Annotated in this window: 193 protein-coding genes, 1 pseudogene, 1 riboswitch and 1 other annotated feature; of the genes and pseudogenes, 124 read left to right on the top strand and 70 right to left on the bottom strand. The window is 54.3% G+C overall.

Features of this window, described 5'->3' with window-relative positions:
* Window positions 1–149: 149 nt before the first annotated feature.
* A complete protein-coding gene (gene robA / locus F3J37_RS14220) occupies window positions 150–1031 on the bottom strand; it encodes an MDR efflux pump AcrAB transcriptional activator RobA (RefSeq protein ID WP_034826193.1) in 882 nt (293 codons plus the stop codon).
* A 194-nt stretch (window positions 1032–1225) separates the two neighbouring features.
* Between robA and creA the strand changes: the two genes are divergently transcribed.
* Window positions 1226–1699, top strand: a complete 474-nt coding sequence (creA, locus tag F3J37_RS14225) for a protein CreA (RefSeq protein ID WP_166933982.1) — start codon at window positions 1226–1228, stop codon at window positions 1697–1699.
* 48 nt (window positions 1700–1747) lie between these two features.
* Here creA and arcA read toward each other — a convergent pair whose 3' ends face one another.
* A complete protein-coding gene (gene arcA, locus F3J37_RS14230) occupies window positions 1748–2464 on the bottom strand; it encodes a two-component system response regulator ArcA (RefSeq protein WP_034826183.1) in 717 nt (238 codons plus the stop codon).
* A 609-nt stretch (window positions 2465–3073) separates the two neighbouring features.
* Here arcA and F3J37_RS14235 point away from each other — a divergent pair.
* The 25 genes from F3J37_RS14235 to tssE all read left to right on the top strand — a co-directional run bounded on the left by F3J37_RS14235 (window position 3074) and on the right by tssE (window position 36097).
* Window positions 3074–3763: a tRNA/rRNA methyltransferase gene (locus F3J37_RS14235; protein ID WP_038649173.1), complete on the top strand. Its 690-nt coding sequence runs from the start codon at window positions 3074–3076 to the stop codon at window positions 3761–3763.
* A gap of 202 nt (window positions 3764–3965) precedes the next feature.
* A complete protein-coding gene (gene thrL, locus F3J37_RS28015; protein WP_128601299.1) occupies window positions 3966–4037 on the top strand; it encodes a thr operon leader peptide in 72 nt (23 codons plus the stop codon).
* Window positions 3973–4095 (top strand) — a sequence feature (Thr leader region). Its footprint overlaps the gene before it by 65 nt.
* A gap of 26 nt (window positions 4096–4121) precedes the next feature.
* Window positions 4122–6584, top strand: a complete 2463-nt coding sequence (thrA, locus tag F3J37_RS14245; protein WP_166933984.1) for a bifunctional aspartate kinase/homoserine dehydrogenase I — start codon at window positions 4122–4124, stop codon at window positions 6582–6584.
* A gap of 2 nt (window positions 6585–6586) precedes the next feature.
* A complete protein-coding gene (gene thrB, locus F3J37_RS14250; protein ID WP_034827133.1) occupies window positions 6587–7516 on the top strand; it encodes a homoserine kinase in 930 nt (309 codons plus the stop codon).
* Between the two features lie 3 nt (window positions 7517–7519).
* Complete coding sequence (thrC, locus tag F3J37_RS14255; protein ID WP_034826178.1) at window positions 7520–8806, top strand: threonine synthase; 1287 nt, start codon at window positions 7520–7522, stop codon at window positions 8804–8806.
* A 768-nt stretch (window positions 8807–9574) separates the two neighbouring features.
* Complete coding sequence (gene tssB, locus F3J37_RS14260; protein ID WP_034826176.1) at window positions 9575–10069, top strand: type VI secretion system contractile sheath small subunit; 495 nt, start codon at window positions 9575–9577, stop codon at window positions 10067–10069.
* 27 nt (window positions 10070–10096) lie between these two features.
* Window positions 10097–11629 carry a type VI secretion system contractile sheath large subunit gene (gene tssC, locus F3J37_RS14265; protein ID WP_166933986.1) on the top strand — a complete coding sequence of 511 codons (1533 nt, stop codon included), beginning with the start codon at window positions 10097–10099 and terminating at the stop codon, window positions 11627–11629.
* A gap of 14 nt (window positions 11630–11643) precedes the next feature.
* The gene (tssK, locus tag F3J37_RS14270; protein ID WP_166933988.1) at window positions 11644–12993 is read left to right on the top strand and encodes a type VI secretion system baseplate subunit TssK; all 1350 of its coding nucleotides are present in this window, start codon (window positions 11644–11646) and stop codon (window positions 12991–12993) included.
* Window positions 12990–13652 (top strand): type VI secretion system protein TssL, short form, encoded by a 663-nt coding sequence (gene tssL / locus F3J37_RS14275; RefSeq protein ID WP_166933990.1) that lies wholly within the window; start codon window positions 12990–12992, stop codon window positions 13650–13652. Before tssK ends, tssL begins: the two co-directional genes overlap by 4 nt.
* A gap of 10 nt (window positions 13653–13662) precedes the next feature.
* Window positions 13663–15360 (top strand): OmpA family protein, encoded by a 1698-nt coding sequence (locus F3J37_RS14280; RefSeq protein ID WP_166933991.1) that lies wholly within the window; start codon window positions 13663–13665, stop codon window positions 15358–15360.
* A 16-nt stretch (window positions 15361–15376) separates the two neighbouring features.
* Complete coding sequence (locus tag F3J37_RS14285; RefSeq protein ID WP_034826164.1) at window positions 15377–15868, top strand: Hcp family type VI secretion system effector; 492 nt, start codon at window positions 15377–15379, stop codon at window positions 15866–15868.
* Between the two features lie 199 nt (window positions 15869–16067).
* Entirely contained in the window at window positions 16068–18713 is a 2646-nt protein-coding gene (gene tssH, locus F3J37_RS14290; protein WP_166933993.1) for a type VI secretion system ATPase TssH, read from the top strand.
* Window positions 18713–21214 carry a type VI secretion system Vgr family protein gene (locus tag F3J37_RS14295; protein ID WP_166933994.1) on the top strand — a complete coding sequence of 834 codons (2502 nt, stop codon included), beginning with the start codon at window positions 18713–18715 and terminating at the stop codon, window positions 21212–21214. Before tssH ends, F3J37_RS14295 begins: the two co-directional genes overlap by 1 nt.
* 32 nt (window positions 21215–21246) lie before the next feature.
* Window positions 21247–23487, top strand: a complete 2241-nt coding sequence (locus tag F3J37_RS14300; protein ID WP_166933995.1) for a hypothetical protein — start codon at window positions 21247–21249, stop codon at window positions 23485–23487.
* Window positions 23488–23498: 11 nt separating this feature from the next.
* Window positions 23499–24371 carry a formylglycine-generating enzyme family protein gene (locus tag F3J37_RS14305; RefSeq protein ID WP_166933997.1) on the top strand — a complete coding sequence of 291 codons (873 nt, stop codon included), beginning with the start codon at window positions 23499–23501 and terminating at the stop codon, window positions 24369–24371.
* Window positions 24372–24406: 35 nt separating this feature from the next.
* The gene (locus F3J37_RS14310; protein WP_166933998.1) at window positions 24407–25273 is read left to right on the top strand and encodes a formylglycine-generating enzyme family protein; all 867 of its coding nucleotides are present in this window, start codon (window positions 24407–24409) and stop codon (window positions 25271–25273) included.
* A 136-nt stretch (window positions 25274–25409) separates the two neighbouring features.
* Complete coding sequence (locus F3J37_RS14315; protein WP_166934000.1) at window positions 25410–25676, top strand: PAAR domain-containing protein; 267 nt, start codon at window positions 25410–25412, stop codon at window positions 25674–25676.
* Between the two features lie 5 nt (window positions 25677–25681).
* A complete protein-coding gene (locus F3J37_RS14320; protein ID WP_166934002.1) occupies window positions 25682–26830 on the top strand; it encodes a KPHS_23130 family T6SS system protein in 1149 nt (382 codons plus the stop codon).
* Window positions 26831–26833: 3 nt separating this feature from the next.
* Window positions 26834–30073 (top strand): ImcF-related family protein, encoded by a 3240-nt coding sequence (locus F3J37_RS14325; protein ID WP_240154104.1) that lies wholly within the window; start codon window positions 26834–26836, stop codon window positions 30071–30073.
* A gap of 27 nt (window positions 30074–30100) precedes the next feature.
* Window positions 30101–30646, top strand: a complete 546-nt coding sequence (locus F3J37_RS14330; protein WP_166934003.1) for a DUF3592 domain-containing protein — start codon at window positions 30101–30103, stop codon at window positions 30644–30646.
* 87 nt (window positions 30647–30733) lie between these two features.
* Window positions 30734–32326 carry a type VI secretion system protein TssA gene (tssA, locus tag F3J37_RS14335; protein WP_166934142.1) on the top strand — a complete coding sequence of 531 codons (1593 nt, stop codon included), beginning with the start codon at window positions 30734–30736 and terminating at the stop codon, window positions 32324–32326.
* A 25-nt stretch (window positions 32327–32351) separates the two neighbouring features.
* Window positions 32352–34121 (top strand): type VI secretion system baseplate subunit TssF, encoded by a 1770-nt coding sequence (gene tssF, locus F3J37_RS14340; RefSeq protein ID WP_034826134.1) that lies wholly within the window; start codon window positions 32352–32354, stop codon window positions 34119–34121.
* On the top strand, window positions 34085–35164 hold the full coding sequence (gene tssG / locus F3J37_RS14345; RefSeq protein WP_166934005.1) for a type VI secretion system baseplate subunit TssG: 1080 nt from the start codon (window positions 34085–34087) through the stop codon (window positions 35162–35164). The genes tssF and tssG overlap by 37 nt, the downstream gene beginning before the upstream one ends.
* Window positions 35145–35669, top strand: a complete 525-nt coding sequence (gene tssJ, locus F3J37_RS14350; protein ID WP_166934007.1) for a type VI secretion system lipoprotein TssJ — start codon at window positions 35145–35147, stop codon at window positions 35667–35669. The genes tssG and tssJ overlap by 20 nt, the downstream gene beginning before the upstream one ends.
* A 2-nt stretch (window positions 35670–35671) precedes the next feature.
* Window positions 35672–36097, top strand: coding sequence for a type VI secretion system baseplate subunit TssE (tssE, locus tag F3J37_RS14355; protein ID WP_182059038.1), 426 nt, complete (start codon window positions 35672–35674; stop codon window positions 36095–36097).
* Window positions 36098–36200: 103 nt separating this feature from the next.
* Here the strand turns inward: tssE and yaaA are convergent, their stop codons facing one another.
* Entirely contained in the window at window positions 36201–36974 is a 774-nt protein-coding gene (gene yaaA / locus F3J37_RS14360; RefSeq protein WP_166934009.1) for a peroxide stress protein YaaA, read from the bottom strand.
* A 213-nt stretch (window positions 36975–37187) separates the two neighbouring features.
* Between yaaA and tal the strand changes: the two genes are divergently transcribed.
* The 7 genes from tal to nhaR all read left to right on the top strand — a co-directional run bounded on the left by tal (window position 37188) and on the right by nhaR (window position 45922).
* Window positions 37188–38141: a transaldolase gene (gene tal / locus F3J37_RS14365; RefSeq protein ID WP_166934011.1), complete on the top strand. Its 954-nt coding sequence runs from the start codon at window positions 37188–37190 to the stop codon at window positions 38139–38141.
* A gap of 123 nt (window positions 38142–38264) precedes the next feature.
* Window positions 38265–38852, top strand: a complete 588-nt coding sequence (mog, locus tag F3J37_RS14370; protein WP_034826120.1) for a molybdopterin adenylyltransferase — start codon at window positions 38265–38267, stop codon at window positions 38850–38852.
* Window positions 38853–38965: 113 nt separating this feature from the next.
* Entirely contained in the window at window positions 38966–40267 is a 1302-nt protein-coding gene (locus tag F3J37_RS14375) for an MFS transporter (RefSeq protein WP_166934013.1), read from the top strand.
* Window positions 40268–40479: 212 nt separating this feature from the next.
* Window positions 40480–42390, top strand: a complete 1911-nt coding sequence (gene dnaK / locus F3J37_RS14380; RefSeq protein WP_097118312.1) for a molecular chaperone DnaK — start codon at window positions 40480–40482, stop codon at window positions 42388–42390.
* 103 nt (window positions 42391–42493) lie between these two features.
* Window positions 42494–43639: a molecular chaperone DnaJ gene (gene dnaJ, locus F3J37_RS14385; RefSeq protein ID WP_034826114.1), complete on the top strand. Its 1146-nt coding sequence runs from the start codon at window positions 42494–42496 to the stop codon at window positions 43637–43639.
* Between the two features lie 167 nt (window positions 43640–43806).
* Window positions 43807–44985 (top strand): Na+/H+ antiporter NhaA, encoded by a 1179-nt coding sequence (nhaA, locus tag F3J37_RS14390; RefSeq protein ID WP_034826111.1) that lies wholly within the window; start codon window positions 43807–43809, stop codon window positions 44983–44985.
* 34 nt (window positions 44986–45019) lie between these two features.
* Window positions 45020–45922 (top strand): transcriptional activator NhaR, encoded by a 903-nt coding sequence (gene nhaR / locus F3J37_RS14395; protein ID WP_058959366.1) that lies wholly within the window; start codon window positions 45020–45022, stop codon window positions 45920–45922.
* A 52-nt stretch (window positions 45923–45974) separates the two neighbouring features.
* Here nhaR and rpsT read toward each other — a convergent pair whose 3' ends face one another.
* Window positions 45975–46238, bottom strand: a complete 264-nt coding sequence (gene rpsT / locus F3J37_RS14400; protein WP_034826107.1) for a 30S ribosomal protein S20 — start codon at window positions 46236–46238, stop codon at window positions 45975–45977.
* A gap of 318 nt (window positions 46239–46556) precedes the next feature.
* On the opposite strand from rpsT, the gene ribF reads away from it, so the two are divergent.
* From ribF to folA, 10 genes are all read left to right on the top strand, one after another.
* Window positions 46557–47495: a bifunctional riboflavin kinase/FAD synthetase gene (gene ribF / locus F3J37_RS14405; protein WP_034826105.1), complete on the top strand. Its 939-nt coding sequence runs from the start codon at window positions 46557–46559 to the stop codon at window positions 47493–47495.
* A 27-nt stretch (window positions 47496–47522) separates the two neighbouring features.
* A complete protein-coding gene (gene ileS / locus F3J37_RS14410; protein ID WP_166934015.1) occupies window positions 47523–50342 on the top strand; it encodes an isoleucine--tRNA ligase in 2820 nt (939 codons plus the stop codon).
* Complete coding sequence (gene lspA / locus F3J37_RS14415; protein ID WP_038649144.1) at window positions 50342–50845, top strand: signal peptidase II; 504 nt, start codon at window positions 50342–50344, stop codon at window positions 50843–50845. The genes ileS and lspA overlap by 1 nt, the downstream gene beginning before the upstream one ends.
* Before the next feature lie 3 nt (window positions 50846–50848).
* Window positions 50849–51319 carry an FKBP-type peptidyl-prolyl cis-trans isomerase gene (gene fkpB / locus F3J37_RS14420; protein ID WP_160869768.1) on the top strand — a complete coding sequence of 157 codons (471 nt, stop codon included), beginning with the start codon at window positions 50849–50851 and terminating at the stop codon, window positions 51317–51319.
* Window positions 51300–52253: a 4-hydroxy-3-methylbut-2-enyl diphosphate reductase gene (ispH, locus tag F3J37_RS14425; RefSeq protein WP_034826097.1), complete on the top strand. Its 954-nt coding sequence runs from the start codon at window positions 51300–51302 to the stop codon at window positions 52251–52253. The genes fkpB and ispH overlap by 20 nt, the downstream gene beginning before the upstream one ends.
* A 222-nt stretch (window positions 52254–52475) precedes the next feature.
* Window positions 52476–53291, top strand: a complete 816-nt coding sequence (gene dapB, locus F3J37_RS14430; RefSeq protein WP_166934017.1) for a 4-hydroxy-tetrahydrodipicolinate reductase — start codon at window positions 52476–52478, stop codon at window positions 53289–53291.
* A gap of 471 nt (window positions 53292–53762) precedes the next feature.
* Complete coding sequence (gene carA / locus F3J37_RS14435; protein WP_058959360.1) at window positions 53763–54911, top strand: glutamine-hydrolyzing carbamoyl-phosphate synthase small subunit; 1149 nt, start codon at window positions 53763–53765, stop codon at window positions 54909–54911.
* 13 nt (window positions 54912–54924) lie between these two features.
* On the top strand, window positions 54925–58149 hold the full coding sequence (carB, locus tag F3J37_RS14440) for a carbamoyl-phosphate synthase large subunit (protein ID WP_166934018.1): 3225 nt from the start codon (window positions 54925–54927) through the stop codon (window positions 58147–58149).
* 241 nt (window positions 58150–58390) lie between these two features.
* Window positions 58391–59536 (top strand): porin, encoded by a 1146-nt coding sequence (locus F3J37_RS14445; RefSeq protein WP_034826089.1) that lies wholly within the window; start codon window positions 58391–58393, stop codon window positions 59534–59536.
* Window positions 59537–59823: 287 nt separating this feature from the next.
* Entirely contained in the window at window positions 59824–60303 is a 480-nt protein-coding gene (folA, locus tag F3J37_RS14450) for a type 3 dihydrofolate reductase (protein ID WP_034826087.1), read from the top strand.
* A gap of 142 nt (window positions 60304–60445) precedes the next feature.
* On the opposite strand, the gene apaH is transcribed toward folA, so the two are convergent.
* From apaH to lptD, 6 genes are read right to left on the bottom strand one after another with little or no spacing between them, the layout of a single operon-like run.
* The gene (apaH, locus tag F3J37_RS14455; RefSeq protein ID WP_166934020.1) at window positions 60446–61315 is read right to left on the bottom strand and encodes a bis(5'-nucleosyl)-tetraphosphatase (symmetrical) ApaH; all 870 of its coding nucleotides are present in this window, start codon (window positions 61313–61315) and stop codon (window positions 60446–60448) included.
* A 51-nt stretch (window positions 61316–61366) separates the two neighbouring features.
* Window positions 61367–61744, bottom strand: coding sequence for a Co2+/Mg2+ efflux facilitator ApaG/CorD (gene apaG, locus F3J37_RS14460; RefSeq protein WP_034826077.1), 378 nt, complete (start codon window positions 61742–61744; stop codon window positions 61367–61369).
* Window positions 61745–61748: 4 nt separating this feature from the next.
* Window positions 61749–62573 carry a 16S rRNA (adenine(1518)-N(6)/adenine(1519)-N(6))-dimethyltransferase RsmA gene (gene rsmA / locus F3J37_RS14465; protein WP_034826076.1) on the bottom strand — a complete coding sequence of 275 codons (825 nt, stop codon included), beginning with the start codon at window positions 62571–62573 and terminating at the stop codon, window positions 61749–61751.
* Window positions 62566–63558 carry a 4-hydroxythreonine-4-phosphate dehydrogenase PdxA gene (pdxA, locus tag F3J37_RS14470; protein ID WP_166934022.1) on the bottom strand — a complete coding sequence of 331 codons (993 nt, stop codon included), beginning with the start codon at window positions 63556–63558 and terminating at the stop codon, window positions 62566–62568. The genes rsmA and pdxA overlap by 8 nt, the downstream gene beginning before the upstream one ends.
* Complete coding sequence (gene surA, locus F3J37_RS14475; protein WP_034826072.1) at window positions 63548–64843, bottom strand: peptidylprolyl isomerase SurA; 1296 nt, start codon at window positions 64841–64843, stop codon at window positions 63548–63550. Before surA ends, pdxA begins: the two co-directional genes overlap by 11 nt.
* A 54-nt stretch (window positions 64844–64897) precedes the next feature.
* Window positions 64898–67276: an LPS assembly protein LptD gene (lptD, locus tag F3J37_RS14480; protein ID WP_166934024.1), complete on the bottom strand. Its 2379-nt coding sequence runs from the start codon at window positions 67274–67276 to the stop codon at window positions 64898–64900.
* A gap of 181 nt (window positions 67277–67457) precedes the next feature.
* On the opposite strand from lptD, the gene djlA reads away from it, so the two are divergent.
* Complete coding sequence (gene djlA, locus F3J37_RS14485) at window positions 67458–68270, top strand: co-chaperone DjlA (protein ID WP_058959353.1); 813 nt, start codon at window positions 67458–67460, stop codon at window positions 68268–68270.
* Between the two features lie 67 nt (window positions 68271–68337).
* Here the strand turns inward: djlA and rluA are convergent, their stop codons facing one another.
* The 3 genes from rluA to polB all read right to left on the bottom strand — a co-directional run bounded on the left by rluA (window position 68338) and on the right by polB (window position 74437).
* Entirely contained in the window at window positions 68338–68997 is a 660-nt protein-coding gene (gene rluA / locus F3J37_RS14490) for a bifunctional tRNA pseudouridine(32) synthase/23S rRNA pseudouridine(746) synthase RluA (RefSeq protein ID WP_166934025.1), read from the bottom strand.
* 20 nt (window positions 68998–69017) lie between these two features.
* A complete protein-coding gene (gene rapA, locus F3J37_RS14495; protein ID WP_166934027.1) occupies window positions 69018–71924 on the bottom strand; it encodes an RNA polymerase-associated protein RapA in 2907 nt (968 codons plus the stop codon).
* Between the two features lie 152 nt (window positions 71925–72076).
* Window positions 72077–74437, bottom strand: a complete 2361-nt coding sequence (gene polB, locus F3J37_RS14500; RefSeq protein ID WP_166934029.1) for a DNA polymerase II — start codon at window positions 74435–74437, stop codon at window positions 72077–72079.
* Between the two features lie 166 nt (window positions 74438–74603).
* On the opposite strand from polB, the gene F3J37_RS14505 reads away from it, so the two are divergent.
* Window positions 74604–75368, top strand: coding sequence for a DedA family protein (locus tag F3J37_RS14505; protein WP_166934030.1), 765 nt, complete (start codon window positions 74604–74606; stop codon window positions 75366–75368).
* Here F3J37_RS14505 and thiQ read toward each other — a convergent pair.
* From thiQ to sgrR, 4 genes are all read right to left on the bottom strand, one after another.
* Window positions 75365–76066, bottom strand: coding sequence for a thiamine ABC transporter ATP-binding protein ThiQ (gene thiQ, locus F3J37_RS14510; RefSeq protein WP_166934032.1), 702 nt, complete (start codon window positions 76064–76066; stop codon window positions 75365–75367). The genes F3J37_RS14505 and thiQ overlap by 4 nt on opposite strands.
* On the bottom strand, window positions 76050–77636 hold the full coding sequence (thiP, locus tag F3J37_RS14515; protein WP_166934034.1) for a thiamine/thiamine pyrophosphate ABC transporter permease ThiP: 1587 nt from the start codon (window positions 77634–77636) through the stop codon (window positions 76050–76052). Before thiP ends, thiQ begins: the two co-directional genes overlap by 17 nt.
* Complete coding sequence (thiB, locus tag F3J37_RS14520; RefSeq protein WP_166934035.1) at window positions 77636–78622, bottom strand: thiamine ABC transporter substrate binding subunit; 987 nt, start codon at window positions 78620–78622, stop codon at window positions 77636–77638. The genes thiP and thiB overlap by 1 nt, the downstream gene beginning before the upstream one ends.
* Before the next feature lie 47 nt (window positions 78623–78669).
* A riboswitch (TPP riboswitch) is annotated at window positions 78670–78764 on the bottom strand.
* Between the two features lie 35 nt (window positions 78765–78799).
* A complete protein-coding gene (sgrR, locus tag F3J37_RS14525) occupies window positions 78800–80461 on the bottom strand; it encodes an HTH-type transcriptional regulator SgrR (protein WP_166934037.1) in 1662 nt (553 codons plus the stop codon).
* 253 nt (window positions 80462–80714) lie between these two features.
* Here sgrR and F3J37_RS14530 point away from each other — a divergent pair, with 253 nt between their 5' ends.
* Window positions 80715–81896, top strand: coding sequence for an MFS transporter (locus F3J37_RS14530; protein WP_166934039.1), 1182 nt, complete (start codon window positions 80715–80717; stop codon window positions 81894–81896).
* An 83-nt stretch (window positions 81897–81979) separates the two neighbouring features.
* Here the strand turns inward: F3J37_RS14530 and leuD are convergent, their stop codons facing one another.
* The 5 genes from leuD to leuL all read right to left on the bottom strand — a co-directional run bounded on the left by leuD (window position 81980) and on the right by leuL (window position 86838).
* Window positions 81980–82585: a 3-isopropylmalate dehydratase small subunit gene (gene leuD / locus F3J37_RS14535; RefSeq protein ID WP_038649091.1), complete on the bottom strand. Its 606-nt coding sequence runs from the start codon at window positions 82583–82585 to the stop codon at window positions 81980–81982.
* A 3-nt stretch (window positions 82586–82588) separates the two neighbouring features.
* On the bottom strand, window positions 82589–83995 hold the full coding sequence (gene leuC / locus F3J37_RS14540) for a 3-isopropylmalate dehydratase large subunit (RefSeq protein WP_034826009.1): 1407 nt from the start codon (window positions 83993–83995) through the stop codon (window positions 82589–82591).
* A gap of 4 nt (window positions 83996–83999) precedes the next feature.
* Entirely contained in the window at window positions 84000–85091 is a 1092-nt protein-coding gene (gene leuB / locus F3J37_RS14545) for a 3-isopropylmalate dehydrogenase (protein WP_058960908.1), read from the bottom strand.
* Between the two features lie 2 nt (window positions 85092–85093).
* Window positions 85094–86656, bottom strand: a complete 1563-nt coding sequence (gene leuA, locus F3J37_RS14550) for a 2-isopropylmalate synthase (RefSeq protein ID WP_034826001.1) — start codon at window positions 86654–86656, stop codon at window positions 85094–85096.
* 98 nt (window positions 86657–86754) lie between these two features.
* The gene (gene leuL / locus F3J37_RS28495) at window positions 86755–86838 is read right to left on the bottom strand and encodes a leu operon leader peptide (RefSeq protein ID WP_101749442.1); all 84 of its coding nucleotides are present in this window, start codon (window positions 86836–86838) and stop codon (window positions 86755–86757) included.
* A gap of 733 nt (window positions 86839–87571) precedes the next feature.
* Here leuL and ilvI point away from each other — a divergent pair.
* The 22 genes from ilvI (at window position 87572) to mutT (ending at window position 113349) form a co-directional block, all read left to right on the top strand.
* Window positions 87572–89296, top strand: a complete 1725-nt coding sequence (gene ilvI / locus F3J37_RS14560) for an acetolactate synthase 3 large subunit (protein WP_034825999.1) — start codon at window positions 87572–87574, stop codon at window positions 89294–89296.
* Window positions 89297–89298: 2 nt separating this feature from the next.
* A complete protein-coding gene (gene ilvN / locus F3J37_RS14565) occupies window positions 89299–89790 on the top strand; it encodes an acetolactate synthase small subunit (RefSeq protein WP_034825997.1) in 492 nt (163 codons plus the stop codon).
* 198 nt (window positions 89791–89988) lie between these two features.
* Window positions 89989–90999: a catabolite repressor/activator gene (gene cra / locus F3J37_RS14570; RefSeq protein WP_166934041.1), complete on the top strand. Its 1011-nt coding sequence runs from the start codon at window positions 89989–89991 to the stop codon at window positions 90997–90999.
* 493 nt (window positions 91000–91492) lie between these two features.
* On the top strand, window positions 91493–91951 hold the full coding sequence (mraZ, locus tag F3J37_RS14575; protein WP_034825993.1) for a division/cell wall cluster transcriptional repressor MraZ: 459 nt from the start codon (window positions 91493–91495) through the stop codon (window positions 91949–91951).
* Window positions 91952–91953: 2 nt separating this feature from the next.
* Window positions 91954–92895: a 16S rRNA (cytosine(1402)-N(4))-methyltransferase RsmH gene (gene rsmH, locus F3J37_RS14580; RefSeq protein WP_034825988.1), complete on the top strand. Its 942-nt coding sequence runs from the start codon at window positions 91954–91956 to the stop codon at window positions 92893–92895.
* Window positions 92892–93212 (top strand): cell division protein FtsL, encoded by a 321-nt coding sequence (gene ftsL / locus F3J37_RS14585; protein WP_034825986.1) that lies wholly within the window; start codon window positions 92892–92894, stop codon window positions 93210–93212. Before rsmH ends, ftsL begins: the two co-directional genes overlap by 4 nt.
* A 20-nt stretch (window positions 93213–93232) precedes the next feature.
* Window positions 93233–94999, top strand: coding sequence for a peptidoglycan DD-transpeptidase PBP3 (gene ftsI / locus F3J37_RS14590; RefSeq protein WP_058960906.1), 1767 nt, complete (start codon window positions 93233–93235; stop codon window positions 94997–94999).
* Window positions 94986–96473: a UDP-N-acetylmuramoyl-L-alanyl-D-glutamate--2,6-diaminopimelate ligase gene (gene murE / locus F3J37_RS14595; protein WP_166934042.1), complete on the top strand. Its 1488-nt coding sequence runs from the start codon at window positions 94986–94988 to the stop codon at window positions 96471–96473. The genes ftsI and murE overlap by 14 nt, the downstream gene beginning before the upstream one ends.
* Window positions 96470–97831, top strand: a complete 1362-nt coding sequence (murF, locus tag F3J37_RS14600; RefSeq protein WP_166934044.1) for a UDP-N-acetylmuramoyl-tripeptide--D-alanyl-D-alanine ligase — start codon at window positions 96470–96472, stop codon at window positions 97829–97831. The genes murE and murF overlap by 4 nt, the downstream gene beginning before the upstream one ends.
* Complete coding sequence (gene mraY, locus F3J37_RS14605; protein WP_034829683.1) at window positions 97825–98907, top strand: phospho-N-acetylmuramoyl-pentapeptide-transferase; 1083 nt, start codon at window positions 97825–97827, stop codon at window positions 98905–98907. Before murF ends, mraY begins: the two co-directional genes overlap by 7 nt.
* A 2-nt stretch (window positions 98908–98909) precedes the next feature.
* Window positions 98910–100226 carry a UDP-N-acetylmuramoyl-L-alanine--D-glutamate ligase gene (gene murD, locus F3J37_RS14610; RefSeq protein ID WP_160868738.1) on the top strand — a complete coding sequence of 439 codons (1317 nt, stop codon included), beginning with the start codon at window positions 98910–98912 and terminating at the stop codon, window positions 100224–100226.
* On the top strand, window positions 100226–101440 hold the full coding sequence (ftsW, locus tag F3J37_RS14615) for a cell division protein FtsW (RefSeq protein ID WP_034829677.1): 1215 nt from the start codon (window positions 100226–100228) through the stop codon (window positions 101438–101440). The genes murD and ftsW overlap by 1 nt, the downstream gene beginning before the upstream one ends.
* Window positions 101437–102495: an undecaprenyldiphospho-muramoylpentapeptide beta-N-acetylglucosaminyltransferase gene (gene murG, locus F3J37_RS14620; RefSeq protein WP_166934045.1), complete on the top strand. Its 1059-nt coding sequence runs from the start codon at window positions 101437–101439 to the stop codon at window positions 102493–102495. The genes ftsW and murG overlap by 4 nt, the downstream gene beginning before the upstream one ends.
* A gap of 69 nt (window positions 102496–102564) precedes the next feature.
* The gene (murC, locus tag F3J37_RS14625; protein WP_166934047.1) at window positions 102565–104040 is read left to right on the top strand and encodes a UDP-N-acetylmuramate--L-alanine ligase; all 1476 of its coding nucleotides are present in this window, start codon (window positions 102565–102567) and stop codon (window positions 104038–104040) included.
* Entirely contained in the window at window positions 104033–104953 is a 921-nt protein-coding gene (locus F3J37_RS14630; RefSeq protein ID WP_166934049.1) for a D-alanine--D-alanine ligase, read from the top strand. Before murC ends, F3J37_RS14630 begins: the two co-directional genes overlap by 8 nt.
* A 1-nt stretch (window position 104954) precedes the next feature.
* On the top strand, window positions 104955–105794 hold the full coding sequence (ftsQ, locus tag F3J37_RS14635; RefSeq protein ID WP_045816937.1) for a cell division protein FtsQ: 840 nt from the start codon (window positions 104955–104957) through the stop codon (window positions 105792–105794).
* Window positions 105791–107047 (top strand): cell division protein FtsA, encoded by a 1257-nt coding sequence (gene ftsA, locus F3J37_RS14640; protein WP_013507861.1) that lies wholly within the window; start codon window positions 105791–105793, stop codon window positions 107045–107047. Before ftsQ ends, ftsA begins: the two co-directional genes overlap by 4 nt.
* 71 nt (window positions 107048–107118) lie before the next feature.
* A complete protein-coding gene (ftsZ, locus tag F3J37_RS14645) occupies window positions 107119–108273 on the top strand; it encodes a cell division protein FtsZ (protein WP_034829667.1) in 1155 nt (384 codons plus the stop codon).
* A gap of 101 nt (window positions 108274–108374) precedes the next feature.
* Window positions 108375–109292, top strand: a complete 918-nt coding sequence (lpxC, locus tag F3J37_RS14650) for a UDP-3-O-acyl-N-acetylglucosamine deacetylase (protein ID WP_034829665.1) — start codon at window positions 108375–108377, stop codon at window positions 109290–109292.
* Window positions 109293–109560: 268 nt separating this feature from the next.
* On the top strand, window positions 109561–110061 hold the full coding sequence (gene secM / locus F3J37_RS14655; protein ID WP_176505769.1) for a secA translation cis-regulator SecM: 501 nt from the start codon (window positions 109561–109563) through the stop codon (window positions 110059–110061).
* A gap of 75 nt (window positions 110062–110136) precedes the next feature.
* Window positions 110137–112842 carry a preprotein translocase subunit SecA gene (secA, locus tag F3J37_RS14660; protein ID WP_166934051.1) on the top strand — a complete coding sequence of 902 codons (2706 nt, stop codon included), beginning with the start codon at window positions 110137–110139 and terminating at the stop codon, window positions 112840–112842.
* A gap of 111 nt (window positions 112843–112953) precedes the next feature.
* Window positions 112954–113349: an 8-oxo-dGTP diphosphatase MutT gene (gene mutT / locus F3J37_RS14665; protein WP_034829661.1), complete on the top strand. Its 396-nt coding sequence runs from the start codon at window positions 112954–112956 to the stop codon at window positions 113347–113349.
* A 29-nt stretch (window positions 113350–113378) separates the two neighbouring features.
* On the opposite strand, the gene yacG is transcribed toward mutT, so the two are convergent.
* From yacG to coaE, 3 genes are read right to left on the bottom strand one after another with little or no spacing between them, the layout of a single operon-like run.
* Window positions 113379–113576, bottom strand: a complete 198-nt coding sequence (yacG, locus tag F3J37_RS14670; RefSeq protein WP_034829659.1) for a DNA gyrase inhibitor YacG — start codon at window positions 113574–113576, stop codon at window positions 113379–113381.
* Window positions 113577–113583: 7 nt separating this feature from the next.
* On the bottom strand, window positions 113584–114327 hold the full coding sequence (zapD, locus tag F3J37_RS14675; RefSeq protein ID WP_166934053.1) for a cell division protein ZapD: 744 nt from the start codon (window positions 114325–114327) through the stop codon (window positions 113584–113586).
* A gap of 4 nt (window positions 114328–114331) precedes the next feature.
* On the bottom strand, window positions 114332–114940 hold the full coding sequence (gene coaE / locus F3J37_RS14680; protein WP_166934055.1) for a dephospho-CoA kinase: 609 nt from the start codon (window positions 114938–114940) through the stop codon (window positions 114332–114334).
* A 219-nt stretch (window positions 114941–115159) separates the two neighbouring features.
* Here coaE and F3J37_RS14685 point away from each other — a divergent pair.
* Window positions 115160–116199, top strand: a pseudogene (locus F3J37_RS14685) (GMP reductase).
* A 138-nt stretch (window positions 116200–116337) separates the two neighbouring features.
* On the opposite strand, the gene hofC reads toward F3J37_RS14685, so the two are convergent.
* The 4 genes from hofC to nadC form a co-directional block, all read right to left on the bottom strand.
* On the bottom strand, window positions 116338–117537 hold the full coding sequence (gene hofC / locus F3J37_RS14690) for a protein transport protein HofC (protein ID WP_166934057.1): 1200 nt from the start codon (window positions 117535–117537) through the stop codon (window positions 116338–116340).
* Window positions 117530–118918 carry a type II secretion system protein GspE gene (gspE, locus tag F3J37_RS14695; RefSeq protein WP_166934059.1) on the bottom strand — a complete coding sequence of 463 codons (1389 nt, stop codon included), beginning with the start codon at window positions 118916–118918 and terminating at the stop codon, window positions 117530–117532. Before gspE ends, hofC begins: the two co-directional genes overlap by 8 nt.
* Window positions 118918–119361 (bottom strand): prepilin peptidase-dependent pilin, encoded by a 444-nt coding sequence (ppdD, locus tag F3J37_RS14700; RefSeq protein WP_166934061.1) that lies wholly within the window; start codon window positions 119359–119361, stop codon window positions 118918–118920. The genes gspE and ppdD overlap by 1 nt, the downstream gene beginning before the upstream one ends.
* A 178-nt stretch (window positions 119362–119539) precedes the next feature.
* Window positions 119540–120436: a carboxylating nicotinate-nucleotide diphosphorylase gene (gene nadC, locus F3J37_RS14705; protein ID WP_166934063.1), complete on the bottom strand. Its 897-nt coding sequence runs from the start codon at window positions 120434–120436 to the stop codon at window positions 119540–119542.
* Window positions 120437–120617: 181 nt separating this feature from the next.
* On the opposite strand from nadC, the gene ampD reads away from it, so the two are divergent.
* Both ampD and ampE read left to right on the top strand, forming a co-directional pair.
* Entirely contained in the window at window positions 120618–121169 is a 552-nt protein-coding gene (gene ampD, locus F3J37_RS14710; RefSeq protein WP_045816802.1) for a 1,6-anhydro-N-acetylmuramyl-L-alanine amidase AmpD, read from the top strand.
* 16 nt (window positions 121170–121185) lie between these two features.
* A complete protein-coding gene (ampE, locus tag F3J37_RS14715; protein WP_166934065.1) occupies window positions 121186–122040 on the top strand; it encodes a beta-lactamase regulator AmpE in 855 nt (284 codons plus the stop codon).
* Here ampE and F3J37_RS14720 read toward each other — a convergent pair.
* From F3J37_RS14720 to aroP, 3 genes are all read right to left on the bottom strand, one after another.
* Window positions 122022–122975 carry a glycoside hydrolase family 43 protein gene (locus F3J37_RS14720; protein WP_160868751.1) on the bottom strand — a complete coding sequence of 318 codons (954 nt, stop codon included), beginning with the start codon at window positions 122973–122975 and terminating at the stop codon, window positions 122022–122024. The two genes, ampE and F3J37_RS14720, sit on opposite strands and share 19 nt — an antisense overlap.
* A complete protein-coding gene (locus F3J37_RS14725) occupies window positions 122972–124378 on the bottom strand; it encodes a glycoside-pentoside-hexuronide (GPH):cation symporter (RefSeq protein ID WP_160868752.1) in 1407 nt (468 codons plus the stop codon). Before F3J37_RS14725 ends, F3J37_RS14720 begins: the two co-directional genes overlap by 4 nt.
* A gap of 162 nt (window positions 124379–124540) precedes the next feature.
* Entirely contained in the window at window positions 124541–125896 is a 1356-nt protein-coding gene (aroP, locus tag F3J37_RS14730; protein ID WP_166934067.1) for an aromatic amino acid transporter AroP, read from the bottom strand.
* Between the two features lie 513 nt (window positions 125897–126409).
* On the opposite strand from aroP, the gene pdhR reads away from it, so the two are divergent.
* The 4 genes from pdhR (at window position 126410) to lpdA (ending at window position 133473) form a co-directional block, all read left to right on the top strand.
* Entirely contained in the window at window positions 126410–127174 is a 765-nt protein-coding gene (gene pdhR / locus F3J37_RS14735; protein ID WP_034829622.1) for a pyruvate dehydrogenase complex transcriptional repressor PdhR, read from the top strand.
* 128 nt (window positions 127175–127302) lie between these two features.
* The gene (gene aceE / locus F3J37_RS14740; RefSeq protein WP_034829620.1) at window positions 127303–129969 is read left to right on the top strand and encodes a pyruvate dehydrogenase (acetyl-transferring), homodimeric type; all 2667 of its coding nucleotides are present in this window, start codon (window positions 127303–127305) and stop codon (window positions 129967–129969) included.
* A gap of 14 nt (window positions 129970–129983) precedes the next feature.
* Window positions 129984–131873 (top strand): pyruvate dehydrogenase complex dihydrolipoyllysine-residue acetyltransferase, encoded by a 1890-nt coding sequence (gene aceF, locus F3J37_RS14745; protein ID WP_160833534.1) that lies wholly within the window; start codon window positions 129984–129986, stop codon window positions 131871–131873.
* A 175-nt stretch (window positions 131874–132048) separates the two neighbouring features.
* Window positions 132049–133473, top strand: a complete 1425-nt coding sequence (gene lpdA, locus F3J37_RS14750; protein WP_038650261.1) for a dihydrolipoyl dehydrogenase — start codon at window positions 132049–132051, stop codon at window positions 133471–133473.
* Between the two features lie 145 nt (window positions 133474–133618).
* On the opposite strand, the gene F3J37_RS28500 is transcribed toward lpdA, so the two are convergent.
* Window positions 133619–133765, bottom strand: a complete 147-nt coding sequence (locus tag F3J37_RS28500; RefSeq protein WP_166934069.1) for a Hok/Gef family protein — start codon at window positions 133763–133765, stop codon at window positions 133619–133621.
* Between the two features lie 280 nt (window positions 133766–134045).
* Window positions 134046–134945, bottom strand: a complete 900-nt coding sequence (locus tag F3J37_RS14760; RefSeq protein WP_166934070.1) for a LysR family transcriptional regulator — start codon at window positions 134943–134945, stop codon at window positions 134046–134048.
* A 98-nt stretch (window positions 134946–135043) separates the two neighbouring features.
* Between F3J37_RS14760 and F3J37_RS14765 the strand changes: the two genes are divergently transcribed.
* The 8 genes from F3J37_RS14765 to yacL all read left to right on the top strand — a co-directional run bounded on the left by F3J37_RS14765 (window position 135044) and on the right by yacL (window position 145053).
* Entirely contained in the window at window positions 135044–136039 is a 996-nt protein-coding gene (locus tag F3J37_RS14765) for an aldo/keto reductase (RefSeq protein WP_166934072.1), read from the top strand.
* A gap of 237 nt (window positions 136040–136276) precedes the next feature.
* Window positions 136277–138874 carry a bifunctional aconitate hydratase 2/2-methylisocitrate dehydratase gene (gene acnB, locus F3J37_RS14770; protein ID WP_072017054.1) on the top strand — a complete coding sequence of 866 codons (2598 nt, stop codon included), beginning with the start codon at window positions 136277–136279 and terminating at the stop codon, window positions 138872–138874.
* 582 nt (window positions 138875–139456) lie between these two features.
* Window positions 139457–139999, top strand: a complete 543-nt coding sequence (locus tag F3J37_RS14775; RefSeq protein ID WP_160833530.1) for a Csu type fimbrial protein — start codon at window positions 139457–139459, stop codon at window positions 139997–139999.
* A gap of 7 nt (window positions 140000–140006) precedes the next feature.
* Window positions 140007–140522 carry a Csu type fimbrial protein gene (locus F3J37_RS14780; RefSeq protein ID WP_166934074.1) on the top strand — a complete coding sequence of 172 codons (516 nt, stop codon included), beginning with the start codon at window positions 140007–140009 and terminating at the stop codon, window positions 140520–140522.
* A gap of 2 nt (window positions 140523–140524) precedes the next feature.
* Window positions 140525–141289 (top strand): fimbrial biogenesis chaperone, encoded by a 765-nt coding sequence (locus tag F3J37_RS14785; protein ID WP_166934076.1) that lies wholly within the window; start codon window positions 140525–140527, stop codon window positions 141287–141289.
* Window positions 141286–143646 carry a fimbria/pilus outer membrane usher protein gene (locus F3J37_RS14790; RefSeq protein ID WP_166934078.1) on the top strand — a complete coding sequence of 787 codons (2361 nt, stop codon included), beginning with the start codon at window positions 141286–141288 and terminating at the stop codon, window positions 143644–143646. The genes F3J37_RS14785 and F3J37_RS14790 overlap by 4 nt, the downstream gene beginning before the upstream one ends.
* Window positions 143643–144578 (top strand): Csu type fimbrial protein, encoded by a 936-nt coding sequence (locus F3J37_RS14795; protein ID WP_166934080.1) that lies wholly within the window; start codon window positions 143643–143645, stop codon window positions 144576–144578. Before F3J37_RS14790 ends, F3J37_RS14795 begins: the two co-directional genes overlap by 4 nt.
* Before the next feature lie 112 nt (window positions 144579–144690).
* Entirely contained in the window at window positions 144691–145053 is a 363-nt protein-coding gene (yacL, locus tag F3J37_RS14800; RefSeq protein WP_034829604.1) for a protein YacL, read from the top strand.
* Between the two features lie 196 nt (window positions 145054–145249).
* Here the strand turns inward: yacL and F3J37_RS14805 are convergent, their stop codons facing one another.
* The 6 genes from F3J37_RS14805 to F3J37_RS14830 form a co-directional block, all read right to left on the bottom strand.
* A complete protein-coding gene (locus tag F3J37_RS14805; protein ID WP_058960880.1) occupies window positions 145250–146293 on the bottom strand; it encodes a cyclase family protein in 1044 nt (347 codons plus the stop codon).
* Window positions 146290–147627, bottom strand: a complete 1338-nt coding sequence (locus F3J37_RS14810; RefSeq protein WP_166934082.1) for an MFS transporter — start codon at window positions 147625–147627, stop codon at window positions 146290–146292. Before F3J37_RS14810 ends, F3J37_RS14805 begins: the two co-directional genes overlap by 4 nt.
* 70 nt (window positions 147628–147697) lie before the next feature.
* Complete coding sequence (locus F3J37_RS14815; RefSeq protein WP_034829595.1) at window positions 147698–149017, bottom strand: MFS transporter; 1320 nt, start codon at window positions 149015–149017, stop codon at window positions 147698–147700.
* 150 nt (window positions 149018–149167) lie between these two features.
* A complete protein-coding gene (locus F3J37_RS14820; RefSeq protein WP_034829592.1) occupies window positions 149168–150121 on the bottom strand; it encodes a phosphoglycerate dehydrogenase in 954 nt (317 codons plus the stop codon).
* A gap of 54 nt (window positions 150122–150175) precedes the next feature.
* Window positions 150176–151060, bottom strand: a complete 885-nt coding sequence (locus tag F3J37_RS14825; protein ID WP_166934084.1) for a dihydrodipicolinate synthase family protein — start codon at window positions 151058–151060, stop codon at window positions 150176–150178.
* Between the two features lie 17 nt (window positions 151061–151077).
* On the bottom strand, window positions 151078–152226 hold the full coding sequence (locus F3J37_RS14830) for an iron-containing alcohol dehydrogenase (RefSeq protein WP_166934086.1): 1149 nt from the start codon (window positions 152224–152226) through the stop codon (window positions 151078–151080).
* Window positions 152227–152415: 189 nt separating this feature from the next.
* Here F3J37_RS14830 and dtnK point away from each other — a divergent pair, with 189 nt between their 5' ends.
* Genes dtnK through F3J37_RS14845 form a run of 3 tightly spaced genes read left to right on the top strand, consistent with a single transcriptional unit; the run spans window position 152416 to window position 155428 of the window.
* Window positions 152416–153687 carry a D-threonate kinase gene (gene dtnK, locus F3J37_RS14835; RefSeq protein WP_166934088.1) on the top strand — a complete coding sequence of 424 codons (1272 nt, stop codon included), beginning with the start codon at window positions 152416–152418 and terminating at the stop codon, window positions 153685–153687.
* On the top strand, window positions 153680–154660 hold the full coding sequence (locus F3J37_RS14840) for a D-threonate 4-phosphate dehydrogenase (protein WP_034829583.1): 981 nt from the start codon (window positions 153680–153682) through the stop codon (window positions 154658–154660). The genes dtnK and F3J37_RS14840 overlap by 8 nt, the downstream gene beginning before the upstream one ends.
* Before the next feature lie 6 nt (window positions 154661–154666).
* Window positions 154667–155428 (top strand): DeoR/GlpR family DNA-binding transcription regulator, encoded by a 762-nt coding sequence (locus F3J37_RS14845; RefSeq protein ID WP_034829581.1) that lies wholly within the window; start codon window positions 154667–154669, stop codon window positions 155426–155428.
* Between the two features lie 119 nt (window positions 155429–155547).
* On the opposite strand, the gene speD is transcribed toward F3J37_RS14845, so the two are convergent.
* The 3 genes from speD to F3J37_RS14860 all read right to left on the bottom strand — a co-directional run bounded on the left by speD (window position 155548) and on the right by F3J37_RS14860 (window position 157682).
* Complete coding sequence (gene speD, locus F3J37_RS14850) at window positions 155548–156357, bottom strand: adenosylmethionine decarboxylase (RefSeq protein WP_166934090.1); 810 nt, start codon at window positions 156355–156357, stop codon at window positions 155548–155550.
* Between the two features lie 5 nt (window positions 156358–156362).
* Window positions 156363–157226, bottom strand: a complete 864-nt coding sequence (gene speE / locus F3J37_RS14855) for a polyamine aminopropyltransferase (protein WP_166934092.1) — start codon at window positions 157224–157226, stop codon at window positions 156363–156365.
* Window positions 157227–157334: 108 nt separating this feature from the next.
* Window positions 157335–157682 carry a YacC family pilotin-like protein gene (locus F3J37_RS14860; RefSeq protein WP_007888732.1) on the bottom strand — a complete coding sequence of 116 codons (348 nt, stop codon included), beginning with the start codon at window positions 157680–157682 and terminating at the stop codon, window positions 157335–157337.
* Window positions 157683–157859: 177 nt separating this feature from the next.
* On the opposite strand from F3J37_RS14860, the gene cueO reads away from it, so the two are divergent.
* Window positions 157860–159482, top strand: a complete 1623-nt coding sequence (cueO, locus tag F3J37_RS14865; RefSeq protein ID WP_166934094.1) for a multicopper oxidase CueO — start codon at window positions 157860–157862, stop codon at window positions 159480–159482.
* Window positions 159483–159730: 248 nt separating this feature from the next.
* Here the strand turns inward: cueO and F3J37_RS14870 are convergent, their stop codons facing one another.
* Complete coding sequence (locus tag F3J37_RS14870; RefSeq protein WP_166934095.1) at window positions 159731–161020, bottom strand: cystathionine gamma-synthase family protein; 1290 nt, start codon at window positions 161018–161020, stop codon at window positions 159731–159733.
* 166 nt (window positions 161021–161186) lie between these two features.
* On the opposite strand from F3J37_RS14870, the gene hpt reads away from it, so the two are divergent.
* The 3 genes from hpt to F3J37_RS14885 all read left to right on the top strand — a co-directional run bounded on the left by hpt (window position 161187) and on the right by F3J37_RS14885 (window position 163659).
* Window positions 161187–161723: a hypoxanthine phosphoribosyltransferase gene (gene hpt / locus F3J37_RS14875; RefSeq protein ID WP_039331277.1), complete on the top strand. Its 537-nt coding sequence runs from the start codon at window positions 161187–161189 to the stop codon at window positions 161721–161723.
* 245 nt (window positions 161724–161968) lie between these two features.
* A complete protein-coding gene (locus tag F3J37_RS14880) occupies window positions 161969–162892 on the top strand; it encodes an ABC transporter ATP-binding protein (RefSeq protein ID WP_097118370.1) in 924 nt (307 codons plus the stop codon).
* Entirely contained in the window at window positions 162889–163659 is a 771-nt protein-coding gene (locus F3J37_RS14885; RefSeq protein ID WP_034829563.1) for an ABC transporter permease, read from the top strand. The genes F3J37_RS14880 and F3J37_RS14885 overlap by 4 nt, the downstream gene beginning before the upstream one ends.
* Window positions 163660–163696: 37 nt before the next feature.
* Here the strand turns inward: F3J37_RS14885 and panD are convergent, their stop codons facing one another.
* The 9 genes from panD to thpR all read right to left on the bottom strand — a co-directional run bounded on the left by panD (window position 163697) and on the right by thpR (window position 170775).
* Window positions 163697–164077 (bottom strand): aspartate 1-decarboxylase, encoded by a 381-nt coding sequence (panD, locus tag F3J37_RS14890; protein WP_034829560.1) that lies wholly within the window; start codon window positions 164075–164077, stop codon window positions 163697–163699.
* 40 nt (window positions 164078–164117) lie between these two features.
* Window positions 164118–164972, bottom strand: coding sequence for a pantoate--beta-alanine ligase (gene panC, locus F3J37_RS14895; protein WP_038648994.1), 855 nt, complete (start codon window positions 164970–164972; stop codon window positions 164118–164120).
* Between the two features lie 15 nt (window positions 164973–164987).
* Window positions 164988–165782: a 3-methyl-2-oxobutanoate hydroxymethyltransferase gene (panB, locus tag F3J37_RS14900; RefSeq protein ID WP_166934097.1), complete on the bottom strand. Its 795-nt coding sequence runs from the start codon at window positions 165780–165782 to the stop codon at window positions 164988–164990.
* 82 nt (window positions 165783–165864) lie between these two features.
* Window positions 165865–166350, bottom strand: coding sequence for a 2-amino-4-hydroxy-6-hydroxymethyldihydropteridine diphosphokinase (gene folK / locus F3J37_RS14905; RefSeq protein ID WP_034829553.1), 486 nt, complete (start codon window positions 166348–166350; stop codon window positions 165865–165867).
* Window positions 166347–167762 carry a polynucleotide adenylyltransferase PcnB gene (pcnB, locus tag F3J37_RS14910; RefSeq protein ID WP_205625007.1) on the bottom strand — a complete coding sequence of 472 codons (1416 nt, stop codon included), beginning with the start codon at window positions 167760–167762 and terminating at the stop codon, window positions 166347–166349. The genes folK and pcnB overlap by 4 nt, the downstream gene beginning before the upstream one ends.
* A gap of 36 nt (window positions 167763–167798) precedes the next feature.
* The gene (gene gluQRS / locus F3J37_RS14915) at window positions 167799–168734 is read right to left on the bottom strand and encodes a tRNA glutamyl-Q(34) synthetase GluQRS (protein ID WP_166934099.1); all 936 of its coding nucleotides are present in this window, start codon (window positions 168732–168734) and stop codon (window positions 167799–167801) included.
* Between the two features lie 70 nt (window positions 168735–168804).
* The gene (gene dksA / locus F3J37_RS14920; protein WP_034829547.1) at window positions 168805–169260 is read right to left on the bottom strand and encodes an RNA polymerase-binding protein DksA; all 456 of its coding nucleotides are present in this window, start codon (window positions 169258–169260) and stop codon (window positions 168805–168807) included.
* Window positions 169261–169518: 258 nt separating this feature from the next.
* On the bottom strand, window positions 169519–170235 hold the full coding sequence (gene sfsA, locus F3J37_RS14925) for a DNA/RNA nuclease SfsA (protein ID WP_166934101.1): 717 nt from the start codon (window positions 170233–170235) through the stop codon (window positions 169519–169521).
* Entirely contained in the window at window positions 170236–170775 is a 540-nt protein-coding gene (thpR, locus tag F3J37_RS14930) for an RNA 2',3'-cyclic phosphodiesterase (RefSeq protein WP_166934144.1), read from the bottom strand.
* Window positions 170776–170800: 25 nt separating this feature from the next.
* Here thpR and hrpB point away from each other — a divergent pair, with 25 nt between their 5' ends.
* The 6 genes from hrpB to fhuB all read left to right on the top strand — a co-directional run bounded on the left by hrpB (window position 170801) and on the right by fhuB (window position 182085).
* Window positions 170801–173272 (top strand): ATP-dependent helicase HrpB, encoded by a 2472-nt coding sequence (gene hrpB / locus F3J37_RS14935; protein ID WP_166934103.1) that lies wholly within the window; start codon window positions 170801–170803, stop codon window positions 173270–173272.
* 98 nt (window positions 173273–173370) lie between these two features.
* Window positions 173371–175917, top strand: coding sequence for a bifunctional glycosyl transferase/transpeptidase (mrcB, locus tag F3J37_RS14940; protein WP_058960863.1), 2547 nt, complete (start codon window positions 173371–173373; stop codon window positions 175915–175917).
* Window positions 175918–176131: 214 nt separating this feature from the next.
* Window positions 176132–178333, top strand: coding sequence for a ferrichrome porin FhuA (fhuA, locus tag F3J37_RS14945; protein ID WP_166934105.1), 2202 nt, complete (start codon window positions 176132–176134; stop codon window positions 178331–178333).
* 93 nt (window positions 178334–178426) lie between these two features.
* On the top strand, window positions 178427–179221 hold the full coding sequence (fhuC, locus tag F3J37_RS14950) for a Fe3+-hydroxamate ABC transporter ATP-binding protein FhuC (RefSeq protein ID WP_058960861.1): 795 nt from the start codon (window positions 178427–178429) through the stop codon (window positions 179219–179221).
* A gap of 9 nt (window positions 179222–179230) precedes the next feature.
* Window positions 179231–180109 (top strand): Fe(3+)-hydroxamate ABC transporter substrate-binding protein FhuD, encoded by an 879-nt coding sequence (fhuD, locus tag F3J37_RS14955; RefSeq protein ID WP_166934107.1) that lies wholly within the window; start codon window positions 179231–179233, stop codon window positions 180107–180109.
* A complete protein-coding gene (gene fhuB / locus F3J37_RS14960; RefSeq protein ID WP_166934109.1) occupies window positions 180109–182085 on the top strand; it encodes a Fe(3+)-hydroxamate ABC transporter permease FhuB in 1977 nt (658 codons plus the stop codon). Before fhuD ends, fhuB begins: the two co-directional genes overlap by 1 nt.
* Window positions 182086–182279: 194 nt before the next feature.
* On the opposite strand, the gene hemL is transcribed toward fhuB, so the two are convergent.
* Complete coding sequence (gene hemL / locus F3J37_RS14965) at window positions 182280–183560, bottom strand: glutamate-1-semialdehyde 2,1-aminomutase (protein WP_058960858.1); 1281 nt, start codon at window positions 183558–183560, stop codon at window positions 182280–182282.
* Between the two features lie 222 nt (window positions 183561–183782).
* Between hemL and erpA the strand changes: the two genes are divergently transcribed.
* Complete coding sequence (erpA, locus tag F3J37_RS14970) at window positions 183783–184130, top strand: iron-sulfur cluster insertion protein ErpA (protein WP_034829523.1); 348 nt, start codon at window positions 183783–183785, stop codon at window positions 184128–184130.
* A 36-nt stretch (window positions 184131–184166) separates the two neighbouring features.
* On the opposite strand, the gene F3J37_RS14975 is transcribed toward erpA, so the two are convergent.
* The 3 genes from F3J37_RS14975 to mtnN form a co-directional block, all read right to left on the bottom strand.
* Window positions 184167–184418, bottom strand: a complete 252-nt coding sequence (locus tag F3J37_RS14975) for a hypothetical protein (RefSeq protein WP_034829521.1) — start codon at window positions 184416–184418, stop codon at window positions 184167–184169.
* Between the two features lie 107 nt (window positions 184419–184525).
* Window positions 184526–185335, bottom strand: coding sequence for a vitamin B12 ABC transporter substrate-binding protein BtuF (btuF, locus tag F3J37_RS14980; protein ID WP_166934111.1), 810 nt, complete (start codon window positions 185333–185335; stop codon window positions 184526–184528).
* Complete coding sequence (gene mtnN, locus F3J37_RS14985) at window positions 185328–186026, bottom strand: 5'-methylthioadenosine/S-adenosylhomocysteine nucleosidase (RefSeq protein ID WP_166934113.1); 699 nt, start codon at window positions 186024–186026, stop codon at window positions 185328–185330. Before mtnN ends, btuF begins: the two co-directional genes overlap by 8 nt.
* A gap of 98 nt (window positions 186027–186124) precedes the next feature.
* Here mtnN and dgt point away from each other — a divergent pair, with 98 nt between their 5' ends.
* From dgt to F3J37_RS15005, 4 genes are all read left to right on the top strand, one after another.
* Window positions 186125–187618, top strand: a complete 1494-nt coding sequence (gene dgt, locus F3J37_RS14990; RefSeq protein WP_166934115.1) for a dGTPase — start codon at window positions 186125–186127, stop codon at window positions 187616–187618.
* A 136-nt stretch (window positions 187619–187754) separates the two neighbouring features.
* A complete protein-coding gene (gene degP / locus F3J37_RS14995) occupies window positions 187755–189200 on the top strand; it encodes a serine endoprotease DegP (protein ID WP_166934117.1) in 1446 nt (481 codons plus the stop codon).
* A gap of 241 nt (window positions 189201–189441) precedes the next feature.
* The gene (locus tag F3J37_RS15000) at window positions 189442–190599 is read left to right on the top strand and encodes a CdaR family transcriptional regulator (protein WP_034829508.1); all 1158 of its coding nucleotides are present in this window, start codon (window positions 189442–189444) and stop codon (window positions 190597–190599) included.
* Window positions 190600–190624: 25 nt separating this feature from the next.
* The gene (locus tag F3J37_RS15005) at window positions 190625–191893 is read left to right on the top strand and encodes an alginate lyase family protein (protein WP_205298951.1); all 1269 of its coding nucleotides are present in this window, start codon (window positions 190625–190627) and stop codon (window positions 191891–191893) included.
* Window positions 191894–191901: 8 nt separating this feature from the next.
* Here F3J37_RS15005 and F3J37_RS15010 read toward each other — a convergent pair whose 3' ends face one another.
* The 5 genes from F3J37_RS15010 to map all read right to left on the bottom strand — a co-directional run bounded on the left by F3J37_RS15010 (window position 191902) and on the right by map (window position 197854).
* A complete protein-coding gene (locus F3J37_RS15010; RefSeq protein ID WP_166934119.1) occupies window positions 191902–192606 on the bottom strand; it encodes a FadR/GntR family transcriptional regulator in 705 nt (234 codons plus the stop codon).
* A 143-nt stretch (window positions 192607–192749) separates the two neighbouring features.
* Window positions 192750–193142, bottom strand: coding sequence for a DUF3461 family protein (locus F3J37_RS15015; RefSeq protein ID WP_034829501.1), 393 nt, complete (start codon window positions 193140–193142; stop codon window positions 192750–192752).
* A gap of 294 nt (window positions 193143–193436) precedes the next feature.
* Complete coding sequence (dapD, locus tag F3J37_RS15020; RefSeq protein WP_166934121.1) at window positions 193437–194261, bottom strand: 2,3,4,5-tetrahydropyridine-2,6-dicarboxylate N-succinyltransferase; 825 nt, start codon at window positions 194259–194261, stop codon at window positions 193437–193439.
* A 76-nt stretch (window positions 194262–194337) separates the two neighbouring features.
* Window positions 194338–196992: a bifunctional uridylyltransferase/uridylyl-removing protein GlnD gene (gene glnD / locus F3J37_RS15025; protein WP_166934123.1), complete on the bottom strand. Its 2655-nt coding sequence runs from the start codon at window positions 196990–196992 to the stop codon at window positions 194338–194340.
* A gap of 67 nt (window positions 196993–197059) precedes the next feature.
* Window positions 197060–197854: a type I methionyl aminopeptidase gene (gene map, locus F3J37_RS15030; RefSeq protein ID WP_034829494.1), complete on the bottom strand. Its 795-nt coding sequence runs from the start codon at window positions 197852–197854 to the stop codon at window positions 197060–197062.
* A gap of 319 nt (window positions 197855–198173) precedes the next feature.
* Between map and rpsB the strand changes: the two genes are divergently transcribed.
* From rpsB to F3J37_RS15135, 21 genes are all read left to right on the top strand, one after another.
* On the top strand, window positions 198174–198893 hold the full coding sequence (gene rpsB / locus F3J37_RS15035) for a 30S ribosomal protein S2 (protein ID WP_034829491.1): 720 nt from the start codon (window positions 198174–198176) through the stop codon (window positions 198891–198893).
* A gap of 181 nt (window positions 198894–199074) precedes the next feature.
* Window positions 199075–199926: a translation elongation factor Ts gene (tsf, locus tag F3J37_RS15040; RefSeq protein WP_166934125.1), complete on the top strand. Its 852-nt coding sequence runs from the start codon at window positions 199075–199077 to the stop codon at window positions 199924–199926.
* A gap of 154 nt (window positions 199927–200080) precedes the next feature.
* On the top strand, window positions 200081–200806 hold the full coding sequence (gene pyrH / locus F3J37_RS15045; RefSeq protein ID WP_034829488.1) for a UMP kinase: 726 nt from the start codon (window positions 200081–200083) through the stop codon (window positions 200804–200806).
* A gap of 143 nt (window positions 200807–200949) precedes the next feature.
* Window positions 200950–201507: a ribosome recycling factor gene (gene frr, locus F3J37_RS15050; RefSeq protein WP_034829486.1), complete on the top strand. Its 558-nt coding sequence runs from the start codon at window positions 200950–200952 to the stop codon at window positions 201505–201507.
* Between the two features lie 238 nt (window positions 201508–201745).
* Window positions 201746–202948, top strand: coding sequence for a 1-deoxy-D-xylulose-5-phosphate reductoisomerase (gene ispC / locus F3J37_RS15055; protein WP_205298953.1), 1203 nt, complete (start codon window positions 201746–201748; stop codon window positions 202946–202948).
* 166 nt (window positions 202949–203114) lie between these two features.
* Window positions 203115–203867 carry a (2E,6E)-farnesyl-diphosphate-specific ditrans,polycis-undecaprenyl-diphosphate synthase gene (ispU, locus tag F3J37_RS15060; protein ID WP_034829480.1) on the top strand — a complete coding sequence of 251 codons (753 nt, stop codon included), beginning with the start codon at window positions 203115–203117 and terminating at the stop codon, window positions 203865–203867.
* A gap of 18 nt (window positions 203868–203885) precedes the next feature.
* On the top strand, window positions 203886–204743 hold the full coding sequence (gene cdsA / locus F3J37_RS15065; RefSeq protein WP_034829478.1) for a phosphatidate cytidylyltransferase: 858 nt from the start codon (window positions 203886–203888) through the stop codon (window positions 204741–204743).
* 12 nt (window positions 204744–204755) lie between these two features.
* Window positions 204756–206105: a sigma E protease regulator RseP gene (gene rseP / locus F3J37_RS15070; RefSeq protein WP_038648921.1), complete on the top strand. Its 1350-nt coding sequence runs from the start codon at window positions 204756–204758 to the stop codon at window positions 206103–206105.
* A 51-nt stretch (window positions 206106–206156) separates the two neighbouring features.
* Window positions 206157–208568 (top strand): outer membrane protein assembly factor BamA, encoded by a 2412-nt coding sequence (gene bamA / locus F3J37_RS15075; protein ID WP_034829474.1) that lies wholly within the window; start codon window positions 206157–206159, stop codon window positions 208566–208568.
* A gap of 95 nt (window positions 208569–208663) precedes the next feature.
* Window positions 208664–209164, top strand: a complete 501-nt coding sequence (locus tag F3J37_RS15080) for an OmpH family outer membrane protein (RefSeq protein ID WP_034829472.1) — start codon at window positions 208664–208666, stop codon at window positions 209162–209164.
* 3 nt (window positions 209165–209167) lie between these two features.
* Complete coding sequence (gene lpxD, locus F3J37_RS15085) at window positions 209168–210193, top strand: UDP-3-O-(3-hydroxymyristoyl)glucosamine N-acyltransferase (RefSeq protein WP_045813806.1); 1026 nt, start codon at window positions 209168–209170, stop codon at window positions 210191–210193.
* 194 nt (window positions 210194–210387) lie between these two features.
* Window positions 210388–210843, top strand: coding sequence for a 3-hydroxyacyl-ACP dehydratase FabZ (gene fabZ, locus F3J37_RS15090; RefSeq protein WP_013507953.1), 456 nt, complete (start codon window positions 210388–210390; stop codon window positions 210841–210843).
* A gap of 3 nt (window positions 210844–210846) precedes the next feature.
* Window positions 210847–211635: an acyl-ACP--UDP-N-acetylglucosamine O-acyltransferase gene (lpxA, locus tag F3J37_RS15095; protein ID WP_045832791.1), complete on the top strand. Its 789-nt coding sequence runs from the start codon at window positions 210847–210849 to the stop codon at window positions 211633–211635.
* 3 nt (window positions 211636–211638) lie between these two features.
* Window positions 211639–212787 carry a lipid-A-disaccharide synthase gene (lpxB, locus tag F3J37_RS15100; protein WP_058962062.1) on the top strand — a complete coding sequence of 383 codons (1149 nt, stop codon included), beginning with the start codon at window positions 211639–211641 and terminating at the stop codon, window positions 212785–212787.
* Window positions 212780–213406, top strand: coding sequence for a ribonuclease HII (gene rnhB, locus F3J37_RS15105; protein ID WP_034829460.1), 627 nt, complete (start codon window positions 212780–212782; stop codon window positions 213404–213406). Before lpxB ends, rnhB begins: the two co-directional genes overlap by 8 nt.
* Window positions 213407–213437: 31 nt before the next feature.
* Window positions 213438–216920, top strand: coding sequence for a DNA polymerase III subunit alpha (gene dnaE / locus F3J37_RS15110; protein WP_058962060.1), 3483 nt, complete (start codon window positions 213438–213440; stop codon window positions 216918–216920).
* A gap of 12 nt (window positions 216921–216932) precedes the next feature.
* Window positions 216933–217892, top strand: a complete 960-nt coding sequence (accA, locus tag F3J37_RS15115; protein WP_034829454.1) for an acetyl-CoA carboxylase carboxyl transferase subunit alpha — start codon at window positions 216933–216935, stop codon at window positions 217890–217892.
* Window positions 217893–218223: 331 nt separating this feature from the next.
* Window positions 218224–220374: a lysine decarboxylase LdcC gene (locus F3J37_RS15120; protein ID WP_097118392.1), complete on the top strand. Its 2151-nt coding sequence runs from the start codon at window positions 218224–218226 to the stop codon at window positions 220372–220374.
* Window positions 220375–220446: 72 nt separating this feature from the next.
* Window positions 220447–220836: a VOC family protein gene (locus F3J37_RS15125; RefSeq protein WP_166934128.1), complete on the top strand. Its 390-nt coding sequence runs from the start codon at window positions 220447–220449 to the stop codon at window positions 220834–220836.
* Window positions 220837–220889: 53 nt separating this feature from the next.
* A complete protein-coding gene (tilS, locus tag F3J37_RS15130; RefSeq protein WP_166934130.1) occupies window positions 220890–222191 on the top strand; it encodes a tRNA lysidine(34) synthetase TilS in 1302 nt (433 codons plus the stop codon).
* 14 nt (window positions 222192–222205) lie between these two features.
* Complete coding sequence (locus F3J37_RS15135; RefSeq protein ID WP_034829444.1) at window positions 222206–222514, top strand: c-type cytochrome; 309 nt, start codon at window positions 222206–222208, stop codon at window positions 222512–222514.
* A 40-nt stretch (window positions 222515–222554) separates the two neighbouring features.
* Here F3J37_RS15135 and rof read toward each other — a convergent pair whose 3' ends face one another.
* Together rof and F3J37_RS15145 are read right to left on the bottom strand one after the other, a co-directional pair.
* Entirely contained in the window at window positions 222555–222818 is a 264-nt protein-coding gene (gene rof, locus F3J37_RS15140; RefSeq protein WP_038648888.1) for a Rho-binding antiterminator, read from the bottom strand.
* Window positions 222805–223005: a YaeP family protein gene (locus tag F3J37_RS15145; protein ID WP_013507964.1), complete on the bottom strand. Its 201-nt coding sequence runs from the start codon at window positions 223003–223005 to the stop codon at window positions 222805–222807. Before F3J37_RS15145 ends, rof begins: the two co-directional genes overlap by 14 nt.
* Window positions 223006–223221: 216 nt before the next feature.
* Here F3J37_RS15145 and arfB point away from each other — a divergent pair, with 216 nt between their 5' ends.
* Window positions 223222–223632, top strand: a complete 411-nt coding sequence (gene arfB / locus F3J37_RS15150; RefSeq protein WP_166934132.1) for an alternative ribosome rescue aminoacyl-tRNA hydrolase ArfB — start codon at window positions 223222–223224, stop codon at window positions 223630–223632.
* Between the two features lie 30 nt (window positions 223633–223662).
* Here the strand turns inward: arfB and proS are convergent, their stop codons facing one another.
* The 6 genes from proS to metN all read right to left on the bottom strand — a co-directional run bounded on the left by proS (window position 223663) and on the right by metN (window position 229220).
* Entirely contained in the window at window positions 223663–225381 is a 1719-nt protein-coding gene (proS, locus tag F3J37_RS15155; RefSeq protein ID WP_166934134.1) for a proline--tRNA ligase, read from the bottom strand.
* Between the two features lie 90 nt (window positions 225382–225471).
* Window positions 225472–226176 carry a tRNA (N6-threonylcarbamoyladenosine(37)-N6)-methyltransferase TrmO gene (gene tsaA, locus F3J37_RS15160; protein ID WP_166934136.1) on the bottom strand — a complete coding sequence of 235 codons (705 nt, stop codon included), beginning with the start codon at window positions 226174–226176 and terminating at the stop codon, window positions 225472–225474.
* The gene (gene rcsF, locus F3J37_RS15165; RefSeq protein ID WP_058962053.1) at window positions 226173–226574 is read right to left on the bottom strand and encodes an envelope stress sensor lipoprotein RcsF; all 402 of its coding nucleotides are present in this window, start codon (window positions 226572–226574) and stop codon (window positions 226173–226175) included. Before rcsF ends, tsaA begins: the two co-directional genes overlap by 4 nt.
* A gap of 115 nt (window positions 226575–226689) precedes the next feature.
* A complete protein-coding gene (locus F3J37_RS15170; RefSeq protein WP_034829430.1) occupies window positions 226690–227505 on the bottom strand; it encodes a MetQ/NlpA family lipoprotein in 816 nt (271 codons plus the stop codon).
* Window positions 227506–227542: 37 nt separating this feature from the next.
* Complete coding sequence (locus F3J37_RS15175; RefSeq protein WP_034829428.1) at window positions 227543–228196, bottom strand: methionine ABC transporter permease MetI; 654 nt, start codon at window positions 228194–228196, stop codon at window positions 227543–227545.
* Window positions 228189–229220: a methionine ABC transporter ATP-binding protein MetN gene (gene metN, locus F3J37_RS15180; protein WP_166934138.1), complete on the bottom strand. Its 1032-nt coding sequence runs from the start codon at window positions 229218–229220 to the stop codon at window positions 228189–228191. The genes F3J37_RS15175 and metN overlap by 8 nt, the downstream gene beginning before the upstream one ends.
* A gap of 188 nt (window positions 229221–229408) precedes the next feature.
* On the opposite strand from metN, the gene gmhB reads away from it, so the two are divergent.
* Window positions 229409–229969: a D-glycero-beta-D-manno-heptose 1,7-bisphosphate 7-phosphatase gene (gene gmhB / locus F3J37_RS15185; protein WP_097118398.1), complete on the top strand. Its 561-nt coding sequence runs from the start codon at window positions 229409–229411 to the stop codon at window positions 229967–229969.
* Window positions 229970–230291 lie beyond the last annotated feature (322 nt).

Raw genomic sequence — 230291 nt, forward strand, 5'->3', positions numbered from 1 at the left:
TATGAACGATATCGAGAGCCTGACTGAGAAGCATAAAAAAATCCGTAATCCCTGAGAGATTACGGATTCTTGCAGAACTGCCGGATCGTTCAACCGATCATTTTTGTCTTAACTGATCGGCATTACGTCATCATGACGGCATTTTCATATCAGCGATTCTGCTGAGGGCGAATGGGAATCAGGTATTCGCAACGGATTTCCGTTGGCGGCTCGCTGCGTTTCTTACCACCGTGGGTAAAGAAGCGCTCAATATCCTGGCCCTGACGACGCACCAGACCCAGCGTTGGCATGCAGGTGCCGTACAGCAGCAGGATAAACTCACCCAGCGCGCTACGGGCGCCGTTATAGGTGAACTGCACGTAATCCCCGGCTTCGAGAATCACATTCTGATTCGACTGCATGCTCAGTGCCTGTTGATCGGCAGGCACCGCAGTGGTGTAGAGAATCTCCTGCTCATCATCCTTTTCATGGCTGGCACGTACCTGATGCAGACCGTACAACACCGGCGGCACGGTATCGGTTTCCAGCAGGAACTGCTTCCAGAAGTGGATACGCATTTCGTCACGGTAGCTGGAAATTTGCTCCAGCGTACAGGTGTAACTCTGCGTTTGCCCGACCAGCACCGTTTCCGGCAGCGTGACAAACGTGGCCTCTGGCATGTGGTGATCGTCGAGACGAATCGGCGGACGAATGCCGAAGGAGTTCCATTCCGATGAGCGACGATACCAGGCGGGCGTTTGATTAAACTGCTTTTTAAACGCACGGGTAAAAGTCTGCTGTGAATCGAAGCGGTATTGTAAAGCGATGTCGAGGATCGGGCGGCTGGTCAGGCGCAAGGCCACAGCGGCTTTCGACAGGCGACGCGCGCGGATGTAAGCGCCGATGGCGTGGCTCGTCACTTCCTTGAACATACGCTGCAGGTGCCACTTGGAATAGCCCGCTTTCAACGCAACATTATCTAATGAAAGGGGTTGATCCAGATGGCTCTCCAGCCAGACAAGCAAATCGCGAATGATACCGGCTTGGTCCATAAAACATCCTCATAACTCTCTGGTGGCGCAACTATGAAGTCGTCGAATAATAGCACGAAATGCACAAAAGCGTGGGGGCGGTTTGTCAATCGGCTGTGCTAAATCAATGCGGGCTACAACCCGTTTAGGTTTGGTTCCGGGTTCAATTGACAGTACATTACAGTCTCATCTATTCGATTGGCAATGGTAACTCAATGACAATAGCTCGCTTTCTTATAATCACGCTGGTAACGGGTGTGTTCAGCGCGGGTGTCCAGGCCGAGGAAGTTGGCTCGGTAGACACGGTGTTCAAGATGTTTGGCCCCGACCATAAGATCGTGGTGGAAGCCTTCGACGACCCCGACGTAAAAAATGTAACCTGTTATATCAGCCGGGCGAAAACCGGTGGGATAAAGGGCGGATTAGGTCTGGCGGAAGATACTTCCGACGCAGCCATCTCCTGCCAGCAGGTTGGGCCTGTAGAGCTTAGCGATAAAATCGCACAAGGCAAGTCGCAAGGAGAAGTGGTCTTCCAAAAGCGCACTTCATTGGTATTTAAGAAGCTGCAGGTGGTGCGCTTCTATGATCAAAAACGTCATGCGCTGGTTTACCTGAGCTACTCAGATAAAGTGGTGGACGGTTCGCCGAAGAATGCGCTGAGCGCGGTGCCAATCATGCCGTGGCATTGAGGCATAAAAAAACGCCCTGATGGGCGTTTTTCTTTTACTGCAGCAAACTTAATCCTGCAATTCACCACAGAAGCGATACCCTTCGCCATGAATGGTGGCGATGATTTCTGGCGTATCCGGGGTGGATTCGAAATGCTTACGAATGCGGCGGATGGTGACATCCACGGTGCGGTCATGCGGCTTCAGCTCACGACCCGTCATCTTCTTCAGCAGATCGCCACGGGTTTGAATCTTGCCCGGGTTTTCGCAGAAGTGCAGCATCGCGCGGAACTCACTGCGTGGCAGCTTATACTGTTCACCGTTCGGGCTGATCAGCGAGCGGCTGTTAATATCCAGCTCCCAGCCGTTAAAGCGATAGCTTTCAACCGCGCGACGTTCTTCACTTGGCATCGCCAGATTCATGGTGCGCGATAACAGGTTGCGTGCACGAATCGTCAGCTCACGTGGGTTAAACGGTTTAGTGATGTAATCATCGGCGCCAATCTCCAGGCCGAGGATTTTATCTACTTCGTTATCACGACCTGTCAGGAACATCAGCGCAACGTTTGCTTGTTCACGCAATTCGCGTGCCAGCAGCAAACCGTTTTTGCCTGGCAGGTTGATATCCATGATCACCAGATTGACGTCATTTTCCGTCAAAACCTGATGCATCTCGGCGCCGTCGGTGGCTTCATAGACCACGTAACCTTCCGCCTCAAAAATACTTTTGAGGGTGTTACGCGTGACCAGTTCGTCTTCAACGATAAGAATGTGCGGGGTCTGCATGTTTCGCTACCTAAAATTTGCCAACAAATCGAAAACAGGGCGTACGATGGCTGCGTTTACTGTTCATCAAAACAGCGTGCCTTACGCAACCGGTGTACGAAATAATCTTCGGAATACACCATCCATCTATGTCAACTTCAGTGTTAGCTCAGCCAGTCAGGATGAATATTTGCGTGCCCCGTGGGTATCGGACTGGCGCTTATCCTAACCGTATTAACAGCAACCTAACAGCACCAACAACAACCGATAAGCATAAAAACAACGCTTCGTTGACTTATATCAAATGCAAGTGTAGCACGTTAACACTTTTATGAAAAACTTCTCCAGGAATGCCAGCTTAGCTCACAAAAAGCAGCATTTTTGCTACATTTTGGCTGCATAACGGTAAAACTAAAACCTGCAGGAAATAATATTTTAATAATATGAAAAACAATAGATTTATATTAATTAAGCGTGGAAATTTTAGTTATATCCCACAATATCTTCTCCCCATCGCTTTTATCCTCTTTTAACATCCTTAACATCTTATTTTCTCTTGTCCGTGCGGTTGGTATTTTTGCCACTGCATGCCAACATAGGGCGAGTTGTTAACAGTTCGATGGAAAAATCATGCATTTCCCCCTAATCCTTGTCTCACCCGCCCGTCCGGAAAATATCGGCGCGGCCGCTCGTGCCATGAAAACCATGGGTTTTAGCGAACTGCGTATTGTCGCCAGCGATGCCTGGCAAGACCCGGCTGCGCGTCGTGTTGCGCACGGTGCCGGTGAGATTCTCGATAATGTTAAAACCTACGCCACGCTGAGTGAGGCGCTGGCCGATGTCGATTTCTCGGTCGCCACCACCGCCCGCAGTCGTGCGAAGTTCCGCTACTACGCCACGCCGGCGCAAGTCGAAACCATTCTGCAGGAGAAGCGCCAGTGGCTGAGCCGAATCGCGCTGGTATTTGGTCGTGAGGACAGTGGCTTAACCAATGAAGAGCTGGATCAGGTCGATCTGCTGACCGGCATTCCAATGGCCAATGATTACCCTTCACTCAACCTCGGACAGGCGGTGATGGTGTACTGCTATCAGCTGTCGGCGCTGAATCAGGTCGCGGCAGAAGTGAAAGAGGTGGCGAACGAACATCAGCTGCAGGCGCTACGCGAACGTTTCCATCAGCTGCTGGTGAAACTGGAAGTGAGCGACGATGCCAAAATGGCGGACTGGATCGATCAGCGCATTGGCCTACTGGAACAGCGCGATAGCGCCATGCTGCATCGTCTGCTACATGATGTAGAAAAAAAACTTATAGATAAATAATCGGTGAATATCGTTTTTAATAGTGACTGATCGGGAAACAGGGCGTTCAGTCGAACGATCCTAATATGTTTTACGCGCAGACACCGAACTCTGCGCAGTCGCCTTAAAATGGCGGCTAAGACAAATTCGTTGACTTAACGTGCGCTTTGCTTTACTTCTGGAAGGCAGACGGACAAGACAAAGACAGACAGAAAAAATCTCAATGCGTAATCACAGCCTGAACACCACAATTATTATTACCACCACCATTACCACAGGTAACGGTGCGGGCTGACGCATACAGGAAAAACAAAGAAAAAAGCCCGCACCTAAACAGTGCGGGCTTTTTTTTCGGCAAAAATTCAGGAGAGCTTCAATCATGCGAGTGCTGAAATTCGGCGGAACCTCAGTAGCCAATGCGGAACGTTTTCTCCGCGTGGCAGATATTCTGGAAAGCAACGCGCAACAGGGACAGGTTGCCACCGTGCTCTCTGCGCCAGCGAAAATCACCAATCATCTGGTGGCGATGATTGAGAAAACCATTAGCGGCCAGGACGCACTGACGAATATCAGCGATGCCGAACGGATTTTTGCCGACCTGCTGCAGGGCCTGGCGGAGACTCAGCCGGGCTTCGATTACGATGGCCTGAAAACCCGCATTGAGCTGGAATTTGCCCAGCTGAAACAGGTGCTGCATGGCATCAGCCTGCTGGGCCAGTGCCCGGATGCGGTGAATGCCGGCATTATCTGTCGTGGTGAGAAGCTCTCTATCGCCATCATGGAAGCGCTGCTGCAGGCGCGCGGCCACAAAGTCACGGTGATCGACCCGGTGGAGAAACTGCTGGCCGTTGGTCACTACCTCGAATCCACCGTGGATATCGCCGAGTCAACCCGTCGCATCGCGGCCAGCCAGATCCCAGCCGATCACATGATCCTGATGGCGGGATTCACCGCCGGTAACGAGAAGGGCGAACTGGTGGTGCTGGGCCGTAATGGCTCTGACTACTCGGCGGCGGTGCTGGCTGCCTGCTTGCGTGCGGACTGCTGCGAGATCTGGACTGACGTAGACGGTGTTTACACTTGCGATCCACGCCAGGTGCCGGATGCGCGACTGCTGAAGTCGATGTCCTACCAGGAAGCGATGGAACTGTCTTACTTCGGCGCGAAAGTCCTTCATCCTCGCACCATTGCTCCGATTGCCCAGTTCCAGATTCCTTGCCTGATCAAAAACACCGCCAACCCGCAAGCACCCGGCACCTTAATCGGTGGGGAAGGCGAGCTGGATGAGAACCCGGTGAAAGGCATCACCAACCTGAATAATATGGCGATGTTTAACGTCTCCGGTCCTGGTATGAAAGGCATGGTCGGCATGGCGGCGCGTGTGTTTGCCGCGATGTCGCGCACCGGTATCTCGGTGGTGCTGATCACCCAATCCTCTTCTGAATACAGCATCAGCTTCTGCGTACCGCAGAGCGAGCAGGCGCGTGCGCGCCGCGTATTGGAAGAAGAGTTCTATCTGGAGCTGAAAGATGGCCTGCTGGATCCACTCGATGTGCTGGAGCAGTTGGCGGTGATTTCCGTGGTCGGCGATGGCATGCGCACCTTGCGCGGCATCTCCGCCAAATTCTTCTCGGCGCTGGCGCGTGCCAACATCAATATCGTGGCGATTGCCCAGGGCTCTTCCGAGCGTTCCATCTCGGTGGTGGTGAGCAATGATGAAGTGACCACTGGCGTGCGCGTGGTGCATCAGATGCTGTTCGCTACCGACCAGGTCATCGAAGTATTTGTGGTGGGCGTGGGCGGTGTCGGTGCGGCGTTGCTGGAGCAGTTGCATCGTCAGCAGGCGTGGTTGAAAGAGAAACATATCGATCTGCGCGTGTGCGGTGTCGCCAATTCTCGCGCTCTGTTAACCAATGTGCACGGCATCGATCTCAGCGACTGGAAAGGCGCGCTGAGCGAAGCCAAAGAGCCGTTCAATCTCGGTCGTCTGATGCGTCTGGTAAAGGAGTATCACCTGCTGAACCCGGTGATTGTGGACTGTACTTCCAGCCAGGCGGTGGCCGATCAATATGCTGACTTCCTTGCTGAAGGTTTCCATGTGGTGACGCCGAACAAAAAGGCCAATACCTCGTCGTGGAATTACTATCAGCAGATGCGTGCGGCCGCGGCGAAATCGCGTCGTAAGTTCCTGTACGACACCAACGTCGGTGCTGGTCTGCCGGTGATCGAAAACCTGCAAAATCTGTTGAATGCCGGTGACGAGCTGATCAAATTCTCCGGTATCCTCTCCGGTTCGCTCTCCTTTATCTTCGGTAAACTGGATGAAGGCGTATCGTTATCAGAAGCCACCAAAACAGCCCGTGAGATGGGCTTTACCGAACCGGATCCGCGTGACGACCTCTCCGGTACCGATGTGGCGCGTAAACTACTGATTCTGGCGCGTGAAGCGGGTCATCAACTGGAGCTGAGCGATATCGAGATTGAGCCGCTGCTGCCAGCTGAACTCACCGACATCGCTGACGTTGAGCAGTTTATGGCCCGCCTGCCGGAACTGGATGATGCTTTTGCCGCCCGCGTTGCCAAAGCGCGTGATGAAGGTAAAGTGTTACGCTTCGTCGGGGCCATTGAAGAAGGCGGCGTCTGCAAAGTGAAAATCGATGCGGTGGACGGTAACGATCCGCTGTACAAAGTGAAGAACGGCGAGAACGCGCTGGCGTTTTACAGCCGCTATTATCAGCCGATCCCGCTGGTTCTGCGTGGATACGGCGCGGGGAATGATGTCACAGCGGCCGGCGTATTTGCCGACTTGCTGCGTACACTGTCGTGGAAGTTGGGAGTTTGATGATGGTAAAAATTTATGCACCGGCCTCAATAGGTAACGTCAGCGTCGGCTTTGATGTGCTGGGCGCGGCGGTTTCGCCGGTGGATGGCACCCTGTTGGGTGACTGCGTATCGGTAGAAGCGGCCGACAGCTTCAGCCTGGTGAACACCGGGCGCTTTGTCAGCAAGCTGCCAACCAATCCGCAAGAGAACATCGTTTATCAGTGCTGGGAACGTTTCTGCCAGGCGATTGGTAAAGAAGTGCCTGTCGCGATGACACTGGAAAAGAATATGCCGATCGGTTCCGGTCTGGGTTCCAGCGCCTGCTCGGTGGTCGCGGGTTTAATGGCGATGAACGAGTTCTGCGGCAAGCCATTGAACGATACCGAGCTGCTGGCCTTGATGGGCGAGCTGGAAGGGCGTATTTCCGGCAGCGTGCACTTTGATAACGTCGCGCCTTGCTTCCTCGGCGGTGTACAGCTGATGATTGAAGAAAACGGTATCATCTCACAGGATGTACCGTGCTTTGATGACTGGCTGTGGGTGATGGCCTATCCAGGCATTAAAGTCTCAACCGCTGAAGCACGCGCGATTCTGCCTGCGCAGTACCGCAAAGAAGATGCCATCAAGCATGGCCGTCTGTTAGCGGGCTTTATTCACGCCTGTCATACCCGCCAGCCGCTGCTGGCGGCTAAACTGATGCAGGATGTGATTGCAGAACCTTACCGCACCAAACTGCTGCCGGGCTTCGCTGAGGCGCGCCAGGCGGCTGCCGACATCGGCGCGTTGGCCTGTGGTATTTCGGGCTCCGGTCCGACACTTTTCGCCGTTTGCAACGAGATGGCAACGGCACAGCGGATGGCAGACTGGCTGAGCCAGCACTATCTGCAGAACGATGAAGGCTTCGTCCATATCTGCCGTCTTGATACGGCTGGCGCACGTAACTTGGGATAACGCATGAAACTCTACAACCTTAAGGATCACAACGAGCAGGTTAGTTTTGCTCAGGCCGTTAAACAGGGCCTCGGCTCGCAGCAAGGGCTGTTCTTCCCGCTCGAACTGCCCGAATTCGAACTGACCGACATCGATGCGATGCTGGAGATGGATTTCGTCAGCCGCAGCAGCAAAATTCTCTCAGCTTATATTGGCGATGAGATTGCCGCGCACCAGCTGGCTGAGCGCGTGAAAAACGCCTTTGCCTTCCCCGCGCCGGTGGCGAAAGTCAGTGCAGATGTGGCGTGCCTCGAACTGTTCCACGGCCCCACGCTGGCATTCAAAGACTTCGGCGGCCGTTTCATGGCGCAGATGCTCTCTTATGTGTCAGGCGCTGATGAGCAGATCACCATTCTGACCGCGACTTCAGGTGACACCGGCGCTGCCGTGGCACATGCCTTCTACGGCATGGAAAACGTGCGCGTCGTTATCCTCTATCCGCAGGGCAAAATCAGCCCGCTGCAGGAAAAGCTGTTCTGTACGCTGGGCGGCAACATTGAAACCATCGCGGTGGAAGGCGATTTCGATGCCTGCCAGGCGCTGGTGAAGCAGGCGTTTGATGATGAAGCGCTGAAGAAAGCGATTGGCCTGAACTCGGCTAACTCCATCAACATCAGCCGCTTGCTGGCGCAGATTTGCTATTACTTCGAAGCGGTGGCGCAACTGCCACAAGAGCAGCGCAATCAATTGGTGGTCTCCGTGCCAAGCGGTAACTTTGGTGACCTGACCGCAGGCCTGCTGGCGAAATCCCTCGGCTTGCCGATCAAGCGCTTTATCGCTGCCACCAACGCCAACGACACCGTGCCACGTTTCCTGGGCAACGGCGAATGGCTGCCGAATGCGACAGTGGCAACCCTGTCTAACGCCATGGACGTCAGCCAGCCGAACAACTGGCCGCGCGTGGAAGAGCTGTTCCGTCGTAAAACCTGGCGCCTGACCGATCTGGTGTCTGGCGCGGTATCGGATGAGACCACCAAAGCCACCATGCGCGAGCTGGCGGAGATTGGCTATATCTCTGAGCCGCACGCGGCGATTGCCTATCGCATGCTGCGCGACAACTTGCAGGAAGGCGAGTTCGGCCTGTTCCTCGGCACCGCGCATCCGGCCAAGTTCAAAGAGAGCGTGGACGAGATTCTGGGTCAGGAATTGCCGCTGCCAAAAGAGCTGGCAGAGCGCGCTGAGCTGCCATTGCTGTCGCATAATATGGCGGCAGACTTCGCTGAACTGCGTAAGTTCTTGATGAAAGCTTAATCCCGTTCCTTTTGCTGCAAAAAAGCCTGCCGATTAATTTCGGCGGGTTTTTTTTTGCATTTCTTCCCTTCACGACGACGAGAATTAGCGGAGTTACATGTTTATTTACATTATCAGACTGGAAATTGGCTTAGCATGATCGCTTTAGTTAATCTTAACTATTGCTCTATTTACAGGTAGCCACACGCGCAAATAAGTACGGAAATCATTTTTAGTAACTAAAGAAACTATCAGGTCGGCAGAACATAAGTTAAATTTTGATTAGCAAACCTTAATCTCAGGGCCATTAAATGCGTGCTTCAGAACGCTTTTTTGTTATGGAATACAGATAAATCCTAATGTTTATTCTAATATTAAATTGCTTGCACTTGGTGATTATATATCGGCTAATATTACAATGATCTCATTTTTAAGGGTTTTTTCCATAATTGGCTAGAATGTTACTAAGTGTAAAAATGATTTCTTGTGTTTTTACCGTTTCGTTTCTAATGGATCTCTCGTTATCGTTGGCGCTACGACAAATTAATTAAGAGAACCTGTTACTTATTTTTTTTCACATTCTGTAACAGGTCGTCCTCCTCCGACCACAGACAGCATCCTTCAATCTGGTTAAAGTTCACCCCTCAACGATTTCGGCTATCACCGCTAGGTCATAGCATTACCTGCTCACTCTAACGGTAGAGCCGGATACTTTTTCTTTCTTCAATGACATGGCGACTTAATTCCGTCAGGGACGCGCTCGGTCAAAAGACAAAATTAGGTATTCACATGGCTAATAGCTTTCAGGACGAAGTACCCGCAGCACGCGTCAATATCAAACTGGATCTGCACACCGGTGGTGCGCAGAAAAAAGTGGAATTGCCATTAAAGCTGATGGTGGTGGGGGATTACAGCAACGGTCAGGACGATCGCGCCGTTTCAGAACGTGAAAAAATCTCGATTAACAAAAACAACTTCAACCAGGTACTGGCGGAGTACAACCCGAAGGTGAATCTCACCGTTGCCGATACGCTGGCGGCTGATGGCAGTGAAGCGTCAGTCAAGCTGGATTTTAAAGAGATGGCTGATTTTGAACCCGAGCAGGTTGCACGCCAAATTCCTCAATTGCGTGCGCTGCTCTCGATGCGCAATCTGCTGCGCGATTTGAAGTCAAACCTGTTGGATAACGCCACGTTCCGCCGCGAGCTGGAAAATATCCTCAAAGACGAAGCACTCAGTGATGAGCTGCGCGCAGAGCTGGCCGCACTGGCACCGAAAGCGTAAACGTCCGTTATCAGCAAGGAGCTAACTATGTCACAACGAGAAACTCAGGCGACCGCCAGCCCAGGCCATGAAACGCTGGATGGTGGCGTCTATCAGTCGCTTTTCGAGAAGATCAACCTCACCCCTGTCAGCCAGTTGAACGGCATTGATGCATTTCAGGATAACGATGCGTTGGCAGATACGTCTGCCGATGAGCGCGTGACCGCCGCCGTCAGCGTGTTCCTCAATCTGCTCAAGCAGTCATCGCAGAAAGTCGAGCGTCTGGATAAGACGCTGCTCGATAATCACATCAGCGAACTGGATAATCAGATTAGCCGCCAGTTGGATGCGGTGATGCATCATCCAGAATTCCAGAAAGTGGAGTCTGCGTGGCGCGGTTTGAAATTCCTGGTGGACCGTACTGACTTCCGTCAGAACGTGAAGATTGAAGTGCTGGATGTCTCGAAAGACGACTTGCGTCTGGACTTTGAAGACGCGCCAGAAATCGTGCAAAGCGGTTTCTATCACCACACCTATACCCAAGAGTACGACACACCGGGCGGGGAACCGATTGGTTCTACCATCGCCAACTACGAGTTTGATCGTAGCCCACAGGATATTGCGCTGTTGCGTAACATCTCCAAAGTGGCGGCGTCGGCGCATATGCCGTTTGTGGCTTCCGTGGGACCAGCCTTCTTCGGCAAAGAAACCATGGAAGAAGTGGCGGGCATCAAAGATATCGCCAACTACTTTGACCGCGCGGAATACATCAAGTGGAAGTCATTCCGCGACAGCGATGATGCGCGCTACATCGGTCTGACGCTGCCGCGCGTATTAGGGCGCCTGCCTTATGGTCCCGATACCGTACCCGTGCGCAGTTTCAACTACGTCGAAGAGGTCAAAGGCCCGGATCACGACAGTTACCTGTGGAGCAACGCCTCTTTTGCGTTTGCCGCCAACATGGTGAAAAGCTTCGTGAACAATGGCTGGTGCGTACAGATCCGCGGCCCACAGGCGGGCGGCGCGGTGACGGACTTGCCGATTCACCTTTACGATCTCGGCACCGGTAATCAGGTGAAAATCCCTTCTGAAGTGATGATTCCGGAAACCCGCGAATTTGAGTTCGCTAACCTCGGCTTTATCCCGCTTTCGTATTATAAAAACCGCGATTACGCCTGCTTCTTCTCAGCAAACTCGGCACAGAAACCGGCGCTGTATGACACCGACGAAGCCACGGCTAACAGCCGCATCAATGCGCGTCTGCCTTACATTTTCCTGCTGTCACGCATCGCGCACTATCTCAAGTTGCTGCAACGGGAAAACATCGGCACCACCAAAGATCGTCGCATGCTGGAGCTGGAGCTAAATAACTGGATCAACACTCTGGTCACGGAAATGACCGATCCCTCGGACGATCTGCAAGCCTCGCATCCGCTGCGTGAAGCCCGTGTGACGGTGGAAGACATCGAAGATAACCCCGGTTTCTTCCGCGTCAAACTGTACGCAGTACCGCATTTCCAGGTTGAAGGATTGGATGTCAACTTGTCGCTGGTTTCTCAAATGCCGAAGGCGAAAGCGTAAGTCAGGGAGCAACAATGAAGGTTTCACGCCCGCTGTGGATTGAAGGCGCATTTCTTGCGCCGCATCAGTTCCAGCAACAGGCGCGCTGGGAAGCGCTCACCAACCAGTGCATTGCACAGTTGAGTCTGACACACCCGTGGGGCGTGCTGAATGCGCGCTTCGATGGGGAGGCGCTGCGCGTTAATCGCCTGAATGCACAACATCTGGCGGTGCGTTTGCAGGATGGCACCCTGATTGACAGCGATCGTGCCGATTCGCTGCCTGCGGCGGTGGATCTGCAGCGGGCGATTCCCGCGGACTGCAATCAGGTCACGGTGCTGCTGGCGCTGCCACTGGAACACGCTAATGGCGGCAACTGCCAGACCGGTACGCAAGCTTCCGAGCGCCCGCTGCGTTACCAGCAGGAGTGGGTATCGGTGCAGGATGTGTTCGGCAATGAGCAAGAGTCGATTGCCGTTGAGCGTTACGCGCTCTCGCTGCGTTTTGACATCGATAACAATGACGAATACTTCACCTGTCCGCTGGTGCGCTTGCAGCGTGATGGCCAGAACGGATGGCAGATCGACAACTCGTTTATCCCGCCACTGCTGGCGTTTGGTGGCAGTGAGCTATTGCAGGATCAACTGAGTCTGCGCGTTGCGCAATTGCGTGCCAAACGCATGCGCTTGATGGGCATGCGCCGCGAGAATAATCAGCGCATGGCTGATTTTGCCGTGGCGGATGTTTCCCTGTTCTGGCTGTTGAATGCCCTCAACACCTACGAACCGGTACTGGTGGATTTTGAAGCCTCACCGATGATCCATCCTGAACTGGTTTATCGCGAACTGGTCAAGCTGGCGGGCAGCATGCTGACCTTTTCGCTGGAGCACGACATGGATGCCATCCCGCGTTATGACCACGCCAGGCCAGCCGAAGTCTTTCCCCCGCTGTTTACCCTGATCAGCACGCTGCTGGAAGCGAGCCTGCCATCCCGCGTGGTGGCCGTGGAGCTGGAGTTGGTGCGTGAGAATCAGTGGCGCGCCCAGTTGACCGATAGTCGCCTGCGTGAAGAGGCTGATTTCTACCTCTCCGTGCGTTCCGACTTGCCTGCGCATCAGCTGCAGAGCCAGTTCCCGCCGCTGTGCAAGATCGGTACGCCAGATGAAGTGAACAACATCATCAATGGCGCACTGAACGGCGTGCCGCTCATTCCGCTGAGCCACGTGCCAGCAGCGATTCCACTGCGACTGGAGAATCAATACTTTGCGCTGGATCTGGCGCATCCCTCTGCGGTCGCGATGCTCACGGCCGGCAGTTGTGCCATTTACGTTCCGGGCGTGCTGCCGGGCGTTAAATTAGAACTCTATGCGGTGCTGCGCTCATGAAACAACCACTCTCTATTGATGAACTGCTGCGCGACAGCTGGCTGCTGGTGGTTGCCCTGCGTAACGGCGATGTGGCGGAAGAGGGCGAAGCGCTCTATCAGCGCGGCGTTGAACTGGTTGAACAGACACGCCAGCGTCTGGCCGGGCAGGGGATTGCCAGCGAAGACAGCGACCATATTGCCTACGCGCAATGTGTGCTGCTGGATGAGACGGTGCTCAATCGCCCGCTAAACGACAACGGCTATGCCTTTTGGATGCGGACACCACTGCAGGCGCGTTTCTTTAATACGCTGCAAGGTGGCGAGCTGCTCTATCAGCGTATGCGGCAGGTGCTGGCGCAGCCCGCGCCAAACCCACTGGTGCTGAGCTGCTTCCATCGCGTGCTAATGCTCGGCTTCCAGGGGCGCTATCGGAATCAGCCGCAGCAGGAGCGTCAGGCGCTGATCGCCGAACTTGCTGCGCGAGTGCCGCCGTTTGATGTAGCAGAAGAGACCCCGATCCTCGTCCACGTTGGCCGCCGTTCTTCCGGACTGTGGCGTGGCCGTTCGCTATGGTTCTGGGCCGCGAGCGCGGTGGTCATCGTTGCCGTGGTGTGGTTTGGCCTGCATTACCAGCTTCAACAGTCATTGAGTGACTGGTTACAGGAATCACAGGGCTAAGGAGCAGCCGTTGAGTATCCTCTTGAAACGCACGCTATGGCTGATGAGCTGCCTGGCTGCGTTGATTATCTGCGTGGTTTTCCTGCCTGTGAGCCGAAGTGCGGCCTGGGCAGGTGCGGTGGCGGCCGGGCTGGTCGCGGCCATTGCCTGGTGGCGCACAGGTCGTGCCGCTCAGGCATTGCGTCATGCGCCTTTGGGAGAACAACTGGTCGCTGCACTGCCGGATGCAGGCTATCGTCTGCCGGTGGTGCTCACCCTGGGTGAAGGCGCAGAGGCGCTGTTTTCTGGCGAACCGGTGCGTGAAACCGCGCAGGGATGCTACATCCTCATTCCTCAGCCGGATCAACTGGCGCACTACAGCGAGATGCTGCTGGCGATACGTCCCGGCTGGAGCACACAACTGAGCGCGCTGCTGGTGCTGCAACCCGAGCAGCACCATGACCATCCGGTACTGGCGGCACAGCTGCGAGAATTTCGTTTTCAGGTACAACGCTGTGCACAACACAGTGGCCATGCGCTACCCGCGATGCTGGCTTGTCTGCTACAGGGCGCGACTTCGCCGTGGTTTAGCATGGAGGCCGCAGAACCGGGCGTGCGCGTGTGGGATGAGCAGCAACAGGGTACGTCACTTAGCCGCTGGGTAGCGAATGCAGATGACAGTGAAAAAGCGACACGACTGGCGCAGGGCGTGATGTTAAGCAGCCAGATTGCCTGGCTGCGTGAGCAGATTCTGCCGCAGTTCAGCGGCACTGAACAAGCCAGTGCGCCACTGCATCTGCACGCGATGGCGATGAGCTGGCAGCCCGAGGTGGCAGCGGTTCCGCGTAACCTGTGGCAGCAGTGGTTGCAGCAACGCACCACGCTGCGGGCGCAGGCCACCGATGCGGCTTCCCGCCATGGCCGCTTACCCGACTTTCTCCTGGCTCAACTGCCAGTGCGTCGTGGCTACTCACCCCCTCAGCGCGCCGCCGTGTATGCCCTGGCGTTGGTGACGCTGTTTAGCGTGATCGCGCTGGCGTGCTCATCGTGGAATAACCATCGTCTGCTACGCGCCATCGCCAGTGATGTCGCGCGTTATCGTGCAATTGCCATGACCAATACGGCGATAAAAGTCCCGGCATTAAACCAGTTACAGAACGATGCACGGCTGCTGGAGAAGTTTCAGCGTAATGGCGCACCTCTGCACTTAGCCCTGGGGCTCTATCCAGGAGAGCAGCTCTATCCGCCGGTTATGGCAGAGATTCGCGGCTACGTTCCCCCGGCTAAACCTGCCGTAAAAGAGGCGCCACGTCTGGTGCGTCTGGACAGCATGTCGCTGTTCGAGGTGGGAAAATCCACATTGAAGACGGGATCGACCAAAGTGCTGGTGGATGCCCTGATGGATGTTAAAGCGAAGCCCGGTTGGATGGTGTTAGTCACCGGGCATACCGACAGTACCGGCGATACGCGCGCTAACCAGCAACTTTCGCTGGCGCGTGCGGCCGCCGTGCGCGACTGGATGATCGCCACCAGCGATATCCCTGAAACCTGTTTTGCGATTCAGGGATATGGTGCAACGCGGCCGGTCGCCACCAATACAACCTCTGCGGGGCGGGCTGCTAACCGCAGGGTTGAGATCAGTCTGGTACCGAACGCAGCGGCCTGCCAGCCAGCTGCACGGCAATCAGACTTATCACTCTCGTCGCCATCAGGTGACAAAAACCCATAAACAACAGGAGTTAATCATGGCTATTCCAGCATACCTTTGGCTGAAGGACGACGGCGGTGCTGATATCAAAGGTTCCGTTACTGTACAGAACCGTGAAGGCAGCGTCGAAGTCGTGGCACTGGACCATGCGCTGTACATCCCAACGGACAACAACACTGGCAAGCTGACCGGAACCCGCGTGCACGCGCCGTTAGTGTTTACTAAAGAAGTCGATTCTTCAACCCCGTATCTCTATAAGGCGGTGACCTCAGGCCAGACCCTGAAATCGGCTGAATTCAAATGGTACAAAATCGATGATGCCGGTCAGGAAAAAGAGTATTTCAACACCAAGCTGGAAAACGTAAAGGTGGTGAAAGTGGCTCCGCTGATGCATGACATCAAAGATCCCGCCAAAGAGAAGCACAACCACCTGGAAGTGGTTGAGCTGCGCTATGAAAAAGTTATCTGGACCTACAAAGACGGCAACATCATTCACTCCGATTCCTGGAATGAGCGCGCCCAGGCGTAATGCCGCTGCGTGAGTAATCTCAGTGCGCCCCGCGTGGGGCGCCTGTTCTGCTGTTACGTACCTCACTGACATCAATGCGTCAGTGACTGGATTCATCGCACAACTTGCTGTTCTACCCCAACGAACGATCCTCGGTCGTGCGGTAGCCATGGCGCAACACGATGAATGCCCCGATTTTTTGCCATAGGACGGGACTATTATGGATATCTCTTCACCTGCTTTACTTCGCCGATTAAACCCCTTTTGCGCCCGGGCGCTGGACGCCGCCGCCGCGCTCTGCCAAACCCGCGCACACCGGGAAATTACCGTGGAGCACTGGCTGTTGAAACTGCTGGAAAGCGGTGAAGGCGATATCGTCACCGTAGCCCGCCGCTATGAATGGGATCTGGATGGGCTGTGGCAATCGCTGCTCAGCCATCTTGAGACCTTGCCGCACAGCGTCACTCAGCGTCCTCAGCTCTCTTCCGCGCTCAGTGGTTTGCTGCAATCCGCCTGGCTGGTGGCCTCGCTGGAAGAGAGTGCGACATCGATTCGCTCTGCACATCTGTTGCAGGCGTTGATCACCCAACCGGCCTGGCTGCACGCGCAACAGGCCTGGCCGCTGCTGAGTTTGAGCGCTACCCAACTGCAACGACTGCGTCCGCTGTTGGATGCCCAGTCAGAAGAGCGTCCCGAACAGCAGGCGCTGGCAGAGAATGATCGGGTGCTGGCGGATGACCGTGCTCAACCCGCGCTGAACGGCAAACAGACCTTATCTGAAGCGCTGCAGCAGGTACTGAACAAGTTTACCCACGACCTCACCGCACAAGCGCGCGCGGGCAACATCGATCCGGTTCTGGGCCGCGATAATGAAATCCGCCAGATGATCGATATCCTCTCTCGCCGCCGCAAGAACAATCCGATTATGGTCGGCGAGCCTGGTGTGGGTAAAACCGCGTTGGTAGAAGGACTGGCGCTGCGCATTGCCGAGGGCAACGTGCCGGAAAGCCTGAAGCGGGTCTCGCTGCGCACCCTCGACCTGGGTATTTTGCAGGCAGGCGCGGGGGTGAAAGGGGAGTTTGAACAGCGCCTGAAGAGCGTGATTGATGCCGTCCAGCAATCACCTGAACCGGTGCTGCTGTTTATTGATGAAGCCCACACCATTATTGGTGCGGGCAACCAGGCGGGCGGCGCGGATGCCGCTAACCTGTTGAAACCTGCGCTGGCGCGTGGCGAACTGCGCACCATCGCTGCCACCACCTGGTCAGAGTACAAACAGTATTTCGAACGCGATGCCGCTTTGGAGCGTCGTTTTCAGATGGTCAAAGTGGATGAGCCGGACGACGCTAACGCCACCCTGATGCTGCGTGGTCTGAAATCTCGCTATGCACAACATCATGGCGTACACATTCAGGATGCGGCGATTCAGGCAGCGGTGACGCTGTCGCGCCGCTATCTTACTGCCCGCCAACTGCCGGATAAGGCGGTGGACCTGCTGGATACCGCCAGTGCGCGTGTGCGCATGAGCCTCGACACGCAGCCGGAAGCGCTGATGCAGTTGCAGGCGCAGCTCGCCGCACTGGCGATGGAACAACAGGCGATTGAGGACGATCTGGCACTCCATCCACAAGCTGATGCCACGCGCCTGACCACACTGGCGGAACAATGCCGCGCGCTGCAAACACAATGTTCCGCACTCGAACTGCGCTTCCAGCAGGAAAAAGCGCTGGCAGAGCAGATACTGACGGCCCGCCAGCAGCCGGAGCAGGGCGCAACCTTAGGCGATTTGCAGCAACAACTCAGCACGCTACAGGGCAACGCGCCACTGCTGTCGCTGGATGTGGATGCGCGCAGCGTGGCAGAAGTGATTGCCGACTGGACCGGCGTACCGCTGGGCAGTTTGCTGAAAGATGAACAGACCAACTTGCTTGAACTGGAACAGCAGCTAGGCAAACGGGTGATCGGCCAGGATGCCGGATTGCACGCGATTGCTCAGCGTCTGCGAGCCGCGAAAACCGGCCTGACGGCAGAAAACGGTCCGCTGGGGGTATTCCTGCTGGTGGGACCGAGCGGCGTGGGTAAAACCGAATCGGCGCTGGCGCTGGCTGATACGTTATTTGGTGGCGAACGTGCGCTGATCACCATCAATCTGTCCGAGTATCAGGAAGCGCACACCGTTTCGCAGCTGAAAGGGTCACCACCAGGTTACGTAGGATACGGCCAGGGCGGCATTCTCACTGAAGCGGTACGCAAGCGTCCTTATAGCGTGGTTCTGCTGGATGAGGTGGAAAAAGCGCACCGCGATGTCCTCAATCTCTTTTATCAGGTGTTCGATCGTGGCGTGATGCGCGATGGCGAGGGGCGTGAAATCGACTTCCGCAACACCGTGATTTTAATGACCTCCAATCTCGGCAGCGATGCGCTGATGGCACTGCTGGAGCAGCAACCCGAAGCTCCGGCCAGCAGCGTTAATGAACTGCTGCATCCGATCCTGCGCGATCACTTCCAGCCTGCGCTGCTGGCGCGATTCCAGACGGTGATTTATCGCCCACTCGATGCGGCGGCGCTGCGTGAAATCGTCAGTATCAAACTGGGGCAGGTCGCCAAACGGCTGCAACGTCACTACGGCCTGCAGTGCCATATCGAAGAGAGCCTGTATGACACGCTGGTCAGCGCTTGTCTGCTGCCGGACAGCGGCGCGCGCAACATCGACAGCTTGCTGAACCAACAGATTTTACCGGTGCTGTCGCAAACGCTGCTGCTGCAACTGGCGCAGCAGGAGAAGCCGACGCACCTGACGCTGGGATTTGATGATGAAACCGGCATCACCCTGAGCCTGACGGCACAGCATGGGGAGAACGCATAATGGCGCTGGTAGATATCGCGACAAAAATCGGCCAGACCTTAAGTGGCTCGATGAACCGTTATGACCTCAGCGTGGAGGGCGGTGCAGCGGCGCTGGATGTGGAATCCTTTAAAGGGGATGAAGCGCTGAGTCGTCTTTATGCTTATGAGATCACTTTTAGCAGCCTCGACAGCGGCATCACGCCACAACAGATGCTGCTAAAAAACGCCAGCTTCAGTTTCAATGCGCCGGGTATGCAATTAGCGGTTTTTTCTTTGCCGAGTATGGAATCACCGCGTACCGTGCATGGCGTAATCACCCAATTTCAGCGCCTCTCTTCTTCGCTGGATGAAACCCGCTATCAGGCCACGCTGGAGCCACGACTGGCGCTGCTAGGCAATGCCAGCCGTCCGGCAATTTTCCAGAACCAGTCGGTGCCGGAGATCGTTGAACAGATCCTGCGTGACAACCACCAGTTCGAAGGCTGGCAGTTTGAGTTCCGCCTGCGTGGCACTTATCCGCGTCGCGAACAGGTGATGCAGTGGCAAGAATCGGATCTGGCGTTTATCGAGCGTCTGCTGTCTGAAGTGGGTATCTGGTATCGCTTTGAAGCCGACAGCCGCATGCAGCAAGAGATCGTGATTTTCGCTGACGACCAGCAGTTCTATCAGTTTGATGTGTCATTGCCGCTGCGTGCACTCTCTGGCATGAACGATGGCGCCACCGAATCGGTGTGGAAGCTCAGCAGCAGCCATCAGGTGGTGAGCCAGGCGGTCAAAGTCAAAGATTACAACTATCGCGATGCGCAAAACGGCCTGCTCACCGATGGTGATGCCGGTGCCGACAGCACCGCTTACGGCGAAGTCTATCGCTACAGCGATAACTACCTGACGCAAGGCGCACAGCAGGACGCCGAAACAGAAACCGGCGCCTTCTATGCCCGTTTACGCCACGAACGTTTGCTCAACGCGCAGCATCAACTGAGTGGAGCCAGCAACGCGGCTACACTGCAACCGGGGCAGATGCTGGAAATCATCGGCGATGTGCCACCGTTGTTTACCGCGGGCGTGGTGATCACTGCGATTAGCGCTCAGGGCGGCCGTGACGCGTCGTTTACGCTCAGCTGGCAAGGTATTCCTTACAGCGAAACCGTGGGCTATCGCCCGCAAGTGCTCAAACGCCCTACCATCGCTGGAACCTTGCAGGCACGCGTTACCAGCGTGACTGAAAATGACACCTACGCGCATCTGGATGAGAGCGGTCGTTACAAGGTGAAGTTTGACTTCGACCTGACACAGTGGAAAACCGGTTACGAAAGCCTGTGGGTGCGTCTGGCAAAACCGTACAGCGGCGATACTTACGGTTGGCATATGCCGCTGATCGCGGGCACCGAAGTGGCGATAGCCTTCGAAGCGGGCAATCCCGATCGCCCTTATATCGCTTATGCGCTGCACGACTCGCGCAATGAAGATCACGTCAGCGCCGCCAACCATAAGCGCAACGTGATTCGCACCCCAGCCAACAACAAGCTGCGCATGGAAGATGAGCGCGGCAAAGAGCACATCAAACTCTCGACCGAATACGGCGGCAAGAGTCAGCTGAACCTCGGGCATTTGGTGGATGGTGAACGCACGCAGCGTGGCGAAGGCTTTGAACTACGCAGTGACAGCTGGGGCGCGATTCGTGCGGGGAAAGGGCTGTTTATTAGTGCGGATGGTCAAGAACTGGCGCAGGGACAGGCGCTGGATATGCAGGCGGCCATCGCGCAACTGGAAAAAGCATTAGCATTGGCGCAGTCACTTTCTAAAGCCGCGGAAAATGCCAAGGCAGCAGCCAGTGATACCCACAGTCAGGAATCATTGAATAATGCGCTGAAGAAGCTAGTAGGAGCAGGCATGGTATTGCATGCCCCTGAAGGAGTCGGCGTTGTGAGTCCTAAAGCGGTACGAGTTGCTTCGGGTAATGAAAGCGTCGGCATAGCTGCGGGTGGAAATATAGATATCAGCAGTGGCAAGTCCTTTACTGCGTCATCACAAGAGTCAGTCAGCATGTATGCCAAAACCGCCGGTATTAAAGCTTATGCCGGAAAAGGTGATGTGGATATTCAGGCACAAAACGATGCCATGAATTTGTTAGCGAAACAGGCGTTTTCAATCACCAGCGTAGAAAGTAAAGTCACCATTGCGGCACATGAAGAATTACTACTGAGCTGTGGTGGCGGATATATACGGCTCAAGGACGGTAATATTGAACTGGGTTGTCCAGGCAATATTCTGCTGAAAAGCAGCAATGTGCAGAAAATGGGATCGGCTAATATCAATATCACGCCACCTGAATTACCAACGGGCTACAGCGAATATTTCACCGCCATTGATGAAACCAGTGGTCAGATAATTCCTAATAAGCATTATCGTATTACCACTGGAGAAGGGGATGTTTACGAAGGGTATACCGATGACGAAGGAAATACGGCAGAAATCTCAACGGTAATGCCTAACAGCATCAAAATTGAATTTCTTTAACTGATTGTCCTGATTAACGATAAGGAATCACCATGTCGGATACTCCAGCGAATTCGCAAACATCTGCAGTCCCTAAAGGCATCCCCGCTAAAAGCTCTGGGGAGGTTGAAGTCTATTTTCATCCTGGTAGTGCAACGTTGCTCTGCGTGCCTGCTGCGGAACATGAGGCTTTTCTCAGTGAACAAAATTTGCTCACGCGTTCAATGGAAGCAGTGATCAAAGCCAAGCAAGAGTATGAGTTAGACGCAGACCGAGCGATTGAAATTAGAAAAACAAACATCGCTCAGGCAAACACATTGCTGGAGAGTGCGGCTGAAAAAGTGAACCAGGCCAGTGAAAAGTTACGCGACTTACTTAAAACTCTTACACCGGATGTAGAAGAGGGGAAATTACTCTCCTCCGGTATGAGTTCGGCGGGAATAGGGTTGATGGAGTTAATCCCTGCTTCTAAGAAAGGCGTAATGGGTTTTAAAAAGACGTATGTGCGATCAGACAGAATAAGTAATCACTGGCGAACCTATCAGTTAAAAGACTCCGAAAAAAAATCAGGCGGTAAGAGCTTTGTAAAAAAGGAAACTTACACCACGGAGCCAGACGAACACGGCCGTACAGAAGAGCGCACACGGCTGGTCGTTGATCATGAGAAAATCGTTAAGGCCATTAAAGACACACGGCCGAAAATGAAACTTGCTGGCGATGATATTAAACTGATGGATGATGTGAATATCATCATCGGAAGTTGGTCAAAGGCGATGAATACCCGCTTAAAGAAATATCTTGAGCCTGAAAACGAAAAATTTGCCCAAAGTGGGGATGTTGATCTTAGTGTTGCCGCGCAATTAATGCGCTTTAGTGCCGGTGCTGGATGTAATGGCGAATACAACCCGCTTAACAAGCAATTGAACGGTAAAGTGAAAGGCAACGCCAGCTTTGTTTTGGGGGAAGCCAAATGCGAGAGAAAATGGCATTTTCCGAATAAAAGTGGAAGTACCTTTCTTTATCCAGACCGACAAGGCAAGGAAGCATCTTTAGGTGCTTTTAAATTTGTCCTTACTTATGGGCTGACTGGTAGTGTTGGTGCCAGTGTAGCGGTTGAGGCTGGTGTAACAGCAGATTGGGGTACTAAAACGGCGGAAGGTTATGGCGTTAGAGGGGCCTCGACACGCTTGCGCCCAGGACAGAATCAGCATGATATTTCGAGGTCTGCGGTTGATGCTGATGTGGGTGCTGACTTAGGCGTATTTGCTGGGTTAGAAATTGGCGGCAATATAGCTGGAAGTGTGGAGTGGAAATCTCCAGAAGAAGGCAAGGATTTTGTGAAGTTTGCAGTGATTAAGCCGGGGGTAAGTCTTCAGCTGGGAGCAGGTGCCAGCGCCACTTTTCACCTTACCTATCTGAAAGGAAAATTTCGCATACTTTGCAAAGCTGCCTTGTGTTGGGGGGGCGGCGCTAAAGGACAAGTTGGGTTAGAGATTAACATTGCGGAATTAAAAACATTTTTTGAGTGCTTTACAATAATGTTGCGAAATGTTGATTATCAGAAAATGGAAAAGCAAATCCCTTCTGAATCATACAAAAGCATCGTTATGATACCAATAATTGCATTAAGCGCTGGGGTTCAAAGTACGCAAGATTTATATAATAAAATAGGCAGTGTTGTTAATAAATTTCCGTCAATGATCGATTTGAGTGAAGCGTTAGGTGAGGCAATATCATCGGCAGAACGAAGGAGATTGTTAATGGAGTCAATTAATAATGATCCTGATTCTTTGAAATATTCAACCCCTGAAACCAAAGGATCTATTATAGCATTACTAATTGATAACAATTTTGTGGATAGAATAGATCCGAGGAATGATAACTGGAATTTAACTGAATGGAACGCATATAAAATTGGCGTGATGAAATTACGCAAGCAGGCTGTGTTCAACGCCCTAACATGGGTGCAGTCAAAAAAAGATTATGAAAATGTTATGCAGCATCTTTCAATAATCGCTGGTAATAAATCTGGAAGCTGGCAAGTTAATCAAGATAAAGTTATAAAATTTCTAGGTGAAGGCGAACAGGCTTGGCTGGGAAATTGGTCTACGCAATATGCAGAAAAAATAAATTTACTCTATCAGCGCTTGCCAGACGGCAGTGATATTGACCCTGCTTCTCCTTTAAAATCAATACCGAAATCATACATGGATGATTATCTCGCCTTACTGGATAACCAGACAAATATGCAGTTTGCTTATTTGCAGTCTAACGAAAAGGAAAGCATAGCCTAATGAGAGTTCCAATGAAAAAGCTAACGTTAATGGTTGTAATGTCTTTTCTATTAAGTTCTTGTGATGGAGAAGCAGCGAAAGATTCCACCGGCCCTCAACGCGATTTAGTTGAGCGCTCGCTGGCTAATATGGTTAAGGTCAAAGGTGGAACGTTTGAAATGGGTGATTTCGGCCCATTAACTGATGAAAAATTGCCCATTTCACTTGGCGACGATGATAAAGTGCTGCATGAAGTTACGCTCGATGATTTTAGCATCAGTAAATACAAAGTAACCTGGAAGGATTATGATGTCTATTTACACGCGAAAAATCTGTCACGGCCTGATGTGCCGCCAGGTTATGAAGACGACAGAGAGAAAATACAGGCACCAGATGTGCCTGCTGCTTTAAACTGGCAACAGGCTCAGGATTATTGCCACTGGTTAGGTGAAGTTTCTGGAAAAAAAATAGCCTTGCCCACTGAAGCACAATGGGAATATGCTGCCCGTGATGGTGGTAAATATGTAATTTATGCTACGGATAATGGGAAGTATGAAGAGGGAAGGAATGTTCCTTCAACCGAACAGCGTGAAGAAATGATTTCAGGATCGTTCAACTATCCAGTGGGTAAATATCCAGCTACGCCATTAGGTTTATATGATATGGCCGGGAATGGAGTAGACTGGATGCAGGATTGGTACGCAAAAGACTATTATTCCCACTCAGCTAAAAAAAATCCCACAGGCCCTGAAAATGGAACCAAAAAAGTCATAAGAGGTTATGAGGGCGGAGGCGGTGCTTTGAGTAATCAGACCGTATTTCGTAAATCAAAGGAGCCTACCCTTGGCAACAGAAACTGGTACATACCCTATTACAATGCACGCTGCGCAATAAATAACCAGTGATTTATTTAACTGGTATTTAATAACTGGAACTAAAGATGCTTAAATATTTAGCCATCATTTCACTATTGCTGCTAAATGCCTGTGACGGGAACAAGGACGTTAAAACAGCTCATTTACAGCAGGATCTGGTAGATCGCTCACTGGCTAATATGGTTAAGGTCAAAGGTGGAACGTTTGAAATGGGGGATTTTGGCCCATTAATTGATGAAAAATTACCCATTTCACTTGGCGACGATGATAAAGTGCTGCATAAAGTTACGCTCGATGATTTTAGCATCAGTAAATACAAAGTAACCTGGAAGGATTATGATGTCTATTTACGCGCGAAAAACCTGTCAAGGCCTGATGTGCCGCCACCCTTTGAAAATGACAGGGAGAAATTGCAGGCACCCGATATGCCTGCTGCTTTAAACTGGCAACAGGCGCAGGATTATTGTCACTGGTTAGGTGAAGTTTCTGGGAAAAAAATAGCCTTACCCACGGAAGCACAATGGGAATATGCTGCCCGTGATGGTGGTAAATATGTAATTTATGCTACGGATAATGGCAAGTACGAAGAGGGAAGGAATGTTCCTTCAACAGAACAGCGTGAAGAAATGACTTGGGATATGTTCAATTATCCAGTGGGGAGATATCCACCTACGCCATTGGGCTTATATGATATGGCCGGGAACGGAGTGGACTGGATGCAGGATTGGTACGCAAAAGACTATTATTCCCACTCAGCTAAAAAAAATCCTACAGGCCCTGAAAATGGAACCAAAAAAGTCATAAGAGGTTATGAGGGCGGAGGCGGTGCTTTGAGTAATCAGACCGTATTTCGTAATTCAAAGGATCCTACCCTTGGCAACAGAAACTGGTACTTACCCTATTACAATGCACGCTGCGTGATAAATAATTAATAAAACAAAGCGTAAAGTGGCACTATTTAAATTGGGTGGGCTGCCTCGATTTGCGATTAACAATTCATTTCAATCATTATCGGTGATGTTTTTTAAAAGATGTCACGCTAAACTTTGACTTCTAAATGAGGTTTATATGGCCAAAGGCGTCATTTTACTTGGTGATAAAACATCGCATGGTGGCCAGGTAATATCAGCTTCATCAACGCTTATAGTTAACGGAAAAAAGGTCGCTTTGATTGGGGACGAAGTAAGTTGCCCACAAAGCGGTCATGGTGTAAATAAAATTGTTGAAGGTGCTAGTGACTGGATTTCAGATGGCAAAGCAGTAGCGCTGGATGGGTGCCATTGTGAGTGCGGTTGCCAACTAATATCAAGCGTCACTGAGGTTGGCGAAGGGTAATAATGATGAACTGGAATAAACCGTCGTTGACAGTAAAACCTGAGCCACAACCTCCTTCGTTGATCAAATGGCTTGGCGCATTGATGTTATTAATGCTTTCTGTCATCTCTATATTCAATCTAACCTCGATTTTTCAACCTGACTTGTTCAAGTCGCGGCATCTTTTGTTTGCCGCGAGCATGGTTGTAGGTAGCGGATTGCTGGCTCTGTTTGTTCGTTACTTAACCTATTCCTTTAAGCATAATGGCTGGCAAGCCTGGGAGCAGGAGAGGTTAAATATCGAAGGCGCTTGGGAAAAATGGTCAAATCGATATGTGGCTTTGTTCGCTTCGTATGTGTTTATTCCTGGAAATATTACGGCTAACACCATAGCCAAAGCTGAAGCCAGTATTGAGACAAAAAATGGTTTAGTCCAAAAAATTGATTATTTTCCAAGTGAGGATGGCGAAAAAATCACGCTGCTTTTAAAGAGCATTAATATCCCCCTCTCGCAACTTCCCCCAAATACAGCAATTCATATTAAATTACTGAACGATCTTTTACCTGGCAGACGTACTGCGTTTATGAAAGTGTTAGCTGAGATCTGGCAATCTCAATTTCCTTTACACCCAATAACGACGCTGACAGAACTTTCAGAGAGTTATGCTGATAAGTTGCAAAGTATACAGCAGAGTAAAGATGAAAGTATTAATGTTATTATGATTATGCAACAAGATGACCGAGAGCGTTATTCAGACGCCATGGGGGTTTTTATTTTAGCCAGTGATGATGTTGCGGAAAACGTAAATTTATCCACGGCAGCCAGACTTTTACGTCCTCTATTCACTTCATCCCAAAAACTTGAAACTGAGTTATTAACGTTTTTTTCCACACAGACAGCGGCGAAAGCGGCCAGTGGTTGTTATTGCGCGCAGCAACAGGGGCTTAGGCACAGTGCTGTATTAATGCAGCAAAGCCATGCTGCCAATGGCGCACTACAGATCAATCAAATACGTGATGTTGAGCGTTTTGCCGGGCTGGCTGGCCCAGCAGCACCGTGGCTGGCTCTTGGCTTAGCTGCTGATACCTCATCTATCACGCAAACCGCATGTCTGATGCTTGCGGAGCATCAAAACGGCTGGCTTATCCATGCCGTGCAATCAATGGAGTCATAGCGCATGGTTAACAGCAAATGGAATAAAGCGGGTATTTTTACCCTGTTCGCGATGGTAACCGCCGCTTTGGGGGGCGTTATTTGGCAGTATGGCGGCCAGCTGGGGCTTGATAACGGCGGTACTAAAATCATTGTGTGGCTGTTGTCAGCGATTGTCGTGCTGTGTCTGCTTATGATCCCGGCAGCGACGTCGGTGTTTCATTTGGCCCGGGCCAAAGGCAAAGCCAGGCGTGAAGAGCTCTACCCCGCAGTTGAACCCAGAACGAGCAGCCATCCAGCCATTCCTTTACACGAACTGCAGCAACACCTTCGCTACCGCTATGGCCGCAACTGGGGACGTCGTGTCCAACTGCTGATGGTGTTGGGTGAAAGCCAGCACGTAGAACAGCTGTTGCCGGGGTTGATACAGCAGCAGTGGCTGGAGGGTGAGGGCAATGTGCTGATTTGGGGTGGCAGCGCTACAGCAGCACCAGATAGCGACAAGATTGCCGCGCTGCGCAAGCTGCGTCGTCAGCCGCTGGATGCGGTGATCTGGGTGAGTGACGATCAGCTGGCACGTCAGTCGGCACAGGTTGATGCGGTATGCCGCCAGTTGCACCAGCACTATCGCGCCCTGGGTTGGCAGCTACCGTTTTATCTGTGGGAGGTGCAGCAGAGCCATTGGCAGCAGGATGCACGCATTACCCAGCCGGTAGGGTGTCTACTGGCTCACAACGCATCGCCGGAATCACTGGGTGAGGGGCTGCAAGCTTTGACGCCGCAGCTTAGCCGCCAGGGCATGCAGCAGATCATGCAGAATAACAGTCACGATTTTCTGCTGCGTCTGGCGCAGCAATTAGCGAGCAGCGGTGCACAGCGTTTGAAACAAAGCTTGCAGCCGTTGCTGGCAGGGCCACACAGCTTGCCACTGGCAGGCGTGATGTTCAGTCTGCCACAAACCACCCCTCACACACTGGCTGCTCATAGCTGGTTAGCCGATGGCAGCTGGCAGAGTCTGTTGGCGGATGTGCCTCATCGCAGTGCTCGTCGATTAGGTGTCGCGTGGGAAAAAGCCGCACAGTGGGGGATGATCAGTTTAGCGGCGCTATGGGGCGCAGGCACACTGGGCGCTTATCTCACCAATCGTCATCAAATAAACAGCAGTCAGTCGCTGGCACAGGTCGCGGTGAAGCCTCATTCTTCATTGGACCAGCATATTTTGCATCAGCTGGCACTACAGCAGCATATTGCCCGTTTGCAATATCAAGCCGCGCAGGGCGCACCCTGGTATCAACGCTTTGGCCTCGATAGCAGTCGCCAGCAACTGGCCGCGCTCTGGCCATGGTATGCACGCAGTAACAATGAATTGATGCGCAATGCCACCGCATCCCATCTTGAGCAACAACTTGCCGCGATGCCAAAAGTGGCTAGCCGCAGTGATTACAACCATCTCAAAGCGTTACTGATGATGGCGCATCCAGAAAAGAGTGATGCGGCGTTTCTCAGTAAGACCTTATTGAGCAGTTGGCCTGAACGTGCAGACGTTGATGCAGGCTTGTGGCGCACCAGCGCACCGGCTTTATACGGCTTCTATGCGCAGAATCTGCCGCAGCATCCGGCGTGGCGTATCACACCCGATGCCAGTCAAATTAGCGCAGCGCGTCGCACCTTATTACGCACCACTGCAGCACGTAGTCTGGAAGACAAGCTGTATCAGCAGATGATGCATCAGCTCGTTCCTGCCTTCAGCGACATGACCCTGAACCAGATGGTTGGCGATACTGATGCCGCCGCACTGTTCACCACCGATGACGTCGTACCAGGGGTGTTTACGCGCCAGGCCTGGGATCAACAAGTGAAGGCTGCTATTGCCAAACTGGTCGATCAGCGTCGGGAAGCCTTCGATTGGGTACTGAGTGATAACAGCGCAACAGCAGCGGATGACTTGTCGCCTCAGGCGCTACAAGCGAGACTCACTCAGCGCTACTTCATCGATTACGCGGATGCCTGGCAGCATTTCCTCAACAGTCTGCGTTGGAACAGTGCGGAGAACCTCGCTGATGCCATTGACCAGATGACATTGATGACCGATGCGCGCCAGTCCCCACTGGTGGCGTTGATGAACACGGTACAGTACCAGGCACGTGCGGGGGAATCGCTGGCTCCTGATGCTAAAACATTGTTTAGCGCCGATGCCGTCGCAGGCAAAGCGCCAACCACGTTGCCAGAACCGCTGGCAGCTTCGTTTGGACCGCTGCTTGCGCTAAGCAAGGGCGATGCGGGCGGGCAGGGCAACAATAACCTCAGCTTGCAAACCTTTATGACGCGTGTGAATCGTGTACGTCTGAAACTGCAGCAGATCACCAACGCGGCCGACCCGCAGGCCATGGCGCAGTCTCTTGCCCAAAGCGTGTTTCAGGGGAAATCGGGGGATTTGGCGGACACCCGTGATTACGGCAGTCTGATGTCAGCCAGCCTCGGTCAGGAGTGGAATGGCTTTGGTGATAATGTCTTTGTGCGTCCGCTGGAGCAGGCCTGGCAGCAGGTGCTGTCACCGACTTCGGAAAGTCTGAATAGCCAGTGGCAGCAATCGATTGTCAGCGAATGGGAGAAGTCTTTTGCCGGGCGCTATCCATTTAATGCCACCCAAAGTGATGCCTCTCTGCCGTTGTTGGCGAAATACCTGCGCAGCGACACCGGGCGCATTGATGCCTTTATCAAATCACGATTAAGCGGTGTGTTGCATAAAGAAGGCAACCAGTGGGTGCCGGATGCCATCAACAGCCAGGGCATGCAAATCAACCCGAACTTCCTAAAAGCGGTGAACCAGCTCAGTGCGCTTTCTGACATTCTGTTTGCCAGCGGTGATGCGGGAATGCGATTTGAGCTGATGGCACGCCCTTCACGCAATGTAGTACAGACCGACATCACCATAGATGGACAGGACATCAAGTATTTTAACCAGATGGAGAGCTGGAGCGCGGTGAGCTGGCCGGGCAATGTCTTCAAGCCTGGCGTATTGCTTAACTGGTCAAGTGTCAGCGCCGGGAGTCGCCAGTACGCCGATTATCAGGGAAGCTGGGGGCTGATTCGCTTGCTGGATCGCGCGACGGTGAAGCAACTCGATAGCAGCCGCTATCAGTTGACCTTCGCCGCACAGGATGGCTTGCCGTTGAATTACATTCTTCGCACTGAAGCCGGTTCCGGCCCGTTAGCGCTGCTGGCGCTGAAGGGATTCCGATTACCTCAGCAGATCTTTTTGTAATCCATGAACAAATCCACAAGAAAACGTGTGCGCCGTAAGTGGCTAAAGCGGAAGCAGCGCGAGCAGCGTATAGATCTGCGCATTATGCGCGGGATCTTTTTTGGTGCACTGATAGGTATCGTGTTTTTCAGCTTTTTTGGTGTGAGGGGGCTTTGGCACTCATGGCACCAAATGATGTACTGGCAGAAAACCGAAGGTGTGATTGTCGATTATATTGAAAGGACGCGCTGGAAGACAAAAAGCGACGGCGATTACTCCTGCGAAAATGGCGTCTGTTACTTTGGCTCAGAGCGCGTCACTCGTATCCCGATTGTGGAATATCGCTCGGCAGACGGTCAGCTCCGGCGTGTCAAAACGAGTAATTACAGTTGGCTCGTCAGCGTTCAACGCGGCAATCGTGTCACCCTCTACTATGATCCACAACACCCTGAAAATGCGCGGATGCTGTCGTTTTCCGGCGGGTTAGTGATGCTAGCAGGCTTACTGCTGCTTATTGTGTTCCTGGTCAGAGTGATGCTGGCTACGCGTCACCATATTAGAGCGCCCAATCCTGACAGCAGCGCGTCATCGTAATCGCCACCATTGTCTGCACGAGCGCGTACTAACGAACGCGATAACCTTCGAGCCGCTATCCATCTCTTCAGATTAAACACCATCATGATGTTACAAAAACTGATTCAACGCTGCTTCGGGCAGCGCGATGCCGATCAACAGGCGCAACAGCAGCTTGCAGCGTGGCAGCCGTGGCTGCAGCCCATAAGCGCATCCTCTCCCGTTGGTGAAGATCCTTCGTATGAAGATGATTTCCAGCTAATGCGCGAAGAGGTCAACAAACTCTCTGGCGTGGATACCGCACTGATCGCCCAGCTGGCAGAAAAACAGCTGACGCAACAGTGCAAGGATGTCCGTGTCGCCACCTATTACTGCTGGGCGAGATTGCATCAGGAGGGCGATGCCGGACTGGCGGCAGGCATCACGCTGCTGTCGGGTCTGGTGGCAAACTTCGGTGAGCAACTGCTGCCGGCCAGAGGCAAAAGCCGTAAGGCCGCGCTGGAGTGGTTGGCGGGGAGCAAAGTACAGGACAGCCTTTCGCTGTTTCCCAAGGCCAATCGTGAGGCAATTGAACAAGCCATCGCCGCCCTCGGTCTGCTCAACAGCCAGTTTGCAACGTGGGAGGTCACCAATCAGCCCGATCTGGATGGGTTGGTCAAAATGCTGGAAACCCGTCTGCAGCTGGCGGGCGGTGCCAGCCAGCAAAGCCCGCAGGGGGCACCCACCACAGAGTCATCGGCGGCGGCAGTGCAGAGTGCACCGGTTGCAGTGACCCGGATTCAGTCGGGCCGTGATCTGATCGATCAGGCGCGAGAACTGACCCGCTACCTGCGCGACCAACCGCAGGGCTGGCTAGCCAGTTCGCGCATGATGCGCAGCGTGCGTTGGGATACGGTGCATCAACTTCCGGCACAGGATAGCAGCGGCAATACACGCCTGATCCCGCCGCGTAGCGAACTTCGCGCCCAGTTGAAACGCCTGCATCTGCAACAGAGCTGGATGGAGTTGCTGGAGCAGGTGGAACGCATGTTTATCGAGGGCGTGAATCACTTTTGGCTGGATCTGCACTGGTATGCCAATCAGGCGCTGAGTAAATCTGGCCATCCTTATTCGCAGTGGGCGGAAATCGCCAAACGCGACCTCGGCATGTTTCTTGAGCGTTTACCCGAGCTGGAAAACCAGCGCTTCAACGATGGCACCGCCTTCGCGGATGACACCACGCGCCAGTGGATTGCCCAGCACGTGCAGGGTAATCAGCCGCGCTGGCAGCCGGAAACGCGCGTGGTCAACAGCGGCGCGGGTTATGACATCGCCGCGCTGGAAGAAGAGGCGCTGACTCGCGCCGATAGCGATGGCCTGGATGCGGCGCTGCGCTGGATCAGTGACGCGCCGGAGGTCAGCACACGTCGCGAGCGCTGGTTGCAGCGATTGCTAATGGCGCGCGTGGCGGAGTCCTGCGGCAAAAATGATATGGCACAGCATCTGCTGAGCGAACTGGATCGGGGCGATCAGTCGCTGCGTCTGGAGCAGTGGGAACCCACGCTGCTGTTTGAGGTGAAAGCACGTCTGCTAAAGCTGTTGCGCCTGAAACTGCAACGTAGCGAAGGAGATAAAGCTGCGCTATCAAGACAAATCGACGCACTGCTAGCGGGCCTGGTCGCCATCGACCCGGTGCAGGCAGCGGTGCTGTTTAACACCTGATACGACAAGAACCAATGAGGTTTACATGGATGACTTAACGCTGCGCTACTACGAAGCGGAAATGCGTTATCTGAAAGAGGCTGCACACGAGTTTGCCCTGGCGCATCCCGATCGTGCCGCGATGCTAAATCTGGACAAAGTGGGTGACCGCGACCCTTACGTGGAACGTCTGTTTGAGGGCTTTGCCTTTTTGATGGGCCGCCTGAGAGAGAAGCTGGATGATGACCTGCCAGAACTCACCGAAGGGTTGGTCAGCCTGTTGTGGCCGCACTATCTGCGCACCATTCCGTCTCTGTCGATTGTCGAACTGGCGCCGCAGCACCGGGCGATGAAAGTCAGTGAAACCCTCGACAGCGGCTTTGAAGTGATGTCGCAACCAGTGGGCAGCAAAGGGACGCGTTGTCGTTATCGCACCACGCAACCCATGACCATCAATCCGCTGACGCTGAGCGATGCCTCACTCCAAACCGAGGCGGATGGACGTTCAATGATCCGTCTGCGCTTTGATTGCAGCGCCTTAGCCGACTGGCGTGAAGTGGATTTGAGCGCTTTGCCGCTCTATCTCAATGCCGATACGCCCGTAGCGTCTGCATTGCACCTGGCATTGACCCGACAAACTCACGCGATTTATCTGCGCTATCCCGGCCAGCCAGTGCCCGATCGCCGTCGACTGGACGGATATTTTTCGCCAAAGGGCTTTGACTCAGAGGATTGTCTTTGGCCGAAAAGCGACACCGCATTTAGCGGTTACCAGCTGCTGCTGGAGTACTTCACCTTCCGCGAGAAGTTTATGTTTGTGGCGCTTAATGGCCTCGAACAGGTGCTGCTGCCCGCCTCATTGCCGTGGTTCGAAATCGACATTGTGTTGAGCGAGCACTGGCAGTATGACCTGCCGTTTAACCGCGACAGCTTCCGCCTGCATTGTGTGCCCGTGGTGAATCTGTTCACGATGGATGCCGATCCTCTCACCATAACTGGGCTGGAAAACGAGTACTTGCTGCGGCCACTGCGTGTGCAGGATGGACACACCGAAATTTACTCGGTGGACTCCGTGCGATCCTCCAAGCGTGCCAACGAGCAGGAGTATGTGCCTTTCACCAGCTTCCGCCATCGTGGCGGGATGCTGCGGCACAATGCGCCAGAGCGTTATTTCCACACGCGTGTCCGACGCGGGCCATCCGGTTTGCACGATACCTGGATCATTCTCGGTGGCGACGCGTTTGAGGATGATAAGCAGCAGGCGGGCGAAACCCTGTCGCTGCGCATTACCGGCACCAACGGTCAGTTACCGCGCAAAGCGCTGCGCAGCACCTTACTTGACACCGCGTTGCAAACTACCCAGGTGCCGCTGCGGGTGCAAAACCTTTGCGCGCCAACGCTGCCTTGTTACCCCCCGGCAGAAGATCGTTTTCACTGGCGCATCCTGAGCCATCTGGGATCAAACTTCCTGAGCATGATGGACAACGCCGAGGTGCTTCGCGGCACGCTGGCGCTGTATGACTGGACCGACAGCGAGATGAACCGCCGCCGTCTGGAAGCCATTGTGGAAGTGAAACACCATCTGATTCAGCGCTTTGAGCAGGGCTTCTTGCTACGCGGCGTGGATATCGAAGTGACCCTCAACAGCGATGGCTTCAGCGGCGAGGGCGATATCTGCTTGTTTGGCGAGATGCTAAATCAGTTCTTTGCTCGTTACGCTGATATTCATCTTTTCAATCAGTTAACTTTGATTTTGCAACCTGGAGGACGATGCCTGCGATGGAAAGAGAATCACAGCCAGCGAATTCCGGGGTGATTGCGCGGATCGCGCCGGTGATCCACAAAACCAATTTTTATCGCTTCTGTCAGCTGGTGGAAAATGCCAGTGCGGGTACTGCGCCACTGGGATCGACTTCATCGCCCGCCAACGATCCGCTGCGCTTTCGGCCGCATCCGGGCATGGGCTTTCCCAGCAGTGAGATGAAACGCGTCGAGTGGGGTGAAACACCGGATCAGTTGCCTTCTGTGCGCACCACTTTCCTGGGCTTATACGGCGTGGACTCGCCACTGCCCACGCGCTATCTCGATGACATTGCCCAGCGCCGCGAAGGGCATCAGGCGATTGAAGGCTTTCTGGATATTTTTAACCACCGCATGCTGACGCAGTTTTATCGCATCTGGCGCAAATACTCTTATCCCGCCAGCTACGAAGCGGGCGGCAGCGATGCCACCTCACAGTGTTTACTGGGGTTGATCGGTCTGGGCATTCCAGGATCGGCACGTAAGATCGCCACGCCCATGTCGCGCTTTCTTGCGCTCCTTAGCACCATGCGATTGCCGACACGTACCGCAGAAGGTGTGCAGTCGCTGGTGACGCTGTTGGCCCCGCATACGCGCGCGCGGGTGATCGCCCACTGGCCGCAATCGGTGCCGCTGGCGCAACCCGCCGGGTTTAATCCGCAGCAACGCACCTTACTGTCACAACGCCAGGTGCTGGGCAAGGTCGGTGTCGATGCCAACAGCCAACTGCTGTTGAAGCTCTATACCGCTGATGCCGAAGAAGCGCGTGGCTGGCAGCCCGGCGGTCAACTGCACAGCGACCTGCTGGTGCTGCTGCGGGTATACCTTGGCTGGCGCTGCAGCGCCAAACTCCAGCTGACGTTACCGCACAGCGTACTGCCCGATGCCCGGCTGCAGCGCCACCATGTGCAGCTGGGGCGCAGCGCGATTCTGGGCTTCAGCGCCAAACGCAAGCCAGCATCGCTGCCGGACAACATCACGATAAACCTGGATGTCTACCAGGGACTGACTCCTAATCCTGTTCAACGAGAGGCCATTGATGGCGGTTATCAATTTTAAATTCGCGGCAGTAACGATGATTGGCGTAGCGCTGCTCAGCGGTTGTGGTTTGACGCAGAGTGTTTCCGAAGGCACGGCTTCAATGACGCGATCCATTTTCTATAAGAAGATCACCACGCTGCATCTTGATTTCACCACACGCAGCGGCGTCAACAGCGATGAAGGTGATGTACCGCTCGCCACGCTGCTGCGGGTTTATCAGCTGAAGGATCGTCAGGCGTTCGATAAAGCCGATTATCAGACGCTGTTAACCCAGGCGGACAGCACGCTAAAAGGCGACCTGCTGGCGCAACGTGATGTCACCGTCATGCCGGGCGGCAGCGTGTCACTGGATGTGCCGATGGATAAAGAAGCCAAATACGTCGCTGTGGTCGGTTTGTTCCGCTCGCCTGATTTACAAAAGAACAGCTGGCGTTTGGTGCTGGATCGCGACGATCTCGATGCTGATGATGCGCGGGTGATCGTGCTGGGCAATGGCGATTTAGCGTTGAAGCACAAGGAATAGCGATGAATCCTTCGCTGTATGAAATGCTCTCCTTCAACTTTGAGGGGGAGTTGGATCTGAATCAGGTGGATGAGCGGGAGCAGGTGATCCTGTCGGTGCTGGATAACATGCAGCGCATTCTCAACAGCCGCGCTGGATCGCTGGCGCATCTGCCCGATTATGGTCTGCCGGATATGAGCGTGATTCTGCAGGGATTGCCCGCCACCGCGCATCGGCTGATGGCGATCCTGCGCTACACGCTGCTGAAATATGAGCCCCGACTTAAAGAGGTGCAGCTGACCTTGATGGAACAGCGCACGCCGGGTCATCTGCGCTATACGTTAGAAGCTGAGTTAAAGCAGGTGGGACTGGTGCGTTTTGGCACCGAGTTTATGCCCGAAGGCCGCGTGCTGGTACGGCATCTGCGGCAGAAAGGTCATTTGCGCTAGAGATAAGCGTGATAAATCACGCCGCTACGGTTAACTGCCGGTCATGAGTTCAGGTCGCCATTGGGGCGACCTGATTTTCATGTGCACCGAATGGTACGCCAGACTATTGCTCGTGGCGCTTAAACACCAGTTCGTTACCCTTGCTCTCATCAGCCGCAAAGAAATAGCCATCGACATCAAACTGTTTCAGCTGCTCGGGCTTGCTCAGGCGGTTCTGAATCACATAGCGGCTCATCAGGCCACGCGCTTTCTTGGCGTAAAAACTGATCACTTTAAACTTGCCGTTCTTCTCATCAAGGAACACCGGCTTGATCAACTCACCGTTCAGTTGCTTCGGCTTCACCGCTTTGAAGTACTCATCAGATGCCAGGTTGATCAGCACCTCATCGCCTTGCTCGGCCATCGCTTCATTGAGTTTCTGCGTCAGTAAATCACCCCAGAAACCGTAGAGATCTTTCGCCGCCGGGTTGGCCAGCTTGATGCCCATTTCCAGACGATAAGGCTGCATCAAATCCAGTGGGCGCAGCACGCCGTATAAACCGGACAGCATGCGCAGGTGCTGCTGGGCAAAATCGAAATCTGCATCACTGAACGTTTCAGCCTGCAAACCGGTGTACACGTCACCTTTAAACGCCAGAATTGCCTGACGCGCATTTTCGAGCGTGAAGGGCGGCTGCCACTGGTTGAAGCGATCGGCATTCAGATGTGCCAGTTTGTCGCTGATGCTCATTAGTGAACTGATCTGCGCCGGTGAAAGATCGCGCGCAACATCGATCAGTTGTTGTGATTTTTCTAACAGTGTTGACTGCGTAAAGCGCTGTGTCGCCAGCGGGCTTTCAAAATCCAGTGTCTTCGCTGGCGAGATAACCATCAGCATCGTGTTTGTCCTTGTTGACCCGCCTGTTTACAGGGGATTGGTGGGAATTAAGTTGCGACGAGTGTAGCAAAAAAGCTGCACGGATCGGCAAATCGCTCCCATTTGTTAGCGCTATCGTAATGAGGCACTTCGTGATGTTGCGCACTGAATTGTGCGTGATATTATCCCAACAGCCTTTTACACCCTGACAGTCAACCTAAGAGAAAGAGAACCATGACGGACAAACTTACTTCCTTGCGTCAGCTGACTACTGTGGTCGCCGACACCGGTGATATCGCGGCGATGAAGCTTTATCAGCCGCAAGATGCGACCACCAACCCTTCTTTGATCCTCAACGCCGCTCAAATCCCTGAATACCGCAAACTGATTGACGAAGCTATTAACTGGGCACGTCAGCAGAGCAGCAACAAAGAAGAGCAGCTGGCACTGGTTTCTGACAAGCTGGCCGTCAACATTGGTCTGGAAATTCTGAAACTGATCCCAGGCCGTATCTCTACCGAAGTTGACGCACGTCTCTCCTACGACACCGAAGCGAGCATCGCGAAGGCACGTAGCCTGATCAAGCTGTACAACGATGCGGGCATCAGCAACGACCGTATCCTGATCAAACTGGCCTCAACCTGGCAGGGCATCCGTGCTGCTGAGCAGCTGGAAAAAGAAGGCATCAACTGTAACCTGACTCTGCTGTTCTCCTTCGCGCAGGCGCGTGCTTGTGCTGAAGCAGGCGTGTTCCTGATCTCGCCATTTGTAGGCCGTATTCTCGACTGGTACAAGCAGAACACCGATAAGAAAGAGTACGCTGCGCATGAAGATCCAGGAGTGGTGTCGGTGGCGGAAATCTACAACTATTACAAACAGCACGGTTATGAAACTGTGGTAATGGGTGCCAGCTTCCGTAACATCGGTGAAATCATCGAACTGGCCGGCTGTGACCGTCTGACCATCTCTCCGGGCCTGCTGAAAGAGCTGGCAGAGAGCGAAGGCGCGGTTGAGCGCAAGCTGAGCTATACCGGTGAAGTCAAAGCGCGCCCTGCGAAAATGACCGAAGCTGAGTTCTTCTGGCAGCACAACCAGGATCCAATGGCCGTGACAAAACTGGCTGAAGGTATCCGCAACTTTGCCATCGATCAGGGCAAACTTGAGAAGATGATCGCCGAACTGCTGTAAGGTGATTTGCCGTGGCGGCACCCGTCGCCACGGTTTTACGCTTTCCCCTCGCTTCCGCTTTGTATTATCCTTTTTGCATTCCCCTTCAATTGCCGCATTGCGGTCAACCACAGCGATAACTTAATGGATACTTTACGTATTGGATTAATTTCCGTTTCCGATCGTGCTGCTAATGGCATTTATCAGGATCAAGGCATTCCGGCGCTGGAAAGCTGGCTCGCCGCCGCGCTGACTACCCCGTTTGAAATCGAAACCCGTTTAGTGCCCGATGAGCAGCCGATGATTGAACAGGCGATCTGCGAACTGGTCGATGAACTGTTCTGCAATCTGGTGTTGACCACCGGCGGAACCGGTCCTGCGCGCCGCGATGTGACGCCCGATGCCACTTTAGCGGTCGCCGATCGTGAGATGCCGGGTTTTGGCGAACAGATGCGCCAAATCAGCCTGCAGTTTGTGCCAACCGCGATCCTTTCGCGTCAGGTGGGGGTGATCCGCAAGCAGTCGCTGATCCTCAATCTGCCCGGCCAGCCGAAATCCATTAAAGAGACGCTGGAAGGGCTGAAAGCGGAAGATGGTGCAGTAAAAGTGCCGGGCATCTTCGCAGCTGTACCTTATTGTTTACAGTTGCTGGAAGGGCCGTACGTGGAAACCAACCCCGCAGTGGTAGCAGCATTTCGCCCCAAAAGCGCAAGGCGTGAGACAAACGTCTGAAAATCGCCGTTTTCAGGCATAAAATCCAGCGGTGCTGGTGTGGCGAAATATTGACGGTATAGTAACTCCAGCTTTACAACCATACTGACTTTGCCTCTGGATACCGCACGACTATGGATGCACACACAACGCGCCGTCTCAACGGCGAGGATTATAAAACCCTGTCGCTGGCCGCCCTCGGCGGGGCGCTGGAATTCTACGACTTCATCATCTTCGTTTTCTTCGCCGCCGTAATTGGCGAGCTATTTTTCCCGCCGGATATCCCAGAGTGGTTGCGTCAGGTGCAGACCTTCGCGATTTTCGCCGCCGGTTATCTGGCGCGCCCTCTGGGCGGCATCATCATGGCGCACTTTGGTGACAAAGTTGGGCGCAAGAAGATGTTTAGTCTGAGCATTCTGTTAATGGCGTTACCCACGCTGGCAATGGGCGCACTGCCGACTTATGCCAGTATTGGCATCGCAGCGCCGATTTTGATGCTGCTGATGCGCGTGCTGCAGGGCGCCGCGATTGGTGGCGAGGTGCCGGGTGCGTGGGTCTTCGTGGCTGAACATGTGCCGGAAAAACGCATCGGTTTTGCCTGTGGCACGCTGACAGCAGGTTTAACGGCGGGCATTTTGCTGGGTTCGCTGGTGGCGACGGTGCTGAACACCACGCTTTCACTGGCTGCGATTCGCGATCACGGCTGGCGCATTCCGTTCTTCCTCGGTGGCCTGTTTGGTTTGCTGGCGATGTATCTGCGCCGCTGGTTGCATGAAACGCCGGTGTTTAAACAGATGCAGGAGCGTAAAGCGTTATCCGAGAAACTCCCGCTGCAAACCATTCTGACCAGCCATAAGCGCGGGATTGTGGTGTCGATGTTGGTCACCTGGCTGCTTTCGGCCTGCATTGTGGTGGTGATCCTGATGGCACCCACATTAATGCAGAAGCAGCATGCGATTCCCGCAGCGTTAAGTCTGCAGGCGAATAGCGTTGCTACCATCATGTTGCTGATTGGCTGCGTCGTCGCTGGCTGGCTGGTGGATCGCTTCGGCGCGGCATTAACGCTGATGGGCGGTTCGTTGTTGTTGGCCATCTTCAGCTGGAACTTCTTCCATCAACTGGGTGGCTCGCCTGAGATGCTGTTCGTCTGGTACGGCCTGGCGGGATTGAGCGTGGGCGTGGTGGGTGTGGTGCCCTTTGTAATGGTCAAAGCGTTCCCGGCGGCGGTGCGTTTCACCGGCATCTCCTTCTCATACAATGTGGCCTATGCGATTTTTGGCGGTCTGACACCGATTAGCGTGACGCTGATGATGCAACTCACGCCGATGGCGCCGGCCTGGTATGTGCTGGCGTTGGCGCTGATTGGCTTGCTGGTTGGCCTGTGGCTGCAGAGCGAAAAACAGCGATCGACGCTGCTCAATCAGGTGAATGTCTAACCTAAGGCGCGTAAGCGCCTTTTTCTTTTCCGCATTTTTTTAAAATTATTTTAGTTTTAACCCTTGATGCGCTCTGAAGCGGCCCCATTTACTTGTCATCGAGTGATGTCAGGCAGCAAAAAAAGCCTGTCACAGCAGTTGAAAAGGGTCAGTTTGACCGCACATCTGCTAACAACGCTAATTGACAAAGAATTTAAGTGGGAGACGTTTAGATGGGTAAGATTATTGGTATTGACTTGGGTACAACCAACTCATGTGTTGCGGTTATGGATGGTGGTAAAGCACGTGTGCTTGAAAACGCCGAAGGCGATCGCACCACACCGTCAATCATTGCATATACACAAGATGGCGAAACTCTGGTCGGTCAGCCGGCTAAACGTCAGGCGGTGACTAACCCGCAGAACACCCTGTTCGCGATCAAGCGCCTGATTGGCCGTCGTTTCCAGGACGAAGAAGTGCAGCGTGATATTAAAATCATGCCTTACAAAATCATCGGTTCTGATAACGGTGACGCATGGTTGAACGTGAAAGACCAGAAAATGGCACCACCGCAGATCTCTGCTGAAGTGCTGAAAAAGATGAAGAAAACCGCGGAAGATTTCCTCGGTGAAGCGGTAACCGAAGCGGTTATCACTGTTCCAGCTTACTTCAACGATGCACAGCGTCAGGCAACCAAAGATGCCGGCCGTATCGCGGGTCTGGACGTAAAACGTATCATCAACGAACCCACCGCAGCCGCACTGGCTTACGGTCTGGACAAAGGTCAGGGCAACCGCACTATCGCGGTATATGACCTGGGTGGTGGTACTTTCGATATCTCTATCATCGAAATCGATGAAGTTGATGGCGAGAAAACCTTCGAAGTGCTGGCAACCAATGGTGATACTCACCTCGGTGGTGAAGACTTCGACAGCCGTCTGATCAACTACTTAGTCGCGGAATTCAAGAAAGATCAGGGTATCGATCTGCATAACGATCCGCTGGCGATGCAGCGTCTGAAAGAAGCGGCTGAAAAAGCGAAGATTGAACTGTCTTCAGCACAGCAGACCGACGTTAACCTGCCGTACATCACTGCAGATGCAACCGGTCCTAAGCACCTGAACATCAAAGTGACCCGTGCGAAGCTGGAATCACTGGTTGAAGATCTGGTGACCCGTTCTATCGAGCCACTGAAAGTTGCGCTGCAAGATGCAGGTCTGTCTGTTTCTGATATCAACGACGTAATCCTCGTTGGTGGCCAGACGCGTATGCCAATGGTTCAGGCCAAAGTCACTGAGTTCTTTGGTAAAGAGCCACGTAAAGACGTGAACCCGGATGAAGCCGTTGCTGTTGGTGCTGCGGTTCAGGGCGGTGTGTTGGCCGGTGAAGTAAAAGACGTTCTGCTGCTGGACGTAACCCCGCTGTCGCTGGGTATCGAAACCATGGGTGGCGTGATGACTTCGCTGATCAGCAAGAACACCACCATCCCAACTAAGCACAGCCAGGTGTTCTCAACCGCTGAAGATAACCAGTCTGCCGTGACCATTCACGTGCTGCAGGGTGAGCGTAAGCGTTCAGGTGATAATAAATCTCTGGGCCAGTTCAACCTCGACGGTATCCAGGCTGCACCGCGCGGTATGCCGCAGATCGAAGTGACCTTCGATATCGATGCCGATGGTATCCTGCATGTGTCTGCGAAAGATAAGAACAGCGGTAAAGAGCAGAAAATCACCATCAAAGCTTCTTCAGGTCTGAACGAAGAAGAGATCGAAAAAATGGTGCGTGACGCAGAAGCGAATGCCGAGTCTGACCGTAAGTTCGAAGAGCTGGTGCAGACGCGCAACCAGGGTGACCAGATTGCGCATAGCACCCGTAAGCAACTGGATGAAGCCGGTGACAAACTGTCTGCTGAAGACAAAGCACCGATCGAGTCTGCGCTGACCGAGCTGAACACCGCGCTGAAAGGCGAAGATAAAGCAGAAATCGAAGCCAAAATGCAGGCTCTGATGGAAGTCTCAAGCAAACTGATGGAACTGGCGCAGCAGCAAGGACAGGCGGGCGCAGCGGATGCTGGCGACGCTTCAGCGAAGAAAGATGACGATGTTGTCGACGCTGAATTCGAAGAAGTTAAAGATAAAAAATAATTGCCCCTGACCGGGCGCGACGGCTGGCCTGACAGCCGTTGAAACCAGCACGGGCGTAGGAGATCTCTCCACGCCCGTGCGATCATGTTAAGGGCAGAACAAAATGGCTAAGAGTGATTTTTACGAGATCTTAGGCGTCTCTAAATCCGCAGATGAGCGTGAAATCAAAAAGGCCTATAAGCGCCTGGCGATGAAATACCATCCGGACCGTAACCCGGACAATAAAGAAGCCGAAGCTAAGTTTAAAGAGATTAAAGAAGCCTACGAAGTCCTGACCGATGCGCAGAAGCGTGCGGCCTATGACCAGTACGGCCATGCAGCCTTTGAACAGGGTGGCATGGGCGGTGGTGGATTCGGTGGCGGCGGCTTTGGCGGCGGCGGTGCTGACTTCAGCGATATCTTTGGCGACGTATTTGGCGATATCTTTGGTGGTGGACGCCGTCAGCGTGCTGCCCGTGGCGCCGATTTACGCTACAACATGGAGCTGTCGCTGGAAGAAGCGGTACGCGGCGTGACCAAAGAGATCCGCATTCCTACCCTGGAAGAGTGTGATGTCTGCCACGGCAGCGGGGCTAAAGCGGGTACGCAGCCACAGACCTGTTCGACCTGTCACGGTGCAGGCCAGGTGCAGATGCGCCAGGGCTTCTTCACCGTGCAGCAGGCGTGTCCGACCTGTCACGGTCGTGGTTCGGTAATCAAAGATCCGTGCAACGCCTGTCATGGACATGGTCGCGTTGAACGCCAGAAAACCTTGTCAGTAAAAATCCCGGCAGGCGTGGATACCGGCGATCGCATCCGTCTGAGTGGCGAAGGTGAAGCGGGTGAACATGGTGCACCAGCAGGCGATCTGTACGTTCAGGTCTCGGTGAAGAAACACCCGATCTTCGAGCGTGAAGATAACAATCTGTACTGTGAAGTGCCGATCAACTTCGCGATGGCGGCATTGGGTGGCGAGATCGAAGTGCCTACTCTTGATGGTCGCGTGAAGCTGAAAGTGCCGTCTGAAACGCAAACCGGCAAGCTGTTCCGCATGCGCGGTAAAGGCGTGAAGTCGGTGCGTGGCGGAGCCGTTGGCGATTTGCTGTGCCGTGTGGTAGTGGAAACGCCTGTTAGCCTCAACGACAAACAGAAAGCGTTGTTGCGTGAGCTGGAAGAGAGCTTTGGCGGCCCAACGGGTGAGAAAAACAGCCCGCGCTCTAAAAGCTTCTTCGATGGTGTGAAAAAGTTCTTTGACGATCTGACCCGCTAATCGGGTAAGTGGTTCACAATGAAGCGGGGAGGCGACTCCCCGCTTTTTTTATGGCTGTGATTTAATAGATCGTTATTACCGATCTATAAACGAGACATAAGCTGCTTTTAACGAGGTATTTACGCCGCTAAACTAGCCGCTAAAAATTGTCCTGCTCAGGAGGAGTTGTGAACAAACCCCGTAGTATTCGAAGCTTACTGAAGAGCTTTATCGCGAGTGATGCCAGCAACGGCATCGTGCTTATTCTTGCCGCTGTTGCGGCAATGATCCTCGCCAACAGTGCAGAAACCGCGCAAGGTTATCAATCGTTCCTCGCTGAGCCGGTGCAAATTCGTTTTGGCGCACTGGATATCAGCAAAAACCTGTTGCTGTGGATCAACGATGCGTTGATGGCGTTGTTCTTCTTGTTAATCGGCCTTGAAGTGAAGCGTGAGCTGATGATTGGTGAATTAGCCAGTCGCGACCGTGCCATCTTCCCGGTGATAGCCGCGCTCGGTGGTATGGTGGTTCCAGGGCTGATCTTCTTTGGTTTCAATCATGCTGATGAAATCGCTCGCAACGGCTGGGCGATCCCAACTGCCACTGACATTGCCTTTGCTTTAGGTGTGCTGGCACTGCTCGGCAGCCGCGTACCTGCCGCACTGAAAGTGTTCCTGATGGCACTGGCGATTATTGATGATCTCGGCGCTATCGTGATCATCGCGCTATTCTATACCAGCGATCTCTCGGTGCTGTCGCTGAGCGTCGCAGCTGGCGCTATCGTATTGCTGGCGATATTGAACCGCTGCGGTGTGCGTAACATTGCGATTTACATGCTGGTGGGCGTGGTGCTGTGGACCGCTGTGCTTAAATCCGGCGTGCATGCCACGCTGGCAGGGGTGATCGTGGGCTTCTTCGTGCCGCTGGAAGAGAAGGATGGCCATTCGCCTGCAGAACACTTGGCACACGGTTTGATGCCCTGGGTAAACTGGCTGATTCTGCCGCTGTTCGCTTTCGCTAACGCCGGTATCTCTTTAAGTGGCATTACCTTTGGCGACGTGCTGTCACCGGAGCCACTGGGCATTATCCTCGGCCTGTTGATCGGTAAACCGCTGGGCATTACGTTGTTCTGCTGGCTGGCAGTGAAGTGGCGACTGGCGGTGTTGCCGAACGGCACCGCAATACGCGATATCATGGCGATCGGTGTGCTGTGCGGCATTGGCTTTACCATGTCGATCTTCATTAGCTCACTGGCCTTTGACGCCGCACATGAGCAGCTGGTGACCTTCTCTAAACTCGGTATCCTCAGTGGCTCGCTGCTGTCGGCAGTGATCGGTTACACGCTGTTGCGTATCAAACTGCGATAAACAGGTAAGGAGGCGCAAGCCTCCTTTTTTTATAATGAATCAGCTCAATTTCAATCATCTCTATTATTTCTGGCAGGTGTGCAAAACCGGCTCCGTGGTACGCGCCGCTGATGTCCTGTGCCTGACGCCCCAAACGGTGACGGGTCAGATTAAAGCACTGGAAGAGCAATTGGGTGGCGCGCTGTTTCGTCGCCAGGGACGGGGTTTAGTGCCTAATGAACTTGGACAACTGGTGTTTCGCTACGCCGATCGCATGTTCATGCTCAGCCAGGAAATGCTGGATATCGTTAACTATCGCAAAGAGTCGCATCTGTTGTTCGACGTGGGTGTGGCGGATGCATTATCGAAGCCACTGGTGAGCAAAGTGCTGGAAGCGGCCGTGGTGTCGGAGGAGAAAATTCATCTGCGCTGTTTCGAGTCAACGCACGAGATGTTGCTGGAGCAACTGAGCCAGCACAAGCTCGACATGATTGTCTCGGATTGCCCAATCGACTCCACTCAGCAGGAAGGGTTGTTCTCCGTGAAACTCGGCGAATGCCCAGTCAGTTTCTGGTGCAATGCCCCGCTGCCCGATCGTCCTTTCCCGGCATGTTTAGAGCAGCGTCGCCTGCTCATTCCCGGGCGTCGCTCGATGCTCGGCCGCAAATTGCTGAACTGGATTCACAGCCAGGGGTTGCAGGTGGATATTCTGGGCGAGTTTGATGATGCGGCTTTGATGAAGGCCTTTGGTGCGCAGAACAATGCGATTTTTGTCGCGCCGACACTCTATGGCGCTGAGATTTATCGCGATGATACGATCCGTGAAATAGGGCGTCTGGAGGCGGTCATGGAGGAGTATCACGTGATCTTTGCCGAGCGTATGATTCAACATCCGGCGGTGCAGCGCATCTGCAATCGTGATTTCAGCGCACTCTTTAATGCTAAATCGCAGGCATAAAAAAACCGGCTAAGCGCCGGTTCTTTCGACAAAGCGATAACCTAACAGGCGATTAAGCCAGTTTGGTGATCTGTGCAGCCAGGTTTGCTTTATGGCGTGCAGCTTTGTTTTTGTGGATCAGACCTTTAGCAGCCTGACGGTCCACGATTGGTTGCATTTCGTTGAATGCGTTCTGCGCAGCAGCTTTGTCGCCTGTTGCGATAGCCGCGTATACTTTCTTGATGAAAGTACGCATCATTGAACGGTTGCTTGCGTTATGCTTGCGACGTTTCTCAGATGTTACGGCGCGTTTCTTAGCTGATTTGATATTAGCCAAGGTCCAACTCCCAAATGTGATCTATATGGACAAATCAAAGGCCGAGGACTATGCCTTTTGCGCCTTCTTTTGTCAATGGATTTGTGCAAATAAGCGTCGTTTTAGCAACGGCGCTTGATTACGTAATTGATGGCGCAGGATTCTACCAGCAACACGTCGCTGAATACAGTATTTCGCATTAAAAATCTTCATTACCTGCCTGAGCAATGGGTTGCGTGCGCATTAAGCCGTACCATACGCAGGAAAGGCACGCAGACGGGTTAACCTGAAGGCCATTCAAGGGTATAATCCGCCGATTTCCACCGGTTTGAGTCAGCCATGAAGTTTATCCGCGGTATTTATAATCTGAAAGAGCAGCATCGCGGCTGCGTCCTGACCATTGGCAATTTTGACGGCGTACATCGCGGCCACCAGGCATTGATGGCGGAGTTGATTGCTGAAGGACGTCAACGCAATCTGCCGGTGGTGGTGATGCTGTTTGAACCGCAACCACTTGAATTGTTTGCCGGTGACAAAGCCCCGGCACGCCTGACGCGTTTGCGCGAGAAGCTGAAGTATCTCGAGCAGGCGGGTGTTGATGCGGTGCTCTGCGTCCGCTTTGATCGCCGTTTTGCGGCGCACTCCGCACAAAGTTTTATCGCTGAACTGCTGGTCGATAAACTCAACGTGAAGTTTCTCGCAGTGGGTGATGATTTCCGCTTTGGCGCTGGTCGCCAGGGAGATTTCCTGTTATTACAGAAAGCCGGTGTCGAGTATGGCTTCGACGTCATCAGCACCCAGACCTATTGTGATGGCGGTGCGCGTATCAGTAGCACGGCGGTACGTCAGGCACTGGCACAGGATGATTTTGCGCAGGCGGAAGCGCTGCTGGGCCATCCATTCAGCATTTCAGGGCGCGTGGTGCACGGTGATGCACTGGGGCGCACCATTGGTTTCCCCACCGCTAACATTCCATTACGCCGCACAGTAACGCCGGTGAAAGGGGTGTTTGCGGTAGAAGTGTTAGGCCTGGGCGACAAGCCCATCGCTGGCGTGGCCAACATTGGCACACGTCCGACGGTAAAAGGTCTGCGTCAGCAGCTTGAAGTTCACCTGCTTGACACACATATGAATCTTTATGGCCACCACATTGAGGTGGTGCTGAAACAGAAGATTCGCGACGAACAGCGTTTCGCTTCGCTGGACGCGTTGAAAGAACAAATTGCGAAAGATGTGGTGACGGCCCGCCAATTTTTTGGGCTTAACGCACCGGCTTAATGACCGAAATACGGAACCGAGAATCTGATGAGTGACTATAAATCTACCCTGAATTTGCCGGAAACGGGGTTCCCGATGCGTGGCGATCTGGCCAAACGCGAACCGGGAATGCTGCAACGTTGGACTGATGACAACCTGTACGGCATCATCCGCGAAGCCAAAAAAGGGAAAAAAACCTTTATTTTGCATGATGGCCCTCCTTACGCGAACGGCAGCATTCATATTGGTCACTCCGTTAACAAGATTCTGAAAGACATTATCGTTAAGTCGAAAGGCATGGCGGGCTATGACTCGCCGTATGTGCCGGGTTGGGACTGCCATGGTTTGCCTATCGAGCACAAAGTTGAGCAGATGATCGGTAAGCCAGGCGAGAAAGTCTCCGCCGCGGAATTCCGTGCCGCCTGCCGCAACTACGCTGCTGAACAGGTTGAAGGCCAGAAGAAAGACTTCATCCGTCTCGGCGTGCTGGGCGACTGGGATCGTCCCTACCTGACCATGGACTTCAAAACCGAAGCCAACATCATTCGTGCGCTGAGTAAAATCATTGGCAACGGCCACCTGCACAAAGGCGCGAAGCCGGTGCACTGGTGCATGGATTGCCGCTCGGCGCTGGCTGAAGCGGAAGTCGAGTACTACGACAAAACCTCCCCATCTATCGACGTGATGTTTAACGCCGTCGATGCCGATGCGGTGCGCGCGAAGTTTGGCGTTGCGGCCTCTGAAGGCCCGGTTTCTCTGGTGATCTGGACCACTACCCCGTGGACCATGCCGGCCAACCGCGGTATCTCACTGCATCCTGAGTTCGAATACCAGTTGCTGCAAATCGAAGGCCGCAGCTTGATCCTCGCCAAAGAGATGGTTGAGGGTGTGATGAAGCGCGCGGGCATCACTGAGTGGAAAGTACTGGGCGAATGCAACGGTTCAGCACTTGAGCTGCAGCTGTTCCAGCACCCGTTCCTTGAGCAGATCCAGTCAAAAGTCGTATTGGGTGAGCACGTTACGCTGGAGGCGGGTACCGGTGCAGTGCATACCGCACCTGGCCACGGTCCAGATGACTATGTGATCGGCCAGAAATACGGTCTGGAAACCGCTAACCCGGTCGGCCCGGATGGCGCGTACCTGCCAGGTACCTATCCCACGCTGGATGGTGTAAACGTGTTTAAAGCCAACGACATGATCGTTGAGCTGCTGAAAGAGAAAGGCGCGCTGCTGCACGTAGAGAAACTGCTGCACAGCTATCCACACTGCTGGCGTCACAAAACCCCGATCATCTTCCGTGCCACCCCGCAGTGGTTCATCAGCATGGATCAGAAGGGCCTGCGTGCGCAGTCGCTGAAAGAGATCAAAGGCGTGCAGTGGATCCCTGACTGGGGCCAGGCGCGTATCGAAGCGATGGTGGCGAACCGTCCAGATTGGTGTATCTCGCGTCAGCGTACGTGGGGCGTGCCAATGGCGCTATTCGTACATAAAGAGACCGAGCAGCTGCACCCGGATACACTGGAGCTGATGGAAAAAGTCGCGAAGTGCGTAGAGCAGGATGGCATTCAGGCATGGTGGGATCTCGATCCGCGCGATTTGATGGGCGACGACGCTGACCACTACGTCAAAGTGCCGGATACCCTGGATGTGTGGTTCGATTCAGGATCAACCAGCTATTCCGTAGTGGATGCGCGCCCAGAATTTGGCGGCCATGCGCCGGATATGTATCTGGAAGGTTCAGATCAGCATCGTGGCTGGTTCATGTCTTCGCTGATGATCTCGACGGCGATGAAAGGCAAAGCGCCTTACCGTCAGGTACTGACGCACGGTTTCACCGTGGACGGTCAGGGCCGCAAAATGTCGAAATCCATCGGTAACACCGTGGCTCCGCAGGATGTGATGGACAAACTGGGTGCGGATATCTTGCGTCTGTGGGTCGCCTCAACGGATTACTCCGGTGAAATGGCGGTGTCCGATGAGATCCTGAAACGTGCAGCGGACAGCTATCGCCGTATCCGTAACACCGCGCGTTTCCTGCTGGCTAACCTCGCGGGCTTCAACCCGGCGACCGATTGCGTGAAACCCGAAGAGATGGTGGTGGTAGATCGCTGGGCGGTTGGCCGTGCGCTGGCTGCACAGCAGGACATCGTCCAGTCTTACGAGAACTACGATTTCCATGAAGTGGTGCAGCGTCTGATGCACTTCTGCTCCATCGAAATGGGCTCGTTCTATCTTGATGTGATTAAAGATCGTCAGTACACCGCGAAAGGTGACAGCCTGGCGCGTCGCAGTTGCCAGACCGCGCTGTGGCACATTGTTGAAGCACTGGTGCGCTGGATGGCGCCAATCATGTCCTTCACTGCTGATGAAATCTGGGGCTACCTGCCGGGTGAACGTGCTAAATACGTATTCACCGAAGAGTGGTATGAAGGCCTGTTTGGTCTGGCAGATAACGAAGCACTGAACGACGCTTATTGGGATGAGCTGCTGAAAGTGCGCGGCGAAGTCAACAAAGTGATCGAGCAGGCGCGCAGCGATAAACGTATCGGTGGCGCACTGGAAGCCACAGTAACGCTTTACGCGGATGCTGAACTGGCCGCTAAACTGCAGGCGCTGGGCGATGAGTTGCGTTTTGTCCTGCTGACTTCCGGCGCGACGGTGGCGGATTACGCCACTGCCAGCGATGAAGCGCAGCAGAGCGAAGTACTGAAAGGTCTGAAAATCGCATTACATAAAGCAGAAGGCGAGAAATGTCCGCGTTGCTGGCATTACACTACTGACGTTGGCCAGAATCCGGAGCATGCTGCGGTCTGTGGACGTTGTTACACCAACGTAGCCGGCAACGGTGAAGTGCGGAAATTTGCCTGATGAGTAAACTCTGCTCTACCGGATTGCGCTGGTTGTGGCTGGTGCTGGTGGTGATCGTGGTCGATTTCGCCAGCAAGCAGTGGATCATGAATAACATGATGCTGCATGAAACTCAGCCGCTGATACCGTTCCTGAATCTGTTCTACGCGCACAACTATGGCGCGGCGTTCAGCTTCCTGGCGGACAAAGGCGGTTGGCAGCGCTGGTTCTTTGCCGGCATTGCGATTGCTATCGTTGTGGCGCTGGTGGTGATGATGTATCGCAACCGCGCCAGTAATAAATTAACCAATATTGCTTATGCGCTGATTATCGGCGGGGCATTGGGTAACCTGTTTGATCGTGCTTATCACGGCTTCGTGGTCGATTTCATCGACTTCTATGTTGGAGACTGGCACTTCGCCACCTTTAATATCGCTGACTGCGGAATCTGCATCGGCGCGGCGTTGGTGGTGTTAGAAGGTTTTCTCACCCCGAAAGATAAACAGGTAAAAGAGAAAGGGTAACAGATGACCGACTTCGTACAGCGCGATAGCGCGTTGCTGGTGCATTTCACGCTGAAGCTGGAAGATGGCTCAACAGCGGAATCAACACGCGCCAACGGCAAACCAGCGCTGTTCCGTCTGGGAGATGGCAGCTTGTCTGGTGCATTGGAACAGGAACTGTTAGGACGTAAAGTCGGCGATAAGCATGCCTTTACGCTGGCACCGGAAGATGCCTTTGGTGGCACCAGTCCGGACCTGGTTCAGTACTTTTCGCGCCGTGACTTTAAAGATGCTGGCGAACCGGAAGTCGGTTCCATCATGCTGTTCAGCGGCAGAGGTGGTAGCGAGATGCCGGGTGTGATCCGTGAAATTTCCGGTGACTCGATCACCGTTGATTTTAACCATCCGTTGGCCGGCCAGCGCATTCAGTTTGAAATTGAAGTGCTGGAGATTGATCCGGTGCTGGAGGCCAGCGATGCAAATCCTGTTAGCTAACCCTCGCGGTTTCTGTGCAGGCGTGGATCGCGCCATTAGCATCGTGGAGCGCGCGCTGGAGATGTACGGTGCACCGATCTACGTGCGTCACGAAGTGGTACATAACCGCTACGTGGTGAGCAGCTTGCGCGATCGGGGAGCGATCTTCATTGAAGAGATCAGCGAAGTGCCGGACGATGCCATCCTGATCTTCTCTGCTCACGGCGTTTCTCAGGCGGTGCGGGCGGAAGCGAAAGCGCGCAATCTCACGATGCTGTTTGACGCCACTTGTCCGCTGGTGACCAAGGTACATATGGAAGTGGCGCGCGCCAGCCGTAAAGGTGTGGAAGCCATTCTGATTGGTCATGCCGGACACCCTGAAGTGGAAGGCACCATGGGGCAGTACAACAACCCCAACGGTGGCATGTATTTGGTGGAGTCACCGGAAGATGTGTTCAAGCTGAGCGTTAAGGACGAAGGCAATCTGTGCTTCATGACGCAGACAACTTTATCGGTTGATGATACATCAGATGTGATTGATGCACTGCGTCAGCGCTTCCCGGCAATTATTGGCCCACGCAAAGATGATATCTGTTACGCCACGACTAACCGCCAGGAAGCCGTGCGTGTTCTGGCGCGTGATGCGGAAGTGGTGCTGGTGGTGGGCTCGAAAAACTCCTCTAACTCCAACCGTCTGGCCGAACTGGCACAGCGTGCGGGGAAACTGGCGAAGCTGATCGATTCAGCGGATGACATTCAGGAAGAGTGGGTTAAAGGCAAGCAGATCATCGGTGTGACGGCGGGTGCCTCGGCACCGGATATTCTGGTGCAGCAGGTGATTCAGCGCTTGAAAGAGTATGGCGGCGAAGCCGCGATTGAGCTGATTGGCCGTGAAGAGAACATTGTGTTTGAAGTGCCGAAAGAGTTGCGTGTCGAAGTGCGCAACGTCCAGTAAGCGTTTGCTATCGAAACAGAATCAGGCCGACATCGTTCGGCCTTTTCTTTATCTGTCGTCGCCAAATAGACCACTTCCAGCAGGTGGGATTGCTTTTACTGATAATGTTTGGCGGCTGGCATAAAATTCTTATTATCCCTTTTTTATTGTGGCGTGACGGTTATCTGACCGTTAACCTGTTTACGCTTTGCATGCATAGATTTGTATCAGGAATGAATAATTATGAGTGATATCCGCATTGCTATCGTTGGTGCGCCAGGCCGCATGGGACGCAATTTAATTCAGGCTGTGCACCAAGCGGAAGGTGTCGCGTTAGGCGCAGCACTGGCACGTAGCGGTTCTTCACTGCTGGGCGCTGACGCAGGTGAACTGGCTGGTATCGGTAAAACCGGTATTACCGTTACCGATGATTTGCTGAAAGTGGTCAATGATTTTGATGTGCTGATCGACTTTACTCGGCCGGAAGGTACGCTGGAATACCTGGCATTCTGTCGCAAGCATAAAAAGGCGATGGTGATTGGCACCACCGGCTTTGATGAGGCAGGTAAAGAAGCGATTCGCGCCGCTGCCGAAGAAATTGGCATTGTGTTTGCCGCTAACTTTAGTGTTGGTGTGAACCTGGTGCTGAATCTGCTGCAGCAAGCAGCCAAAGTGATGGGTGACTATGCTGATATTGAAATCGTGGAAGCGCACCATCGTCATAAAGTTGATGCACCATCAGGTACAGCGTTAGCGATGGGCGAAGCGATTGCCGATGCGATGAACTGGAAATTGGACGAGCACGCGGTTTACGCACGCGAAGGCCATACCGGCGAGCGTCAAGCACAGACCATCGGCTTTGCTACCGTACGCGCTGGCGATATTGTTGGTGAACATACCGCGATGTTTGCTGATATTGGTGAGCGTGTAGAGATTACCCATAAAGCTTCCAGCCGCATGACCTTTGCTAATGGCGCAGTTAAGGCGGCAAGTTGGTTGAAGAACAAGAAATCTGGCCTCTATGATATGCGGGATGTGCTGGATTTATCGATGTTGTGAGTGTTGTGAACCATCGTGATGTGGTTATTTCAATCGGTAAGATGATGATTGAATAGGGCAATGTGATCATTGCCCTTTATTTTACTTATTAAAATGATGGCTTAATTGTATTTTTGTCTTTTGATGGCTATTTTTCAATGTTTAGTTCTATCAGGAGGTCAGTAAGATGCGATTTTTGACCATTTGGTCAAAAATTTATGCGCGGTAGCACGTGTTTGCGATTATTGCCGCTTAGCAACCGTTTATTTTCCTCACTTATCTCACTCTTTTATCGCCTTTCTCGCTTTTTAACATTCAACAGCCTTAAAAATACAAAAAAATAGCCACTCAGGGTAGACAAGCTGAAGGTCGATCATTAGAATGCGCGCAATTTGCCAAAATTCGAGCATTCAGGCGGATTTTGCATTGATTCGGGCATGTATTTTGAATTAATATGCAAATATTGTGACTGTTTATTCCCTGGAGGATGTTTTGATTAAGTCAGCGCTCTTGGTTCTGGAAGACGGAACCCAATTCCACGGTCGGGCCATCGGGGCAACGGGGTCGGCAGTGGGGGAAGTCGTTTTCAACACGTCAATGACTGGTTATCAAGAAATCCTCACTGATCCTTCCTATTCCCGCCAAATCGTTACCCTCACTTATCCCCATATCGGCAATGTTGGCGTTAACGCCGCCGATGAAGAATCCAGCCAAATCCATGCTCAAGGCCTCGTTATTCGCGACCTGCCGCTGATCACCAGCAACTTCCGTAGTGAAGAAAGCCTGTCAGCTTACTTGCAGCGCAATAACATTGTCGGCATCGCCGATATCGACACGCGCAAACTGACCCGTTTGCTGCGCGAGAAGGGCGCTCAGAGCGGCTGCATTATCGCGGGTGATAATCCGGATGCGGCACTGGCGCTGCAAAAAGCGCAGGCCTTCCCGGGCTTGAAAGGCATGGACCTGGCGAAAGAAGTGACCACGGCGGAAACTTACGCGTGGCAGCAGGGTAGCTGGACACTGGAAGGGGATTTGCCTGAGCAGAAAACGGCTGCAGAGCTGCCATTCCACGTTGTCGCCTATGACTTCGGCGCTAAGCGCAACATCCTGCGAATGCTGGTGGATCGCGGTTGCCGTTTGACGGTTGTCCCGGCAAAGACCAGCGCAGAAGAGGTGCTGGCACTCAATCCAGACGGCATTTTCCTGTCGAACGGTCCTGGTGACCCGGAGCCTTGCGATTACGCCATCAACGCCATTCAGGCCTTCCTGAAAACTGATATTCCGGTGTTTGGTATTTGCCTCGGCCATCAGCTGCTGGCGCTGGCAAGCGGTGCAAAAACCGTGAAGATGAAACTTGGTCACCACGGCGGCAACCACCCGGTTAAAGATCTCGACAACAATGTGGTGATGATTACCGCGCAGAACCACGGTTTCGCGGTTGATGACAGCCAGCTGCCAGCGAATCTGCGTGTCACGCATGTGTCGCTGTTCGACCAGACGGTGCAAGGTATTCACCGCACAGATAAACCGGCCTTCAGCTTCCAGGGACACCCTGAAGCGAGCCCAGGCCCGCACGATGCGGCGCCGCTGTTCGATCACTTTATCGAACTGATCGAAGCTTACCGTTCTAACGCGAAGTAATCAGGAGCCCACGATGCCAAAACGTACAGACATAAAATCCATCCTGATCCTTGGCGCTGGCCCGATCGTTATCGGCCAGGCATGTGAATTTGACTACTCCGGTGCGCAGGCGTGTAAAGCGCTGCGTGAAGAGGGTTACCGCGTCATTCTGGTGAACTCCAACCCGGCGACCATCATGACTGACCCAGAAATGGCCGATGCGACTTACATCGAGCCGATTCACTGGGAAGTGGTGCGCAAGATTATCGAAAAAGAGCGTCCGGATGCGGTGCTGCCGACCATGGGTGGCCAGACTGCACTGAACTGTGCGCTGGAGCTGGAGCGTCAGGGTGTGCTGGCTGAGTTCGGCGTCACCATGATCGGTGCGACCGCGGATGCCATCGATAAAGCTGAAGACCGCCGCCGTTTCGATGTGGCGATGAAAAGCATCGGCCTCGGCACCGCGCGTTCCGGTATCGCGCACACCATGGAGGAAGCGCTGGCGGTGGCCGAAGACGTTGGCTTCCCGTGCATCATTCGTCCTTCCTTTACTATGGGCGGCACCGGTGGCGGTATCGCTTACAACCGTGAAGAGTTCGAAGAGATTTGTGAACGTGGTCTCGACCTGTCACCGACCAATGAGCTGCTGATTGATGAGTCGCTGATTGGCTGGAAAGAGTACGAGATGGAAGTGGTGCGTGATAAAAACGACAACTGCATCATCGTCTGCTCGATCGAAAACTTCGATGCGATGGGTATCCACACCGGTGACTCCATCACCGTGGCACCGGCGCAAACCCTGACGGATAAAGAATACCAAATCATGCGTAACGCCTCGCTGGCGGTACTGCGTGAAATCGGCGTGGAAACCGGCGGTTCTAACGTGCAGTTCTCGGTTAACCCAAAAGACGGCCGTCTTGTGGTTATCGAAATGAACCCGCGCGTGTCGCGCTCGTCGGCGCTGGCTTCCAAAGCGACCGGTTTCCCGATTGCAAAAGTCGCCGCGAAACTGGCGGTGGGCTTCACTCTCGATGAGCTGATGAATGACATCACCGGCGGTCGTACGCCGGCGTCGTTTGAGCCGTCAATCGACTACGTTGTGACCAAGATTCCTCGCTTCAACTTCGAGAAGTTCGCTGGTGCCAATGACCGCCTGACCACGCAGATGAAATCTGTGGGTGAAGTGATGGCGATTGGCCGCACCTTCCAGGAATCAATGCAGAAAGCGCTGCGCGGTCTGGAAGTGGGGGCAAACGGCTTCGACCCGAAAGTGGATCTGGATGATGCCGAAGCCCTGACCCGCATCCGCCGTGAGCTGAAAGATGCCGGTTCTGACCGTATCTGGTACATCGCGGATGCGTTCCGTGCCGGCATGTCGGTGGATGGCGTGTTCAACCTGACTAACATTGACCGCTGGTTCCTGGTGCAAATCGAAGAGCTGGTACGTCTGGAAGAGCAGGTTGCGCGTGAAGGTGTCAACTCACTGAATGCTGATTTCCTGCGTGCACTGAAGCGCAAAGGCTTTGCTGACGTGCGTCTGGCAAACCTGGCGGGCGTGGCAGAGAGCGAAATTCGCAAACTGCGTCAGCAGTTCAACCTGCACCCAGTCTACAAACGCGTAGACACCTGTGCGGCAGAATTCTCCACCGATACCGCTTATATGTACTCCACTTATGAAGAAGAGTGCGAGGCCAATCCAAACCAGGATCGTGACAAAATCATGATTTTGGGCGGCGGTCCAAACCGTATCGGTCAGGGTATCGAGTTCGATTACTGCTGCGTACATGCGGCACTGGCGCTGCGCGACGACGGTTACGAAACCATTATGGTGAACTGTAACCCGGAAACCGTATCGACTGACTACGACACCTCCGACCGTTTGTACTTCGAGCCGGTGACGCTGGAAGACGTGCTGGAAATCGTGCGCATCGAGAAGCCTAAAGGCGTCATCGTGCAGTACGGCGGCCAGACCCCGCTTAAGCTGGCTCGCGCGCTGGAAGCAGCAGGTGTGCCCGTGATAGGTACCAGCCCAGATGCGATTGACCGTGCTGAAGACCGTGAACGTTTCCAGCAGGCGGTTGATCGCCTGAGCCTGAAGCAACCGGCTAACGCCACCGTGGCTACGCTGGAGCAAGCTGTTGAGAAAGCGGCAGGTATCGGTTATCCGTTGGTGGTACGTCCTTCCTATGTGCTGGGCGGTCGTGCGATGGAAATCGTTTATGATGAAATCGACCTGAAGCGTTACTTCCAGACCGCGGTTTCGGTTTCCAATGATGCACCGGTTCTGCTGGACCGCTTCCTGGATGATGCAGTGGAAGTCGACGTGGATGCGATTTGCGACGGTGAACGTGTGCTGATTGGCGGCATCATGGAGCACATCGAACAAGCCGGCGTTCACTCAGGTGACTCCGCTTGTTCACTGCCGGCTTATACGCTGAGCACTGAAATCCAGAACGTGATGCGTCAACAGGTCGAGAAACTGGCTTTCGAGCTGAACGTACGCGGTTTGATGAACGTGCAGTTTGCAGTGAAGGACAACGAGGTTTACCTGATTGAGGTGAACCCACGTGCGGCGCGTACCGTGCCATTCGTGTCTAAAGCGACCGGCATACCTTTAGCGAAAGTGGCTGCGCGCGTGATGGCAGGTAAAACCCTGGCTGAGCAGGGCGTCACGAAAGAAATCATTCCACCGTATTATTCGGTGAAAGAAGTGGTGCTACCGTTCAACAAGTTCCCGGGTGTTGACCCGATTCTTGGTCCAGAGATGCGTTCTACCGGGGAAGTGATGGGTGTCGGCCGTACCTTTGCGGAAGCGTTCGCCAAAGCGATGCTGGGTGCGCAGAGCAACATGAAGAAAACCGGTCGTGCGTTACTGTCTGTGCGCGAAGGCGATAAGAAACGTATCGTTGACCTGGCGGCGAAGCTGCAGAAGTTTGGCTTCGAGTTGGACGCCACACACGGCACCGCTGTGGTGCTGGGTGAAGCCGGTATCAACCCACGTCTGGTTAACAAGGTGCATGAAGGTCGTCCACACATTCAGGACCGTCTGAAGAATGGCGAATACACCTACATCGTCAATACCACCGCAGGTCGTCAGGCGATTGAAGATTCCAAACTGATTCGCCGCAGTGCACTGCAATATAAAGTGCATTATGACACCACGCTGAATGGTGGATTTGCTACCGCGATGGCGTTGAATGCAGATCCGACAGAGAAAGTGATTTCAGTGCAGGAAATGCATGCGCAAATCAAAGGTTAATCAATAAGTTGACCAACTGAAAACGGCTCCTTAGGGAGCCGTTTTTTTTCGCCTGTTTATCGTTGGTTGAATAAGGTTATGTGTGAAAAATATATTGATTTGACATAGTTTTTATCAGTTGATGCGATAACGGTTACACCTCGGATTATCCGCACAAAATTATAAATACGATCCCGGTAAGCGCACCGTACTATCTTGAGCGCTCATCAATAGAGCGCTCACCTTAACTGGGATATAAAAAATGAAAATGCGTGCTTTCACCCTCAGCGCAGTGGCTGCGTTATTAGTTGCTGCGCCTCTCGCCAGCCAGGCGGAAATTACCCTGCTGAAGCAGGATCCGCAGGCAGGCGATCCACTTAGTCGTCTTGATTTCAAAGTCGGCGGCAGTATTCGTCCTCAGTTCCAGCATCAGGCTGGCGTCAGTGATCAATCGTACAAGCGTAACGGCTACGATGGTGGTTCACGTTTCCGTTTCTCCGCGGATTACTACCTGTTTGATGACATCAGCTGGGTCAGCTACTACGAGCTGGGCGTGAACTTCCCGGCCTGGTGGGGTTGGGATAACCACTATGCCGATGGCCAGAACAACACCACGCGTCGTCAGCTGTACACCGGTCTGAAGAGCAAAACCTGGGGTCAGTTGACCTTTGGTCAGCAGAACAGTGTTTACTATGATGTGGTCGGTGCGAAGACCGATATCTGGGACTACGACATGCTGGCTCAGGCACCGGGCAACGGTATCAACGGCGATTACGACGGTTCATACCGTTCACGTAAGATGCTGAAGTACAAAAATACCTTCGGCGACGTTGATGTTTACGCGTCTTATCTGTTTGCAGATAATGAACTGCTGCAGAAGAACAACAGCCTGCGCTATAAGCGTAAGAGCGGTGGTTCACTGGGTATCGATTACCACATCACAAAAGATTTAACTTGGGGCACGGCATGGAACTATACACGCGCCACCATGCGTAATGCGGCCAATGGCGATGACAAAGATTACAACCAGAACATCTACGGTACCGCGCTGAGCTGGAAACCGGATAACTGGACGTTGTCTGCCGGTGCAGGCTGGTACCAGAACTTCTCACCAACCACCGTTAAGAACGTGAACAACTACTTCGCGGATGATGCGTGGGGCGTGGAGTACTTTGCTGGCTATAAATTCGCTATCGATCAGTACGCGGTCAAGTCTATCCAGCCTTACTTCATGGGCGACCGTCTGGAGTTCGTCAATGGACGTAACTACAAGCGTATCGACAACGGCGTAGGTATCAGCACTAAACTGGACTACGGCTTCCAGATTGATTACGAATACGTGATCACTTCTAGCACCGACAAATCACTGGGTAACATGAACCTGGTGCGTCTGCGCTACGATTTCTAATCGAAGTATCAACGGCTCCTGCGGGAGCCGTTTTTGTTTGTCGCAGACAGTGCGGTTTTCTTTACACTCCATCACGTCAAAGCCTCATTTCACCCTGAGTTGTAGCGTTCCGCTGGACTAATCTGGCGTCTATTTCCATGTATGGTGGGAAAGTCGGTGTAAAACTCTGTCCAATAACAAAAATGCGGTCGCATAGGAGCTTTACGCAAATAGCGGGGGCGGCCTATCGACGAAACTTTCGCCTTTACGTATGATGGCGCCAATTTTTTTCCTGTAGGTCTTTTAACATGATTAGTCTGATCGCAGCACTGGCAGCCGATCGCATTATTGGTATGGAAAACGCCATGCCCTGGAACCTGCCTGCTGATTTGGCGTGGTTTAAACGTAATACGCTGAATAAACCGGTGATTATGGGGCGTCTGACCTTTGAATCAATCGGCCGCCCGCTACCGGGACGTTTGAATATCGTGGTGAGCAGCCAGCCGGGCACCCATGAAGGCGTGACCTGGGTGACTTCGCTGGACGAAGCAGTGAAAGCGGCGGGAGACGTGGAAGAGGTCATGGTGATCGGTGGCGGTCGCATTTACGAACAGATGCTGGCGCGCGCCGATCGTTTGTATCTCACACACATTGATGCCGAAGTCGAAGGTGACACCCAATTCCCGGATTACGAGCCGGATGAGTGGCAATCGACCTTTAGCGAGTTTCATGACGCCGATGCGCAAAACTCGCACAGCTACTGCTTTGAGATTTTAGATCGCCGTTGATGTTTATCCCGGCACCCATCAATGTGCCCCTGAGAAAATCGTCTCATTTCGTCGTGGTGTTGCCCTACAGGGCGACCGGGAAATCTCAGAACCACCCTTTATGGCGAACAAAAAAAGCCCCGCACGTTGCGGGGCTTTTTGTTTATGACATATCGCTCAATGGCGGATGTACGCTGGCGGCACTCTCTGCCATCGCCTTTTCACGGTTAGAAGCCTGCACATAATAGCGTTGCGATTCCCAGTGCAGCAGCGTCAGCGTGCCGCCCCAGCAGCAACCGGTATCCAGGCCGATAATGTGTTCAGGCGTCCCCTTGCCCTCCAGTGAAGCCCAGTGACCAAACACCTGCGTGTAGTCACTGCTGATCTTGCCGGGAACCAGGAACCAGGGTTTCAGCGGCGGTGGAGCAGAGTTGGGGGCTTCTTTGCAGATCATATCCAACTGACCGTTGGGGAAGCAGAAGCGCATACGCGTCAGGGCATTGGTACTGAAGCGCAGACGCGCCAAGCCGCTCAATTCCGGCGTCCAGTTGTTTGGCATGTCGCCGTACATCGCATCCAGGAACAGCGGATAGGTGTCGCTGGCCAATACGGCTTCAACTTCACGTGCACAGAGTTTTGCGGTGTCGAGATCCCATTGCGGCGTGATCCCTGCGTGAGCCATCAACAACTTTTTCTCTTCATCCACTTGTAGCAGCGGCTGGCGACGTAACCAGTTGATCAGCTCATCCGCGTCCTGCGCCTCTAACAATGGCGTCAGACGATCTTTAGGTTTGTTACGGCTGATGCCCGCATAAACCGCCAGCAGATGCAGATCGTGATTGCCAAGCACCAGTCGCACGCAATCTCCCAGCGATTTCACATAGCGCAGCACATCCAGCGAACCCGGGCCACGCGCCACTAAGTCGCCGGTTAGCCAAAGCTCGTCTTGCTGCGGATCGAAATCAACCTGCGCCAGCAGCGCACGTAGCTCGTCATAACAGCCGTGAATATCGCCAATCAGGTATGTACTCATTACGTCAGTCCGATCAAAACGCGCCGCCCGGACTGGCCGGGCGGAGGGGGATTAATGTATGTGGGTTTGCACGGCGAGTCGGAACACCGGAATGTCGACGTGAAATTCTTCACCTTCATCGTCGATCATCACATAGTGACCTTGCATGGTGCCCATAGGGGTTTCCAGAATCGCACCGCTGGTGTACTGATACTCACCGCCAGCGGCAATGTGCGGTTGCTCGCCAACCACACCTTCCCCCTGAACTTCAGTCTCACGACCGTTGCCATTGGTGATAAGCCAGTAGCGACTATGCAGTTGAACGCTATTTCGTCCCAGATTACGTATGGTGATGGTGTAGGCAAACACGTAACGATCCTCGTCGGGCAAGGATTGTGATTCCACATATTGACTCAATACATGAATACAGACGCGGGCCAGTTCACTCATACACTTATTTCTCCGGGGTTTCAGCCTGATGATTGCCCAGCCAGTTCGCCAATTGGCAATACTGCGCCACGGTGACATTCTCAGCACGCAGCGAGGCATCAATGTTCAGTTCATCCAACGCACCCGCAGTAAACATATGTGCAAGGCTGTTACGCAGGGTTTTACGGCGTTGACCAAAGGCTTCAGTGGTGATGCGGCTCAGCAGGCGAATATCGCTCACCGGATAAGGTGGTTCTGGGTAAGGCATCAAACGCACCACGGCGGAATCAACTTTTGGCGCAGGCGTGAAGGATTCGGGTGGAACTTCCAGCACCGGAATCACCTGGCAATAGTACTGCGCCATCACGCTCAGGCGGCCATACGCTTTACTGCCCGGTCCGGCAACCAAACGGTTTACCACTTCTTTCTGCAGCATGAAGTGCATGTCTTTAATCGAACCAGTATAGCTGAAAAGGTGGAACATCAGCGGGGTCGAAATATTGTACGGCAGGTTGCCAAAGACGCGCAGTGGCTGACCTTTCTCTTGCGCCAGCGCCGAGAAATCGAAAGTCATGGCATCTTGCTGATAAATGGTCAGCTTCGGTCCGAGGAACGGATGGGTCTGCAAACGTGCAGCCAGATCGCGGTCCAGCTCTACAACGGTCAGTTCATCGAGGCGTTCGCCCACCGGTTCAGTTAAGGCACCCAGGCCGGGACCAATCTCCACAATCGCTTCTCCCTTCTGCGGGTGAATAGCGGAGACAATGCTGTCGATAATGTACTGATCGTTCAGGAAGTTCTGCCCGAAACGTTTACGGGCAAAATGCCCCTGATGGACGCGATTATTCATTACTGCTCTTGATCATAGTGATGGCGAGATTAAGCGCCGTGATAAAGCTGCCCGGTTCCGCCTTGCCCTGGCCGGCTAATTCCAGCGCGGTACCATGGTCGACAGAAGTCCGGATAAAGGGCAGGCCAAGGGTGATATTCACCGCGCGACCAAACCCCTGAAATTTTAGCACCGGTAAGCCCTGATCGTGATACATCGCCAGGACCGCATCGGCATGCTGTAGGTACTTCGGCTGGAACAGCGTATCAGCCGGTAATGGGCCGGTAAGCTGTATACCTTGCTGACGCAGTTCGTCGAGCGCCGGAATGATAGTATCAATTTCTTCACGGCCCATATGGCCGCTTTCGCCCGCGTGCGGATTCAGGCCGCAGACAAAGATATGCGGATGGGGTAAACCGAACTTCTGCTGTAAATCCTGATGCAGAATCGTAATCACCTCATGAAGGCTGTCGCGAGTAATCGCATCAGCGACATCTTTTAACGGCAAATGCGTGGTGGCGAGCGCGACGCGTAACTCTTCGGTGGCCAGCATCATCACCACGCGATCGCCACCGGCACGCTCGGCGAAGAATTCGGTATGACCGGTAAACGGAATGCCGGCGTCATTGATGACGCCTTTGTGCACGGGTCCGGTAATCAACGCAGCAAATTCACCGTTTAGGCAACCGTCGCAGGCACGCGCCAGCGTTTCCAATACGTAATGCCCATTCGCTACGGTTAATTCACCAGGCGTGACCGGCCGCGCGGTATCAACCTGCAGCAGCGTTAACGTACCGGCCTGCTGTGCTTGTGCCGCAACACCCGGTTGGTAATCGCGCAGCGTCAGCGGTAAGCCCAGTTGCTGGGCGCGCTGACGCAGCACATGGCCATCGGCACAGACCACCAGTTCAACTGGCCAGTCGAGCTGAGCCAGTTGAACGGTGAGATCAGGGCCAATCCCGGCGGGTTCGCCGGGGGTGATCACGACACGATAATTACTGACCATTGTTGTCCAGAATCTTCACGTAAGCACTGGCGCGTTGTTCCTGCATCCAGGTTTGTGCTTCTTCGGCAAATTTACGGTTAAACAGCAGACGATAAGCACGCTCTTTCTGCGCCGCATCGGTTTTATCAACCTGACGGGTATCCAGTAACTGAATCAGATGCCAGCCGAAGGATGAGTGTACCGGCTCACTGACCTGGCCTTTTTGCAGCTTCAGCAGCGCATCACGGAAGGCAGGATCGTAGATTTCCGGGGTTGCCCAGCCGAGATCACCGCCCTGATTGGCTGAACCCGGATCGTCAGAGAACTGTTTTGCTGCGGCGGCAAAGGTGGTTTTACCACTTTTAATATCTGCAGCAATCTGCTCTATCTTCGCTTGCGCCTGCGCGTCAGTGAGGATCGGAGAAGGCTTCAGCAGAATGTGCCGCGCATGCACTTCGGTGACAGAGATGTTTTTGCTCTCACCGCGCAGATCGTTCACTTTCAGAATGTGGAAGCCGACGCCAGAACGGATGGGGCCGACAATGTCACCCTTCTTCGCGGTGCTCAACGCTTGCGAGAACAGGGTAGGCAGCTCTTCAATTTTTGCCCAACCCATATTGCCGCCTTTCAGCGCTTGCGGATCGGCAGAGTAAGTCACTGCCATTTTGCCGAAATCGGCACCGCTTTTCAGTTGACCCACTAATTGACGCGCCAGCGCTTCCTGATCGTCAACCTGCTGTTGCGTCGGATTTTCTGACAGCGGCAGCAAGATCTGGCTCACGTTCAGTTCAGTACCCTGAGTGTTCTGAGAACCAATCTGCGTTGCCAGCGTATCCACTTCCTGCGGCAGGATGGTGACACGGCGGCGCACTTCGTTATTACGCACTTCGGAGATCAGCATTTCCTGACGGATCTGCGCACGGTAAGCGTTGTAGTTCATTCCGTCATAGGCCAGGCGGCTACGCAACTGGTCCATGCTCATCTTATTTTGTGCGGCAATATTTTGAATAGCCTGATCTAACTGCTGATCGGTGACCTGCAAGCCGGCTTTCTCGCCCATCTGAAGAATGATGGCATCCATGACCTGCCGCTCAAGGATCTGATGACGCAAGGTTTTGTCATCAGGTAACTGTTGATGAGCCTGCTGCGCCTGTGATTTCACGGTGCGCATCATGTTATCAACGTCACTTTCCAGTACCACGCCGTTATTCACGACGGCAGCAACTTTATCAACCTCTTGTGGGGCTGCGAACGCAGTGTTAGCGGTGATCGCTACACCAAGAATCAGCATTCTCCAGTTCTTCATACTTTATCCATTGTTGTTTCCGCACTGCGGGATAGCCTGTCAAACATCACAACATCAGAAAGCGCGCTGGTAAGGGATGATGCCCTGACGCAGCATTTCATTGGTGCCTAAGCCATAGTTAGAACTCAGACCACGTAGCTCAATGTTGAATGAGATTTGGTTGTCGTACTTACTGTCGTTGTTTTCCCAACCGTTGATCTTGCGCTCGTAACCCAGACGAATGGCGTAGCAGCACGAGCTGTACTGCAGGCCAACTAACTGCTCAGCAGGGCGGCTGTTGCGGGTATCGTAGTAATAACCGCCGACCAGTGACCAGGCATCGGCAATTGGCCAGCTCGCGGTTGCGCCAACTTGTGAAATCCCGTTTTTGTAGATCGGGTTCGTCAGCAAGCTGGAGTTGTTCAACGCCTGCGCCACGTATTCCGGGCTGCTGTAGCGGTAGCTCAGCTGCACCATACGATCGGCATCCTGACGGTATTCCAGGATGGCGTTGCCTTGTGCAACGTTATCGAGACGGGTGTCATACTGCAGCCCGCCGCGTGCGCCCCAGCGATCGCTGATTTTCCAGTAAGTATCGCCGGCCCACACCAGGCTGCCGGTATCATCTTCATCACTCGTCTGGTTTACGCCGGTACGAGACGGGGTAAACGAGTAGATTTGACCCACAGAAACGTTAAAACGTTCAACCAGATCGTTATCATAAATTCGCGTGGTCACACCAGTTGAAACTTCGTTAGCCGAAGCGATGCGATCCAGACCACTGTAAGTACGATCGCGGAACAGGCCGGTGTAGTCAGTTTGCAGCAGCGTTGAATCGTACGGATAGATATTGCTCTGGTTACGGTACGGGACATACAGGTACTGTACACGCGGTTCCAGCGTTTGCGTGTAACCTGGTTCCCAGTCCATATCACGGTCAAACACCAGGCGACCATCCACTTTGAACTGCGGCAAGGTACGGTTAACGGAGCTGTCTAACCGGTTACCGGTGCTGTCGACGCCTGAGATTTGGTTGTTGTTATAACGATCAACATTGTCCTGCTGGTAGTGCGTCGCCAGGAACTTCGCTTCAGTATCGAGGCTGGCCCAGCCATTTGACAGCGGTAAATTTAACGTCGGTTCAATGTGAAGGCGCGTTGCTTCAGGCATTTTGCTATTCACGTTGGTGAATTTCACTGCCTGAGCGTAGATGTGGCCATCAAATGGTCCAATATCGTTCTGATAGGCGTTCAGGTCGAGCTGTGGCATGGCACGGTAGACGTTGGTGGAGTCTGTGGTGCCGAATACCTGGAAGTCTTTGGTCGACAGCGTCGCATCCCAGTTGGTATCTGCATAGCCAAAGCTGAATTTCTGCGTCGCGTAACCATCAGTGGAACTGTAATACTTCGAATCGAGGTCGTTGAAGTAATACGGGTCGCTAACTTTGGTGTAGTTGGCGTTGAAGCGCCAATGCTGCTCGTAGACACCGGCATGCTGCCAGTAGAACAGCCAGCGGTTGGAGCTGGCATCCTCAGAAATGCTACGTACCGCTTTATCGTTGTCGTACTGCTTATCTGAAGGCAGATAATCCAGTTCCATCAAACCGGCACCAAACACGGTCAGATAGCGGAATTCGTTCTGCAATTGCAGACCACGTTTGCTCATGTAATGCGGCGTAATCGTGGCATCGGCCTGTGGCGCGATGTTCCAGTAATACGGCAGCATAAATTCGAAGCCGTTGTTACTACCGTACTTCGCATTCGGGATCAGGAAACCGGAGCGACGGCGATCGCCAATCGGTAACTGCAAATACGGGCTGTAAAACACCGGCACATTGCCGAGTTTAAAGCGGGCGTTCCAAATCTCCGCCACTTCTTCCTGACGGTCCTGGATCACTTCAGAACCGACCACACTCCAGCTATTAGAGCCGGGCAGGCAAGAGGTGAAGCTGCCGTTTTCCAGAATGGTATAACGGTTGTCGCCACGCAGTTTCATCTGATCGGCAACGCCGCGGCCCTGACGGCCCACCATCTGGTAATCACCGTTCCACACGTTGGTGTCTTTGGTGTTCAGATTGGACCACGCTTTCGGACCTTTCAGGATGACCTGGTTGTCGTCATAGTGCACATTACCCAGCGCATCCACGGTACGCACTGGCGTGGTCTGTCCATCCTGCTGACGCTGATGCAGTTGCATCTCATCGGCACGTAAGCGGCTGTTGCCCTGCTGCACATCAACATTGCCCGTGAATACCGCGTCATTCGGGTAGTTACCCTTGGCCGAGTCAGAGTTGATGGTGACAGGCAGGGAATTGGTGTCGCCGCTGACCAGCGGACGGTTGTAGCTCGGCACGCCCAGCATACATTGCGACATCAGATCGTCGGCGAATGACTGCTGACTGTAGAGCGCTGCACCAATCATGGTTGCCAGCAGGGTAGGTATCTGTTTTTTCATACGCGGTTCGGGATTTCCATGAGAACGGGCATCATGCCGACAATCGGCTCAGAGACTAACTTACTGCCCGGCGTTGTGCCAGTGTTAATCCTTGTCTGATCGCGTTGCTGTTAGGCACTGAAGTAAATGAAAGGTATGATAATGCAATTTTCAGCCGCAAGCATGGCGAATTGAGGAGTTTATGCGCTACTGGGGAAAAGTTATTGGTCTGGCTCTCGGCTTACTTTCCGGAGCAGGCTTCTGGGGCATTGTACTGGGTCTGATCATTGGTCATATGTTTGACAAAGTGCGCAGCGTAAAAGGACAGGGCTATTTCGCCAATAATCAGGCGCGACAGACGCTGTTTTTCAGTACCACTTTTCAGGTGATGGGTCATTTGACGAAGTCAAAAGGGCGCGTCACCGAGGCAGATATCCAGATTGCTTCCTTATTTATGGATCGTATGCAACTGCATGGCGATGCCCGCATGGCTGCGCAGCGTGCTTTCCGCGAAGGCAAGCAAAGTGACTATCCGCTGCGGAATAAATTGCGTGAACTGCGCAGCGCCTGTTTTGGTCGTTTTGATCTGATTCGGATGTTTCTGGAAATTCAGATTCAGGCGGCATTTGCTGACGGTTCGCTGCATCCCAATGAACGCCAGGTGCTGTATGTGATCGCGGAAGAGCTGGGCATTTCGCGGGCACAGTTCGATCAGTTCCTTCGCATGATGGAAGGTGGGCAACAATTTGGTGGCGGTGGCTCCTCTTATGGCGGTGCTTATCAACAGGCGAAACGCGGACCGACGCTGGATGATGCCTGTAGTGTGCTGGGGGTAAAAAGCAGCGATGACAGCACCACCATTAAACGCGCTTACCGTAAGCTGATGAGTGAGCATCATCCGGACAAACTGGTGGCGAAAGGGTTACCGCCAGAAATGATGGAGATGGCGAAGCAGAAAGCGCAGGAGATTCAGGCAGCTTACGATTTGATTCGTAAGGAGAAAGGATTTAAATAACCTGGAACGTTAAGATTGAATTTGAAAGGGCCGTCATGACTGACGGCCCTTTTTTATGACCTGCAGATTAAAAATCTGCTGGCTGCTTAAACGTCATGCTGTTGCCAAACGCCGGATGGGTAATGGTTAATGACTCCGCGTGCAGTTGCAGACGCGGCGCCATGCTCAGTGCTTCTTCATGGGCATAAAAGCGGTCGCCCAAAATCGGGTGACCCAGCGCCAGTAGATGCACGCGCAGCTGGTGCGAGCGCCCGGTAATCGGTTTGAGCCGCACGCGGGCACTGTGGCTGGCTTCGTACTCCAGCACCTGATATTCCGTCTGCGCCGCTTTGCCGTTCTCGAAGCACACCATTTGCTTAGGGCGATTGGGCCAGTCGCAAATCAGCGGCAGATCGATCAATCCTTCTTCCGCGACTGGATGACCCCAAACGCGCGCCACATAGTACTTTGACGGCTCACGCTCGCGGAACTGTCGCTTCAACTCGCGCTCTGCGGCTTTATTCAGTGCCACCACGATCACCCCGCTGGTGGCCATATCCAGTCGATGCACCGATTCCGCCTGGGGGAAATCACGTTGAATGCGCGTCATCACGCTATCTTTGTGCTCCTCCAGCCGGCCTGGCACCGACAACAATCCGCTTGGCTTATTGACCACCATAATGTGCTCGTCCTGATACAGAATATGTAGCCAGGGTTCGAGCGGCGGATTGTAGGCTTCCATCAACATGTCGTAATGGCCTTCAGCAATTATTGGTGCGTGACAACGATCAGACGCAGCGCGTCCAGACGCCAGCCCGCATCACCGAGGCTCGCCAGCACCTGCTCGCGATTGCTTTCCAGCGTTTCAACCTCATCATCACGGATGTTAGGGTTGACCGCTCGCAGCGCTTCAAGACGTGATAGCTCGGCACTCAGCTTCTCATCCGCCTCGACTTTCGCCGCTGCGATAATCGCCTGTGCTTCCGGAATCACCACTTTTTCGGCCTGGGTCAGAATATCGTGCACTTCCTGCTGCACTGCGTTAACCAGTTTGCTACCGGTATGACGATTCACGGCGTTTAACTGGCGGTTAAAGCTTTCAAACTCCACTTTGCCTGCCAGGTTGTTGCCCGCACGATCCATCAGCAGACGCACCGGCGTTGGCGGCAGGAAGCGGGTGAGTTGCAGACTTTTCGGAGCCTGCGCTTCAACCACATAGACCATCTCAACCAGCAGCGTCCCCACCGGCAGCGCTTTGTTCTTCAGCAGTGACAATGCACAACTGCCGGTATCGCCGGACAGGATCATATCGAGACCATTACGGATCAGCGGATGTTCCCAGGTGATGAACTGGGTGTCTTCACGCGACAGCGCCTGGTTACGGTTGAAGGTCACGGTGCAGCCATCTTCCGGTAAACCTGGAAAATCCGGCACCAGCATATGATCGGATGGCGTCAGCACGATCAGGCTGTCACTGCGGTCTTCCTGGTTGATGCCGACGATATCGAACAGGTTAAGCGCGAAGTTAACCAAATCGGTGTCGTTATCCTGTTCGCCGATAGCATTCGCCAGCGCCTGCGCTGCTTCGCCGCCGTTGGAGTTCAGCTCCAGTAAGCGGTCACGACCCTGCTCCAGCTGCGCTTTCAGCGTGTCGTGCTGTTTACGACTCTCTGCAATAAACTCATCCAGCCCCTGTGGATTCTCAGGTGCGGCGAGGTATTCGATTAACTTGCTGTATTCGCTGTCATAAATGGTGCGTCCAGTTGGACAGGTATGCTCAAACGCATCCAGGCCTTCGTGGTACCAGCGCAGCAGCACCGCCTGGGCGGTTTTTTCCAGCCACGGCACCAGGATCTGAATGTCGTGCATTTGGCCGATACGGTCGAGACGGCCAATACGCTGTTCCAGCAGATCCGGGTTAAACGGCAGGTCGAACATTACCAGGCGGCTGGCGAACTGGAAATTACGGCCTTCAGAACCGATCTCCGAGCACAGCAGCACCTGCGCACCTTCTTCTTCTGAAGCGAAAAATGCCGCAGCACGGTCGCGTTCCAGAATGGATAATCCTTCGTGGAACACTGCAGCACGAATACCTTCGCGCTCGCGCAGCACCTGCTCCAGTTGCAGCGCAGTGGCAGCCTGAGCGCAAATCACCAGCACTTTCTCTTTACGGTTGCTGGTCAGGTAGCCCATCAGCCACTCTACGCGCGGGTCGAAGTTCCACCAGGTACCGCTATCACCTTCAAATTCCTGATAAATCTTTTCCGGATACAGCATGTCACGCGCGCGTTCTTCTGCGCTCTTGCGCGTGCCCATAATGCCGGAAACTTTAATCGCGGTTTGATATTGCGCAGGCAGTGGCAAACGAATCTGGTGCAGTTCGCGTTTAGGGAAGCCCTTCACGCCGTTACGGGTGTTACGGAACAGCACGCGGCTGGTGCCGTGGCGGTCCATTAACATCGAGACCAGCTCTTTGCGTGCGTCTTCTTTGCCTTCACGATCGCTGTTCGCCACCTGCAGCAGCGGCTCGATGTCCTGTTCACCGATCAGGTCATTGATCAGGTTCATCTCTTCTTTGGTGATAGCCTGATCGGCCAGCAGCGAACTCACCGCATCGGCCACCGGGCGATAATTCTGCTGCTCAGCCACGAACTGGCTGAAGTCGTGGAAGCGATTTGGATCGAGCAGACGTAAACGGGCAAAGTGACTTTCCAGACCCAGCTGTTCCGGCGTGGCCGTCAGCAGCAATACGCCTGGCGTTTTTTCCGCCAGCTGTTCAATCACCTGGTATTCTCGGCTCGGCGCCTCTTCGCTCCAGGCCAGATGGTGAGCTTCATCGACCACCAGTAAATCCCAGTCGGCATCAGCCAGTAATTCCAAACGCTGCTTATTGCGACGCACGAAGTCTAGCGAGCAGATAATTAATTGCTCGGTTTCAAAAGCGTTATCGCTGTCGTGCTGGGCTTCGGTGTAGCGATCGTCATCAAACAGGGCAAAGCGCAGGTTGAAGCGGCGCAACATCTCTACCAGCCACTGGTGCTGCAGCGTTTCCGGCACCACGATCAGTACGCGATCGGCACGACCGGCCAGCAGCTGTTGCTGAATAATCATCCCGGCTTCAATGGTTTTACCCAGGCCCACTTCATCCGCCAGCAACACGCGTGGCGCATGACGACGGCCAACATCATGGGCGATATGCAGCTGATGCGGAATCAGGTTGGTGCGCATGCCGCGCAGGCCGCTGATCGGCAGGCGATACTGCTCACTCTGGTATTTACGCGCACGGAAGCGCAAGGAAAAACGGTCCATACGGTCGAGCTGACCGGCGAACAGGCGATCCTGAGGCTTACTGAACACCAGTTTGCTATCCAGCATCACTTCGCGCATCACCACGCCGCTTTCTTCGGTGTCGAGACGCGTGCCGATGTAAGTCATTAATTCGTTATCGTTGCGGACTTCATCGACGCTCATCTGCCAACCTTCGTGGTTGGTGATGGTGTCGCCCGGATTGAAAATCACACGGGTGACGGGAGCATCATTACGGGCATACAGGCGGTTTTCGCCGGTTGCCGGGAACATCATGGTGATCATGCGGGTATCAATCGCCACCACCGTTCCTAATCCCAGTTCACTTTCCGTATCACTAATCCAGCGCTGACCCAGTGTAAAAACCATATATTTTTAGCTCGACTCTCTGACATGCCATAAAGAAGTTCACCTGCACTCAGGCAATACAACACCGCCAAACAAGCGTTTGGTCAGGGTGTCTATGCGGTGAGAAACAGGAAGGGCGCTATGGTACTGGATGGCAGGGCATTCGTCACCTGTCAAAAAAGCCCCAGCTGCCCGGTAATAAGTGTAGCAAAGTCATCGCCGACGAAGGGTAAAATGCCATCTGCCACCGGTTGTAACTGTTTGGTGACATAGTGATCATAGTCGAGCGGCGTGGTGCGCGCTTCCAGCGGTTCCGGGCCAGCGGTCGCCATCACATAGCGAATGGACCCACCATTTTGATGCTGTAATGGACGCTGTAATTTCCGATTTTGCTCATCGGCGAGGCGAGCAGCGCGTACATGGGGTGGCACGTTTTTTTCATAATCTTTTAACGGGCGGCGCAGGCGCTTTTTGTAGACCAGTAATTCATCCAGTTCGCCCGCCAGCAGCTGCGCCACGGTCTCACGGATATAATCCTGCCATGGCTCACCACGAAAAATTCGGCCATACAGATTTTGCTGGAACTGCTGCGCCAGCGGTGTCCAGTCGGTGCGCACTGACTCCAGCCCTTTAAACACCAGCCGCTCTGTTCCGTCGCTGCGAATCATGCCGGCGTAGCGCTTTTTACTGCCTTGTTCAGCACCGCGAATGGTGGGCATCAGGAAGCGACTGAAATGGGTTTCGTACTCTAATTCCAGTGCGCTCTCCAGCCCGTAAGTCTGCTGCAGATGTTGCTGCCACCACGCATTGACCTGTTTAGCCAGACGATGACCAATGGCGGCGGCCTCCGCCTCGCTGTGCGCGCCTTTGAGCCAGACAAAGGTGGAGTCGGTGTCGCCATAAATCACATCAAACCCTTCGGCCTCAATCAGCTCGCGTGTTTGCTGCATGATGGCGTGGCCACGCAGGGTAATTGAAGACGCAAGACGTGGATCAAAGAAGCGACAGGCGCTGGTGCCAAGCACGCCGTAAAAGGCATTCATGATGATTTTCAGCGCCTGAGACAACGGCTTGTTATTCTCGCGCTTGGCGGCTTCTCGCCCTTGCCAGATTTGTTCGACTATCGCCGGTAAACAGTGGGTCTGCCGCGAAAAACGTGCCTCACGGAAGCCGGGCACGGAATCGGCATCGTCTGGATGCGCCAGCCCCTCCACCAAACCGACGGGATCGATCAGAAAGGTGCGAATAATGGAGGGATAAAGGCTTTTGTAATCGAGCACCAGCACCGAGTCGTACAGGCCGGGCCGTGAGTCCATCACATAACCGCCGGGGCTGGCTTCGGGTGCCACTTCACCAAGGTTAGGCGCCACGAATCCTGCGCGATGCATACGCGGAATATAAAGATGACCAAACGCCGCCACCGAACCGCCGTGACGATCGACCGCCAGGCCATTGACCGTGGCGCGTTCCAGCAGAAACGGCATGATGGCAGTGTGATGGAAAATGCGCGTCACCAACTCGCAATCTTTCAGGTTGTACTTCGCCAGCGCCGGTTTGTCATGGGCAAAGCGCCAGTTGATCTCTTCCATACGCTGCCACGGGTTATCAATGGCTTTGCCTTCGCCAAGCAACTGACGGGATACAGCTTCGAGACTAAAGGAGGGGAAATCCCAGAAAGCGGACTTCAGCGCTTCAATACCATCAATCACCAACCGTCCTGTGGCTTGTGCGAAGAAGACGCCAGGCTTAAAGCCGTGCTCGCGCCACTCCAGCGCCTGATTTTGGCGTCCTAAGCGCAGCGGAATGCCATAACGATCGGCGTGTTTTTGCAGGACGCGCAGATCGAACTGCACTACGCTCCAGCCGATGATCACGTCAGGATCGTGACGGGCGAACCAGGCATTGAGCTGTTCCAGCAGCTGCGGGCGGCTATCCACATAGATGAGATCGAAATCGAGCGTGCTGGCATCGCCATTGGGTGGACCCAGCATATACACCTGGCGCTGACCGCAGCCCTCCAGCCCGATGCAATACAGCTCACCGTGTTCCGTGGTTTCAATATCCAGCGAAACCCATCTTAGCTGCGGGCGGTAATCTGGATGCGGTTTCAGGCGAGCATTGACCACGCTATCGCCGCGCACCTCGCCGCTGAACCACACCGGCGCAGTGATGAAACGCTCCATCAAATAGCGCTCTGGTGGGCGGATATCGGCCTCATACACCGCGATGCCATTTTCGCGCAGGCGCTTTTCCAGGTTTTGCAGCTGGCGATGGCTGCGGCAATAAAGGCCAAACACCGGACGACGGCGGAAATCTTTCAGTTCGAGCGATTGCACACGAATATGCCGCTCGTCACGGATCAACGCTTCGGTTTGCTGGCGGAACTCTTCTGGAATGAAAGCCACGGACTCTTGTGCCGGTAGCACCAGCCGCTGCGGTCCCTGATCAGTCGCCAGCCACAGCACCACTTCGCTGCCGGTTGGGGTATCTCGCCAGTGGCGGGTAAGCAAAAAACCTGCGCGTGGTTCGGTCACGTGAACTCCGGGAAATGAATTGCCTGAAGTATATCATGGATGTTTATACAGTGCCTGTGTGTGGCGACATTGTCAGTACTCTGTCAACATCGTCCTACAATTCTTGCCTTGACGGTTTGGCGCTGGCTCCGGACAATCCAGCCTCTATATTCCGCAGAGGATAGTTATGGAAGCCTGGATTCAACATCTGTTTTCGCAATCGCTGGAGTACGCGCTGATGGCCGTGGCGCTGGTGACCTTCCTTGAGTCACTGGCGTTCGTGGGATTGCTGTTGCCAGGAACCGTATTAATGGCCAGCCTTGGGGCGCTGGTGGGCAGCGGACAGATTGGCCTTTATCCTGCCTGGGCGGCGGGTTTTGCCGGTTGCCTGATTGGTGATTGGGTCTCGTATGGCATCGGCTGGAAGTTTCAGGGGCCATTACACCGCTGGAAATATCTGAAAAAGTATCAGGGCCTGCTGGATAAAACTGAGCACGCGCTGCATGAACACAGCATGTTTACCATTCTGGTGGGGCGCTTCGTCGGCCCGACGCGTCCGTTAATTCCACTGGCGGCGGGCATGCTGGAGCTGCCGGTGCGCAAGTTCCTGCCGCCCAACCTGATTGGCTGTATTCTCTGGCCGCCGGCTTATCTGATGCCGGGTATCCTCGCCGGTGTGGCGATTGATGTGCCGCAGGCCGCGCAAGGCGGCAATTTTAAGTGGCTGCTGTTGCTGGTGGCGTTGCTGGTGTGGATGGGATTCTGGCTGATGTGGCGCTGGTGGCGCAGTGGTAAAACCACTGACTGGGCGACGAAATATCTGCCGCAGGCGCGCTTACGCTGGCTGGCACCGCTGGCGGCGGCTATCGGCGTGGCGGCATTTATCGCCATTCAGTATCACCCGATGATGCCCATCTTCCGCCATCTGTTGTGGAAGGTGTTCTTCGCTTAAGGCTTTTTCACGCCAAGGATGGCCGCCGCTTCACTCTCTCCACTGATCAAGCTCGCGGTGCGGCCATCCCAGTAAATCCGACCATCGACCACCACCAGACTGCGCGGCGCAATTTGCTGGGCATCTTCCAGACTGTGCGACACCATTAGCAGCGTGATATTGCGGCTTTCACACACCGAACGCACCAGTTGCAGCATCTCCCCGCGTAGCGCCGGATCGAGCGCAGAGAAGGGCTCATCGAGCAACAGGATTGGCCGATCACGCAGCAGGCAACGCGCTAAGGCCACGCGCTGGCGTTGACCGCCGGAAAGCTCAGCTGGCAAGCGGTTCAGCATCTCGGCTAATCCGGTCTGCTCAGCGATGGCGGCCAGCTGTTGCTGCTGTTCGCGCGTCAGTTTCAGGCCCGGATGCAAACCCAATCCCATATTTTGCTGCACCGTGAGATGTGGGAAGAGGTTGTTCTCCTGAAACAGCATCGACACCGGCCGCGCCGACGGTACGCTACGCGTATGATCGACGCCATTCACCATTAGGGTTCCCTGGCTCACTGGCAAAAAACCGCCGATCAGACTGAGCAAGGTGCTTTTGCCTGCGCCGCTGGGGCCAAGGATCGCCAGACGTTCCCCCGCCTGGGCTTCAAAACGGAAGCGCATTGGCAGATGCTGGTAAAGGTAAGTGAGATTATTCAGTGTCAGCATGACGATCCGGCAGTTTTTCCATCAGAGTAAAGAGCAACAGGCACAGTAATAACAGTAGCAGTGCGGTTACGGCACCGTCTGCGCCGCGATAGGCACCAATTTGCTGGAACAGATAGAACGGCAGCGTGCGGAAATCGGCGCTGCCAAACAGGGCCACCACGCCGAAATCGCCAATCGACAGCACGCAGGCAAACGCCAGCGCTTGTGCAATGGGCCGCTTTAGCGCGCGCAGTTCAATCAGTTTCAGGCGATTAATACCAGCAATACCCAATGATGCGCAGAGCGGGCTGTAGCGAGCGCTGATATCGCGCATCGGGTTCTCCAGTACTTTCATCGCATAGGGGATGGCAATCAGCGCATTGGTAAATATCACTAAGCCATCGGCACGCTGCGGCAGGCCGATGGTAGCGTTGAACAGCAGGAAAAAGCCGCTGGCCAGCACGATGCCGGGCATCGCCAGGATCAGCATACCGCTTAGCTCCATTGCCTGTGCCGCAACGTTGCGCTGACGCTGACGCAGCTCGCGACTGCTCCATAGCAACATGATGGTCAGCACCACGCACAGCAATCCGGCGCCGATGGCGATGCGCAGTGAGGTGAAGGTCGCTTGCCATAACGCGGGCTGTTGCAGTGCACCCGCCACGCCACCGCGCAAACCATCAAACACTACCGCGGCGAGCGGCGGCAGCAAAAGTATCAGCGCGCAAGCAATCAACAGCGTGTCGCCGATCCGGGCATGCCAGCAATCCTGCGGGTCACGCCAGCCGCGAATGCTTTGGCTGCCGGTAGGGATGGCTTTACTGAAGCGTTGGCTGAGCAGCACCAGCAGCAAACAGCATCCGAGCTGCAACAGTGCCAGTAGCGCCGCACGACTGGGATCGTAATCAAAACTCAGCGCCTGATAAATCGCTAGCTCTAACGTGGTGGCGCGCGGTCCACCGCCCAATGCCAGTACCGTGGCAAAGCTGGCGAAGCACAGCATAAAAATCAGGGCTGCGGTGGGCAGGATCTGACGTCGCAACCATGGCCACTCGACCAAACAAAACAGGTTCCAGCCGCGCAGGCCAAGCTGGGCGGCTAACTGACGCTGTTCGCCGGGAATACTTTCCAGCGCCTGTAACAGCATTCGGGTGGCAAGCGGCAGATTGAAGAACACGTGCGCCAGCAGAATGCCTTGCAAGCCATAGGGCGAGAAGCTGTAGTTGAGGCCTAAAAGGCCACAGAGTTGTGCCAGCCAGCCGCTGCGACCGTAAACACTGAGCAAGCCAAATACGGCCACTAAAACCGGCAAGACCAGCGTCATGGCACACAGGCGCAGCAGCAGATTACGTCCTGGAAAGCGGCGGCGATACAGCGCACGTGCCAGCAGAATCGACGGCAGCACCGAGAGCAGGGCAGATAACAGCGCTTGCTCAAACGAGAAGGCCAGGACGTGGTGCAGGTAACTGTCAGTGAGCAAGGCACGCCAGTCAGTGACCGGCGCCGCCATCACTAAGGCGCCAAACGCCAGCAGTGCCACTGCGCACAATAGCAGCGCAACGGCACTTCCAGGAATTAACCAGGCTGGCATTAACGGCTAACGGCTTGTTGCCAGGTGCGAATCCAGTCCGCGCGATGATCGGCCACTTCGGCTGAGCTATATTGCAGCGCATTCGCCGGCACGGTGAGCGACTGATAACCGGCAGGCAGATCGCTTTTGATCACCGGATACATCCAGTTGCCAGTCGGAATGGTCTTCTGGAAAGCTGGCGACACCATAAATTGCATAAACTGCTGCGCCAGTTTGGGCTGTTTGCTGCTAGCGAGCTGTGCAGCCACTTCTACTTGCAGATAATGGCCTTCGCTAAACGGCGCAGCGGCGTAGTTATCTTTCTTCTCTTCGATGATGTGATATGCCGGAGAGGTGGTGTAACTCAGCACCAGATCGCCTTCGCCTTTCAGGAACAGGCCATAGGCTTCGCTCCAGCCCTTAGTGACGGTGACCGTTTTCTGTGCCAGCTTCTGCCAGGCGTCAGGTGCTTTATCGCCATACACTTTTTGCATCCACAGCAGCAGGCCTAATCCCGGTGTGCTGGTGCGTGGATCTTCATAGATCACACGCCACTTTTCCGGGCTTTCGACCAATTCTTTTAGGCTCTTCGGTGGGTTCTTCAGCTTGTTTTTATCGTAGACGAAGGCGAAGTAGCCGTAATCGAACGGAACGAAGGTGTCGTTATGCCAGCTATCAGGCAGTTGCAATTTACTGGTGTTGACGGTGCTTTTCGCGAACAGGCCGGTTTTTTCGGCGGCTTGCACGAGGTTGTTATCGAGGCCCAGCACCACATCGGCTTTGCTGTTTTTGCCTTCCATCCGCACGCGGTTGAGCAGCGACACGCCATCTTCCAGCGCCACATAGTTCAGTTCGCAGCCGCACTCGGCTTCAAAGGCTTTTTTAACGGCAGGGCCGGGGCCCCAATCTGCAGAGAACGAATCGTAGGTGTAAACGGTAAGAACAGGCTTGGCAGCCAACGCCGGGGCAGAGATCAACAGCAACACGGGCAAGACTTTGTTTAACACTTTGCGCTCCTTGAGGAGAAGATAAGGTTGAGTCGCAAAGGATCTGAGTTATCGCTCATCTCAAATCCCTACGCCGGTATGAGCCGGATCAGGTTCGACGGGTTTCTCTCAGCCCAATACCAGGGCACCCCGTTGAGAACGGCTTATATTAGACACTTCTGTGACAGCGCGAAAGTGTCACAGCTCCGGTGGTGCAAACCAGGCCGATTTAAAGTCAAACCAGCCGAGCGTGTTGAGCCGCACACCGCGCATACTGCGCTGGCCTTCCAGCAGTAACCAGTGATGGAAGAGCGGATGAACAAAGTCGCTGTTCACCAACTGCTTACTCCAATCGGCTAAGGATAAGTTTTTTTGCCGCCACTGCTCCGCATCGGCATGCCAGTTAATCGGGACGCAGTGGTGCATTAGCGGCAGCTCGTAGAGTTGGGCAAACAGCGCGTACTCCAGTGGAAGCGTGAAGTTCACACTGCCGAGCCAGATGTCACTCTCTCCTTCACCTTCGAACCACTCTTCGTAGCTCAGCTCGCGCGTGATCAGCTCAACGCCCTGTTCAGCCAGCAGCGGGCGCAGGGCGTTAGCAATCCCTTCATGCTCAACATGATGGCTGTACCAGCTGATGGTCAGTTGCGTGAGTCCATCGGGCTTTTCGGCTGGGGTGAGATCGCGGCGATGATGCCAGCGCGGTAAGAAACCGTATGCAGGGAACCAGTAGCGCTGATAGCCCACACCCGCATGGTTGAGCAGGGCAATCGGGTTAAGCAGATAGCTCACCCAGCGTCGAAAATGGGCATCCTTACCACGCTCTGAGCGCTGGTCGAACAGCAGGAAATAGCAACCTTCTTCCAGACGGCTCTCTTCGGATTTCTCATCGGCGGTTTCCCCCTGCAGCTTCACGCCGGCATACACCAGCTCGTCGCTGATTTCCGGCAGCACCCAAATCGACACGTCATCAATCAGCGCGCGATAGCCAAAATAGTCATCAAAGGCGGCGATTTTCAGCTGCGTCTGCTGGTTGCGTACCACGCTGTAAGGACCGGTGCCGATGGGTTGACGGGCAAAATGGCGCAACGTCGGCCATTCGCGCGGCAGGATCATCGCGCTGACGCTGGCCAGCAGCCAAGGCAACCAGCTATCGGGCTGCGTCAGATGAATATCCAGCGTCCAGGGCGCGGGAGAGTGCAGTTTGTCGATATGCGAGAATAGTGGCTGACTGCGTACGCGATCCAGCGAGGCGATAACGTCTTCCATCTCCAGTTCACGTCCGTGATGGAAACGAATTGCGGGACGTAAAAAGAAGCGCCAGTGGAGTGGGGAGGTTTGCTGCCAGTGATGGGCGATATCCGCTTCGATTTCCCCCTTTTCCTCATTTATCCGCGTCAGGCCGTTAAAGATTTGTCGCGCCAGATGGGTTTCCGAACGACGCAGCGGCGAGCCCGGCAGCAGATTGGGCAGCGGACGGTAATAGAGCACGCGCAGGATGTGCTTGCCCTGGCGGAAACTACGTCCGAGATGGGCCGCAATCATCTGCCGCACCTGATTCTTATCGCCGACCAGTTGCACCAACTGCTCTATGCGGTCCTGCTCCAGTAGATCCTCGGCGCGCTGCTGCTGCAGTGCTAAGCCGGTGTAATTGAAGCTCAGAGTCGAACGCTTACCGCGCCCGGCTTCTGCCTGCCAAATCAGCCAGCCCGCATCCTGCATGGCATTCAGCAGATTACGCATGTGGCGGCGCGAGCAGTGCAGTCGTTCAGCCAGATCGCTTAAGGTGGTTTCCTGATCCACACCCTGGCAGCTTTGCCACAGGCGGATGAACTGCTGTTGCAGTCGCGCAGAGGACATAAAAGGGGAACTCCTTCTCAGAATCGCTCAGTTTTTCCTGCCCCATATTAGAGGCATACTGCCAGGCAATGGAAGAGCGGGAGGCATTCAGCAATGAATGGCGCTCTGCCAGCGGTTCCGCCGACGTGGAGCCTTTTCTGAGTAGGGTGCATTTCACCGCCAGCAGCGTTTTCTCTGCTGGCTTTTTTCGTTTTGCTGTGAAATCTTCTACCCTCTTTGTCTTAGCCTCATTTCTCCGCAAAGGGATTTCTGCATGAAATCGCTGTTAACGCGCCAGCGTCGTATCAATCCGGTTTATCTCTCTTTTATGGCGGTGTCGTTTATGACCGGTGTCGCCGGTGCGTTGCAGGCACCCACGCTGAGTCTGTTTTTGACGCGCGAAGTGCAGGTGCGACCGTTTTGGGTCGGGCTATTTTTTACCATCAACGCGATTGCCGGGATTGTAATTAGCCTGCTGATGGCGAAACGTTCGGACAATCGCGGCGATCGTCGCAATCTGATCCTGTTTTGCTGCCTGATGGCGGTACTGAATGCGCTACTATTCGCCTTTAATCGTCATTACCTGACGTTGATCAGTGTGGGCGTGTTGCTGTCAGCGCTGGCCAGCGTGGCGATTCCGCAGATCTTTGCGCTGGCACGGGAATATGCCGATCGGTCGGCGCGTGAAGTGGTGATGTTCAGCTCGGTGATGCGTGCGCAACTGTCGCTGGCGTGGGTGATTGGCCCGCCGCTGTCGTTCGCCTTAGCGCTTAACTATGGCTTCGTGACGCTGTTCTGCGTGGCGGCGGCGATTTTCCTGCTCAGTATGCTGCTGATTTGGCGCACTCTGCCTTCAGTGCCGCGCGTGGCCGCGACGCCAGAGCAGGTGCTGACCCAGCTCAGTCCGTGGAAAGATAGCCAGGTGCGAATGCTGTTTATCGCCTCGGTGGTGATGTGGGCGTGCAACACCATGTATATCATCGATATGCCGCTGTATATCAGCTCCACATTGGGGTTGCCGGAAAAACTGGCGGGATTATTGATGGGGACGGCGGCAGGGTTGGAGATTCCTATCATGCTGCTGGCCGGACACTACGCGAAGCGCTTTGGTAAGCGCAAGTTGGTGCTGTTAGCGCTGGTGGCGGCGATTCTGTTCTATCTCGGACTGGTGTTATTCCAGTCGCGCACGGCATTGATGGTGTTGCAGCTGTTTAACGCGGCGTTTATTGGCATCGTCGCAGGGATTGGCATGCTGTGGTTCCAGGATTTGATGCCGGGACGCGCGGGCGCGGCGACCACCATGTTTACCACCTCGATCTCGACCGGTCTGATTATCGCGGGATTGATACAGGGCACGCTGAGCGAGCGCTTTGGCCATGAGTCGGTGTATTGGCTGGCATTAGCGATGGCGCTTGTGGCGTTGGGGCTGGCGTCGCGCGTGCGTGATGCCCAATAAATATAAAGTCGCCCGCAAAGGCGACTTTATAAACATCCAGTGCGTCTCTATTCGGTGCGCATTCAAACGCACCGAATAGGGCATTAACGCAGGAATGCTGGCTGAGTGGTCTCGTAGTTGGAGATGGACGCTTCGTGTTGCAGCGTCAAACCAATGCTGTCGAGACCGTTAATCATGCAGTGACGGCGGAAGCTGTCGATTTCAAAGCTGTAAGACTTATCACCCGCCGTGACGGTCTGCGCTTCCAGATCCACGGTAAAGGTCACACCCGGCTGCGCGGCCACCAGTTTGAACATCTCATCCACTTCTTCATCGCTCAACTTCACCGGCAGCAGCTGGTTGTTAAAGCTGTTGCCATAGAAAATATCCGCGAAGCTGGGTGCAATCACCACGTGGAAACCGAAATCGGTCAGGGCCCATGGGGCGTGCTCACGTGATGAGCCGCAGCCAAAGTTTTCACGCGCCAGCAAGATGCTGGTGCCTTTAAATTCCGGCTTGTTCAGCACGAAACCTGGGGTTGGCACGGTGCCCGCATCATCTTCGAAGCGCCAGTCGTGGAACAGGTGCGCGCCAAAACCGGTGCGCGTCACTTTCTGCAGGAACTGTTTTGGAATGATGGCATCGGTATCGACGTTCGCGGCATCCAGTGGCGCCACAATTCCGGTGTGTTGGGTAAATTTGTTCGCCATGGCTTAAGCTCCCTGAGTCAATTCACGAATGTCGGCAAAACGACCGGTTACTGCCGCCGCTGCAGCCATCGCCGGGCTCACTAAGTGAGTGCGACCGCCACGGCCCTGACGACCTTCAAAGTTACGGTTACTGGTGGAGGCACAACGCTCGCCTGGGTTCAGACGGTCATTGTTCATCGCCAGACACATGGAGCAACCCGGCAGACGCCATTCAAAACCGGCTTCGAGGAAAATCTTATCCAGACCTTCTGCTTCCGCCTGGGCTTTAACCGGACCTGAACCCGGTACTACCATGGCCACCACGCCCGGCGCGACTTTGCGGCCTTTGGCGATAGCAGCGGCAGCACGCAGGTCTTCAATACGTGAGTTGGTGCAGGAGCCGATAAAGACTTTGTCGATAGCGACTTCAGTCAGTTTGATACCCGGTTGCAAATCCATGTAAGCCAAAGCTTTCTCGGCAGAAGCACGCTCAACCGGATCGGCAAAGGATTGCGGGTTAGGGATCGCCTGATCCACCGCCATCACCTGGCCTGGGTTGGTGCCCCAGGTGACCTGCGGCGCGATATCGGCCGCGTTCAGGGTGACAATGGTGTCGAATTTGGCATCGCTGTCGGACTTCATCGTACGCCAGTAAGCGACGGCTTCATCCCACTGCTCGCCCTTCGGTGCGAACTGCTTGTCTTTCAGGTAAGCGAAAGTGGTGTCATCCGGCGCGACCAGGCCCGCTTTGGCACCCATCTCAATCGCCATGTTGCACAACGTCATACGGCCTTCCATGCTCAGCGCTTCAATCGCCGGGCCACAGAATTCCACCACGTGACCAGTACCGCCGGCGCTGCCGGTTTTACCAATAATCGCCAACACGATATCTTTCGCCGTAATGCCCGGCGCCGCTTCACCCAGCACTTCAATCTTCATGGTTTTGGCACGGCCCTGTTTAAGGGTCTGCGTGGCAAACACATGCTCAACTTCGGAGGTGCCGATACCGAATGCCAGCGAACCGAATGCGCCGTGGGTCGCGGTGTGGGAATCGCCGCAGACGATGGTCATGCCTGGCAGCGTCATCCCTTGTTCAGGCCCGATCACGTGCACGATTCCCTGGAACGGGTGATTCAGGTCATACAGCTGAATGCCGAACTCAGCACAGTTCTTGATCAGCTCTTGCATCTGAATACGCGCCATCTCACCCGACGCGTTAATGTCTTTGGTCTGGGTAGAAACGTTGTGGTCCATGGTGGCGAACGTCTTCGACGGCTGGCGCACTTTGCGGCCGTGCGCGCGCAGGCCATCGAAGGCCTGCGGTGACGTCACTTCATGGATCAGATGGCGATCGATGTACAGTAACGGGGTTTCGTTTGGTGCTTCGTGGACGACATGTGCATCAAATAACTTCTGGTATAAGCTTTTCATTTTATTATTTTTCCTCAGCGATGAAACCAGCAATGATGCTGCCCATTTCATCTGTGCTCACAGCTGGGCCGTTACCGGCTAAATCGCGGGTACGATGGCCCGCTTCCAGCGCACGGCTGACCGCACGCTCGATACTGTCTGCAGCTTCAGCGGCATTCAGGCTGAAGCGCAACAGCAGAGACAACGAGAGAATCTGAGCAATTGGGTTGGCAATGTTCTGACCGGCGATATCGGGCGCAGAACCGCCCGCAGGCTCATACAGGCCGAAACCTTCTTCATTCATGCTGGCAGAAGGCAGCATGCCCATGGAACCGGTGATCATCGCGCATTCGTCTGACAGGATGTCACCGAACAGGTTAGAACAGAGCAGCACGTCAAACTGTGATGGATCTTTAATCAACTGCATGGTGGCATTATCGATGTACATGTGGCTCAACTGCACATCCGGGTAATCTTTTGCCACTTCATTAACGATTTCACGCCACATCACTGAGGTCTGCAGCACGTTGGCTTTATCCACTGACGTCACTTTGTTACGACGCTTGCGTGCGGCTTCAAAGGCGTTGCGTGCAATACGCTCGATCTCGAAACGGTGATACACCTCGGTATCAAATGCACGCTCATGTGGACCGCTACCTTCGCGCCCTTTCGGCTGACCAAAGTAGATGCCGCCGGTTAATTCACGCACGCAGAGGATGTCGAAACCGCGTGCGGCGATGTCGCTGCGCAGTGGGCAAAACGCTTCCAGGCCTTTATATAAGGAAGCGGGGCGCAGGTTGCTGAACAACTTAAAGTGCTTACGCAGTGGCAACAGTGCACCACGCTCAGGCTGACCCGCTGGCGGCAGGTGTTCCCATTTTGGACCACCGACAGAGCCGAACAGAATCGCATTCGCTTGCTCTGCACCGGCAACGGTGGCAGGCGGCAGCGGTTCACCGTGACGATCGATGGCGATACCGCCAACATCATATTCGCTGGTGGTGATACGCATGTCGAAGCGCGCGCGAATTGCGTCGAGAACCTTGATAGCCTGCGCCATCACTTCCGGGCCGATTCCGTCGCCTGGCATTACCGCAATATGATAAGACTGAGTCATAGTTACACCGTTTCCTTCTGATCTTTAAATTTACGCTGCAATTCTTTTTCTACCTGTTTGGCGCGCCAGATGTTGTTCAGGGCGTTCACCATCGCTTTAGCAGAAGATTCGACGATATCGGTCGCCAGGCCAACGCCATGGAATTTACGACCGTTGTAATTCACCACGATATCAACCTGGCCCAGCGCGTTCTCGCCGTGGCCTTTCGCGGTCAACTTGTAGTTCACCAATTCTGCTTCAAAGCCGGTGATGCGGTTGATGGCCTGATATACGGCATCCACCGGGCCGTTACCGGTCGCGGCATCGGCTTTGGTCTCTTCGCCACAGCCCAACTGCACTGACGCGGTGGCAGTGACGCTGGAACCGGTCTGCACATTAAATTCGTTCAGCTGGAAATACTCTGGCTCTTCGTTCTGTTTGTTGATGAACGCCAGCGCTTCCAAATCGTAATCAAATACCTGGCCTTTCTTGTCGGCCAGCTTCAGGAAGGCATCGTACAGAGCATCGACGTTGTAGTCGGAATCTTTGTAGCCCATCTCTTCCATGCGATGTTTCACCGCAGCACGGCCAGAGCGTGAAGTCAGGTTCAACTGAATTTTGTGTAAGCCGATCGATTCTGGCGTCAGGATTTCGTAGTTTTCGCGGTTCTTCAACACGCCATCCTGGTGAATACCAGAGGAGTGAGCAAACGCACCCGTACCCACAATCGCTTTGTTGGCTGGAATCGGCATGTTGCAGATTTGGCTGATCAACTGGCTGGTGCGGTAGATTTCCTGATGATGGATATTGGTGTGCAGGTTCATGATCTGCTGACGGGTTTTAATCGCCATAATCACTTCTTCCAACGCACAGTTACCGGCACGTTCGCCCAGGCCATTGATGGTGCCTTCAACCTGACGCGCACCTGCTAACACCGCTGCTACGGCATTGCCGGTTGCCATGCCCAAATCATCATGGGTGTGAACAGACAAGATAGCTTTATCGATGTTCGGTACGCGTTCGCGCAACTGGCTGAAGATGTTGGCGTACTCGTGCGGCAAGGTGTAACCAACCGTATCCGGGATGTTGATGGTGGTCGCGCCGGCGTTGATCGCGGCTTCCACTACGCGGCACAGATCGTCGATAGGCGTACGGCCACCGTCTTCGCAAGAAAACTCAACGTCATCGGTATAGTTGCGGGCACGTTTAATAGAGGCTACCGCGCGGTCAATCACATCTGGCAAGGTACTGCGCAATTTGGTGGCGATATGCATTGGCGAAGTGGCGAGGAAAGTATGAATGCGGAATGCTTCAGCCACACGCAAAGCCTCGTAGGCGGCATCAATATCCTTATCCACGCAGCGAGCCAGGGCAGCAACGCGGCTGTTTTTCACCGAGCGCGCGATGGTTTGCACCGATTCGAAATCGCCTGGCGAAGAGATAGGGAAACCGACTTCCATTACATCCACGCCCATACGCTCCAGCGCCAGGGCGATCTGCAGTTTTTCTTTAACACTCAGGCTGGCCTGTAATGCCTGCTCGCCGTCGCGCAGAGTGGTATCGAAAATAATAACTTGCTGGCTCATGGTCATCTTCCTTTTGCTTTAACTCAACTTCGCCGGTGTAACGAGCATAAAAAAACCCGCGCATCGGCGCGGGTTCTTTAAACTTCTTCAGGTTCGAATCAGTGATTGATTCCACCCACAAGTCTACCGCGCAAACTGAATGCGTTTAGTAGTAGACCGAGTAGGCGGAAAGAATGGAACATGAATCAAACCTCGTAAATTTTGTGCTGCACATATTGATACTGGGATTGCTGTGGGAAGTCAACCCTAAGTGAAAGGGTATTTCTTTTGTCGGTTAAGGGCGATCTGCTGCGAATATCCCGCTACACAGAGCTTTGGCATTAATTAGCTGCATGCATAATGGCTTAAACAGCCTAAAAAATTTTTTATAAAAACGAATTAATTTTAAGTTATTGAATTTAATATGTTTAATCGGGGTTTTGGTACAATTATAAAAACAAGATTTGGCGGGTTGCTTAGCACAATGTCATGCAAGAAGCGGATTTTGAAGTTAATCACGCCAGAAAGTAATATTCAGGAAAAATTGTGGGCTAACCGGCCAGGCAATATGAAAATCATATTTCTTAGAACACGCTGCAAATAATCATGAAACCAGCATTTTCATCTGTGGTTGTGGGATGGCATTAGTTTAATCCTCGCGAGCGATTATCACGTGTCAGTGCCTTTTGTGCCGAAATAAGCCTGTCGCAGCCTCCTGTCGTTTGCAGGCCGGGTTTTCTGCGGTTATGGTAATCGACCTACTCTTAAAAGAATCAACTCAAGTAGATTCCCTGTACCTGGAAGGCAGAAATGAATTCTGTCATCTGAGCATAAACATAAGGTTTTGATCTTAACTGGCGAATACGGGGCTGGGTGTCAGTGGCGCAGGGGCAATGCGCGTCACGGGATCCGGTTCCTCAAGCCTGGAGGCAGAAAATGGAGATGTTGTCAGGAGCCGAAATGGTCGTCCGTTCGTTAATCGATCAGGGCGTTAAGCAGGTATTCGGCTATCCGGGCGGAGCAGTGCTCGACATTTACGATGCGCTGCAAACGGTCGGTGGAATTGACCACGTATTAGTGCGTCACGAGCAAGGCGCTGTGCATATGGCAGATGGTCTGGCACGCGCGACCGGCGAAGTCGGCGTGGTGCTGGTCACCTCAGGTCCAGGCGCCACCAATGCCATTACCGGTATTGCGACGGCCTATATGGATTCGATTCCGATGGTGATTCTGTCGGGTCAGGTGCCGTCTTCACTGATCGGCTACGATGCGTTCCAGGAGTGCGACATGGTCGGGATTTCCCGTCCGGTGGTCAAACACAGCTTCCTGGTGAAAAACGCCGAAGAGATCCCAACCGTGCTGAAAAAAGCCTTCTGGCTGGCAGCAAGCGGCCGCCCAGGCCCGGTGGTGATCGACCTGCCAAAAGACATTCTTAACCCAGCGAACAAACTGCCGTACGTCTATCCTGAGTCGGTCAGCATGCGCTCTTATAACCCGACGATTCAGGGGCATAAAGGACAGATTAAGCGTGCACTGCAAACGCTACTGGCCGCGCATAAGCCGGTGATTTATGCCGGTGGCGGTGCGATTATGTCCGGCTGTGAGGCGGAGCTGCTGCAGTTAGCTGAACAGCTGAATATTCCGGTCACCATGTCACTGATGGGCCTCGGCGTATTCCCTGGCACGCATCGCCAGAGTGTAGGCATGCTGGGTATGCACGGGACTTACGAAGCCAATATGACGATGCACAATGCCGATTTGATTTTCGGCATTGGTGTGCGCTTCGATGACCGTACTACCAACAACCTGGCGAAATATTGCCCGAACGCCACCATCATGCATATCGACGTCGATCCGACCTCGATTTCCAAAACCGTCAGCGCGGATATCCCGATTGTCGGTGATGCGAAGCAGACGCTGTCGCAGATGCTGGAACTGCTGGCGCAAAGCGATGCGAAGCAAGAGCTGGATAGCCTGCGCGACTGGTGGCAGACCATTGATGGCTGGCGTAGCCGTAAGTGCCTCGAGTTCGATCGCACCAGCGACAAGATCAAACCTCAGGCGGTGATCGAAACCATCTGGCGTCTGACCAAAGGCGATGCCTATGTCACCTCTGACGTCGGTCAACATCAGATGTTCGCCGCGCTCTATTATCAGTTCGATAAGCCGCGTCGCTGGATCAACTCCGGTGGCCTCGGCACCATGGGCTTCGGCTTACCGGCCGCGCTGGGCGTGAAAATGGCGCTGCCGGATGAAACCGTCATCTGCGTGACCGGTGATGGCAGTATTCAGATGAACATCCAGGAGCTGTCGACGGCACTGCAGTACGATTTACCGGTGCTGGTGCTGAACCTCAACAACGGTTTCCTCGGCATGGTGAAACAGTGGCAGGATATGATTTATTCCGGCCGCCACTCGCAATCCTATATGCAATCTCTGCCTGACTTTGTGCGTTTAGCCGAAGCCTACGGACACGTAGGTATTTCCATCGCGCATCCCGCTGAGCTGGAAGAGAAGCTGCAGCTGGCATTGGATACCCTGGCGAAAGGGCGTCTGGTGTTTGTTGATGTGAATATCGACGGCAGCGAGCACGTTTACCCGATGCAGATTCGCGGCGGTTCGATGGATGAGATGTGGCTGAGCAAAACGGAGAGGACTTAATTATGCGTCGTGTGTTATCGGTACTGCTGGAAAATGAATCCGGCGCATTGTCTCGCGTAGTGGGTTTGTTCTCGCAGCGCGGCTACAACATCGAAAGCCTGACCGTTGCGCCAACCGACGATCCAACACTGTCGCGCATGACCATTCAGACGGTCGGCGATGAAAAAGTGCTGGAGCAGATTGAGAAGCAATTGCACAAGCTGGTGGACGTGTTACGTGTCAGCGAGCTAGGGCAGGGTGCTTACGTTGAACGTGAAATCATGCTGGTGAAGATTCAGGCCAGCGGTTACGGTCGTGAAGAAGTGAAGCGCAGCGCGGAGATTTTCCGTGGTCAGATTATCGATGTGACGCCAACGCTGTACACGGTTCAGCTGGCAGGCACCAGCGATAAACTCGACGCCTTCCTCAACACGGTGCGCGATGTTGCTGAGATCGTTGAAGTGGCGCGATCAGGGATTGTGGGCGTGTCACGTGGCGATCGTGTGATGCGTTAATTCCGCAGAGTTATCATCCTGCTTCCAAGCTAACCCGGCGTAATGCCGGGTTTTTTTTATTTAATGCGCTTGTGAGTGCTGCCCGATAAAAGCGGTTGCTCAGCGTAGTGTTCTGCGGTTAGATGTTACAAATGTTTTACCCATAGCTACTCTGCGGACATTTGCCCAGCCCTGGCTTATCAGAATTAAGGTGTCATCGTGAAACTGGATGAAATTGCGCGCCTGGCGGGCGTGTCGCGCACCACGGCCAGCTACGTTATCAATGGCAAAGCGCGGCAGTATCGTGTCAGCGACAAAACCGTCGAAAAAGTGATGGCGGTGGTGCGTGAACATAATTATCACCCCAATGCTGTTGCGGCAGGCCTGCGCGCCGGACGTACGCGTTCAATTGGTCTGGTGATCCCGGATCTTGAGAACACCAGTTACACGCGCATTGCCAATTATCTGGAGCGCCAGGCACGTCAACGTGGCTATCAGCTGCTGATTGCCTGCTCGGAAGATCAGCCTGACAATGAAATGCGCTGTATTGAACATCTGCTGCAGCGCCAGGTGGATGCGATCATTGTTTCGACCTCGCTGCCGCCAGAACACCCGTTTTATCAGCGCTGGATCAACGATCCGCTGCCGATTATCGCGCTGGACCGTGCGCTGGATCGTGAACACTTCACCAGTGTGGTTGGCGCCGATCAGGACGATGCGCATGCGCTGGCGGCTGAATTGCGTCAGCTTCCGGTGAAAAATGTGCTGTTCCTTGGGGCCTTGCCTGAGCTTTCAGTCAGTTTCCTGCGTGAAATGGGCTTCCGCGATGCGTGGAAAGACGATGAACGCACGGTGGATTACCTCTACTGCAACAGCTTTGATCGCACTGCGGCTGCCACACTGTTCGAGAAATACCTCGAAGATCATCCGATGCCAGATGCGTTGTTTACCACCTCATTCGGTCTGCTTCAGGGCGTGATGGATGTTACCCTTAAGCGGGATGGTCGCCTGCCCACTGACCTGGCTATCGCCACCTTTGGCGACCACGAATTACTGGACTTTTTAGAGTGTCCGGTACTGGCGGTGGGGCAGCGTCATCGCGATGTCGCCGAACGTGTGCTGGAATTAGTTTTGGCCTCGCTGGATGAACCGCGCAAACCGAAGCCGGGATTAACCCGTATTCGCCGCAATTTATTCCGCCGTGGTCAATTAAGCCGACGTACGAAATGAAATCGCGGGCAGATGGCTGCCCGCACTTATTAATCATTCAGATATTTTTCTGCCATAGGACTGGGGTAAAAAAGCGTAAATAGTCACCACTTTCCCTAACGAATTAACTGCGCTGAATTTTCTTATTTGTTTACATCTTCAGCAGTGACGCGTAGCAGAGCTGGCGCGATGGTGCTGGGCTTCCTTTCAGAAATCCCCTAAAATGCAGCCGCTGTCGCATATCCCGGGATAATTATCTTTTGCGATTAAAACGCTTTATTTTTCGCCATTTTTCAAATCGTGAAAATTTTTATTCCATTATTCATCAGGTTAATTTTTTATTTTGCCATTCATTCCCCTAAATTCCCCTCCACTAAATAATTCTCACCCTTGTAAAGAGTGATATTCACTTGTCGTTGCGGCTTGACAAGGATTTCATAGGCTCCGTAAACTCGTTTCGTGGTAAAAAGTGGGATAAAGTGGTGAAAACGGGTGATTGGGGGGGAGGACTGACATGTTCCGAGGAGCAACGTTAGTCAATCTCGACGGCAAAGGCCGATTGGCGGTACCAACGCGCTATCGTGAATTGCTTGTCGCGGAGTCTCAGGGGCAAATGGTGTGCACCATTGACCTCCACCAGCCATGTCTGTTGCTTTATACCCTGCCCGAATGGGAAATCATCGAGAAAAAACTGGCGCGCTTATCCAGCATGAATCCGATTGAGCGTCGCGTGCAGCGACTGCTGTTAGGACATGCCAGTGAATGCCAGATGGATAATGCAGGTCGTTTGTTGCTGGCGAATACGCTACGACAACATGCGAGCCTGACCAAAGAAGTGATGCTGGTTGGACAGTTCAATAAGTTTGAGCTGTGGGATGAACAGACCTGGTATCAACAAGTTAAGGACGATATTGACGCAGAACAGTCGGCTCAGGAGCCTTTATCTGAGCGGTTGCAGGACTTGTCGCTATAGCTATGCAGGATAATTTTAAACACACCACAGTGCTGCTGGATGAGGCGGTTAACGGCCTCAATATCAGGGAAGACGGCATTTACATTGACGGCACTTTTGGGCGCGGCGGTCACTCACGTCTGATCCTTTCGCAACTGGGCGAGAAGGGGCAGTTACTGGCGATCGATCGCGATCCGCAAGCCATAGCCGCTGCAGCTGAAATTCAGGATCCACGTTTTTCGATCGTGCACGGACCTTTTTCGGCGCTGGCAGAGTATGTCGAAGCGCGTGGTCTCACCGGCAAGATCGATGGCGTATTGCTCGATCTTGGCGTGTCATCACCGCAGTTGGATGACGCAGAGCGCGGTTTCTCGTTTATGCGTGATGGGCCACTGGATATGCGTATGGACCCGACACGGGGCCAGTCTGCAGCAGAGTGGCTGATGAATGCCGAGGAAGCCGATATCGCCTTCGTCATCAAGACCTACGGTGAAGAGAAATTTGGCAAACGTATCGCACGCGCCATCGTCGAGCGTAATCGTGAACAGCCAATGACGCGCACCAAAGAGTTAGCCACCGTGATCGCTGCTGCGATGCCGGTGAAGGACAAGTTTAAACATCCGGCCACGCGCACCTTCCAGGCGATTCGTATCTGGATCAACAGCGAGCTGGAAGAGATCGATACCGCGCTGAAAGGGGCGATGTCGGTGCTGGCGCCAGGCGGTCGGTTATCGGTTATCAGCTTCCACTCGCTGGAAGACCGTTTGGTGAAGCGTTTTATGCGCGATCAGAGCCGAGGCCCGCAAGTTCCAGCGGGTATCCCAATGACCGAAAGCCAGCTTAAAGCGCTAGGTGGACGTGAATTGAAAACCTTAGGCAAGCTGATTCCGGGTGAAGCGGAAGTCAACGAGAACCCACGCGCGCGCAGTTCGGTACTGCGTATTGCTGAGAGGACCGCGACATGATTGGCAACGAGCGACACAGCCTGCCCGGCGTCATCGGCGGTGACCTGCTGCGATTCGGCAAGATCCCGGTGTTGCTGCTGATTGCAGTACTTGTGTCCTCGGTGTTGGTGGTGACCACCACGCACAAAACGCGCCTGTTAACGGCGCAGCGCGAACAGTTGGTGTTAGAACGTGATGCGCTCGATATCGAGTGGCGTAACCTGATTTTGGAAGAGAATGCGCTCGGCGATCATAGCCGGGTTGAGCGAATAGCAACCGATAAGCTGCAGATGCAGCATGTTGATCCTTCTCAGGAAAATATCGTGGTGCAGAGATAAATAAGGAATCGCAGACCTCAATGAGCGGCGCAGGCAAAACGCTGAAGTTAAAAAAACAGGAAGATAAGGCCAGCTTTATAAGCTGGCGTTTTGCGTTGCTGTGCGGCTGTATTTTACTGGCTTTGGGCGGATTGCTGTCACGCGTGGCGTGGTTACAGGTCATCAGCCCTGATAAGCTGGTCAAAGAAGGGGATTTGCGTTCGCTGCGTGTTCAATCTGTTCCCACTGCACGTGGCATGATCAGCGATCGTGCTGGCCGTCCATTGGCCGTTAGCGTGCCAGTGAATGCCATCTGGGCCGATCCTAAAGAGCTGATGGAACATGGCGGTGTGTCACTCGACAGCCGCTGGAAAGCCCTTTCAGATGCCTTATCTATCCCACTTGATCAACTCGCCGCGCGCGTGAATGCCAATCCCAAAGGGCGCTTTATCTATCTGGCGCGCCAGGTGAACCCAGCGATTGGCGAATACGTCAAAAAACTCAAGCTGCCCGGCATTTACCTGCGCGAAGAGTCGCGTCGTTACTATCCAGCCGGTCAGGTCACTGCACATCTGATCGGCTTTACCAACATTGACGGTCAGGGCATTGAGGGCATCGAAAAGAGCTTCGACAAGTGGCTGACTGGCGCGCCAGGCGAGCGTACGGTGCGTAAAGACCGCTACGGTCGCGTGATTGAAGATATCTCCTCTGTGGACAGCCGCGCGGCGCACAACCTGACGCTCAGCATCGACGAGCGTTTGCAGGCGCTGGTTTACCGCGAGCTGAACAATGCCGTGGCGTTCAACAAAGCGGAGTCGGGCACTGCCGTTTTGGTGGATGTGAACACCGGTGAAGTGCTGGCAATGGCCAACAGCCCGGCTTACAACCCGAACAATCTCTCCAACACGCCTAAAGATGTGATGCGCAACCGTGCCATTACCGACATCTTCGAGCCAGGTTCCACTGTCAAACCGATGGTGGTGATGACCGCGCTGCAACGTGGCGTGGTGAAAGAGAACAGCGTACTGAATACCGTGCCGTACCGCGTCAATGGTCATGAGATCAAGGACGTGGCACGCTACAACGAATTGACCCTTACCGGGGTTTTACAGAAGTCGAGTAACGTCGGGGTTTCACGTTTGGCGTTAGCGATGCCCTCCTCAGCACTCGTAGATACTTACGCGCGCTTTGGACTGGGTAAACCGACCAATTTGGGGCTGGTCGGGGAAAGTAGTGGCTTATACCCTCAAAAACAACGGTGGTCTGACATAGAGAGGGCCACCTTCTCTTTCGGCTACGGGCTAATGGTAACACCGTTACAGTTAGCGCGAGTCTACGCAACCATTGGCAGCTACGGCATCAACCGCCCGCTGTCGATCACCAAAGTTGACCCGCCAGTGGCGGGTGAACGCGTTTTCCAGGAAGATCTGGTGAAAACGGTGATGCACATGATGGAAAGCGTTGCGCTGCCTGGCGGCGGTGGGGTTAAAGCCGCCATCAAGGGTTATCGCATCGCGATTAAAACCGGTACTGCGAAAAAAGTGGGACCGGATGGACGCTACGTCAATAAATATATTGCTTACACGGCAGGTGTTGCACCTGCCAGTCGCCCTCGTTTTGCGCTGGTGGTGGTGATCAACGATCCCCAGGCCGGTAAATATTATGGTGGTGCGGTTTCTGCACCGGTGTTTGGCGCCATCATGGGCGGTGTATTACGCACCATGAACATTGAACCGGATGCGCTGCCGACAATTGATAAAGACGAGTTGGTGAAGAACAGAAGTGAGGAATCAAGTGACCGATCGTAACCTGCGCGATTTACTGGCCCCGTGGGTGCCGGGTGCGCCGGCGCGTCCACTCCGTGACATGACACTAGACAGCCGCTCAGCGGCTGCTGGCGATCTGTTTATCGCCGTGGCGGGCCATCATGCTGATGGACGTCGTTTTATTCCGCAGGCTATTGCTCAAGGCGTGGCGGCAGTGATTGCCGAAGCCGAGGGCGAAGCCAGCGATGGAGATATCCGCGAGATGCACGGCGTCCCGGTTATCTACCTGGCGCAGTTGCAGCAGCGTCTCTCTGCACTGGCCGGGCGCTTTTATCAGCAGCCTGCTGGAAAACTTAAATTAATCGGTGTCACCGGCACCAACGGAAAAACCACCACCACGCAGTTGATGGCGCAGTGGGCCAATCTGCTGGGTGAAACCGGTGCCGTAATGGGCACGGTGGGTAATGGCTTATATGGCCAATTGGTGGCCACCGAAAACACCACCGGTTCCGCGGTAGATGTTCAACATGTATTAAATGATCTGGTGGAGCAGGGTGCCACGCTGGCCGCGATGGAAGTTTCTTCTCACGGCCTGGTGCAGCATCGCGTGGCGGCATTGCCCTTCGCGGCTGCCGTGTTCACGAATCTGAGCCGCGATCATCTGGATTATCACGGTGATATGCAGGGTTACGAAGCCGCCAAATGGCTGCTGTTCTCTGAGCATCAGGTTAGCGAAGCCATTATCAACGCTGATGACGAGGTTGGACGTCGCTGGCTGGAGAAACTGCCGGATGCCGTTGCTGTCACCATGGCTGACAATCTGCAGCCGGGCTGTCGTGGACGCTGGTTGAAAGCCACTGCGGTGAATTATCACGATGGCGGTGCGCACATCCAGTTCAGCTCCAGCTGGGGCGACGGTGAATTTGATAGCCGTCTGATGGGCGCATTCAATGTCAGCAATCTGCTGCTGGCACTGGCCACCTTGTTGACACTCGATTATCCGCTGGAGGCGCTGGTATCAAGCGCTGCTCAGCTGCAACCGGTATGTGGCCGTATGGAAGTGTTCACGGCGCCAGAAAAACCCACAGTGGTGGTGGATTATGCTCACACCCCCGATGCGCTGGAAAAAGCGTTGGAAGCTGCCCGCCTGCACTGCAAAGGCAAACTGTGGTGCGTGTTTGGCTGCGGCGGCGATCGTGACAAAGGCAAACGTCCGTTGATGGGCGCGATTGCCGAACAGTTCTCTGACATCGTGGTCATCACCGATGACAATCCGCGCAGCGAAGAACCTGCCGCGATTGTGAATGACATTCTGACTGGCTTGCTTGATCCCGGTCGCGCCCGCGTGGTCGCGGGACGTGCGCAAGCGGTCACGAACGCCGTGATGCAGGCCCATGCTGATGACATCGTGCTGGTGGCTGGTAAAGGCCATGAAGATTATCAAATCATTGGTAACCGTCGTTTGGATTACTCCGATCGCGACACCGTCGCCCGTTTACTGGGGGTGATGGCATGATCCCGGTTTCTTTGAAAACATTGGCTGAAATCAGTGGTGGTCAACTGCACGGCGCTGATTTGACGCTGAATGATGTGACCAGCGACACGCGTAAAGTGGCTGATGGCAGCCTGTTTGTCGCACTGGTCGGTGAGCGTTTCGATGCACACGACTTTGCCAGCGATGCTATTGCTAACGGTGCCAAAGCGCTGCTGGTGAGTAAGCACTTGCCTTTAGATGTGCCGCAAGTGGTGGTGGCAGATACCCGCATTGCCTTTGGTCAGCTCGGCGCCTGGGTGCGCCAGCAGTCGAAGGCGCGCGTGGTTGCGCTGACCGGTTCATCCGGTAAAACCTCCGTCAAAGAGATGACAGCAGCAATTCTGCGCCAGTGCGGTGAAACTCTGTATACAGCTGGCAATCTGAACAACGACTTCGGCGTGCCGATGACGCTGCTGCGTTTGACTCCAGAACACGAGTACGCGGTGATTGAGCTGGGTGCCAATCATCAGGGCGAGATTGCTTACACCACCGATTTAGTGCGTCCCGAAACGGCGCTGGTGAATAATCTCGCTGCAGCGCATCTGGAAGGCTTTGGTTCACTGGCCGGTGTAGCGAAAGCCAAAGGCGAAATTTTTGGGGGATTGCCAGTACACGGCACCGCCATCGTCAATGCTGACAGCAACGACCTCGCTAACTGGCAGTCGCAGTTTGTCGATAAGACCCTGTGGCGCTTCTCGCCACAGCCGATGGCAGATGCAGAATTCCGTGCCAGCGAGATCGTGCTACGCGCCGATGCCACGCTGTTTACCTTGCATACGCCGCGCGGAGACATTGCTGTTGCGCTTCCGCTGCCTGGTCGCCACAACATCGCAAACGCGCTTGCTGCTGCTGCGCTGGCACTGTCCGTTGATGCCCCGCTAAGCGCCATCCAAACCGGTTTGAAAACACTGCAGCCCGTACCGGGGCGTCTGTTCCCGATTCGTCTGGCGGACAATCAACTGCTGCTGGATGACAGCTATAACGCCAACGTCGGTTCGATGACAGCAGCCGCACAGGTGCTGGGCGATATGCCGGGGTTCCGAGTGATGGTCGTCGGTGATATGGCCGAACTGGGCGATGAAGCGGAAGCTTGCCATCAGCAGGTGGGTGAAGCCGCCAGGGCAGCAGGTATTGATTGTGTTCTGAGTACCGGCACTTTGAGTCGGTTGATCGGTGAAAGCAGCGGTAAAGGCGAGCATTTCGCCACCAAAGCCGAGCTGACTGTACGTTTACGCGGATTGCTGTCCCAACATCAGGACATCACTATTTTGGTTAAAGGCTCACGTAGCGCCGCCATGGAGCAGGTCGTCGAGAGCTTACAGGAGAAAGGAACATGCTAGTCTGGCTGGCCGAACATTTGGTCGCACTTTATTCCGGCTTTAACGTCTTCTCGTATTTGACGTTTCGCGCCATTGTCAGCCTGCTGACCGCTCTGTTCCTATCACTCTGGATGGGCCCGCGCCTGATCGCCTGGCTGCAGAAGCTGCAGATTGGCCAGGTGGTGCGTAACGACGGTCCGGAATCGCACTTCAGTAAGCGCGGTACGCCAACCATGGGCGGCATCATGATCCTCACCTCCATCACCGTCTCGGTGTTGATGTGGGCGTATCCATCCAACCCTTATGTGTGGTGCGTGCTGGCGGTGCTGATTGGTTTCGGCATTATCGGTTTCGTCGATGACTATCGCAAAGTGGTGCGCAAAGACACCAAAGGCCTGATTGCCCGCTGGAAATACTTCTGGATGTCGGTGATTTCCCTTGGCGTGGCTTTTGCGCTTTACGCTGCGGGCAAAGGCACACCGGCCACTCAGTTGGTGGTGCCGTTCTTTAAAGACATCATGCCGCAGCTGGGATTGTTCTATGTGCTGCTGGCTTACTTTGTGATTGTCGGCACCGGTAATGCGGTCAACCTGACGGATGGTCTGGATGGCCTGGCGATTATGCCAACCGTCTTCGTGGCAGCAGGCTTTGCTCTGGTGGCATGGGCGACCGGTAACGTGAAGTTTGCTGAGTATCTGCATATTCCGTATCTGCGCCATGCGGGTGAGTTGGTGATTGTCTGTACCGCGATTGTCGGTGCCGGTCTTGGCTTCCTGTGGTTCAACACCTACCCGGCTCAGGTCTTTATGGGCGATGTGGGTTCACTGGCACTGGGTGGCGCGTTAGGCACCATCGCCGTGCTGCTGCGTCAGGAGTTTTTGCTGGTGATCATGGGCGGCGTGTTTGTGGTTGAAACACTGTCGGTGATTCTGCAGGTGGGATCGTTCAAGCTGCGCGGCCAACGCATTTTCCGCATGGCGCCGATTCACCACCACTATGAATTGAAGGGCTGGCCGGAGCCGCGTGTCATCGTGCGCTTCTGGATTATTTCACTGATGCTGGTGCTGATTGGCCTGGCAACGCTGAAGGTACGTTAATCATGGCTGACTATCGGGGCAGAAAAGTCGTCATCATCGGATTAGGCATCACTGGCCTGTCCTGTGTTGATTTCTTCCTCGCGCAGGGCGTGACGCCTCGCGTGATGGATACCCGTGTGTCTCCGCCTGGCCTCGACAAGTTGCCTGAGGCGGTTGAACGCTATGTAGGCGGTATCAACAGTGACTGGTTGCTGGCGTCGGACTTGATCGTTGCCAGCCCAGGCATCGCGCTTGCTCATCCTGCATTAAGTGAAGCCGCGGATGCCGGTATCGAAATCGTCGGTGATATCGAACTGTTCTGCCGTGAAGCTCAGGCTCCGATTGTCGCGATCACCGGCTCGAACGGTAAAAGCACCGTCACCACGCTGGTGGGTGAAATGGCCCGTGCAGCAGGTTGGCAGGTTGGCGTGGGTGGCAACATCGGTTTACCGGCGCTAACCCTGCTGAAATCTCCGGCACAGTTGTATGTGCTGGAACTTTCCAGCTTCCAACTTGAAACCACCTACAGTCTGCAAGCAGCGGCTGCCACCATTCTCAACGTAACGGAAGATCATATGGATCGCTATCCGTTGGGCATGCAGCAGTATCGTGCGGCGAAATTGCGCATTTATGAAAACGCCCGCGTCTGTGTGGTCAATGCCGATGATGGTATGACCATGCCGGTTCGCGGTGTTGATGCACGTTGTGTAAGTTTTGGCATTAATCTCGGTGATTACCACCTGACCCAGCAGCAGGGCAACACCTGGCTGCGGGCGCAGGGTGAAAGGGTGCTCAATACTGATGAAATGACTCTGGTGGGCCAGCACAACTACACCAACGCACTGGCGGCCCTGGCACTGGCAGATGCGGTGAATATCCCGCGCGCTTCCAGTCTGAAAGCGTTAACGACTTTCACTGGCCTGGCGCACCGTTTCCAGCTGGTGCATGAAGCCAACGGCGTGCGCTGGATTAATGACTCCAAAGCCACTAACGTCGGCAGTACTGAGGCGGCACTCAATGGTTTGCAGGTGAAAGGCACCTTGTGGCTGTTGATGGGCGGTGATGGCAAATCCGCTGACTTCAGTGCACTGACGCGCTTTTTGCAGGGCGACAACGTGCGCATTTATTGCTTTGGTCGTGACGGCGATGCGCTCGCGGCGTTGCGCCCAGAGATCGCCACGCGCACAGAGACGATGCAGCAGGCCATGGAGCAGATTGCCCCTCAGGCGAAGGCGGGCGACATGGTGCTGCTGTCACCGGCCTGCGCCAGCCTCGATCAGTTCCGCAATTTTGAACAGCGCGGCGATATTTTCGCGCAGCTGGCGAAGGAGTTGAGCTGATGCGCATTCCAGGTGCCGGTATTGCCAGCTTCCTCTCCGTGCGTTTACGCGATTGGGTGATGGGCGGCCGTGAAAATGATGATGCGCCAGTGGTGCTGTATGATCGTACGCTGCTGTGGCTGACCTTTGGTTTGGCGATTATCGGCTTTGTGATGGTGACTTCAGCGTCGATGCCGGTCGGCCAGCGTCTTAACGAAGACCCGTTCTACTTCGCTAAACGCGACGCTTTCTATATTGCCCTGGCGGTAGGCATGGCGCTGGTGACATTGCGCGTGCCAATGGATTTCTGGCAGCGCTACAGCAACGTGATGCTGATGGCGTCTGTGGCAATGCTGCTGATCGTCCTGGTGGTGGGTAGTTCGGTTAACGGTGCATCGCGCTGGATTGCCCTCGGCCCACTGCGTATTCAGCCGGCCGAATTGTCCAAGCTTTCCCTGTTTTGCTATCTCGCCAGCTATCTGGTGCGCAAAGTGGAAGAGGTGCGCAACAACTTCTGGGGCTTTTGTAAGCCGATGGGCGTGATGGTGGTGTTGGCCGTGTTACTTCTGGCGCAGCCCGATCTCGGAACTGTAGTTGTACTGTTTGTCACGACGCTAGCGATGTTGTTCCTCGCGGGTGCCAAAATGTGGCAGTTCCTGGCGATCATCGGCTCCGGTATTTTTGCCGTGGTGCTGCTGATTATCGCTGAACCCTATCGTATGCGCCGTGTGACTTCTTTCTGGAACCCATGGGAAGATCCTTTTGGCAGCGGCTACCAGCTGACCCAGTCGCTGATGGCCTTCGGTCGTGGTGAATTCTGGGGCCAGGGCCTCGGCAACTCGGTGCAAAAACTCGAGTATCTGCCGGAGGCACACACCGACTTTATCTTCTCCATCATTGGTGAAGAGTTGGGTTATGTCGGTGTGGTTTTGGCGCTGTTAATGGTATTCTTCGTCGCTTTTCGCGCGATGTCGATTGGTCGCCGTGCTCTGGAGATCGATCAGCGCTTTTCTGGCTTCCTCGCTTGCTCAATTGGCGTGTGGTTTAGCTTCCAGGCGCTGGTTAACGTCGGTGCGGCCGCAGGTATGCTGCCGACCAAAGGTCTGACACTGCCGCTGATCAGTTACGGTGGCTCAAGTCTGATCATCATGTCGACCGCCATCGTGTTTTTATTGCGCATTGATTATGAAACGCGTCTGGCAAAAGCGCAGGCGTTTACCCGAGGTGCTCGATGAGTAGCAAGCGGCTGATGGTGATGGCCGGCGGAACCGGCGGACATGTGTTCCCGGGTCTGGCGGTGGCACACCATCTGATCGAACAGGGCTGGCAGGTGCGCTGGCTCGGAACCGCTGACCGAATGGAAGCGGATTTGGTGCCGAAACATGGCATCGAAATTGAATTTATCCGTATTAGCGGTTTGCGCGGCAAAGGTGTTAAGGCGCAGTTACTGGCACCGGTACGCATCTTCAATGCATGGCGCCAGGCGCGTCGCATCATGAAGCGCTGGCAGCCGGACGTGGTGCTCGGCATGGGCGGATACGTTTCCGGTCCAGGTGGATTAGCCGCGTGGAGTTGCGGTATTCCTGTGGTGCTGCATGAGCAGAACGGCATTGCCGGGCTGACCAACAAGTGGCTGGCGAAAATTGCCACCAAAGTGATGCAGGCGTTTCCGGGTGCATTCCCGAAAGCCGATGTGGTTGGCAATCCCGTGCGTACCGATGTGTTGGCCCTGCCGCTGCCTGCTGATCGCCTGAGTGGACGCAGCGGTTCGATTCGTGTGCTGGTGGTCGGCGGAAGCCAGGGCGCACGCATTCTGAATCAGACGGTGCCGCAGGTGGCCGCAGAACTGGGTGATGCCATCACGATTTGGCATCAAAGCGGCAAAGGCGCGCTGGAGACGGTGCAACAGGCGTATCGCGATGCCGGACAGCCGCAGCACAAGGTCACCGAGTTTATCGATGATATGGCGGAAGCCTATGCCTGGGCGGATGTAGTGGTGTGTCGTTCGGGCGCATTGACGGTGAGCGAAGTTGCCGCCGCAGGTTTACCGGCGATCTTCGTGCCGTTTCAGCACAAAGACCGTCAGCAGTACTGGAATGCGTTGCCGCTGGAGCAAGCGGGCGCAGCCAAAATTTTCGAGCAGCCGCAATTTACCGCGACTGCAGTAGCGGACACGTTGCGCCATTGGGATCGCGCCACGCTGCTGGCGATGGCTGAGAAAGCCCGTCAGGTAGCGATTCCTGATGCAACCGATCGGGTTGCGCAGGAAGTGGCACGCGTCGCGAAGTAATTAATAGGTCGGTTTGACCGGCTGTACCTGAATGCAGGTACGAATGAGATCAACAGGTAATTGAGACAGATGAATACACAACAATTGGCAAAACTGCGTTCCATTGTGCCCGAGATGCGTCGCGTCCGGCACATTCACTTTGTCGGCATCGGTGGTGCTGGCATGGGCGGTATTGCCGAGGTGTTGGCGAACGAAGGTTATCACATCAGCGGGTCGGATCTGGCGCCTAACCCGGTGACCCAGCATCTGGCCTCATTGGGTGCGACCATTTATTTCAACCATCGCCCGGAAAACGTGACGGATGCGAGCGTGGTGGTGGTGTCGACTGCGGTGGCTCAGGACAATCCGGAGCTGGTAGCGGCACGCGAGCAGCGTATCCCGGTGATTCGCCGTGCAGAGATGCTGGCTGAGCTGATGCGCTTCCGTCATGGCATCGCGGTTGCCGGTACGCACGGCAAAACCACCACCACAGCGATGGTTACCAGTATTTATGCCGAAGGTGGCTTAGACCCAACTTTCGTCAATGGCGGCCTGGTGAAAGCAGCGGGCACACATGCGCGTTTGGGCACCAGCCGTTACCTGATTGCGGAAGCCGATGAGAGTGACGCGTCGTTCCTGCATCTGCAGCCGATGGTGGCGATTGTCACCAATATCGAAGCGGATCATATGGATACCTATCAGGGCGATTTCGAGAACCTGAAGCAGACGTTCATCAACTTCCTGCATAACCTGCCGTTCTACGGACGTGCGGTGATGTGCGTAGATGATGTGGTGATCCGCGATTTGATCCCACGCGTAGGCCGTCAGGTCACCACTTACGGTTTCAGTGATGACGCCGATGTGCGTATCGAAAACTATGAACAACGTGGCGCGCAGGGGCACTTTACCCTGATTCGTCAGGATAAGCCGGTGCTGAAAGTGACCCTGAATGCGCCGGGCCGTCACAATGCCTTAAATGCTGCTGCTGCGGTTGCAGTGGCGACAGAAGAAGGCATTGAAGATAACGCGATTCTGGCGGCACTGGAGAGCTTCCAGGGCACCGGGCGCCGCTTTGATGTGCTGGGCGAATTTGATACCGCAGCGGTCAATGGCAATCCAGGCAGCGCGATGCTGGTGGATGATTACGGTCATCACCCGACGGAAGTGGATGTCACCATCAAAGCCGCGCGTGCCGGCTGGCCAGAGAAAAAACTGGTGATGGTATTCCAGCCGCATCGTTATACGCGAACTCGTGATCTGTTCGATGACTTCGCTAACGTGCTGTCACAGGTTGATGTATTGCTGATGCTGGATGTTTATCCTGCCGGTGAAGCGCCGATTCCAGGCGCAGATAGCCGTTCACTGTGCCGCGCGATTCGCAATCGTGGCAAGGTAGACCCGATTCTGGTCTCTGAGCACGATGCGTTGCCGGAAGCGCTGGCCCCATTGTTGTCAGGTGACGATCTTATCATCGTGCAGGGCGCCGGCAATATCGGCAAGATCGCCCGCAAACTGGCTGAGCTTGCGTTGCAGCCAGCTGCGAAAACGGAGGCGCGTCATGGCTGAGAAAGTCGCCGTCCTGATGGGCGGAACCTCGGCAGAGCGTGAAGTGTCGCTGATGTCGGGCAGTGCGGTGTTAGCTGGTCTGCGTGAGATGGGCATTGATGCACACGGCGTGGATACCCGTGATGTGTCAGTGCTGGACCTCAAAGCGCAGGGCTTTGATAAAACCTTTATCGCTCTGCACGGTCGCGGCGGTGAAGATGGCACGCTGCAGGCGGTGCTGGAGTTCCTCCAGTTGCCGTATACCGGCAGCGGCGTGATGGCTTCTGCGATCACCATGGATAAACTGCGCAGCAAATTGCTGTGGCAGGGCAGGGGACTGCCTTCAGGCAAATTCGTCTGGTTAACGCGTCAGCATCAGGAGCAGGGTTTAGACGCACAAACGCAGGCTGCCATTGATGCGCTCGGGCTGCCGCTGTTTGTGAAGCCAAGCTGTGAAGGTTCAAGTGTCGGCATCAGCCGTGTGAACACGTTAGAAGCCTTGTCTGCAGCGCTGGATGAAGCGTTTCGCCACGATAATGACGTGCTAGTTGAGGCATTCCTGAGTGGTGCGGAATATACCGTTGGCATCCTGGGTGATGAAATTCTGCCTTCAATCAGAATTAAAACCGCCAGCGAGTTCTATGACTATGAAGCTAAATACATTTCTGACGATACTGAATACTTCTGTCCAAGTGGTTTGAGTGCCGATCAGGAAGCAGAATTGAAGACGCTGGTATGGGCAGCCTGGCGTGCACTGGGTTGCAGCGGCTGGGGACGCGTCGATGTGATGACCGATGGCGAGGGGAAATTCCAGCTGCTGGAAGTGAATACCTCACCGGGCATGACCAGCCACAGTCTGGTGCCGATGGCCGCGAAGCAGGCAGGATACAGTTTCCCGCAGCTGGTGGCGCGTATTCTGGAACTGGCTGACTGATATGTCTCAGGCGGCGATACGTGTACGAAATCGCGAACCCCAGGAGCGTGCGCGCACCGGGCGTAGCAACGGTGCCCGACTGTTTGGCGTCGTATTCCTGCTGATTGTGTTGGGCATCATGGCTGCCGGTGGGCTGGTGGTGCTGAAGTGGATGAATGATGCGTCGCGTTTACCGCTTTCTAAGCTGGTGGTGACCGGGGAAACGCATTACACCACGCATGATGACATTCGCCAGGCCATTTTGTCGCTCGGTGCACCTGGCACGTTTATGTCGCAAAACGTGGACATCATCCAGCAACAGATTGAGCGTTTACCCTGGATTAAACAGGTCAGTGTGCGTAAGCAGTGGCCTGATGAGCTGAAGATTAACCTGGTGGAGTATGTTCCGGTGGCACGCTGGAATGACTCACACATGGTAGACGCCGATGGCGTCTCCTTCAGCGTCCCGGCCAGTCATATCGGTAAAGAAACATTGCCGATGTTATATGGCCCGGAAGGCAGTGAAACAGAGGTGTTGGCGGGCTATCACACCATGAGTGATGTGCTCAAAGCCGGCAAGTTTACCCTGAAGGTCGCGTCGATGACGGCGCGGCGCTCGTGGCAGTTAGTGACCAGCGACGATGTGCGCATCGAACTGGGACGCAGCGACACCATGAAGCGTCTGAACCGTTTTATTGAGCTCTATCCGGAGCTGCTGCAGCAGGGCCAGAGTCAGAACAAGCGCATTACCTATGTCGATTTGCGCTACGACTCCGGTGCCGCAGTAGGCTGGGCAGCGGCCCCGCTGGAGCCACAGGACAGTAATCAGCAACAAAACCAGGCACAGGCTAAACCACAATGATCAAGGCAACGGACAGAAAACTGGTAGTAGGACTTGAAATCGGCACCGCAAAGGTTGCCGCCCTGGTTGGGGAAATTCTGCCTGATGGTATGGTCAACATTATTGGGGTGGGCAGCTGCCCGTCTCGCGGTATGGATAAAGGCGGCGTAAATGACCTTGAGTCGGTGGTGAAATGCGTTCAACGCGCCATCGACCAGGCTGAACTGATGGCTGATTGCCAGATTTCGTCGGTTTACCTTGCTTTATCGGGCAAACATATCAGTTGTCAGAACGAAATCGGGATGGTTCCGATTTCGGAAGAGGAAGTGACTCAGGATGATGTAGAGAACGTGGTACATACGGCGAAATCCGTACGCGTACGCGATGAACATCGTATCCTGCATGTTATTCCTCAGGAATATGCCATTGATTATCAGGAAGGCATCAAGAATCCGGTGGGACTTTCCGGCGTGCGTATGCAGGCGAAAGTGCACTTGATCACCTGCCACAATGATATGGCGAAAAATATTGTTAAAGCCGTTGAACGTTGCGGCCTGAAAGTTGACCAACTGATTTTTGCCGGACTGGCATCCAGTTTCTCGGTTCTGACTGAAGATGAACGTGAGCTGGGCGTCTGTGTTGTTGACATCGGTGGCGGTACAATGGATATCGCGGTTTACACCGGCGGCGCACTGCGTCACACCAAAGTGATCCCTTATGCAGGGAATGTGGTGACCAGTGATATCGCCTATGCCTTCGGCACACCGCCAACCGATGCGGAAGCGATCAAAGTACGCCATGGTTGTGCGCTGGGTTCGATTGTTGGCAAAGATGAAAACGTCGAAGTGCCGAGCGTCGGTGGACGTCCACCGCGCAGTCTGCAACGCCAAACGCTGGCAGAAGTGATTGAGCCGCGTTACACCGAATTGCTGAATCTGGTGAATGACGAGATTCTGCAACTGCAGGAGCAACTGCGCCAGCAGGGCGTGAAACACCACCTGGCAGCAGGCATCGTGCTGACCGGTGGCGCAGCACAGATTGAAGGTTTGGCCGCTTGCGCCCAGCGTGTATTTCATACGCAGGTGCGTATTGGTCAGCCACTTAACATCACCGGCCTGACGGATTATGCGCAGGAGCCGTATTACTCAACTGCAGTCGGTCTGCTGCATTACGGCAAAGAGTCACACATGAACGGTGATGCAGAAACGGAAAAACGTGCTTCAGTGGGCAACTGGTTTAAACGTATCAATAGCTGGCTGAAGAAAGAGTTTTAATTTTTGAAAAAGGAGATCATGCAGGCAATGTTTATGATCTCCAGGCGACAGGCACATAACGGAGAGAAATCATGTTTGAACCTATGGAATTAACCAATGACGCGGTGATTAAAGTCATCGGCGTCGGCGGCGGCGGTGGCAACGCCGTAGAGCACATGGTACGCGAGCGTATCGAAGGTGTAGAATTCTTCGCTGTAAACACCGACGCGCAAGCGTTGCGTAAGACAGCGGTTGGCCAGACGATCCAGATCGGGACCGGAATCACCAAGGGTCTCGGTGCAGGTGCAAACCCGGAAGTGGGCCGTACCTCAGCTGAGGAAGATCGTGAAGCACTGCGTTCTGCGCTGGAAGGGGCAGACATGGTGTTTATCGCTGCAGGCATGGGCGGCGGTACCGGTACCGGTGCTGCGCCAGTCGTGGCAGAAGTAGCAAAAGATTTGGGTATCCTGACCGTTGCGGTGGTGACCAAGCCCTTCAACTTCGAAGGCAAAAAGCGTATGGCTTTTGCTGAACAGGGTATCGCTGAGCTGTCTAAGCATGTTGATTCACTGATCACCATCCCGAACGACAAGCTGTTAAAAGTGCTGGGTCGCGGTATCTCTCTGCTGGATGCCTTTGGTGCAGCCAACGACGTACTAAAAGGTGCGGTGCAGGGTATCGCCGAGCTGATTACTCGCCCAGGCTTGATGAACGTTGACTTCGCGGACGTGCGTACCGTGATGTCAGAAATGGGTTACGCCATGATGGGCTCCGGCGTGGCGTGCGGTGAAGACCGTGCTGAAGAAGCAGCCGAAATGGCGATCTCCAGCCCACTGCTGGAAGATATCGATCTGTCTGGTGCCCGCGGCGTGCTGGTCAACATCACGGCGGGCTTCGACCTGCGTCTGGATGAGTTCGAAACCGTGGGTAACACTATCCGCGCCTTCGCTTCTGACAACGCGACCGTGGTCATCGGTACTTCTCTGGACCCAGAGATGAACGACGAACTGCGCGTGACCGTCGTTGCTACCGGTATTGGCATGGACAAGCGTCCAGAAATTACGCTGGTAACCAACAAACCGGCTTCGCAGCCAGTGATGGATCATCGCTACCAGCAGCACGGCATGGCGCCGTTGCCGCAGGAGCAGAAGCCGGCAGCGAAAGTGGTCAACGACCAGCCAGCATCGTCCAATAAAGAGCCAGATTATCTTGATATTCCAGCCTTCCTGCGTAAGCAGGCAGACTAAGAATATCCTGAGAATTGGGATTCTCCGCTCTTTGTGCTAAAGTATTCGCCCGCTGGTAATTTATACTGGCGGTCGGATGGGTAATATTGCGAGATAATGCGATGATCAAACAAAGGACATTAAAACGTATTGTTCAGGCGACAGGTGTCGGTTTACATACCGGCAAGAAAGTCACGCTGACCTTACGCCCTGCGTCGGCTAATACCGGGGTCATCTATCGTCGCACTGACTTGAATCCACCGGTTGATTTCCCGGCTGATGCAAAATACGTGCGCGACACCATGCTGAGTACCTGCCTGGTGAATGATGAAGGCGTGCGTATATCGACGGTTGAACACCTGAATGCTGCATTGGCAGGCTTGGGTATCGACAACATTATTGTTGAAGTCGATGCGCCCGAAATCCCAATTATGGATGGCAGTGCCGCGCCTTTTGTCTACTTGCTGATGGATGCAGGCGTCGAAGAGCTGAACAGTGCGAAGAAATTCGTACGCGTTAAGCAGACGGTGCGTGTTGAAGATGGCGATAAGTGGGCCGAGATCAAACCTTACAACGGTTTCTCACTCGACTTTACTATCGACTTCAAACATCCGGCAATTGACTCAAGCTCGCAGCGTTACCAGTTAAACTTCTCGGCTGAGGCGTTTGTTCGCCAAATCAGTCGTGCGCGCACCTTTGGTTTTATGCGTGAAATCGAATATCTGCAGTCTAAAGGCCTGTGCCTGGGCGGTAGCTTAGATTGTGCGATTGGTCTTGATGATTTCCGCGTACTCAACGAAGACGGTCTGCGCTTTGAAGATGAGTTCGTTCGTCACAAAATGCTGGACGCGATCGGCGATCTGTTTATGTGTGGCCACAACGTGATTGGCGCATTCTCTGCGTTTAAATCAGGCCATGCGTTAAACAATAAATTGCTGCAAGCGGTACTGGCTAAGCAGGAAGCCTGGGAATGGGCAACCTTCGAAGACGAAGCTGAACTGCCACTGGCATTCAAAGCTCCAAATTTAGTTCTGGCGTAAGTCAGTCATAAAAACGGCAGTTTCCCTGACACCCTCTCCGGTCAGTGGAAGCTGTCGTTTTTTATTGCCTGTTTTTTATTCCTGCAAGACCGCTCTCAATTCTCTGCTATCACTGGCGAAAGCCTGTACAAATAAACGTGAAATCCCCCGTAAGCCCTTTAATCACTGGTGTCCTGGCCCCACATAAGTGCTATTATCTGGCGCTCATATGAGCAGGTTCGCGGATAACCGCAACGGCTTCATTACTTTATTTAACTGTGGACAGGTTGTGATCGGGATTTTCTCACGCTGGCGACAATTAGGCAGACGCTACTTCTGGCCTCATCTCTTGTTAGGGATGGTGGCGGCCAGTTTGGGCTTGCCTGCCTGTGCGCAAAGTGCGGAGTCCACGGCGACAGACTCGCCCATCAGCAGCCTGTTTGTCGGCAATGTTGTTCATTTCGATCATTTAATCCGTCTGCAGGAAAGTGCGCGTCGACCTAATTTCAATGTCGATTACTGGCATCAGCATGCCATTCGCACGGTCATTCGCCACCTCTCATTTAGCATGACGCCACCAGCAGAAGCGGAAGAGAGTCATACTGCCCCGCTGGCGGCACAAAAGCTGGCGTTAATCGATTCGCTGCAGGCGCTACTCACATCGCCAGCTCAACCCGCTATTGCATTAGAGCCGCAGGAAACGCTGCGTCATCGCGAACCTCAAATTCACACTTCTGCTGACTGGCAGGCTGCTATTCATGGCATCCGCGCCGGGCCTGCCATTGCTTAACAGCTAACGATTTTCCACATCCTGTTTTAGATTTTCCAGTCCGCATGAATGCGGCTGAATTGAGAAAAATTTATCATGTTAATCAAATTGTTAACCAAAGTCTTTGGCAGCAGTAACGATCGTACCCTGCGTCGTATGCGCAAAATTGTCGATGTCATCAATAAGATGGAGCCGGATTTCGTCAAGCTCTCGGATGACGAACTGAAAGCCAAGACCGACCTGTTCCGTGAACGCCTGAAGAAAGGTGAAAGTCTTGAAAGCCTGATTCCTGAAGCCTTTGCCACGGTGCGTGAAGCCAGTAAACGTGTGTTTGGTATGCGCCACTTCGATGTACAGCTGATTGGCGGCATGGTGCTGAATGAGCGTTGCATCGCCGAGATGCGTACCGGTGAAGGTAAAACCCTGACGGCAACACTGCCGGCTTACCTGAACGCATTGAGCGGTAAAGGCGTGCACGTGGTCACGGTGAACGATTACCTGGCTCAGCGTGATGCCGAAAACAACCGTGCACTGTTCGAGTTCCTGGGTCTGTCAATCGGCATCAACCTGCCAAATATGCCCGCAGTGGCGAAACGCGCTGCCTATGCTGCGGATATCACCTACGGTACTAACAACGAATACGGCTTCGACTACCTGCGCGACAACATGGCATTCAGCCCGGAAGAGCGTGTACAGCGTAAACTGCACTACGCGTTGGTGGATGAGGTGGACTCCATCCTGATCGATGAAGCGCGTACGCCGTTAATCATCTCCGGTCCTGCTGAAGACAGCTCCGAGCTGTACATCAAAGTGAATAAAATCATTCCTCACCTGGTGCGCCAGGAGAAGGAAGACTCAGAAACCTTCCAGGGTGAAGGCGACTTCTGGGTCGATGAGAAAGCACGTCAGGCTCACATGAGCGAGCGTGGTCTGGTAAAAGTTGAAGAGCTGCTGGTGAGCCAGGGCATTATGGAAGAAGGTGAGTCACTTTACTCGCCAACCAACATCATGCTGATGCACCACGTGACGGCTGCACTGCGTGCGCATGCGCTGTTTACTCGCGATGTCGATTACATCGTAAAAGATGGCGAAGTGATCATCGTTGATGAGCACACTGGCCGTACCATGCAGGGTCGTCGCTGGTCTGATGGCTTGCATCAGGCTGTTGAAGCCAAAGAAGGCGTGGAAATCCAGAACGAGAACCAAACGCTGGCTTCCATCACCTTCCAGAACTACTTCCGTATTTACGAAAAACTGGCCGGTATGACCGGTACTGCTGATACCGAAGCGTTTGAATTCAGCTCGATCTATAAACTCGATACCATCGTGGTGCCAACTAACCGTCCGATGGTGCGTAAAGATATGGCTGACCTGGTCTATATGACCGAGAAAGAGAAGATCGACGCGATCATCGAAGACATTCGTACTTGCACTGCGAAAGGCCAGCCGGTGCTGGTCGGTACCATTTCGATTGAGAAATCAGAGGTGGTTTCTAACGAACTGACGCGCGCCGGTATCAAACACAGCGTGCTGAACGCCAAGTTCCACGCCAGCGAAGCGGATATCGTGGCACAGGCGGGTCAACCAGCTGCAGTCACCATCGCAACCAACATGGCAGGTCGTGGTACCGATATCGTGTTGGGTGGCAGCTGGCAGGCCGAAGTGGCAGCGCTGGATGAACCTTCAGAAGAGCAGATTATGGCCATCAAAGAAGCCTGGAAACTGCGCCATGATGCAGTTCTGGCCTCGGGCGGTCTGCACATCATTGGTACTGAACGCCACGAATCTCGTCGTATCGATAACCAGTTGCGCGGCCGTGCGGGTCGTCAGGGTGATGCCGGTTCATCACGCTTCTACCTGTCAATGGAAGATGCGTTGATGCGTATCTTTGCTTCGGATCGTGTGTCTAACATGATGCGTAAACTGGGCATGAAACCAGGCGAAGCGATTGAGCATCCGTGGGTCACCAAAGCCATTGCCAACGCACAGCGTAAAGTGGAAAGTCGTAACTTCGACATCCGTAAGCAGCTGCTGGAATACGATGATGTGGCCAACGATCAGCGCCGCGCCATCTACAGCCAGCGTAATGAACTGCTGGACGTGTCTGATGTGTCTGAAACCATCAACAGCATCCGTGAAGATGTGTTCAAAGCCACCATCGACACCTACATTCCGCCGCAGTCGCTGGAAGAAATGTGGGATGTTCCTGGTCTGGAAGAACGCCTGCGTAACGATTTTGATCTGGATCTGCCGATTGCAGAATGGCTGGATAAAGAGCCGGACCTGCACGAAGAAACGCTGCGTGAACGTATCATGAGCCGCGCGCATGAAAACTATGCGTCGAAAGAAGAAGTGGTTGGCGCTGAAATGATGCGTAACTTCGAAAAAGGCGTGATGCTGCAAACCCTGGATTCACTGTGGAAAGAGCATCTGGCGGCGATGGATTATCTGCGTCAGGGCATCCATCTGCGTGGCTATGCGCAGAAAGATCCGAAGCAGGAATACAAGCGCGAGTCCTTCTCGATGTTCGCCGCCATGCTGGAGTCACTGAAGTATGAAGTGATCAGCACCCTGAGCAAAGTGCAGGTGCGCATGCCGGAAGAAGTCGAAGCGATGGAACAGCAACGCCGTGAAGAGGCTGAGCGTCTGGCACAGCAGCAGCAGCTGAGCCACGTTGATGACGAAACCGCTGCGGCCGCCGCGCTGGCTGCGCAGGGTGGGGAGCGCAAAGTAGGGCGCAACGATCTGTGCCCATGCGGTTCCGGTAAGAAATACAAACAGTGTCACGGCCGCCTGGCCTGATATACGAGGAGCCTTCGGGCTCCTTTTTCTTTTGGCTGTCGCCACAGAGTTAACATTGCCTGGCGACTGCATTACTATCAGCGCTCATTAATTAAAAGCGGAATTCAGCTTATGAAACACCTGCAAGTCGCAGTGGGCATCATTCGCAATGCCAGCCGTCAGATCTTCCTTGCCCAGCGTGCGGCGAGCTCCTACATGGCGAATAAATGGGAGTTTCCTGGCGGAAAAATTGAACAGGATGAAACCGCTGAACAAGCGTTAAAACGCGAGTTAATGGAAGAGACCGGCATTGAGGTGACAGCCGCGAAGGCGATTGGTTTGGCCGATCATAGCTATGACGATCTGCGCGTCACATTGCACTTCTTCCTGGTGGAAGGTTGGAACGGTGAGCCGTACGGCCGTGAAGGGCAGCCACAGCGTTGGGTGGAACAGCGTGATTTAGTCGCGGAAGAGTTTCCTCCTGCCAACCACGAACTTATCGCTCGCCTGGTGGCTGACGAAATTTAAGCAAAGGGGCGTAAGCCCCTTATCTCTTATTAATGCTGTTCTTCGCTCCAGTCATCGCTGTCGGTCAGATCGCTATCGCTGGGAATGCGCTTCTCTTCGGCGGCCCATTCGCCCAAATCAATCAGCTGGCAGCGCTTGCTGCAAAACGGGCGCCACGGACTCAGCTCATCCCACATCACATCTTTACCGCAGTTGGGACAAGGTACGGTAATCATCTCTTCCTGCATAACAACCTCAACAACACGCTAATTCAAAATTCAATCGGGCTGGCACTTCACCGCGCTCGCTGTCCAGTGGCAGGAATCGAATGGCATAACGGCTTTTATGGCCTGAAACCTGCGGGTACAGCGCATCTTCGAGGGTGAGCTGGAGGCGCAACAAATCCGAACCTTCGGCATTATCCTGATAAAAACCGTTCAGGCTGGTTTGATGGCGAAATACGCCTGACTGACGCACCAGATCAAGGATCATGGTCAGACTATTGCGCAGAGGAACCAGTGACGCCAGCCAACCGTTAACCTGCGTATCCCGCAGGGACTGCTGCTGGTGCAGCCAGATATGCAGACTCGGCAAGTCAAAACTGCAGCAGCCACCAGGAATGCTCAAGCGCTGACGTACCAATCCAATCAACCGATCTTCGCGCAATTGCTGGCCCATACGCGGTGCCGCATTCAGCTCGCTGGATTGCTGTTTCAATCGGTCACGCAGGCTACTGACGGTGTGCTCGTCCACACCTGGCACATCAAGCCAGGCGCGAAGTTTCTGCTGCTGGCGCTCCAGCTCTTTCAATAACTCGGTACGCATATCACCGCGCTCAAAGATATCTAACAGATCACCAATGATGCGAAATACCCCTAATGCAGAGACGGAATTCACCACGGGCACCGTTTCATGCAGTTGGTTAAGTAATGACTCCACGCGCAGCCAGGTGCGCATCTTCTCATTCAGCGGGTGTTCAAACAGAACGACTGTACTCATGATGTTAATCCTGTCCGGTTGCTGCCAGGCGTAAATAACGCTGGTGAAGTTCAGCAACGCGCGGCAACGCCTGCTCGGGCGTACCACTGTTATCGATGATGTCATCCGCAGAGGCCAGACGCTGCTCGCGGCTGGCCTGTGCGGCAAGAATATTTTTTGCCTGGCTAAGTGTGATGCCATCACGCTGCTGAGTACGCCGCAACTGCGTAGCTTCATCCACATCAACCACCAGAACCCGGTCAGCCTGATGCTGTAACCCGTTTTCAACCAATAGCGGCACCACCCATAACACATAGGGTGACGTTGCCAATGATTTTAGCTGCTGTGTACGGGCATTAATAAGAGGATGAAGCAGCTGATTTAGCCAGTTTTTTTCTTTCGGCTGCTGAAAAATAATCTCGCGCAGCCGTGCCCGATACAACGCTCCTTCGGCGGTCAATATTGACTCACCATGGCGTTTAACGATCGCCTGCAGGGCGGGTGAACCAGGTTCAACCACTTCTCGCGCAATCACATCAGCATCAATAATATCAACGCCTAGCGCGGTGAAAGCGTTGGCAATGGTGCTTTTACCACTGCCAATTCCTCCGGTGAGCGCAACGGTAAAAGGCATAGCGTTCTCTCAAAATTGTCTTCATTGGGCGACCATCAGCCGCAATAAGATGAGAGCATGATCACAATCAATTTTCTCAGCTAAATTTAAGGGATTGTAGCTTAAATAAAGTGAAATTCGCAGTCTTGTCGCGGAACGAATGGCGCGTATGATAACGACACTGGAGCCGTGAGCGCTACCCGAACTGCGGTTCGTCGTCACTAACCAGGACACTCAGCTATGCGTATTGAAGAAGATTTAAAACTGGGCTTTAAAGATGTTTTGATCCGCCCCAAACGCTCCACCCTGAAAAGCCGTTCTGAGGTTGAACTCGAACGCACCTACACTTTCAAGCATTCAGGTCTGAACTGGACCGGCGTTCCGGTGATTGCCGCCAATATGGACACCGTGGGCACATTCACCATGGCCGAAGCACTGGCGGGCTTCAATGTCCTGACGGCAGTGCATAAACATTACAGCGTGGAAGCCTGGCAGGCATTTATCCAGCGCGTGCCGGCTGCAGTGCTTGGGCATGTGATGGTGTCATCCGGTACCTCCGAAGCCGATTTCGTTAAGCTCGCCGCTGTTCTCGCTTTATCGCCTCAGCTCAATTTCATCTGCATTGATGTTGCCAACGGTTACTCCGAGCACTTTGTTGAGTTCCTGCAGCGAGTGCGTGAAAGTTTCCCAGGCAAAACCATTTGCGCGGGAAATGTGGTCACCGGTGAAATGGTCGAGGAGTTGATCCTCTCTGGCGCGGATATCGTCAAAGTCGGCATTGGTCCCGGTTCGGTCTGCACTACACGTGTGAAAACCGGCGTTGGATACCCGCAGCTGTCTGCGGTGATTGAGTGTGCAGATGCGGCGCACGGTCTCGGCGGACAGATCGTCAGCGATGGCGGCTGTTCGGTGCCGGGGGATATCGCGAAAGCTTTCGGCGGCGGTGCAGATTTTGTCATGCTCGGCGGCATGCTGGCGGCGCACGATGAGTGCGAAGGAAACATCGTCGAAGAGCAGGGCGAGCAGTTTATGTTGTTCTATGGTATGAGCTCAGAATCCGCGATGAAACGCCATGTCGGCGGTGTTGCCCAGTATCGTGCTGCGGAAGGGAAACCGTTCGTCTGCCGCTGCGCGGCCCGGTGGAGGACACCGTGAAGGATATCCTCGGCGGCCTGCGTTCGGCCTGCACTTACGTAGGTGCAGCACGCCTTAAAGAACTGACAAAGCGCACCACGTTTATTCGTGTGGCGGAACAGGAAAATCGGGTATTCACGCGCTGATGGCTGATGGCTGATGGCTGATGGCTGATGGCTGATGGCTGATGGCTGATGGCTGAAAGTCGATTATCGGCGGTTGAAGGTTGAAGGTTGAAGGTTGAAGGTTGAAGGTTGAAGACAGGTGCGCACCGTGCGCATCTGTCAACGAATCGCATCCCCTAAGCCAAATACCGGCAGATACATGGCAATCACTAACGTCCCGACAATTCCACCGATCACGATCATCATCAAGGGTTCGAGCGAAGCCGCCAGTGCATCAGCCCGCATCAGCGTTTGTGCTTCATGCCACTCCGCTAATCGTGCCAGCATGACATCCAGCGCCCCCGCTTCCTCACCGACACGGATCAGTTGTGCACAGAGCGCGGTGAAAAGCAGATGATGCTGCATAGCCTGATGCAGTGGTAAGCCGCCAGCGATATGCCGCTGTAACGCGATAATCGCTTCACGCCACAGTGGCGATCCCAGCGTGACCTCAACGGCTTGCAGACTTTGTAATAACGTGAGTCCAGCCTGCTGCGTTAATTGCAGGATGGCGTAAATCTGGCTGAGCTGACCACCGCGCCAGAGTGTTGAAAGCAACGGCAGACGCAATAGCCAGCGATGAACACGTATTTGCCAGTGCACAGAACCACGGTAAACCCACCTTGCGCCGAACAATAAGCACATTATCGTTATCGCCAGGGGGAGCGCTGCCTGTTGTAAAAACGCTGACAGACTCATCACGGCGGCGGTGAAGGCGGGAAGGGGGGCATCAAAACTGGCATACACGGAGACAAATTCGGGCAGCACAAACAGCAACATGCCCGCACTCACCGCCAGCGCCACCAGCAAGATAAACAATGGATAGCGCAGAGCTTTAACCACTTTCTGTCTCAAGTGCTGTTGCTTGCTTTGCTGTAACGCCAGCTGGCGACAGCATTCATCAAGCTGACCGGTGAGTTCACCCACTTCCATTAATGCCGGAAACAGCGCGGGGAAGATCTGCGGCCAGGCGCGAAGTGCAGATGAAAATGCCTCTCCGGCCATTACCCGACGTTGCAATTCATTAAGCAGTTCGCGCCAGCCAGCATGGGGGTGCCCCTCAGCCAGCAACGTCAGACTCTCCGCCAGCGGCAATCCTGCCTTGAGCAAGGTCGCCAACTGGCGAACAAGGTCAATTTTGTGCTGCCACTTCCAGTCACGCGTGCGCCAGCATTGCCCACGCTGCCAGCTAACCGGCAGCATACCGCGATCTGAGAGTTGCTGCAGGAGCACTTCCTGACTGGCAACTAATGAGGTTCCTTGCCGTAACGCGCCCAGCGTGTCCAGCGCTTGCCAGCGATAATGGTAGAGATTAGCCATCCTCCAATCCCACAACCCGCTGAACTTCTTCAAAGGAGGTGTCACCGCGACTCACCGCCTCCAACCCGGCGGCGAGCAGGGTTTTCATCCCGCCTTCATTGGCCAGTGAGATGATGTGCTCCAGCGGCATATCGGCTGAAATCGCGTTTTGTAACTTGTTACTCATCGGCAGCACCTCAAACAACGCCAGGCGTCCGTAATAGCCCGAGAAGCAGTGGTCACAGCCTGGCGCGCGCCATGTTTGTAAGGTGCCAGGCCAAATGCTGTGTGGCAGATGTGCCAGGGCTTGTGCTGGCTGGCGGCAGTGCTCGCAGAGCCGTCGTACCAGACGCTGCGCGATGACTAACTGTAATGCCGGGCCGAGCAGGTAACCGGGAATATCCATCTGTCGCAGACGCGTGAGCGTTTCCGCCGTCGAATTGGTGTGCAATGTTGATAGCACCAGATGTCCGGTCTGCGCCGCTTTAACGGCAATGCTGGCCGTTTCGGCATCGCGGATTTCACCCACCATAATCACATCCGGATCCTGTCGCAGCAGAGCCCGCAGTACACGGTTAAAATCGAGCCCGCTACGCGGTTGGATTTGCGTCTGGTTAATGCCCTCTAATGGAATTTCAACGGGATCCTCTACACTGCAGACATTTTTATCCGGCACATTCAGAGCGCTTAATCCGCTGTAGAGAGTGAAGGTTTTACCGCTGCCGGTAGGCCCGGTAACCAGTATCAGTCCCTGAGGTTTAGCCAGCGCGTGCTTCAGTAACCGGAGTTGGGTAACCGGCATGCCGAGTTTATCCAGTGCGATCGCGCTGTTTTCACTTTGCAGCAGTCTCACCACGGCTTTCTCACCGTGACTAATGGGTAAAGTAGAAAGGCGAAATGCGGCCTGTTGATCGTCAAGGTTCAGTGTGAATTGCCCATCTTGTGGCAAGCGACGCTCGGCGATATCCAGCCCGCCGAGGATTTTCAGTCTGGCAAGCACCGCAGCCGTAGGTGCATCTGGCAAATGTGACAGTTTGTGCAAGACGCCATCAATACGTAATCGGACGCGTAACCCCTGCTGCTGAGGTTCAAAATGCACGTCAGAAGCACGGCGTTGGATCGCCTGGCGCAAAATCTGTTCAACGGCATTAATCGCTGTTTCGGTAGCGGCCGGTTCGTGCAACGTCGCCGAGTCAGCAGGGTTGTGCAGGAGTTGCTCCAGTCGTGCCGCTGGCCAGCACTCGACTTCCACTTTGCACTGACTGGCGAATTGCAGGGCTTCCAGCAGCAGCGGATCGGGCGTCTCGGCTACTGCGACGCGCAGTGATGTGGCGTCATGCTGAAGCATCACCGCCTGGTAACGTGCGCATAAGGTCTGGATCGGGGTATTGGGCTGTGCCATCAGTGAGTGTCCTTATCGGTGAAGCGGAACTGTTCAAGACAGCTGTCGCGCAGACTGGCATTGGTGCTGGTGCAACTGCGTTGCCAGTCCAGAGAGCCTTCCGTGGTGTTCCATATTGGTGTCATTTCCACACTCAACCCGGTAAGACTCTCCTGACCCGTCAAGGTGATGACGCCATTCACGACGGTTAGCGAGGCCACATAGCGTGAACCTTTGGCAGCAGGAATGCCGCCTGCACCCGCCTGGCATTGAGTTGGGCCGCCACGTTCAATTGCGCAGAGTTCCACGGCGGTTTTATAAGGCACCATGGTTTGCAGCATGTCAGTCAGCGCGGCGCGTTGTAGATAATTTTGGTAGCTGGGCAGGCCAATAGCACTAAGAATGGCCACAATGCCAATCACTATCATCAATTCGATGAGGGTAAAACCTTGTTGTCTATCCATTATTCAGCTCCTTGTTGTGGAGCGGCTAAGGTAGAAAACGGCGTCTGAAAGCGATAGTGAGACGGTTTAATGCTGGAAGGCAGGATGTAATGAATCGCCGCGTTTGCAGAAGAAGTATCAGTAAACAGGAAGATAACTCACAAACCGCCGCAGAGATGCGGCGGTAAGAGGAGAGAAATTAGTGTTCGCGAAAACGCATGGAGAGATCCATGGCGCGCACATGCTTGGTCAAAGCGCCCACCGAAACGAAGTCGACGCCCGTTTTAGCTATCTGCGGCAGTGTTGCTTCCGTGACGTTACCAGAGACTTCCAGCAGGGCACGTTTGTCGGTGAGAAGGACGGCTTCATGCATCATCTCGAAGCTAAAGTTATCTAGCATGATAATGTCGGCACCGGCATCAATCGCATCCTGCAGTTCCTGCATGCTCTCTACCTCTACTTCAACCGGTACATCGGGAGCCAGCCACAGCGCTTTCTCAACGGCTTTGCGTACCGAACCGCTGGCAATAATATGGTTTTCTTTGATCAGGAAGGCATCGGAAAGACCCAGCCGATGATTACTGCCGCCGCCACACAATACGGCATATTTCAGCGCTGTGCGTAGGCCAGGCAAGGTTTTGCGCGTATCCAGCAATTGCGTTTCGCTGCCGTCGAGCAAGTCGACATAACGACTCACTTCCGTGGCCACGCCGGAAAGGGTTTGGACGAAATTTAATGCAGTTCGTTCAGCGGTTAACAGCAGCCGGGCCGGACCTTTTAACTCGAATAGCAACTGGTCAGCTGCGACATTTTGACCCTCTTCAACATGCCAGACAATCGTGACTTTATTGCCAAGCTGGATAAACACTTCCTGCACCCAGCGTTTACCACAAAAAACACCGGCTTCACGCGTGATGATCTGTGCTTCGGCCTGTTTATCTTCCGGTAAGAGCAGGGCGGTGATGTCACGGTCAGCATCCACCTCACCACCCAAATCCTCCCGAAGTGCGCGCGCAACGGCTTCGGGGATGTCCTGCTCAATACGCTTAATCAGTTCCTGACGACGATGATCGGGATCGTAACGACGCGATGCCATGCTTATGCCACTCCATTAATCGGATTTAACTGCGCTCACCTTAGCCTGATTTATAGCCTATTGCCAGTCGTGATAGCCGAAATGTTTAGTATCCTTAACACTGTTCGCCATTCGCATTAAGTCACAAGCCGAAAAGGGGAAACATGTTATTCTCAGCCTGATTTAGCCTGGGATTTAGAACATGAAACTGGAAGATGGCTGGATTACCAGCGCGCGCAAAGTGCCCTCGCCGCACTTTAACCAAAGACCGGAAAATGAAATTCCCTCGTTGCTGATTATTCATAATATCAGTTTGCCGCCGGGTGAATTTGGTGGCCCGTGGATTGATCAACTGTTTACCGGGACCTTGCCGCCGGATGCTCACCCCTATTTTGCCGATATCGCGCAGCTGCGCGTGGCGGCGCACTGCCTGATTCGTCGTGATGGTGAGTTGGTGCAGTATGTTTCGTTTGATCAGCGTGCATGGCATGCCGGTGTGTCGCAATTTGCCGGGCGAGAAAACTGTAATGATTTCTCGATGGGCATTGAGCTGGAAGGCACGGATACGTTGCCGTATACCGACGCGCAGTATAAGACGTTAAAAAAGGTCACGGCCTTGTTGCTTAAGCACTATCCGCTGACGCTGGAACGCATCACCGGACACAGCGATATCGCGCCACAGCGCAAAACCGATCCAGGCCCCGCATTTGACTGGATACGCTATAAAGAGTCTATCAGGCAGGAGAATCCCTGAAACAGCAGGAGCAGGTATGACGTTGTTTAGCTTGTTATTAGTGTTAGGTTGGGAACGCCTGTTTAAATTGGGTGAGCATTGGCAACTGGATCATCGTCTGGAGCCGCTGTTTCGCGGACGCCAGCGATTTTCACTGCTGCGCACGTTGGTGATGACCCTCATCGCGATGCTGATCGTCTGGCTGTTGGTGTGGAGTCTGAAAGGCATTCTGTTTGGCGTGGCACAACTGGCATTCTGTATTGTGGTGGGCTTGCTGTGTATCGGCGCAGGTTCTGTGCGTCTGCACTATCATCGCTACCTGAAAGCCGCCAGCCACGATGATGAAGCGGCGCATCAGGCCATGGCAGCGGAACTGACACTGATTCATGGTGTACCCGTTGAGTGCAGTGAGCGTGAGTTTTTACGTGAGCTACAAAATGCGCTGATTTGGATTAACTTCCGCTTTTACCTCGCGCCACTGTTCTGGTTTGTGGTCGGTGGCCCTTACGGACCGGTGCTGCTGGTGGGTTATGCCTTCTTGCGTGCCTGGCAAAGTTGGCTGGCAAAACATCATTCTCCACTGGAGCGCGCGCAGTCAGGTGTAGACAGCATACTGCACGTGCTGGACTGGATCCCGGTGCGACTGGCAGGTGTGGCTTATGCGCTGTTAGGCCACGGAGAGCGGGCACTGCCTGCGTGGTTTGCCTCGCTAAGCGATCGGCATCGTTCGCAATATCAGGTGCTGACCAGTCTGGCCCAATTCTCGCTGGCGCGCGATCCGCATATGGATAAAGTGGAAACGCCACGGGTGGCCGTGGCGCTGGCGAAGCGGATATCGTTAGTGCTGGTGGTTGTGGTCGCGTTGCTGACCATTTACGGCACGCTGGTGTGATCGGCAGGCGGTACACCGAAATCCGGTGTGCCGTCTTCGCGCCATTCAATGTACTTCAGTCGTGTATGGCGATTCGGATCCCATAACGGGTCGCCTTCAATTTCCGTGTAATTCCGCGCGTGATACACCAGCACGTCCCTGCCGTTTTCGTCCCGCGTAAAGCTGTTATGCCCCGGCCCATACTGCTGATTTTCCCAGCTGGTGGTGAAGACTGGACGCGCAGATTTCTGCCAGGCAGTGCTGTCGAGCGGATCGGCCATCATGTCGATGCTGAGCATTCCCAGGCAGTAATTCTCATCAGTTGCGCTGGCGGAATAGGTGACAAACAGCCGATCGCCGTGATGAATAACTGCTGGGCCTTCATTGACGCTAAAGCCTGCGCACTCCCACTCATACTCCGGCCGGCTGAGCATCACCGGTGCGCTTTTCAGCGTCCAGGGATTAAGCAATTCCGCGAGATAGAGATTGGAATTACCCGGAATAGCGGGATCCTTCTGTGCCCACAGATACCAGTTTTTGCCCTGATGCACGAAATGCGTCGCATCAAGCGAGAAAGAGTCGATTGGGGTAAACACTCGGCGAACAGGTTGCCAGTGGCCGGAAAGCGGATCGCTGTCATCACACACCAGCGCATACATGCGATGCTGAAACAGGCCATCTTTGATGTCGCGCGTTGGGGCAGCAGCAAAGTAAATCACCCATTGTCCATTGATGTGATGCAGTTCCGGCGCCCAAATCAACGCACTGAATGGTCCGGTTTCGGGTTTACGCCACACCGTCACCGCTTCCGCCTCAATCAGGCCGTTCAGCGTGTCGGCGTGACGAATTTCGAGTCGGTCATACTCTGGCACCGATGCCACGAAGTAGTAGCCTTCGCCATGACGCAGGATAAATGGATCGGCGCGTTGGGTAATAAAGGGATTTGGCCAGCTCATTTGATCTCTCCAGGTTGCGGGGTGACAGTCAGGGAGGCAGGGGATAATTCACGTGCATTGGCACGGCGTAGCGCAAGATCATCTTGAATGATGCGCATGAGTTTGCGATCCACCTTCAGCAAGCGCACTACACCGGCGGTGATCAGATAGCCGACACCGGGAATCACGGTAAACAGCAGCATGATGCCGTTGATGGCGTTGGGAGCCTGCTGCTTTGCACCCGCGTCATAGCCATAAATAGACAGCAGGAAACCAACCATCGCACCGGCCACCGCCAGACCCACTTTGAGGAAGAACAGGTTACCGGAGAAGCTCATGCCGGTGATGCGTTTCCCCGTTTTCCATTCACCATAATCATCGACATCCGCCATCAGCGACCAATGCAGCGGTGACGGGATTTGATGCAGGATATTCAGCAGGAAGTAGGCGACGACAACCGCCACAGTCGCATGAGGATCAATCCAATAGAAACCGCATGAGAAGAGTGCCAGCGCGATATTGGTCCAGAAAAACACCTTCAGCTTGCACCAGCGGTCGGTGAGGATTTTTGCCAGCGTACTGCCGAACATCATGCCAATCACACCCAGGCTAATAAACAGCGTGGCAAAATGCGTGGATTGCCCCATTACCCAGGTAACGTAATACATGGTGGCGGCCATGCGGATAAAGCCAGGACAAACATTGCAGAAGGTGAGCAGGAGAATGCGCACCCATTGATCGTTCTTCCAGACGTCACGCAGATCTTTCTTCAAATCATCATTACTGGGCGCGGCTGGACGGATACGTTCGCGAACCGTGGCAAAACAGAACAGGAACATCGCCAGGCCAATCAGTGCCAGCACGCTCATCGCCATTTGGTATCCGCGTGCTTTGTTGTCACCGCCAAACCACTCGGCCATCGGCAGCAGAGAGAGCGACAGGATCAGTGTCGCCACGCCCACCATCACAAAGCGGTAAGATTGGCAGGAGACGCGTTCACCGGGATCGTTGGTGATCACACCGCCCAACGAGCAGTAAGGAATATTGATGGCGGTGTAGGTGAGCGACATCAGGAAGTAGGTGACAAAGGCCCAGATAACTTTGTTGTCATAGCTCCAGTCTGGCGTGGTGAACATCAGCACGCTGAACAGCACATAGGGGACGGAAACCCACAGTAGCCACGGGCGAAAACGCCCCCAGCGGCTTTGGGTACGATCGGCGATGGCGCCCATAATGGGATCGGTGACGGCATCCAGCACGCGAACAGAAAGTAGCAGTGTACCGACCAGCGCGGGTGCGAGGCCAAACACATCGGTGTAGAAATAGTTAAGGAAAAGCATGATCGCACCGCCGATCATATTACATCCGGCATCGCCCATGCCATATCCCAGTTTCTCTCTGAATGAGAGCGCTGCGCCTTTCATTGTTCGTCTCCCGCGAAAAGGTGAGACGAAATTATCAGCGTTAAATCAGTAACCTGCTGGGGAACAATTGGTCACGTAGATGGACAAAACAGGTGGGCGCAGAAAAGTGTGAGGCGGATCAGGAATGTTGCCCGGCGCTGACGCGCCGGGCAAGAGCATACATTAGGCTTTTTGCACTTTATTTTTGATGGTGTAACCCACTGCCAGGATAATGATCCAGACAGGAATCAGCCACACAGAAATCGCCATACCCGGCGTCATCGCCATGATGACCAGTACGGCCGCCATGAACGCGAGGCAGAGCCAGTTACCAAACGGATAGAGCACGGCTTTAAAGCGCGTGGTCACACCCTGCTGGTCTTTCTTCTTACGGAATTTCATGTGCGCGAGGCTGATCATCGCCCAGTTGATCACCAGCGCAGAGACCACCAGTGACATCAGCAGGCCAAAGGCTTCGCCCGGCATCAGGTAGTTGATCAGGACGCACAGCGCTGTGGCTACTGCAGAGACCAAAATGGTTGCCACTGGCACACCGCGTTTATCAACATTGAGCAGCGCTTTAGGTGCATTACCCTGCTGCGCTAAGCCGAACAGCATACGGCTGTTGCAATACACGCAACTGTTGTAGACCGACAGCGCCGCCGTCAGGATCACCACATTCAACGCGTTGGCGACGAAGGCATCACCCAATTCGTGGAAGATCAACACAAACGGGCTGGTCTCTTCGGTGACGCGCGTCCATGGCAGCAATGACAGTAACACTGCCAGTGAACCAATATAGAAAATCAGGATACGCCACAGTACCTGGTTAGTGGCTTTCGGGATGCTTTCTTGCGGATTGTCAGCCTCAGCCGCCGTGATACCCACCAGCTCAAGACCACCAAACGAGAACATAATGATCGCCATCATCATCACCAGGCCGGTCATACCGTGTGGCAGGAATCCACCCTGGCTCCACAGGTTAGTGACGCTGGCCTGCGGACCGGCGTTGCCGCTGAACAGCAGCCAGCCGCCGAACAGGATCATGCCGATAACCGCGACGACTTTGATGATCGCGAACCAGAATTCCATTTCCCCAAACACTTTTACGTTGGTCAGGTTAATGGCGTTGATGAAGACGAAGAAGATCGCCGCACTAGCCCAGGTCGGGAATTCGGGATACCAGAATTGGATGTATTTACCGACGGCACTCAGTTCAGCCATGGCAACCAGGACATACAGCACCCAGTAGTTCCAGCCAGAGGCGAAACCGGCAAAGTTGCCCCAGTACTTATAGGCGAAGTGGCTGAAGCTGCCGGCAACCGGCTCTTCCACGACCATTTCACCTAACTGGCGCATAATCAGAAAGGCAATAAATCCTGCAATCGCATAACCGAGAATCACGGCCGGACCGGCCGATTTAATCACTGATGCGCTACCCAGAAACAGGCCAGTACCCACGGCACCGCCCAGCGCAATCAGCTGAATATGGCGATTTTTCAGGCCGCGGTGCAGCGATTCGCCATGCTGTTGTTCCATACAAACCTCGTGATGTTGTTATTGTGCACCTGCAGTGCGCGCACTGTAAGGCTGTTTTACGCAATGTATTCTTTTCTTTACGGTATTTGGCGTGCTGTGTGCATGCTGAAACTACCATGGCGACCAGAATAGTGATAAGCGCGCCGCTTTGCACCTGCTTTTGCTTTTTGTGCTGAGAGATGGCTGAAAAAGCAGCACTATCCACTGGGTGTCGCTCGCGTTATTTCTGACATGAAAAATCAATAAACACGAATAGCTTTCCCTTATGGTTGCCTGTAAGGCTTAGGGCTAACTCAGTGTAAGGTTTGGTAAAAGTGAAATCTGTTAACAATTCACTTACGGAGCAAATATATGCCTTTATCACGGTAAGTTAGCGCTCTGTAACAGCGATATACCCCGGAAGTGTGATGCCTGCCATATAGACACAAGGTGAATACTTTGTTACTTTACGGGCACCATTTTTCAATTGGTATTACCAATTTACTCCGGACGTTTTCACAATAAGAAGGGAAGATGGCTTACAGTAAAATTCGCCAACCCAAGCTCTCCGATGCGATCGAGCAACAGTTGGAGTCTCTCATTATGGAAGGGACGCTCCAGCCAGGTGAAAAGCTTCTCCCCGAGCGCGAACTGGCGAAACAGTTTGATGTCTCACGTCCATCCCTGCGCGAAGCGATTCAGAGCCTGGAAGCCAAAGGCCTGCTGCTGCGCCGTCAGGGCGGTGGTACCTTCGTGCAAACAAATCTCTGGCAAAGCATGAGCGATCCCTTAGTCAGCCTGCTTGCCGAACATCCAGAATCCCAGTTTGACCTGCTGGAAACCCGTCACGCGCTGGAAGGTGTTGCTGCCTATTATGCGGCGCTACGTGGCACGGATGAAGACTTGCAGCGTATTCGCGACTGCCATGTTCACATCCAACAGGCGCAGGACAGCGGCGATCTGGATGCTGAAGCAGATGCAGTGATGAAGTATCAGATCGCTGTCACAGAAGCCGCCCATAATGTGGTGCTTTTACATTTGCTGCGTTCCATGGGCCCTATGCTGGAACAAAACGTCCGTCAGAATTTCGAATTGCTTTACGCTCGCCGGGAAATGCTGGCGAAAGTGAGCGGTCACCGCGCCAGTATCTTTGAGGCGATTGTGGCTCGTGAGCCAGAACAAGCACGCGAGGCATCCCATCGTCACCTGGCGTTTATTGAGGAAATCTTGCTGGATAGAAGTCGGGAGCAGAGCCGTCGTGAACGCTCCCTGCGTCGTTTACAGCAACGTAAGGAATAACGCACGGCAACGAACGTGCGGACATAAACGACGGGCCTGTCTTACTTGTGCTGTGAACCAGAAGCAAAGCACAAGCAGACAGGCTCCTGATAATTCAACGTATTAGACACAGATAAGGAACACACCCCATGTCAGAACGTTTACAGAATGACGTGGATCCGATCGAAACTCGTGACTGGCTACAGGCGATCGAATCGGTCATCCGTGAAGAAGGTGTTGAGCGCGCGCAGTATCTGCTTGATCAGGTATTGAACGCAGCACGCAAAGGTGGCGTGAAAGTGGCTGGCGGTGCGTCGGCTATCAGTAACTACATCAACTCTATTGCTGTTGAAGATGAACCGGACTATCCGGGCAACACCTCTCTTGAACGTCGTATCCGTTCCGCAATTCGCTGGAACGCCATTATGTCGGTCCTGCGTGCATCGAAGAAAGATCTGGAGCTGGGTGGTCACCTCTCATCTTTCCAGTCTTCTGCCACCATTTATGAAGTGTGCTTCAACCACTTCTTCCGTGCGCGCAGTGATAAAGACGGCGGCGATCTGGTTTACTTCCAGGGTCATATTTCTCCAGGCATCTACTCACGTGCTTTCCTTGAAGGCCGTCTGACCGAAGAGCAGATGAACAACTTCCGTCAGGAAGTGCACGGTAAAGGTCTGTCTTCTTACCCGCACCCGAAACTGATGCCTGACTTCTGGCAGTTCCCAACCGTTTCAATGGGCCTGGGTCCATTGAACGCGATCTATCAGGCGAAGTTCCTGAAATATCTGGAACACCGTGGCCTGAAAGACACGTCTAACCAGACCGTTTACGCCTTCCTCGGTGATGGCGAGATGGATGAGCCAGAATCTAAAGGTGCGATCACCATCGCCACCCGTGAGAAGCTGGACAACCTGGTGTTCATCATTAACTGTAACCTGCAGCGCCTCGATGGCCCGGTTACCGGTAATGGCAAAATCATCAACGAGCTGGAAGGCATCTTTGCCGGTGCTGGCTGGAACGTGATTAAAGTGATCTGGGGCGCACGTTGGGATGAACTGCTGAAGCAGGACACCAGCGGCAAACTGATCCAGCTGATGAACGAAACCGTTGATGGTGACTACCAGACCTTCAAATCCCGTGATGGCGCCTACGTGCGTGAGCACTTCTTCGGTAAATACCCGGAGACCGCTGCACTGGTGAAAGACTGGTCAGACGAAGAGATCTTCGCCCTGAACCGTGGTGGCCACGATCCGAAGAAAATCTACGCGGCACTGAAAAAAGCGCAGGACACCAAAGGTCAGCCGACCCTGATCCTGGCACATACCATCAAAGGTTATGGTATGGGTGACACAGCGGAAGGTAAAAACATCGCGCACCAGGTGAAGAAGATGAACATGGATGGCGTTCGCTACATCCGTGATCGCTTCAACGTGCCAGTGGCTGACGATCAGATCGAAAGCCTGCCGTACGTGACCTTCGAGAAAGGTTCTGACGAGTATAACTACCTGCACGGTCAGCGTGAGAAGCTGGGTGGCTACCTGCCAACCCGTCAGGCAGAGTTCAGCGAGAAGCTGGAGATGCCAACGCTGGAAGAGTTCAAACCGTTGCTGGAAGAGCAGAACAAAGAGATCTCGACCACCATTGCGTTTGTACGTGCCCTTAACGTGATGCTGAAGAACAAGTCGATCAAAGATCGTCTGGTGCCAATCCTTGCGGATGAAGCGCGTACCTTCGGTATGGAAGGTCTGTTCCGTCAGATCGGTATTTACAGCCCGAACGGCCAGCAGTACACCCCGCAGGACCGTGAGCAGGTTGCTTACTATAAAGAAGACGAGAAAGGCCAGATTCTGCAGGAAGGGATCAACGAGCTGGGCGCAGGTTCATCCTGGCTGGCGGCGGCGACCTCTTACAGCACCAACAACCTGCCGATGATTCCGTTCTACATCTATTACTCGATGTTCGGTTTCCAGCGTATCGGCGATCTGATGTGGCTGGCGGGCGACCAACAGGCGCGCGGCTTCCTGGTCGGCGGTACCTCAGGTCGTACGACGCTGAACGGTGAAGGTCTGCAGCATGAAGATGGTCACAGCCACATTCAGTCGCTGACTATCCCGAACTGTATCTCTTACGATCCGTCTTACGCGTACGAAGTGGCGGTCATCATGCAAGATGGCCTGGTACGTATGTACGGCGAAGCGCAGGAAAACATCTACTACTACATCACCACGCTGAACGAAAACTACCACATGCCTGCGATGCCGCAGGGTGCGGAAGAGGGTATCCGTAAGGGTATCTACAAGCTGGAAACCGTAGACGGTAGCAAAGGCAAAGTGCAGTTGCTGGGTTCAGGTTCTATCCTGCGTCACGTGCGTGAAGCGGCACAGATCCTGGCGAAAGACTATGGCATCGGTTCTGATGTTTACAGCGTCACCTCGTTCACCGAACTGGCTCGTGATGGCCAGGATTGTGAGCGCTGGAACATGCTGCATCCAACCGAAGCCCCACGCGTCCCGTACATCGCTCAGGTGATGAATGAAGCGCCAGCTGTTGCCTCAACCGACTACATGAAGCTGTTCGCAGAACAGGTTCGCAGCTACGTTCCTTCAAGCGATTATCGCGTACTGGGTACCGATGGCTTCGGTCGTTCAGACAGCCGTGAAAACCTGCGTCACCACTTCGAAGTGGATGCATCGTATGTTGTGGTTGCAGCGCTGGGTGAGCTGGCTAAACGCGGCGAAATCGATAAGAAAGTGGTGGCAGAAGCGATCACCAAATTCAGCATCGATGCCGATAAAGTTAACCCGCGTCTGGCTTAAGAGGTAAGAGAGTAATGGCTATCGAAATTAACGTACCGGATATCGGGTCAGACGAAGTTGAAGTCACCGAAATCCTGGTGAAGGTGGGCGACAAAGTTGAAGCTGAACAGTCGCTGATCACCGTGGAAGGCGATAAAGCCTCGATGGAAGTGCCTTCGCCACAGGCTGGCGTAGTGAAAGAGATTAAAATCTCTACCGGTGACAAAGTGAATACCGGTTCGTTGATCATGATCTTTGAAGCCGAAGGCGCAGCGGCTGCTGCACCAGCGGCAGAAGAGAAAAAAGCGGAAGCGGCTCCTGCTCCGGCGGCTGCGGCCGTCAGCAAAGAGGTCAACGTGCCAGACATCGGCGGTGATGAAGTTGAAGTCACTGAGATTCTGGTGAAAGTGGGCGATAAAGTTGAAGCTGAACAATCTCTGCTTACTGTTGAAGGCGACAAAGCTTCAATGGAAGTGCCAGCACCGTTCGCGGGCGTGGTGAAAGAGATCAAAATCGCCACCGGCGATAAAGTGAATACTGGCTCGCTGATCATGATCTTCGAAGCAGAAGGTGCTGCACCGGCTGCGGCCCCAGCGGCGAAGCAGGAAGCGGCTCCGGCTGCAGCCCCTGCTGCTGCGGGTGGCGCGAAAGACGTCAACGTGCCAGACATCGGCGGCGATGAAGTTGAAGTCACCGAAGTGCTGGTCAAAGTGGGCGACAAAGTCACCGCTGAGCAGTCACTGATTGTGGTTGAAGGCGACAAAGCGTCAATGGAAGTGCCTGCGCCATTCGCCGGTACGGTGAAAGAGCTGAAAGTCTCTACCGGCGATAAAGTCAGCACCGGTTCACTGATCATGGTGTTCGAAGTAGAAGGCGCTGCGCCTGCTGCTGCGGCACCTGCGGCGAAACAGGAAGCGGCTCCGGCTCCAGCGGCAGCGAAACCTGCTGCAGCGCCAGCAGCAAAAGCTGATGCGAAAGGTGAGTTTGCTGAAAACGACGCTTACGTCCACGCTACCCCGGTGATTCGTCGCCTGGCGCGCGAGTTCGGTGTCAATCTGGCGAAAGTCAAAGGCACCGGCCGTAAAGGTCGCATCCTGAAAGAAGACGTACAGTCTTACGTGAAAGATGCAGTGAAACGCGCAGAAGCAGCGCCGGCTGCTGCAGCGAGTGGCGGAAGCCTGCCGGGTCTGCTGCCTTGGCCGAAAGTGGACTTCAGCAAGTTCGGTGAAGTGGAAGAAGTGGAACTGGGCCGTATCCAGAAAATCTCGGGTGCGAACCTGAGCCGTAACTGGGTAGTTATCCCGCACGTTACGCACTTCGACAAGACTGATATCACCGATCTGGAAGCATTCCGTAAACAGCAGAACGCCGAAGCGGAAAAACGTAAGCTGGATGTGAAGTTCACCCCTGTGGTGTTCATCATGAAAGCCGTTGCCGCTGCGCTGGAGCAGATGCCGCGTTTCAACAGTTCACTGTCTGAAGATGCACAACGCCTGACGCTGAAGAAATACATCAACATCGGTGTGGCGGTTGATACGCCAAACGGTCTGGTGGTTCCAGTGTTCAAAGATGTGAACAAGAAAGGCATCACTGAACTGTCGCGTGAGCTGATGGCGATTTCTAAGAAAGCGCGTGATGGCAAGCTGACCGCTGGCGATATGCAGGGCGGTTGTTTCACCATCTCCAGCCTTGGTGGCCTGGGCACCACGCACTTCGCACCTATCGTGAATGCGCCAGAAGTGGCGATCCTCGGTGTGTCTAAGTCTGCGATGGAACCGGTGTGGAACGGTAAAGAGTTTGAACCGCGTCTGATGATGCCAATCTCTCTCTCCTTCGACCACCGCGTGATCGACGGTGCTGATGGTGCGCGCTTTATCACCATCATCAACAACACACTGTCCGACATTCGCCGTCTGGTGATGTGAAGTTAACCAAGGCCGGCGAATGCCGGCCTTGTTGTAAGCATTCGGAGTTGCCGCGGTTGGCAGTTTATTAACAATTCTGTAAACTCTTGCGGTGAAATGTCCCGGTGGATTTAGGGCATGCAGAGCCTGGGATAGGCTCTACGTCTGGCCGCCGGCAATCTAATAAGAGGTCATGATGAGTACAGAGATTAAAACTCAAGTCGTGGTACTTGGGGCAGGTCCTGCAGGTTACTCTGCAGCCTTCCGTTGCGCTGATTTAGGTCTGGAAACCGTAATCGTTGAGCGTTACAGCACCCTCGGTGGTGTTTGTCTGAACGTAGGCTGTATCCCGTCAAAAGCGCTGCTTCATGTTGCGAAAGTGATCGAAGAAGCCAAAGCACTGGAAGAGCACGGTATCGTGTTTGGCCAGCCGCAAACTGACATCAACAAGATTCGTACCTGGAAAGAAAAAGTTATCACCCAACTGACTGGCGGTCTGGCCGGCATGGCGAAAGGCCGTAAAGTGAAAGTGGTAACCGGTCTGGGTAAATTCACCGGTGCTAACACCCTGGTGGTGGAAGGTGAGGGTGGCGCAACCACCATCAACTTCGATAACGCGATCATCGCTGCGGGCTCACGCCCAATCGAACTGCCATTCATTCCACACAACGATCCACGCGTGTGGGATTCAACCGATGCGCTGGAACTGAAAGAAGTGCCTAAGCGTCTGCTGGTTATGGGCGGCGGCATTATCGGCCTGGAAATGGCCACCGTGTATAACGCGCTGGGTTCAGAGATCGACGTGGTTGAGATGTTCGACCAGGTTATCCCTGCTGCCGATAAAGACGTGGTGAAGGTCTTCACCAAACGTATCAGCAAGAAATTCAACCTGATGCTGGAAACCAAAGTTACCGCTGTTGAAGCGAAAGACGATGGTATCTATGTATCGATGGAAGGCAAAAAAGCTCCGGCTGAAGCGCAGCGTTATGACGCAGTGCTGGTGGCGATTGGCCGTGTGCCAAACGGTAAAGGCCTGGATGCGGGTAAAGCGGGCGTGGAAGTGGACGATCGTGGTTTCATCCGCGTCGACAAGCAGCTGCGTACCAACGTGCCACACATCTTTGCTATCGGCGACATCGTCGGTCAGCCAATGCTGGCGCACAAAGGCGTGCACGAAGGCCACGTCGCGGCAGAAGTGATTTCTGGTCTGAAACACTACTTCGACCCGAAAGTGATCCCTTCAATCGCCTATACCGAGCCAGAAGTTGCCTGGGTAGGTCTGACCGAAAAAGAAGCGAAAGAGAAGGGCATCAGCTACGAAGTCTCCACCTTCCCGTGGGCTGCTTCTGGCCGTGCAATCGCTTCTGACTGTGCAGACGGTATGACCAAACTGATCTTCGACAAAGAAACTCACCGTGTGATCGGTGGCGCGATTGTCGGCACCAACGGCGGCGAGCTGCTGGGTGAAATCGGTCTGGCGATCGAAATGGGCTGTGATGCAGAAGACATCGCACTGACCATTCACGCGCACCCAACCTTGCATGAGTCAGTTGGTCTGGCGGCAGAAGTGTTTGAAGGTAGCATCACTGACCTGCCAAACCCGAAAGCGAAAAAGAAATAATTTTTCGTGCTAAATAAAGAAACGGCTCCTTAGTGGAGCCGTTTTTTATTACGGGTTCTATTTAATTGAATCGATAAATAAGGCGCTGGAGCTAACGCATAAGCCCTGCCGGAAATAGCAGGGGCGAACCCCTGCTATTGAAGCGTTACTGCCTGACTTCGTAAGCCATTACCGCAGATAATTCAGCAGTGAATACCTTGAATCGTAATTCACAGAGTGTATTGCGATTCACCAGGCACAATACAAATAGCATGAGCCCGCCGATAATCAGCTTGCTGAATGATAACTTCATAATCACTTACTCCTTGCATTAGCAGGAGCAAGCAACTACCCTAACATTGCTTAGGTGTTTTGGGTAGTTGCCTGCTCGTGCGGTTGATGAAAATTGACCGCATGAGTTTCTCACTCCACAATCCACCTCAATTGATATTGCTTGAGGCAGATTGCCTCAAGCGCCCGCAGGCAGTCTACGCGTTTTATTTCTTATTTCACGTCTAATTTAGCTTTGATTTTAATTAAATTCCCCAGTTTTATCGTTAGTCTTTAATTAAAGGTGTTAAGTGTTCGTGTCATTAATTATTGATATCTTTAATCCAATCAATAAAATGCCTGAGCGGTGCGGAAAGATATTTCCTGCTGGGGTAATAGAGCCAGAATCCTTCTTCAATCTGCGTATACTCAGTAAGTATTTCAACTAATTCCCCTTTAGCCAAAGCAGCGTTGACCGCGTCCTGATGTAAAAAGGCGATACCTAATCCGGCACATGCCGCTTGCAGAATGCGCTCATTATTATCCAGCACCAGTGAGCCTTTTACCGCCACTTCCTGCTTGCGCCCGTCTTGCCAAAATTCCCAACGATAGCGACGTCCGCTCGGAAAGCGCCGCTCAATACAGGGAAACTGCAACAACTCTGCCGGGAACTGCGGAACGCCATGTTGAGCAAGAAAAGCCGGGCTGGCCACCGCCAGTGCGCGCATCGGCTTGCCAAAGGGCACCGCGATCATATCCTGCGCCAGTACATCGCCATAGCGCACGCCCGCATCAAAGCCGCTTTCTACGATATCTACCAACGCGTCATTGCTGTCGATCTCCAGCGTAATCTCCGGGAAGCGTTGCACAAACGGCAATATCAGGGACTGAAAAAACAGCGCCTCCGCCGAACGCGGCATGCTTATGCGCAACATGCCACGCGGATCGCGACGCCAGTCATTCAGTTCATCCACCGCCTGTGAAAGATCGGCCAGCGCAGGCTGGATACGCAGCAAGAATCGCTCGCCGGCTTCGGTCAACGCCACTTTCCGCGTGGTGCGGTGCAGCAGACGCACTCCCAGTCGCTCCTCAAAATTGCGCATGGCGTGGCTCAGGCTGGAGGGTGTGACATTCCGCTCCTCGGCGGCTTTGCGAAAACTCAGATGCTGCGCGATAGCGGCAAACATCTCCAGTTCCTGCATTGATGCACGGTAGTTGTTCATTGCTGAATTCCATTCACTAAATCAACGAAAATCGCGCAATTGTTGCTGCGATTGCTGAGGTTTATAACATTAACACCGTAAGCGAAGAGGATAAATCAATGCAACAGCGTCAATTAGGCAGTCAGGGATTACATGTTTCAGCGTTAGGATTGGGCTGCATGGGCATGAACTTTGCCTATGGTCAGAATGATGAAAAGCAAGCGTTGAATACGCTGGCGCGTGCATTTGAACTCGGCGTCAATTTCCTCGATACCGCTGAAGTGTATGGTCCTTTCACCAATGAGATGTTACTGGCGAAAGCGATCAAAGGCCGTAGCGATATCAAAGTGGCGACCAAGTTTGGTTTCCGCATTACCGATCATGGGGAGGGCTGGGAGCGCATTACCGGTGCCAATAGCGAACCGGCGCATATCCGCCGCGCCGTGGAAGGCTCACTTCAGCGCCTGGGTGTCGAAGCCATTGAATTGCTGTATCAGCATCGTCTCGATCCAGCCGTGCCGATTGAGGATGTGGTAGGCGTGATGGCGGATCTGGTGCGTGAAGGGAAGGTGAAGTATCTCGGTTTATCCGAAGTCTCATCCGCCACGTTACGCCGCGCGCAGGCGGTGCATCCGATTTCGGCCCTGCAGAGCGAATACTCTCTGTGGACGCGCGATCCGGAGCAAGAAATTCTCGCCACCTGCCGTGAGCTGAATATCGGATTTGTCCCTTACAGTCCGTTAGGCCGCGGCTTCCTCACCGGTAAATTCCCGGCGGCGACCACGCTGGCGGAAGATGATTTTCGTCGCTACCTGCCGCGTTTCCAACAGGACGCACAGGCGCATAACCAGAAGTTAGTGAATCAGCTTTCAGAGATGGCTGCAGGTTATGATGCGACAGCAGCACAACTGGCGCTGGCGTGGGTGCTGGCGAAAGGTGAGGATATCGTGCCGATCCCTGGTGCCAGTAAAATCGCCAATCTGGAACAGAACTGTGCTGCGGCCGCTCTCACACTTCATTCAGCCGATATCAAGGCCCTGGATACGCTATTCAATCCACAAAATATTCAGGGTGAGCGCTACAACGAAAGCGAATTCACCCTGGTAGATCGCTAATTTTTAGCCCTTCAATCACAAAATGGCAGGCTCAGGTGGCCTGCTTTTTTGTGTGACCCCGCTCAACATCCAGATAAATCTGCTAAATAACGCGCGGATGTTGCTTTTTTGTAAACAGATTAACAATCAGCCGAAATGCTGCTATGCTGGCCGACGCGGAACCGGGCACCTCACCCTACTGTTTGACAGCTCAAGGGGTGTACCGGAAAGCTATACAATGAGAGCGAGGAGAACGTCGTGCTAGAAGAATACCGTAAGCACGTTGCCGAGCGTGCTGCCCAGGGAATCGTACCTAAGCCGTTAGATGCTTCCCAAATGGCCGCGCTGGTTGAACTGCTGAAAAACCCGCCAGCGGGTGAAGAAGAATTCCTGACCGATCTATTGGTCAACCGTGTACCCCCAGGTGTTGATGAAGCGGCTTATGTAAAAGCTGGTTTCCTGGCAGCTGTCACGAAGGGCGAAGCCCTCTCTCCTCTGGTTACTCGCGAAAAGGCAGTTGAACTGCTGGGCACCATGCAGGGTGGCTACAACATCCATGCCCTGATCGAAGCGCTTGACGATGAAGCACTGGCTCCGATTGCCGCTGAAGCCCTGTCCCATACGCTGCTGATGTTCGATAACTTCTACGATGTCGAAGAGAAAGCGAAAGCGGGTAACCCCCACGCGAAGAAAATTATCCAGTCCTGGGCCGATGCTGAGTGGTTCCTGAAGCGTCCTAAGCTGGCTGAAAAAATCACCACAACCGTGTTTAAAGTGACCGGCGAAACCAACACCGATGACCTCTCTCCGGCACCGGATGCATGGTCTCGCCCGGATATTCCACTGCACGCACTGGCGATGTTGAAAAACCCACGTGATGGTATCGAACCCGACGATGCCGGCAACATTGGGCCGATCAAACAGATCGAAGAATTGCAGAAAAAAGGCTTCCCGCTGACCTACGTCGGTGACGTGGTGGGTACCGGTTCTTCCCGTAAATCTGCCACCAACTCGGTGTTGTGGTTCATGGGCGATGACATTCCGTACGTGCCAAACAAAAAAGGCGGCGGTCTGTGCCTCGGCGGTAAAATCGCACCGATCTTCTTCAACACCATGGAAGATGCGGGCGCACTGCCGATCGAAGTGGATGTTGACCGTCTGAACATGGGCGATGTGATTGACGTTTACCCGTACAAGGGTGAAGTGCGCAATCATGAAACCGACGAACTGCTGGCGACCTTCGAGCTGAAAACCGAAGTGCTGCTGGATGAAGTGCGTGCCGGTGGCCGTATTCCACTGATCATTGGTCGTGGCCTGACCACCAAAGCACGCGAATCTCTCGGTCTGCCGCACAGCGATGTGTTTGTGAAAGCCAAAGACGTTGCAGAGAGCACCCGTGGTTATTCACTGGCGCAGAAAATGGTTGGCCGTGCCTGTGGCGTTGAAGGTATCCGTCCGGGTGCCTACTGTGAACCTAAAATGACTTCTGTGGGTTCTCAGGACACCACCGGTCCAATGACTCGTGATGAACTGAAAGACCTGGCGTGCCTCGGCTTCTCATCCGATTTAGTCATGCAGTCGTTCTGTCATACCGCAGCCTATCCAAAACCGGTTGACGTAACCACCCACCACACGCTGCCTGACTTCATCATGAACCGTGGCGGTGTTTCACTGCGTCCGGGCGATGGCGTTATCCACAGCTGGCTGAACCGTATGCTGCTGCCAGATACCGTGGGTACCGGCGGCGATTCACACACCCGTTTCCCAATCGGGATCTCCTTCCCGGCAGGTTCTGGTCTGGTGGCGTTTGCTGCTGCGACCGGCGTGATGCCACTGGATATGCCTGAGTCAGTGCTGGTGCGCTTCAAAGGCGAAATGCAGCCGGGCATCACCCTGCGCGATCTGGTTCACGCCATCCCACTGTACGCCATCAAAGCGGGTCTGCTGACTGTTGAGAAGAAAGGGAAGAAAAACATCTTCTCTGGCCGCGTGCTGGAAATCGAAGGTCTGCCGAAACTGAAAGTGGAGCAGGCATTTGAACTGACCGATGCGTCAGCTGAGCGTTCTGCAGCGGGCTGTACCATCAAGCTGGATAAAGAGCCGATCATTGAGTATCTGAACTCAAACATCGTGCTGCTGAAGTGGATGATCTCCGAAGGTTACGGCGATCGTCGTACGCTAGAGCGCCGTGTAGAAGGCATGCAGAAATGGCTGGCGGATCCGCAACTGCTGGAAGGCGATGCGGATGCAGAATATGCGGCAGTGATCGATATCGATCTGGCCGAAATCAAAGAGCCAATCCTGTGTGCACCAAACGATCCGGACGATGCGCGCTGGTTGTCTGATGTGCAGGGCGAGAAGATCGATGAAGTGTTCATCGGTTCTTGTATGACCAACATCGGTCACTTCCGTGCAGCGGGTAAACTGCTGGATGCGCACAAAGGCCAACTGCCAACCCGTCTGTGGGTGGCGCCGCCTACTAAGATGGATGCCGCACAGCTGACGGAAGAGGGCTATTACAGCGTTTTCGGTAAGAGCGGTGCGCGTATCGAAATCCCAGGTTGCTCACTCTGCATGGGTAACCAGGCGCGTGTGAAAGACGGTGCGACGGTGGTTTCCACCTCAACCCGTAACTTCCCGAACCGCCTCGGTACCGGCGCGAACGTGTTCCTGGCTTCGGCTGAGTTGGCTGCGGTGGCATCCCTGCTGGGTAAACTGCCAACGCCAGATGAGTATCAGCAGTTTATGGTTCAGGTTGATAAGACGGCGGCAGATACTTACCGCTATCTCAACTTTGACCAGCTGGGTCAGTACACTGAAAAAGCTGACGGTGTGATCTTCCAGACCGCGGTTTAATCGGCGCGAAGGATGCAGAGGGGACGATGCGAATCGTCCCTTTTTTTATGCGTAAACCAATAGATCAAATAAATGACATTGTCATTTTTTAAGAATAATAAGTGATGGTCATCAATGGTTGTGATTTTTTAACACTCTCAATAATTATGTTTTAATTTTAATTATCGCGGTGAGTTAACACTGTTTGCGCATAATCATGTAAGAATATCGTTAATTATCATTTTACATCGGATAGGCTTTAATTTTTACCTAACGAAATAACCAAGTAATATGCTACTTAAAATGGATTTAAGTCAGCATTAATGCCAGAACTTAACGCAAATATAGCGAGTTGGTATGTATTCGGATTGTTCTGAATTCAGTCCTTTCCAAATTTATCCCATCCAGTTATGTTTTAAAAAAGTGACACTTATCGCTTCGCTTAAAAAGCGGCTGAGTGCACTCAATCTGCGATATTAAATGATAAGTTCTTAACACTTGTATAAAGGGTGTGCGCTGTAAAATGCATCACAGTGTAAAAGTGTTTAATCATTTCCAGGTATCGCTATCTAAATCTATCCATTGCAATTGTGTGGGGGAAAAATGGAATTCAAATCCGCATTCTGTGCTTTATCGATGGCTGTTATCTGTAGTTCACCTTTAACCGTGCAAGCGGCAGGTACGCTGACCGGGCAAGTGGGTATTCAGGTGGTCATCAGTGATGGCTGCACTGTCGGTAATAATGACTCCAGTGGCACCACCAATGACTGGGGTTCGATTAATTTCGGTACCTACGCCGATTTGGCCAATATCATTGATGGTAGCGTATTGGGATCGGATGGCAGCAGCAGTGTCACGGTCACCTGCACCAGTGGATTATCCCCTACGCTAACCTTAGATGGCGGATTAAATGGCAGCAGTACGCTGCGCAACATGACTTCCGGTACCACTTTAATCCCTTATCGACTCTATTCTGACTCCTCCCGTAGCACGGAAATTGCCGTGAACGGCAGTGTGTCCCTCTCTGCTGACGGAACCGCGCAGGATGTGCCGATTTACGGTCGTATTTTACCTTCAGACCAAAGCACCACGGCACCAGCCTCAGGCACTTACGTTGATACCGTAACGGCGACACTCGCCTGGTAATAGCGCCATGGCGCGCTACCTTATCGCCGCTGGCTGGCTGCTGAGTGCATTACCCTGTTTCGCCAGCAGCACCACCGACAGTTTTCAGGTCACCGCCGAAATTACCAGTGGTTGTGCGTTTGGCAGTTCGGGCAGCAGTAGCAGCACGGATTTCGGCAAGCTGGATTTTGGCACGATGTCGGCGATCAGCAGCAATGTCGATGTGGCGAGCAGCAGTGGTGCGGGTTCGATTGTGGTGACCTGCACGCCGGGAACGGCCATCACTCTCGCACTGGACTACGGTGAAAATGGCGGAAGTTCCAGCTCGCGATACCTGAGCAACGGCAGCGCAACATTGGCGTATCAGCTCTATCAGGATGCGGCACACACCACGGTATGGGGCAGCGATTCCCTGGCCTACAGCGTGTCGTCATTTCCTGATAGCACACAAACTTACACTGTTTATGGACGCTTGTTTGCCACGGCTGGCTTACCCGCTTCTGGCACTTATAGCGACACCGTAACGGTCACACTGACCTATTGAAGATGAAAAAATGGCTCCTGATTGCTCTGTTTACGTTACAGAGTTCGCTGTTGCATGCCGCCAGTTCAGTGTTGGTCTGGCCGATTTTCCAGGTGATCGAAGCCGACCAGCACGGCAGTGCGTTGTGGTTAGAGAACCGTGGCAGCCAGCCAGTGCGCTTGCAGGTGCGTATTTTAGCCTGGCAGCAGCAGGCGTATCGCGACCTATACGCTGATCAGGGTGAGGTGGTTGCCAGTCCCCCCTTTACCACTATTCCGCCGCAACAGCGCCAGCTGGTTCGGCTGATCCGCATAGCTGCGCCGCCAGAGCAGGGCGAACAAGCCTATCGCATCATCCTCGATGAGATACCCAACGCGGACGTGCCTGCGGTGAAAAACAGCGCCGGGCTGCGATTGCAGATGCGCTATGTGCTGCCGTTGTTCCTCGATGGCAAAGGCGTCTGGACTCAGCCACGCAGCGATGTGCGGCGCGATCCCGCCTCCGCCAGCCAGCCACAGCTGAGCTGGCAGCTGGTGACCGAGCAGGGAAAAACACTGTTGCGCATTCGGAATGCAGGCAAGGTCCATGCACGTTTAAGTGAGGTGTTTTGGGGCAGAGAAGCGGATGTCAGTAAAGCATCGTTGATCGTGGCAAAAGGATTTTTGGGTTACGTGCTGGCTGGACAAAGCATGCAATTTCCCCTGCCTGCGGGGAAAACAGTGCCCATCGGCAGTACGCTGTTCACTCATCTCACTGATAACGGTCCCGTGGTGGCGATCTCACCATGAGGCTCACAAGTGCACGCCGGCTGGCTCTGTTACCCGGCCTGCTGTTGTGCGGCATCATGGATGCCCATGCCGAAGTGTATGACGGTTTGCCTCCGCCGCGCGCACTGAAGAGTGAGCAAAACGATTACACCCTGTGGCTCACACTGAGTGTCAATGGCCGTAACGATGGCAGTGTCGTGCCCGTTACGGTGCATAACGCACATTATCTGCTGGATGCAGCAGTGCTGCGGCGTAACAACGTGCAGTTACCGGCCACGGCCAGGGGTGCGCAGGATGTCAGCGTGCTGCCGCAGATCCACGTCAGTTATGACAGTGTGCACCAGATATTACAGCTGCAGGTGCCGGACAGTTGGTTGCCAAAGCAAACGCTGAGCGACAGGCCGCAAACGGCGTATCAGGCCATCAGCTCGCCCGGCATGTTGTTGAATTACGATGCCTATAACGTAAAAAGCGCCGACGCCAGTCGTTACAGCGCGGTTTGGCTGGAACAACGTTTTTTTTCCACCTCGGGTTATCTGTCGAATACCGGCACCTGGCGGCAGTATTGGCAGGGAGAAGCAGATAGCGACAGCCGCGCGGGCTATCTGCGTTATGACACCACCTGGAAATACAGCGATGTCGATCGCATGGTGAGTTTTCAGTTGGGGGATGTCATCAGCAACTCACTCAGCTGGAGCAATTCGGTGCGATTAGGCGGGCTGCGTATCAGCCGCAGTTTTGCCGTCCGACCCGATTTAGTCACCTATCCGATGCTGAACTGGTCAGGCAACGCTGCCGTGCCCGGTAGTGTGGATGTGTTTATCAACGGCTATAAAACCAGTAGCAACAGTCTGAATGCAGGTCCCTGGACGCTGACCAGTACGCCTTATATCAACGGCGCAGGCGAAGCCACCGTCGTCACCACCGATGCACTGGGCCGGCAGGTTGAAACCAGCATTCCGTTTTATGTCTCTAACCAACTGCTGCGCAGTGGATTGAGCGATTTTGACTTTAGCGCAGGCGCATTGCGGCAAAACTATGGCATTCGCAGTGCCGATTACGATGCCGCCGCCGTCAGCGGTTTTTATCGCTATGGCGTGAATGATCATCTGACGCTGGCGCTACAGGGTGAAGGTCGTGAAGGGCTGGCGCGGATGGGCGCGGGGGCGGATATAGCGGTGGCGCGTTTGGGCACGCTTTCGTTGAGTGCCAGCCAGTCTCAAGCTGATCGCGCTGGGCAGCAATATTCTGCCGGTTATTCGTGGTACGCCCCACGTTTTAGCCTCAGCCTCAGCCACGTTCAGCGTACCGCGGGATTCAGCGACTTGTCGGTTTACAACACCAGCGCGAGCCTCAGCCGCCGCGCAGAACAAGCCACGCTCAGTGTTGCACCTTTTGGTCGCATGTCGGGCACCTTTGGCCTCGGTTATTTCGATATCACCGCCCATGACAGCACGCGCACTCGCTTAGCCAATTTATCCTGGAGCCGTGGCCTGTGGGGCAATAGCAGCGTGCACGTGGCACTGAATAAAACCCTTGGCGAGCACGGCATGGCGGCGCAAATCCAGTTACTGATTCCGTTTGATCAGGCGGGATCGGTATCCCTCTCCAGCCAGCGTGACAGCAACGGCGAGCGTGCGCAAACCTTGAGCTACAGCCGTGCAGCACCGGCGTCCGGTGGCATTGGCTGGAATCTGGCGGCCTCTCAAAACAACGACGGCTATCGCCAGGCGGATGTTACGTGGAAAAACCGCTACTCGGTATTAAGCGGCGGCGTGTACGGATCCTCGGGCGATCGTACGCAGTGGTTTGATGCCAGCGGTGCATTGGTGTGGATGGATAACGCGTTGTTTGCCACCGGCAAAATTAATGATGCCTTTATCGTGGTCAGTACTTCTGGCTACAGCGGCGTACCGGTTCGCTATGAAAACCAACTGTTGGGCAGTACCGATAGCCAGGGCCATATTCTGGTGCCGTGGGTCAGCGCGTGGTATCCCGCCAAACTGACCATCGATCCGCTGAATTTGCCTGCGGATATCAATGCGCCGCAGGTCGAGCAACGCATATCGGTGCGTGAAGCGAGTGGTGCGCTGGTGAATTTCCCGCTGCGCAAGACCCGGCCGCTACTGCTGACGCTGGTGGATGCGCAACATCACCCTTTACCGCCGGGCACCCTGGTGACGGAAATGCACAGTGGACAAACCACCCAAATGGGATATGGCGGCCAGGCGTGGTTTGACGATGTGCCTGAGCACAGTGAAATCAGCGTGTCGTTGCCGGCGGGACAGTGCCGACATGCACTGACGATTAACAGCGAACAATTTCGCACAGGGCCTCTGGTGTGTGCTGTGGCTGAAAATCAGGAGAAACATCAATGAAAAGGGTGCTAGTGGCGCTGATTGTCTTACTGTCCGGTTGGAGCGGATCGCTCTGGGCGGCCTGTACAGCCAGCTCAAGCAGTACGGACTTTGGCAGCGTCAGCTCTTTTACGTTAGCCAGCACCGCACAGGTAGTTGAAACCGGTACCGGCTTCACCTGTTCGGGCAGCGCACTATCCCTGCTGAGCACCAATACCGTGACGGGCACTATCAGCAGCTCAGCCAATGCATCCGGCACCTCGCCACAGGCTTACAACAGCAGCACCGGCAGTTATATCCCTTATACGATTTGCGGTGACAGCGCGTGCAGCACCACCTACAGCATCGGCAGCAGTAAAACCTGGAGCTCGACCTCACTGCTGGGTCTGCTGGGGTTATTCAATGCCAGTGATGGCTCACTGCCGCTGTATTTGAAAAGCACCGCAGGCGTCAATGTGCCTGCGGGAACCTATACCGACACCATTACGCTGAACTGGAGTTACAGTATCTGTTTTGTTGGCGTTCTCGGGATATGTACCTATACCACCGGCACGGCCACTTCCACCATCCAGATCCAGTTTGAGGTGACCAATGACTGTGCCATCGACAGCGCGCCCGATCTGGACTTTGGCAGCGCTTCACTGCCCGCCAGTTTTAGCAGCGTCTCATCGGCGCTGGCCATTCGCTGCACGCTGAATGCGGCGTACAGCGTTAACCTTGCCAGCAGCAACGCCACCAGTGGGGATTGGCGACAAATGAGCAACGGCTCTTCGCTGCTGCAGTATCAGTTATATCAGGCAGATGGCACAGCATGGACACCCAGTAATGACCTGAGTGAGACCGGCACCGGCGTCGCGCAAAGTATCAACTACTCCGCAAAGGTGAATCCCGATCAAACCAATCAGCCTGCCGGGAGCTACAGTGATACCGTGACGGTTACCGTCACCTATTGAGCGGCGGCTTCTGGCATAATGCGAGCGCGATCCCACTTTATTCAGCGCGCTACGCACAAAATGCACCTAACCGGTGCTGCACGTCGCGCCATTAGCTACACGAGGCAAACCCATGGAGTATGAATTTCTGCGTGATTTGACCGGGCAGGTCAAAGTACGTATGTCGATGGACCACGAAGCGGTGGGGCACTGGTTCAATGAAGAGGCCAGCGATAATCTGGCCCTGCTGGATGAAGTGGAAGCGGCCGCGCGGGCAGTGAAAGGCACTATCAATCAGTGGCAGCGCGTCGGACATGAGTACACCATCTGGCTGGATGAAGAAGAGGTGATGATCCGAGCCAACCAGCTGGCGCTGGAAGATGATGGCATGGAAGAGGGCATGACCTATTACGACGAAGAGAGTCTGTCATTTTGCGGCGTGGAAGATTTTCTTGCGGTGATTGCAGCCTATCGGCAGTTTATCGCGGGGAAATAACCGCAACCCTTCGCCTGCAGGGTCGCGAGCGTCATACTCGCAACGCCGCGCAATGGTATTCGGCCTCCCTTAGCCGCTATGCTGCCTTAGGCGCGCATGGGCCTTCCCCCCAGATCTGCCTAAGACGCGCAAGAGCCGTAGCGGCGCCATGTATCGCGCCTGCCACGGCCACAGTGTGCTTCCGTTTATACCAACATCAAACGGTGGCAATCGGTGTTGCTGGTGACCCCACCGCGCCAGGCAGCCGCAGTGGTGGGGCGGTGAGCAGAAACGCATGGCGCTGTTGCTGCGCCAGCCAATCCGCCAGCGGACTGAGTAACATCAGTTCGCCGAGATACACTCCCAGCCGGAACAGACAGAGATCGTGCAGCGGATGCGACGGATAAAAATCATCGTTCATTGGGCGTGCCGGTAAAATCTCTACCGCTGGGTTATCGGCGATCAGCGCCACCACGCCGCTCTCGACGATCCAGTTGCGCAGCTGCTCATCACTGCCATCCAGACCTGCAAAGTGGCTGTTTAAAAATGTCATATCCGGCTCGCCCTGCATCGCCAGAATCGCTTCATCCATGCCGGTGCGGAAACACACCATATCGCCCTGGCGCACCTCGATACCATCCGCCTGTAAAATCTGCTGCAGATGCTGATAACCAAAGGCAAACCGCTCGGTGCCAAAGTGACGTTTAATATCAATCATCACCGCGCGGCCTTGCATGCCGTGCTGCGCCACATTTTCGATGCCGAGTTTCTTCGCGCCCAAATGGCTGCCGTGGTCGCAGCCACAGCCGCCGCGATAATCCGTTTCCCCAACGATATCGACATTGGCTTTGTAGCCGTTGTAGAACACCATCTCGGGCTCGCCGTTGCCATTGACATCAAACCACTGGCCCATATGCGCCAGGCTGTCCCATTGCGTTGAGTATTGCAGCGCCAGCGTCACGGTATCATCGCAAATCACGTCGGTGAGCAGTGGATTATCGCGCGATAACGGATAGGTCATATTGGCATGCTCGCCGCGTCGTGTGGCATTGAGCTGCGGCGGCGGACGGCGCGGGTTCATCGCCGTGCCGCCCGGTAAGTCGAGCGGTAAACTCAGGCAGAACGTTTGCCCGGTTTTCACTTCGGCTACGCCTTCCAGCACCTTTTGCGCGGTCAGGAGATTCAATCGACCGAGCTGATCGTCGGGGCCAAAATCACCCCAGGTCGCGTGCGCCGGGCGTTGCTTCCAGCGAGTATTCATACTTCTCTCCTTAAGTTGCCTTCCAGTGCTGCGGCAGATTCGGTGCCCATCGGCTGCACACGCGGCAGCCAGAAGGCGTAAATCAGCGCTCCGACGACACCGATCACCCCGGCGATCTCCAGTGGGATCACAAAGGAGTGGGTGTATTGCATGATCACCCCGATCAGGATAGGCGAAATAATCCCGGCCAGATTGGCGGCCATGTTCTGGATACCGCCGATGGTGGCGACGTTCGCGCGGTTGGGTGCGACATCAGACGGCAGTGCCCACAGCGCGGCAGAGGCAAACGTGGCGGCGAAGTTGGCAAAGCAGAGTGCCGCCAGCGCCAGGCCAACAGTTGGGGAAAATGCCGCCAGACCGATGGTGGCACTACCCAACATGCCGCCCACCAGCGGAATTTTGCGCGCCACGCTCAGCGAGTAGCCGCGACGCACCAGTGAATCGGACAGCAACCCGCCGCACCAGCCGCCAACAATCGCTGCCAGCCCTGGCAGCATGCCGAGCAGGCCGAATTTCATCAGTGAGAGATGGAAGGTTTCCACCAGATAGGTTGGGAACCAGGTAAAGAAAAAGTAGGAAACAAAGTTAATGCAGAAGAAGCCTGCCATCATCGCCTGTACGGCACGTTGGCCCAGCAACTGGCGCACACTCATCGGCTCGCCGGTTTGTGGATCCTGGTTGGCCTCGATGAATTCCACTTCCTCAAGCGAGACGCTTTTGTGATCGCGCGGATCGCGATACCACAAGTACCATGCCAGCGCCCACACCACCGCCACCACGCCGGAGATGACAAATGTCATACGCCAGCCGACCAGCGCGATCAGGAAAGAGATGATCGGGATCGCCAGCGTGCCACCGATCTTACTGCCGTTGTTGAAGGTGGCAGCGGCAAAGCTGCGCTCCTGACGCGGGAACCAGCGCGTGACCGTCGACGAACTGGCGGGATAGCTGGGCGCTTCCACGGCACCTAAAACAAAGCGGAAGCCCACCAGAGCAGCGATGGAGCTGGCCAGGCCACAGGCGGCGGTGGCTAAACTCCAGCCCAGGCTGCTGACAGCAAAAGTGATGCGCGGGCCGAGTTTATCCACCAGCCAGCCGCCGGGTAGCTGGAACAGCACATAGCTCCAGAAAAATGCCGAGAGTAATAAGCCGCTGTCCGTGGGCGAGAAGTGCAGCTCCTGGCTCATAAACGGCATGGCGACACTCATGGCGGCGCGATCGATATAGTTGATGGCGATGCCGACTGACAGCACCGTGAGAATGACGAAACGAAATTTCCCTTTCGCTTTACTTGCCTGAATTGCAGCAGGTGATCCATTGGAATTCAGCGACATGTCGCCTCCAATTGTTTTTTATTTTCTGTAGGGGAAACGCCGCATCAGGACGATGCGGCGAGTTTGGCACTTACGCGCCGCTTACCACGGAGTGTGGATGATGCGCCTGTTCCTCATCCACGATGGGTTCGACTTTGCCCATCAGGAACAGGTAGTTAAGAATACCGATAACCACTAATACAGCAGAGAACACCAGCGCCCAGGTGAAGTGGCCTGTCGCCCCGACGATGGCACCAGTAATAATCGGCCCCACCGCACCGCCCATGTTGGATACGGTGTTTTGCAGGCCTGCCACGATCGACACGCTGTTCTGCGGTGCCACATCGCCAGGCAGTGCCCACACCTGAGAAGCCGCAACGGTGGTGCCCGATTTGGCGATACACAGCAACAGCACGGTCATAAATACCGAGTCAGTGAACGGGGCGAAGCCGATACACAGTGCCATCATCAGACCAATAGTCAGGAACAGCTTGCGCGTGGCGGTCAGTGACAGCACTTTTTTGTGCACCATGCGATCCGATGCCCAACCGGCCAGCACTTCAATCACCATGCCGCAAATCAGCGGCAGTGCAGCCACCATCCCCATCTTAAGAAAATCCATGCCTTTATCTTTTACCAGGTAGGTCGGTAGCCAGGTGATAAAGAAGTAAGAGGTGTAGTTGATGGTGAAGAAGCCAATGCACATTGCCCAGATATTGCGGTAGCGCAGCAGTTTGTACCACTTCATCGGACGTACGCTCTTGTCGCCATGTTTCTGCGCCTGGCCATTACGGATAAAGCGCACTTCATCCTGACTGATCGATTTGTGATCTTCCGGGTTTTCCGCATAGATAAAGTACCAGGCGATTACCCAGAACACACCGAGTGAACCAATCACCAGGAAGGTGATGCGCCAGTCGAACATGGCGATCATAAACACGATCAGCGGCATGGCCACGGCACCACCAAACTTCGAGGCGCTGTCGAACAGGCCTGAAACGGTGGCACGTTCGCGATCCGGGAACCAGCGCGCGGTGATACCGGCGTTGCTCGGATAGGCAGCGGCTTCACCGACGCCGAGCGCTAAGCGCAGCGCCAGCAGTGATTTAAAACCTGTTGCCAGGCCCATCGCCATGGTGGCAATCGACCACCAGGCCACTGCAATACCGAGGCCTTTTTTCTGACCGAAGCGATCGGCAAACCAGCCTGCCGGGATCTGCAACAGCGCGTAAGACCAGAAGAACGCTGCCATGATAAAGCCCATCATCTCGGGGTTGATGTCGAGCTCTTTAATCAAATGCGGGGCAGCCGCAGAGAGTACGGTACGGTCAATATAGTTAATGGCGATCGCCAGCCACATCAGGCCAGCAATCCACCAACGAATGCGGGTAGAGCGAGAGGTGTTGTTCATAATATTTTTTCACCTTCCCGGTGTCCTTCGCGCTGTCGCGGCGTTGACTGCAATCATCCACCCCACATTCGGGGGACAGATGACCTTGTCGCTGGCGTCAGCACCAATGACTGGGGATTAAAATTTGGATTAAGTAGGGTTTTGAGAAAATTAATCCAGCCCGTTCATAACATTTGTCGGGCGCTCGCCCTGTTTGATGCACTGCACAATCTGCGCGACGCAACGTTCACCAATGGCACTGATGGCACCGTCGGTGTAACCCGCGATATGCGAAGTCGGGATAAAGTTGCTGAGGGTGAACAGCGGATGTTCCGCCAGCGGTTCCTGCTCAAACACATCGGCGGCCGCGCCAGCGATGACGTTGTCCAGCAGTGCCTGATACAGATCTTGCTCATTGACGATGCCACCGCGTGAGGCATTGATCAGGAATGCACTCTTCTTCATGCGCTTGATGCGCGCAGCATCGAACAGATTCTGGGTTTTATCGGTGAGCGGCTTGTGCAAGGTGATGAAATCGCTGCTTTCGGTCAGCTGATCGAGGCTGACGAATTCGATGCCATGCTCGGCGGCAAATTTTTCATCCGGATAAAAGTCGAAAGCAATCACGCGCATGTTGAAGCCTTTGGCACGCAGCGCAACCTGTTTACCGATATTCCCGAGGCCGATAATGCCCAGCGTTTTGCCATATACATCGGTGGCAAAGATGCGCGGCCAGTTACCGGCACGGGTTTCAATTGCAGCCTGGGTAATCTGGCGTGCGCTATTCAGAATCAACGCGAACGCGAAGTCAGCCACGGCATGTTTATTGGCATCCGGCACATTGGTGACGTAAATGCCGCGTGCGCGGGTGGCATCCAGATTGATGTTGTCGACGCCCACGCCATGCTTACACACGATCTTCAGCTGAGGTGCTTTTGCCAGCAGTGCTTCATTCACATCGGTAAAGGCAACGATCATCGCCACGGTCTCGGCCAGATGCGGCTCCAGCGCGCTAAGCGGTGCATCGGCGGGCAGGGTGATCAGCTCAAAACCCTGCTGTTCCAGCGCATCAATAGGCGCAGCGTCGTATTTGGCGAAAGACGGTGAAGTACAGATAACTTTCATAGCGTTTCCCAATCCTGGTGTTGGAACGGGCAGCAACCGCTGCCCAATCGGTCTTTACTGCAGGTACTGATTCACGATCTGGCGGATCTTCTGCTCTTCTTCGGCAGAGAAGCTCACCGCATAACGGCTGTTACCCACATCTGAACCCAGCAGTGAAACAGCTTTCTTAACGGTGGCCGGTGGGAAACCGACGCTGTAGAGATCGGTACGCAGGCCGGTGATGTTCTCTTGTGCCTGACGTGAACCTTCAATATCGCCCGCGTGGAAACGTGCCCAGATAGCGTTGATCTCTTTCGGTGCCACGTTGGCAAGACCCGAAATACAGGCGGTGCAGCCTTCAACAAAACCACGATGGATCAGCGAGTCAGGGCCGGTCAGCACGTTGAAGTTTTCCACGCCTTCAGCGGCCTTCAGGAAACCGCTCAGGCTCTCATAGCTGCCCGCGCTGTCTTTAATGCCGATGATGTTGGGATGCGAAGCCAACGCACGCACGGTTTCTGGCTGTAAAGTGTTGCCGGTGCGTGCAGGGATGTTGTACAGATACAGCGGCACTTCAATCGCATCCGCTACCGTGCGGTAGTGGGCAATCAACTCTTCCTGCTTCAGCGGCACGAAATACGGAGTGATCACCGAAACCGCATCCACGCCCAGTTTGGCGACTTGTTTGCCGAGGCGGATGGTTTCACGGGTAGAAATCTCACCGATGTGCGCCACAACGGGGGCAGCGCCATTCACTTCATCGACGCAGGTTTCGGTAACCGCTAATTTCTCCTGCTCGTTGAGCACAAAGAACTCACCGTTGGTGCCACCGCAGAAGATGCCGTTGCCTGCGCTGAGCTGACGTTGCACCTGCAGACGCTGAGCCGCGGGATTAAACGCACCTTCACTGTCAAAGGTGGTGACGATGGCGGTTAATACGCCCTGAATTTTCTTACTCATGATGCCCTCATTAATCCTTAGTGATTCAAAGCCGGAAAGAGTGTCAGGTAGACGTTTCGTACGTCATCGGCGCTCACTTTCATCGGTACATTCTTCATCAGTCGCTGCACGTCGAGCGCGGCATCAACCAGATACGGCAGGTGATCCGGGCCGATACCCAGTTCTTCCAGACTGGCAGGCAGTTTGAGACGTTTCACCAGCGCGGCAAAGTACTCCACCAGCGCATGCGATTTGGCTTCTTCATCCAGTGAGGCATCGGCGTCCGGCAGCAGATCGTAGGCCTGCGCGAATTTGCTCACGGCGGCGGGGCGCACAAAGCGCATGCACGGTGCCAGCAGAATGGCGTTCGCCACGCCGTGCGGCAGATGATATTTGCCGCCCAGCGGATAGGACATCGCATGCACCAGATGGGTACCGGCGTGGGCAATCGATGCGCCACCGTAATAAGAAGCCCACAACATATTCAGGCGCGCTTCCAGATTGCCCGGTTCGGCAATCGTGGTCTCAAGGCTGGCAAACAGCTTTTTCATGCCAATAAGCGCATAGTTATCGCTCACCGGATTGGACACGGTGGCGGTAAAGCACTCGATCAGATGACACAGTGCATCGATACCAGTGGAAGAGGCGATATGCGGCGGCATGCTGGTGGTCAGTTCAGGCACCAGTGCGACATAATCGGGCAGCATCACCGGAGTGATGATGCCGACTTTGGTCTCTTTCTCTGGGATCGCCAGGATTGCGTTTGGCGTGGCTTCGGAGCCGGTACCGGCGGTGGTCGGGATCAACAGTGACGTGGTGCGGGTCAGCGGTTTCTCTCCGGCCAGCAGGGCATCCAGTGTCGGCGCGCCATCAACGCACAGAATCGACAGCAGTTTGGCGACATCCAGCACGCTGCCGCCGCCCACGCCGATCACCAGATCGACGTCGGTAGAAGGTAGTGCGGCAACAATGGCGGCGACATCGTGCTGGCTTGGCTCCGGCGGCACGCTGTTGACGATGCTCAAACTGCTGATCTGCTGTTTCAGCTGCGCGATCAGCGACTGAACCGCTGGAATGCCTTCGATATTCTTGTCGGTGACCAGAAGCGCTTTGTCTTTACTCTGCAGTAAATAGCTGAGGTCATTAAGCGCCTGGAAGCCACTGATCACGGTGCTGTTGATATTCATTTCATACCCTTATCGCGGTTTTTTCGTACTAAATGATTAACTTTGCTCATTCAGTGCGGGTTCTGTCACTACAGTGCCTAAATTTATAGGACAAATTGATTTCAAATAATTTGATCTTGCTCACATATAATCAATCATGATTGAATATAATCAATCTCAACACGGCGAACTGCCGGCAGAGGAAAGAGAATGACTTCACAGCCATGGAAAACACCCGTCTTAGTGATCGCGGATGATTTTACCGGTGCCAACGACGCCGGTAGCGGACTGGCGCGAGCAGGCGCAAAGGTGCATGTGCTGTTTGATAGCACTACAGCCCACGATGCCAGCAGCGCCGATGTGCTGGTCATCAGCACCGACAGCCGTGCAGTCAGTGCAGCAGAAGCAGCGCATCGTACAACGCTAGCATTACAGCAGCATCAGGCGATTGCCCAGGATGGCTGGCTGTTTAAAAAGATTGATTCCACGCTGCGCGGCAATCCGGGCGCAGAGATTGAGGCCGCATTGCACGCCAGCGGAAAAACCTTAGCGCTGGTGGTGCCCGCTGTGCCGAAACTGGGCCGTACCACGCGTGAAGGTGAAGTGTGGATCAACCAGCAGCGTCTGACGGACACCGAATTTGCCAGCGACCCGAAAACCCCGGTGACCAGTAGCCATGTGTTAACCCGCCTGCACATGCAAAGCGATCTGACCGGTGAAACTCTGGACCTGGCGACGGTGCGCAGTGGCAAGCTGGCACAGGTGCTTGCCAGTAGGCAGGGCTTAGTGGTGCTGGATGCCGAGCAGGATGCTGATATTGCGCTGATTGTGGCGGCGGCGGCGAGTTTACCCGTACGACCCTTACTCGCAGGCGCTTCCGGATTAGGCGATGCATTGGGCGAATATCTGGCGGCGCGTCCGGCCAGGCCGGTGCTGGCCGTGGTGGGTTCGATGAGTGCCATCGCGCAGCAGCAAATCGCCCGCCTCGCGGCCCAACGTGACATTCGCATTATCGATATTGATATTCGTCAGTTGTTTGCTCAGCCCGCGTGGCCGCAGGCTGTCGAGTGGCAGCAAGCGATGCAACAGGCTTTACGCGACGGCGCACACTGCGTAGTGCGCACCACACAGCATGCAGAGCAACGCCATGAGATTGAACAGCTGTGTCAGCAACATCAGGTGTCACGCCAGGAGCTGGGAGAACGCATCTGCCACTTCCTCGCCCAATTGACCCAAAACGTTTGCCGCCAGGCCTTGCCTGCCGGGTTGTATCTTTCGGGCGGCGACGTGGCAATTGCCGTCGCACAAGCGCTCGGCGCCAGTGGTTTTCAGATTCAGGGCCTGGTGGCGGGCTGTGTGCCGCACGGGGTTCTGCTAAATAGCGAATTACACCTGCCGGTGATGACCAAAGCGGGTGGCTTTGGTGACGAAAACACCCTGATAGAAGCCATCCGTTTCATTGAGGAGAAGTCGAGTGAATAAAATTATTGCGGTGACCATGGGCGATCCGGCGGGCATTAGCCCGGAGATCATCATTAAAGCGTTAGCGGAAGGCGACCTGGCGGGGATCCCGGCAGTGGTGGTCGGCTGTGCCAGCACGCTGCGTCGGGTGATGGGATTGAACATTACGCCGCAGGCAGAATTACGCGTACTGGATAACGTCAAAGACGCGCATTTCGCACCGGGCATCATCAACGTGATCGATGAACCGCTGGCCAATCCAGAGGCATTAAAACCGGGTGTGGTGCAGAAAGAAGCCGGTGATTTGGCCTGGCGCTGTGTGAAACGCGCCACCGAACTGGCACTGGCCGGGGAAGTGCACGCAATCGCGACAGCTCCACTCAATAAAGAAGCACTGCACTCAGCAGGGCACATTTATCCGGGACACACCGAACTGCTGGCGCAACTGACTAACACCAAAAACTACGCCATGGTGCTGTACACCGATCATCTGAAGGTGATCCACGTCACGACGCATATCGCGCTGCGTAAGTTCCTCGACACCCTGAATGGGGACCGTATCCAGACGGTGATCGGCATGGCGGATACCTTCCTGCGCCGCGTCGGTTTCGACAAGCCGCGCATTGCCGTAGCTGGGGTGAATCCGCATGCGGGCGAAAATGGCCTGTTTGGTGACGAAGAGATCACCACCGTAGCACCGGCAATCAAAGTGATGAAAGAGCAGGGCATTGATGTTTATGGCCCTTGCCCGCCGGATACCGTGTTCCTGCAGTGCCAGCAAGGTCAGTACGATATGGTGGTGGCGATGTATCACGATCAGGGGCACATCCCTCTGAAATTGTTAGGTTTTTATGATGGCGTCAATATCACCGCTGGCCTGCCGTTTATCCGTACTTCCGCGGACCACGGCACGGCGTTTGATATCGCCTGGACAGGTAAAGCGAACTCTGCGAGCATGGCGATCTCCATTAAACTCGCGATGCAGCTAGCATAGGGAAATATGAAGGGACAAAGCCGTCTCGACCAGATTATGGACTACCTGAAAAGTCATAATCTGGTCACTGTAGAACAGCTGGTGAGTGCGATCTCGGCTTCACCGGCGACGATCCGCCGCGATCTGATCAAGCTCGACAAGGAAGGCGTCATTAGCCGCAGCCATGGCGGAGTGACGCTCAATCGTTTTATTCCTGCGCAGCCGACCACGCTGGAAAAAATGCAGCGTAATCTGGCCGAGAAGCAGGCCATCGCGCAGTTTGCCGCCAGTTATGTGCAGTCGGGCGACTCCGTGGTGCTGGATGCCGGTACCACCATGCTGGAACTGGCGCGCCAGCTCACGCATCTGCAACTGCGAGTGATCACCGCCGACCTGCATATCGCGCTGTTCCTGTCTGAATTCAAGCAGATTGAAACCACCATTATTGGTGGTCGTATTGATGACTCCAGTCAGTCTTGTATTGGGGAGCATGGCCGACGCCTGCTGCGCAGCATCAATCCGGATATCGCGTTCGTTAGCTGTAACTCGTGGAGTATTGAACGCGGGATCACGACGCCGACGGAAGATAAAGCCGGTCTGAAGATGGATCTGCTGGCGAATGCACGTCGCCGCATCTTGCTGGCGGACAGCAGTAAATACGGTTCCTGGTCGCTGTACTGCGCCGCGCCGATTGATAGTTTGACCGATGTGGTGACGGATGCGCGTCTCGACGACGCAGTTTGTCGCGCGTTGCGTGAGCGTGGCATTGGTTTGCAGCTGACAGCCTGATGTAACATGGTCGCCATCAAAGGCGACCCTTCAGCAACAGGGTTAACCCAATGCTAGCCCTGCACCGACACTTGCTTGCGTAGGGTGCCCATTGATGCGCACCCGTTAATCGCAGACCACTACGATAGCTTCAATCCCGTCGCCGGAATATTGCGGCCGTAGTAGATTTCACGCATCTCTTTCCACAGCAGATTGGTGATGCGCTTGTGCTCCTGCGGTTTGAGTTCTTCAGGCCTGGTATTGAACAGGTAGTATTTCAGGTCAAATTCCTTCAGTAACATCTTGGTGTGAAAGATATTTTCCTGATAGACGTTCACATCCACCATGTCGTACATCGACTTCATATCCTCGGACATAAAGTTCTGAATCGAATTGATCTCGTGATCGATAAAGTGCTTTAAGCCATTCACATCACGGGTAAAACCACGCACGCGATAATCAATGGTAACGATGTCCGATTCCAGTTGGTGAATCAGGTAATTCAGCGCCTTAAGCGGCGAAATCACCCCACAGGTGGAGACTTCGATATCAGCGCGGAAGGTGCACAATCCCCCCTCAGGATGGCTTTCTGGATAGGTGTGCACGCAAATATGGCTCTTATCCAGATGTGCCACCACCGAATTGGGCAGAGGACCCGGATGCTCAGATTTGTCGATATCCTGCGGATTGATCGGCTCTTCGCTGACCAGAATGGTAACGCTGGCACCCTGCGGTTCATAATCCTGTCGCGCGATGTTCAGCACGTTGGCACCAATGATTGAGCAGGTCTCAGTCAGGATTTCGGTGAGGCGATTCGCATTATACTGCTCATCAATATAGGCGATGTAGCCATCACGCTCCGCTTCGCTGTTGGCGTAGCAAATATCGTAAATACAAAAACTCAGGCTCTTCGTCAGATTATTGAAGCCGTGTAGTTTCAGCTTTTGCAATTTCGTCACTCCTCACACGACAAGGCATTCAGCAGATATTGCGGTAAGGCAAAGCTACCGACATGAATCGCGGGATTGTAGTAGCGGCAGCGCAGGCCCGCGTCGTCAAAGCGTGATTGCAGGGTGTCTGCATCCCACTGGCGTAGCGTCTCGTTGTCGCTTGCCCAGGCAAACGTCATAATGCCGCCGTAATAGGTGGGGATCGCCGCCTGATAAAAGCTGACGTCGGAGAAGTAATGGCCAAGTTTACGATGGCTGTTGATCGCTTCGTCCTGCTGCAGGAAACAGACGCCGTTCTGTGCCACAAAGATTCCGCCGGGATTTAGCGCCTGTTTACAGCCGGCATAGAATTCAGAGGTAAACAGACTTTCACCGGGACCGATGGGATCGGTGCAATCGGAAATAATGACGTCGAACTTCTCTTGCGTCTGGGTGACGAAATTCACACCATCATCAATCACCAGATTCAGCCGTGGATCGTCGTAGGCACCGGCGCTGTGATTGGGCAGATACGTCTTGCAAAAACTCACCACGCCGGCATCGATCTCAACCATGGTGATCTGTTCAATCGTTTGGTGACGTGAGACCTCGCGCAGCATGGCGCCATCGCCACCGCCAATGATCAGCACGCGTTTCGCCTTGCCGTGCGCCAGGATTGGCACGTGGGTCATCATTTCGTGGTAGATGAACTCATCGCGCTCGGTGGTTTGCACCACACCGTCCAGCGCCATGACACGACCAAAAGCGGCATTTTCAAAGATCACCAGATCCTGATGCGCCGTTTTGTCGCGATATAGCAGTTTATCTACCGTGAAATACTGTCCAAATCCGGCATGAAGCGTCTCATACCACATTTCATTCTGGGCCATGATGGGGCTCTCCTCGAATGTCATCGCCATGAAATTAGGGGAAAAAGCATAGCGAAATATGACCGTGGTTGCACGGTCAAATCTTCAGCAGCAGAGCGGGATGGCGGGCTATTTGACGTAAGCGAGCAGACTCAGCGAGTCACGCGCCAGCGACTTACACTTCTTGTCATTGGTAATGGCGATACCGCTCAAATCTTTGTAACTCTCTTCGCCGAGCGACTTCATGTTGTAGTTGCTGTAATTGCTCAGATCCCAGCGGTTCTGCTGGGCAAAAAACACCAGCGCTTTGCGAATTTGCGCATCGGGCAGATCCTGATAGCCACAATCGTTCTTCAGGTAAACAAACACCGCGGTCAGATCGGCCAGATCTTCTGCTTCGGATTCGCTCAGGGCAAAACTGGTGGAGGAGAAGCCAAGGAGTCCCGCCAGCAGCAGGATCTTGATGCTTTTCGTCATAATCATTCTCAACAAGGGACAATTTATTGACGTTAGCACAGTTATTGCAGGGATTCCGCTAAATTTGCCCAAATGGGGCATTCCCACGGTTTTTATCGGCGCATTCTGTTAAGGGGCTTGACCCTCCCGCAGGGTAAAGGTTTACGCTGTGCCCTTATTCACGACAAGGATAAGAATATGCAACGTCGTCATTTTCTAAAGTTGACCGCCGCACTCAGCGCGGCAGGTGCGCTGCCTTTGTGGAGCCGTTCGTTAATGGCGGCGATGCGCCCGCTGTTACCGATCCCCTCTATTTTGCAGCCCGATGCACGCGGAGCGTACACGCTCACCGCAATGAGTGGCACCAGCCAATGGAACGGCAAATCCGTCCCGACGTGGGGCTATAACGGCAGTCTGCTCGGCCCGGCGCTGCGGTTGCCGCGCGAGAAAGCCGTTACGGTGAATATTCATAATCGGCTGGCGGAAGCAACGACATTGCACTGGCACGGTCTGGAAATTCCTGGCGATGTTGATGGTGGACCGCAAGCACTGATTGCGCCCGGTGCCTCACGTCAGGTGACCTTTACGCCCGATCAACCGGCTGCCACCTGTTGGTTCCATCCGCATCAGCATGGCAAAACCGGCTATCAGGTGGCGCAGGGGCTGGCGGGACTGGTGCTGTTAGAGGATGAAGATTCCGGCAAATTGCGTCTGCCGATGCAGTGGGGCGAAGATGACGTGCCGCTGATTTTCCAGGATAAACAGCTGACCAAAGACGGCGCAAAAATCGATTACCAACTCGACATCATGCGCGCGGCGGTGGGCTGGTTTGGTGACATGATGTTAACCAACGGCGTGCAGTATCCGCAGCAAGCGGTGCCACGCGGCTGGCTGCGCTTGCGTCTGTTAAACGGCTGCAATGCCCGTTCGCTGGATATCGCCACCAGTGATAAGCGCCCAATGTACGTGATTGCCAGCGATGGCGGTTTGCTGGCCGAGCCGGTAAAAGTGGATAGCCTGCCGCTGCTGCCTGGCGAGCGGTTCGAAGTGATGATTGATACTTCAGACGGCAAAACCTTCGACATGGTGACGCTGCCGGTGACGCAGATGGGCATGACGCTGGCACCCTTTGATCAACCCTTGCCGCTGGTGCAAATTCTGCCACTGCGCGTGATGGCAAGTGGTTCTATGCCGGATAAGCTGGTGGATCTGCCGCCGCTGCCATCAGTGGAAGGCGTGCAAAGCCGCTGGCTACAACTGATGATGGATCCGCAACTGGATCAACAAGGCATGCAGGCGCTGATGGATCGTTACGGTCATCAAGCCATGGCCGGGATGAAAATGGATCACGGCAACATGGACTCGAAGGGGGGGGCGATGCGGATGGATCATGGCAACATGGACATGAGCGGCGGTGCCATGAAGATGGACCATGGCAGTATGCCGATGGATCACGCAAAAACAGTGGCTTACGATTTCCACAACGGCAATAAAATCAACGGTCAGGCGTTTAACATGACCAAGCCGATGTTTAACGCCGAACTCGGAAAAGTGGAAAAATGGACCATTTCCGGTGAGGGCGATGCCATGCTGCATCCGTTCCACATTCATGGCACCCAGTTCCGCATCCTGTCAGAAAACGGCAAGCCGCCAGCGCCGCATCGTGCAGGCTGGAAAGACATGGTCAGCGTCAACGGCTGGCGCAGTGAGGTGCTGGTGCGCTTTAACTACGTTGCCAATGCCGATAACGCCTACATGGCGCATTGCCATCTGCTGGAGCATGAAGATACGGGCATGATGCTGGGCTTCACCGTCGGCTAAGTGACTGCCACACCGCAGCGAAGCCTAAACGTCTTCGCTGCGGGTTGTTTAGCAATACCAGGGCATAAACGGGACATTGACTGCTCAGCAGTATCAGGGCGCCAATGGCCTGATTTCCTGTTACAGGGGCAGGGCACAAGTGGCCTGGTTTACGGCAGCACACGAGGTTGGACATCGGGCAGCCTTATCCAGCTGCTCGATGCCTGGTCAACGCCGCCCTTCACGCACTGAGCGTGCCAGGCAAGTGATTAGGCCTGAGCCGCTTCCAGCGCCAGCTGGATATCCTCAATCAAATCATCAGCATGTTCGATACCAATCGACAAACGTACCGTGGCATCGGTAATGCCAATACGCTGGCGTACTTCCTGCGGCACGCCGGAATGGGTGGTGCTGCCCGGATGGCTGGCGAGTGATTCGGTACCGCCCAGGCTCACGGCCAATTTAAACAACGCAAGGGCATTGAGAAAACGAAATGCTGCCGGCTGGCCGCCTTTGATATCGAACGAGAAGGTGGAACCTGCGCCGCTGCATTGTCGCTGGAAGGTTTCACCCGCAGAGGTGTCCGCATCGAGATAGGGCAGCCAGTGCAATTTTTCTACCTGCGGATTATCACGCAAAAACGCGGCGACTTTTTCTGCATTGCTGGCGGCTTTCTCCATCCTCAACGACAGCGTTTCCAGCGATCGTCCAATCATCCAGCTGGAGTGCGGATCAAGTTGGGTGCCGATGGCACTGCGCAGCGATCGCACCTTGCTCACCAGCGCTTTGCTGCCCAGCACCGCACCGGCAATCAGATCCGAATGGCCGCCGACATATTTGGTGAGCGAGTAGAGCGACAAGTCTGCACCGTGCTGCAAAGGACGTTGAAACAGCGGGCCGAGCAAGGTGTTATCGCAGGCGAGAATCGGGCGCGAACCTTGCTGCTGGGTGATGACATCTGCTACCTGCTTCATCAGCTGAATATCCACCAGGCTGTTGGTCGGGTTGGCCGGCGTCTCAATCAGAATCAGCGCCACACGACCGCGCTGCCACGCCAGTTTGGCTGCTTCATACACTTTGTCTTCATCGGTGCCATCGCTGAAGCCGACGGCTTTAATCTCTAAATCGTGCAGCGTTTTGCTTAGCAACGTTTCAGTGCCGCCGTACAGCGGCTGCGAATGCAAAATCACTTCACCTGGCCGCGCAAACGTCAGCAGCGTGGTGGCAATGGCCGACATTCCGGAGGAGAACAGCGCGGCACTTTCTGCCTGTTCATAGATGGCCAACCGATCTTCCACAATCTCGCTATTGGGATGGTTAAAGCGTGAGTATACCAGCCCACCGCTCTTGCCCTCCGGCGGCTGCTTACGTCCGGCAACGAAATCAAAAAAGTCCCGTCCCTCTTCGGCGCTGTTGAACACAAAGGTCGAAGTCAGGAATACAGGAGGTTTGACTGCGCCCTCCGATAGCCGCGGATCGTAACCGTAATTAAGCATCTGCGTTTCCGGATGCAGATCGTGGGTGCCAATCTGTGTTTTTTTACTGGATGAAGCGGCCATAGGATCTCCAGAGAATACCGGTGAGAGTGCGGGTGGGTTTTCTGTAGTTAAGGCCAGCGCAATAAATTTTGCCACGGTATCGTTTGCGTTCTGTGCGCGGCGTTAGAGGTTGGTTCGACTATGATAGACTTCGTGGCTTTCTGAAAACCTTAACCAGGCGAATGCAATGAAACACACCGTCGACGTGATGATCTCTGAGCAGGAGATTGCAACCCGTATTGCCGAACTGGGCAAGCAGATTAGCGAACACTACCGTAGCAGCGGCAGCGAAATGGTGTTGGTGGGTCTGCTGCGTGGCTCCTTTATGTTTATGGCCGATCTCTGCCGTGCCATCGATGTCCCGCATGAAGTCGACTTTATGACCGCCTCCAGCTACGGCAGTGGCATGTCATCGACTCGCGACGTGAAAATCCTGAAAGATCTGGATGAGGACATTCGCGGCAAAGACGTGCTGATCGTGGAAGACATCATCGATTCTGGCAACACGCTGAGCAAAGTGCGCGAGATCCTGCGCCTGCGCGAGCCAAAGTCACTGGCCATCTGCACGCTGCTGGATAAACCAGAGCGTCGCGAAGTGGAAGTGACCGTGGAATACGTTGGTTTCACCATTCCTGACGAGTTCGTGGTCGGCTTTGGTATCGACTACGCGCAGCGCTATCGTCATCTGCCGTATATTGGCAAAGTTATCCCGACCGGTGAATAACCGCACAATCTTCCAAGGCTAATCCCGCCAGCCTGCGATAAGATGCGCAGCCCGCGAGTCAATGACTGACGGGCTGCGCTTGCGTTCCCCTACCGCATGCAGAGTGGTAAAGTGTCGCGGGTTATCGCTCAGCGCTTCATCTTTGATTTTTCACTCGTTATCTCTGAATAACCCCGCATGCTCGGCGTGAGCGCACTATCATTTCATAGGGCTTTGATGTCACTACAACAGGGTATGGATTCGCAATGACTTATGCACTGGAACTTTCCGGGCTCACCAAAACCTATCCCGGCGGCGTTCAGGCGCTGAAGAAGCTTGATCTCAACGTTGAGGCAGGCGATTTTTACGCACTGCTCGGGCCAAACGGCGCGGGTAAATCGACCACTATCGGCATCATCAGTTCGCTGGTGAATAAATCCGGCGGCAGCGTGCGGGTGTTTGGCTATGACCTGGAAAAAGACGTGGTCAATGCGAAACGCCAGCTGGGTCTGGTTCCGCAGGAGTTCAACTTTAACCCGTTTGAAACCGTGATGCAGATTGTGGTCAATCAGGCGGGTTACTACGGCGTGGAGCGTTCTGAAGCTAACAAGCGCGCGGAAAAATACCTTAACCAACTCGATCTGTGGGGCAAACGCAACGAGCGTGCACGCATGCTGTCGGGCGGGATGAAACGCCGTTTGATGATCGCACGTGCGCTGATGCACGAGCCAAAACTGCTGATTCTGGATGAACCGACCGCAGGTGTCGATATCGAACTGCGTCGTTCAATGTGGACCTTCCTGAAAGATCTCAACATCAAAGGCACCACCATTATTCTCACCACGCACTACCTGGAAGAAGCAGAAATGCTGTGCCGCAATATCGGCATTATTCAGAGCGGTGAGCTGGTGGAAAACACCTCGATGAAAGGCCTGCTGTCAAAGCTGCAATCGGAAACCTTCATCCTCGATCTGGCGCCGCGTAGTCCGCTGCCGCAGCTGGAAGGCTTCCAGTATCGCCTGGTGGATACCTCTACGCTGGAAGTGGAAGTGATGCGTGAGCAGGGGCTCAACAGCGTGTTCAGCCAGCTGAGTGCGCAGGGCGTGCAGGTGCTGAGTATGCGTAACAAAGCGAACCGCCTTGAAGAGCTGTTCGTCAGCCTGACCCAGGGTAAAGGAGTGAAAGCATGACACATTTATACTGGGTGGCGCTCAAGAGCATCTGGGCCAAGGAGATCAACCGTTTTGCCCGCATCTGGATTCAGACGCTGGTGCCACCGGTGATCACCATGACGCTCTATTTCATCATCTTCGGTAACCTGATTGGTTCACGCATCGGCGATATGCATGGCTTCAGCTATATGCAGTTCATCGTGCCGGGTCTGATCATGATGGCGGTGATTACCAACGCTTACGCCAACGTGGCCTCTTCATTCTTCAGTGCTAAATTCCAGCGCAATATTGAAGAGCTGCTGGTGGCGCCGGTGCCCACGCACATTATCATCGCCGGTTATGTTGGCGGCGGCGTGGCGCGTGGCGTGTGCGTTGGTATTCTGGTGACGGCGATTTCGCTGTTCTTTGTGCCGTTCCACGTGCACTCGTGGTCAATGGTGGCCCTGACGCTGCTGCTGACTGCGATTCTGTTCTCGCTGGCTGGCCTGCTGAATGCGGTGTTTGCGCGTACCTTTGACGATATCAGCTTGATCCCCACCTTCGTGCTGACACCGTTAACCTATTTGGGGGGGGTGTTCTATTCGCTGACGCTGCTGCCGCCGTTCTGGCAGGCGGTGTCGAAACTGAACCCGGTGGTATATATGATCAGTGGATTCCGCTACGGTTTCCTCGGCATCAATGATGTGCCGCTGGTGTTTACCCTGTCAGTGCTGATTGCCTTTATCGTGGTGTTTTACGTACTGGTGTATGCGTTGATTCAGCGCGGTCGCGGATTGCGGACTTAAGTTTTACGGGGGCGGCCGAATGGCCGCCCCCGTTGTATCAAGCCACCTGAACCGGCAACGCTTTAGCGATGCGTTTCATCTCGTTGTCGCCTTCGAAATAAGCGACTTTGGGCTGCCAGCTACGGGCGACTTCATCTTCCACCTGCACATAAGAGCAGATGATCATGATGTCACCTTCACAGGCACAACGGGCGGCGGCACCATTGACGGAGATGATCTTCGAGCCACGCTCAGCGGCAATCGCGTAGGTGGAGAAACGCTGACCGTTGGTGACGTTATAAATGTCGATGGCTTCGTATTGCAGAATGCCGGATGCATCAAGAAAATCCTGGTCGATGGCGCAGGAACCTTCGTAGTGCAAATCTGCCTGCGTAACTTTCACGCGGTGCAGTTTGCCCTGAAGTACGGTACGAATCATAACGGGATAACCTTATTAAGCTGCGATTAAACGACGGAGGTCACTCCGTCAGATCCACTTGCTGATTATCGATCAGGCGCGCATTCCCCAACCAGGCGGCCATCAGAATCACGGCGCGCTGGCTATCCACCGTCAGCGGCTGCAAATTGTCGGCATCGCAAATGGCCAGTCCATCAGGGCGGAAGCCTTTCTCACGCAATGCGGCCTCGGCCGTTTCGATAATCTCTTCAACATGGCGTTCGCCGTTGTTCAGACGCTCGGCCATGCTGTTCATCACCTGGCTCAGACCCGCAGCGATCGCGCGCTCTTCGCTGGTGAGATAACCGTTACGTGAGCTCAACGCCAAACCATCTTGCGCGCGTACGGTTGGCACGCCGACAATCTCGATATCGAAGCCCATGTCGGCCACCATCTTGCGGATAATGGCTAACTGCTGGAAATCTTTCTCACCAAAACAGGCAATATCGGGCTGCACCAGATTAAACAGTTTGCTCACAATAGTGGACACACCGCGGAAGTGACCGGGACGACTGGCACCTTCCAGCAGTGATGATAACCCCGGAACTTCAACGAAGGTCTGGCTATCCAGCCCTTTGGGATACACATCCGCTGGCGCAGGGGCAAACACCAAATCGACGCTGTGACGATTGAGCTTCTCGCAATCGTCCTGCAAGGTGCGGGGATAACGCGCCAGGTCATCGGCGCGTTCAAACTGCATCGGGTTGACGAAAATCGAAACCACCACGATATCGGCCCGCTCGCGCGCTTCATCCACCAACGTCAGGTGGCCGTCATGCAGGTTGCCCATGGTGGGCACCAGCGCGATACGTTTGCCTTCCTGCCGCCAGCGACGAATTTCTCGTCGCAGCATCGGCAGCGATTCAATAATCAGCACTGCAAATCTCCTGATTTACTGGAAACTGTGTTCGGCGGCTGGGTAGATGCCCGCCTCAACGTCGGCAATATACTGGCGAATTGCCGCGCGAATGTCGCCGGTTTCCGCGAGGAAATTTTTGGCAAATTTAGGAATATGGCCGCCGGTAATGCCAAAGGCATCGTGCATCACCAGAATCTGTCCATCGGTGACGTTACCCGCACCAATACCGATGACCGGAATGCTCAACGCTTTGGTGATACGCTCTGCCAGCGCCACCGGCACACACTCCAGCACCATCAATTGTGCTCCGGCGGCTTCCAGCGCCAGTGCATCGGCCAGCAAACGCTCCGCGCCCGCTTCATCACGGCCCTGCACCTTGTAGCCACCAAAGATGTTCACTGACTGTGGCGTCAGGCCTAGATGACCACAGACCGGCACGGCGCGCTCGGTAAGCATACGCACGGTCTCTGCCAGCCATTCACCGCCTTCCAGCTTCACCATGTTGGCACCGGCACGCATCAGTTGAGCGGCGTTATCGAAGGTTTGCTGCGGTGTGGCGTAACTCATGAACGGCAGGTCGGCCATCACCAACGCATTCGGCGCGCCTCGGCGCACGGCCGCGGTGTGATAAGCGATATCCGCCACGGTGACAGGTAATGTGGATTCATGGCCTTGCACGGTCATGCCAAGGGAGTCGCCAATCAGCATCACCTGAATGCCTTCATCGGCAAACAGGCGGGCAAAGCTAAAGTCGTAGGCCGTCAGGGTGGCAAATTTGCGGCCACTGGCTTTGAGCTGGCGTAAATGGGAGATGGTTGTCGGTTTCATCGCACACTCCAGAGTTTTCTGATGCGCGCAGTGTACTGGATTGATTGAAAAGGCGATACGACCGTAGTGCGATTATTGCCGCCTACTCAGACCACAAGCGGATGGTGCTGCGATCCAGTGTGGCGAGGATGCCGGTCAGTGGCTGACCGTTGGGCAAGCGCAGGCCAGGCGCGATTTCCAGCAGCGGTACCAGCATAAACGCACGGTTGTGCATGTCGTAGTGTGGCACGGTGAGACGTGGGGTGTGAATCGTCTGCTGACCAAACAGCATGATGTCGATATCGAGGGTGCGCGGTCCCCAGCGCTCCGCTTTGCGCACACGCCCATGCTCCAGCTCGATACGTTGCGTATGATCGAGCAGCGATTCAGCTTCCAGCGTGGTGTCCAGCGCGACCACCGCATTCAGGTAATCGGGCTGGTCTGGCGGGCCGTACGGTGGCGTGCGATACAACGAAGAGGTGGCGACGCGCGAGGTGTGCGGTATCGCATCAATCGCGGCCAGCGCTGCATCAACCTGATGCAGCGGGTCGGCCAGATTACTGCCTAAGGCGAGGTAAACACGAATCATGATGCGCTATTGGTATCGCGGCGCGGGCCGGTTGGACGACGGCGCGGACGACGCGGTTTGCGACGCGGTGCCACCGGATCATCGCCCAGCGTGTTCATCATGGTTTTCTGCTCGACCGGCGCCGCAGCCTGGAACTCGCCCCACCAATGGGTCAGGCTTTGCAGTTCGCGGTTGTTTTCCACATCGGCTCGCAGCGCCAGCAGATCATAAGCGGCACGGAATTTAGGATGCTCCATCAGCTTCCATGCGCGTTTGCCATGACGACGTGACATGCGCAACTGCAGCTGCCAGATATCGCGAATCAGGGTGGTGATACGCTTAGGAATCGCCAGCGCACGGCAGGCTTCATCCAGCGTTTCGTTCATCGACAGCGCAAAGGCGTCGTAATAGGTCAGTCCGCTTTCCTGCGCAATGCGTTGGGCCGATTCCAGCTGCGGATACCAGAACATCGCGGCAAACAGGAAGGCCGGATTGACACGCATATCGTTCTGAATGCGGTTGTCGGTGTTCTTCAGCACCTGAGCCAGCATTTTCTCCATCAGACTGTCGCTTTCGGCGGTGAAGCCACGCGTCAGGGTAGGGAAAAGCGGCTGGAACAGATGGTACTCACGCATCATCTGATAGGTACGGAATCCGTAACCGGCTTGCAGCAATTTAAGGGATTCTTCAAACAGACGCGCAGGCGGAATGTCATTCAGCAGCGTGGCCAGGCGCGGAATCGGCTCGGCAGTTTCCGCGGCAATGCGCATCTCCAGCTTGGCGGCAAAACGCACCACGCGCAGCATACGTACCGGATCTTCGCGATAACGGGTTTCCGGATCGCCAATCAAACGGATCACGCCGTCTTCCAGATCCTGCAAACCGCCGACGTAATCACGTACGGAGAAATCCGCCACGCTGTAATACAGGCTGTTGATGGTGAGATCGCGGCGCTGGGCATCATCTTCGATGCTGCCAAAAATGTTATCACGCAGCAGCATGCCGTTCTGGCCGCGCTGGGAGTTGTTGCGATCGTCTTCAGCTTCTTCCTGGTGATGACCACGGAAAGTCGCGACTTCGATCACTTCAGGACCGAACATCACATGTGCCAGACGGAAACGACGACCGACGAGACGGCAGTTGCGGAACAATTTGCGCATCTGCTCAGGCGTGGCGTTGGTGGTGATATCAAAGTCTTTTGGCTTCTTACCCAGCAGCAAATCGCGCACGCCGCCGCCTACCAGGTAAGCTTCGAAACCGGCTTTATTCAGGCGATACAGCACTTTAAGGGCGTTTTCGCTGATATCTTTGCGTGAGATGTTATGGCTTTCACGGGGAATGACGGTCATCAGACTTTCAGTTTCCACCTCTTCAGGCGCCTCCTCGTCACGCTTGAGGACTCTCCGGCAAAAATTTGCGACTCGGGTAAAAATGGGACACCTCGACAGTGATAAAAGGGTGTTAATAAATCAGCGGCTAATCATAGCCTGTTGCGAACCATTTAGGAATGGCGATGTCGCCTCATCCGTGATTCGCGCGTTCTGTTGTGGGATCAGTTGGATACTCCACTGTGCCACCGCGTTATCGAGCAGTTGCTCCACTGTGGCATCTTGCCAACTCTTCAAAACCGATTGCCCCAGCAAGTGCAACGCGCATATCAGCAATGGGCGCGCATCCCCATCAGGTAGAGCGGGCGCATGATTCTGTTTAGAGAGCTTATTGCCATCGTCATTGATGGCCAGCGGCAGGTGCAGATACGCAGGCACCGGCCAGCCGTACTGCTGGTAGAGCGCGATTTGACGCACCGTGGGTTCAATCAAATCTGCCCCGCGTACGATTTCCGTCACACCCTGAAAATGGTCATCTACTACCACCGCCAGGTTGTAAGCAAACAAACCATCCCGGCGATGGATAATAAAATCTTCTTCTGCCAGCGAGCGCTCGGCCGCTAAATGACCGCGCAGGCGATCGTCAAAGCCATAAACCGGTGCATGCTGACGCAGGCGCAGCGCGGCGTTCTCTGCAGGGAGATGTAATTCCCGACAGTGACCGTCGTAGAACCCCCCAAGCTGCTGAATACGGCTGCGCGTGCAGGTACAAAAGTAGCTTTGACGGTGCTGTTGCAGCCAGCTCAGTGCTTCCCGGTAGGCATCATGACGCTGCGACTGCCACAACACGTCGCCATCCCACTGCAGGCCATAATGCTCCAGCTGTTTCAGGATGCGTGTGGCTGCGCCAGCCACTTCTCGCGGCGGATCGATATCTTCAATACGCACCAGCCAGCGGCCTTGTTGCGCACGCGCGCTCAGGTAGCTGCCTAAGGCGGCTATCAGCGAACCAAAATGCAGATCACCAGAAGGAGAGGGAGCGAAACGCCCGACGCAGGAAGAGGTTGAAGAGTTCATTTTGAGGTGCACCGCACGTCGGGAAAACAGTGGTTTTCCCGGCAGTGCGGCGACAGTCTGCTCACGGCCATTAGCCTGCCATCTGCTTCTCGCGGATTTCAGCCAGCGTTTTGCAGTCGATGCAGAGATCGGCGGTCGGACGCGCTTCAAGGCGACGAATACCAATTTCTACACCACAAGAATCACAGTAGCCGAAATCGTCGTCATCCACTTTCTTCAGCGTTTTTTCGATCTTTTTGATCAGTTTACGCTCACGATCGCGGTTACGTAATTCCAGGCTGAACTCTTCTTCCTGTGCGGCACGGTCTACCGGATCCGGGAAGTTCGCAGCTTCGTCCTGCATATGCGACACAGTGCGGTCTACTTCATCCCGAAGTTGGTTGCGCCAGGCTTCCAGAATCTTGCGGAAATGGCTCAGTTGGGCGTCGTTCATATACTCTTCGCCCGGTTTCACCTGATACGGCTCCACACCAGCGATGGCGAGGATACTCAGGGACGATGTTTTACGGTTTTGCCCTTCTTGCATGTTGTTTCTCCTGGATAACACGCCCTTCCCGTCATACTTCAGGTTGCATGTGCATTGGCTAAATTGACCACCGACTGCCTGCAACGCGAATTATTAAGGGGTATATCGATTCCCATCAGGGAAAAAACAGGCCGCTATAAATAGCAGAAGCAGTCAAGGTTGGCAATTATTCATATTCGCACCTTGACAAGCCTGTGAGGAACAGCGTATTTAGCGCACCGCCCAGAACATTCCTATCACAGCAAATTGCTATAAATATTACAACTCTGCGTTAATCGTCACGGCGACGGGCTGAGTGAGTAACATTTGAGCAGGTGAAATCTGAGCCTGATACGCCAACACTTCCACTCCACAGCGTTGAGCCTGTCCCAGTAGTTCTGCGTAGTGTGCGTCGATATGGCGCGCCGGGGAGACGTCCTCAATCCCCGTATGCAGAACGGCGAACAACAAAACAGCTCGATGACCCTCTGCCGCGATAGCACTGAGTTCGCGCAGATGCTTCTGTCCTCGAGCCGTCACCGCATCCGGAAAAAAGCCTTTACCCTGCTGTAAAAGGGTGACGGACTTGACTTCAATATAGCAGTTTGATCTGCCCTCCGCTTGCAGCAGAAAGTCAATTCGGCTTTTTTCCGTACCGTATTTCACTTCAGGTTGGCAGTGGCTGTAAGCGGACAATTCTGGAATGGCGTCAAGGGTTAAGGCTTCACGTACCAGTTGATTGGCTCTGAGGGTGTTCACGCAGATCCAGTGGCCTTGTTGTGTCTCGGTCAATTCCCAGCTATGCGGATACTTGCGCGTGGTGCTGTCTGACGTGGAATACCACACGGTATCACCCGGCGTGGCGCAGCCGGTCATCGCGCCGGTATTGGCGCAGTGAATGGTCAGTGTCTCCCCCTCTGGCGTCACGACATCGGCAAGAAAACGCTTATAGCGCGCGATAAGACGAGCGGGTTTTAGCGGTGGATCAAACTGCATTCAGGCTCCTGACGAAGAGGGCAATGGCCAGCGCGCCAGCCGCCGATAGCGGGTGCGTCCCTGGCTAAAGGTCGATGAGAACAGCGCAAAGTCACTGACATCGTACTGCCAGTGAAAGCCGCGCGGGGGTAAGGCTACTTTTTGCGTGGCGTGGCGCAACAAGGTGATATGCGGATGAAAAGGCTGTGCACTCTGGGCGCAGCCATGGCGTGCCGCCTGAGCACGCAGCAGGCTCGCTAACTGCAACAAGCCGCGTGGCGCACGTTGGCAGCCAAGCCACACGACACCGGGGCGCGGCCAGTGTCCCGCATCATCCAAATCCAGGCTGAAACCGGGCTGGATAATGCGCGAAGCTAACTGCTGTAACTGCTGCGAGGTCTCGGCACTGACATCCCCCAGAAACGCCAGCGTCAGATGCAGATTGGCGGCGGCCACCGGTTTTCCTGCCCCTTCTGCAAAGTGATCTGCGCGCCACTGTACCAGCTGTTGCTGGAGTGGCGCGGGCAGTTCGAGGGCAAAAAACAGGCGTTGTATCGACATGGTGACGTGACCGTTGAGTGCTACAATGCGCGCCATGTTAGCACAGGCAGAGTGGGAGTTAAGTGTGAGTGAATTACCGGTAAGTGAGGTGCTGCCTGCATTGCTCGATGCATTGTCTCAGTCATCACAAGTTTTACTGGCGGCACCCACCGGCGCGGGAAAATCGACCTGGCTGCCGCTGCAATTGTTACAGCAGTCGGTGCTGCCGGGGCGCATCATTATGCTTGAGCCGCGTCGTCTGGCGGCGCGTAATGTGGCGCAGCGCCTGGCGGATCAGTTGGGGGAACAGCCCGGTGGCACCGTGGGATATCGCATGCGCGGTGAAAACTGCTGCGGCCCCCATACGCGACTGGAAGTGGTGACCGAAGGCATTCTGACGCGCATGTTGCAGCGCGATCCGATGCTCGAAGGTGTGTCGCTGGTGATCCTCGATGAGTTTCATGAGCGCAGCCTACAGGCTGATTTGGCGCTGGCGCTGCTGCTGGATGTGCAACAAGGGCTGCGCGATGACCTGAAAATCTTGCTGATGTCCGCCACGCTGGATAACGAGAGGCTGCGTCAGTTGCTGCCGGATGCGCCTTTAATTGTCTCTGAAGGACGTAGCTTCCCGGTGACGCGCCGTTATGCCTCGCTCAATCCGCAACAGCGTTTTGACGAAGCGGTAGCACGAGAAGTGGCGCAATTGCTGCGCGACGAAACGGGTTCGCTGCTGCTGTTCCTGCCGGGCGTCGCGGAGATTGAACGCGTGAAGCGCGAGCTGGAATCCCGCGTCGGCGATGACGTGGATCTCTCTCCTTTATATGGCGCGCTGTCTCTGGATGCGCAGCGTCGCGCGATTCTGCCTGCGCCCGCCGGTCGTCGCAAGGTGGTGTTGGCGACCAATATCGCCGAAACCAGTCTGACCATTGAAGGCATCCGTCTGGTAGTGGATAGCGCGCTGGAACGCTCAGCGCAGTTTGATGTACGCAGTGGCGTAACACGGTTGCAAACCCAGCGTATCAGCCAGGCATCAATGACGCAGCGAGCAGGTCGTGCGGGTCGTCTTGAACCCGGTATCTGTTTGCATCTGCTACCCCAGGAACAAGCGATGCGCGCGGTGGCACAGAGTGAGCCGGAAATCCTCAACAGCGATCTCTCTTCACTGCAAATCGATTTATTGCAGTGGGGTTGCCAGGAGGCGTCACAGCTTAGCTGGCTGGATGTGCCACCCGCGCGCAGCTTACGCGCGGCAAATGATTTACTGACCCGTTTGGGGGCGCTGGAAGGCGAGAAGCTGAATGCGCGTGGGCGGAAAATGGCGGCGCTGGGCAGCGATCCCCGCCTCACGGCCATCTTGTGCGCGGCACAGGATAAGGATGCGATCGCCAGTGCCGCCTTACTGGTGGCGATTCTGGAAGATCCGCCACGTAGCGGTAGCGCAGATCTGCGTGATGCACTCAACCGGCCTCAGCCTCACTGGCAACGCCGCGCCCGTCAGTGGCAGCAGCGACTCAATGCCAGCGGCGGCAGCGTCAATCCCGATCTGTTCCCCTCTTTACTGGCAGCGGGGTTTGCCGATCGGCTGGCGCAGCGGCGAGGCGAAAGCGCACGCTATCAGCTGGCTAACGGTATTGGCGCCATGCTGGATGAACAGGATGGCCTGAGCCGCTATGAGTGGTTAATCGCGCCGACCCTGTTACAGGGCGCCAGTGCCGCCGAAGCCCGTATGTTACTGGCGCTGCCGGTAGAGATAAGTGCGTTACGCCAGCAATGCCCTGAACTGGTGTCACAGCGCATTGATGTGGAGTGGGATGAGGAGAAAGGGACTTTGCGCGCCTGGAAACGGGAACTCTTGGGTGCGCTGGTCCTAAAAGCACAGCCGCAGGCGCGACCGGAACCGGAGATTTTACACCCGGCGATGTTGCGCTGGATCCGCGAAAAAGGGCTCTCGGTACTCGGCTGGCCCCCCGAAGCGGAACAGCTGCGTTTGCGTTTGCATTGTGCCGCCGAGTGGCTGCCGGAAGAGGCGTGGCCGCCATTGGACGATGAGAGCCTGCTCGACTCACTGGAGCGTTGGCTGTTACCCGAGATGGGTTCCGTGCGCGATCTCAGGAGCCTGCAGGCCGTCAATCTTGTCAGCGCATTATTACATTTGCTGACATGGTCACAACGTCAGCGGCTGGATACTGTGCTGCCAACTCATTACACTGTGCCGACCGGAAGTCGCCTGCCTATTCGTTACGATGCTGAAAAGCCTCCGGCGTTGGCAGTGCGTATGCAGGAGATGTTTGGGGAAGCGCAAAATCCCGCGGTGGCCGAAGGCCGCATTCCGCTGGTGCTGGAGTTGTTGTCACCGGCGCAGCGTCCGTTGCAGATCACCCGTGATCTCGCTGCGTTCTGGCGCGGAGCCTATCCTGAAGTGCAGAAAGAGATGAAAGGGCGCTATCCCAAACATCCCTGGCCCGACGATCCGGCAAACGCCTTACCGACAAGGCGCACCAAGAAATTTTCATCGTGACACTCTGTGGATCGAATTCAGAGGGTTCTGCCATGCGCAGCACGAGAAAGCAGTTAGAGTAACGGCCGTAGCCGTAGCTATGCCTGGAGAATAAAAGCATGTCTGGGAACGATCGCGAACCTATTGGGCGTAAAGGAAAAGCGCCAAAGCCGCCGCGCAGCACTGCGCGCCGGGGTCGCCGCAGGGAGCTTGATGATGATATCGATCAGGACGATTTTGACGAAGACGATGAGGAGAGCACACCGGTGCCACCAAAAGGTAAAGGGAAAGGAAAACGTCCGCCACGCGGCAAACGTCGTTGGTTAGGCTGGTTAATTAAGCTTTTCCTGGTCTTTGTGGTCGTGATGGTGGCCTGGGGCATCTATCTCGACTCTGAAATCCGCAGCCGCATCGACGGTAAAGTGTGGCAGTTGCCTGCCGCTGTTTACGGCCGCATGGTGAGCCTTGAGCCGGGGATGTCGTACGACAAAAAAGAGATGATTGCGCTGCTGGAAGGGACGCAGTATCGCGAAGTGTCGCGCATTACCCGTCCGGGCGAATTTAGCGTCAAAGGCAACACCATCGATCTGCTGCGTCGTCCGTTTGACTTCCCGGACAGCAAAGAGGGGCAGATCAACGCCCGTCTGACGTTCAGCAACAACGAACTGAGCGAGATTAAAAACCTCGATACCGGACGTGATTTTGGCTTCTTCCGCCTTGATCCACGTTTGATCACCATGCTGCAATCGCCGAACGGTGAGCAGCGGCTGTTCGTGCCGCGTGCGGGCTTCCCGGATCTGCTGGTCAGTACGCTGATCGCGACCGAAGACCGTCACTTCTATGAGCATGATGGTATTAGCCCGTATTCGATTGGCCGTGCATTCCTTGCCAATATCACCGCCGGTAAAGCGGTACAGGGCGGCAGTACCTTGACGCAGCAGCTGGTGAAAAACCTGTTCCTGACCAACGAGCGTTCACTGTGGCGCAAAGCGCGTGAAGCTTACATGGCAGTGATCATGGATGCGCGTTACAGCAAAGATCGCATCCTTGAGTTGTACCTCAACGAGGTTTACCTCGGTCAGGCGGGCAACGATCAGATCCGTGGCTTCCCGCTGGCGAGTTTGTATTACTTCGGTCGTCCCGTCGATGAGCTGAGCCTCGACCAGCAGGCGATGCTGGTCGGCATGGTGAAAGGTGCTTCGCTGTATAACCCGTGGCGCAACCCGAAACTGGCCCTCGAGCGCCGCAACCTGGTGCTGCGTTTGCTGCAACAGCAGAACGTCATCGATCAGGAGCTGTACGATATGCTCTCGGCGCGTCCGCTGGGTGTGCAGCCGAAAGGGGGCGTGATCACGCCGCAGCCTGCCTTTATGCAGATGGTACGTAACGAGTTGCAGGCCAAACTGGGCGACAAGATTAAAGATCTGTCTGGCGTGAAGATCTTCACCACGCTCGATCCTATCTCTCAGGACGCGGCGGAAAAAGCGGTTGAAGATGGCATCCCGGCGCTGAAAAAACAGCGTGGCTTGAAGGACCTTGAAACCGCGATGGTGGTGGTGGATCGCTTCAGTGGTGAAGTGCGAGCCATGGTGGGCGGTGCGGATCCGCAGTTTGCCGGTTACAACCGTGCGCTGCAGGCGCGTCGTTCTATCGGTTCACTGGCTAAACCGGCGACCTATCTCACCGCATTGAGCCAGCCGAATACCTATCGTCTGAACACCTGGCTGGCGGATGAGCCGATTGCGCTGAAACAGCCGAACGGTTCCATCTGGAAACCGATGAACGACGACAAGCGTTTCAGCGGCAAAGTGATGCTGGTGGATGCCTTAACCAACTCCATGAACGTGCCTACCGTAAATCTGGGGATGACATTGGGTCTGCCATCGGTGGTGGATACCTGGACGAAGCTGGGCGTGCCAAAAGATCAGCTGAATCCGGTGCCAGCGATGTTACTGGGAGCACTTAACCTGACACCGATCGAAGCGGCGCAGGCGTTCCAGTCGATCGCCAGCGGCGGTAACCGCGCCGACCTGTCGGCGGTACGTTCGGTGATTGCTGAAGATGGCACGGTGTTGTACCAGAGCTTCCCGCAGGCGCAACGCGTTGAGCCGGCGCAGGCTGCTTATATGACCTTGTACACCATGCAGCAAGTTGCCGATCACGGCACCGCCCGTGCGCTGGGCGCGCGTTATCCGAATGCTCATCTGGCGGGTAAAACCGGTACCACCAATGATTTGATCGATAGCTGGTTTGCGGGTATTGATGGCAAAGAGGTCGCGATCACCTGGGTTGGCCGCGACAACAACCAGACGTCGAAGCTGTACGGTGCAAGCGGTGCGATGCAGATTTATCGCCGTTATCTCGACAACCAGGCGCCAATGCCGCTGGTGCTGACACCGCCAGAAGATATTACGCAGATGAACGTCGACTCTGCCGGTAACTTCGTGTGTGGTTCTGGCAGCAGCACCTGGCGTTCACTGCCGGTATGGACGTTGGATCCCAACGCGCTGTGCCAGCAACAGCAGCAACAGATCCAGCAACAGCAGCAGATCCAACAGCAGCAAGAGTCGCAACCTCAGCAGCAGTCACCTCAGCAGCAGCAGGGTGAGCAGAAAGATGCTGATGGCGTAGCAGGCTGGATCAAGGATATGTTCGGCAGCAAATAGTTAGCTGCAGAAAACAGAGGGCGCTTCGGCGCCCTTTTTCATGCCTGTGATTTATTAATCGCGATCATGGACATGCACGATCTGGTCGCAAACGCACCGCCATCAGGCATTACATCTTGCGGATCTCGCCAAACTTCGCCTAAAATCCGTGCGTCTAATAATCATTCTCGTTTTCATTCGCCTGCATCGTTTCCTTTTCGAGAGATCCTTTTTTATGAATGCGCGAAATTCTAATCCTTGTTCTGCACGTGCTGCGACCTCCCGTCGTCCGCTCGCTTTAATGATTTCTTTAACACTGGGTACGCTGAGCGCACAGGCGCTGGCAGAAGATACCGTGGTGGTGACCGCCAATGGCGGCAACACCGTCGCGCAGGAAAGCGCATGGGGTCCGGCTCCTACCATTGCCGCCAAGCACAGTGCTACCGGCACCAAAACCGATACGCCGATTGAGAAAAACCCACAGTCGGTTTCGGTGGTGACGCAGGAAGAGATGGCGATGCACGCTGTAACCAGCGTAAAAGGTGCGTTTAACTACACGGCTGGCGTGCTGACGGGTAACCGCGGCAGCTCAAGCGTAATCGATGCGCTGTCGATTCGTGGCTTTAGCGAAACCAACACTAACCAATATCTTGATGGCCTGAAGCTGCAGGGGGATAACTACTCCGAGTTCGCCATTGATCCTTACTTCCTGGAGCGTGCGGAACTGCTGCGTGGCCCGGTGTCGGTGCTGTACGGCAAAAGCAACCCAGGCGGCGTGGTGTCGCTGGTGAGCAAGCGCCCGACGCAGGAAACACTGCGTGAAGTGCAGTTCCAGATGGGCACCGATAACCTGTTCTCTACCGGCTTCGATTTCGGCGGATCGCTGGATGATGACGGCGTGTACAGCTATCGCCTGACGGGGCTGGCTCGCAGTGCCGACGCGCAGCAGGATATGAACAAAGAGAAGCGTTATACCATCGCGCCTTCGTTCAGCTGGCGTCCTGATGCCAATACCCGCTTTGATTTGCTGACCTATTTCCAGAACGAGCCGGAAACCGGTTATTACGGCTGGTTGCCGCGTCAGGGCACCGTGGTCGGCATTACCCGCCCGGACGGCAGCAGCTACAAACTGCCAACCAACTTTGATGAAGGCGAAGACAGCAACAAGATTTCGCGCAACACCAAGATGGTGGGCTACAACTTCGAGCACAGCTTCAACGATACCTGGACGGTGCGCCAGAATCTGCGTTATGCGGATTTAAGAACCAATTACCGCAGTATTTATGGCTTTGGTTTAGATGAAGACACTTTGCAAATCAACCGTAACTCCGCAGTTTCTGATGAAAAACTCAATCAGTTTGCTGTGGATAATCAGGTACAAGCAAAGTTTGCCACTGGTGCAGTCGACCATACTTTACTAATGGGCGTGGATTATCAGCGCACGCGTAATGATATTAATGCTGCTTTCGATAGTGCTGAGCCTATTAGCGCGGTGAATCCTCAGTATGGCAATGATACTTTGGGTGGAACCCCTTTCATTTACCAATACCTAAATAAACAAGAACAGACCGGTTTATATACTCAGGATCAGATGGAATGGAACCGCTGGGTGCTCACGCTAGGAGGCCGTTATGATTATGCGATGACTTCCGCGCTCAATCGCAATGGAAACGTTGAAGAAAAGAATCACGACCAGGCATTTACATGGCGTGGCGGTTTGAACTACGTGTTTGATAATGGTATTGCACCGTATTTCAGCTACAGCGAGTCTTTTATCCCTACAGCAGGGACTACCTCCAGCGGCCAAACTTTCGACCCTTCACGTGCTAAGCAATACGAAGCTGGCATTAAGTATGTACCGAAAGACCGTCCAATTGTCGTTACTGGTGCAATTTATCAGCTGACAAAAACGAAGAATCTGACCACCGACCCTAACAACGTTAACTTTAGCGTGCAGAGCGGTGAAATCCGTTCTCGTGGTGTTGAATTGGAAGCCAAGGCAGCACTGAACGCCAACATCAATATGACGGCGTCGTACACCTACACCGATGCGGAATACACCGAAGATACAACGCTGAAAGGCAGAACGCCGGTGCAAGTACCTAAGCATATGGCCACGTTGTGGGGCGATTACACCTTCCACGAGACCGCATTGTCCGGCGTTACGCTGGGAGCGGGTGTGCGCTATATCGGCGAGAGCAAAGGTTTGTATTCAACAGGCGACAACATCAACCAAAACTTCGACGTAGCGGGTTACACCACCGTCGACGCAGCGCTGAAATATGACCTCGGCCGTTTCGGTCTGCCGGGCTCTTCTGTGGGTGTTAATATCAACAACCTGTTCGATCGTGAATACGTTGCCAGCTGCTACCGTGATTACGCTTGCTACTGGGGCGCTGAACGTCAAATCGTTGGTACCGCCACCTTCCGCTTCTGATCCGTCAGGGCGAATATGTTGTGATTTTGGGCGGCCTCAGGGCCGCCCCCTTCAGAATCAGATCGGTTTTGTGCTAATTAACCAGGAATCACCATGCAGCATCCGCACCACGAAGAAACCACCTTCACGCTGGATAATGTCAGCTTTCGCGTACCTGGACGCACGTTGCTGCATCCACTTTCACTCACCTTTGCGCCGGGTAAAGTGACGGCGTTGATTGGCCACAACGGCTCGGGTAAATCCACCTTGCTGAAAATGCTGGGGCGTCACCATGCGGCAAGTGAAGGCCAGGTGCTGTTGAACAGTGATGCGGTGGAGAACTGGGGCAGCAAAGATTTTGCGCGCCAGGTGGCGTATTTGCCGCAGCAGTTACCGGCGGCAGAAGGGATGACGGTGCGTGAGTTGGTGGCGATTGGTCGTTATCCGTGGCACGGGGCGCTCGGGCGCTACGGCCAGGAAGATCGCGATCGCGTGGAAGAAGCGATTACGCTGGTGGGACTAAAACCGTTTGCCGGGCGTCTGGTGGACAGTCTGTCAGGCGGCGAACGCCAGCGTGCGTGGTTGGCAATGCTGGTGGCGCAAAATAGCCGCTGCCTGTTGCTGGATGAACCCACTTCAGCGCTGGATATCGCACATCAGGTTGATGTGCTGGCACTGATTCAACGACTCAGCCGTGAGCGCGGGTTAACGGTGATTGCCGTGCTGCATGACATTAACATGGCGGCACGTTATTGCGACCGTCTGGTGGCGCTGCGAGGCGGCGAAATGATTGCGGAAGGCGGGCCTGATGTCATCATGCAGGCCGATGTGCTGGGCAATATCTACGGTATTCCGATGGGCATCTTGCCCCATCCACAAGGCGGTGCTCCCGTCAGTTTTGTTTACTGAGGCCTCGCCATGTTCGACATTTCACGCCGTCGCTTGCTGACGGCGCTGGCACTGACGCCACTGATGAACGTTGCCCCATTGCGTGCGGCAACACCCGATCTGCAGCGCATCCTGGCGCTGGAATGGCTACCCGTTGAGCTACTGATGGCGCTCGGTGTATCGCCGCTCGGTGTGGCTGATTTGCGCAACTACAACATCTGGGTTGTTGAGCCGATGCTATCCGCCAGCACCATCGATCTCGGCCTGCGCACCGAACCCAATCTGGAACTGATGACGCAGCTCGAACCTTCCTTAATCCTGCACTCCAACGGCTACGGTCCGGGATTAGATAAACTCGATCGCATCGCGCCGACCATGGGCTTTGATCTGAATAGCGGGGACGGTAAACCGTTAAGTACTGCCCGTAAATCACTGCATGCGCTCGGTGCCCGGCTGGGCCGGGAAGCGCAGGCGGTACAGCATCTGCAATTCCTGGATGAGCAGCTAGCGGCAGCGCGCGAACGTCTCAAACCCTGGGCAGATCGTCCGGTGCTGCTGATGTCATTGATGGACAGCCGTCACGCCATCACGTTTGGCACCAACAGTCTGTTCCTCGAAGTGATGGAAATCCTTGGCCTGAGTAACGCCTGGCAGGGTGAAACCAATTTCTGGGGCAGTGCCGTGGTTGGGCTTGAGCGGTTAGCCGATGTCGGCGATGTGCAGGTGATCTGTTTTGATCACGATAACGATCGTGACATGCAGCAGGTGATGAAAACTGCGCTGTGGCAGGCGCTGCCGTTTATCCGCGCGGGCCGCTTCAAGCGTGTGCCTGCCGTCTGGTATTACGGCGCGACCTATTCAGCGCTGAAATTTGTCCGCGTGCTGGAACACGCGCTGGAGTCGCACTGATGCGCCATCGTCTCTTTCCTGTGATGCTGCTAAGCAGCATGTTTTTACTGGCGCTGGCGCTGACCTTTATCAATCTGCGTGACGCGCTGCCAACGGCGCAGTGGTCACAAGCCTTCTTTGCGCCGGACATCAACAGTATCCAACAGGTGGTGTTCCATCACAGCCTGTTATCGCGTCTGGCGCTGGCGCTGTTGGTGGGGGCGGGTCTCGGATTGGCCGGTTTACTGTTTCAGCAGGTGCTGCGCAATCCGCTGGCGGAACCGACCACGTTGGGTGTGTCATCCGGTGCACAGCTCGGTATTACGGTCGCCACGCTCTGGCATTTGCCGGGTGGTGAGCTGACACAGCAATTTGCTGCGATGGCGGGCGCAGTGCTGGTGGGCATCCTGGTATTTGGCGTGGCCTGGGGCAAACGGCTGTCACCCGTGACACTGATCCTCGCCGGGTTGGTCCTGAGCCTGTATGCCGGTTCGGTGAATCAAATCTTTGCCATCTTCAATCATGATCAGCTGCTGAATATGTTCTTGTGGAGCACCGGCACACTGAATCAGATGGATGGGCACAACGTCGCCATGCTGTGGCCGCGTCTGCTGTTGGCTTTTGTCGTGGCGCTGGCATTGCTGCGCCCCTTGACGCTCATGGGGCTTGATGACGGCGTAGCAAAAAATCTCGGTCTGGCACTGTCTGCTGCGCGTGTCGGCGCACTCGCTCTGGCGATTCTGTTAAGTGCGCAATTGGTGAACGTCGCCGGGATTATCGGTTTTATCGGGCTGTTTGCACCACTGCTGGCGAAAATGCTCGGGGGGCGTCGCTTACTCAGCCGTATGCTGCTGGCTCCGCTGATTGGTGCCTTACTGCTGTGGCTGGCCGATCAGTGCGTATTGTGGCTGACCAGCCACTGGCGCGAGGTTTCCACCGGCACAGCGACCGCGTTGATTGGCGTACCGATTCTGCTGTGGCTGTTGCCGCGTTTACGTACCGGCTCGGTTCCACCGGCAATGAATATGGGCGACAAGGTGCCGGCAGAGCGCCAGAAGGTGGTGCTGTGGTGTGGCATTGGCCTTGGGGTGCTGGCGCTGCTGAGCGTTATCGGCATCTCCTTTGGTCGTGATGCACACAGCTGGACGTGGGTGAGTGGTGAGATGCTGCATCAACTGCTGCCGTGGCGTGCACCTCGCGTGCTGGCGGCGTTAGTCGTGGGGATGATGCTGGGTGTTGCAGGTGCGTTGATTCAGCGCCTCACTGGCAACCCGATGGCCAGTCCGGAAGTGTTAGGCATCAGTTCCGGCGCGGCCTGTGGTGTGGTTGTGATGATGTTCTTTGTGCCGGGTGACGCCGTGGCGTGGTTGCTGCCCGCTGGCGCATTAGGCGCGGCGCTGACGCTGCTGGTCATTATGCTGGTCGCCAGTCGCGGAGGTTTCTCACCGGAGCGTATGTTGCTGGCGGGCATGGCGCTTAACAGTGCCTTTGTCACCTTACTGATGGTGTTAATGGCGAGTGGCGATCCGCGCATGGGCGGCCTGCTAAGCTGGATTTCCGGTTCGACTTACAACATCAATATGCCGCAGGCAGTGCAAAGCGCCGTGGTGGGTATCGTATTTATTGCGCTCGCGCCACTGGCGAGCCGCTGGCTCACACTGCTGCCGCTGGGTAGTGCGACGGCACGTTCAGCGGGGATGGCATTAACAGGTTCGCGTCTGACCCTGCTGCTGCTGGCGGCGGCGTTAACGGCCACGGCGACCTTGACCATCGGCCCGTTGAGTTTTGTCGGTTTGATGGCGCCGCATATCGTGCGCATGCTGGGCTTCAGGCGCGCATTACCGCAGGTGTTGATGGCGGGATTATTAGGCGGCGGATTGATGGTGTTTGCAGACTGGTGCGGCAGGATGCTGGCGTTCCCGGATCAGATCCCTGCAGGTTTAATGGCGACCTTCTTTGGCGCGCCGTATTTTATCTGGCTGTTGCGTCGCGCATAAACGCGCAGCCTACGTCAATCGGCGCTTACAGGGCAGCTGCGCATAATTGTGCAACCTAACGGAAATGGGTATATGCGTGTAGCTGAGCATAACGATGCGAACGAACGGCAAGGGTGCCTTTAGGGGACGTTGTGCCTCAAGGGACAGCCGGGCACATCAATGAAGGGGCGCCATTCCTGGCGCCCGCTAATGGCTTAAAGCTTCGCGAAACTGCGGCGTGCCGCATCAATGGTGCGCTGAATATCTTCCTGGCTGTGTGCCAGCGACATAAAGCCCGCTTCAAAAGCAGAAGGTGCGAGGTAAACGCCTTCTTCCAGCATCAGGTGGAAGAAGCGCTTAAAGCGCTCAACGTCGCATTTTGTCACGTCGGCATAGCAGGTTACGCTTTCGGCATCGGTAAAGAAGATACCGAACATGCCGCCAACGTGGTTGATCACCAGCGGAATGTTTTCTGCTTTTGCCGCTGCCAGCAAGCCTTCAGACAGTTGGGTGGTGAGGTCGGTCAGAGTGCTGTGCGTGCCCGGTTGAGCAATCTGCGTCAGGCAAGCAAAACCGGCCGCCATGGCAATCGGGTTACCGGAAAGCGTACCCGCCTGGTAAACCGGACCCGTTGGTGCCAGTGCAGCCATCACATCACGACGACCACCAAATGCGCCCACCGGCATGCCGCCACCGATGATTTTGCCGAGACAGGTCAGATCCGGCGTGACATCGTAATAAGCCTGAGCACCGCCCAGCGCTACACGGAAGCCGGTCATCACTTCATCGATGATCAGCAGCGCACCAAACTCATCACAGAGTGCACGCAGGCCCGGCAGGAAGTCCGGTTGCGGTGGGATGCAGTTCATATTGCCCGCAACGGGTTCAACGATGATACAGGCGATATCTTCTGGATATTGCTCGAAGGCTTCGCGTACTGACGCCAGATCGTTGTAAGTGCAGGTCAGGGTGTGTTTAGCGAAATCAGCCGGAACACCCGGTGAGTTCGGTTGGCCCAGGGTCAATGCGCCGGAACCCGCTTTCACCAGCAGACAGTCGGCGTGGCCGTGGTAGCAGCCTTCAAATTTGACGATCTTGTCACGATGGGTAAAGCCACGAGCCAGACGAATCGCGCTCATGGTGGCTTCGGTGCCGGAGTTCACCATGCGCACCATATCCATACCTGGCACCAGCTCACACACCAGCTCGGCCATTTTCACTTCCATTTCGGTTGGGGCACCGAAACTTAAACCACGAGATGCCGCTTCAATCACCGCATTGCGGATATTGGCGTTGTTATGCCCCAGCACCATTGGGCCCCATGAACCGACATAGTCGATGTAGGCTTTGCCATCGGCGTCATACAGATAAGCGCCGTCGGCGCGTTCGATGAACAGCGGCACGCCGCCCACACCGGTAAAAGCACGTACCGGGGAGTTCACACCGCCAGGGATCAGGCGTTGCGCTTCGGCATACAGGTTTTCAGACTTACTCATTGCTCGGCTCCTGCTGTTCTGGAAAAAAATTCTGGCGCCATTCTAAGGGAAGAGTCGCCCGATTAGAAAGGCAAGCGGGTGCGAAAGCCTTTTAAAGCTATACTTTAGCGCAGCGCAGGCGGCACACAGTGTCAAGCGCAGTACTTGATTGCACTGGGCGGCTGGCAGATAATAGTGAAATTAAGGTCGTTTTCTGACCTGGACGTTTACCCGGAGTAAAACATGAGTGACGACGTAGCAGCGCTGCCTTTGCAATTCACTGAAGCAGCAGCGAAAAAAGTGAAAAATTTGATCGCGGATGAAGAGAATCCTGAGCTGAAACTGCGCGTGTACATCACCGGTGGCGGTTGCAGTGGTTTTCAGTACGGTTTTACTTTTGATGATCAAATGAATGACGGCGACATGACCATTGAAAAGCAGGGCGTGGCGCTGGTGGTTGATCCAATGAGCCTGCAGTATCTGGTGGGCGGCTCGGTTGATTATACCGAAGGTCTTGAGGGTTCACGTTTTATCGTGACAAACCCGAACGCGAAAACGACTTGCGGTTGTGGTTCTTCCTTCAGCATCTGATCCCCTTTTCTGACCGCCGTTCTGGCGGTCAGAACGTTACCACTCTACGGTCACTAATCGTGACGACTCACGACGCTTCGCATCGCGCTTTAACACGCTTTCGGTCACGCGCGGCTGTGCACTGAAGTGACGTCCACAATCAATCGATGGCAATGTTTGTTCGCTTTGCCGTGAGATATCGCAGCGGGAAAATATGGTCAACGTGACGGCAATAGAGCCGGTGGAGGTCGCCGCGCCAATTGGCGCAGCCATCGCAAGCCCTATGGCCAGGAGCAGTGCTCTGGTCATTGATAATTCCTGGTGAAGTCAAAAGTTGCGCGTTGCGCAAAAAGGGCACTGAGCATACGTGGCCGCAGTGCCTTGTATTTTGATTTTCGACAATTTTTGCCGAATCTTTAATCTTTTTTGGTGCTATTTTTCGCCGGATGTAAATCTGCACACAGCTGTTTGGCTGCCAGCAGGATACGTGGACCCGGTCGACTCAGCCAGTCATCGTTAATGGCAATCACCGGCACCGTCAGTTGTGGCTGCCAGAATTTCACAATATTCGCGGCTTGCGCACGGTCACCGCCAATCACAATCGCCTCGGGATGGCGCGCCAGCACTTGCTCGCGGCTCACCTGTGGCCAGCTTACGCGACTGTCAGCAAAGATATTTTTACCGCCACACAGCGTGATCACTTCGTTTTGCAACGTATTACGCGATGCAGTAAACAGCGGCTGTTGACCAAACTGCAAAAACAGAGGGATCGGCGTGCGTTGTTGATACTGTTTACGCAGATCATCCTCTTGCTGGCGCAGCGCCTGTGCGGCAGCCGCCGCCTGCTGAGGTTGTGGACTCCACGGTTTGAGCGCTGCTAACGCATCAATCATCTGATCAATGGTCTGCGGATCAATCCATTCGACTTTAATGCCCAGACGTTGCAGTTGATCGATCTGCCGCTGCGGATTGCCGCCGCGCCAGGCTAGCACCACATCCGGTTTCAGTTGCAGGATGCGTTCAACGTTGATGCCCTGCCAGTTTGCCACCTGCTCCAGCTGGTTGGCCTGCGCCGGAAAATCTGAATAGGCGCTGACCGCTACCGGCGTAATGCCTGCAGCGAAAGCCAGTTCAGTGAGATGGGGCGATAGCGTGACAACGCGCGGGGCAGCGGCAAACAGGCTATTGCCGATCAGCAATAGCCCCAGTAGCCAATATTTAGCCACGCGCCAGTTGTGCCAGCAGGTTTTCAACCATCAGCGACGATTGTTTAGCGGCAACAACCAGGAACTCATCAAAGCTCAGGTGGGATTCTTTGTCCGCGACATCGGAAATTGCACGCACCACAACAAACGGCACCTTGAACTGATGGCAAACGTGACCGATGGCGGTGGCCTCCATCTCCACGGCGATCGCCAGTGGGAAGGTGGTGCGAATGCGTGCCAGTGGCTCAGCACCGTTGATGAAGGCATCACCGCTGACCACTAAACCGCGCACCGCGTTGAGATCCAACTGCTTAATCACCTGCTCTGCAGCGGCGATCAGTTTTTCATCCGCCACAAAGGCTGCCGGGCAACCGGCCATCTGACCCGGTTCGTAACCAAATGCGGTCACGTCGGCATCGTGATAACGCACTTCATCGGAAACCACGATATCGCCCACTTTCAGTGAAGCGGCCAGACCACCCGCAGAGCCGGTATTGATCACCAGGTCGGGTTTGCACAGCTCCAGCAACAGGGTCGTGCCGAGCGCTGCTGCGGTTTTACCGATGCCTGATTTCAGCAGAGCAACCTCAACACCGTTCAGCGTGCCGGTATAAATTTCACAACCAGCCAGCGTCAGCGTCTGACGGTTTTCGATTTTGTCACGCAGCAGGGTGACTTCCTGCTCCATCGCGCCAATAATGCCTGCTTTCATAAAGAATCTCGCTGTAGTTATAGATGTAAAGCTTAAAAGTGAGGCATAGTCTACCATGGCTGGCAGAGGATGAATTCACCAAAAAATAAGGGGTAATGATGGCGCCGATCAATTTCAAAAATAAGATCAGTTTCACCCGCCCTTATACCAGCCGCAAAGATCCAGAGGGCGAATACTTTATTACACGGCACTTTGAGAGTGACCGTGGCCGCATCATCAATTCTGCCGCGATCCGCCGCCTGCAACAAAAGACTCAGGTATTTCCTCTGGAGCGTAATGCAGCGGTGCGTTCACGTTTGACCCACTCGCTGGAAGTGCAGCAAACCGGGCGCTATATCACCAAAGAGATCCTGCAATACCTGAAAACGCAGGGCGGTGGACTGGCAAATTACGGGCTGGATGAGTTTGAAGGCGCGTTTGAGAGTCTGATTGAGATGGCCTGCCTGCTGCATGATGTGGGGAATCCGCCGTTTGGTCACTTTGGTGAAGCCGCGATCAATGACTGGTTTGACGACAATCTGCCTCTTGAACTCGTGGACCCGCTGGTGGCGGGCGTGGCAGATGAGTATCAGCGCACTGATTTTGACCAGCTAAATGCAATGATTCGTCAGGATTTGTGCCACTTCGAAGGCAATGCGCAGGCGATTCGCCTGGTGCATACGCTGCTGCAGCTCAATCTTAGCTATGCGCAGGTGGCCTGTATTTTAAAATATACCGCCCCCGCATGGTGGCAGGGCGATAAGCCTGCAGAATTTAGCGTGCTGATGAAGAAGCCTGGTTTTTATTTGTCCGAGCGTGAATATGTGGCTGACTTACGCGCTGCGACCCATATTAAGGAGCATCATCGCTATCCTCTCACCTGGATTATGGAAGCCGCGGACGATATCTCCTACTGTATTGCCGATTTAGATGATGCGGTCGAAAAAGACATTTTTGATGTTGAGACCTTGTATAAGTCTCTGCTCAAAGCCTGGGGGCCGGTAAATAGTGGTGATGCGTTCAGTCGCACAGTGAGCGAGGCATGGAAAGAAGCCAACCAGAAAAAACGCCGTAGCCTGAGCGATCAATTTTTCATGTCATTACGGGTTAACGTGCAAAATGTGTTGGTTAGCCATGCCGTGCGCCGTTTTGTCGATAATCTCCCGGCTATTTTTGAAGGAAACTTCAATCATGCGCTGCTGGAAGATGACGGTGATGAAGGCCGTCTGTTGAAATTATTTAAAACCGTGGCGCGCCAGCAGGTATTTAATCATCCGGAAGTTGAGCAACTCGAATTACAAGGTTATCGGGTAATAAAAGGGTTGCTGGAAATCTATCAGTCATTAATGTTGCTGGATTATGAACAATTTACTACGCTGATGAACGACGATTTTCTGCCGAAATATCCGATAGAAACGCGACTGTTTCATAAGCTTTCAGGAAAACATCGCAAAGCTTATCAGCAGCAGATGCGTACACTGATTGTCGAGCATAAATATCAGCGTTTGTTGTGGGAGCGTTATTACCGTTCGCGCTTGATTCAGGACTATATCAGCGGAATGACAGACAATTATGCATGGGATGAGTATCGTCGTTTGATGGCCGTGGAATAAGCTGAGTTTTGTAAAGATGAAGAATAAATTTTTACCTTTACCCAAAACTTCATTAGGAACTTCGCGCTAAAAACTTAATCTCACCATCACGACCACAGCAATGGTCTGGCCGTAAATCTTAGAGAGACACAGACAAATGAAAAAAAGCACATTAATGTTAAGTGCGCTGGCGCTTAGTCTGGGCATGGCATTGAGCCCTGTCAGTTTCGCGGCGGAAAGTGCTTCCTCCTCGAATCAACAGTTGCCAAGCCTGGCGCCGATGCTGGAAAAAGTGATGCCTTCCGTGGTGAGTATTAGCGTTGAAGGCAGCACCACGGTGAAAAACCCGCGCATGCCGCAGCAATTCCAGCAATTCTTTGGTGATAACTCGCCATTCTGCCAGGACGGTTCGCCATTCCAAAGCTCGCCAATGTGCCAGGGCGGCGGTGATGGTAGCCAGGGCGGTGACAACGGCGGCGCCAACACCCAGCAGCAAAAATTCCGTGCACTCGGTTCGGGTGTCGTGATTAATGCCGACAAAGGCTATGTCGTCACCAACAACCATGTGGTAGATAACGCCACCAAAATTCAGGTGCAGCTCAGCGATGGCCGTCGCTATGACGCCAAAGTGATTGGTAAAGATCCGCAGTCTGATATTGCTCTAATTCAACTGCAGGACGCCAAGAACCTGACGGCGATTAAGATCGCTGACTCCGATGACTTACGTGTCGGTGATTACACTGTCGCAATCGGTAACCCGTATGGACTCGGCGAAACGGTGACCTCCGGTATCGTTTCAGCATTGGGCCGCAGCGGCTTGAACGTCGAGAACTACGAGAACTTCATCCAGACCGATGCCGCCATCAACCGTGGTAACTCTGGTGGTGCGCTGGTAAACCTGAACGGTGAACTGATTGGGATTAACACCGCGATTCTGGCGCCAGACGGTGGCAATATCGGTATCGGCTTTGCTATCCCAAGCGCGATGGTGAAAAACCTGACGGCGCAGATGATCGAGTATGGTCAGGTGAAGCGTGGCGAGCTGGGCATTATGGGTACCGAGCTTAACTCTGAGCTGGCGAAAGCGATGAAAGTCGATGCCCAGCGCGGTGCCTTTGTGAGCCAGGTCCTGCCTAACTCGGCAGCGGCAAAAGCGGGTGTGAAAGCCGGCGATGTCGTGGTGTCGATGAATGGCAAACCGCTGACCAGTTTTGCCGCGCTGCGTGCAGAAGTGGGTTCACTGCCAGTGGGCACTAAACTGCAGCTGGGTCTGTTACGTGACGGTAAACCGGTGACGATTACGGTTGAACTGCAGCAGAGCTCGCAGGAAAAAGTGCAGTCCGCCACGATCTACACCGGCATTGAAGGTGCCGACCTGAGCAACATCGACAGCAACGGCCAGAAAGGCGTGCGCGTGGATAATGTGAAGGCAGGTAGTGCTGCAGCGCGTATTGGTCTGAAGAAAGGTGACGTGATTAGGGGCGTTAACCAGCAGGCGATTGCCAACCTTGGTGAACTGCGCAAAATCCTCGACACCAAACCGTCCGTGCTGGCCCTGAATGTGCAGCGTGGCGACAGCAGCCTCTATCTGCTGATGCAGTAAGTCTGGGATGATTGAACACTGGCGAGCTTCGGCTCGCCTTTTTTGTTTTTGTCAGGCACAGCTGCGCGATTGGCTAGCATCAACACCCTTTTAGTGTGGTCCACATTGTGCAGATGTCCGTTTCGCAATGTGACGCCTACCGCAATTCCCGTATTCTCTATCCGGCTATGTGCAGTTGCACAATGCCAGCCGTGCGTGGGATGCGTATTCTGTCAATTCTTCCCTTTCTCTGGAGTGATTGATGGCCACCTATCATCTCGATGCGCGACTGGCTCAGGATATTGTTGCCCGCACCATGCAAATTATTGACAGTAATGTCAACGTGATGGATGCACGCGGCCGCATTATTGGCAGCGGCGATCGTGAGCGTATTGGCGAATTGCACGAAGGTGCGCTGCTGGTGTTGTCACAGGGAAGGGTGGTGGACATTGATGAGGCCGTGGCGAAACATCTGCATGGCGTACGTCCGGGCATCAACCTGCCGTTGCGTATTGACGGCGAGATTGTCGGCGTTATCGGCCTGACCGGCCAGCCGGCAGCGCTGCGTCACTACGGTGAACTGGTGTGTATGACCGCCGAAATGATGCTGGAACAAGCGCGGCTGTTGCACATGCTGGCGCAGGATAGCCGTCTGCGCGAAGAGCTGGTGCTGAACCTGATTCGCAGCGATACGCTTTCACCGGCGTTGAGCGAGTGGGCGCAGCGCCTGGGCATCGATCTCAATCAACCGCGCGTGGTGGCGGTGGTGGAAGTCGACAGCGGCCAGCTTGGCGTTGACAGTGCGATGTCGGAATTGCAGCATTTACAAACTCTGCTGACAACGCCGGATCGTGACAACCTGATTGCTATCGTTTCACTCACTGAAATGGTGGTGTTGAAGCCGGCGCTCAATGCCCACGGCCGTTACGATCAAGACGATCACCGCCGTCGCGTGGATCAGTTATTACAGCGTATGAAAGAGAGTGGGCAGGTGCGGATGCGCATCGCGCTGGGGAATTTCTTTACCGGTCCCGGCAGTATTGCACGTTCCTACCGTACGGCGCGTACTACCATGATGGTGGGCAAACAGCGCATGCCGGAACAGCGCAGCTTCTTCTATCAGGATTTGGTGCTGCCCGTACTGCTGGATAGCCTGCGCGGTGGCTGGCAAGCGAATGAACTGGCGCGTCCGTTGGCGAAACTCAAAGCCAATGATAATAATGGATTATTGCGACGTACGCTGGTGGCGTGGTTCAGTCATAACGTGCAGCCCAGCGCCACGGCACGCGCACTATTTATCCATCGTAATACGCTCGAGTATCGCCTGAACCGCATCTCCGAGCTAACCGGATTAAACCTCGGCAATTTTGACGATCGATTGTTGCTGTATGTGGCGCTGCAACTGGATGAACAGAGCTAACCCTTAGCAGGGCCAGGAGAGGAAGATGCCCCGTTTGAATGTGCGCCTGATCTGGCTGTTGGCTGGCTTGCTGATGACCGCGACCTGTCATGCCAAAGCTGTTTCGCTGGCCTTTTTATCTGGCGAAGAGATGCAACAGACGCGAACTGCGCTGCAAAATCATCAGGCTGCGCCACAGACTGAGCAGGCGTGGCAGCAACTCAAGCAGGCTGCCGATCGCGCGCTTAATCAGCCCAATCCCAGCGTGACGCAGAAAGGGATGTTACCTCCCAGCGGTTCCCGCCATGATTATCTCAGCCTGAGTGCCTACTGGTGGCCGAATCCCGACAAGCCCAATGGCTTGCCATGGGTACGCCGCGATGGTGAGGTCAATCCGGCGAGTAAAAACGACCAAAGCGACGGTGTGCGTCTGGCCCGTTTCACCGCAGACGTGCAGGCATTAGCACTGGCCTGGTACTTTTCCGGCGACACCCGTTATGCAGCGAAAGCCCAATCGATGATTCGCAGCTGGTTCATCGATCCCACCACCCGCATGAATCCCAATCTTAATTATGCTCAGGGTGTGCCGGGTAAGGCTGAGGGCCGACACACCGGTGTGCTGGATGGGCGTTACTTTGCCACGCGCATAGTGGATGCACTGCAGCTACTGCAAGATTCGCCCGGCTGGCACCCGCAGGATCAGGCTGCGATACATGCATGGTTTAGCGATTATCTCGGCTGGCTATTGCACAGTCAGTTGGCACAAGGCGAGCGTGATGCACCTAATAATCATGGCAGTTGGTATGCCGCACAGGTGGCGGGCATCGCGTGGTATTTGCATCAACCTCAGGTGATTAAGCAGATGGTGGTTTTAGCTCAGGATAAAATCGCCGGGCAAATTCGTGCGGACGGAACGCAGCCAATGGAACTGGTACGCACACGCTCGTTCCACTATAGCTATTTCAATTTGCAGGCTCTGACCAGCCTCGCGCAACTGGCACAGCGAAGCGGCGCGGGCGATCTTTGGCACTATCAACAGCAGAGCGGTTCATTGTTGAGTGCGCTGAATTATATGGCACCGTTTAGTGATGACAGCAAAACCTGGCCATGGAAAAATCGCGATCGTGTCAGTCTGCGCTTGATTCCACTGCTCTCGCTCACGGATCGCAGCCTGAACAGCGACCGTTTTCAGCCCTGGATTCATCGCGCGATCGAAACGCAGTCGACGGCCCCTATCAGCCCAGCAGCGCGCGGTGCGGAAAGAGAAGCGCTGCGTGATCTGTGGTTGTTATCGCGCCCACCCACGTATCGGTGAGGGGAAAGTTATAGCCGAGGCTGTGTGCTGTTAAGCATTAGATTCATCGACGCCCTGTGCGCCGCATCGGCATCGCCGATCATGATCGCTTCATAAATCTTGCGGTGTTCGTCCAAAAAAATATCCTGCGCGCTAGAAGGCCAGGTAAAAAAGCATTTAAAGATGGTTTCCAGCAAATTACCGAACGGGATGTAAAAACAGTTGTCGGTAGAGTGAAAGATCAGGCGATGAAAGGCACTGTCTGCCTCCAGCCAGCGAGCAAGATCGAAGTTACTCGCAGCGCAAACAGCGATCATTTCGCGAAATAACAGAGAAAGTTCGGTGCGTTGTGCCTGCGTAGCGTGTAGTGCAGCCAGTCTGGCAGCCTGCGGTTCGATAGCCTCACGGAAGTCCAGAAACTGTTGATACATCTCTGCCGTAGATTCGATTCCCTGCATCCATTCCAGCAGCTGCACATCAAGCAGATTCCAGTATGTGCGATCGCGCACATGCGTGCCGAGTTTGGGACGCGATTCTATTAATCCCTTCGAAGAGAGGAGTTTAAGCGCCTCACGCACGGCAGTTCGGCTGACGCCAAAGTGGCTACACAACTCGACTTCGCTGGGCAGAACATCACCAGCCTTTAGCGTTCCAGAGAGAATTTTTTGCGCGAGGTCACCGGCGATATGAACATCCAGACCGCGCTGTCCTGAGGTGATGGCTGCAAATTGCATGGATTTTGTGATACCTGAAGTCAGACATAACCCGATACTAGCCAGGGATTATGAATTCAGATAGGTGAAACAGGCCCAGATAAAACTGAATTAAGGCAAAAAAAAGGCCAGCATAAGCTGGCCCTGGGAACGCGGGGAGGAAATTAACGACCGTTGCGGGTCAGTTGATCCAGATCGGATTCAATTTCAGCGATCTTATTGGATACCACGTTTTCCAGATGACGCAGATCAGCAAGGATTTTGCGTTTCAGATCGACTTCGACTTGATCGCGCTGGCAGATCTGATCCAGTTCGTCGATCACGTAACGCAGGTTCGGGCTGATTTCCTGTACTTCTTTATAGCCTTGGCTGGTGTGATCGGCGACGACAGTTTTGCGCTGACGCGGGTATTTGAATTTCACGCTTTTGGCGAAGAATTCACCTTTGTCTTTGCGGAAGTAGATTTTCAGAATGTCGTTGCTGGCTTCCTGACGCAGGCTGTAACGGTCGATGTCTTCAGGAGAGCTGATACCTAAGCTTTTCAGGTTGTCGTACATAGCGTTTATATTCCATCTAAGAGTGGGTGAGCGCGCAGGACTATCATCATCATTCGGGATGCGGCAGATACGCAGCAACCGGAACGCTTACGGCATACTTAATCAACTGTAGACACAAAAACCGGGATGAACAGTGCGCGACCGGAGTTAACTGGCGCGGATTATGAACTGTTTGAAAAATAAACGCACCAGATAATTCGCGGCGCGAAGCAGGTAGTTTAGGTAAGAGTGTAAAGAAAAAATTACGGGCCAGAATACAGGCCCGTTGGCAGGGTAACCGGACTAATTTCTCACTTAGTCGATGGTACGCAGCAGTTCGTTGATGCCGGTTTTCGCCAGCGTTTTAGCGTCCACTTTCTTCACAATTACGGCGCAGTACAGGCTGTAGCTACCATTTTTAGACGGCAGGTTGCCCGATACCACCACTGAACCCGCTGGCACGCGGCCGTAATGCACTTCGCCGGTTTCACGGTCGTAAATTTTGGTGCTCTGACCGATGTAAACGCCCATGGAGATCACTGAACCTTCTTCCACGATCACGCCTTCAACGATTTCAGAACGTGCGCCGATGAAGCAGTTGTCTTCGATGATGGTTGGGTTAGCCTGCAGTGGCTCCAGAACACCGCCGATGCCGACGCCGCCAGACAGGTGAACGTTTTTGCCGATCTGCGCACAAGAACCCACGGTGGCCCAGGTGTCAACCATGGTGCCTTCATCAACGTAAGCGCCGATGTTAACGTAAGAAGGCATCAGCACGGTGTTACGTGCAATGAACGCGCCCTGACGCACGGCAGCAGGGGGGACAACGCGGAAGCCCGCATTTTTGAAGCGTGCTTCATCCCAGTTCGCGAACTTCATTGGCACTTTGTCGTAGAAACGGGTTTCTGCGCCTTCCATCACCTGGTTGTCATTGATGCGGAACGACAGCAGCACTGCTTTCTTCAGCCACTGATGCGTTACCCACTCTCCGTTGATCTTTTCAGACACGCGCAGTTCGCCGCTATCCAGCAGGCCAATAACCTGTTCGATGGCTTCACGGGTCACGCTGTCCACGCTGGCTGGCGTGATATCGGCGCGGCGCTCAAAGGCAGATTCAATAACGCTCTGTAACTGTTGCATAATAATTTCCTGAGTCTGTCATACGGGTGCCAGCGTCGCGCTGACACAGAGAATTAAGTCGATAAATCGATTGCGGTCACACTTTATCGTTTGGATTGAGGGCCTCTGTCAACCGTTGTTGCAGTACATTGCGCATTTCGACATCAAGTGCGCGCCGTTCGCTGTCCGCCAGGATGAAAAGATCCTCAACTCGTTCGCCAATCGTACTGATGCGCGCGCCGTGCAGTGACACACCGAGGTCGGCAAACACTTCCCCTACACGCGCCAGCAAGCCTGGTTGATCCAGCGCGACCAGCTCCAGATAGCTACGACGATCGGTGTGCGTCGGCAGGAAATTCACTTCGGTATCGACACTGAAGTGCTTAAGTCGTGCAGACTGGCGACGCGTGCGCGGCGGCACCCACTCGGTTTGGGTAATCGCTTGCTCCAGTGCCTGCATAATCATCGGATGACGATCGGCGGCCAGCGGACTGCCATCCGGTTCCAGCACAATAAAGGTATCCATCGCCATGCCGTCGCGGCTGGTAAAGATCTGGGCATCGTGCACGCTCAGATTGCGGCGGTCCAGCTCACCGGCTACTGCGGCAAACAGGTGAGGGCGGTCCGGGCTCCAGATAAAGATTTCAGTCCCGCCGCGAGTGGCCTGCGGGCTGACCAGCACCAGCGGCTTTGTAAGGTCATGGTCGATCAGATGACGCGCGTGCCATGCCAGTTGATTCGGCGTGTGACGCAGGAAATAGTCAGCACGGCAGCGGCTCCAGATATGGTGCAGGCGCTCTTCGTTAAGGTTTTCCATCCGTAACAGCGCGAGAGCCTGTAAGCGATGATGACGCACGCGTTCGCGCAAGTCCGGGCTGTTTTCCATACCGCGACGCAGCTGTTTTTCGGTCGCGAAGAACAATTCACGCAGCAGGCTCTGCTTCCAGCTGTTCCACAGACTTTCGTTAGTGGCGCAGATGTCGGCTACGGTGAGACACACCAGATAACGCAGGCGGTTTTCATTCTGCATGACTTCAGCGAATTGCTGAATCACCGTCGGGTCCTGAATATCACGGCGCTGGGCGGTGACCGACATCAACAGATGATGGCGCACCAGCCAGGCCACCAACTGCGTTTCCCGCGAGTTGAGCCCGTGCAATTCGGCAAAATCAAGCGCGTCCTGCGCCCCCAGAATCGAGTGGTCACCGCCGCGCCCTTTGGCAATATCGTGCAATAAGGCAGCCATCAGCAGCAGTTCGATCTGTGGCAAACGCGGCCAGAGTTCTACACACAATGGGTGCATCGGACGCGTGGCTTCGTTGGCGAAACTTTCCAGCTTTTGCAGGACGCGAATGGTGTGCTCATCCACCGTGTAAGCATGGAACAGGTCAAACTGCATCTGGCCGACAATATTGCCCCACAGCGGCGTATACGCCCAAAGGACACTGTGGCGATGCATCGGCACCAGCGCCCGCTTCACCGCGCCCGGATGGCGCAGAATCGCCATAAAGGTGTCACGCGCTTCGGCAATCTGGCACAGCGGCTGCTTCAGATGACGACGCGCATGGCGTAAATGACGTAGCGTGGTGGAGTAAATGCCGGTGATGTTCTCATTACGTACCATCACATAAAACATGCGCAGAATGGCCTGCGGTTCACGTTCGAACAACGTGGGGTCACGCAGATCAATCAAATTGCCGCGCAGTTGGAAATCATCATCAATGCTGCGCGGTTTCTCGGTGGTGGAGAGCGCGAGGATCGCTTCATCAAACAGCTGCAGCAGCATCTGATTGAGCTCACCAATGCGGCGCGTCACCCGGTAAAAATCTTTCATCATGCGCTCAACCGGCTCATTGCCTTCGCCGAGATAGTTGAGCCGCTGTGCCACCGTGAGCTGGCGATCAAACAACAAGCGATTGTCGTAGCGTGTGAGCGTTAAGTGCAGCGCGAAGCGAATTCGCCAGAGGAACTCCTGGCATTCATTGATCTCATTACGTTCGGCTTCCGTGATAAAGCCAAAACCGACCATTTCATCCATGGTGGTGGCACCGAAATGGCGGCGCGCCACCCACTGTAAGGTGTGGATGTCGCGCAGGCCACCCGGGCTGCTTTTAATATCGGGTTCGAGATTGTAGCTGGTGCCGTGGTAGCGCTGATGACGTTCCTGCTGCTCTTCAATCTTGGCCGCGAAAAAGCGAGAGGACGGCCAGAAGCCATCGCTGAAAATGTTCTTCTGTAACTCAAGGAACAGGGCGACATCGCCTGTCAGCATGCGGGATTCGATCAGGTTGGTCGCGACAGTAAGATCGGACAACCCCTCCAGTAAGCACTCTTCCAGCGTGCGCACACTGTGGCCAACTTCGAGTTTTAAATCCCACATCAGCGTCAGGAGTTCGCTGGTGCGTTGCGCGGCCGCATCATCCAGTGGCTGGCGGCTGAGTATCAAGACATCGATATCGGAGAGCGGATGCAGTTCACCACGGCCATAGCCGCCCACCGCAACCAACGCAATCTCTTTCATTTTATCGAAGCCGAAGAAGCGCCACAGTCGGCGCAACAGACGATCGATAAATAGCGTGCGGGCATCAATCAGTGATTCAACGTCAGTACCGGCATCAAAGGCCATACCGAGATGCTGCTGGAATTGCTCCAGATAGAGTTTTAATTTGTCACGCGTCAGGGCTTCATCGGGCCAGCTGGCGGGGGAATCAGTCAGGCCTTTGTGTACTGCTTCGGTCACGCTACCACTCATCGACATGCCTCGTAAGCGCCATAAAAAAGGCCGGCATTATGCCGGCCTGGTACTGTCTTGAAGAACGTTACGCGTTGTTTTCGAGCACCGCAGCAATGGTGTCATCTTCACGCAGCGTAAGAATCTCACAGCCGTTTTCTGTCACCACAATAGTATGCTCATACTGCGCGGACAAGCTGCGATCTTTGGTTTTTACGGTCCAGCCATCCTTCATGGTGCGGATACGATAATCACCGGCATTGACCATCGGCTCAACGGTAAAGGTCATCCCCGCCTGCAACACCACGCCGCCGTCATCGGCATCATAGTGCAACACTTGTGGTTCTTCGTGGAAACCTTTGCCGATGCCGTGGCCGCAGTATTCACGTACCACAGAGAAATCCTGTGCTTCAACATATTGCTGAATCGCACGGCCCAGCTCACGCAGGCGGATGCCCGGTTTAACCAGACGCAGTGCAATGTAGAGGCTTTCCTGGGTGACACGGCACAAGCGCTCGCCTTGAATAGTCGGTTTGCCGACGATGAACATCTTCGAGGTATCGCCGTGATACTCGTCTTTGATCACCGTGACGTCAACGTTGACTACATCGCCATCTTTTAAAACGCGGTCATCGCTCGGGATGCCGTGGCACACCACTTCGTTAACCGAAATACACACCGATTTCGGGAAGCCGTGATAGCCAAGGCAGGCTGAGATAGCCTGCTGCTTATTCGTGATGTGATCGTGGCAGAGGCGGTCGAGTTCACCTGTGGTCACACCCGGCACCACGTGCGGGGCGATCATTTCCAGCACTTCAGCAGCCAGACGGCCCGCCACGCGCATTTTTTCGATTTCTTCAGGGGTTTTGATTGAAATGGCCATTAAATAATCCGCAATTGCCGACATTTTCGACAATAATGAGTTCTGTGGCAGTCATGTTAGCAGTCAGTCATTAGGCTGCCAAATCGGGATGACTCCTCGCTCACGCTGCTAACAACTGTTGGCGTATTCCTGCGCGTTATGGTATAAAGCGCGCCGACGATTCTCTGTCACCTTCGTTTCGTGGCTGGCAGGAAACGCATAAAACTCATTATGTGTACTAAAACACACATGTATCGACACATACGCCGGGGTGCCTTGAAAGAGGTCGGTTGTATGGGATACATGGAGGCCCAACCCCAATCATACTTTAGAGGTAATCATGGCAACTGTTTCAATGCGCGACATGCTCAAGGCTGGTGTTCACTTTGGTCACCAGACCCGTTACTGGAATCCGAAAATGAAGCCATTCATCTTCGGTGCTCGTAACAAGGTTCACATCATCAACCTTGAGAAAACTGTACCAATGTTCAACGAAGCTCTGGCTGAGTTGCAGAAGATCTCTTCACGTAAAGGCAAAATCCTTTTCGTTGGTACTAAGCGCGCTGCTGCCGAAGCGGTAAAAGAGTCAGCTCTGAGCTGCGACCAGTTCTTCGTTAACCACCGCTGGTTGGGTGGTATGCTGACCAACTGGAAAACTGTTCGTCAGTCAATCAAGCGTCTGAAAGATCTGGAAACTCAGTCTCAGGACGGTACTTTCGACAAACTGACCAAAAAAGAAGCACTGATGCGTGCTCGTGAACTGGCCAAGCTGGAAAACAGCCTGGGCGGTATCAAAGATATGGGCGGTCTGCCGGATGCACTGTTCGTTGTTGACGCTGACCACGAACACATCGCAATCAAAGAAGCAAACAACCTGGGTATCCCAGTATTTGCTATCGTTGATACCAACTCTGATCCAGATGGCGTTGATTTCGTTATCCCAGGTAACGACGATGCGATCCGTGCTGTAAGCCTGTACCTGACTGCTGTTGCTACCACCGTGCGCGAAGGCCGTTCACAGGATCTGGCTGAGCAGGCTGAAGAAGCTGCTGAAGCTTAATAAGGTTCGCTCTTTCTAAGAGCCCTTAGACATCAGATGTTATCTGTTAAGGGGGCCGCACAGGCCCCTTTTATTTATCTAAGTTTGTCACGCTTCTTTCGGGTAAGCGGGGCAGAGTAAATTTTCCGCAACAAGTTTCTGACAGTGTTAACGCACACAGAGACGAATCGAGGATTCTGGAATGGCTGAAATTACCGCTGCATTGGTAAAAGAACTGCGTGAGCGTACTGGCGCAGGCATGATGGATTGCAAAAAAGCGCTGACCGAAGCGAACGGCGACATCGAGCTGGCGATTGAGAACATGCGTAAATCTGGCGCGATCAAAGCCGCTAAGAAAGCAGGCAACGTTGCTGCTGACGGCGTGATCAAAACCAAAATCGCTGATGGTTTCGCACTGATTCTGGAAGTTAACTGCCAGACTGACTTCGTTGCTAAAGATGCTGGTTTCCAGGCTTTCGCTGACAAAGTGCTGGATGCAGCTGTTGCTGGTAAAGTGACTGATGTTGAAGCTCTGAAAGCGCAGTTCGAAGAAGAACGCGTAGCGCTGGTTGCTAAAATCGGTGAGAACATCAACATCCGTCGTGTTGCTATCCTGGAAGGTGCTCAGCTGAACAGCTACCAGCACGGCGCACGTATCGGCGTAGTGGTTTCTACCACTGGTGCTGATGAAGAGCTGAGCAAGCAAGTTGCGATGCACGTTGCGGCAAGCAAGCCAGAATTCGTTAAGCCAGAAGACGTGTCTGCTGATGTGGTTGAGAAAGAGTACCAGGTTCAGCTGGACATCGCCATGCAGTCTGGCAAGCCTAAAGAAATCGCAGAGAAAATGGTTGAAGGCCGCATGAAGAAATTCACCGGCGAAGTTTCTCTGACCGGTCAGGCTTTCGTTATCGATCCAAGCAAAACTGTTGGCCAGGCTCTGAAAGAGAAAGGCGCAGACGTTATTAACTTCATCCGCTTCGAAGTGGGCGAAGGCATCGAGAAAGTTGAAGCTGACTTCGCAGCAGAAGTTGCTGCAATGTCCAAACAGTCTTAATGCTCCGAAAGAACCGCCGGAAGGCGGTTCTTTTTTGTCTGCGTTTTGCGTGGACCACTTTTCAGTCTCATCCCAATAGCTTTTTTCGTTCGCTAAGCGGATGATCGATCAGATTTAACTTCTCATTCATCATATCTTCCAGGAAGAATTGACCATGGCGACCAACGCAAAACCTGTATATCAACGTATCCTGCTAAAACTGAGTGGCGAAGCACTGCAAGGTGCCGAAGGTTTTGGTATTGACGCGAGCGTGCTTGACCGTATGGCGCAAGAGGTGAAAGAGCTGGTTGAGCTGGGCATCCAGGTGGGTGTGGTTATTGGTGGCGGTAACCTGTTCCGTGGCGCTGGCCTGGCACAGGCAGGCATGAACCGTGTGGTCGGCGATCACATGGGTATGCTGGCAACCGTGATGAACGGTCTGGCAATGCGAGACGCATTGCACCGTGCGTATGTTAACGCGCGTCTGATGTCCGCGATTCCGCTGAATGGCGTGTGTGATAACTACAGCTGGGCAGAAGCGATCAGCCTGCTGCGCAATAACCGCGTGGTGATTTTCGCCGCCGGTACTGGCAACCCGTTCTTTACCACTGACTCCGCCGCTTGTCTGCGTGGCATCGAAATCGAAGCCGATGTGGTATTGAAAGCGACCAAAGTTGACGGTGTTTATTCAGATGATCCGGTGAAAAACCCGGACGCGACGCTGTATGAACAGCTGACCTATGGCGAAGTACTGGATAAAGAGCTGAAAGTGATGGATCTGGCGGCCTTTACATTGGCTCGCGACCATCAACTGCCGATCCGCGTCTTCAACATGAACAAGCCTGGCGCACTGCGTCGCGTAGTGATGGGTGAAAAAGAAGGCACTCTGATTACGCATTAATACCCGACGCAAGATAAAATAAGGTATATTCTGTTGGCGCGAAGCAGTGGCATCGCGCAGCTTTCAGGATGATCGATGTTTATCGATACCACTTCCGGGCTGCCCGGAGATGGCCAGGTCAAACCGAATCCAAGGGTTTTAACGTGATTAACGACATTAAAAAAGATGCCGACACGCGCATGGAAAAATGCGTGGAAGCATTCAAAAACCAAATCAGCAAAGTGCGCACCGGTCGTGCTTCGCCTTCACTGCTCGACGGCATTATGGTGCCTTACTACGGTACACCTACGCCATTGCGTCAGCTGGCTAGCGTCACGGTAGAAGATTCTCGTACGCTGAAAATCAACGTGTTTGACCGCTCACTGAGCCCGGCCGTTGAAAAAGCGATTATGGCATCTGACCTGGGTCTGAACCCAAGCTCAGCAGGTACCGATATTCGTGTGCCACTGCCAGCGCTGACCGAAGAGCGTCGTAAAGATCTGATCAAGGTCGTGCGTGGTGAAGCGGAGCAGGGGCGTGTTTCTGTTCGTAACGTGCGCCGCGATGCTAACGACAAGATCAAAGCGCTGCTGAAAGACAAAGAGATCAGCGAAGACGACGAACGTCGCTCGCAGGATGAGATCCAGAAAATGACCGATGGCTACATCAAAAATGTTGATGTCGCATTGGCCGAAAAAGAAAAGGAACTGATGGATTTCTAATTCCATCAGATTACCTATACCCAAAATAATTCAGGGTGCAGGAAGGCGGCAAGGGAATGAATCTCCAGGAGCTTACTCAGGTAAGTGACTGGGGTGAATGAGCTTAGCCAACACACTTGCAACTTAAAGTATGACGGGTATAAAACGCCGTTCAGAGACGTTGTGCGACTCTGGCGGCGTTTTACATTGTGCCTGGCGCTGTTGCAGGCACGATCCACGACGTCACAGGGATAGCATGATGAAGCGATTAACTCTGCTGGGTTCCACCGGCTCGATTGGTACCAGCACACTGGCAGTCATCGCAGGCAATCCAGACTTGTACCAGGTCACCGCGTTGGTGGCGGGTCAAAACGTAGCGCTGATGGCTGAACAGTGTCAGCAATTTACCCCACGCTATGCGGCGATGTCTGATGAAGCCTCCGCACAAGCGCTGCGTGAGCGACTGAGAGCATTGAATCTTCCTACCGAAGTGCTCTCCGGCGTTCAGGCGGCTTGCGAGCTGGCGGCACTCGATGAAGTGGATCAGGTGATGGCGGCTATTGTTGGCGCTTCCGGGCTGCAACCCACACTTGCCGCAATTCGTGCTGGCAAAACCGTTTTACTCGCGAATAAAGAGTCACTTGTCACGTGCGGCCGCCTGTTTATGGAGGCCGTGCGTCATCACAAGGCACAGCTGTTGCCGGTCGACAGCGAGCACAACGCCATTTTTCAGAGTTTACCCGCTTCCATACAGCATCAGTTGGGGTACGCTGATCTGCGAGAGAATGGCATTGATTCTATTCTCCTTACGGGATCGGGTGGTCCTTTTCGTGACACGCCATTAGCGGATTTGGCCGCTATGTCGCCAGATCAAGCGTGCGCACATCCGAACTGGTCAATGGGGCGAAAAATCTCCGTTGATTCGGCCACCATGATGAATAAAGGTCTTGAATACATTGAAGCCCGCTGGCTATTTAATGCCACTGACGCACAGATGGAAGTCATCCTGCATCCGCAGTCGGTGATTCACTCCATGGTGCGTTACTGCGATGGCAGTGTGCTGGCGCAGCTAGGGTCGCCTGATATGCGAACCCCTATCGCGCACAGCATGGCATGGCCAGCACGTATTTCGGCCGGTGTAACGCCACTCGATTTCACGCGAATGAAGTCACTGACGTTTGCTGAGCCGGACTATGAGCGCTATCCCTGCCTGAAGCTGGCAATCGATGCTTGCTCAACAGGGCAGGCCGCCACCACCACGCTGAATGCGGCAAACGAAGTGGCCGTTGCGGCATTTCTGCAGCATCAGATTCGCTTTACCGACATCGCCGCCATCAACAGCGAAGTGCTGGCGTCCCTGATATGCCAGGAGCCGGGCAGCATTGAGGATGTGATGGAGATCGATCGGTTAGCGCGTATCTGTGCCACAGAATTGCTACCACGCTTTCGTTTAGCAGGTTGATACTTCCCGCTATTTGTTCGCTCAGGGTGAAAATGGTATAGTCGCTCGCTCGCGTTTTTCGGCCCGACATTGTTTCGATGTCATCTGGTAGCGATGCCGGGGTTTGCCGCAGGCGCAATGTATTCAGAAACCACAGCATTTCTGATGAAAGGAATTATTACGCGTTATGTCGTCCAACAATCACAACACAATCGATGACGAGTCGTACTGCACGCCACGTCACGTGGCCATCATTATGGATGGTAATGGTCGCTGGGCAAAAAATCAGGGCAAACTGCGTATTTCAGGCCACAAAGCCGGGGTAAAATCAGTACGCCGGGCCGTCAGCTTTGCGGTCAGCCATAAACTGGAAGCGCTCACGCTCTATGCGTTCAGCAGTGAAAACTGGAGCCGACCGGTTCAGGAAGTGACGGCCTTAATGGAATTGTTTGTCTGGGCGCTCGACAGCGAAGTCAAAAGCCTGCACAAGCATAACGTGCGTCTGCGCGTGATTGGCGATATCAGTCGTTTCAATAATCGTATTCAGGAACGCATTCGTCGCGCCGAGGAACTGACTCAGCAAAATAATGGACTCACCCTCAACATTGCTGCCAACTATGGCGGCCGTTGGGATATTATCCAGGGTGCCAGAAAACTGGCTGAACAGGTTCAGGAAGGTTTATTACGTCCTGACCAGATAACCGAAGAAAGTCTGGCTCCCTATCTGTGTATGCAGGAGCTGGCGCCGGTGGATTTAGTGATAAGGACCGGGGGAGAGCATCGGATTAGCAACTTCCTGCTGTGGCAGATTGCCTATGCTGAGTTTTGGTTTACCGATGTTCTTTGGCCTGATTTTGATGAACACGTTTTTGAAGGTGCACTGAATGCATTCTCTTCGCGGGAGCGACGCTTTGGCGGCGCGGCACCAGGCGGCGCCTGAGCAATCTGGGGGTAACCTTTGCTGAAGTCTCGTCTGATCACCGCGTTTATTCTGATTCCGCTGGTGATCGCTGCTCTGTTTTGGTTACCGCTGTCCGGATTTGCGATTACCACTATCATCATCTGTATGCTTGCCGCCTGGGAATGGGGGCAGCTGGCGGGTATGAAGACACGTCAGCAGCGTATCTGGCTCGCCGTGTTATGCGGTTTATTGCTCTCAGTGATGCTGTTCACCCTGCAACCCTATCAACGCAATCTGCACCAGTTCCAGATGGAGGGCTCACTTTGGGCCGCGCTGGGATGGTGGATTGTCGCCCTGTTTCTCGTGCTGTTTTATCCTGCCTCTGCGGCGTTGTGGCGCACTTCGCGCCCGCTGCGCGTGTTATTCGGCATCCTGACCGTGATTCCCTTCTTCTGGGGCATGATGGCGCTGCGCCAGTATCATTACGATACCGATCACTTTGCGGGAGCATGGTGGTTGCTGTTTGTGATGCTGCTGGTCTGGGGCGCAGATTCTGGCGCTTATATGTTTGGCCGTTTGTTTGGTAAACATAAGCTGGCGCCAAAAGTGTCACCGGGTAAAACCTGGGAAGGCTTCTTTGGCGGCCTGCTGTCATCCGCGATTATCGCCTGGCTGTTTGCGCTGCTGGCTCCGCTTTCTGTGGCGCCGGGTACACTGATTATCTGTGCCGTTATTGCTACGCTGGCTTCGGTTCTGGGGGATCTGACCGAGAGCATGTTCAAACGTGAAGCGGGCATCAAAGACAGCGGTAACTTGATTCCGGGTCACGGTGGTATCCTCGATCGTATCGACAGCCTGACCGCTGCGGTGCCGGTTTTTGCCTGCCTGCTGCTGCTGGTGTTCCGCACCCTCTGAGGATTAGCGACAATGTTGAGCATACTCTGGAGTTTTGTCGCCTTTATCGTGGCACTTGGCGTTCTGATCACCGTGCACGAATTCGGCCACTTTTGGGTCGCCCGCCGCTGCGGTGTCAAAGTCGAACGTTTCTCGATTGGCTTTGGCAAAGCGTTGTGGCGTCGTAGCGACCGTCAGGGCACGGAATACGTCATTGCCCTGATCCCGCTCGGCGGCTACGTCAAAATGCTCGACGAACGCGTAGAGAGCGTTCCCGCTGAACTCCGCCATCAGGCCTTCAACAATAAAACTGTGCTGCAGCGTGCTTCGATCATTGCGGCCGGCCCCATTGCTAACTTTATCTTTGCCGTCTTCGCTTATTGGGTCGTCTTTATCCACGGCGTACCCGGTGTGCGTCCGGTTGTTGGCGAAATTCTGAACGGTTCCGTCGCAGCTGAAGCGCAAATTACCTCCGGTATGGAACTTAAAGCGGTAGATGGTATCGAAACGCCTGATTGGGATGCAGTGCGCATGGCGCTGATCGGAAAAATCGGCGACAGCAGTACCACGCTTACCGTCTCGCAATTCGGTGAAGATGCCACGCAGCAGAAGCAGGTCGATTTGCGCGAATGGCAGTTCGAACCGGATAAACAGGACCCGGTTGTGGCATTAGGGATTCGTCCTCGTGGGCCACAAATCGAAACGACCTTAGCTGAAGTGCAGGCAAATTCGCCGGCCAGCGCTGCCGGTTTGCAAGCAGGCGACAGGATCGTTAAAGTCGATGGTCAGCCGTTAACACAATGGCAGGCTTTTGCGGCGCAGGTGCGCGATAATCCGCGCAAAAACATGGCGCTGGATGTGGAACGTAACGGCGAACTCGTGGCGTTGACGTTAACGCCAGAAGCGAAACCGGGCAATGAAGCGGAAGGCTTTGCGGGAGTGATTCCGCGCGTCATTCCGCTGCCGGATGAGTATAAAACGGTTAGGCAGTATGGGCCCTTTGCCGCTATCGGTGAAGCCAGTGTCAAAACCTGGCAACTGATGAAGTTAACGGTCTCAATGCTGGGCAAGTTGATTACCGGGGATGTGAAGCTGAATAATCTGAGCGGGCCAATTTCGATTGCGCAAGGTGCAGGGTTATCAGCGGAATACGGGGTGATTTATTATCTGATGTTCCTGGCGCTGATCAGCGTCAATCTGGGGATCATCAACCTGTTCCCTCTGCCGGTATTAGATGGTGGACATCTGCTCTTTCTGGCGATCGAAAAGATCAAAGGTGGACCGGTGTCCGAGCGAGTTCAGGACTTCAGTTATCGCATTGGCTCAATTCTGCTGGTGTTATTAATGGGGCTTGCACTTTTCAATGATTTCTCACGTCTGTAATAGCTGGACTGCGGACAGGCGCGGGATGTGTTAGGAAAACGCATAACAACGATGGCGATGAAAAAGTTGCTCATAGCGTCGCTGCTGTTTAGCAGCGCCACCGTTTACGGTGCAGACGATTTCGTAGTGAAGGACATTCATTTCGAAGGTCTCCAGCGAGTCGCCGTCGGCGCGGCTCTGCTCAGCATGCCCGTACGTGTCGGTGATACCATTTCTGACGATGACGTCAGAAACACCATTCGCTCTCTGTTCGCCACCGGCAACTTTGAAGATGTTCAGGTTCTGCGTGATGGAACAACCCTGATTGTTCAGGTGAAAGAGCGTCCGACCATTGCCAGCATCACTTTCTCCGGCAACAAAGCGGTGAAAGAAGATCAGCTGAAGCAGAACCTTGAAGCTTCTGGTGTGCGCGTCGGTGAAGCACTCGACCGCACCACGCTTTCTTCGATTGAGAAGGGCCTGGAAGACTTCTACTACAGCGTCGGTAAATACACCGCCAGCGTGAAAGCGATTGCGACACCGCTGCCCCGTAACCGCGTGGATCTGAAATTCGTCTTCCAGGAAGGCGTGTCAGCTCAGATTCAGCAGATCAACATCGTTGGCAACAAAGCCTTTAGCTCTGACGAATTGATCTCGCGCTTCTCACTGCGTGATGAAGTGCCATGGTGGAACGTGGTTGGCGATCGTAAATACCAGAAACAAAAGCTGGCCGGGGATCTTGAGACCCTGCGAAGCTTCTATCTGGATCGCGGTTATGCGCGCTTCAACATCGATTCCACTCAGGTGAGCCTGACGCCAGATAAAAAAGGCATCTACATCACTGTGAACATCAACGAAGGCGATCAGTATAAGATTGCCGGCGTGATCGTGAACGGCAGCATGGCGGGCCACTCTGCGGAAATCGAAAAGATGACGCGTATTCCATCGGGTGAGCTGTACAACGGCACCAAAGTCACCCAGATGGAAGACGACATCAAAAAACTGCTGGGTCGTTATGGCTATGCCTATCCGCGTGTGGTGACACAGCCGGAAATTAACGATGCAGACAAAACCGTTAAACTGCATATCAATGTGGATGCCGGTAACCGTTATTACGTGCGTAAAGTGCGCTTCGAAGGTAACGATACGTCGAAAGATTCCGTGCTGCGCCGTGAGATGCGTCAGATGGAAGGCGCATGGTTGGGCAGCGACCTGGTTGATCAGGGTAAAGAGCGTCTGAACCGTACCGGTTACTTTGAAACCGTTGATGTGGACACCCAGCGCGTGCCAGGTTCTCCGGACCAGGTCGATGTCGTCTACAAGGTGAAAGAGCGTAACACCGGTACCTTCAACTTTGGTGTCGGCTACGGTACTGAAAGTGGCGTCAGCTTCCAGGTGGGTGTGACCCAGGACAACTGGCTCGGTACCGGTAATACCGTTGGCATCAGCGGTACCAAAAACGATTACCAGACCTACGCTGAATTCTCACTGACCGATCCGTACTTTACCGTCGACGGCGTGAGCTTGGGTGGTCGTTTATTCTATAACGACTTTAAAGCGAATGATGCTGACCTGTCTGACTATACCAACAGAAGTTATGGTGTGGACGGCACGTTAGGCTTCCCGGTGAATGAGAACAACACGCTGCGTGTGGGCCTGGGTTACGTGCATAACGACCTGTCCAACATGCAACCGCAGATTGCGATGTGGCGATATCTTGACTCGGTCGGCCGCCATCAGGAGTTGAATGATAAAGGTGATTTCTCTGCAGATGATTTCACCTTCAACTACGGTTGGACATACAACACGCTGGACCGTGGTTTCTTCCCGACCAGGGGTAACCGTACCAATCTGAACGGCAAAGTGACTATTCCAGGTTCCGATAACGCCTTCTACAAAGCGACGTTGGATTCTCAGCAATACGTGCCACTGAACCGTGATGGCACCTGGGTGGTACTGGGTCGTGGCCGTGTCGGATATGGTGACGGGCTCGGTGGAAAAGAGATGCCGTTCTATGAGAACTTCTACGGCGGTGGTTCAAGTACGGTTCGTGGCTTCCAGTCCAATACCATTGGTCCGAAAGCGGCTTACCTGAACGATCACTCCTCCACCTGTAACCTGACGGATGCCAATGGCGTCTGTAAGTCAGATGATGCGGTGGGTGGTAACGCGATGGCCATTGCCAGCCTTGAGCTGATCACGCCAACGCCGTTCCTGAGCGAGAAATACGCTAACTCAGTTCGTACATCGGTGTTCATGGATGCCGGTACTGTCTGGGATACCAAATGGCAGAACACCGCAGAAACCCGTGCGGCGGGCATTCCGGACTACAGCGATCCGAATAACATTCGTGTCTCTGCCGGTATTGCGCTGCAATGGATGTCGCCATTAGGTCCGCTGGTATTCTCATATGCTCAGCCGATGAAGAAAGTCGAGGGAGACAAGTCAGAGCAGTTCCAGTTTAACATTGGTAAAACCTGGTAAGGCTCTGAACAAGGAAGTGAAAATACCGTCTTGCATCCGTGTCGCGCTCTGTCGTGACACGCTGCAAACACACACGTTGAGGTAAGGAGTTTATAGTGAAAAAGTTGTTCTGTGCTGCTGCTCTGGGTGTTGCTTTAGCTGCTTCTGCGGGTGCCCAGGCGGCCGATAAAATCGCCGTCGTGAACCTGAGCCAGGTATTCCAGCAGTCTCCGCAGCGTGCCGCTGTTGCTAAACAGCTTGAGGGCGAGTTCTCAAGCCGTGCTTCTGACCTCCAGGCGCAGCAGCAGAAAATCCAGGGTGAAATCCAGGATCTGCAGCGCAATGCGTCAACCATGAAGGCCAGCGACCGCACCAAGAAAGAGAAGCAAATTGCTTCTGAGCGTGCTGCTTTTGAACAGAAAGCGCAGGCTTTCGACAAAGACAACCAGACTCGTCAGATGCAGGAGCGTAACAAGCTGCTGGCTAAAATCCAGACCGCTGTTCAGTCTGTAGCGAAAAGCGATGGTTACGATCTGGTGCTGGATTCTCAGGCCGTTCTGTACTCCTCTGCTGATGCTAAAGACATTACTGCTGACGTTGTAAAACAGGTTAAATAATCGATGTCATCAATTCGACTGGCTGATTTAGCCCAGCAGTTGGATGCAGAATTGCACGGAGATGGCGATATCGCCATCTCCGGCATTGCTTCTATGCAATCCGCCACCACTGGTCAAATCACTTTTCTTGCAAACAGCCGCTACCGCGAGCAGCTCGCTCATATCCAGGCTTCAGCCGTGGTGCTGACGGAAGCGGATCTGGAGTGGTGTAAAACCGCTGCCCTGGTGGTGAAAAATCCTTACCTAACGTACGCTCGCATGGCACAACTGCTGGACACAACGCCGCAGCCCGCGCAGAATATCGCGCCCAGTGCGGTGATCGATCCGACAGCGACGCTGGGTAAGAACGTTTCGGTGGGCGCGAATGCGGTGATCGAGTCTGGCGTTGAGCTGGGCGACGACGTCGTGATTGGCGCAGGATGTTTTGTCGGTAAGCAGACGCGTATCGGTCGCGGCTCACGTTTGTGGGCTAACGTGACGATTTACCATGAGATCGAGATTGGTCAGGATTGTCTGATTCAGTCGGGTACCGTGATCGGTGCCGATGGTTTCGGGTATGCTAACGACCGTGGCAATTGGGTGAAAATTCCACAGCTGGGAACCGTGGTAATTGGTGATCGCGTTGAAATTGGTGCTTGTACCACTATCGATCGCGGTGCACTGGATAACACTCTGATCGGCAATGGTGTTATCATAGACAACCAGTGTCAGATTGCGCACAACGTTGTGATTGGAGATAACACGGCCGTTGCGGGCGGTGTGATCATGGCGGGTAGTCTGAAGATTGGACGTTATTGTATGATTGGCGGCGCCAGCGTCATTAACGGCCATATGGAAATCTGTGACAAAGTGACCGTAACGGGCATGGGCATGGTAATGCGCCCGATCACAGAGCCTGGGGTATACTCATCGGGTATCCCACTGCAACCCAACAAAACCTGGCGTAAAACGGCAGCGCTGGTGATGAATATCGATGAAATAAGCAAACGCTTAAAAGCCATCGAACGTAAGGTCGGCAAAGACGACTAAACGCATCGCTTGCTACCCGCTTTCATAATAAAGCAGCGTGCCTTTTTACAACTTCGGCTTAACCCGAAAGCGTTAGAAGGTCTCTCAGGAAAGCGTTACGCCACCGAACTGATTTGCGGCCTGCGGAGGATCATTTTGATCTGTGCAGGCCGTGTTATTATTGCCATCAGATTTTTTAGGACAGGAAGAGTATTTTGACAACTGAAACGCATACTCTGAAAATCGAAGAGATTTTAGAACTGCTGCCGCACCGCTATCCGTTCTTGCTGGTTGACCGCGTGCTGGAATTTGAAGAGCATAAATATCTGCGTGCGGTGAAGAACGTTTCTGTTAATGAACCGTTTTTCCAGGGACACTTCCCTGGTAAGCCGATTTTCCCAGGCGTTCTGATTCTGGAAGCAATGGCGCAGGCAACCGGTATTCTGGCGTTCAAAAGCGTTGGAAAACTGGAACCCGGCGAGCTGTATTACTTCGCCGGTATCGACGAAGCCCGCTTCAAACGTCCAGTGGTACCGGGCGATCAGATGATCATGGAAGTGACCTTCGAGAAAACTCGTCGTGGTCTGACGCGCTTCAAAGGCGTGGCAACTGTAGACGGCAAGATTGTCTGTGAAGCGACCATGATGTGTGCCCGTAGCCGGGAGGCATAATTAGTGATTGATTCAACCGCCAATATTCATCCCAGTTCCGTTATTGAAGAAGGTGCCGTCATCGGCGCCAATGTTCACATCGGCCCGTTCTGCTTTGTCGGCGCTAACGTGGAAATTGGTGAAGGTACGGTGCTCAAATCGCACGTGGTGGTGAACGGCCACACGCGTATCGGCAAAGACAATCAGATCTATCAGTTTGCTTCGATTGGTGAAGTGAACCAGGACCTGAAATATGCCGGTGAACCGACCCGTGTTGAAATCGGCGATCGCAACCGCATCCGCGAGAGCGTCACCATTCACCGTGGTACGACGCAGGGTGGCAACCTCACCAAAATTGGCAGTGATAACCTGCTGATGGTCAATGCGCATATCGCGCATGATTGCGTCATTGGTAACCGTTGCATCTTTGCCAACAACGCCACGCTGGGTGGCCATGTCACCGTGGATGATTTCGCGATTATCGGCGGGATGACGGCAGTCCACCAGTGGTGCACCATTGGTGCACACGTGATGGTTGGCGGTTGTTCAGGCGTCGCGCAGGATGTCCCACCGTACGTTATTGCGCAGGGCAACCACGCGACACCGTTCGGTATCAACATCGAAGGCCTCAAACGTCGTGGCTTTAGCAAAGAAGCACTGCACGCGATTCGCAATGCGTACAAACTGCTGTATCGCAGTGGTAAAACGCTGGATGAAGTGAAACCAGAGATTGAAGAGCTGGCAAAACAACACAGCGAAGTGCAGCCTTTCTATGACTTCTTTGCCCGTTCGACGCGTGGATTGATTCGTTAATCCATGTCAGTGCGTCCCTTAACGATTGCCCTGGTCGCCGGAGAAACCTCCGGCGATATTCTTGGTGCAGGTCTTATCCGTGCGCTCAAAGCGCGTCATCCTGATGCCCGCTTTGTCGGCGTTGCCGGTCCGCTGATGCAGGCCGAAGGCTGTGAAGTCTGGTATGAGATGGAAGAGCTGGCGGTGATGGGCATTGTTGAAGTGCTCGGCCGCTTGCGCCGCTTGCTGAAAATTCGCAAGGATTTAACGCAGCGCTTCACCGAACTCAAGCCGGATGTGTTTGTTGGCATCGATGCGCCAGATTTCAATATCACATTGGAAGGCAGCCTGAAGCGCGCAGGAATTCGCACCATTCATTACGTCAGTCCTTCCGTGTGGGCATGGCGACAAAAACGCGTGTTCAAAATTGGCCGCAATACCAACCTGGTACTGGCGTTTCTGCCGTTTGAAAAAGCGTTTTACGATCGATTCAACGTACCTTGCCGCTTTATTGGCCATACCATGGCCGATGCCATGCCGCTGCAGCCAGACAAATCTGCGGCGAGACGTGAGTTAGGCATCGCGGAGGATGCGATCTGTCTGGGCTTGCTGCCGGGTAGCCGTGGTGCAGAAGTGGAAATGCTGAGTGCGGATTTCCTGCGTGCGGCGCAGTTATTGCGTCAGCGTTATCCCGCGCTGGAAATCGTGGTGCCGCTGGTCAATGCCAAACGCCGCGAACAGTTTGAACAGATTAAAGCTGAAGTGGCACCCGAGCTACCGATGCATTTGCTGGATGGCAAAGGCCGTCAGGCGATGATCGCCAGCGATGCGGCGATTCTCGCATCCGGCACTGCTGCGCTGGAGTGCATGCTGGCGAAGTGTCCGATGGTGGTCGGTTACCGCATGAAACCCTTTACCTTCTGGCTGGCGAAGCGTTTGGTGAAAACGCCTTACGTTTCACTGCCCAATCTGCTGGCGGGTCGGGAGTTGGTCAAAGAGCTGTTGCAGGAAGAGTGCCAGCCAGAGGCACTGGCGGCTGCGCTGGAACCTCTGTTGCATGCCGGACCAGAGCGCGATGACCTGCTGAACACCTTCAACGAGTTGCATCAACAGATTCGCTGGAATGCTGATGAGCAAGCCGCGGACGCCGTACTGGAGATTGCCAATGACTGAGTTTATCTACCCAAACGCACAGCGCATTGCTGGCGTGGATGAAGTGGGGCGAGGTCCGCTGGTAGGCGCCGTTGTCACTGCAGCAGTCATCCTCGACCCCGCGAATCCGATTAAAGGGCTGGCCGACTCAAAGAAGCTTTCCGAAAAGCGTCGGCTGGCGCTGTATGATGAGATCAAAGAGAAAGCGCTAGCCTGGAGCCTCGGCCGTGCGGAGCCTGAAGAGATCGACCAACTCAACATTCTGCACGCCACTATGCTGGCGATGCAGCGTGCGGTAGCGGGTCTGCCTGTTACGCCTGATTTTGTGTTGATCGATGGCAACCGTTGTCCGGCATTGCCCATGCCATCGCAGGCGGTGGTGAAGGGCGATAGCCTGGTACAAGAGATCAGTGCAGCCTCGATCATCGCGAAAGTCACGCGTGATCGTGAAATGGCCGAGCTGGATCTGTTGTTCCCGGAATATGGATTTGCCCAGCACAAAGGTTACCCAACTGCGTTGCATATGGAAAAATTGACGCAGTTTGGTGCCACGCCACATCATCGCCGCAGCTTTGCACCGGTGCGAAATGCCCTGATTGATGCTGATGTGCTGGCCGCGCGTCAGCCGACTGCGCTTTAATAGCCTGACGCTGTTTTAATCGGAAACTGATATGGCTGAACCTCGTTTTATACATCTGCGCGTACACAGCGACTATTCGATGGTCGATGGCCTGGCGAAAACTAAGCCATTGGTCAAGAAGGCGGCTGCGCTGGGTATGCCGGCGATTGCGATTACCGATTACATCAACCTTTGCGGGTTGGTGCGTTTTTACGGCAGTGCGCACGATGCAGGCATCAAACCGATTATTGGTGCGGATTTCCACGTCGCCAGCGAGTTGATGGGCGATGAGCTGACACAACTCACGGTCCTTGCCGCCAACAACACCGGTTATCAGAACCTTACGTTGTTAATTTCGCGTGCCTATCAGCGTGGATATGGCATTGCCGGACCGATTATTGACCGTGACTGGCTGGTCGAACTGGGTGAAGGCATCATTCTGCTCTCCGGTGGACGCAAGGGCGATGTTGGCCGCAGTCTACTGCGCGGCAACAGTGCGCTGGTGTCGCAGTGCCTCAGTTTCTATCAGGAACATTTCCCCAATCGTTATTACCTCGAGCTGACGCGTACTGGACGCGCCGATGAAGAGGCTTATCTGCATGCCGCCGTTGAGTTAGCGATTGCCGAAGGTGTGCCGGTGGTGGCCACCAACGAAGTCTGTTTCCTCAACGAAGAAGATTTTGACGCCCATGAAATTCGCGTGGCGATTCATGATGGCTTCACGCTGGACGATCCAAAACGCCCACGTCATTACAGTCCTCAGCAATATATGCGCAGCGAAGAGGAGATGTGCGAGCTGTTCTCGGACATCCCGGAAGCGCTGGAAAACAGCGTAGAGATTGCTAAGCGTTGTAACGTCACGGTACGCCTGGGTGAATACTTCCTGCCGCAATTCCCCACCGGGGAAATGACGACTGAAGATTTCCTCGTCATGAAGTCTCGTGAAGGGCTGGAAGAGCGTCTGGAATTCCTGTTCCCGGATGACAAGGTGCGTGCAGAGAAGCGGCCAGAATATGATGAACGTCTTGAGATTGAACTCAACGTTATCAATCAGATGGGCTTCCCTGGCTACTTCCTGATCGTCATGGAGTTTATCCAGTGGTCGAAGGATAACGGTATCCCGGTTGGGCCGGGCCGTGGCTCGGGTGCTGGTTCTCTGGTCGCGTATGCGCTGAAAATCACTGACCTCGACCCGCTGGAATTTGACCTGCTGTTCGAACGCTTCCTGAACCCGGAACGTGTCTCCATGCCCGACTTCGACGTCGATTTCTGCATGGAGAAGCGTGATCAGGTGATCGATCATGTCGCCGAGATGTATGGGCGCGAAGCGGTTTCGCAGATCATCACTTTCGGTACCATGGCGGCGAAAGCGGTTATCCGCGACGTAGGACGTGTGCTGGGGCATCCGTATGGCTTTGTGGATCGCATCTCCAAATTGATCCCGCCGGATCCCGGCATGACGCTGGAAAAAGCCTTTGAAGCGGAACCGCAGCTGCCGGAAATCTATGAGGCAGATGAAGAGGTCAAAGCGCTGATCGATATGGCGCGCAAGTTGGAAGGTGTCACACGTAACGCCGGTAAACACGCTGGTGGGGTGGTTATCGCACCGACCAAAATCACTGATTTTGCGCCGCTTTACTGTGATGAGAATGGCCAATTCCCGGTAACCCAGTTTGATAAAAATGATGTGGAATACGCCGGCCTGGTGAAGTTTGACTTCCTCGGCTTGCGCACGCTGACCATCATTGACTGGGCGCTGAAGATGATTAACCCGCGCCGCGCCAAAGAAGGGTTGGAGCCGATTGATATCGCCGCCATCCCGCTGGATGACAAGAAAAGCTTCGATATGCTGCAACGCTCGGAAACCACAGCGGTTTTCCAGCTTGAATCACGCGGCATGAAAGATCTGATCAAGCGTCTGAAGCCGGACTGCTTTGAAGATATGATTGCACTGGTGGCACTGTTCCGCCCGGGACCGCTGCAATCGGGCATGGTTGATAACTTCATTGACCGTAAGCACGGCCGTGAAGAAATTTCGTACCCGGATATTCAGTGGCAGCACGAAACCCTGAAGCCGGTGCTGGAACCCACCTACGGCATCATCCTGTATCAGGAGCAGGTGATGCAGATCGCTCAGGTGCTGTCGGGTTATACCCTGGGTGGCGCGGATATGCTGCGCCGTGCAATGGGTAAAAAGAAACCCGAAGAGATGGCCAAACAACGTTCGGTGTTCCAGGACGGTGCAGAAAGCATGGGTGTTGACGGTGAACTCTCGATGAAGATCTTCGATCTGGTAGAGAAGTTTGCGGGTTATGGCTTTAACAAGTCGCACTCGGCAGCCTATGCTTTAGTGTCTTACCAGACGCTGTGGCTGAAAGCGCACTACCCGGCAGAATTTATGGCAGCGGTAATGACCGCCGATATGGACAACACCGAGAAGGTCGTTGGCCTGGTGGATGAGTGCTGGCGCATGGGCCTGAAAGTGCTGCCGCCCGATATCAATTCTGGCTTGTATCCGTTCCATGTGAATGATGAAGGCGAAATCGTCTATGGTATCGGCGCCATTAAAGGCGTGGGTGAGGGGCCGATTGAAGCCATCATCGAAGCACGTAATGAAGGCGGCTACTTCAAAGAGTTGTTTGATCTCTGCGCTCGCACCGATACGAAAAAGATTAACCGTCGTGTGATGGAAAAGCTGATCATGTCGGGAGCTTTTGATCGCCTCGGTCCGCATCGTGCTGCCTTGATGAGCGCGCTCAGCGATGCATTGAAAGCTGCGGATCAGCACGCAAAAGCGGAAGCGACCGGACAAGCAGATATGTTTGGCGTGCTGGCCGAAGAGCCTGAACAGGTGGAGAAGTCATACACCAACATCACGCCATGGCCGGAACAGATTCAACTGGACGGTGAGCGTGAGACGCTGGGTTTGTATCTCACCGGCCACCCAATTAATCAGTATCTTAAAGAAATTGATCGCTACGTTGGTGGCATGCGCCTGAAGGACATGCATCCGACGGATCGTGGTAAAGTAACCATCGCGGCGGGGCTGGTGATTGCCGCTCGCGTGATGGTCACGAAACGCGGCAACCGAATTGGTATTTGTACTCTCGACGATCGCTCTGGTCGTCTGGAAGTGATGTTATTTACCGATGCGTTAGATAAATACCAGCAGTTGCTGGAGAAAGACCGTATCCTGATCGTCAGTGGACAGGTCAGCTTTGATGACTTTAGCGGTGGCCTTAAAATGACCGCTCGAGAAGTGATGGACATCGACGAAGCGCGGGAAAAATACGCGCGCGGACTTGCTATCTCGCTGACGGACAGGCAAATTGATGACCAGCTTTTAAACCGTCTCCGCCAGTCTCTGGAGCCTCATCGCTCCGGGACCATTCCGGTGCATCTCTATTATCAGAGAGCAGATGCGCGGGCGAAGCTGCGCTTTGGTGCAGCGTGGCGTATTTCGCCCAGCGATCGTTTACTCAACGATTTGCGGTCGTTAGTAGGATCGGAGCAGGTGGAACTGGAGTTTGACTAAAACAGGAACATTATGAGTCTTAATTACCTGGATTTTGAACAGCCAATCGCAGAACTGGAAGCGAAAATCGACTCGCTGAAGTCAATTGGCCGTTCGGATGAGAAACACGATATTAATCTGGATGAAGAAGTGCAGCGTCTGCGCGAAAAAAGCGTTGAGCTGACCCGTAAAATCTTCTCCGATTTAGGTGCATGGCAGGTTGCGCAGCTCGCGCGTCACCCGCTGCGCCCTTACACGCTGGACTATGTCCGCAACGCGTTTGATGATTTCGATGAGTTGGCTGGCGACCGCGCTTATGCCGATGACAAAGCGATTGTCGGCGGTATTGCCCGTCTGGATGGTCGTCCGGTGATGGTGATTGGCCATCAGAAAGGTCGTGAAACCAAAGAGAAAATCCGTCGTAACTTCGGTATGCCAGCACCAGAAGGCTATCGTAAAGCGCTGCGACTGATGGAAATGGCTGAACGCTTCAAAATGCCACTGATCACCTTCATCGACACCCCGGGTGCATACCCTGGTGTGGGCGCCGAAGAGCGTGGACAATCAGAAGCCATCGCACGCAACCTGCGTGAAATGTCAGGTCTGAAAATTCCGGTCATCTGTACCGTGATTGGCGAAGGCGGTTCCGGTGGTGCGCTGGCAATTGGCGTGGGCGACAAAGTGAACATGCTGCAGTACAGCACCTACTCGGTGATTTCACCGGAAGGCTGTGCTTCTATTCTGTGGAAAAGCGCTGATAAAGCGCCTTTGGCGGCTGAAGCGATGGGCATTACCGCCGATCGTCTGAAAGAGCTGAAGCTGATCGATTCGATCATCCCTGAACCATTGGGCGGCGCGCATCGTCAACCAGTGGATATGGCGGCAAGCTTGAAAAAGCAACTGCTGGCGGATCTGGCGGATCTCGACGTGCTGAGCACGGAAGAGCTGCTCAACCGTCGTTATCAGCGCCTGATGAGCTACGGCTACGCGTAAGCCAGCCTATGCATGTAGAGAAGCGGACTCCGGTCCGCTTTTTTTATGCCCGCTGATTACCGAGCGAGATCGTTCAGACGGCTATGAATTGGGCAGCCATGAAGCTCTAACCGGCCAGAGAAGGCCAGCCCGAAGAGCAAAGCGTCCGGGCCATGGACGGCCCGGCCGATCTGCATGGATGCGTTGTTCCTTTGCGATCGGGCTGGCCTTTTCTGGCCCTCGCACCCAATTGACAGCAATCCCCCCTAAACAACAACACCGCATTCCAGAACATTCACCTCTCACTTTTCGCTATCCTTATTCAGTGCCATAACACCACAGGAGGTGAGCATTGAATATTATCGCGATCATGGGACCGCACGGCGCGTTCTACAAAGATGAACCGATTCGTGAACTGGACGCAGCCCTCAAGCTGCAAGGGTTCCAGACCGTCTATCCCAACAATGCCAGCGACCTGCTGAAACTGATAGAACACAACCCGCGTATCTGCGGCGTGGTTTTTGACTGGGACGATTACAGTCTGGCGCTGTGCAGCGACATCAACCAGCTCAACGAATATCTGCCGCTGTATGCCTTTATCAACACTCATTCGCAGATGGATGTCAGCATTAACGAAATGCGCATGGCGCTGCAATTCTTTGAGTACGCGCTCAATGCCGCTGACGACATCGCATTGCACATTCGGCAGTACACCGATGAGTACATCGATAAAATCATGCCGCCGCTCACCAAGGCGCTGTTCACCTATGTGAAAGAGGGCAAATACACCTTCTGTACGCCGGGCCACATGGGCGGCACCGCCTTCCAGAAAAGCCCGGTGGGCAGCCTGTTCTATGACTTCTTCGGGGCGAACACGCTCAAGGCGGATGTCTCCATCTCCGTCACCGAACTGGGGTCTCTGCTCGATCACACCGGCCCGCACCTCGAAGCAGAAGAGTATGTGGCGCGTACTTTTGGCGCTGAACAGAGCTATATGGTGACCAATGGCACCTCAACCTCGAACAAAATTGTTGGGATGTACGCTGCACCCGCAGGAAGTACGGTGCTGATTGACCGTAACTGCCACAAATCACTCACCCATCTGCTGATGATGAGCGACATCATCCCGATTTGGCTCAAGCCGACGCGTAATGCGCTGGGCATTTTAGGGGGGATCCCGCAGCGGGAATTCACACGCGACAGCATTCAGCAGAAAGTTAATCAGACACCACGCGCCAGTTGGCCGGTGCATGCCGTCATCACCAATTCCACTTACGATGGCCTGTTGTATAACACCCAGTACATCAAAGAGACGCTGGATGTGCCGTCGATTCATTTCGATTCGGCTTGGGTGCCGTATACCAACTTTCATCCCATCTACAGCGGCAAAAGTGGTATGAGCGGGGAGCGTATTCCCGGCAAAGTGATTTATGAAACGCAGTCGACGCACAAACTGCTGGCGGCGTTTTCGCAGGCCTCGCTGATTCACATCAAAGGTGATTACGACCACGACACCTTTAATGAAGCCTACATGATGCACACCACCACATCGCCGAGTTACGCGATTGTCTCATCGATTGAAACGGCGGCGGCGATGCTGCGCGGTAATCCGGGAAAGCGATTGATCAATCGCTCAGTTGAGCGCGCTTTGCACTTCCGTCGTGAGATTCAGCGACTGCGTGAAGAGTGCGATGGCTGGTTCTTCGACATCTGGCAGCCTGAGCAGATCGATGAAGCTGAGTGCTGGCCGATCCAGCCAGGCGAAGAGGACTGGCATGGATTCACCCATGCCGATCGTGATCACATGTACCTCGATCCGATCAAAGTCACCATCCTGACGCCCGGAATGAGTGAATTGGGGAAAATGGCGGATGAAGGCATTCCTGCGGCGCTGGTGGCGAAGTTCCTCGATCAGCGCGGCGTGGTGGTAGAGAAGACCGGGCCGTACAATTTGCTGTTCCTGTTCAGTATCGGCATCGATAAAACCAAAGCCATGAGCGTGCTGCGTGGTCTGACTGAATTCAAACGCGCCTACGATCTTAATCTGCGTGTGAAAAACATGCTGCCGGATCTCTACGCGGAAGACCCCGACTTCTATCGCAATATGCGTATCCAGACATTGGCGCAGGGCATTCATAATCTGATTCGACAACACGATCTGCCACGCCTGATGCTTAAGGCTTTCGACGTTTTACCTGAGTCAAAAATGACGCCGCATCAGGCCTTCCAGCGCCAGGTGCAGGGGCAAGTCGAAACCGTCGATATCCGTGAGTTAGTGGGCCGGGTCTCTGCCAACATGATTCTGCCTTATCCGCCGGGCGTGCCGTTGGTGATGCCAGGCGAGATGATCACGGAGGAGAGTCGCGCGGTGCTCGATTTTCTGCTGATGCTCTGCACGATTGGACGGCACTATCCTGGATTTGAAACCGATATCCATGGTGCAACGCTCACCGACGATGGGCGCTATCTGGTGCGCGTGCTCCGTGAGGAAAACAGCCGTTAACTTCGGACAATTGCCTCTTTTCAGCGCGCTACCGAGCACGTAGGCTTAGCGGCTGATTCTTTAGGAGCCGCTATGCTGCAGATAAAACAGATCCACCACATTGCCATTATTGCCACCGATTATCAGCGCAGTAAGGCGTTTTACTGTGACGTGTTAGGTTTTGATTTGCTGGGTGAGTATTACCGCGCCGAGCGTGATTCGTGGAAAGGGGATCTGGGACTGAACGGGGTTTATACCATCGAACTGTTCTCGTTCCCCTCGCCGCCGCCGCGCGTCAGTGGGCCGGAAGCCTGCGGTCTGCGTCATCTGGCGTTTTGTGTTGATGATGTTGAACAGTCGATTGCCGCTTTGGCAGAGAAAGGCGTGGTATGTGAACCGATTCGCATTGATGCGCTAACCGGCAAAGCCTGTACTTTCTTTCCGGATCCAGACGGTTTGCCGCTGGAGCTGTATCAAGCGTAAACTAGCCACCGCTGCGGGCCGCAATCAGGCGGTTCGCGTTGACGGATTACGCTATGTCCTTTTCTCATCTTGCCTCGCTGCTGACACCCGACGCCCGCTGTGTGCTGGCGTTCAGTGGCGGGCTGGATTCCACCGTCTTGCTGCATCAACTGGTGAGCTGGCAACGCCTGCAGCCGCATCTGCGCGTGCGCGCGTTACACGTCCATCACGGGCTAAGCCCGAATGCCGACAGCTGGGCGACGCATTGTCTGCAAATCTGTCAGCAGTGGCAGATTCCTTGCGAAGTGTTGCGCGTTCAGGTGGATAGTCGTGTAAAGGGCATTGAGGCGGCGGCCCGGGAAGCACGCTATCAGGCGCTGTTTCAACAGCTGCAACCCGGTGAGCACTTACTTACGGCTCAGCACCTTGATGATCAGTGTGAAACGCTATTGTTAGCGTTAAAACGAGGCAGTGGTCCAGCAGGATTGGCGGCGATGCCCATCCGGCGCCAGGTGGGAAAACATTTGCACCTGCGCCCGTTGCTGGATCTCAGTCGCCAGCAACTCGAAGCCTATGCGGCGGAACACCGCTTACGCTGGATTGAGGATGAAAGTAACGCCGACAGCCGCTATGACCGTAATTTTCTTCGTCAGGACATTCTGCCGTTGCTGCAGACGCGCTGGCCACATTTTAGCGCCGCCAGCGCCCGCAGTGCCGCGCTGTGTGGTGAGCAGGAGCAATTGCTGGATGAACTGCTGGCAGAACAGTTGGACCAGCTCACTGATGAACAGGGCACACTGCATTTTCCGCCATTGCTGACGATGAGCGAAGCGCGGCGCCATGCGCTTTTGCGTCGCTGGATTGCACAGCAGGGCGGCGCGATGCCTTCACGTGATGCCTTAAAACGTATCACCGATGAAGTGATGTGTAGCCGTGAAGATGCCAATCCCAGCCTGAGTTTTGCTGCCTTTACACTCCGCCGTTATCGACAGCGGCTGTATTGGCTTAACGCGCATGCGTCGCTGAGTCAGCACTCGCTAACCTGGCATGATCGTGAACAACTGCTGCGGCTGCCCGAGAATTTAGGCGTATTACAGGCAAACCCGGCGATCGCCACCTTGCGTCATCCCACGGAGGACGAATCGATCAACGTTCGTTTTCAGGCCAGCGGCTATTATCATCTGCTGGGCCGCGCCGGAGGCCGCGAGATAAAAAAATTATGGCAGGAATTAGGTGTGCCACCCTGGCAGCGGGAGCGTATCCCCTTGATTTACTACAACCAGACGCTGATCTGTGCACCGGGAATCTTTGTCACCCACGAAGGTGCGGCCAGTCATGAGCAAGGCTGGCAAGCGATCTGGTTACAACAACAATAAGATGGAGAGCAATGATGAAACACTGGATGGCGGCAGCATTGCTGGCCGCAGCGTTGCCGGCTTTTGCCGACGGCGATGTGAATGCAGGCGCGCAAAAAGCAGCAACCTGCCTGGCGTGTCATGGTGCGGAAGGGAAAAGTGCTGTGCCGCTTTATCCCAATCTTGCCGGGCAACATGCGCCTTACCTGCTGCACTCCTTGCAGGCATATAAAAAAGGGGAGCGTAGCGGTGGTCAGGCAGAAGTGATGAAAGCGTTTGTGGCAGGATTGAGCGATCAGGATATGGAAGATTTATCGGCGTATTACAGTTCGCTGAAGCCGTAAGCGAGGGGGGCGGGATAGCATTCCCGCCCGAATGTGGTAGTTATTCGTCTTCGCTAACGATGACGGTGCCCAGCTCGGGATGACTGAAGCTGGCGATATGGTCAAGACGCAGTTCGCGGGTTTCACCGGAGAGATCGACCGTCAGGTACTCCACGTTTTTACGTGAGACCATGTCAACGGCTTTCGCCTTAAGCTGATCGCCGTTTTTTAACTCCAAAGACAGCGTCCAGTGTTTGGTGCAGGCGAGCTCGAGGCTATCGTAGTCATCGCAGTTGATGGGTTTGTAGGCTTCATTCGTCAACATAGTCGCTCACCAATAAGTTAGCAGCAGCATAAGCTGCTTGTTCCCTGACAGAAGAGTTTAGCGCAGAATTAGCGGCAATATCGTTGAGTGCGTTTAGCGCGCAACCTATCGCGTCTGGCACATACCCCAGGTCGCCACTGCCGATTTCGGCATACTTCTGGCGAACTAACTCACAATACTTTTGCACATACACCTCCTCAGCAGAGCTTAAATACTCTGGTTGATAAGCGACTATATCACAGGATTTTCATGGAAATCAGCCAGGGGAAGCCGCGATCTGTGCAAAGAAAAGTGTAAAAGTGACACACAGCGCTGGCCTTAAGCAGGAAGGCGGCGCACAAAAGGTTAAGTTGATGAACAGGTTATTCCGCGACACAACATCGTTCTTAAAGGCAGGTGACAGATGATCGTGCTGTCGCGTTCAGTTTCACTTGCAGACAACGAGGTCGAGCTCAGTGCCATTCGTGCACAAGGTGCGGGCGGGCAGCATGTGAATAAAACGTCTACTGCTATCCATCTGCGTTTTGATATCCATGCCTCTTCGCTGCCACCGTTCTACAAGGAACGCCTATTGGCTGCGAGCCACCATTTGATTACGGCAGAAGGCGTGGTGATCATCAAATCTCAGGAGTATCGCAGCCAGGAAATGAATCGCGAGGCGGCCCTGCAGCGGCTGATCAATCTGATTCGTGAGTTAACCACGGTGGAAAAAAACCGGCGGGCGACACGACCCACGCGTGCATCTAAAGAGCGGCGGCTGGAGGGGAAATCACGGCGCAGTAATGTGAAAGCGATGAGGGGAAAAGTGCAATGAAAAACGCCTCCAGCTGGAGGCGTTTCAGTCTTACTTGTTCAGCGCTTTTGCCAGGAATTCGACAATATCGTGCTGTTTGATCATTTGCTTCTCGCTGGATGAACGCGACTTGTACTCGATCTCTTCGTTATCGAGGTTACGGTCACCGATGACGATAGTATGTGGCACGCCAATCAGTTCCATATCAGCGAACATCACGCCTGGGCGCTCTTTGCGGTCATCCAGAATCACATCAATGCCTTTGGCACGCAGCTGGCTGTAAAGCTCTTCAGCCAACTCTTTCACACGGAACGATTTCTGCATGTTCATTGGCAAAATCGCCACTTCGAACGGAGCCAGCGCGGCTGGCCAGATGATGCCGCGTTCGTCATGGTTCTGCTCAATGGCCGCGGCGACAACACGGGTGATACCAATGCCGTAGCAACCCATGGTCATGATCTGGTTGCGACCCTCTTCACCCTGTACTGCCGCTTTCATTGCGTCAGAGTACTTGGTACCCAGCTGGAAGATGTGACCGACTTCAATACCACGTTTGATTTGCAGCGTGCCTTTGCCATCCGGGCTCGGATCGCCTTCAACCACGTTACGGATATCTTCTACGCGCGCTTCTGGCAGATCGCGCAGCCAGTTGATGCCGGCAAAGTGCTGACCATCAATGTTGGCGCCTGCAGAGAAATCGCTCATCTTGGCAACGGTGCGGTCAGCAATCACAGGCATGCTTAGACCAACCGGGCCGATAGAACCAAAACCTGCGCCAACGGCGGCGCGAATCGCTTCTTCACTGCCCATCTCCAGCGGAGAGGCAACGATATCCAGATGCTCGGCTTTGATTTCGTTGAGTTCATGATCGCCGCGAACCAACAAGGCAACCAGCGCATGGCCGCTCTCTTCCGCACCTTTCACAATCAGCGTTTTCACGGTTTTTTCTACCGGGATCTGATGTTGCTCAACCAATTCTGCAATGGTTTTGGCATTTGGCGTCGCGAACTGCGTCATCGCCTGAGTCGCTGCCGGACGTTCGCCTGCTGGCGCCAGTGCTTCGGCTTTTTCGATGTTAGCGGCGTAATCGGATTCGCTGGAGAAGATCACATCATCTTCACCGCTCTGCGCCAGCACCTGGAATTCGTGAGAGCCGCTACCACCAATCGAACCGGTATCCGCTTGTACAGCACGGAAATCCAGCCCCATACGGCTAAAGCTCTGGCTATAAGCGCGATACATCGCATCGTAGGTTTCCTGCAAGGATTCCTGTGAGATGTGGAAGGAGTAAGCATCTTTCATGATGAATTCACGTGAACGCATCACACCAAAACGTGGGCGCACTTCATCGCGGAATTTGGTTTGAATCTGATACAGATTCAGTGGCAGCTGTTTGTACGAGCTCAGCTCATTACGGATCAGATCGGTGACCACTTCTTCATGGGTTGGGCCCAACACGAACGGACGCTCGTGGCGATCTTTAATGCGCAGCAGTTCTGGGCCGTACTGCTCCCAACGGCCGCTCTCTTCCCATAAATCGGCAGGCTGAACCACCGGCATGGAGATCTCAATCGCACCCGCGTTGTTCATCTCTTCGCGTACGATGTTTTCAACTTTTCGCAGCACGCGAACACCGGTCGGCAGCCAGGTATAAAGACCAGAAGCCAGTTTACGGATCATACCGGCGCGCAGCATCAGCTGGTGGCTGATCACTTCCGCATCGGATGGCGTCTCTTTCAGAGTAGAGAGCAGATATTGAGTAGTACGCATTGATTACGATTCCAGTTGTACGGAAGGACACTGACAAAAATTTTTCTGGCGGCTAGTGTACCAGCGAGATCATTCACTCAAAAGCTTGTTTTAGCGTGGATCGAGAGCGATCACTTCTGTGCCGATCTCATCAATACGCCAGCGCACGTTAAAGTCGAGTAGCCAGGCGGCATACTCACGATCCTCGGCCTCACCTTTACGATAGGCGGGGCGGGGATCCTGCGCTAAGACTTCCGCAATGAAACGGGCCAAATGGGGATAGTTTTTCTGCTGCTGGATTTGGCTCTGCGCCAAAGCAGAGAAACGTACGGGCATAGTGGCATCCGGTGCGCTTTGGGCAAAACCTGCTCGGGCATCCGGCAGTGCTTCTGCAAACGGCAGATAGGGTTTGATATCCACTACCGGTGTGCCATCCACCAAATCAAGGCTGCCAAGTTGCAAAATCACCTGCTGCTTTTCACATCGAATGCCTTTCAATTCGACCAGCGACATGCCGATGGGGTTAGGGCGAAAGGTGGATCGGGTGGCGAAGACTCCCATGCGTGCGTTGCCACCTAAGCGAGGAGGGCGTACGGTTGGGCGCCAACCGCCTTCCATGGTCTGATGGAAAACAAACAGCACCCAAAGATGGCTGAAGGCTTCAAGCCCGCGCACCGCTTCTGGCTGATTATAAGGCGGCAGGAGATGCAACTCGCCGCCGCCATCCTGAACTAATCCAGGCTGGCGCGGTACGGCAAATTTTTCTTTCCACGGCGAACGAATGACGCCGATTTGCGCAAAGGCAAAATCACTCATTGATTGGAAACTTTCAGTGCTGAGCCCTGGCAAATCGCCTGGCGATAGCAGCCCGGCGTGCTGGTGACGATTTCGCATTTATGCAGCAATATCGCGTTCGCTTTCATCCCGGCTGCTTTAATCTGCAGACGCTTACGCGCGGTATTGATATTCGGTGGCGAATCCTGGCTGCTGCTTTGGCAATCATCGGCAGAGACTTCGCCCAGATCGCGGAACGGATTACTGACCAGATCGGTGGCATCGGTATAAATTTTTACCGGTGCAGGACGTGGAGCAGGCTTACGTTCTGGTTCGCTGGATGATGGTTGCGGGCGGGCGGGAGCACTGCTTATTGGGTGATATTCACGGACACACCCGGTTAGCATCAATGCTAACAAGCAGAGCGGTAAAAAACGCATGGCAACATCCTCAGTAGTAAAAAGTGGCGTTATTGAAACAAGGACGGGATTAAATAACAAGTCAGCAAAAAGAAAGGGCGACCGAAGCCGCCCTGGATGGCATCAAAGGCGAAAATTACCAGCCTTTAACTGCACCACCGTTGAAGATTTTGTTCGCGGCTTCAGAAACTTCATCAGACTGATATGCCTGAACAAATTTCTTCACGTTTTCCGCATCTTTATTATCTTCACGGCTAACGATCAGGTTCACGTAAGGAGAATCTTTGTCTTCAACAAAGATGCCATCTTTCGCTGGGGTCAGACCAATCTGGCTGGCGTAAGTGGTGTTGATCACCGCCAGTGCAATCTGCTGATCGTCGAGTGAACGTGGCAGCTGCGGCGCTTCCAGCTCAACAATCTTCAGGTTTTTAGGGTTCTCAACAATATCCAGAGAGGTTGGCAGCAGGCCCACGCCATCTTTCAGTTTGATCAGGCCGACTTTCTGCAGCAGCAGCAGTGAACGACCGAGGTTGGTTGGATCGTTAGGAATCGCAACCTGTGCACCGTTTTGCAGTTCATCCAGTGATTTGATTTTCTTTGAATAGCCAGCAATCGGATAAACGAAGGTGTTACCCACTGGCACAAGCTTATAGCCACGGTCTTTGATCTGCTGATCCAGATAAGGCTTATGCTGGAAGGCGTTAACATCGATATCGCCTTTGCTTAATGCTTCGTTCGGCAGAACGTAATCGTTAAAGGTCACCAGCTCAACATCCAGACCGTATTTCTCTTTAGCGACCTTCACTGCGGTTTCAGCAACCTGCTGCTCAGCACCGACAATCACACCCACTTTGATGTGGTTTGGGTCTTTAGCTTTCTGATCGCATCCTGCCAGCGCAATTGCGCCAATCAGAGCACCCACAGCGGCAATCTTTTTAAATGTGAAAGACATATCCCTTCCTTGATAGAGGACTATTGATGTTGTTTACTTATTTATGTGACACAGCACGGACAATGCGGTCGCCACAGAATTGAATGAGATACACCAGAACAACCAGCAAAATCAGCACGGTATTCATCACAGTGGCGTTATAACCAATGTAACCATACTGATAGCCAATCTGACCCAAGCCACCTGCGCCGACCGCGCCACCCATGGCGGAATAGCCGACCAGCGTAATCAGAGTAATTGTAGCGGCATTCACCAGACCAGGCAGGGCTTCTGGCAGCAGCACTTTACGTACGATCTGCAGGGGAGTCGCGCCCATCGCGCGTGAGGCTTCGATTAAACCGGTTGGCAACTCTAACAGCGCATTCTCGACCATACGCGCAATGAAAGGTGCGGCGCCGACTGTCAGTGGCACGATTGCAGCCTGCAAACCAATGGAGGTGCCGACAATCATGCGCGTGAAAGGAATCATCCACACCAGCAATATAATGAAGGGGATTGAACGGAAGATATTCACCACCGCTGAGAGCACGCGATAGAGTGTGCCATTGGCCAGAATTTGCCCTGGGCGAGTGACATACAGCAGCACGCCGACGGGCAGGCCGAGTACAAAACCAAAGAAACCAGAGACGAAGGTCATCATCAGCGTTTCCCAGACGCCACGCGTCAGTAACCACAGCATCGCTTCAGACATAACCCAGTACCTCTACTTTCACATGATTTTCTTTCAGCCAGGCAATCGCTGCCTGTGTGTCTGTTTCACTGCCATCCATCTCGGCCAGCATGATGCCGAACTTGACGCCGCCGGCATAATCCATCTGGGCACTGATGATGTTGTTATTCACATTGAAGCGACGAGCAGCTTCTGACAGCAGCGGCGCATCTACTGATTTGCCGGTGAACTCCAGACGCAACAGCGGGACGCTTTCAGCTGTGGCTTGCGGTGTCATACGTTGCTGGTAATCGTCTGGGATATCCAGATGCAGCGTCGATTGAATGAATTGCTGAGCCAGTGGCGTTTTAGGATGTGAGAACACTTCACTGACGCTGTCTTTCTCAATCAGTTCGCCATTACTGATAACAGCAACCTGATCGCAGATGCGTTTCACCACATCCATCTCATGAGTGATCAGCAGAATAGTGATCCCCAGACGGCGGTTGATGTCTTTCAGTAACTCTAAGATGGAGCGCGTGGTTGCTGGGTCGAGGGCGCTGGTGGCTTCGTCGCACAGCAAAACTTTTGGATTCGTGGCCAGCGCACGCGCAATCGCCACACGCTGTTTTTGTCCTCCGGAAAGATTCGCAGGCCAGCTGTCGTGCTTGTCCGCCAGTCCAACTAACTCCAGCAGTTCAGTTACGCGGTTTTTGATCTGCTCACGTGACAGGTTGCCCAATTCAAGCGGCAGCGCAACGTTACCGGCTACGGTACGTGAGTTCATTAGATTGAAGTGCTGGAAAATCATGCCAATCTGACGGCGTGCCAGCGTCAGTTTTGAGGAGGAGAGGGCAGTCAAATCCTGACCATCAACCAGAACGCGTCCTGATGTTGGACGCTCAAGCAAGTTAACGCAGCGGATCAGCGTACTTTTACCGGCACCGGAAGAACCGATGACGCCATAAATCTGTCCAGCAGGCACGTGCAGGCTGACGTTGGAAAGCGCCTGAATGGTGCGTGAACCTTGCTGGAACACTTTGGTAATGTTTTCGAGTTTAATCATTAGTTTAATAGTTATCGTGTTACGTTGTCCGTGGTGTATCGGGTTTCACGCGATTGCGCTGCGTGAAATTTGGATGGATGTTAAGGCATCCAGACGGCTAAATCAATCGAAGTCATTCAATCTGCCATTCTCTCTATATATGCAATCATGCGATACTGTGCGGCATTATTTGCAGCAGGAGTTTCTACGTGTCGAATAAAGTCCCCGCTATTTTCCTGGATCGTGATGGCACCCTGAATGTCGATCATGGTTATGTTCACGAAATCGATAATTTTGAATTCATCGATGGCACCATTGAAGCGTTACAGGTGCTAAAGAAGATGGGCTTCGCGCTGGTACTGGTGACCAACCAGTCCGGTATTGCGCGCGGCATGTTTACCGAAGACCAGTTTATGCAGCTCACCGAATGGATGGATTGGTCGCTGGCGGATCGTGATGTCGATCTTGATGGCATCTATTTCTGTCCTCATCTGCCAGATGCAACAGTAGAAGAGTATCGCCAGGTATGTGATTGCCGTAAGCCGCAGCCGGGTATGCTGCTCTCTGCGCAGAAGCATCTGAACATCGATATGACTGCTTCTTATATGGTAGGTGACAAAATAGAAGATATGCAGGCAGCAGCAGCAGCAGGTGTGGGCACGAAAGTGTTGGTGCGTACTGGTAAGCCGGTCACCGCTGAAGGCGAAAATGCAGCAGATTGGGTGCTTAACAGCCTGTCAGAGCTGCCTGGACGCATTAAAAAGGGCTGATTTAGGCGGTTTTGTGCAATTTTCAAGCGAACGAATAAAAACTTGAAAATTGCCCTTGCGCTTCCTCAGAACCTGCCTATAATGCGCCACCACTGAGACGGCAAAGCAGCAACGCAGACGGCTCAGCAGGGAGTGAAGAAATTCATCCCGCCGGAGAAAAACGCTGAAAAAAGTGTTTGACTCTGAAGGAGGAAAGCGTAATATACGCCACCTCGCAACAGCAGCTTAAGGCGCTGATTGCACCGCTCTTTAACAATTTATCAGACAATCTGTGTGGGCACTCGCAGGATTGATATCAGCGTCTCCGGACGTAAAAAATATC

Source organism: Candidatus Pantoea communis (assembly GCF_011752685.1).
Lineage (GTDB): Bacteria > Pseudomonadota > Gammaproteobacteria > Enterobacterales > Enterobacteriaceae > Pantoea > Pantoea communis.

Bases quoted from the DNA above. Each gene is read 5' to 3' on its own strand.
- F3J37_RS14810 (WP_166934082.1), bottom strand. From the start codon at position 147,627: ATGTCGCTGAATTCCAATGGATCACCTGCTGCAATTCAGGCAAGTAAA.
- hofC (WP_166934057.1), bottom strand. From the start codon at position 117,537: ATGGCTAATCTCTACCATTATCGCTGGCAAGCGCTGGACACGCTGGGC.
- murC (WP_166934047.1), top strand. From the start codon at position 102,565: ATGAATACACAACAATTGGCAAAACTGCGTTCCATTGTGCCCGAGATG.
- thrC (WP_034826178.1), top strand. From the start codon at position 7,520: ATGAAACTCTACAACCTTAAGGATCACAACGAGCAGGTTAGTTTTGCT.
- F3J37_RS14825 (WP_166934084.1), bottom strand. From the start codon at position 151,060: ATGAGTAAGAAAATTCAGGGCGTATTAACCGCCATCGTCACCACCTTT.
- bamA (WP_034829474.1), top strand. From the start codon at position 206,157: ATGGCGATGAAAAAGTTGCTCATAGCGTCGCTGCTGTTTAGCAGCGCC.
- ispH (WP_034826097.1), top strand. From the start codon at position 51,300: ATGCAAATCCTGTTAGCTAACCCTCGCGGTTTCTGTGCAGGCGTGGAT.
- fhuB (WP_166934109.1), top strand. From the start codon at position 180,109: ATGCGCCATCGTCTCTTTCCTGTGATGCTGCTAAGCAGCATGTTTTTA.
- leuC (WP_034826009.1), bottom strand. From the start codon at position 83,995: ATGAAAAGCTTATACCAGAAGTTATTTGATGCACATGTCGTCCACGAA.
- tssA (WP_166934142.1), top strand. From the start codon at position 30,734: ATGTTACAAAAACTGATTCAACGCTGCTTCGGGCAGCGCGATGCCGAT.
- F3J37_RS14325 (WP_240154104.1), top strand. From the start codon at position 26,834: ATGGTTAACAGCAAATGGAATAAAGCGGGTATTTTTACCCTGTTCGCG.
- dgt (WP_166934115.1), top strand. From the start codon at position 186,125: ATGGCGCCGATCAATTTCAAAAATAAGATCAGTTTCACCCGCCCTTAT.
- rluA (WP_166934025.1), bottom strand. From the start codon at position 68,997: ATGTTGATGGAAGCCTACAATCCGCCGCTCGAACCCTGGCTACATATT.
- yaaA (WP_166934009.1), bottom strand. From the start codon at position 36,974: ATGCTGATGGTTATCTCGCCAGCGAAGACACTGGATTTTGAAAGCCCG.
- tssK (WP_166933988.1), top strand. From the start codon at position 11,644: ATGAAGGTTTCACGCCCGCTGTGGATTGAAGGCGCATTTCTTGCGCCG.
- tssF (WP_034826134.1), top strand. From the start codon at position 32,352: ATGGATGACTTAACGCTGCGCTACTACGAAGCGGAAATGCGTTATCTG.
- nhaR (WP_058959366.1), top strand. From the start codon at position 45,020: ATGAATCAGCTCAATTTCAATCATCTCTATTATTTCTGGCAGGTGTGC.
- folK (WP_034829553.1), bottom strand. From the start codon at position 166,350: ATGATTCGTGTTTACCTCGCCTTAGGCAGTAATCTGGCCGACCCGCTG.
- tsf (WP_166934125.1), top strand. From the start codon at position 199,075: ATGGCTGAAATTACCGCTGCATTGGTAAAAGAACTGCGTGAGCGTACT.
- F3J37_RS14505 (WP_166934030.1), top strand. From the start codon at position 74,604: ATGGAAGCCTGGATTCAACATCTGTTTTCGCAATCGCTGGAGTACGCG.
- gspE (WP_166934059.1), bottom strand. From the start codon at position 118,918: ATGGCACAGCCCAATACCCCGATCCAGACCTTATGCGCACGTTACCAG.
- F3J37_RS14880 (WP_097118370.1), top strand. From the start codon at position 161,969: ATGACTTATGCACTGGAACTTTCCGGGCTCACCAAAACCTATCCCGGC.
- F3J37_RS15000 (WP_034829508.1), top strand. From the start codon at position 189,442: ATGGCCACCTATCATCTCGATGCGCGACTGGCTCAGGATATTGTTGCC.
- ftsI (WP_058960906.1), top strand. From the start codon at position 93,233: ATGAGCGGCGCAGGCAAAACGCTGAAGTTAAAAAAACAGGAAGATAAG.
- fhuC (WP_058960861.1), top strand. From the start codon at position 178,427: ATGCAGCATCCGCACCACGAAGAAACCACCTTCACGCTGGATAATGTC.
- tssE (WP_182059038.1), top strand. From the start codon at position 35,672: ATGAATCCTTCGCTGTATGAAATGCTCTCCTTCAACTTTGAGGGGGAG.
- sgrR (WP_166934037.1), bottom strand. From the start codon at position 80,461: ATGTCCTCTGCGCGACTGCAACAGCAGTTCATCCGCCTGTGGCAAAGC.
- rsmA (WP_034826076.1), bottom strand. From the start codon at position 62,573: ATGAATAATCGCGTCCATCAGGGGCATTTTGCCCGTAAACGTTTCGGG.
- lpxD (WP_045813806.1), top strand. From the start codon at position 209,168: ATGTCATCAATTCGACTGGCTGATTTAGCCCAGCAGTTGGATGCAGAA.
- aroP (WP_166934067.1), bottom strand. From the start codon at position 125,896: ATGGAACAACAGCATGGCGAATCGCTGCACCGCGGCCTGAAAAATCGC.
- murF (WP_166934044.1), top strand. From the start codon at position 96,470: ATGATCCCGGTTTCTTTGAAAACATTGGCTGAAATCAGTGGTGGTCAA.
- ampE (WP_166934065.1), top strand. From the start codon at position 121,186: ATGACGTTGTTTAGCTTGTTATTAGTGTTAGGTTGGGAACGCCTGTTT.
- leuL (WP_101749442.1), bottom strand. From the start codon at position 86,838: ATGTTCCATTCTTTCCGCCTACTCGGTCTACTACTAAACGCATTCAGT.
- secA (WP_166934051.1), top strand. From the start codon at position 110,137: ATGTTAATCAAATTGTTAACCAAAGTCTTTGGCAGCAGTAACGATCGT.
- djlA (WP_058959353.1), top strand. From the start codon at position 67,458: ATGCGCTACTGGGGAAAAGTTATTGGTCTGGCTCTCGGCTTACTTTCC.
- ftsA (WP_013507861.1), top strand. From the start codon at position 105,791: ATGATCAAGGCAACGGACAGAAAACTGGTAGTAGGACTTGAAATCGGC.
- carB (WP_166934018.1), top strand. From the start codon at position 54,925: ATGCCAAAACGTACAGACATAAAATCCATCCTGATCCTTGGCGCTGGC.
- thiP (WP_166934034.1), bottom strand. From the start codon at position 77,636: ATGCCAGCCTGGTTAATTCCTGGAAGTGCCGTTGCGCTGCTATTGTGC.
- ispC (WP_205298953.1), top strand. From the start codon at position 201,746: ATGAAGCGATTAACTCTGCTGGGTTCCACCGGCTCGATTGGTACCAGC.
- ispU (WP_034829480.1), top strand. From the start codon at position 203,115: ATGTCGTCCAACAATCACAACACAATCGATGACGAGTCGTACTGCACG.
- F3J37_RS15170 (WP_034829430.1), bottom strand. From the start codon at position 227,505: ATGTCTTTCACATTTAAAAAGATTGCCGCTGTGGGTGCTCTGATTGGC.
- apaH (WP_166934020.1), bottom strand. From the start codon at position 61,315: ATGAGTACATACCTGATTGGCGATATTCACGGCTGTTATGACGAGCTA.
- coaE (WP_166934055.1), bottom strand. From the start codon at position 114,940: ATGCCTTTTACCGTTGCGCTCACCGGAGGAATTGGCAGTGGTAAAAGC.
- robA (WP_034826193.1), bottom strand. From the start codon at position 1,031: ATGGACCAAGCCGGTATCATTCGCGATTTGCTTGTCTGGCTGGAGAGC.
- F3J37_RS14765 (WP_166934072.1), top strand. From the start codon at position 135,044: ATGCAACAGCGTCAATTAGGCAGTCAGGGATTACATGTTTCAGCGTTA.
- F3J37_RS14860 (WP_007888732.1), bottom strand. From the start codon at position 157,682: ATGACGAAAAGCATCAAGATCCTGCTGCTGGCGGGACTCCTTGGCTTC.
- surA (WP_034826072.1), bottom strand. From the start codon at position 64,843: ATGAAGAACTGGAGAATGCTGATTCTTGGTGTAGCGATCACCGCTAAC.
- creA (WP_166933982.1), top strand. From the start codon at position 1,226: ATGACAATAGCTCGCTTTCTTATAATCACGCTGGTAACGGGTGTGTTC.
- panD (WP_034829560.1), bottom strand. From the start codon at position 164,077: ATGATTCGTACCGTACTTCAGGGCAAACTGCACCGCGTGAAAGTTACG.
- F3J37_RS14630 (WP_166934049.1), top strand. From the start codon at position 104,033: ATGGCTGAGAAAGTCGCCGTCCTGATGGGCGGAACCTCGGCAGAGCGT.
- accA (WP_034829454.1), top strand. From the start codon at position 216,933: ATGAGTCTTAATTACCTGGATTTTGAACAGCCAATCGCAGAACTGGAA.
- F3J37_RS14885 (WP_034829563.1), top strand. From the start codon at position 162,889: ATGACACATTTATACTGGGTGGCGCTCAAGAGCATCTGGGCCAAGGAG.
- leuD (WP_038649091.1), bottom strand. From the start codon at position 82,585: ATGGCGAACAAATTTACCCAACACACCGGAATTGTGGCGCCACTGGAT.
- dtnK (WP_166934088.1), top strand. From the start codon at position 152,416: ATGACTTCACAGCCATGGAAAACACCCGTCTTAGTGATCGCGGATGAT.
- mutT (WP_034829661.1), top strand. From the start codon at position 112,954: ATGAAACACCTGCAAGTCGCAGTGGGCATCATTCGCAATGCCAGCCGT.
- dnaK (WP_097118312.1), top strand. From the start codon at position 40,480: ATGGGTAAGATTATTGGTATTGACTTGGGTACAACCAACTCATGTGTT.
- leuB (WP_058960908.1), bottom strand. From the start codon at position 85,091: ATGACTCAGTCTTATCATATTGCGGTAATGCCAGGCGACGGAATCGGC.
- gluQRS (WP_166934099.1), bottom strand. From the start codon at position 168,734: ATGAACTCTTCAACCTCTTCCTGCGTCGGGCGTTTCGCTCCCTCTCCT.
- F3J37_RS15125 (WP_166934128.1), top strand. From the start codon at position 220,447: ATGCTGCAGATAAAACAGATCCACCACATTGCCATTATTGCCACCGAT.
- tssB (WP_034826176.1), top strand. From the start codon at position 9,575: ATGGCTAATAGCTTTCAGGACGAAGTACCCGCAGCACGCGTCAATATC.
- hpt (WP_039331277.1), top strand. From the start codon at position 161,187: ATGAAACACACCGTCGACGTGATGATCTCTGAGCAGGAGATTGCAACC.
- F3J37_RS14310 (WP_166933998.1), top strand. From the start codon at position 24,407: ATGCTTAAATATTTAGCCATCATTTCACTATTGCTGCTAAATGCCTGT.
- tal (WP_166934011.1), top strand. From the start codon at position 37,188: ATGACGGACAAACTTACTTCCTTGCGTCAGCTGACTACTGTGGTCGCC.
- tssG (WP_166934005.1), top strand. From the start codon at position 34,085: ATGGAAAGAGAATCACAGCCAGCGAATTCCGGGGTGATTGCGCGGATC.
- fhuA (WP_166934105.1), top strand. From the start codon at position 176,132: ATGAATGCGCGAAATTCTAATCCTTGTTCTGCACGTGCTGCGACCTCC.
- ppdD (WP_166934061.1), bottom strand. From the start codon at position 119,361: ATGGATAGACAACAAGGTTTTACCCTCATCGAATTGATGATAGTGATT.
- thrA (WP_166933984.1), top strand. From the start codon at position 4,122: ATGCGAGTGCTGAAATTCGGCGGAACCTCAGTAGCCAATGCGGAACGT.
- mog (WP_034826120.1), top strand. From the start codon at position 38,265: ATGGATACTTTACGTATTGGATTAATTTCCGTTTCCGATCGTGCTGCT.
- zapD (WP_166934053.1), bottom strand. From the start codon at position 114,327: ATGAGTACAGTCGTTCTGTTTGAACACCCGCTGAATGAGAAGATGCGC.
- F3J37_RS14795 (WP_166934080.1), top strand. From the start codon at position 143,643: ATGAAAAGGGTGCTAGTGGCGCTGATTGTCTTACTGTCCGGTTGGAGC.
- F3J37_RS14790 (WP_166934078.1), top strand. From the start codon at position 141,286: ATGAGGCTCACAAGTGCACGCCGGCTGGCTCTGTTACCCGGCCTGCTG.
- rnhB (WP_034829460.1), top strand. From the start codon at position 212,780: ATGACTGAGTTTATCTACCCAAACGCACAGCGCATTGCTGGCGTGGAT.
- F3J37_RS14235 (WP_038649173.1), top strand. From the start codon at position 3,074: ATGCATTTCCCCCTAATCCTTGTCTCACCCGCCCGTCCGGAAAATATC.
- rapA (WP_166934027.1), bottom strand. From the start codon at position 71,924: ATGGTTTTTACACTGGGTCAGCGCTGGATTAGTGATACGGAAAGTGAA.
- yacL (WP_034829604.1), top strand. From the start codon at position 144,691: ATGGAGTATGAATTTCTGCGTGATTTGACCGGGCAGGTCAAAGTACGT.
- tsaA (WP_166934136.1), bottom strand. From the start codon at position 226,176: ATGAGTGATTTTGCCTTTGCGCAAATCGGCGTCATTCGTTCGCCGTGG.
- thrB (WP_034827133.1), top strand. From the start codon at position 6,587: ATGGTAAAAATTTATGCACCGGCCTCAATAGGTAACGTCAGCGTCGGC.
- mrcB (WP_058960863.1), top strand. From the start codon at position 173,371: ATGTCTGGGAACGATCGCGAACCTATTGGGCGTAAAGGAAAAGCGCCA.
- F3J37_RS14720 (WP_160868751.1), bottom strand. From the start codon at position 122,975: ATGAGCTGGCCAAATCCCTTTATTACCCAACGCGCCGATCCATTTATC.
- metN (WP_166934138.1), bottom strand. From the start codon at position 229,220: ATGATTAAACTCGAAAACATTACCAAAGTGTTCCAGCAAGGTTCACGC.
- leuA (WP_034826001.1), bottom strand. From the start codon at position 86,656: ATGAGCCAGCAAGTTATTATTTTCGATACCACTCTGCGCGACGGCGAG.
- rsmH (WP_034825988.1), top strand. From the start codon at position 91,954: ATGCAGGATAATTTTAAACACACCACAGTGCTGCTGGATGAGGCGGTT.
- dapB (WP_166934017.1), top strand. From the start codon at position 52,476: ATGAGTGATATCCGCATTGCTATCGTTGGTGCGCCAGGCCGCATGGGA.
- arfB (WP_166934132.1), top strand. From the start codon at position 223,222: ATGATCGTGCTGTCGCGTTCAGTTTCACTTGCAGACAACGAGGTCGAG.
- ribF (WP_034826105.1), top strand. From the start codon at position 46,557: ATGAAGTTTATCCGCGGTATTTATAATCTGAAAGAGCAGCATCGCGGC.
- F3J37_RS14285 (WP_034826164.1), top strand. From the start codon at position 15,377: ATGGCTATTCCAGCATACCTTTGGCTGAAGGACGACGGCGGTGCTGAT.
- F3J37_RS14870 (WP_166934095.1), bottom strand. From the start codon at position 161,020: ATGGCCGCTTCATCCAGTAAAAAAACACAGATTGGCACCCACGATCTG.
- ftsQ (WP_045816937.1), top strand. From the start codon at position 104,955: ATGTCTCAGGCGGCGATACGTGTACGAAATCGCGAACCCCAGGAGCGT.
- pyrH (WP_034829488.1), top strand. From the start codon at position 200,081: ATGGCGACCAACGCAAAACCTGTATATCAACGTATCCTGCTAAAACTG.
- sfsA (WP_166934101.1), bottom strand. From the start codon at position 170,235: ATGCAGTTTGATCCACCGCTAAAACCCGCTCGTCTTATCGCGCGCTAT.
- dnaE (WP_058962060.1), top strand. From the start codon at position 213,438: ATGGCTGAACCTCGTTTTATACATCTGCGCGTACACAGCGACTATTCG.
- aceF (WP_160833534.1), top strand. From the start codon at position 129,984: ATGGCTATCGAAATTAACGTACCGGATATCGGGTCAGACGAAGTTGAA.
- F3J37_RS15005 (WP_205298951.1), top strand. From the start codon at position 190,625: ATGCCCCGTTTGAATGTGCGCCTGATCTGGCTGTTGGCTGGCTTGCTG.
- F3J37_RS14320 (WP_166934002.1), top strand. From the start codon at position 25,682: ATGAACTGGAATAAACCGTCGTTGACAGTAAAACCTGAGCCACAACCT.
- rof (WP_038648888.1), bottom strand. From the start codon at position 222,818: ATGTTGACGAATGAAGCCTACAAACCCATCAACTGCGATGACTACGAT.
- degP (WP_166934117.1), top strand. From the start codon at position 187,755: ATGAAAAAAAGCACATTAATGTTAAGTGCGCTGGCGCTTAGTCTGGGC.
- F3J37_RS14845 (WP_034829581.1), top strand. From the start codon at position 154,667: ATGAAGGGACAAAGCCGTCTCGACCAGATTATGGACTACCTGAAAAGT.
- rseP (WP_038648921.1), top strand. From the start codon at position 204,756: ATGTTGAGCATACTCTGGAGTTTTGTCGCCTTTATCGTGGCACTTGGC.
- F3J37_RS14775 (WP_160833530.1), top strand. From the start codon at position 139,457: ATGGAATTCAAATCCGCATTCTGTGCTTTATCGATGGCTGTTATCTGT.
- F3J37_RS14305 (WP_166933997.1), top strand. From the start codon at position 23,499: ATGAAAAAGCTAACGTTAATGGTTGTAATGTCTTTTCTATTAAGTTCT.
- ampD (WP_045816802.1), top strand. From the start codon at position 120,618: ATGAAACTGGAAGATGGCTGGATTACCAGCGCGCGCAAAGTGCCCTCG.
- erpA (WP_034829523.1), top strand. From the start codon at position 183,783: ATGAGTGACGACGTAGCAGCGCTGCCTTTGCAATTCACTGAAGCAGCA.
- F3J37_RS14760 (WP_166934070.1), bottom strand. From the start codon at position 134,945: ATGAACAACTACCGTGCATCAATGCAGGAACTGGAGATGTTTGCCGCT.
- lspA (WP_038649144.1), top strand. From the start codon at position 50,342: ATGAGTAAACTCTGCTCTACCGGATTGCGCTGGTTGTGGCTGGTGCTG.
- F3J37_RS14820 (WP_034829592.1), bottom strand. From the start codon at position 150,121: ATGAAAGTTATCTGTACTTCACCGTCTTTCGCCAAATACGACGCTGCG.
- F3J37_RS14975 (WP_034829521.1), bottom strand. From the start codon at position 184,418: ATGACCAGAGCACTGCTCCTGGCCATAGGGCTTGCGATGGCTGCGCCA.
- hemL (WP_058960858.1), bottom strand. From the start codon at position 183,560: ATGAGTAAGTCTGAAAACCTGTATGCCGAAGCGCAACGCCTGATCCCT.
- panB (WP_166934097.1), bottom strand. From the start codon at position 165,782: ATGAAACCGACAACCATCTCCCATTTACGCCAGCTCAAAGCCAGTGGC.
- ftsW (WP_034829677.1), top strand. From the start codon at position 100,226: ATGCGCATTCCAGGTGCCGGTATTGCCAGCTTCCTCTCCGTGCGTTTA.
- rpsB (WP_034829491.1), top strand. From the start codon at position 198,174: ATGGCAACTGTTTCAATGCGCGACATGCTCAAGGCTGGTGTTCACTTT.
- thpR (WP_166934144.1), bottom strand. From the start codon at position 170,775: ATGTCGATACAACGCCTGTTTTTTGCCCTCGAACTGCCCGCGCCACTC.
- thiQ (WP_166934032.1), bottom strand. From the start codon at position 76,066: ATGCTGACACTGAATAATCTCACTTACCTTTACCAGCATCTGCCAATG.
- tssJ (WP_166934007.1), top strand. From the start codon at position 35,145: ATGGCGGTTATCAATTTTAAATTCGCGGCAGTAACGATGATTGGCGTA.
- dapD (WP_166934121.1), bottom strand. From the start codon at position 194,261: ATGCAACAGTTACAGAGCGTTATTGAATCTGCCTTTGAGCGCCGCGCC.
- lpdA (WP_038650261.1), top strand. From the start codon at position 132,049: ATGAGTACAGAGATTAAAACTCAAGTCGTGGTACTTGGGGCAGGTCCT.
- mraY (WP_034829683.1), top strand. From the start codon at position 97,825: ATGCTAGTCTGGCTGGCCGAACATTTGGTCGCACTTTATTCCGGCTTT.
- F3J37_RS14530 (WP_166934039.1), top strand. From the start codon at position 80,715: ATGAAATCGCTGTTAACGCGCCAGCGTCGTATCAATCCGGTTTATCTC.
- F3J37_RS15015 (WP_034829501.1), bottom strand. From the start codon at position 193,142: ATGTACGACAACCTGAAAAGCTTAGGTATCAGCTCTCCTGAAGACATC.
- fkpB (WP_160869768.1), top strand. From the start codon at position 50,849: ATGACCGACTTCGTACAGCGCGATAGCGCGTTGCTGGTGCATTTCACG.
- mtnN (WP_166934113.1), bottom strand. From the start codon at position 186,026: ATGAAAGCAGGCATTATTGGCGCGATGGAGCAGGAAGTCACCCTGCTG.
- tilS (WP_166934130.1), top strand. From the start codon at position 220,890: ATGTCCTTTTCTCATCTTGCCTCGCTGCTGACACCCGACGCCCGCTGT.
- F3J37_RS14375 (WP_166934013.1), top strand. From the start codon at position 38,966: ATGGATGCACACACAACGCGCCGTCTCAACGGCGAGGATTATAAAACC.
- cueO (WP_166934094.1), top strand. From the start codon at position 157,860: ATGCAACGTCGTCATTTTCTAAAGTTGACCGCCGCACTCAGCGCGGCA.
- F3J37_RS14445 (WP_034826089.1), top strand. From the start codon at position 58,391: ATGAAAATGCGTGCTTTCACCCTCAGCGCAGTGGCTGCGTTATTAGTT.
- F3J37_RS15175 (WP_034829428.1), bottom strand. From the start codon at position 228,196: ATGTCTGAAGCGATGCTGTGGTTACTGACGCGTGGCGTCTGGGAAACG.
- glnD (WP_166934123.1), bottom strand. From the start codon at position 196,992: ATGAGTGGTAGCGTGACCGAAGCAGTACACAAAGGCCTGACTGATTCC.
- ilvN (WP_034825997.1), top strand. From the start codon at position 89,299: ATGCGTCGTGTGTTATCGGTACTGCTGGAAAATGAATCCGGCGCATTG.
- dksA (WP_034829547.1), bottom strand. From the start codon at position 169,260: ATGCAAGAAGGGCAAAACCGTAAAACATCGTCCCTGAGTATCCTCGCC.
- tssH (WP_166933993.1), top strand. From the start codon at position 16,068: ATGGATATCTCTTCACCTGCTTTACTTCGCCGATTAAACCCCTTTTGC.
- F3J37_RS14785 (WP_166934076.1), top strand. From the start codon at position 140,525: ATGAAAAAATGGCTCCTGATTGCTCTGTTTACGTTACAGAGTTCGCTG.
- F3J37_RS15010 (WP_166934119.1), bottom strand. From the start codon at position 192,606: ATGCAATTTGCAGCCATCACCTCAGGACAGCGCGGTCTGGATGTTCAT.
- F3J37_RS14805 (WP_058960880.1), bottom strand. From the start codon at position 146,293: ATGAATACTCGCTGGAAGCAACGCCCGGCGCACGCGACCTGGGGTGAT.
- nadC (WP_166934063.1), bottom strand. From the start codon at position 120,436: ATGGCATCGCGTCGTTACGATCCCGATCATCGTCGTCAGGAACTGATT.
- F3J37_RS14725 (WP_160868752.1), bottom strand. From the start codon at position 124,378: ATGAAAGGCGCAGCGCTCTCATTCAGAGAGAAACTGGGATATGGCATG.
- lptD (WP_166934024.1), bottom strand. From the start codon at position 67,276: ATGAAAAAACAGATACCTACCCTGCTGGCAACCATGATTGGTGCAGCG.
- F3J37_RS14815 (WP_034829595.1), bottom strand. From the start codon at position 149,017: ATGAACAACACCTCTCGCTCTACCCGCATTCGTTGGTGGATTGCTGGC.
- map (WP_034829494.1), bottom strand. From the start codon at position 197,854: ATGGCCATTTCAATCAAAACCCCTGAAGAAATCGAAAAAATGCGCGTG.
- ftsL (WP_034825986.1), top strand. From the start codon at position 92,892: ATGATTGGCAACGAGCGACACAGCCTGCCCGGCGTCATCGGCGGTGAC.
- ileS (WP_166934015.1), top strand. From the start codon at position 47,523: ATGAGTGACTATAAATCTACCCTGAATTTGCCGGAAACGGGGTTCCCG.
- mraZ (WP_034825993.1), top strand. From the start codon at position 91,493: ATGTTCCGAGGAGCAACGTTAGTCAATCTCGACGGCAAAGGCCGATTG.
- rcsF (WP_058962053.1), bottom strand. From the start codon at position 226,574: ATGCGTTTTTTACCGCTCTGCTTGTTAGCATTGATGCTAACCGGGTGT.
- F3J37_RS14315 (WP_166934000.1), top strand. From the start codon at position 25,410: ATGGCCAAAGGCGTCATTTTACTTGGTGATAAAACATCGCATGGTGGC.
- aceE (WP_034829620.1), top strand. From the start codon at position 127,303: ATGTCAGAACGTTTACAGAATGACGTGGATCCGATCGAAACTCGTGAC.
- F3J37_RS14295 (WP_166933994.1), top strand. From the start codon at position 18,713: ATGGCGCTGGTAGATATCGCGACAAAAATCGGCCAGACCTTAAGTGGC.
- pdxA (WP_166934022.1), bottom strand. From the start codon at position 63,558: ATGGTCAGTAATTATCGTGTCGTGATCACCCCCGGCGAACCCGCCGGG.
- tssL (WP_166933990.1), top strand. From the start codon at position 12,990: ATGAAACAACCACTCTCTATTGATGAACTGCTGCGCGACAGCTGGCTG.
- ilvI (WP_034825999.1), top strand. From the start codon at position 87,572: ATGGAGATGTTGTCAGGAGCCGAAATGGTCGTCCGTTCGTTAATCGAT.
- F3J37_RS14830 (WP_166934086.1), bottom strand. From the start codon at position 152,226: ATGAATATCAACAGCACCGTGATCAGTGGCTTCCAGGCGCTTAATGAC.
- murD (WP_160868738.1), top strand. From the start codon at position 98,910: ATGGCTGACTATCGGGGCAGAAAAGTCGTCATCATCGGATTAGGCATC.
- murG (WP_166934045.1), top strand. From the start codon at position 101,437: ATGAGTAGCAAGCGGCTGATGGTGATGGCCGGCGGAACCGGCGGACAT.
- hrpB (WP_166934103.1), top strand. From the start codon at position 170,801: ATGCGCGCCATGTTAGCACAGGCAGAGTGGGAGTTAAGTGTGAGTGAA.
- lpxC (WP_034829665.1), top strand. From the start codon at position 108,375: ATGATCAAACAAAGGACATTAAAACGTATTGTTCAGGCGACAGGTGTC.
- dnaJ (WP_034826114.1), top strand. From the start codon at position 42,494: ATGGCTAAGAGTGATTTTTACGAGATCTTAGGCGTCTCTAAATCCGCA.
- ftsZ (WP_034829667.1), top strand. From the start codon at position 107,119: ATGTTTGAACCTATGGAATTAACCAATGACGCGGTGATTAAAGTCATC.
- F3J37_RS15135 (WP_034829444.1), top strand. From the start codon at position 222,206: ATGAAACACTGGATGGCGGCAGCATTGCTGGCCGCAGCGTTGCCGGCT.
- tssC (WP_166933986.1), top strand. From the start codon at position 10,097: ATGTCACAACGAGAAACTCAGGCGACCGCCAGCCCAGGCCATGAAACG.
- F3J37_RS14780 (WP_166934074.1), top strand. From the start codon at position 140,007: ATGGCGCGCTACCTTATCGCCGCTGGCTGGCTGCTGAGTGCATTACCC.
- folA (WP_034826087.1), top strand. From the start codon at position 59,824: ATGATTAGTCTGATCGCAGCACTGGCAGCCGATCGCATTATTGGTATG.
- pdhR (WP_034829622.1), top strand. From the start codon at position 126,410: ATGGCTTACAGTAAAATTCGCCAACCCAAGCTCTCCGATGCGATCGAG.
- F3J37_RS14300 (WP_166933995.1), top strand. From the start codon at position 21,247: ATGTCGGATACTCCAGCGAATTCGCAAACATCTGCAGTCCCTAAAGGC.
- fhuD (WP_166934107.1), top strand. From the start codon at position 179,231: ATGTTCGACATTTCACGCCGTCGCTTGCTGACGGCGCTGGCACTGACG.
- apaG (WP_034826077.1), bottom strand. From the start codon at position 61,744: ATGAGTGAACTGGCCCGCGTCTGTATTCATGTATTGAGTCAATATGTG.
- speE (WP_166934092.1), bottom strand. From the start codon at position 157,226: ATGGCCCAGAATGAAATGTGGTATGAGACGCTTCATGCCGGATTTGGA.
- proS (WP_166934134.1), bottom strand. From the start codon at position 225,381: ATGCGTACTACTCAATATCTGCTCTCTACTCTGAAAGAGACGCCATCC.
- F3J37_RS28500 (WP_166934069.1), bottom strand. From the start codon at position 133,765: ATGAAGTTATCATTCAGCAAGCTGATTATCGGCGGGCTCATGCTATTT.
- arcA (WP_034826183.1), bottom strand. From the start codon at position 2,464: ATGCAGACCCCGCACATTCTTATCGTTGAAGACGAACTGGTCACGCGT.
- yacG (WP_034829659.1), bottom strand. From the start codon at position 113,576: ATGCAGGAAGAGATGATTACCGTACCTTGTCCCAACTGCGGTAAAGAT.
- lpxB (WP_058962062.1), top strand. From the start codon at position 211,639: ATGTCAGTGCGTCCCTTAACGATTGCCCTGGTCGCCGGAGAAACCTCC.